The 226,139-nt window shown below is 71.5% G+C and carries 192 protein-coding genes, 1 tRNA gene and 6 pseudogenes (2 of these 199 only partly in view); 88 read left to right on the forward strand and 111 right to left on the reverse strand.

The window, feature by feature from the left end:
* From AB0N81_RS23050 to AB0N81_RS23075, 6 genes are all read left to right on the forward strand, one after another.
* Positions 1–748 carry the 3' portion of an FAD-binding oxidoreductase gene (locus tag AB0N81_RS23050; RefSeq protein WP_365361195.1) on the forward strand. Its footprint begins 458 nt before the window's first position, so only the last 748 of its 1,206 coding nucleotides appear in the window; its start codon lies off the left edge, out of view; the stop codon is at positions 746–748.
* Entirely contained in the window at positions 735–1,058 is a 324-nt protein-coding gene (locus AB0N81_RS23055; RefSeq protein WP_365361197.1) for a (2Fe-2S)-binding protein, read from the forward strand. Before AB0N81_RS23050 ends, AB0N81_RS23055 begins: the two co-directional genes overlap by 14 nt.
* The gene (locus AB0N81_RS23060) at positions 1,039–2,874 is read left to right on the forward strand and encodes an NAD(P)/FAD-dependent oxidoreductase (RefSeq protein ID WP_365361199.1); all 1,836 of its coding nucleotides are present in this window, start codon (positions 1,039–1,041) and stop codon (positions 2,872–2,874) included. The genes AB0N81_RS23055 and AB0N81_RS23060 overlap by 20 nt, the downstream gene beginning before the upstream one ends.
* Complete coding sequence (locus AB0N81_RS23065) at positions 2,871–3,779, forward strand: dihydrodipicolinate synthase family protein (RefSeq protein ID WP_365361201.1); 909 nt, start codon at positions 2,871–2,873, stop codon at positions 3,777–3,779. Before AB0N81_RS23060 ends, AB0N81_RS23065 begins: the two co-directional genes overlap by 4 nt.
* Positions 3,780–3,873: 94 nt before the next feature.
* On the forward strand, positions 3,874–4,878 hold the full coding sequence (locus tag AB0N81_RS23070) for a proline racemase family protein (RefSeq protein WP_365361203.1): 1,005 nt from the start codon (positions 3,874–3,876) through the stop codon (positions 4,876–4,878).
* A gap of 135 nt (positions 4,879–5,013) precedes the next feature.
* Entirely contained in the window at positions 5,014–5,688 is a 675-nt protein-coding gene (locus AB0N81_RS23075) for a GntR family transcriptional regulator (protein ID WP_365361205.1), read from the forward strand.
* A 52-nt stretch (positions 5,689–5,740) separates the two neighbouring features.
* Here AB0N81_RS23075 and AB0N81_RS23080 read toward each other — a convergent pair whose 3' ends face one another.
* Positions 5,741–6,016: a hypothetical protein gene (locus AB0N81_RS23080; RefSeq protein WP_365361207.1), complete on the reverse strand. Its 276-nt coding sequence runs from the start codon at positions 6,014–6,016 to the stop codon at positions 5,741–5,743.
* A 679-nt stretch (positions 6,017–6,695) separates the two neighbouring features.
* Between AB0N81_RS23080 and AB0N81_RS23085 the strand changes: the two are divergent.
* From AB0N81_RS23085 to AB0N81_RS23095, 3 genes and pseudogenes are all read left to right on the forward strand, one after another.
* Positions 6,696–7,478 (forward strand): annotated as a pseudogene (locus tag AB0N81_RS23085) (glycosyl hydrolase family 5); the annotation flags it as partial.
* Between the two features lie 314 nt (positions 7,479–7,792).
* A complete protein-coding gene (locus tag AB0N81_RS23090) occupies positions 7,793–9,283 on the forward strand; it encodes a glycoside hydrolase family 6 protein (protein WP_365361209.1) in 1,491 nt (496 codons plus the stop codon).
* Between the two features lie 8 nt (positions 9,284–9,291).
* Entirely contained in the window at positions 9,292–10,377 is a 1,086-nt protein-coding gene (locus AB0N81_RS23095; protein ID WP_365361210.1) for a lytic polysaccharide monooxygenase, read from the forward strand.
* A gap of 132 nt (positions 10,378–10,509) precedes the next feature.
* Here the strand turns inward: AB0N81_RS23095 and AB0N81_RS23100 are convergent, their stop codons facing one another.
* From AB0N81_RS23100 to AB0N81_RS23110, 3 genes are read right to left on the reverse strand one after another with little or no spacing between them, the layout of a single operon-like run.
* The gene (locus AB0N81_RS23100; RefSeq protein ID WP_365361212.1) at positions 10,510–11,358 is read right to left on the reverse strand and encodes a helix-turn-helix transcriptional regulator; all 849 of its coding nucleotides are present in this window, start codon (positions 11,356–11,358) and stop codon (positions 10,510–10,512) included.
* Between the two features lie 14 nt (positions 11,359–11,372).
* Entirely contained in the window at positions 11,373–11,888 is a 516-nt protein-coding gene (locus AB0N81_RS23105) for a DUF6879 family protein (protein WP_365361214.1), read from the reverse strand.
* Positions 11,860–12,114 (reverse strand): hypothetical protein, encoded by a 255-nt coding sequence (locus AB0N81_RS23110; RefSeq protein WP_365361216.1) that lies wholly within the window; start codon positions 12,112–12,114, stop codon positions 11,860–11,862. Before AB0N81_RS23110 ends, AB0N81_RS23105 begins: the two co-directional genes overlap by 29 nt.
* A gap of 426 nt (positions 12,115–12,540) precedes the next feature.
* Here AB0N81_RS23110 and AB0N81_RS23115 point away from each other — a divergent pair, with 426 nt between their 5' ends.
* The 3 genes from AB0N81_RS23115 (at position 12,541) to AB0N81_RS23125 (ending at position 13,614) form a co-directional block, all read left to right on the forward strand.
* Positions 12,541–12,777: a DUF397 domain-containing protein gene (locus AB0N81_RS23115; protein ID WP_365361218.1), complete on the forward strand. Its 237-nt coding sequence runs from the start codon at positions 12,541–12,543 to the stop codon at positions 12,775–12,777.
* 92 nt (positions 12,778–12,869) lie between these two features.
* A complete protein-coding gene (locus AB0N81_RS23120; protein WP_365361220.1) occupies positions 12,870–13,334 on the forward strand; it encodes a hypothetical protein in 465 nt (154 codons plus the stop codon).
* A 58-nt stretch (positions 13,335–13,392) separates the two neighbouring features.
* Positions 13,393–13,614 carry a hypothetical protein gene (locus tag AB0N81_RS23125; RefSeq protein ID WP_365361222.1) on the forward strand — a complete coding sequence of 74 codons (222 nt, stop codon included), beginning with the start codon at positions 13,393–13,395 and terminating at the stop codon, positions 13,612–13,614.
* Positions 13,615–13,727: 113 nt separating this feature from the next.
* On the opposite strand, the gene AB0N81_RS23130 is transcribed toward AB0N81_RS23125, so the two are convergent.
* Positions 13,728–13,815, reverse strand: a tRNA-Leu gene (locus tag AB0N81_RS23130).
* Positions 13,816–13,989: 174 nt separating this feature from the next.
* Here AB0N81_RS23130 and AB0N81_RS23135 point away from each other — a divergent pair.
* Positions 13,990–15,300 carry a DUF2254 domain-containing protein gene (locus tag AB0N81_RS23135; RefSeq protein ID WP_365361598.1) on the forward strand — a complete coding sequence of 437 codons (1,311 nt, stop codon included), beginning with the start codon at positions 13,990–13,992 and terminating at the stop codon, positions 15,298–15,300.
* 100 nt (positions 15,301–15,400) lie between these two features.
* Here the strand turns inward: AB0N81_RS23135 and AB0N81_RS23140 are convergent, their stop codons facing one another.
* From AB0N81_RS23140 to AB0N81_RS23220, 17 genes are all read right to left on the reverse strand, one after another.
* Positions 15,401–16,513 carry a sugar phosphate isomerase/epimerase gene (locus AB0N81_RS23140; protein WP_365361224.1) on the reverse strand — a complete coding sequence of 371 codons (1,113 nt, stop codon included), beginning with the start codon at positions 16,511–16,513 and terminating at the stop codon, positions 15,401–15,403.
* Positions 16,514–16,661: 148 nt separating this feature from the next.
* On the reverse strand, positions 16,662–18,038 hold the full coding sequence (locus tag AB0N81_RS23145) for a nucleotide pyrophosphatase/phosphodiesterase family protein (RefSeq protein WP_365361226.1): 1,377 nt from the start codon (positions 18,036–18,038) through the stop codon (positions 16,662–16,664).
* Positions 18,035–19,204, reverse strand: a complete 1,170-nt coding sequence (eboE, locus tag AB0N81_RS23150; RefSeq protein WP_365361228.1) for a metabolite traffic protein EboE — start codon at positions 19,202–19,204, stop codon at positions 18,035–18,037. The genes AB0N81_RS23145 and eboE overlap by 4 nt, the downstream gene beginning before the upstream one ends.
* 3 nt (positions 19,205–19,207) lie before the next feature.
* Complete coding sequence (locus AB0N81_RS23155) at positions 19,208–20,059, reverse strand: TatD family hydrolase (RefSeq protein WP_365361230.1); 852 nt, start codon at positions 20,057–20,059, stop codon at positions 19,208–19,210.
* 8 nt (positions 20,060–20,067) lie between these two features.
* Positions 20,068–20,742 carry an EboA domain-containing protein gene (locus AB0N81_RS23160; RefSeq protein WP_365361232.1) on the reverse strand — a complete coding sequence of 225 codons (675 nt, stop codon included), beginning with the start codon at positions 20,740–20,742 and terminating at the stop codon, positions 20,068–20,070.
* A complete protein-coding gene (locus AB0N81_RS23165) occupies positions 20,739–21,683 on the reverse strand; it encodes a sugar phosphate isomerase/epimerase family protein (RefSeq protein ID WP_365361234.1) in 945 nt (314 codons plus the stop codon). Before AB0N81_RS23165 ends, AB0N81_RS23160 begins: the two co-directional genes overlap by 4 nt.
* Positions 21,680–22,723: an SCO3242 family prenyltransferase gene (locus AB0N81_RS23170; protein WP_365361236.1), complete on the reverse strand. Its 1,044-nt coding sequence runs from the start codon at positions 22,721–22,723 to the stop codon at positions 21,680–21,682. The genes AB0N81_RS23165 and AB0N81_RS23170 overlap by 4 nt, the downstream gene beginning before the upstream one ends.
* Before the next feature lie 430 nt (positions 22,724–23,153).
* A complete protein-coding gene (locus tag AB0N81_RS23175; RefSeq protein WP_365361238.1) occupies positions 23,154–24,359 on the reverse strand; it encodes an inositol-3-phosphate synthase in 1,206 nt (401 codons plus the stop codon).
* Positions 24,360–24,556: 197 nt separating this feature from the next.
* Positions 24,557–25,945, reverse strand: coding sequence for a ThuA domain-containing protein (locus tag AB0N81_RS23180; protein WP_365361240.1), 1,389 nt, complete (start codon positions 25,943–25,945; stop codon positions 24,557–24,559).
* A 16-nt stretch (positions 25,946–25,961) separates the two neighbouring features.
* Positions 25,962–28,436 carry a PQQ-dependent sugar dehydrogenase gene (locus AB0N81_RS23185; RefSeq protein WP_365361242.1) on the reverse strand — a complete coding sequence of 825 codons (2,475 nt, stop codon included), beginning with the start codon at positions 28,434–28,436 and terminating at the stop codon, positions 25,962–25,964.
* Positions 28,437–28,681: 245 nt separating this feature from the next.
* Positions 28,682–29,695, reverse strand: a complete 1,014-nt coding sequence (locus tag AB0N81_RS23190) for a sugar phosphate isomerase/epimerase family protein (protein ID WP_365361244.1) — start codon at positions 29,693–29,695, stop codon at positions 28,682–28,684.
* Between the two features lie 12 nt (positions 29,696–29,707).
* Positions 29,708–30,931: a Gfo/Idh/MocA family oxidoreductase gene (locus tag AB0N81_RS23195; protein ID WP_365361246.1), complete on the reverse strand. Its 1,224-nt coding sequence runs from the start codon at positions 30,929–30,931 to the stop codon at positions 29,708–29,710.
* 47 nt (positions 30,932–30,978) lie between these two features.
* Positions 30,979–32,019: a substrate-binding domain-containing protein gene (locus tag AB0N81_RS23200; RefSeq protein ID WP_365361248.1), complete on the reverse strand. Its 1,041-nt coding sequence runs from the start codon at positions 32,017–32,019 to the stop codon at positions 30,979–30,981.
* 16 nt (positions 32,020–32,035) lie between these two features.
* The gene (locus AB0N81_RS23205) at positions 32,036–33,055 is read right to left on the reverse strand and encodes an ABC transporter permease (RefSeq protein ID WP_365361250.1); all 1,020 of its coding nucleotides are present in this window, start codon (positions 33,053–33,055) and stop codon (positions 32,036–32,038) included.
* On the reverse strand, positions 33,052–34,569 hold the full coding sequence (locus AB0N81_RS23210) for a sugar ABC transporter ATP-binding protein (protein WP_365361252.1): 1,518 nt from the start codon (positions 34,567–34,569) through the stop codon (positions 33,052–33,054). The genes AB0N81_RS23205 and AB0N81_RS23210 overlap by 4 nt, the downstream gene beginning before the upstream one ends.
* A 234-nt stretch (positions 34,570–34,803) precedes the next feature.
* Positions 34,804–35,985 (reverse strand): ROK family transcriptional regulator, encoded by a 1,182-nt coding sequence (locus AB0N81_RS23215; protein ID WP_365361254.1) that lies wholly within the window; start codon positions 35,983–35,985, stop codon positions 34,804–34,806.
* 214 nt (positions 35,986–36,199) lie between these two features.
* The gene (locus AB0N81_RS23220) at positions 36,200–36,799 is read right to left on the reverse strand and encodes a GNAT family N-acetyltransferase (protein ID WP_365361256.1); all 600 of its coding nucleotides are present in this window, start codon (positions 36,797–36,799) and stop codon (positions 36,200–36,202) included.
* 148 nt (positions 36,800–36,947) lie between these two features.
* On the opposite strand from AB0N81_RS23220, the gene AB0N81_RS23225 reads away from it, so the two are divergent.
* Positions 36,948–37,367 carry a PaaI family thioesterase gene (locus AB0N81_RS23225; protein WP_365361258.1) on the forward strand — a complete coding sequence of 140 codons (420 nt, stop codon included), beginning with the start codon at positions 36,948–36,950 and terminating at the stop codon, positions 37,365–37,367.
* A 56-nt stretch (positions 37,368–37,423) separates the two neighbouring features.
* Here AB0N81_RS23225 and AB0N81_RS23230 read toward each other — a convergent pair whose 3' ends face one another.
* Together AB0N81_RS23230 and AB0N81_RS23235 are read right to left on the reverse strand one after the other, a co-directional pair.
* Positions 37,424–38,371 (reverse strand): beta-ketoacyl-ACP synthase III, encoded by a 948-nt coding sequence (locus tag AB0N81_RS23230; protein ID WP_365361260.1) that lies wholly within the window; start codon positions 38,369–38,371, stop codon positions 37,424–37,426.
* A 225-nt stretch (positions 38,372–38,596) separates the two neighbouring features.
* Positions 38,597–39,931: an OFA family MFS transporter gene (locus AB0N81_RS23235; protein WP_365361262.1), complete on the reverse strand. Its 1,335-nt coding sequence runs from the start codon at positions 39,929–39,931 to the stop codon at positions 38,597–38,599.
* A gap of 51 nt (positions 39,932–39,982) precedes the next feature.
* Between AB0N81_RS23235 and AB0N81_RS23240 the strand changes: the two are divergent.
* Together AB0N81_RS23240 and fdhD are read left to right on the forward strand one after the other, a co-directional pair.
* Positions 39,983–40,190 (forward strand): annotated as a pseudogene (locus AB0N81_RS23240) (Fe-S-binding domain-containing protein); the annotation flags it as partial.
* 7 nt (positions 40,191–40,197) lie between these two features.
* A complete protein-coding gene (gene fdhD / locus AB0N81_RS23245) occupies positions 40,198–41,046 on the forward strand; it encodes a formate dehydrogenase accessory sulfurtransferase FdhD (protein ID WP_365361264.1) in 849 nt (282 codons plus the stop codon).
* A 70-nt stretch (positions 41,047–41,116) separates the two neighbouring features.
* Here fdhD and AB0N81_RS23250 read toward each other — a convergent pair whose 3' ends face one another.
* A complete protein-coding gene (locus tag AB0N81_RS23250; RefSeq protein WP_365361266.1) occupies positions 41,117–41,569 on the reverse strand; it encodes a MarR family transcriptional regulator in 453 nt (150 codons plus the stop codon).
* 94 nt (positions 41,570–41,663) lie between these two features.
* On the opposite strand from AB0N81_RS23250, the gene AB0N81_RS23255 reads away from it, so the two are divergent.
* The 3 genes from AB0N81_RS23255 (at position 41,664) to AB0N81_RS23265 (ending at position 45,976) form a co-directional block, all read left to right on the forward strand.
* The gene (locus AB0N81_RS23255) at positions 41,664–42,587 is read left to right on the forward strand and encodes a zinc-binding dehydrogenase (RefSeq protein ID WP_365361600.1); all 924 of its coding nucleotides are present in this window, start codon (positions 41,664–41,666) and stop codon (positions 42,585–42,587) included.
* A gap of 244 nt (positions 42,588–42,831) precedes the next feature.
* Positions 42,832–44,712 carry an exo-alpha-sialidase gene (locus AB0N81_RS23260; protein ID WP_365361268.1) on the forward strand — a complete coding sequence of 627 codons (1,881 nt, stop codon included), beginning with the start codon at positions 42,832–42,834 and terminating at the stop codon, positions 44,710–44,712.
* 10 nt (positions 44,713–44,722) lie between these two features.
* A complete protein-coding gene (locus AB0N81_RS23265) occupies positions 44,723–45,976 on the forward strand; it encodes a DUF5005 domain-containing protein (protein ID WP_365361270.1) in 1,254 nt (417 codons plus the stop codon).
* On the opposite strand, the gene AB0N81_RS23270 is transcribed toward AB0N81_RS23265, so the two are convergent.
* Positions 45,912–46,952, reverse strand: a complete 1,041-nt coding sequence (locus tag AB0N81_RS23270) for a bile acid:sodium symporter family protein (RefSeq protein ID WP_365361272.1) — start codon at positions 46,950–46,952, stop codon at positions 45,912–45,914. The genes AB0N81_RS23265 and AB0N81_RS23270 overlap by 65 nt on opposite strands.
* Before the next feature lie 142 nt (positions 46,953–47,094).
* Here AB0N81_RS23270 and AB0N81_RS23275 point away from each other — a divergent pair, with 142 nt between their 5' ends.
* Entirely contained in the window at positions 47,095–47,964 is an 870-nt protein-coding gene (locus tag AB0N81_RS23275) for a LysR substrate-binding domain-containing protein (protein WP_365361274.1), read from the forward strand.
* Here AB0N81_RS23275 and AB0N81_RS23280 read toward each other — a convergent pair.
* Positions 47,961–48,953, reverse strand: a complete 993-nt coding sequence (locus tag AB0N81_RS23280; RefSeq protein WP_365361602.1) for an AsnC family transcriptional regulator — start codon at positions 48,951–48,953, stop codon at positions 47,961–47,963. The genes AB0N81_RS23275 and AB0N81_RS23280 overlap by 4 nt on opposite strands.
* Positions 48,954–49,091: 138 nt before the next feature.
* On the opposite strand from AB0N81_RS23280, the gene AB0N81_RS23285 reads away from it, so the two are divergent.
* The 6 genes from AB0N81_RS23285 to AB0N81_RS23310 all read left to right on the forward strand — a co-directional run bounded on the left by AB0N81_RS23285 (position 49,092) and on the right by AB0N81_RS23310 (position 59,150).
* On the forward strand, positions 49,092–50,633 hold the full coding sequence (locus tag AB0N81_RS23285) for an MFS transporter (protein ID WP_365361604.1): 1,542 nt from the start codon (positions 49,092–49,094) through the stop codon (positions 50,631–50,633).
* A 364-nt stretch (positions 50,634–50,997) separates the two neighbouring features.
* Positions 50,998–51,858 carry a lamin tail domain-containing protein gene (locus AB0N81_RS23290; RefSeq protein WP_365361276.1) on the forward strand — a complete coding sequence of 287 codons (861 nt, stop codon included), beginning with the start codon at positions 50,998–51,000 and terminating at the stop codon, positions 51,856–51,858.
* Positions 51,859–52,188: 330 nt separating this feature from the next.
* Entirely contained in the window at positions 52,189–53,988 is a 1,800-nt protein-coding gene (locus tag AB0N81_RS23295) for an AMP-binding protein (RefSeq protein ID WP_365361606.1), read from the forward strand.
* A gap of 63 nt (positions 53,989–54,051) precedes the next feature.
* Complete coding sequence (locus tag AB0N81_RS23300; protein ID WP_365361278.1) at positions 54,052–55,308, forward strand: ABC transporter substrate-binding protein; 1,257 nt, start codon at positions 54,052–54,054, stop codon at positions 55,306–55,308.
* A gap of 12 nt (positions 55,309–55,320) precedes the next feature.
* Positions 55,321–58,314, forward strand: coding sequence for an ATP-binding cassette domain-containing protein (locus tag AB0N81_RS23305; protein ID WP_365361280.1), 2,994 nt, complete (start codon positions 55,321–55,323; stop codon positions 58,312–58,314).
* Positions 58,311–59,150 (forward strand): ABC transporter ATP-binding protein, encoded by an 840-nt coding sequence (locus AB0N81_RS23310; protein ID WP_365361282.1) that lies wholly within the window; start codon positions 58,311–58,313, stop codon positions 59,148–59,150. The genes AB0N81_RS23305 and AB0N81_RS23310 overlap by 4 nt, the downstream gene beginning before the upstream one ends.
* Before the next feature lie 45 nt (positions 59,151–59,195).
* Here the strand turns inward: AB0N81_RS23310 and AB0N81_RS23315 are convergent, their stop codons facing one another.
* A complete protein-coding gene (locus tag AB0N81_RS23315; protein ID WP_365361284.1) occupies positions 59,196–60,263 on the reverse strand; it encodes a CocE/NonD family hydrolase in 1,068 nt (355 codons plus the stop codon).
* Between the two features lie 116 nt (positions 60,264–60,379).
* Here AB0N81_RS23315 and AB0N81_RS23320 point away from each other — a divergent pair, with 116 nt between their 5' ends.
* From AB0N81_RS23320 to AB0N81_RS23330, 3 genes are all read left to right on the forward strand, one after another.
* Positions 60,380–61,033 carry a GNAT family N-acetyltransferase gene (locus AB0N81_RS23320; protein WP_365361286.1) on the forward strand — a complete coding sequence of 218 codons (654 nt, stop codon included), beginning with the start codon at positions 60,380–60,382 and terminating at the stop codon, positions 61,031–61,033.
* Complete coding sequence (locus tag AB0N81_RS23325) at positions 61,033–61,992, forward strand: PaaX family transcriptional regulator C-terminal domain-containing protein (protein WP_365361288.1); 960 nt, start codon at positions 61,033–61,035, stop codon at positions 61,990–61,992. The genes AB0N81_RS23320 and AB0N81_RS23325 overlap by 1 nt, the downstream gene beginning before the upstream one ends.
* A 525-nt stretch (positions 61,993–62,517) precedes the next feature.
* Positions 62,518–63,309, forward strand: coding sequence for an aldo/keto reductase (locus AB0N81_RS23330; protein ID WP_365361608.1), 792 nt, complete (start codon positions 62,518–62,520; stop codon positions 63,307–63,309).
* A 51-nt stretch (positions 63,310–63,360) separates the two neighbouring features.
* On the opposite strand, the gene AB0N81_RS23335 is transcribed toward AB0N81_RS23330, so the two are convergent.
* From AB0N81_RS23335 to AB0N81_RS23365, 7 genes are all read right to left on the reverse strand, one after another.
* On the reverse strand, positions 63,361–67,317 hold the full coding sequence (locus AB0N81_RS23335) for a tetratricopeptide repeat protein (protein ID WP_365361290.1): 3,957 nt from the start codon (positions 67,315–67,317) through the stop codon (positions 63,361–63,363).
* Positions 67,307–68,371 (reverse strand): MoxR family ATPase, encoded by a 1,065-nt coding sequence (locus AB0N81_RS23340; RefSeq protein ID WP_365361292.1) that lies wholly within the window; start codon positions 68,369–68,371, stop codon positions 67,307–67,309. The genes AB0N81_RS23335 and AB0N81_RS23340 overlap by 11 nt, the downstream gene beginning before the upstream one ends.
* 1 nt (position 68,372) lies before the next feature.
* Positions 68,373–70,118: a trypsin-like peptidase domain-containing protein gene (locus AB0N81_RS23345; protein ID WP_365361294.1), complete on the reverse strand. Its 1,746-nt coding sequence runs from the start codon at positions 70,116–70,118 to the stop codon at positions 68,373–68,375.
* Positions 70,119–70,126: 8 nt separating this feature from the next.
* Complete coding sequence (locus tag AB0N81_RS23350) at positions 70,127–70,486, reverse strand: CU044_2847 family protein (protein WP_365361296.1); 360 nt, start codon at positions 70,484–70,486, stop codon at positions 70,127–70,129.
* Between the two features lie 102 nt (positions 70,487–70,588).
* The gene (locus AB0N81_RS23355; protein WP_365361298.1) at positions 70,589–71,488 is read right to left on the reverse strand and encodes a class I SAM-dependent methyltransferase; all 900 of its coding nucleotides are present in this window, start codon (positions 71,486–71,488) and stop codon (positions 70,589–70,591) included.
* A gap of 190 nt (positions 71,489–71,678) precedes the next feature.
* The gene (locus tag AB0N81_RS23360) at positions 71,679–72,419 is read right to left on the reverse strand and encodes a class I SAM-dependent methyltransferase (RefSeq protein WP_365361300.1); all 741 of its coding nucleotides are present in this window, start codon (positions 72,417–72,419) and stop codon (positions 71,679–71,681) included.
* Between the two features lie 6 nt (positions 72,420–72,425).
* Positions 72,426–72,731, reverse strand: a complete 306-nt coding sequence (locus AB0N81_RS23365; RefSeq protein ID WP_365361302.1) for a 4a-hydroxytetrahydrobiopterin dehydratase — start codon at positions 72,729–72,731, stop codon at positions 72,426–72,428.
* 71 nt (positions 72,732–72,802) lie between these two features.
* On the opposite strand from AB0N81_RS23365, the gene AB0N81_RS23370 reads away from it, so the two are divergent.
* Positions 72,803–73,663 (forward strand): helix-turn-helix transcriptional regulator, encoded by an 861-nt coding sequence (locus AB0N81_RS23370; RefSeq protein ID WP_365361304.1) that lies wholly within the window; start codon positions 72,803–72,805, stop codon positions 73,661–73,663.
* On the opposite strand, the gene AB0N81_RS23375 is transcribed toward AB0N81_RS23370, so the two are convergent.
* Positions 73,660–74,088, reverse strand: a complete 429-nt coding sequence (locus AB0N81_RS23375) for a hypothetical protein (RefSeq protein WP_365361306.1) — start codon at positions 74,086–74,088, stop codon at positions 73,660–73,662. The genes AB0N81_RS23370 and AB0N81_RS23375 overlap by 4 nt on opposite strands.
* A 221-nt stretch (positions 74,089–74,309) precedes the next feature.
* Between AB0N81_RS23375 and AB0N81_RS23380 the strand changes: the two genes are divergently transcribed.
* From AB0N81_RS23380 to narI, 4 genes are read left to right on the forward strand one after another with little or no spacing between them, the layout of a single operon-like run.
* Positions 74,310–78,002: a nitrate reductase subunit alpha gene (locus tag AB0N81_RS23380; protein ID WP_365361308.1), complete on the forward strand. Its 3,693-nt coding sequence runs from the start codon at positions 74,310–74,312 to the stop codon at positions 78,000–78,002.
* Position 78,003: 1 nt separating this feature from the next.
* Complete coding sequence (narH, locus tag AB0N81_RS23385) at positions 78,004–79,668, forward strand: nitrate reductase subunit beta (protein ID WP_365361310.1); 1,665 nt, start codon at positions 78,004–78,006, stop codon at positions 79,666–79,668.
* Positions 79,665–80,243 carry a nitrate reductase molybdenum cofactor assembly chaperone gene (narJ, locus tag AB0N81_RS23390; protein WP_365361312.1) on the forward strand — a complete coding sequence of 193 codons (579 nt, stop codon included), beginning with the start codon at positions 79,665–79,667 and terminating at the stop codon, positions 80,241–80,243. The genes narH and narJ overlap by 4 nt, the downstream gene beginning before the upstream one ends.
* Positions 80,240–80,962, forward strand: a complete 723-nt coding sequence (gene narI / locus AB0N81_RS23395) for a respiratory nitrate reductase subunit gamma (RefSeq protein ID WP_365361314.1) — start codon at positions 80,240–80,242, stop codon at positions 80,960–80,962. The genes narJ and narI overlap by 4 nt, the downstream gene beginning before the upstream one ends.
* Positions 80,963–81,002: 40 nt before the next feature.
* Here the strand turns inward: narI and dnaK are convergent, their stop codons facing one another.
* The 4 genes from dnaK to AB0N81_RS23415 form a co-directional block, all read right to left on the reverse strand.
* Positions 81,003–82,862, reverse strand: a complete 1,860-nt coding sequence (gene dnaK, locus AB0N81_RS23400) for a molecular chaperone DnaK (RefSeq protein WP_365361316.1) — start codon at positions 82,860–82,862, stop codon at positions 81,003–81,005.
* A gap of 149 nt (positions 82,863–83,011) precedes the next feature.
* Positions 83,012–83,437 carry an OsmC family protein gene (locus AB0N81_RS23405; RefSeq protein ID WP_365361318.1) on the reverse strand — a complete coding sequence of 142 codons (426 nt, stop codon included), beginning with the start codon at positions 83,435–83,437 and terminating at the stop codon, positions 83,012–83,014.
* A gap of 126 nt (positions 83,438–83,563) precedes the next feature.
* A complete protein-coding gene (locus tag AB0N81_RS23410) occupies positions 83,564–83,806 on the reverse strand; it encodes a hypothetical protein (protein WP_365361320.1) in 243 nt (80 codons plus the stop codon).
* 238 nt (positions 83,807–84,044) lie between these two features.
* Positions 84,045–84,845 (reverse strand): SAM-dependent methyltransferase, encoded by an 801-nt coding sequence (locus tag AB0N81_RS23415; protein WP_365361322.1) that lies wholly within the window; start codon positions 84,843–84,845, stop codon positions 84,045–84,047.
* Positions 84,846–85,507: 662 nt separating this feature from the next.
* On the opposite strand from AB0N81_RS23415, the gene AB0N81_RS23420 reads away from it, so the two are divergent.
* From AB0N81_RS23420 to AB0N81_RS23450, 7 genes are all read left to right on the forward strand, one after another.
* Positions 85,508–86,962, forward strand: coding sequence for an RICIN domain-containing protein (locus tag AB0N81_RS23420; protein WP_365361324.1), 1,455 nt, complete (start codon positions 85,508–85,510; stop codon positions 86,960–86,962).
* Positions 86,959–87,882, forward strand: coding sequence for a glycosyltransferase family 2 protein (locus AB0N81_RS23425; RefSeq protein WP_365361326.1), 924 nt, complete (start codon positions 86,959–86,961; stop codon positions 87,880–87,882). Before AB0N81_RS23420 ends, AB0N81_RS23425 begins: the two co-directional genes overlap by 4 nt.
* A complete protein-coding gene (locus AB0N81_RS23430) occupies positions 87,879–89,288 on the forward strand; it encodes an NAD(P)/FAD-dependent oxidoreductase (RefSeq protein WP_365361328.1) in 1,410 nt (469 codons plus the stop codon). Before AB0N81_RS23425 ends, AB0N81_RS23430 begins: the two co-directional genes overlap by 4 nt.
* Positions 89,281–90,699: an aspartate aminotransferase family protein gene (locus AB0N81_RS23435; RefSeq protein ID WP_365361330.1), complete on the forward strand. Its 1,419-nt coding sequence runs from the start codon at positions 89,281–89,283 to the stop codon at positions 90,697–90,699. The genes AB0N81_RS23430 and AB0N81_RS23435 overlap by 8 nt, the downstream gene beginning before the upstream one ends.
* Positions 90,696–91,082: a hypothetical protein gene (locus AB0N81_RS23440; protein ID WP_365361332.1), complete on the forward strand. Its 387-nt coding sequence runs from the start codon at positions 90,696–90,698 to the stop codon at positions 91,080–91,082. The genes AB0N81_RS23435 and AB0N81_RS23440 overlap by 4 nt, the downstream gene beginning before the upstream one ends.
* Entirely contained in the window at positions 91,079–92,563 is a 1,485-nt protein-coding gene (locus AB0N81_RS23445) for a GMC family oxidoreductase (RefSeq protein ID WP_365361334.1), read from the forward strand. The genes AB0N81_RS23440 and AB0N81_RS23445 overlap by 4 nt, the downstream gene beginning before the upstream one ends.
* Before the next feature lie 77 nt (positions 92,564–92,640).
* On the forward strand, positions 92,641–93,807 hold the full coding sequence (locus AB0N81_RS23450; protein WP_365361610.1) for an MFS transporter: 1,167 nt from the start codon (positions 92,641–92,643) through the stop codon (positions 93,805–93,807).
* A 1,054-nt stretch (positions 93,808–94,861) separates the two neighbouring features.
* Here AB0N81_RS23450 and AB0N81_RS23455 read toward each other — a convergent pair.
* Positions 94,862–95,170, reverse strand: coding sequence for a hypothetical protein (locus AB0N81_RS23455; protein WP_365361336.1), 309 nt, complete (start codon positions 95,168–95,170; stop codon positions 94,862–94,864).
* Between the two features lie 71 nt (positions 95,171–95,241).
* The gene (locus AB0N81_RS23460) at positions 95,242–96,261 is read right to left on the reverse strand and encodes a hypothetical protein (protein WP_365361338.1); all 1,020 of its coding nucleotides are present in this window, start codon (positions 96,259–96,261) and stop codon (positions 95,242–95,244) included.
* 332 nt (positions 96,262–96,593) lie between these two features.
* On the opposite strand from AB0N81_RS23460, the gene AB0N81_RS23465 reads away from it, so the two are divergent.
* Complete coding sequence (locus tag AB0N81_RS23465) at positions 96,594–97,490, forward strand: MBL fold metallo-hydrolase (RefSeq protein WP_365361340.1); 897 nt, start codon at positions 96,594–96,596, stop codon at positions 97,488–97,490.
* 581 nt (positions 97,491–98,071) lie between these two features.
* On the forward strand, positions 98,072–99,706 hold the full coding sequence (locus tag AB0N81_RS23470; protein ID WP_365361342.1) for a DUF6345 domain-containing protein: 1,635 nt from the start codon (positions 98,072–98,074) through the stop codon (positions 99,704–99,706).
* A gap of 5 nt (positions 99,707–99,711) precedes the next feature.
* On the opposite strand, the gene AB0N81_RS23475 is transcribed toward AB0N81_RS23470, so the two are convergent.
* The 3 genes from AB0N81_RS23475 to AB0N81_RS23485 all read right to left on the reverse strand — a co-directional run bounded on the left by AB0N81_RS23475 (position 99,712) and on the right by AB0N81_RS23485 (position 103,848).
* Positions 99,712–101,103, reverse strand: a complete 1,392-nt coding sequence (locus AB0N81_RS23475) for an amino acid permease (RefSeq protein WP_365361344.1) — start codon at positions 101,101–101,103, stop codon at positions 99,712–99,714.
* 83 nt (positions 101,104–101,186) lie between these two features.
* Positions 101,187–103,331, reverse strand: a complete 2,145-nt coding sequence (locus tag AB0N81_RS23480) for a phage holin family protein (RefSeq protein WP_365361346.1) — start codon at positions 103,329–103,331, stop codon at positions 101,187–101,189.
* Between the two features lie 94 nt (positions 103,332–103,425).
* Positions 103,426–103,848: a hypothetical protein gene (locus AB0N81_RS23485; protein WP_365361348.1), complete on the reverse strand. Its 423-nt coding sequence runs from the start codon at positions 103,846–103,848 to the stop codon at positions 103,426–103,428.
* An 84-nt stretch (positions 103,849–103,932) separates the two neighbouring features.
* On the opposite strand from AB0N81_RS23485, the gene AB0N81_RS23490 reads away from it, so the two are divergent.
* Together AB0N81_RS23490 and AB0N81_RS23495 are read left to right on the forward strand one after the other, a co-directional pair.
* Entirely contained in the window at positions 103,933–104,709 is a 777-nt protein-coding gene (locus tag AB0N81_RS23490) for an MBL fold metallo-hydrolase (protein WP_365361350.1), read from the forward strand.
* Entirely contained in the window at positions 104,709–105,323 is a 615-nt protein-coding gene (locus tag AB0N81_RS23495) for a VTT domain-containing protein (protein WP_365361352.1), read from the forward strand. Before AB0N81_RS23490 ends, AB0N81_RS23495 begins: the two co-directional genes overlap by 1 nt.
* On the opposite strand, the gene AB0N81_RS23500 is transcribed toward AB0N81_RS23495, so the two are convergent.
* The 3 genes from AB0N81_RS23500 to AB0N81_RS23510 all read right to left on the reverse strand — a co-directional run bounded on the left by AB0N81_RS23500 (position 105,320) and on the right by AB0N81_RS23510 (position 108,573).
* Positions 105,320–106,402 carry an MBL fold metallo-hydrolase gene (locus AB0N81_RS23500; RefSeq protein ID WP_365361354.1) on the reverse strand — a complete coding sequence of 361 codons (1,083 nt, stop codon included), beginning with the start codon at positions 106,400–106,402 and terminating at the stop codon, positions 105,320–105,322. The genes AB0N81_RS23495 and AB0N81_RS23500 overlap by 4 nt on opposite strands.
* On the reverse strand, positions 106,399–107,646 hold the full coding sequence (locus AB0N81_RS23505) for an aminotransferase class I/II-fold pyridoxal phosphate-dependent enzyme (protein ID WP_365361612.1): 1,248 nt from the start codon (positions 107,644–107,646) through the stop codon (positions 106,399–106,401). The genes AB0N81_RS23500 and AB0N81_RS23505 overlap by 4 nt, the downstream gene beginning before the upstream one ends.
* A 228-nt stretch (positions 107,647–107,874) precedes the next feature.
* Complete coding sequence (locus AB0N81_RS23510) at positions 107,875–108,573, reverse strand: ANTAR domain-containing protein (protein ID WP_365361614.1); 699 nt, start codon at positions 108,571–108,573, stop codon at positions 107,875–107,877.
* 82 nt (positions 108,574–108,655) lie between these two features.
* Between AB0N81_RS23510 and AB0N81_RS23515 the strand changes: the two genes are divergently transcribed.
* Positions 108,656–109,786, forward strand: a complete 1,131-nt coding sequence (locus tag AB0N81_RS23515; RefSeq protein WP_365361356.1) for a PAS domain-containing protein — start codon at positions 108,656–108,658, stop codon at positions 109,784–109,786.
* A 4-nt stretch (positions 109,787–109,790) separates the two neighbouring features.
* Here AB0N81_RS23515 and AB0N81_RS23520 read toward each other — a convergent pair whose 3' ends face one another.
* The gene (locus AB0N81_RS23520) at positions 109,791–110,600 is read right to left on the reverse strand and encodes an RNA polymerase sigma factor SigF (RefSeq protein ID WP_365361358.1); all 810 of its coding nucleotides are present in this window, start codon (positions 110,598–110,600) and stop codon (positions 109,791–109,793) included.
* Between the two features lie 245 nt (positions 110,601–110,845).
* On the opposite strand from AB0N81_RS23520, the gene AB0N81_RS23525 reads away from it, so the two are divergent.
* Positions 110,846–112,642 (forward strand): thiamine pyrophosphate-requiring protein, encoded by a 1,797-nt coding sequence (locus AB0N81_RS23525; RefSeq protein ID WP_365361360.1) that lies wholly within the window; start codon positions 110,846–110,848, stop codon positions 112,640–112,642.
* A 29-nt stretch (positions 112,643–112,671) separates the two neighbouring features.
* Here AB0N81_RS23525 and AB0N81_RS23530 read toward each other — a convergent pair whose 3' ends face one another.
* Positions 112,672–112,800, reverse strand: coding sequence for a hypothetical protein (locus AB0N81_RS23530; RefSeq protein WP_365361362.1), 129 nt, complete (start codon positions 112,798–112,800; stop codon positions 112,672–112,674).
* 145 nt (positions 112,801–112,945) lie between these two features.
* Here AB0N81_RS23530 and AB0N81_RS23535 point away from each other — a divergent pair, with 145 nt between their 5' ends.
* Both AB0N81_RS23535 and AB0N81_RS23540 read left to right on the forward strand, forming a co-directional pair.
* Entirely contained in the window at positions 112,946–113,320 is a 375-nt protein-coding gene (locus AB0N81_RS23535) for a CBS domain-containing protein (protein ID WP_365361364.1), read from the forward strand.
* 180 nt (positions 113,321–113,500) lie between these two features.
* A complete protein-coding gene (locus tag AB0N81_RS23540) occupies positions 113,501–114,052 on the forward strand; it encodes a type 1 glutamine amidotransferase domain-containing protein (RefSeq protein WP_365361366.1) in 552 nt (183 codons plus the stop codon).
* Between the two features lie 10 nt (positions 114,053–114,062).
* Here AB0N81_RS23540 and AB0N81_RS23545 read toward each other — a convergent pair whose 3' ends face one another.
* Genes AB0N81_RS23545 through AB0N81_RS23555 form a run of 3 tightly spaced genes read right to left on the reverse strand, consistent with a single transcriptional unit; the run spans position 114,063 to position 115,930 of the window.
* Entirely contained in the window at positions 114,063–115,073 is a 1,011-nt protein-coding gene (locus AB0N81_RS23545; RefSeq protein ID WP_365361368.1) for a Ppx/GppA phosphatase family protein, read from the reverse strand.
* Between the two features lie 30 nt (positions 115,074–115,103).
* The gene (locus tag AB0N81_RS23550; RefSeq protein ID WP_365361370.1) at positions 115,104–115,700 is read right to left on the reverse strand and encodes a TIGR03086 family metal-binding protein; all 597 of its coding nucleotides are present in this window, start codon (positions 115,698–115,700) and stop codon (positions 115,104–115,106) included.
* The gene (locus tag AB0N81_RS23555) at positions 115,697–115,930 is read right to left on the reverse strand and encodes a DUF6158 family protein (RefSeq protein WP_365361372.1); all 234 of its coding nucleotides are present in this window, start codon (positions 115,928–115,930) and stop codon (positions 115,697–115,699) included. Before AB0N81_RS23555 ends, AB0N81_RS23550 begins: the two co-directional genes overlap by 4 nt.
* Positions 115,931–116,162: 232 nt before the next feature.
* Here AB0N81_RS23555 and AB0N81_RS23560 point away from each other — a divergent pair, with 232 nt between their 5' ends.
* The gene (locus AB0N81_RS23560) at positions 116,163–117,707 is read left to right on the forward strand and encodes an alpha/beta hydrolase (protein WP_365361374.1); all 1,545 of its coding nucleotides are present in this window, start codon (positions 116,163–116,165) and stop codon (positions 117,705–117,707) included.
* 62 nt (positions 117,708–117,769) lie between these two features.
* Here AB0N81_RS23560 and AB0N81_RS23565 read toward each other — a convergent pair whose 3' ends face one another.
* On the reverse strand, positions 117,770–119,398 hold the full coding sequence (locus tag AB0N81_RS23565; protein WP_365361376.1) for an ATP-binding cassette domain-containing protein: 1,629 nt from the start codon (positions 119,396–119,398) through the stop codon (positions 117,770–117,772).
* Between the two features lie 201 nt (positions 119,399–119,599).
* Between AB0N81_RS23565 and AB0N81_RS23570 the strand changes: the two genes are divergently transcribed.
* Both AB0N81_RS23570 and AB0N81_RS23575 read left to right on the forward strand, forming a co-directional pair.
* The gene (locus AB0N81_RS23570; RefSeq protein WP_365361616.1) at positions 119,600–121,105 is read left to right on the forward strand and encodes a phosphatase PAP2 family protein; all 1,506 of its coding nucleotides are present in this window, start codon (positions 119,600–119,602) and stop codon (positions 121,103–121,105) included.
* A gap of 142 nt (positions 121,106–121,247) precedes the next feature.
* The gene (locus AB0N81_RS23575) at positions 121,248–122,057 is read left to right on the forward strand and encodes a class I SAM-dependent methyltransferase (RefSeq protein ID WP_365361378.1); all 810 of its coding nucleotides are present in this window, start codon (positions 121,248–121,250) and stop codon (positions 122,055–122,057) included.
* A 103-nt stretch (positions 122,058–122,160) separates the two neighbouring features.
* On the opposite strand, the gene AB0N81_RS23580 is transcribed toward AB0N81_RS23575, so the two are convergent.
* From AB0N81_RS23580 to ligD, 11 genes are all read right to left on the reverse strand, one after another.
* Positions 122,161–122,460: a gas vesicle protein K gene (locus tag AB0N81_RS23580; protein WP_365361380.1), complete on the reverse strand. Its 300-nt coding sequence runs from the start codon at positions 122,458–122,460 to the stop codon at positions 122,161–122,163.
* Positions 122,461–122,463: 3 nt separating this feature from the next.
* A complete protein-coding gene (locus AB0N81_RS23585; RefSeq protein ID WP_365361382.1) occupies positions 122,464–122,652 on the reverse strand; it encodes a gas vesicle protein in 189 nt (62 codons plus the stop codon).
* Complete coding sequence (locus AB0N81_RS23590; protein WP_365361384.1) at positions 122,649–123,620, reverse strand: GvpL/GvpF family gas vesicle protein; 972 nt, start codon at positions 123,618–123,620, stop codon at positions 122,649–122,651. Before AB0N81_RS23590 ends, AB0N81_RS23585 begins: the two co-directional genes overlap by 4 nt.
* Positions 123,601–123,963 carry a gas vesicle protein gene (locus AB0N81_RS23595; protein WP_365361386.1) on the reverse strand — a complete coding sequence of 121 codons (363 nt, stop codon included), beginning with the start codon at positions 123,961–123,963 and terminating at the stop codon, positions 123,601–123,603. The genes AB0N81_RS23590 and AB0N81_RS23595 overlap by 20 nt, the downstream gene beginning before the upstream one ends.
* Positions 123,960–125,135 carry an SRPBCC family protein gene (locus tag AB0N81_RS23600; protein ID WP_365361388.1) on the reverse strand — a complete coding sequence of 392 codons (1,176 nt, stop codon included), beginning with the start codon at positions 125,133–125,135 and terminating at the stop codon, positions 123,960–123,962. Before AB0N81_RS23600 ends, AB0N81_RS23595 begins: the two co-directional genes overlap by 4 nt.
* Complete coding sequence (locus tag AB0N81_RS23605) at positions 125,128–125,832, reverse strand: DNA primase (protein ID WP_365361390.1); 705 nt, start codon at positions 125,830–125,832, stop codon at positions 125,128–125,130. The genes AB0N81_RS23600 and AB0N81_RS23605 overlap by 8 nt, the downstream gene beginning before the upstream one ends.
* A gap of 2 nt (positions 125,833–125,834) precedes the next feature.
* The gene (locus tag AB0N81_RS23610; protein ID WP_365361392.1) at positions 125,835–126,074 is read right to left on the reverse strand and encodes a gas vesicle protein GvpG; all 240 of its coding nucleotides are present in this window, start codon (positions 126,072–126,074) and stop codon (positions 125,835–125,837) included.
* A gap of 10 nt (positions 126,075–126,084) precedes the next feature.
* Positions 126,085–126,825: a GvpL/GvpF family gas vesicle protein gene (locus AB0N81_RS23615; RefSeq protein WP_365361394.1), complete on the reverse strand. Its 741-nt coding sequence runs from the start codon at positions 126,823–126,825 to the stop codon at positions 126,085–126,087.
* Entirely contained in the window at positions 126,822–127,256 is a 435-nt protein-coding gene (locus AB0N81_RS23620) for a gas vesicle structural protein GvpA (protein WP_365361396.1), read from the reverse strand. The genes AB0N81_RS23615 and AB0N81_RS23620 overlap by 4 nt, the downstream gene beginning before the upstream one ends.
* 122 nt (positions 127,257–127,378) lie before the next feature.
* Positions 127,379–127,768, reverse strand: coding sequence for a gas vesicle protein (locus AB0N81_RS23625; protein ID WP_365361398.1), 390 nt, complete (start codon positions 127,766–127,768; stop codon positions 127,379–127,381).
* Between the two features lie 79 nt (positions 127,769–127,847).
* Entirely contained in the window at positions 127,848–128,807 is a 960-nt protein-coding gene (gene ligD, locus AB0N81_RS23630) for a non-homologous end-joining DNA ligase (RefSeq protein WP_365361400.1), read from the reverse strand.
* A 223-nt stretch (positions 128,808–129,030) separates the two neighbouring features.
* Between ligD and AB0N81_RS23635 the strand changes: the two genes are divergently transcribed.
* Entirely contained in the window at positions 129,031–129,591 is a 561-nt protein-coding gene (locus tag AB0N81_RS23635; RefSeq protein WP_365361402.1) for a hypothetical protein, read from the forward strand.
* A gap of 6 nt (positions 129,592–129,597) precedes the next feature.
* Here AB0N81_RS23635 and AB0N81_RS23640 read toward each other — a convergent pair whose 3' ends face one another.
* Positions 129,598–131,508, reverse strand: a complete 1,911-nt coding sequence (locus AB0N81_RS23640; RefSeq protein WP_365361404.1) for a transketolase — start codon at positions 131,506–131,508, stop codon at positions 129,598–129,600.
* Positions 131,508–132,836: pseudogene (locus AB0N81_RS23645) on the reverse strand (FAD-dependent oxidoreductase). Before AB0N81_RS23645 ends, AB0N81_RS23640 begins: the two are co-directional and overlap by 1 nt.
* A 222-nt stretch (positions 132,837–133,058) precedes the next feature.
* On the opposite strand from AB0N81_RS23645, the gene AB0N81_RS23650 reads away from it, so the two are divergent.
* The 3 genes from AB0N81_RS23650 (at position 133,059) to AB0N81_RS23660 (ending at position 135,847) form a co-directional block, all read left to right on the forward strand.
* Positions 133,059–134,051 (forward strand): TIGR03557 family F420-dependent LLM class oxidoreductase, encoded by a 993-nt coding sequence (locus AB0N81_RS23650; protein WP_365361406.1) that lies wholly within the window; start codon positions 133,059–133,061, stop codon positions 134,049–134,051.
* A gap of 100 nt (positions 134,052–134,151) precedes the next feature.
* A complete protein-coding gene (locus tag AB0N81_RS23655; RefSeq protein ID WP_365361408.1) occupies positions 134,152–135,249 on the forward strand; it encodes an enolase C-terminal domain-like protein in 1,098 nt (365 codons plus the stop codon).
* A gap of 43 nt (positions 135,250–135,292) precedes the next feature.
* Entirely contained in the window at positions 135,293–135,847 is a 555-nt protein-coding gene (locus tag AB0N81_RS23660; protein WP_365361410.1) for a hypothetical protein, read from the forward strand.
* A gap of 126 nt (positions 135,848–135,973) precedes the next feature.
* Here the strand turns inward: AB0N81_RS23660 and AB0N81_RS23665 are convergent, their stop codons facing one another.
* Positions 135,974–136,498 (reverse strand): phage holin family protein, encoded by a 525-nt coding sequence (locus AB0N81_RS23665; protein ID WP_365361412.1) that lies wholly within the window; start codon positions 136,496–136,498, stop codon positions 135,974–135,976.
* Positions 136,499–136,858: 360 nt separating this feature from the next.
* On the opposite strand from AB0N81_RS23665, the gene AB0N81_RS23670 reads away from it, so the two are divergent.
* Together AB0N81_RS23670 and AB0N81_RS23675 are read left to right on the forward strand one after the other, a co-directional pair.
* Positions 136,859–137,215 (forward strand): VOC family protein, encoded by a 357-nt coding sequence (locus AB0N81_RS23670; protein ID WP_365361414.1) that lies wholly within the window; start codon positions 136,859–136,861, stop codon positions 137,213–137,215.
* A 27-nt stretch (positions 137,216–137,242) separates the two neighbouring features.
* Positions 137,243–137,335: pseudogene (locus tag AB0N81_RS23675) on the forward strand (GntR family transcriptional regulator); the annotation flags it as partial.
* Positions 137,336–137,362: 27 nt separating this feature from the next.
* On the opposite strand, the gene AB0N81_RS23680 reads toward AB0N81_RS23675, so the two are convergent.
* The 11 genes from AB0N81_RS23680 to AB0N81_RS23730 all read right to left on the reverse strand — a co-directional run bounded on the left by AB0N81_RS23680 (position 137,363) and on the right by AB0N81_RS23730 (position 150,199).
* Positions 137,363–137,752 (reverse strand): VOC family protein, encoded by a 390-nt coding sequence (locus AB0N81_RS23680; protein ID WP_365361416.1) that lies wholly within the window; start codon positions 137,750–137,752, stop codon positions 137,363–137,365.
* Positions 137,753–137,896: 144 nt separating this feature from the next.
* Positions 137,897–139,873, reverse strand: coding sequence for a DUF5107 domain-containing protein (locus AB0N81_RS23685; protein ID WP_365361418.1), 1,977 nt, complete (start codon positions 139,871–139,873; stop codon positions 137,897–137,899).
* Positions 139,874–139,958: 85 nt separating this feature from the next.
* Positions 139,959–140,855, reverse strand: a complete 897-nt coding sequence (locus AB0N81_RS23690) for an arginase family protein (RefSeq protein ID WP_365361420.1) — start codon at positions 140,853–140,855, stop codon at positions 139,959–139,961.
* Between the two features lie 90 nt (positions 140,856–140,945).
* Positions 140,946–141,542 carry a GNAT family protein gene (locus AB0N81_RS23695; RefSeq protein WP_365361422.1) on the reverse strand — a complete coding sequence of 199 codons (597 nt, stop codon included), beginning with the start codon at positions 141,540–141,542 and terminating at the stop codon, positions 140,946–140,948.
* 51 nt (positions 141,543–141,593) lie between these two features.
* Entirely contained in the window at positions 141,594–141,839 is a 246-nt protein-coding gene (locus AB0N81_RS23700) for a DUF1049 domain-containing protein (RefSeq protein WP_365361424.1), read from the reverse strand.
* A 170-nt stretch (positions 141,840–142,009) separates the two neighbouring features.
* Positions 142,010–143,776: a CocE/NonD family hydrolase gene (locus AB0N81_RS23705; protein ID WP_365361427.1), complete on the reverse strand. Its 1,767-nt coding sequence runs from the start codon at positions 143,774–143,776 to the stop codon at positions 142,010–142,012.
* Positions 143,777–143,939: 163 nt separating this feature from the next.
* Positions 143,940–144,881, reverse strand: coding sequence for an LD-carboxypeptidase (locus tag AB0N81_RS23710; RefSeq protein WP_365361429.1), 942 nt, complete (start codon positions 144,879–144,881; stop codon positions 143,940–143,942).
* Positions 144,878–146,872: a prolyl oligopeptidase family serine peptidase gene (locus AB0N81_RS23715; RefSeq protein WP_365361431.1), complete on the reverse strand. Its 1,995-nt coding sequence runs from the start codon at positions 146,870–146,872 to the stop codon at positions 144,878–144,880. The genes AB0N81_RS23710 and AB0N81_RS23715 overlap by 4 nt, the downstream gene beginning before the upstream one ends.
* 23 nt (positions 146,873–146,895) lie before the next feature.
* Positions 146,896–148,305 carry a M20/M25/M40 family metallo-hydrolase gene (locus tag AB0N81_RS23720; RefSeq protein WP_365361433.1) on the reverse strand — a complete coding sequence of 470 codons (1,410 nt, stop codon included), beginning with the start codon at positions 148,303–148,305 and terminating at the stop codon, positions 146,896–146,898.
* Complete coding sequence (locus AB0N81_RS23725) at positions 148,298–149,131, reverse strand: M55 family metallopeptidase (protein WP_365361435.1); 834 nt, start codon at positions 149,129–149,131, stop codon at positions 148,298–148,300. The genes AB0N81_RS23720 and AB0N81_RS23725 overlap by 8 nt, the downstream gene beginning before the upstream one ends.
* A gap of 57 nt (positions 149,132–149,188) precedes the next feature.
* Entirely contained in the window at positions 149,189–150,199 is a 1,011-nt protein-coding gene (locus AB0N81_RS23730; RefSeq protein WP_365361437.1) for a GNAT family protein, read from the reverse strand.
* 53 nt (positions 150,200–150,252) lie between these two features.
* Here AB0N81_RS23730 and AB0N81_RS23735 point away from each other — a divergent pair, with 53 nt between their 5' ends.
* Positions 150,253–150,867, forward strand: coding sequence for a TetR/AcrR family transcriptional regulator (locus AB0N81_RS23735; protein ID WP_365361439.1), 615 nt, complete (start codon positions 150,253–150,255; stop codon positions 150,865–150,867).
* On the opposite strand, the gene AB0N81_RS23740 is transcribed toward AB0N81_RS23735, so the two are convergent.
* Genes AB0N81_RS23740 through AB0N81_RS23750 form a run of 3 tightly spaced genes read right to left on the reverse strand, consistent with a single transcriptional unit; the run spans position 150,864 to position 153,951 of the window.
* Complete coding sequence (locus tag AB0N81_RS23740) at positions 150,864–151,397, reverse strand: copper chaperone PCu(A)C (RefSeq protein WP_365361441.1); 534 nt, start codon at positions 151,395–151,397, stop codon at positions 150,864–150,866. The two genes, AB0N81_RS23735 and AB0N81_RS23740, sit on opposite strands and share 4 nt — an antisense overlap.
* Entirely contained in the window at positions 151,394–153,718 is a 2,325-nt protein-coding gene (locus AB0N81_RS23745) for a heavy metal translocating P-type ATPase (protein ID WP_365361443.1), read from the reverse strand. Before AB0N81_RS23745 ends, AB0N81_RS23740 begins: the two co-directional genes overlap by 4 nt.
* Positions 153,718–153,951: a hypothetical protein gene (locus tag AB0N81_RS23750; protein ID WP_365361618.1), complete on the reverse strand. Its 234-nt coding sequence runs from the start codon at positions 153,949–153,951 to the stop codon at positions 153,718–153,720. The genes AB0N81_RS23745 and AB0N81_RS23750 overlap by 1 nt, the downstream gene beginning before the upstream one ends.
* 141 nt (positions 153,952–154,092) lie before the next feature.
* On the opposite strand from AB0N81_RS23750, the gene AB0N81_RS23755 reads away from it, so the two are divergent.
* Both AB0N81_RS23755 and AB0N81_RS23760 read left to right on the forward strand, forming a co-directional pair.
* Positions 154,093–154,854 (forward strand): NAD(P)H-dependent oxidoreductase, encoded by a 762-nt coding sequence (locus tag AB0N81_RS23755; RefSeq protein ID WP_365361445.1) that lies wholly within the window; start codon positions 154,093–154,095, stop codon positions 154,852–154,854.
* 93 nt (positions 154,855–154,947) lie between these two features.
* Positions 154,948–156,099 carry a glutamate--cysteine ligase gene (locus AB0N81_RS23760; RefSeq protein ID WP_365361447.1) on the forward strand — a complete coding sequence of 384 codons (1,152 nt, stop codon included), beginning with the start codon at positions 154,948–154,950 and terminating at the stop codon, positions 156,097–156,099.
* 3 nt (positions 156,100–156,102) lie between these two features.
* Here the strand turns inward: AB0N81_RS23760 and AB0N81_RS23765 are convergent, their stop codons facing one another.
* On the reverse strand, positions 156,103–156,471 hold the full coding sequence (locus AB0N81_RS23765; RefSeq protein WP_365361449.1) for a metalloregulator ArsR/SmtB family transcription factor: 369 nt from the start codon (positions 156,469–156,471) through the stop codon (positions 156,103–156,105).
* Between the two features lie 136 nt (positions 156,472–156,607).
* Between AB0N81_RS23765 and AB0N81_RS23770 the strand changes: the two genes are divergently transcribed.
* Positions 156,608–158,581, forward strand: coding sequence for a heavy metal translocating P-type ATPase (locus AB0N81_RS23770; protein ID WP_365361451.1), 1,974 nt, complete (start codon positions 156,608–156,610; stop codon positions 158,579–158,581).
* On the opposite strand, the gene AB0N81_RS23775 is transcribed toward AB0N81_RS23770, so the two are convergent.
* Positions 158,511–158,930 carry a transcriptional repressor gene (locus tag AB0N81_RS23775; protein ID WP_365361621.1) on the reverse strand — a complete coding sequence of 140 codons (420 nt, stop codon included), beginning with the start codon at positions 158,928–158,930 and terminating at the stop codon, positions 158,511–158,513. The two genes, AB0N81_RS23770 and AB0N81_RS23775, sit on opposite strands and share 71 nt — an antisense overlap.
* A 65-nt stretch (positions 158,931–158,995) precedes the next feature.
* Positions 158,996–160,135, reverse strand: a complete 1,140-nt coding sequence (locus AB0N81_RS23780) for a kinase (protein ID WP_365361453.1) — start codon at positions 160,133–160,135, stop codon at positions 158,996–158,998.
* 276 nt (positions 160,136–160,411) lie between these two features.
* Between AB0N81_RS23780 and AB0N81_RS23785 the strand changes: the two genes are divergently transcribed.
* From AB0N81_RS23785 to AB0N81_RS23810, 6 genes are all read left to right on the forward strand, one after another.
* On the forward strand, positions 160,412–161,404 hold the full coding sequence (locus AB0N81_RS23785) for a pyridoxal-phosphate dependent enzyme (RefSeq protein ID WP_365361455.1): 993 nt from the start codon (positions 160,412–160,414) through the stop codon (positions 161,402–161,404).
* Between the two features lie 105 nt (positions 161,405–161,509).
* Positions 161,510–162,349, forward strand: a complete 840-nt coding sequence (locus AB0N81_RS23790) for a DUF364 domain-containing protein (RefSeq protein WP_365361457.1) — start codon at positions 161,510–161,512, stop codon at positions 162,347–162,349.
* A complete protein-coding gene (locus AB0N81_RS23795) occupies positions 162,346–163,623 on the forward strand; it encodes an MFS transporter (RefSeq protein WP_365361459.1) in 1,278 nt (425 codons plus the stop codon). The genes AB0N81_RS23790 and AB0N81_RS23795 overlap by 4 nt, the downstream gene beginning before the upstream one ends.
* 53 nt (positions 163,624–163,676) lie before the next feature.
* Complete coding sequence (locus AB0N81_RS23800) at positions 163,677–164,729, forward strand: iron ABC transporter permease (protein WP_365361623.1); 1,053 nt, start codon at positions 163,677–163,679, stop codon at positions 164,727–164,729.
* 1 nt (position 164,730) lies between these two features.
* Positions 164,731–165,534, forward strand: coding sequence for an ABC transporter ATP-binding protein (locus tag AB0N81_RS23805; RefSeq protein ID WP_365361461.1), 804 nt, complete (start codon positions 164,731–164,733; stop codon positions 165,532–165,534).
* A 71-nt stretch (positions 165,535–165,605) separates the two neighbouring features.
* Complete coding sequence (locus tag AB0N81_RS23810) at positions 165,606–166,607, forward strand: ABC transporter substrate-binding protein (protein WP_365361463.1); 1,002 nt, start codon at positions 165,606–165,608, stop codon at positions 166,605–166,607.
* Positions 166,608–166,609: 2 nt separating this feature from the next.
* Here the strand turns inward: AB0N81_RS23810 and AB0N81_RS23815 are convergent, their stop codons facing one another.
* A complete protein-coding gene (locus AB0N81_RS23815; RefSeq protein ID WP_365361465.1) occupies positions 166,610–167,473 on the reverse strand; it encodes an SMP-30/gluconolactonase/LRE family protein in 864 nt (287 codons plus the stop codon).
* The gene (locus AB0N81_RS23820) at positions 167,470–168,240 is read right to left on the reverse strand and encodes an IclR family transcriptional regulator (protein WP_365361467.1); all 771 of its coding nucleotides are present in this window, start codon (positions 168,238–168,240) and stop codon (positions 167,470–167,472) included. The genes AB0N81_RS23815 and AB0N81_RS23820 overlap by 4 nt, the downstream gene beginning before the upstream one ends.
* A gap of 248 nt (positions 168,241–168,488) precedes the next feature.
* Between AB0N81_RS23820 and AB0N81_RS23825 the strand changes: the two genes are divergently transcribed.
* The 7 genes from AB0N81_RS23825 (at position 168,489) to AB0N81_RS23855 (ending at position 176,968) form a co-directional block, all read left to right on the forward strand.
* The gene (locus AB0N81_RS23825; RefSeq protein WP_365361469.1) at positions 168,489–169,655 is read left to right on the forward strand and encodes a mandelate racemase/muconate lactonizing enzyme family protein; all 1,167 of its coding nucleotides are present in this window, start codon (positions 168,489–168,491) and stop codon (positions 169,653–169,655) included.
* An 88-nt stretch (positions 169,656–169,743) separates the two neighbouring features.
* Complete coding sequence (locus AB0N81_RS23830) at positions 169,744–170,763, forward strand: alcohol dehydrogenase catalytic domain-containing protein (RefSeq protein WP_365361471.1); 1,020 nt, start codon at positions 169,744–169,746, stop codon at positions 170,761–170,763.
* Positions 170,764–170,909: 146 nt separating this feature from the next.
* Positions 170,910–171,878 carry a hypothetical protein gene (locus tag AB0N81_RS23835; protein ID WP_365361473.1) on the forward strand — a complete coding sequence of 323 codons (969 nt, stop codon included), beginning with the start codon at positions 170,910–170,912 and terminating at the stop codon, positions 171,876–171,878.
* 3 nt (positions 171,879–171,881) lie between these two features.
* A complete protein-coding gene (chvE, locus tag AB0N81_RS23840; protein WP_365361475.1) occupies positions 171,882–172,991 on the forward strand; it encodes a multiple monosaccharide ABC transporter substrate-binding protein in 1,110 nt (369 codons plus the stop codon).
* A 17-nt stretch (positions 172,992–173,008) separates the two neighbouring features.
* Complete coding sequence (mmsA, locus tag AB0N81_RS23845; protein WP_365361625.1) at positions 173,009–174,547, forward strand: multiple monosaccharide ABC transporter ATP-binding protein; 1,539 nt, start codon at positions 173,009–173,011, stop codon at positions 174,545–174,547.
* 10 nt (positions 174,548–174,557) lie between these two features.
* Complete coding sequence (gene mmsB / locus AB0N81_RS23850) at positions 174,558–175,787, forward strand: multiple monosaccharide ABC transporter permease (RefSeq protein WP_365361477.1); 1,230 nt, start codon at positions 174,558–174,560, stop codon at positions 175,785–175,787.
* Between the two features lie 32 nt (positions 175,788–175,819).
* Complete coding sequence (locus tag AB0N81_RS23855; RefSeq protein WP_365361479.1) at positions 175,820–176,968, forward strand: aldose epimerase family protein; 1,149 nt, start codon at positions 175,820–175,822, stop codon at positions 176,966–176,968.
* A 5-nt stretch (positions 176,969–176,973) separates the two neighbouring features.
* Here the strand turns inward: AB0N81_RS23855 and AB0N81_RS23860 are convergent, their stop codons facing one another.
* Entirely contained in the window at positions 176,974–178,074 is a 1,101-nt protein-coding gene (locus AB0N81_RS23860; RefSeq protein ID WP_365361481.1) for a glycoside hydrolase family 43 protein, read from the reverse strand.
* A gap of 144 nt (positions 178,075–178,218) precedes the next feature.
* Here AB0N81_RS23860 and AB0N81_RS23865 point away from each other — a divergent pair, with 144 nt between their 5' ends.
* Entirely contained in the window at positions 178,219–179,466 is a 1,248-nt protein-coding gene (locus AB0N81_RS23865) for an FAD-binding protein (RefSeq protein WP_365361483.1), read from the forward strand.
* Here AB0N81_RS23865 and AB0N81_RS23870 read toward each other — a convergent pair.
* The 5 genes and pseudogenes from AB0N81_RS23870 to AB0N81_RS23890 all read right to left on the reverse strand — a co-directional run.
* Positions 179,463–180,132, reverse strand: a pseudogene (locus AB0N81_RS23870) (MFS transporter); the annotation flags it as partial. The gene AB0N81_RS23865 and the pseudogene AB0N81_RS23870 overlap by 4 nt on opposite strands.
* Entirely contained in the window at positions 180,129–181,097 is a 969-nt protein-coding gene (locus tag AB0N81_RS23875; protein WP_365361486.1) for an arabinan endo-1,5-alpha-L-arabinosidase, read from the reverse strand. The gene AB0N81_RS23875 and the pseudogene AB0N81_RS23870, both read right to left, overlap by 4 nt.
* Before the next feature lie 79 nt (positions 181,098–181,176).
* Positions 181,177–182,271: a polysaccharide lyase family 1 protein gene (locus AB0N81_RS23880; protein WP_365361488.1), complete on the reverse strand. Its 1,095-nt coding sequence runs from the start codon at positions 182,269–182,271 to the stop codon at positions 181,177–181,179.
* 93 nt (positions 182,272–182,364) lie between these two features.
* Complete coding sequence (locus AB0N81_RS23885; RefSeq protein WP_365361491.1) at positions 182,365–183,891, reverse strand: alpha-N-arabinofuranosidase; 1,527 nt, start codon at positions 183,889–183,891, stop codon at positions 182,365–182,367.
* Between the two features lie 32 nt (positions 183,892–183,923).
* On the reverse strand, positions 183,924–186,434 hold the full coding sequence (locus AB0N81_RS23890; protein WP_365361493.1) for an alpha-L-arabinofuranosidase C-terminal domain-containing protein: 2,511 nt from the start codon (positions 186,432–186,434) through the stop codon (positions 183,924–183,926).
* Positions 186,435–186,677: 243 nt separating this feature from the next.
* Here AB0N81_RS23890 and AB0N81_RS23895 point away from each other — a divergent pair, with 243 nt between their 5' ends.
* Genes AB0N81_RS23895 through AB0N81_RS23905 form a run of 3 tightly spaced genes read left to right on the forward strand, consistent with a single transcriptional unit; the run spans position 186,678 to position 189,831 of the window.
* Entirely contained in the window at positions 186,678–188,027 is a 1,350-nt protein-coding gene (locus tag AB0N81_RS23895; RefSeq protein WP_365361495.1) for an extracellular solute-binding protein, read from the forward strand.
* The gene (locus AB0N81_RS23900) at positions 188,024–188,986 is read left to right on the forward strand and encodes a sugar ABC transporter permease (RefSeq protein WP_365361497.1); all 963 of its coding nucleotides are present in this window, start codon (positions 188,024–188,026) and stop codon (positions 188,984–188,986) included. The genes AB0N81_RS23895 and AB0N81_RS23900 overlap by 4 nt, the downstream gene beginning before the upstream one ends.
* On the forward strand, positions 188,983–189,831 hold the full coding sequence (locus tag AB0N81_RS23905) for a carbohydrate ABC transporter permease (protein WP_365361499.1): 849 nt from the start codon (positions 188,983–188,985) through the stop codon (positions 189,829–189,831). Before AB0N81_RS23900 ends, AB0N81_RS23905 begins: the two co-directional genes overlap by 4 nt.
* A gap of 56 nt (positions 189,832–189,887) precedes the next feature.
* On the opposite strand, the gene AB0N81_RS23910 is transcribed toward AB0N81_RS23905, so the two are convergent.
* The 5 genes from AB0N81_RS23910 to AB0N81_RS23930 form a co-directional block, all read right to left on the reverse strand.
* The gene (locus AB0N81_RS23910; protein WP_365361501.1) at positions 189,888–190,718 is read right to left on the reverse strand and encodes a pectate lyase; all 831 of its coding nucleotides are present in this window, start codon (positions 190,716–190,718) and stop codon (positions 189,888–189,890) included.
* A gap of 104 nt (positions 190,719–190,822) precedes the next feature.
* Entirely contained in the window at positions 190,823–191,680 is an 858-nt protein-coding gene (locus tag AB0N81_RS23915; RefSeq protein WP_365361503.1) for a hypothetical protein, read from the reverse strand.
* Positions 191,677–192,228: a SigE family RNA polymerase sigma factor gene (locus tag AB0N81_RS23920; protein WP_365361627.1), complete on the reverse strand. Its 552-nt coding sequence runs from the start codon at positions 192,226–192,228 to the stop codon at positions 191,677–191,679. Before AB0N81_RS23920 ends, AB0N81_RS23915 begins: the two co-directional genes overlap by 4 nt.
* 52 nt (positions 192,229–192,280) lie before the next feature.
* Positions 192,281–194,614 (reverse strand): alpha-xylosidase, encoded by a 2,334-nt coding sequence (yicI, locus tag AB0N81_RS23925; RefSeq protein WP_365361505.1) that lies wholly within the window; start codon positions 194,612–194,614, stop codon positions 192,281–192,283.
* Positions 194,611–197,538: a glycoside hydrolase family 3 C-terminal domain-containing protein gene (locus AB0N81_RS23930; protein ID WP_365361507.1), complete on the reverse strand. Its 2,928-nt coding sequence runs from the start codon at positions 197,536–197,538 to the stop codon at positions 194,611–194,613. Before AB0N81_RS23930 ends, yicI begins: the two co-directional genes overlap by 4 nt.
* A 266-nt stretch (positions 197,539–197,804) precedes the next feature.
* Here AB0N81_RS23930 and AB0N81_RS23935 point away from each other — a divergent pair, with 266 nt between their 5' ends.
* From AB0N81_RS23935 to AB0N81_RS23960, 6 genes are all read left to right on the forward strand, one after another.
* Complete coding sequence (locus AB0N81_RS23935; RefSeq protein ID WP_365361509.1) at positions 197,805–199,463, forward strand: extracellular solute-binding protein; 1,659 nt, start codon at positions 197,805–197,807, stop codon at positions 199,461–199,463.
* A gap of 1 nt (position 199,464) precedes the next feature.
* On the forward strand, positions 199,465–200,490 hold the full coding sequence (locus tag AB0N81_RS23940; RefSeq protein WP_365361511.1) for an ABC transporter permease subunit: 1,026 nt from the start codon (positions 199,465–199,467) through the stop codon (positions 200,488–200,490).
* The gene (locus AB0N81_RS23945) at positions 200,487–201,422 is read left to right on the forward strand and encodes a carbohydrate ABC transporter permease (protein WP_365361513.1); all 936 of its coding nucleotides are present in this window, start codon (positions 200,487–200,489) and stop codon (positions 201,420–201,422) included. The genes AB0N81_RS23940 and AB0N81_RS23945 overlap by 4 nt, the downstream gene beginning before the upstream one ends.
* An 8-nt stretch (positions 201,423–201,430) precedes the next feature.
* The gene (locus AB0N81_RS23950; RefSeq protein ID WP_365361514.1) at positions 201,431–203,428 is read left to right on the forward strand and encodes a beta-galactosidase; all 1,998 of its coding nucleotides are present in this window, start codon (positions 201,431–201,433) and stop codon (positions 203,426–203,428) included.
* 39 nt (positions 203,429–203,467) lie between these two features.
* Complete coding sequence (locus AB0N81_RS23955; protein WP_365361515.1) at positions 203,468–204,184, forward strand: hypothetical protein; 717 nt, start codon at positions 203,468–203,470, stop codon at positions 204,182–204,184.
* Between the two features lie 111 nt (positions 204,185–204,295).
* Positions 204,296–205,999 carry a glycoside hydrolase family 18 protein gene (locus AB0N81_RS23960; RefSeq protein WP_365361629.1) on the forward strand — a complete coding sequence of 568 codons (1,704 nt, stop codon included), beginning with the start codon at positions 204,296–204,298 and terminating at the stop codon, positions 205,997–205,999.
* A 43-nt stretch (positions 206,000–206,042) separates the two neighbouring features.
* On the opposite strand, the gene AB0N81_RS23965 is transcribed toward AB0N81_RS23960, so the two are convergent.
* From AB0N81_RS23965 to AB0N81_RS23975, 3 genes are all read right to left on the reverse strand, one after another.
* Complete coding sequence (locus AB0N81_RS23965) at positions 206,043–207,065, reverse strand: LacI family DNA-binding transcriptional regulator (RefSeq protein WP_365361517.1); 1,023 nt, start codon at positions 207,063–207,065, stop codon at positions 206,043–206,045.
* 160 nt (positions 207,066–207,225) lie between these two features.
* On the reverse strand, positions 207,226–208,587 hold the full coding sequence (locus AB0N81_RS23970) for a glycoside hydrolase family 6 protein (RefSeq protein WP_365361519.1): 1,362 nt from the start codon (positions 208,585–208,587) through the stop codon (positions 207,226–207,228).
* A gap of 17 nt (positions 208,588–208,604) precedes the next feature.
* Complete coding sequence (locus tag AB0N81_RS23975; protein WP_365361521.1) at positions 208,605–209,753, reverse strand: cellulase family glycosylhydrolase; 1,149 nt, start codon at positions 209,751–209,753, stop codon at positions 208,605–208,607.
* A gap of 413 nt (positions 209,754–210,166) precedes the next feature.
* On the opposite strand from AB0N81_RS23975, the pseudogene AB0N81_RS23980 reads away from it, so the two are divergent.
* The 3 genes and pseudogenes from AB0N81_RS23980 to AB0N81_RS23990 all read left to right on the forward strand — a co-directional run.
* Positions 210,167–212,101: pseudogene (locus AB0N81_RS23980) on the forward strand (glycoside hydrolase family 48 protein); the annotation flags it as partial.
* Positions 212,102–212,230: 129 nt separating this feature from the next.
* Complete coding sequence (locus AB0N81_RS23985; protein WP_365361523.1) at positions 212,231–214,576, forward strand: xyloglucanase; 2,346 nt, start codon at positions 212,231–212,233, stop codon at positions 214,574–214,576.
* 67 nt (positions 214,577–214,643) lie between these two features.
* Positions 214,644–215,027, forward strand: coding sequence for a VOC family protein (locus tag AB0N81_RS23990; RefSeq protein WP_365361525.1), 384 nt, complete (start codon positions 214,644–214,646; stop codon positions 215,025–215,027).
* 12 nt (positions 215,028–215,039) lie between these two features.
* On the opposite strand, the gene AB0N81_RS23995 is transcribed toward AB0N81_RS23990, so the two are convergent.
* From AB0N81_RS23995 to AB0N81_RS24040, 10 genes are all read right to left on the reverse strand, one after another.
* Positions 215,040–216,314 carry a polysaccharide lyase family 1 protein gene (locus tag AB0N81_RS23995; protein WP_365361527.1) on the reverse strand — a complete coding sequence of 425 codons (1,275 nt, stop codon included), beginning with the start codon at positions 216,312–216,314 and terminating at the stop codon, positions 215,040–215,042.
* Positions 216,315–216,316: 2 nt separating this feature from the next.
* Positions 216,317–217,036 carry a rhamnogalacturonan acetylesterase gene (locus AB0N81_RS24000; RefSeq protein ID WP_365361529.1) on the reverse strand — a complete coding sequence of 240 codons (720 nt, stop codon included), beginning with the start codon at positions 217,034–217,036 and terminating at the stop codon, positions 216,317–216,319.
* A complete protein-coding gene (locus AB0N81_RS24005; protein WP_365361531.1) occupies positions 217,033–218,373 on the reverse strand; it encodes a sugar ABC transporter substrate-binding protein in 1,341 nt (446 codons plus the stop codon). Before AB0N81_RS24005 ends, AB0N81_RS24000 begins: the two co-directional genes overlap by 4 nt.
* 31 nt (positions 218,374–218,404) lie before the next feature.
* Complete coding sequence (locus AB0N81_RS24010) at positions 218,405–219,988, reverse strand: family 43 glycosylhydrolase (protein ID WP_365361533.1); 1,584 nt, start codon at positions 219,986–219,988, stop codon at positions 218,405–218,407.
* Positions 219,985–220,824 (reverse strand): PmoA family protein, encoded by an 840-nt coding sequence (locus AB0N81_RS24015; RefSeq protein ID WP_365361535.1) that lies wholly within the window; start codon positions 220,822–220,824, stop codon positions 219,985–219,987. The genes AB0N81_RS24010 and AB0N81_RS24015 overlap by 4 nt, the downstream gene beginning before the upstream one ends.
* Before the next feature lie 7 nt (positions 220,825–220,831).
* On the reverse strand, positions 220,832–222,004 hold the full coding sequence (locus AB0N81_RS24020; protein WP_365361537.1) for a Gfo/Idh/MocA family oxidoreductase: 1,173 nt from the start codon (positions 222,002–222,004) through the stop codon (positions 220,832–220,834).
* Entirely contained in the window at positions 222,001–222,903 is a 903-nt protein-coding gene (locus AB0N81_RS24025) for a carbohydrate ABC transporter permease (RefSeq protein ID WP_365361539.1), read from the reverse strand. The genes AB0N81_RS24020 and AB0N81_RS24025 overlap by 4 nt, the downstream gene beginning before the upstream one ends.
* Positions 222,904–222,908: 5 nt before the next feature.
* The gene (locus AB0N81_RS24030; protein ID WP_365361541.1) at positions 222,909–223,871 is read right to left on the reverse strand and encodes a sugar ABC transporter permease; all 963 of its coding nucleotides are present in this window, start codon (positions 223,869–223,871) and stop codon (positions 222,909–222,911) included.
* A 134-nt stretch (positions 223,872–224,005) separates the two neighbouring features.
* A complete protein-coding gene (araD, locus tag AB0N81_RS24035; protein ID WP_365361543.1) occupies positions 224,006–225,751 on the reverse strand; it encodes an L-arabinonate dehydratase in 1,746 nt (581 codons plus the stop codon).
* On the reverse strand, positions 225,748–226,139 hold the final stretch of the coding sequence (locus AB0N81_RS24040) for a dihydrodipicolinate synthase family protein (RefSeq protein WP_365361545.1). 547 nt of this gene lie beyond the right edge of the window; only the last 392 of its 939 coding nucleotides appear in the window; the start codon falls outside the window, past its right edge; it ends in the stop codon at positions 225,748–225,750. Before AB0N81_RS24040 ends, araD begins: the two co-directional genes overlap by 4 nt.

Consider the following 226,139-nt stretch of genomic DNA (forward strand, 5'->3'; position numbering starts at 1 on the left):
ACCCGCCCTCGCCGCGGCCCACCTGCTGCGCGCCGCCGCCGACGCCGGACGGCTCACGCTGCGGCTTGGCGAGGAGGTCACCGCCGTCCTCACGGGAACCGAGGGCGAGGTGCGGGGCGTACGGACGCAGCGGGGCGAGGTGCGGGCGCCGCACGTGCTCAACGCCGCCGGTACGTGGGGCGGCCAACTCGCCCGCTTGGCAGGCGTGGAGCTGCCGGTTCTGCCCCGCCGCGGCTTCGTCCTCGTCACCGAGCCGTTGCCGCGCGTGGTGCGCCACAAGGTGTACTCCGCGGAGTACGTCGCCGACGTCGCGAGCGGCTCGGCGGCGCTGCAGACCTCGGCCGTGGTGGAAGGGACCCCGGCAGGACCGGTGCTGATCGGGGCGAGCCGGGAACGCGTGGGCTTCGACCGGACGCTCTCGGTGGAAGTCCTGCGGCGGCTCGCGGCGCAGGCGGTCGGCCTGTTCCCCGCCCTCGCCACGGTACGGGCGATCCGTACGTACGCCGGGTTCCGCCCCTACCTGCCGGACCACCTCCCCGCGATCGGCCCCGACCCGCGCGCCCCCGGCCTGCTGCACGCCTGCGGCCACGAGGGCGCGGGCATCGGCCTCGCCCCGGCGACCGGGGCGATGATCGCCGCCGTACTGACGGGCCGTGAAATACCCCTGCCCGTGGCGCCGTTCACCCCGGATCGTTTCGAACGCCCCGCCCCTGCCGCCGAGAGGAGCCACCCTCATGACACGCGATGACCGGACACCCGCCGGCCTCGCCGGGGTCACCCCCGGCACCGCATTCACGATCACGTTCGACGGGCGTCAACTCGACGCGTGGCCCGGCCAGTCCATCGCCGCCGTGCTCTGGTCGGCGGGAATCCTCGCCTGGCGGACCACCCGGGCCGGCGGACGGCCGCGCGGGGCGTTCTGCGGCATCGGCCAGTGTCACGACTGCCTCGCGAACGTCAACGGGAAGCCCAACAGAAGGGCCTGCCTGGTCACCGCCCGCCCCGGCGACACGGTCACCACTCAGGAAGGGAACGGTCATGCCACGTTCGACGCCTGAGGCAGCCTCGGCACCAAAGGCACCGGCAGCGCTGTGCGACCTCGCCGTGCTCGGCGCCGGCCCCGCGGGCCTTTCCGGCGCCGTGACAGCGGCTGAACTCGGACTGTCCGTCGCGCTGTTGGACTCGGCGGGCAGGCCGGGCGGCCAGTTCTACCGGCACCCCGCACCGGCCATGCGCGCCGCCCGGCCCGAAGCCCTGCATCACGACTGGCGTACGTTCACGGGCCTGCGCGAACGTCTGGCGGCGAGCGACGCCACGCAGCTCTTCGGTCATCACATCTGGACGGTCACGCGCGAGGCGGAGGATCACTGGACCGTCCACGCCCTCATCGGTGAGGACGGCGGGGATGGCGGGGTCAGCGGGGGTAGCGGGGGTAGCGGGGGTAGCGGGGGTAGCGGGGCTGGCAGGGATAGCGGGGACGGCGAGGATGGTTCGGATGGTTCGGATGGTGAGCACGGTGAGGGCCGCCAGGGCGGTCGGGGTCGGCGCCCGGTGACCGTGCGGGCCCGCTCGCTCCTCCTCGCCACCGGCTCGTACGAACGTCACCTCCCCTTCCCCGGCTGGACCTTGCCCGGCGTGGTGGGAGCGGGCGGCGCCCAGGCCATGCTCAAGTCGGGCCTCGTCCTGCCCGGCAGGCGCGTGGTCGTCGCGGGCAGCGGCCCGCTCCTGCTCGCCGTGGCCGCGTCGCTCACGGCGGCCGGAGCGGAGGTTCCCGAACTGATCGAAGCGTCCGGATACCTCGGCTACGCCCGCCATCCGGCCGTGCTCGCCACCCAGCCGCACAAGGTGACGGAGGCCGCGCGCCACGGCACACGCCTGCTACGCCACAAGGTGCGTCTGCGCACCCGCCACGCGGTGACCGAGGCGCACGGAACCGACCGGGTGGAGGCGGTGACGGTCTCCCGCCTCGACCGCGACTGGCGGCCGGTACCGGGCACGGGGCGCCGCATCGTCTGCGACGCGCTGGCCGTCGGACACGGCCTGATCCCGCAGATCGACCTGGCGACCGCCCTGGGCTGTTCGACCCGCCTGACCGCCGACGGCACACACGCTTTGGCGCTGAGTCCGCTGCAGGAGACGTCCCTGCGCGGCCTGTGGGCGGCGGGCGAGACATCGGGCGTGGGCGGGGCGCAACTCGCGATAACGGAGGGCGCGTTGGCCGCGACGGCCATCGCGGCCCGGCTGACCGGGCGACGCCCCGTCGCCCCACCCTCGCGCCTGCGCGCCCTGCGCCGCCGTCGCGACCGCATGAACGCGTTCGCCGAGGTCATGGCCGCCGCGCACGCGCCGGGGCCCGGCTGGACCCGGTGGCTCTCCGACGACACGGAGGCTTGCCGCTGCGAGGAGGTTGCGGCAGGTCGCATCCGTGAGGCCGTCACGGAGTACGGCGCCCGCGACGCACGCACGGTGAAACTCCTGACCCGCGCGGGCATGGGCTGGTGCCAGGGCCGCGTATGCGGTTGGGCGGTGACTTGCATGGCCTCCTCACCGCCCCCTCCACCCTCCGCTGCTCCTTCCCCCTCTGCTTCCCCTCTCCCCTCTGTTTCCCCTCCACCCTCTGCTTCTCCTCCGTCCTCCCCCTCCCCTCCGCTCTCGGCGCACTGCCCGCCGGTCCTTCCCGCGCCCCCTGACCGGCGCCTGCTGGCGGCACCCGTGCCGCTCGGCGTTCTCGCGGCGCTTCCGGAGGAGCCCGCCCCGGAGACAGCGCCCGCGCCCGCCCCGGACACAGACGCCACACACACCTCTCCCACGCCCCCCGCCTCTTCCGCCTCTTCCGCCTCCCCGCCGCACCCGACAGAAGGGCAGCCCTCATGACCGCCACCACCTGGACCGCCGACCGCCCCTGGCGCGGCATCATGGTCGCCACCGCGCTCCCCCTGCGCGAGGACCTCTCGATCGACTACGACGCCTACGCCGAACACGTCCGCCACCTCATCGGCAACGGCTGCGACGGCGTCGTGCCCAACGGCTCCCTCGGCGAGTACCAGACCCTCACCGACGACGAGCGCGCCCGTGTCGTCCGGACCGCCGTCGAGGCCGCCGGCGACGGGACCCGCGTGATGCCCGGCGTCGCCGCCTACGGCAGCGCCGAGTCCCGCCGCTGGGCCGAACAGGCCGCGGAGGCGGGCTGCGGCTCCGTGCTCCTCCTCCCGCCGAACACCTACCGCGCCGACGAGAACGCCGTACGCGCCCACTACGCCGCGGTCGCCGGGGCCGGCCTGCCCGTCGTCGCGTACAACAATCCCCTCGACACCAAGGTCGACCTGACCCCGGACCTGCTGGCCGGGCTGCACGGCGACGGCGCCATCGTGGCCGTGAAGGAGTTCAGCGGGGACGTCCGCAGGGCGTACGAGATCGCCGAACTCGCCCCGGATCTCGACCTGTTGATCGGCGCGGACGACGTACTGCTCGAACTCGCCCTCGCGGGCGCGGTCGGCTGGATCGCCGGCTATCCGAACGCCTTCCCCGCCACCTGCGTGGAGCTCTACGAAGCCGCCTGCGCCCAGGACCTGGACACGGCGCTGCCCCTCTACCAGTCGCTGCACCCGCTTCTGCGCCAGGACTCCAAGACGGAGTTCGTGCAGGCCATCAAGTTGTCGATGGACATCGTGGGCCGCCGGGGAGGCCCCACCCGCCCGCCGCGCTCCCCCCTGTCCGGCCCCACGGAGGCGCTGGTCAGGTCGGCCACGGAGAAGGCGATGGCAGCAGGACACCGCTGACCCCTCCCCACCCTGTCTCCCCGCCCTTTCTCCACACCCTGTATCCACCCTGCCCCGAGACGAGAACGCCCGAGAAGAGAACCGGAAGGGACCCATGCGCACCCGTCACGTCTTCCACGCCGTCGACTCGCACACCGAAGGCATGCCCACGCGCGTCGTCACCGGCGGCATCGGCGTGATCCCCGGCGCCACCATGGCCGACCGCAGGCTCCACTTCATCGAACACCTCGACCACCTCCGCACCCTCCTGATGTACGAGCCGCGCGGCCACTCCGCGATGAGCGGCGCCATCCTCCAGCCCCCGACCCGCCCCGACGCCGACTACGGCGTCCTCTACATAGAGGTGTCCGGGCTCCTCCCCATGTGCGGCCACGGCACCATAGGGGTGGCCACAGTTCTGGTGGAGACCGGCATGGTCCAGGTCACCGAGCCGGTCACGACGGTGCGTCTCGACACTCCGGCGGGCCTCGTCTCCGTGGACGTACGTGTGACCGACGGCGCGGCCACATCGGCGACGCTCACCAACGTTCCCGCCTTCTGTGCCGCCCTGGACCGCAAGGTCGAGGTGCCGGGGCACGGCACGGTGACGTACGACATGGCGTACGGCGGAAACTTCTACGCGTTCGTCCAACTCGACGCGCTGGGACTGCCCTTCGACCGGGCCCGCAAGGACGACCTGCTCGCGGCGGGTCTCGCCGTCATGGACGCGATCAACGCGTCACCGGACCGCCCGGCGCACCCCGAGCATCCGGAGATCGCCGGGGTGAAGCACGTCTATCTGGCCGCGCCGGGCTCGGACGCCCACCGCTCACGGCACGCCATGGCGATCCACCCGGGCTGGTTCGACCGGTCGCCGTGCGGAACGGGCACATCCGCGCGGATGGCACAGCTGCACGCTCGCGGGGAGCTCCCGCTGGGCCGCGACTTCGTCAACGAGTCCTTCATCGGCACGGAGTTCACCGGGCGGCTGGTGGCCGAGACGGAGGTGGCGGGTCTGCCCGCGGTCGTCCCCCGGATCACCGGGCGTGCCTGGATCACGGGCACCGCCCAGTACTTCCTGGACCCAGACGACCCTTTCCCGGCGGGTTTCCTGCTCTGAGCCCCCCCCGTCCCCTCCGGAGCACCCCGGTGCGCCTCCCGGGCGCCTCCGGAGCACCTCTCGGGCCACCAACTTGCCACGTGACATTGTACTTTGGTGATCCGCGCGGGCGCGGGATCCACCGGAGGGGACACCATGGGGCACCTGAAGCAGAAGAACCTCATCACCACCAGGGAGCGGCTGCGCGACCAGGTCGGCCACGCCCTGCGCGCCGCCCTGATCTCCGGCGAACTGCGCCCCGGCGAGATCTACTCCGCGCCCGGCCTCGCCGAGGACTTCGGCATCTCGGCGACGCCGGTGCGCGAGGCGATGCTCGACCTGGCCAGGGAGGGCCTGGTCGAACCGGTCCGCAACAAGGGCTTCCGCGTCACCGAGGTCAATGAGCGCGACCTCGACCAGTACACGGAGATCCGCGGCCTGATCGAGGTCCCCATGATCGGCCGGATCACCCGCACCGCGGCCCGCGAGGACCTGGAGGTGCTGCGCCCGGTCGCCGAGGAGATCGTGCGCGCCGCCCGCGACCACGACCTCATCGCCTATCTGGAGGCAGACCGCCGCTTCCACCTCTCACTCCTCGCCCTCTCGGGCAACGACCGGCTGGTCGAGACGGTCGGTGACCTCCGCAAGCGCTCCCGCCTCTACGGCCTGACGACCCTGGACGAACGCGACCAGCTGACCCCGTCGGCCGAGGAGCACGTCGAACTCCTCGACCTCATGCTGTCGGGCGACGCCGAGGCCGCGGAGAAGTGCATGGCGCGGCATCTCGGCCACGTGCGGTCGCTGTGGGCCGAGAACGACAGCCACCCGTGACGACCGGCCACCGCCCTTACCGCCCTGACCGCCCTCACCGCCCTCACCGCCCTCACCGCCCCATGACACAGGCGTCCCCGTGGAGCAGGAAGCGCGGCGGTGGTGAGCTGTTGCCTCGCCGGGCGGGCGCGTCGCCCTCGGCTATCTCGCCGATCTCCGCCTGCTCGTAGCCGCCGCTGCCGTCGGGGCGCAGCGCCCGGACGGTGGAGGAGCAGCAGTCGGTGGCGAGATACGTCGTACCCTCGGCCAGGTCAGCGTACTTCTTGCCGCGGTGGACGTGGCCGCCGATGACCGAACACCCGCCCGCGTACGGGGAGTACGTGAACACCGGCTTGGTGTACTGCTCACCGGGGGCACAGTCGCCGCCCTAGAACCGTTCCAGCCCCTCGTATCGCGACACCGCGCCGCGCAGGGCACCCACTGGTCGGCGGACGCCCGCCCTGCCGGCGACAGCGCCCCGGGAGCGTACGGGAACGCACTCCGCACGCCGTCGCGGTCCGGGAAACCGGCGGACGCGCCAGGGCTCCGGCGCATTCTGCGGCGTCGTGCCAGCTCACTTGGTCGACTGTCCGCCGACGAGAGGGTCCGACACATGCCCTCGCGGCCGCCCCGCCCACCGGTCGGACGCTGCCGGACGCCGTCGGCCGGATCTGCCCGCCGGATGGCCGCTTTCGCTCGCCGCAGGCGAAGTCGTGTTCGTCCGTGGGCAATACAGGCCGACACGAGGCGATCGCGGCGGTCGCGGCGGTCGCGGCGATCACCGCCTCAGCACCCTCGACGATCTGCGTTCCCTTCGACGAATTGACGCTCGGGGTTGTCATGGCACCGTCGGACTCTTACAGTCCCGAAAGTGGGAGCGCTCCCACCTCCAAGGAGGCCGAACCGCTCCCGCAGTTCGCGCAGCACCGCACCCTCTGCTCGCGACGCCCCCTGGTCGCGCAGCACCCCCCGTGAAATTCCCTGTGAATCCCCTGTGAGATCCGGCCCCCTCGGAAAGAGGCTCCCGCATGCGATCCTCGCCGCATCGCCTCCGCACCGTCCGCGCCCTGTCAGGCACACTGCTCACCGCTCTCGCCACGGTGGCCGCGCTCCTCGTCGGCGGCCCGCCCGCCCAGGCCGACACGACGATCTGCGAACCCTTCGGAACCACCGTGATCCAGGAACGCTACGTCGTCCAGAACAACCGCTGGGGCACCGGCGCCACCCAGTGCGTCACCGCCACCGGAACCGGCTTCCGGGTCGCCCGGGCCGACGGCTCGGTGCCCACCAACGGCGCCCCCAAGTCGTACCCGTCGGTCTTCAACGGCTGCCACTACACCGTCTGTTCACCGGGGACCAGGCTCCCCGCGCAGATCAGCACCGTCTCCAGCGCACCCAGCAGCATCTCCTACGGTTTCGTCTCAGGTGCCGTGTTCAACGCCTCGTACGACATCTGGCTGGACCCGACGCCCCGCACCGACGGCGTCAACAGGACCGAGATCATGATCTGGTTCAACCGGGTCGGACCCATTCAGCCCATCGGCTCCCGGGTCGGCACGGCCGCCGTCGGCGGGCGCACCTGGGAGGTATGGACCGGCAGCAACGGCTCCAACGACGTGATCTCCTTCGTCGCCCCGTCGGCGATCGCGAGCTGGAGCTTCGACGTCATGGACTTCGTCGACCAGGCCGTCGCCCGGGGCATGGCGCAGCGCGACTGGTATCTGACCAGCGTGCAGGCCGGCTTCGAGCCGTGGCAGAACGGCGCCGGGCTGTCGGTGAACTCCTTCTCCTCCGCCGTGAACATCGGCGGTGCCGGCCCGGGCCGGTGAGCCGGACCAGCCGGGCCTTGAACGGTTCCGCCTGTTCCGTCGGTTCCGCCTGCTCCACCTGCTCCACCTGCTCCGCCCGCTCTGTCGGTTCCGCCTGCTCCACCGGTTAAGTCCGCGCTGCTGGTGCGGTGTCCGCCCTCGTCGCCCGGTGCGGTCTCTGTCCCCGCCGCCCGCTGCGGCACCGCACCGGCCTGCACTGTGACCGTCCTCCAGAGCAGCCGGGATGCCGTCGTCACACCTCCACCCCCAGCCCCCACCCCACCCCACCCCACCCCACCCCCACTCGAGGAGAGCACATGGCCGACCAGACCGGACGCGCGAGCACCCGGCCCCGCAGACCCCACCGCAAGCGAACGGCCGTTCTGGCCGCCGCGTCGAGCACCCTGCTGCTGGGAGCGGCGGTCCAGATGGCGGCGCCCCGGGCGTCGGCGGCGGAGCCGCACGTCGACAACCCGTTCGCCGACGCGTCGTTCTACGTCAACCCGGACTACGCCCGCCTCGTCGACGGATCGATCGCCAAGACCACCGACGCGACACTCAGGTCCAGGATGGAGCAGGTCAAGAACTACCCGACGGCCGTCTGGCTGGACCGGATCGCCGCCATCCACGGCGGCGACGCCAACGCGGGCCGCAAGAGCCTCGCCGACCACCTGGACCTGGCACTCGCACAGAAGAAGCCGGGCCGGCCGCTCGTCGCCTCGTTCGTGGTGTACGACCTGCCGGGCCGCGACTGCGCCGCCCTCGCCTCCAACGGCGAACTTCCACTCACCCACAAGGGTTTGGCACGCTACAAGACCGACTACATCGACGAGATCGTCAAGGTCTTCGCCAACCCCAAGTACCAGGACATCCGCATCACCACGGTCATCGAGCCGGACGGCCTGCCGAACCTGGTCACCAACCTCTCCGACCCGGAGTGCGCCCGGGCCAAGAGCAGCGGTATCCAGGTGAACGCCACCCGGTACGCCCTGAACAAGCTGCACGCCATCCCGAACGTGTACACGTACATGGACGTCGGCCACTCCGGCTGGCTCGGCTGGGACACCAACCTCGCCCAGACCGCCCAGCTGTACACGGACGTCGTCAAAGGCACCCGAGCCGGCCTGCGCAGCGTGGACGGTCTGATCACCAACGTCTCCAACTACACGCCCCTGGCCGAGCCGTTCCTCACCGACCCGAACAAGACGGTCGGCGGCAACATGATCAAATCCGGCGCGTTCTACGAGTGGAACCCGAACTTCGACGAGTCGGACTTCACCAAGGCCCTGTACACCGCGCTGGTGTCCCAGGGCTGGCCCGCTTCCACCGGCATGGTCATCGACACCTCCCGCAACGGCTGGGGTGGCAGCGACCGCCCGACCGCCGAGGGGACCAGCACGGTGCTCGACACCTACATCAGCCAGTCCAAGGTGGACCGCCGGACCCACCGCGGACTGTGGTGCAACGTCAACGGCGCGGGCCTCGGCCCGCCCCCGCAGGCGGCGCCCGCCGACTCCCCGGACTCGCACCTCGACGCGTTCCTGTGGGTCAAGCCGCCGGGGGAATCGGACGGCGCGAGCAAGGACATCCCGAACGACGAGGGCAAGCGTCCGGACCCGATGTGCGACCCGGACCACACAGCGCCCAACGCGGGCGGCAACCCGACCGGCGCCATGCCGGACGCGCCGCTGGCCGGCCACTGGTTCCACGACCAGTTCTCCATGCTCGTACGCAACGCCCACCCGACGGTCGACGAGGGACGGACGCCCGGCACGACAGAAGACGACCAGGAAAGTGAAACGCCATGACTCTGAGCATGACTCGAAGCAAGAGACGACCACTGTCCTTACTCGCGGTGCTGGCCACCCTGCTCGGCGGGCTCGGTCTGGTCCTGACCGGCCAGAACAGCGCGCAGGCGCACGGCGTGACGATGACGCCCGGGTCACGGACGTACCTCTGCTATCTGGACGCCAGGACCAGTACCGGCGCCCTCGACCCGACGAACCCGGCGTGCAAGGCGGCGCTCGCGGAGAGCGGCGCGAACGCGCTGTACAACTGGTTCGCCGTGCTCGACTCCAACGCGGGCGGTCGCGGCCCGGGCTATGTCCCTGACGGCAAATTGTGCAGCGCCGGCGACCGCTCCCCGTACAACTTCACCGGTTACAACGCCGCACGTGCCGACTGGCCCCGGACGCACCTCACCTCCGGTTCGACGATCAAGATCAAGCACAGCAACTGGGCGGCGCATCCCGGAGACTTCCGCGTGTACGTCTCCAAGCCCGGCTACTCGCCCACGAAGGCGCTGGGCTGGGACGACCTGGAACTCGTCCAGACCGTCACCAACCCGCCGCAGTCCGGGCCGGTGGGCAGCGAGTCCGGTCACTACTACTGGGACCTGAAGCTGCCGTCGGGCCGCTCCGGTGACGCGATGATGTTCATCCAGTGGGTGCGGTCGGACAGCCAGGAGAACTTCTTCTCCTGCTCGGACATCGTCTTCGACGGGGGCAACGGCGAAGTGACGGGCATCCGCGACGGTGCCGGGGGTCCCCCTCCCACCACGCCGCCACCGACGCCCACGCCGACCGACCCGCACACCGGTTGCATGGCCCTCTACAAGGTGACGAACTCCTGGAACGGCGGCTTCCAGGGGTCTGTCGAGGTCATGAACCACAACACCACCGCGCGCGACGGATGGGCCGTGCGCTGGGAGCCAGGTACCGGCGCCAAGATCAACCAGGTCTGGAACGGCACCCTGAGCACCGGCTCCGACGGCACGGTCACGGTCAAGAACGTCGACCACAACCGCACCATCCCACCGGACGGCACCGTGACGTTCGGCTTCACCGCCACCTCGACCGGGAACGACCTGCCGGTCGGCTCGATCACCTGCGTCAATCCGTAGCGACCCGGCCGACGCCCCATCCCGACCCTGCGGAAACGACTCCGTAAACGACTCCGTAAACGACAGATCCCCACGGGTCACGAGGAACCGTGGGGATCTGGCTGGTGTCCGAGGGGGGACGTGAGTCTCTGGTCAGCCCAGGGCTGCCACCGCGCCCGCAATGAGAGAGCGAGCCGCCGCTCCCCGAGCGGCCTGCTGAGAGAGGCGTTCAAAGGCACGGGCGTACAGCTCGACCTGACTCGGCTGTGTGAGGGTGGAGGCGGCATCCAGCGTGTCAGCGTGCACCCTCTGGTCGTCGAAGATCGTGAAGGTCGGCATGGGCCAGATGACCCGCTGTTCCGAGAACGGAACGATGCCCACTGCGACGTTCTGAAGTTCCATGACCCCGAGCAGGTGACCAAGCTGCGCCGCCATGGTGTCGGCACCGCACAACCGGTATCGCAACACCGACTCCTCCAACACGAAGGAGAACCGGCGTCCGCCCTTGCTCAACACCTCGTTACGCCGTATCCGAGCTGTCACGGCGTCGCTCACGTCATCCGGTGTCCCACGGAAATCCGAAATAGAGGAGAGCAACGCGGAGGCGTACCCCGGAGTCTGAAGGAATCCGGGAATCACGTCGGATACGTAGACGCGGAAGGCCTTAGTTTGTCGGTACAGGTCGCCGGTGCTCTCTTGGAGTCTCCGGAGACCCGTTCGCTGGAGCCGCTTCCACTCCACATGTGCCTCAGCGGACTGCCTGTTGGCCGCGATCAGATCGGGCGCTTGTTCCTCAGCGGCGCAGGCCCGGCACCACGCTCGGATGTCGGCGTCGGACGGAGGCGTCTTGGCGTTCTCGATCCGGGACGACTTCGACTCTGACCAGCCGCACCTGACAGCCAGCTCACGCCCGCTGATCCCCGCGTCCTTCCGGATCTCACTCAGACGGCCCGAAAGATTCTCTCGGGCCCTCTGGACGCGTGAAGAGGGGTGCGGGGTCATGAAGCTGGCTCTCGTCAGATCTTGTACTGGTGGTGCGGGATCGCTCGCTCCCAGACCGCTTCGAACGCGGCGGAGCACAGCTCCACGGCTTCCGGATCGGCCGTGATCTCGTCCTCCACCACCGCGCCATCGCCCGAGAAGTGGTGCACCCGGAGCACGGTGTCATCGAACAGCCAGAAGTCGTTCCCCGGCAGGGCGACGGTTGTGGCCCGTCGCCGTGGCAGCCAGCGGACTCGCTCACCTGCCGTGACGTTGGCGTGGGTGACGTAGTGCTCCCAGCGGATGTACTCCGAGACCGGCTCGGAGACCACCCGCGCCCTTCGGATCGCTACGCCTCTGGCCACTGTGTCAGCGATCATTTGGTCATAGGGGTGCCACCAGGACTCGCGATCCTCCCAATTGATCCGCTCGCCACGCTTCCACGCCTCAAAGCGGTCCGTTGTGGCGTACGAGTCGCGCAGCTCCAGGTGGACGGCGGATCGCTCGCACTGGCCAAGCAGCTCAGCGAAGCTGGGCACGCTCGACGGCATCACACGCCTCCCTGATCATCGGAATCATCCGGGCCGGAATCCTGACGATGGCCTCGCTGTCGGGCACCGGACCATTCGCGGGACTGGTGCCCTCGCATTCCGCCTGCGTCTCTGGGGTCGGCTTCCACCCCTGCACCAAGATCTCCTGGGCTTCCTCGTCCGCCCACACGGTGGGGCAGTGGTCCCGGTCAGTGTCAGGGTCGATGCCGACGAACTTCGCAGCCATGGCTGGCTCCCTGGCCTAGGGGCTTGCTCGGACTTGCACGAGCATCGCCGACCAGCAGAGACCGCGTCAATACAGCGACTGGCCACGCTAATTGCCGTGCAAGCTCATGCAAGCTTGTGGATCGGGGGCGTCGCCCGCGAGAACGATGCGTACATGCCGACCGACAAACGGGAACATTCGCGCGCCTATGTGGCTGACGAAGAACGGTCGGCACGTGGCGGACACCGAGATGGTTCTGCTCCCGTCCGAGGCCGCCCTACTGGTCGACAGCCTGACCAACGCCATGAAGGGCAACGCCAGGTCGATGCTGCACGAGCTCTCTCGGGAGACGCGACGGCTGTTGGGCCGGGCGTCTTGTACGTATCGGAAACGGATCAGTACCGGCTCTAAGTCCACCCCAGCACTGACCACACAGGAAGGCACACCATGCCCGAAACCGGAACCGACCTGTACAGCCTCCCCCTCGACGGCACCACGTTCTACAAGGCGTGCGGGGGCAATACGCATCCGGATGGCGAGTCCTGCGCCACGCTGGCGAAGATCGGCCCCGACGCGTGGGCGTTGGGCGACAGCAAGCGGCCCGGTGCGGAGCCGTTGCACTTCACCACCGAGGAACTGAACTCGGCCGGCATCGACCCGGCCCGCTTCGTCCTGTCCGCCTGACGGCCATCCCTGGCGCCCCCGGCCCTGGCTCACCCCCGAGAGACAGGGCCGGTCGGGCGCTCCTCCTCTCCCTGCACTGAACGGGACGACAGTTGCACCACCACGGCTACCTGTGGACCGGCTCCAAGCAACGGTTCGACGACGAGGCCATGCGACGGCCCCCGCACCCTGATCCACCACCGGCCGACAAGCCGGAGCTGATCGCGCGGTACAAGGAAGTGAAGGCGGAGTTCCCGACCGTGGATCTGCCGCCACTGGAAACGGCGCACTGGCTGATCAAGCCCGCGAAGCTCGTGCGCGGCACCTGGAAAGAGCCGAAGGAAGCGGCGGAATGGCTCGGGCGACAACTGGCCGAGTACGCGCCCCGGTTCGCCTCCCAATCGGACCGCGAAAGTACGCGGCTGGCGCTACTGGTCCACTCCGCTGCAGAACGGCTGGGTCGAGGTGGAGACGTCTCCCACGGCTTCTACCTCGAACGCCCCTCGTACCTGTCCCTGGCCCTCGTGTGCTGCTCGCCGAATCGCACCAGGCCGGAACTGGACTGCCCGGTGAGGTAACCGGGACACGCAGACCCCACCGACGACCGCCCACACCTGATGAGGGGGACCGCGCACGATGACCCGCTCAATTCTGCGGTACACGAAGCACCGGATCGCTCAGCAGCCGGATACGGAAGTGACGTTCGAGGCCAAGTGCCTGACGTGCGGCTGGGAGGCCAAGCCTTCGGCGGACGGCGCGACCGTGGATATGGAGTGCATGAGCCACACCGGTCGGACCCAGCACAACCGGTTCCGACGTCTGTGCACATCGGTCGCCCTGGTCGAACGGGCCAAGTAGGGCCGAAGCAACGAAAGAGCCACTCTCTGGGCTGTTGGTCACGTGGTTAGTCACGTGGTTGGTCACGCCACACCCCAGAAAAGCAAAAACCCCAGGTGAACTGGGGTCTCAGCTGGTGTCCGAGGGGGGACTTGAACCCCCACGCCCGATAAAGGGCACTAGCACCTCAAGCTAGCGCGTCTGCCATTCCGCCACCCGGACTAGGTGTCTGCCGCCGTGCGGGGTGTTCCCCGCGGCGACATGGACAACAATACCAAGGTTTCGGAGTGCCTTTCACCTGCGTATCCGCCCGCCGACCGCCGGATGCGCGGTGACCGCCGCCACCCCGCCTAGAGTCGCACCATGAGTGACGGTTCGATTACCGGTACGACTGGGATGCTCGGCGACGTGCGGGTTCGTCGGCCCCGGATGCTCTCCCCCCTGCGCGAGCACCTGCGGGACACCATGTGGTTCGCGCCGACCGCCGGGCTTCTGGGCGTCATGATCCTGTGGCTGGTCGCGGCGGAGCTGGACACACAGATCGTCTCGGCGCTGCGGGACGGAGGGGAGTACGACCGGATCGAGGAGCTGATGGGCATCGCCGATGACGCCAAGGCGGTGATCAGCACCATCGGCAGCGCCATGATGACGTTCATCGGTGTCGTCTTCAGCATCTCGCTCGTGGCCGTCCAGATGGCCAGCGGCCAGTTCAGTCCCCGGGTGGTGCGGTTGTACGTACGGTCCCGCATCACCAAGATCACGCTGACCGTGTTCATGACGACGTTCCTGTTCTCCCTGCTGACGCTCACCTCGTTCGACAGCGAACAGGACCCCCGGCTCCTGACGAGCGTGCCTCTCGTCGAGTCGGTGCTTGCGATGGTGATGGTGCTGCTCAGCCTGCTGCTGTTCGTGGCGTACGTGAACGGGACGGTCCGGATGATGCGGATCGGTTTCGTGATCGACAGGATCGCCCGCGAGTCGTTCCGGGTCGCCGTGAAGCAGCCCACGGAGCTCCCGGTGGACACGGAGCAACTCGGTCCGGAGACCGCCCGTGTCACGCATCACGGCAGGGCGGGCGTGCTGCGGGACGTGAACATCGCACGGGCGGTGCGGGCGGCCCGGCGCCAGGGGGTCGTGCTGCGGCTGATCCCCAGGATCGGCGACTTCGTGGTGCCGGGCACCCCCGTGTTCACGGTGCACGGCGGGCCGGCGCCCTCGCGGCGGGCGCTCGGGTACACCGTGTCCGTCGGGGTGGAGCGCACCTTCCACCAAGACCTCGGTTTCGGTCTGCGACAGCTGTCCGACATCGCACTGCGGGCCCTGTCACCCGCCGTGAACGATCCGACGACCGCCGTACAGGCCCTGGACCGCATCGTGCAGTTCCTGGCGTCGATCGCCCCGTACCCGCTGGGGGCGCTCGGGCACCGCGACCGGCGCGGGGCGGTGCGCCTCGTCCAGTCGGTACCGGACTGGACCGCTCTGGTCGACCTGGGGTTCGCCGAGATCAGGGGGAACGCGGTCGGTAACCCCCAGGTGACCCGGCGCATGCTGGCCGGACTCGACGATCTGCTGCTGCTCGTCCCCGAGGAGCGGCGCGAACCGCTGCTGCGGCACCGAGAGCTCCTCGCGCAGGCCGTGGAACGCTCGGTACCGGAAGCGGCGGACCGCATGTTCGCCCTGCTGCCGGACCGGCAGGGCATCGGCTGAGCCAAGCACCCTCCCGCCGGCCGGCGGGAGGGCCCCCTCCGTGTCGTCGTACGGTCGGTCTCCGCGTCGTCGTACGGTCAGTCTCCGCGTCGTCGTACGGTCAGTCTCCGCAGCGGCCGGTACGCAGCGAGTGCAGGTGCTCACTGGACTTGCGGGCGAAGGCATAGGACTCGACGGGGTTGTCGTGCTCGGTCTGCCAGTGGTGATAGCGCTTGCCGTGGTGGGTGCGCGCGGTCACCTTCGACAGGAACTTCTTGTAGTCGATGTCGCCGTCTCCGACGTCCGTCATGCGGTAGCCGTCGCGGGTGGTCTCGTCACGGATGCCGTCCTTGACGTGGAACAGCGGGTATCGGTGGGGCTGCTTCAGTACGTAGTCGAGCGGTTCGAACGGGGCGGGGGTGCCGTCGGGCCGTTTGCCGTACCGGAACTGGGCGCTGTACGCCCAGTAGATGTCCATTTCCAGATACACGAAGTCGGGGTCGGTCTCGGCAAGGAGGACGTCGTAGAGCCGGACCTTCGGCTTGTCGGTGGCGAAGGAGAACTCCTCGGCGTGGTTGTGCTGGTAGAACTTCATGCCGCGCTTGCGGGCCGCTTCGCCGTACGTGTTGAAGTCCTCCGCAGCACGCTTCCAGGCGTCGACGGTGGTTCCGTAGCGGAACGGGCCCGAGGCTGTGCCGATGTGCTTCAGACCGAGGGCCTCGGCGTCGTCGAGGACCTTGGTGAGGTTCTGCGCGAACGTGTACGCGTTGGGGTTGTTGTCGTCGTAGTAACCGACGTGGGACCCGATGGGGTGCAGGCCGTGGTCGCGCGCCAGCGCTTTGAGCTGGGCAAGCGTGATGGCACCCGCCGAACCCTGGGTGTAGCCGGCGAATTCGATCTCGTCGTACCCGTATTTCTCCAACTCGGCGAAGACCGCGGAGAATCCGAGGGTGGAGACCTTGTCGCGGAGGCTGTAGAGCTGGATGCCGAGCCGGCCGGGTGGCAGGACGGGACGCCCGCGGCCCTTGCCGGAGGCGGCCGACGCGGCGGAACCGGCCGGAGCGGTGGAACCGGCCGATGCGGCGGAACCGGCCGGGGCGGTGGACGCCGAAGCAGTCGGGGCGGCCGCACCGACGAGGGCCGCGGCGGTGGTACCGGCGGCCACCCCGAGCATGCCGCGCCGGCTGAGTCTGCGGGCGAGTTCAGGATCGGTGGAGGATGGCTTGTGGCTCATGCGGTTCTCCTCGGCTGCATCAGGGGCGCATCAGGGATGGGTTCGAAGAACGGATCAGGGATCACTGGGGGCCGGACCCTGATGGCAGGGTCCGAGCCGTCTGGTTCAGTGGAGATCAAGCAGATTCAGCGGCGCGGGCAAGCGGTCGTCACCGCAGGCCCGCGAGGTCGAGCAGGAGCGATTTCACATCGGTGGCCGCGACGCGGCCGGTGACGGCGCGGGGGGTGGAGCACAGAATGAGCGGACTTTCGTCCTCGCTCGTGGGGAGGCGGCCATGGCTGCCGCGAATAGGTGACGGATCCAGGGGCACGACCGCCATGCGGTAGCGCATGCCGAGCTTCTTGCGGGCCAGCGCGCCCGCGGCCTTGACACGGACGTACGGGTCCTCCGGGTCCATGAAGAGCTCGACGGGGTCGTAGCCGGGTTTGCGGTGGATCTCGACGAGCTGCGCGAAGTCGGGCGCGCGGGCATCGTCGAGCCAGTAGTAGTACGTGAACCAGGCATCCGGCTCGGCGACGGCGACGAGTTCGCCGGAGCGCGGGTGGTCCAGGTGGTGTGCCTTCTTGCCTTCGTCGTCGAGGAGCTGCTCGATGCCGGGGACGTCCTTGAGGGCGGCGCGGGCGGCCTCGAGGTCTTCCGGGCGGCGGACGTACACGTGGGCGATCTGGTGATCGGCGACGGCGAAGGCACGCGAGGCCATCGGGTCGAGGTACTCCATGCCGTCCTGGGTGTGCACTTCCAGCAGGCCCGCGCGGCGCAGCACTCGGTTGATGTCGACGGGCCGGTTCACCCTGGTAATGCCGTATTCGGAGAGGGCGACGACGGTCCGGCCCTCCGCTCGCGCGTCGTCCAGGAGCGGGGCGAGGGCCGCGTCCAGGTCGGCGGCGGCCTGGAAGGAGCGGGGGTCGTCGGGGCCGAAGCGCTGCAGGTCGTAGTCAAGGTGAGGGAGGTAGCAGAGGGCCAGGTCGGGGTGGCGGGTGTCGATGATGTGCCGGGTGGCGTCCACGATCCAGCGGCTGGACACGATGTCGGCGCCGGGCCCCCAGAAGTGGAAGAGGGGGAACGTGCCGAGTTTCTCGGTCAGTTCATCGTGGAGGTCCGGGGGCCGGGTGTAGCAGTCGGGTTCTTTGCGGCCGTCGGCGTAGTAGACGGGGCGGGGTGTGACGGTGAAGTCGGTGTCGGCGCCCATGGCGTACCACCAGCAGATGTTGGCGACGGTGTAGCCGGGGTGCGCGCGACGGGCGGCGTCCCACAGCTTGTCGCCGGAGACGAGGCCGTTGTGCTGGCGCCACAGGAGTACGTCACCGAGCTCTCGGAAGTACCAGCCGTTGCCGACGATGCCGTGTTCGGCGGGGGTGGTGCCGGTGAGGAAGGTGGACTGGGCGGCGCAGGTGACGGCGGGCAGGACGGTGCCGAGCGGCGCCCTGGACCCGGACTGGCCGAGCGTTTTCAGGTGGGGCATGTGATCGAGGAGGCGCGGGGTGAGGCCGACGACGTCGAGAACCAGCAAGGGGGTCGGAGTCATGGGAGTTCCTTGAGGCCGAGGTCGGTCAGGAGGTCGCGGGCGAGGGCGAGTTCGGCGGCGATGCCTTCGGCGAGCTGGGGGCGGCCGCGTGGGCGCAGTGCGGGTGGGAGGGCCTGCCAGGTGTAGGTCTCGACTTCGAGGTGGCGGGTGAGTGGGGTGGGCCCGCCGACGAGCCGGGTCAGTACGTCCTGGAGCACGGGGAGCGTGGAGGTGAGCGGCGCGGCGGGGGCCGCGTGCAGGGGGACGTGGAAGTGGGCGCGCCAGGGCGCCGTGTCGGGCAGGACGTCGGTGGCCAGTGCCTCGCCGAGGTCGTCGGTGCCGCGCAGGCCGGTGCGGGTGAGAGTCCGGGTCTGGTGGAGGAAGCGGGGCTCGTCGAAGGCGGCGAGGGCCTCGCGTACATCGGGAAGGTGGGGGTGTTCGGCATGGAGCGCGGCGGACAGCTGCGACTTGACGACGGGGACGCCGGCGGCGCCGAGAGCGTCGAGGGCGGCCCCCGGTTCCTCGAAGGAGGTGGCGAGGTGGCAGGTGTCGACGCAGACACCGATGCGGTCGTGGCCGACGGCGGTGAGTGGGGCGATGGCGTCGGCGGTGGTCTCGACGGTGCAGCCGGGTTCCGGTTCGAGGCCGATGCGGATGGAGCGCCCGGTCAGTTCGGCGAGGGCGTCGAGGCGTTGGGCGAGCGCCGTGAGGGCGGTGCGGGCGGCCTCGGCGCGGAGTGCGTCGAAGGGGGTGCGCCAGGCGAGCGGAAGGGTGGAGATGGTGCCTTCGGTGACGTCGTCCGGGAGCAGGGTGGCGAGCAGCCGGGCCAGTTCGGTGGTGTGGGTGAGGCGCTCCGGGTCGGTCCAGTCGGGCTTGTAGACGCGGTACTTGACCTGTTCTGCGCCGAAGCCCTCATAGGGAAAGCCGTTGAGGGTGACGACTTCGAGGCCGCGCCGGTCGAGTTCGGTGCGCAGCCCGCGCAGTGCGGCAGGGTCGGTGACGAGGGCGTGGGCGGCGTCCTTGGCGAGCCACAGGCCGATGCCCAGGCGGTCCCGGCCGAGCCGTTTGCGCACGGGCTCGCAGTGGTCGCGGAGCTGCGCGAGAACGCCGTCGAGGGCCTCGGCCGGGTGGACGTTGGTGCAGTAGGCCAGGTGGACGGTCGAGCCGTCGGGATGCCGGAAGCGCATGGCTCACGCACCGCCGCGCAGGATGGAGTTGCCCTCGTGGGTCACCGTGTCCGGTTGCCGCACGTCGAGCTGGAGCCGGCCGCTGAGACCGTAGAAAGCCACGGGGTTGCGCCACAGCACGAGGTCGACGTCGTCCTCGTCGAACCCGCTCGCCAGCATGGCGTCGGCGACCTTACGGGTCTTGAGGGGGTCGCTCTTTCCCCAGTCGGCCGCGGAGTTGACCAGCACGTGGTCGGGTCCGAACTCACGCAGGATGGCGACCATCCGTTCCTCGTCCATCTTGGTGTCGGGATAGACGGAGAAGCCCAGCCAGCAGCCGCTGTCCTTGGCCTCCTTGACGGTGGTCTCGTTGAGGTGGTCGATCAGGACGCGGTCCAGGGGCAGAGCGGACTCACGGACGGCATCGATGGTGCGGCGCAGGCCCGCGAGCTTGTCGCGGTGCGGGGTGTGCACAAGAGCGGGCAGCTCGTGGGTGGCGGCGAGCTCCAACTGGACGGAGAGTGCGGCGTCCTCGGCCGGTGTCATGGAGTCGTAGCCGATCTCTCCGACGGCGACGACGTTGTCCTTGACGAGATAGCGGGGCAGTTCGTCGAGGACGGGCGTGCAGCGGGGGTCGTTCGCCTCCTTGGGGTTGAGGGCGATCGTGCAGTGGTGGGCGATGCCGTACTGGGCCGCGCGGAAGGGTTCCCAGCCGAGGAGGGAGTCGAAGTAGTCGAAGAAGGAGGCGGGCGAGGTGCGGGGCTGACCGAGCCAGAAGGCGGGTTCCACGACCGCGCGGACACCGGCGGCGTACATCGCCTGGTAGTCGTCGGTGGTGCGGGAGGTCATGTGGATGTGGGGGTCGAAGATGCGCATCAGGGCTCCTACTCCTCGCCGGTGGGCGGGCCCGCGGGGGCCGAGGGGGGCTCGGGGGACTCGGGTGCGGTCAGACGCAGGACGCGATGCAGATCGCCGGGGACGGTGCGGCCTGCGGCGGTCCGCTCACTCGCGTAGTCGCCGAGCATGCGGGCGAGTTCACCGTCTCCGCGGGCGCGCCTCGGGAGGTCGGCGACGGCGTCCACGGGGACTCCGGTGAACAGGCACTTGAGGACGGCGTGGCGCCAGTCGTGCGGGGCGAGGTGGGCGGCGGCGTAGGGGCCGACGGCTGCGGCGACGAGCGTCGTGTCGTTGGTGCGCAGGGCGTCCTCCACCAGGGGCAGGGCTTCGGGGCCGGGCACCAGGTGGGGCAGGGACCGCAGGACGGCGCGGCGTTCTGCGGCGGTGCCCCGGGCGTAGACGCGGGCGAGGGTCGCCGGGGTGGCGTTGGCCGCGTGCAGGAGCAGGATGCGGGCCGCGTCGGCGTGGTCGGGGCCACAGCGGCGTCCGGCTTCGGCGAACCTCAGCTCCCATGTGGGGAGGGGTCCCTGCGCCTCCTGCTCCGGGCGCCCTCCGTGGGCGGCGGCCTCGGCGGTGGCCTGGTCGAGCCAGGCGCGGGCGGCTCCACCGAGGTCGGCTTCGAGACGGGTGCGGAGGGTGACGATCCCGGGGGCGTCCGTCACGGGGTACCTCCTTCGGCACGAACAGGAAGGGGAACTGCGGTGGTGGCCGCCGCCGAGGCAACGGCTTCCGCTCGGCGCAGGAAGTCGATGGAGCGGGCGGCGAGGTCGGGGCCCGCGTGGGAGTGGCGGGGCAGTTCGACGACGGTCAGGCCCCGGTAGCCGACGGCGGCCAGTGCTTCGAGGACGGGCGGGAAGTCGATCTCTCCGTCTCCGAAGGGCAGGTGTTCGTGGACTCCGCGGCGCATGTCCTCGATCTGGACGTGTCGAAGCCAAGGGGCGGCGGCGCGTACGCAGTCGGCGGGAGGGAGTGGTTCGAGGCACTGGCAGTGGCCGATGTCGAGGGTGAGGCCGAGGAGTTCGGGGTCGGGGTCGTCGAGCGCGTGGCGCAGTCGTTGGAAGTCGGTGAGGGAGGAGAGGAGGTGGCCGGGTTCGGGCTCGACCGCGAGCGGGACGCCGGCACCGGAAGCGGCGTCGAGCACGGGGCCGAGCGCATCGGCGAGCCGGGTCCACGCGATGTCGTCCGAGGTGCCGTCGGGGGTGATGCCGCTGAAACAGTGCACGGCATGGGCGCCCAGGTCGGAGGCGACCTGTACGGCGCGGGTCAGTAGGCGGACACGGTCGGCCCGTCGTTCCGGATCGGGGTCGAGGAGGGAGGGGCCGTGCTTGCGGCGCGGGTCGAGGACATAGCGGGCGCCCGTTTCGACGGTGGCGGTCAAGCCGAGGCGGTCGAGTCTGCGGGCCACCTGTCGGGTTCGGGCGGCAAGGTCGGGGGCGAGGGGGTCGAGGTGCATGTGGTCGAGGGTCAGGCCGACGCCCGCGTAGCCGAGGTCGGCGAGGAGGCCGAGGGCGTCGTCGAGCCGGAGGTCGGTGAGGCCGTTGGTGCCGTACCCGAAACGGAGACCGGCGACCGGGTGGGGGTGTCGTGGAGCCGTATCCGTCATGTGACGCTCACCTTCCGTGCGAACTTGCGGGCAGCGGGGGCGAGAGCCACGGTCAGCAGCGCGGTGCCGGCGGCGCCCGCGCGGGCGGCCAGCGCGGCCTGGAGCGGGATCATGGCGCGGATACCGCCGCCGACGGCACGCTGTGTGAGGGGTGGTGACGGGTTGAGGGCGGCGTGGAAGAGGGGCTTGGCGGTGGTGCCGATGTAGGCGAGGGCGAACGCGCCACGAAGGGCCTGTCGGCCGGTGTCGAGCGCGGCGCCGATGTTCTGGCCTCCCCGAAGACCTCCCGGCCCGAGCCCGAGCCGGAACCGGCTCTGCCCGCCCGTCTGACCTCCCCGGGGACGGAGCTCCCCGCCCAGCGGACTGCCCGGCCGCCCGCCCCGAGGCCCACCCCGGTTGCCCCAACGGCCACCGCCCACCCACCACGCCAGGGCTGTCATGGCTGCCAGGGCGGCCAAGGGGGCGGCCGAGGAGCCGCCCTGGGCCTCGCGGCGGGAGACCACCGTGACGGCGAGGGTGTGGGCGGCGAGGGCACCGGCGGAGGGCGCGGCGGCCTTGGCGCTCGGGCCATGGCCGAGACCAGCGGTGGCGGTCGCGCCCAGGAGCAGGTCGAGGCCGCGCGCGGCGGCCATGGCTGCGGGCCCCGCGGGTGTGCGCTTCAGACCGAGGTCGTAGGCCCACACGGTCCCGGCCAGGGCGCCCGCCATCGCGAGGGACGGGCGGCCGGCGCGAGAGGCGAGGGCCAGACCGGTCGCGGTAAGGACGGTCGCCGCGGCGAGAGCGGCAGGGGCGGAGATACGGCCGGACGGCAGAGGACGCTCGGGGCGCTCGACGGCGTCTTCGGCACGGTCCGCCCAATCGTTGAGGGCCATACCGGCCTCGTACAGACAGAGGGAGGAGCCGATGGCGAGGAGGGTGCGATGGTTGGGGCGAAGTCCGGTCGCCGCTGCCCCGGCGAGGGAGTCACCGGGGACGGTGAACAGGGCAGGGACACGAAGCAGTTCGACCCAGGCCCGAGTGACGGCGCGTCCGGTGCTCATGCGACGTCACCCACCGACGGGGCGCCCGCGAAGGCGACGCGGCGGGACGCACCCGCCAAGCAGTGGTTCGCAAACGCCGGGCGACAACACCCGAACCCGGGACTACGCCCCCCGACCACCACACGCCGGTGCACACCCGCCAGCCGACGGCACCCGATCCCCCGGCCGCACCACCCCACCACCACGCGCCGGCGCGCACCCGCCAGCCGGCGGCGCCCGAACCCCAGGCCGCGCCACCCCACCACCAGGCGTCCATGTCGCTCGCCTTCCGCCGCCCGGGCCCCGTGCCCGTCCCCGCGTCCGGGGCCTCCGGCCGCCCCGAGTCGCCCGAGTCGCCCGAGCTGCCCGAATCCCTCGTGTCCCCCAAGGCTCTCGTACCCGAGAGCACGACCACAGCCCCCGTCCCCAACTTCCGTGCCGCCCATGCCGCTCATCGCCCTCCCCCCAGCTGCTCCGCGAACTCGACCAGTGCCGCGAATTGCTCGCCCAGGGCTGCGGGGGCTGCGGTGTCCGGGTCCTTGAAGTAGAAGGCGAGGGCGGGGAGGGGGCCGGAGAGGCCTTGCTCGTGGGCGCGGGAGGTGAGGCGGGCGAGGTCGAGGATCAGGGGGGCGGCGAGGGAGGAGTCGCAGCCCTGCCAGGTGGTCTGCAGGACCATGCGCGTGCCGAGGAAGCCGTCGAAGGCGATGTGGTCCCAGGCCGTCTTCCAGTCGCCGAGGGAGGGCACGTCGTCTATGTGGACCTCGCCCTCGGGGGCGGCGCCCAGCGTGTCGGCGAGGACGCGTTCCTTACCGGCGTTCTTCGCGGCGGCGGCCGCCGGGTCGGCCAGGGCGGCGCCGTCCCCGCCGCCGAGGAGGTTCGTGCCGGACCAGGCCCGGACGGCGAGTGCACGTTGCGCGAACATCGGGCCGAGTACCGAGCGCAGCAGGGTCTGGCCCGTCTTGCCGTCGCGGCCTGCGTGCGGCAGTCCGGAAGAGCGTGCCGCTTCGGCGAGGCGGGGGTGGTGGAGGCCCGTGGAGGGGGTGAAGTTGACGTAGGGGCAGCCGGCGCGCAGGGCCGCCGCGGCGTAGAGGGAGCTGGCGGGGAGTCGTTCGTCGTCGTCCGCGGGGCGCGGTTCGGTGGAGGCGACGTTCACCACCACCGCGCGGGCCAGTCCCCGGCGGCGTACGAAATCGCGTAGGTCGGCGGCGAAGGCGTCGATCAGTTCCTCGTCGCCGCGGGTGTCGCCCGGCTGGGGGCCGCCCGGCCGTATCTCGGCGTCGGCGGCGGCGAGTTCGGCGCGTACCGCCGAGGGGAGGCCGTGCGGCAGGACGCCACCGGCGGCGAGTTCCTCGGCGCGTTTGGGCAGGGGGCAGCTCGTGGTGTCGTGGCCGCCGAAGACGAGGGAGGACAACGTTGGCAGGCCGCGGTCCATGAAGGGCTGGGTCTCGGTGACCATGCCGGTGGGCGCGTGCAGTCCGGCGGCCACCGCCGCGCAGCCCGCGACGGCCGTGGTGGCGACCGAGCCGCGTGCCCCGATCAGCCATACGCCGACAGGTCCGACAGGTCCGACAGGTCCGACGGGTCCGACGGGTCCGACGGGCGACGTCCCGAGGGGGGAAGTAGAGGGCGCAGATGTAGAGGTCGCGGATGTGGACACGGCTGCCTCCTGCCATGACTCAAGAGCTCGGGACACGACTCGGGAACTCGATCGGGGGTTCCCGGGGTCGAGGAACACGCGTGCGGATGCCGAGGGATACGGTGATGCGTGCGGATCGTGCGGATCGTGCGGGTGCGTGTGGGTGCGTGTGGGGCAAGACGGCGGGCGGAGGTCCGGCGTCCTCCGCCCGCCGTCGTCTAGCGGCCCGCTTCCGAGCCGGTCGGTGCGGGCGTCCCGGAGCGGCGGGCCGGGAGGTCCTTCACCCGGATGTTCCGGAAGGAGACCTCGTCGGCGTCGCCGTGGTTCTGGATGCCGATGTGCCCTTGGCGCAGGCTCCGCGCCGGGTCGGTGTTGGTGAAGTCGTTGATCTTGATGCCGTTGAGGTAGAGGCGAAGGCGTTCGCCCTCGACGCGGATCTCGTAGGTGTTCCACTCCCCCGGCGGGTTCAGCGCCTTGTCGCGCTTCTTCAGGTCGGCGGACCGGAAGCCGTAGACGGAGCCCGTGGTCTTCTCGGGGACGTCCGTGGCGTCGATCTGGATCTCGTAGCCGTTGTTCACGGCGGACCAGGGGTCGTCGGAGGGCGGGAAGCCCACGAAGATCCCGGAGTTGTCGTCGCCCCGCATCCGCCAGTCGAGCTTCAGGGAGTAGGAGCCGAGTTCGCGCCGGTCGTACCAGAGCATGCCCATGCCGCCGGTGGTCGTGAGCGTTCCGTCGTTCTCGTCCAGTTCGAACGAGCCGGGGCCCGCCTGTTTCCAGTTCTCCAGCGAGGCCGCCGTTCCGTCGAAGAGGGGCGTGTAGCCCTTCTCGGGCCGGCAGTCGGCCTGGGCGGCGCCGACCGCCCAGCGGATGCCGCCCAACAGGTGGCTGCGGAACGCCGGTTCGGCGTAGGACTCCTTGGTGTGGCCGCCGCCGGTGTAGAAGGAGCGGCCGCCCTGGTAGTCGTTCTGGCACCAGGCGATGGGGTGGTCGCCCGACATCGTGCCGCCTGTGTACGACGACTCGTCGAGCGAGGCGAGGACGCGGGCCTTGTCCCGGGGGTTGGGGCGGTAGTTGTACCACTCGTCGGTGCGGTCCCAGGTTCCGGTGCCCAGGTGGGCCGTCGCCGGGTGGGCGTGGTCCTCGACGTGGATCTTCGCGGGCTGGATCGCGGGGTGCGACTGGAAGTAGGCGCCCGTGAGCCCGCCGTAGAAGGGCCAGTCGTACTCGGTGTCGGCTGCGGCGTGCACGCCGACGTAGGCACCGCCGTCGCGGATGTACTGCTCGAAGGCTCCCTGCTGTGTGGTGTTGAGGACGTCTCCGGTGGTCGACAGCCAGACCACGGCGTCGTACTTGGCCAGGTTGTCGGCGGTGAAGGCGGCCGCGTCCTCAGTGGCGTCGACGGCGAAGCCGTTCGCGGCGCCGAGTTCCTTGACGGTCGCGATGCCGGTGGGGATCGAGTCGTGCCGGAAGCCGGCGGTCTTGGAGAAGACCAGGACCCGTTCGCCCGCGCGGTCCGGTCCTGGCTTGGACGCCGCGGGCCCCGAGACGCACCCGAGGAGCAGTGCGGCGGCCGCGGTCGCGGTCATGAGCCGTGCGCGTCTGCGCATGGTGCTCGCCCCTTCCTCAGCCGGAGCTGGAGCTGGTGGTGAAGGTGAAGTCGTCCAGGTCGTAGAGCGAGCCGCTGCCCTTGCCCTTGAAGACGAGGTAGAGCGTGGTGGTCTTCGTCGGCGGCCGCTGGATGGCGGTGGTCACGTCGTTGTACGTCTCCCACGAGCCGGTCGGTGTCACCTTCGCGCTGCCCAGCAGCCTGCCGCCGGCCGATCCGCTGCGCACCTCCAGGGTGCCGCCTGATCCGGCGGAGGCGACCCGTGCGGTCAGCTTGGTGGCGTTGCCGAGGATGTACGGCTTGAAGGAGACCCAGTCACCGTTGTGGATGTCGCCGACGGTCTTGCCGCCGTGGGCCGGGGTGTGGTTGACGACGGAGACGCCCTTGGAGCCGTTGTAGTGCTCGCCCTGGCGGTGCTTGGGCTGGACGACGTTCTGGTCGTGGGTGGTCAGCGCGGGCTGGCCGCCCGCGCCCTTGTCGGTGTACTCGGCGTCGAAGACTCCGAAGATGTTGGCGTTCGGGTCGTGCTCGCCGTCCGCGGAGGTCTGGAGGGTGCCCTCGCAGCCGTTCGCCGAGGTGACGGGGTGGCCGTGGCTGTCATGGCCGAGGATGTGGGTGACCTTGACCTTGGCGCAGTCGATCGGACCGTCCTCCGGGTCGGTCACCTTGACCTTGAAGGGCACCTTGTCGCCGAAGGTGAACAGCCGGCCGTCGCCGGGGAGTTCCAGGGTGACCTTGGGCGCGGTGTTGCCGACGGTGATGTGCGCGCTGGCCGAGCCGGTGCGGCCGGTGGAGTCCTTCACGGTCACGGTCGCGGTGTAGACACCGTTCTTCTTGTACGTGTGCGTGGGGTTCTGCTGCGTCGACTTGCCGCCGTCGCCGAAGTTCCAGGAGTAGGTCAGCGTGCCGCCGTCGGCGTCCGTCGCCTTGGCCGTGAACTTCGTGCGCAGCGGGGCCTGGCCACTGGTCACCGACGCGCTCGCCTCGACGACCGGGGAGTGGCCGTCCGTGGCGTTCTCGATGCGGTAGAGGCCGGAGTTCTCGTCGCCGCCGAACCAGGCGGTGCCGTAGTCGAGGACGTAGAGGGCGCCGTCGGGCCCGAACTCCATGTCCATCACCTGTGTGCCGGTCCAGGGGAAGGGGTTGATGGACTGCACCGTGCCGTCCGAGCCGTGCTCGATGCGCTTGATCCAGCGCCGGCCGAACTCGCCGGCGAAGAAGTCGCCGTCGTACGCCTCCGGGAACTTCACCGGGGAGGTGTTCGCCGCGTCGTAGCGGTAGACGGGGCCGCCCATCGGGGATTCCGAGCCGGAGCCGAACTCGGGGACGGAGCCGCCGTCGTAGGGAATCCAGGCTTCCTGGGCGGGCGGCAGGTCGGTGAGGCCGGTGTTGTGCGGCGAGTCGTTCTTGGGGGCCCCGCAGTCGAAGGCCGAGCCGGAGGTGCCGGTGGCGAAGTCGTAGTCGACGTAGGGCTCGTTCTTGCCGACGCAGAAGGGCCAGCCGAAGTTGCCGGGCTTGGTGACGCGGGCGAACTCCACCTGTCCTGCCGGGCCGCGCTTGGGGTCGGCCGCGCCCGCGTCGGGGCCGTAGTCACCCACGTACACGATGCCGGTCGGCTTGTCGACGCTCATGCGGAAGGGGTTGCGGAAGCCCATCGCGTAGATCTCGGGGCGCGTCTTCTCGGTGCCCTTGGCGAAGAGGTTGCCGTCGGGGACCGTGTAGCTGCCGTCGGCGGCGACCTTGATACGCAGGATCTTGCCGCGCAGGTCGTTGGTGTTGCCGGCGCTGCGGCGGGCGTCGAAGGCGGGGTTGCGGTTCGCCCGCTCGTCGATGGGGGTGAAGCCGTCCGAGGCGAACGGGTTGGAGTCGTCGCCCGTCGACAGGTAGAGGTTGCCGCCCTTGTCGAAGTCGATGTCGCCGCCGACGTGACAGCAGATGCCGCGGTTCGCGGGGACGTCGAGGATCTTCTTCTCGCTGGCGTTGTCCAGGGTGCCGTCGGCCTTCAGGACGAAGCGGGAGAGGCGGTTCACGCCGTCGAACTTCTTGAAGTCCTCGGCCGTGCCGCTCTCCGGGGCGTCGCCCGCGGGGGTGTCCAGCGGCGGTGCGTAGTAGAGGTAGATCGCGCGGTTCTCGCTGAACTTCGGGTCGATACCGACGCCCTGGAGGCCCTCTTCGTCGTGCGTGTAGACGGGTATCTTCCCGGCGATCCTGGTGTTGCCCGCCGCGTCGGTGAGGCGGAGCGTGCCGTCGCGGGAGGTGTGCAGGACCGATCGGTCGGGCAGCACGGAGAGTGTCATCGGCTCGCCGGTCTCGGCGGCGCCCTTGGCGAGGGTGACCTGCTGGAAGTCCTCGGCGACGGGGGCGGCGGTCGAGGGCGGGTCCGCGGGGACGGCGCCGGCCTGCGGTACGGCGAGAGTGAGGGTGGCGCCGGTGAGCACGGTGCCGGTGAGCAGGGCGAGCGTTCTGCGGAGTCTCGGGCGTTTCCTGTGCACGGGGTTCCTCCGAAGGGGACGGTCGTACGGGGTGTGTGCGCCGTGCTCCGGGGTGCGCCGTCACCCCGGACCGTTCATGTCCTGTACACCTCAAGGACGGTAGCCACGTTTGTCCCGCGCGGAAAGCCCTTGCGCGGCAATTAAGTTGAACTTTTTCCTGTCAATGGACAAACGTGGCGCGCAGCCGGACAGGTCGGTCGAAGAGGCCGGCCGGAGACGCCGACCGGAGTGGTCGCCCGGTGAGGTCAGCCCGACTGGTCGGAGCCGCCGAACGCCGCGTCGAAGGAGGCGGTCGGAGCCTCGAAGTCGAACGCCTTCAAGTGCGCCAGCGCCTCCGGCGCACCCTGGAGGCGGTCCATGCCCGCGTCCTCCCACTCCACGGAGATCGGCCCGTCGTACGCGATGGAGCGCAGCATCCGGAAGACGTCCTCCCAGGGCACGTCCCCGTGGCCCGCCGACACGAAGTCCCAGCCGCGGCGCGGGTCGCCCCACGGCAGGTGCGAGCCCAGGCGGCCGTTGCGGCCGTCCAGGCGGCGCCGGGCCTCCTTGCAGTCGACGTGGTAGATGCGGTCGCGGAAGTCGTACAGGAAGCCGACCGGGTCGAGGTCCTGCCACACGAAGTGCGACGGGTCGAAGTTCAGCCCGAACGCGGGGCGGTGGCCGACGGCCTCCAGGGCCTTGTGCGTGGTCCAGTAGTCGTACGCGATCTCGGACGGATGCACCTCGTGGGCGAACCGCACGCCTTGCGCGTCGAAGACGTCCAGGATCGGGTTCCAGCGCTCGGCGAAGTCCTCGTAGCCGCGCTCGATCATCGACTCGGGAGCCGGCGGGAACATCGCGACCAGGTGCCAGATCGACGAGCCTGTGAAGCCGACGACGGTGTCGACACCGAAGGCGGCGGCCGCCCGCGCCGTGTTCTCGATCTCGGCGGCGGCCCGCTGCCGCACCCCCTCCGCCTCGCCGTCGCCCCAGATGCGGGCGGGCAGGATCGCCCGGTGCCGCTCGTCGATGATCGCGTCGCAGACGGCCTGGCCGACGAGGTGGTTGGAGATCGCCCAGCACTTGAGCCCGTACTTGTCGAGCAGCGCGTGGCGCCCGTCCAGGTAGGACGGGTCGGCGAGCGCCTTGTCGACCTCGAAGTGGTCGCCCCAGCAGGCGAGTTCGAGGCCGTCGTAGCCGAAGTCGCGGGCGAGCGCGCAGACCTCTTCGAGCGGCAGGTCGGCCCACTGGCCGGTGAAGAGCGTGAACCTACGGGGCATGGCGGGGCCTCCTCAGGCGGGGATCAGCGTGTACACGGAGTTCTTCGCCGCGCTCTCCTCCACGGCGGCCAGCACCCGCTGCACGGACAGGCCGTCGGCGAAGGAGGGCGCGGGCCGCTCCCCGGTGGCGATGGCGTGCAGCAGGTCGCGGGCCTGGTGGACGAAGGTGTGCTCGTAACCGAGGCCGTGGCCCGGCGGCCACCATGCCGCCACGTACGGGTGCTCGGGCTCGGTCACGAGGATACGGCGGAAGCCGGACGACGCGGCGGGCTCGGTGTGGTCATGGAACGACAGCTCGTTCAGGCGCTCCAGGTCGAAGGCCAACGAGCCGTCGGAGCCGTTGAGTTCGAGCCGCAGCGCGTTCTTGCGGCCCGCCGCGAACCGCGACACCTCGAAGGAGGCGAGGGCGCCGGACGGGAACCGCCCCGTGAAGACGGCCGCGTCGTCGACCGTGACCGGCCCGAGCCGGTTGCCGCCCGCCGCCGTGAGCCCGCTCGACGCGCCCTCCAGGACGGGCCGTTCGCGTACGAAGGTCTCGGTGAGCGCCGACACTCCGGCCACCGGCTCCCCCACCAGGTACTGCGCGAGGTCCACGATGTGCGCCCCGAGGTCACCGAGCGCCCCGGAGCCCGCACGGTCCTTGCGCAGCCGCCAGGTGAGCGGGAACTCGGCGTCCACCAGCCAGTCCTGAAGGTACGTCAGGCGTACGTGGCGCAGAGCGCCAAGGCGACCTTCGGCGACCATCCGCCGGGCGAGCGCGAGGGCCGGCACCCGGCGGTAGTTGAAGCCGACCATGGCCACCTGGCCGCGTGCGCGGGCCAGTTCGGCGGCCTCGGCCATCGCCTCGGCCTCCTCGACCGTGTTGGCGAGAGGCTTCTCGCACAGCACGTGCTTGCCCGCCTCCAGGGCGGCGAGGGCGATCTCCGCGTGGCTGTCGCCCGGCGTGCAGATGTCGACGATGTCGACGTCGTCCCGGGCGATCAGGGCGCGCCAGTCCGTTTCGGCGGCGGCCCAGCCGAGCCGGTCGGCGGCGGCGCGCACGGCCCCGCCGTCGCGACCGCAGACGGCCGAGAGCACCGGCCGCACCGGCAGGTCGAAGACGCGCCCCACGGTGCGCCAGCCCTGCGAGTGGGCGGCGCCCATGAAGGCGTAGCCGACCATGCCCACTCCCAGTGGCCGCTTCCCGACGCCTGCTCCCAGTGGCCGCTTCCCGGCCTCGGGGTCCGTCTCACGCATGCGGTAATCCTCCTCGTCGACGCTCGGTGGGGGTGCGGGCGTGCGCATCACTTGAAGCCGGTGGACATGTACTGGCCGACGTTCTCTTTGTCGACCACGGCGGAGTAGCAGGTGACGAAGGACGGGATCTCGAACTCCGCCATGCCGCTGACGCCCTTGCCCTGTCCGAGGGCGCGCGCCAGGTCGATCGCCGACGCGGCCATGGTGGGCGGGTAGAGGACGGTGGCCTTCAGGACACTGTTGTCCGCCTCGATGGCCTGCATGGCGGAGAGCGCGCCCGCGCCTCCCACCATCAGGAAGTCGTCGCGGCCGGCCTGCTTGATGGCGCGCAGGGCGCCCACGCCCTGATCGTCGTCGTGGTTCCACAGGGCGTCGAAGTTCTTCTGGGCCTGGAGGAGTTGGGACATCTTCGACTGTCCCGACTCGACGGTGAAGTCGGCGGCCTGGCGGGCGACCTTCTTGATGTTCGGGTAGTTCTTGAGGGCGTCGTCGAACCCCTTCGATCGCTGCTTCGTCAGTTCGAGGTTGTCGAGTCCCGCCAGCTCCACGACGCGTGCGTTCTTCTTGTCCTTGAGCTTCTCGCCGATGTAGTGCCCGGCGCTCAGGCCCATGCCGTAGTTGTCGCCGCCGATCCAGCAGCGGTAGGCCTGCGGGGAGGCGAAGACACGGTCGAGGTTGACGACGGGGATGCCCGCCTTCATGGCCTTCAGGCCGACCTGGGTGAGCGCCTTGCCGTCGGCGGGCAGGACGACGAGGACGTCGACCTTCTTGTTGATCAGAGTCTCGACCTGGCCGATCTGGGCCGCGGTGTCGTTCGATCCCTCGGTGGCCTCCAGCGTGACGTCCGCGTACTTCTCGGCCCGCTTCTTGGCGTTGTCGTTGATGGCGTTGAGCCAGCCGTGGTCGGCCTGGGGCCCGGCGAAGCCGATGGTGACCTTCTTGCCCGGCTTGTCGTCGGCGACCTGCTGTGAGCTGTCCTCGGACTCGTCGTCCTTGGACTCGTTGCTGGTGCACCCCGTGATCAGGGCTCCGGTGGACAGGGCTGCGGCTCCGAAGAGGAGCCCTCTGCGGCTCGTGTGGGATGGCATGAGTGAACCCCTCAGCTCAGGAAGTGTGGGCCGTACGTCGTTGGACGAGCACCGCGGCGACGATGATCGCGCCCTTGGCGATCTGCTGGGTCGCGGTCTCCAGGTTGTTGAGCGCGAAGATGTTCTGGATCGTGGTGAAGATCAGCACGCCGAGCACGGAGCCGGTGATGGTGCCGCGGCCGCCGCTGAGCAAGGTGCCGCCGATGATCACCGCGGCGATGGCGTCGAGTTCGTACAGGTTGCCGTTGGTGTTCTGGCCCGAACCGGCCAGGACGATCAGCAGGAAGGCCGCGATGCCGCAGCACAGTCCGGAGAGCAGATAGAGATAGAGCCGCTGCCTGCGGACGTCGATGCCGGCCAGGCGGGCCGCTTCCGGGTTGCCGCCGACCGCGACCGAGCGCCGTCCGAAGGTCGTGCGGTTCAGCAGCAGCCAGCCGATGACGGTGACGGCGGCGAAGACGAGGACCAGCGGCGGGATGCCGAGGATGTACGAGTCGCGCTCGCCGAGCTTCAACACCCCGTCGACGGTGACCATTTGCGTCTTGCCGTCGGTGATCTGCAGGGCGAGACCACGGCCCGAGGCGAGCATGGCGAGGGTGGCGATGAACGGCACGATCGCGCCGTACGCGATGAGCACGCCGTTCACCAGACCGCACGCCATGCCGACGATCACGGCAGTGAAGAGGATGCCCGCGAAGCCGTAATCCTGGGTGGCGACCGTCGTCGCCCACACCGAGGCGAGCGCGACGATCGCGCCGACCGACAGGTCGATGCCGCCGGAGATGATCACGAATGTCATGCCGACGGTGACCACGCCGATGACCGAGGCCTGGGTGAGGATCAGCTGGACGTTGTCGGTGTCGAGGAACGAGTCGGGCTGGGTGATGCCGCCGATCAGCACCAGTACGGCGAGCACGCCGAGCAGAGAGAGCGTGCGCACGTCGGCGCGGGCCACCGTGGCGCGCCACGGCTTGCCGCCTTCGGTGGGGGCGGTCTTGCGGGTGGCGGCCTCGGCCGCCGGGGCTGGCTGGGTCATGCCGCCGGGCTCCCTTCAAGGACGAGGTCGAGTACGCGGTGTTCATCGAGGTCACGGGCGGGTGCGGCGTGGACGACGCGGCCCTCGCGGAGCACCAGGACGCGGTCGGCGAGACCGAGCACCTCGGGCACTTCACTGGAGACGAGGAGCACGGCCAGGCCCTCGTCGGCGAGCCGGCGGATCACCGCGTACAGCTCGGCGCGGGCGCCGACGTCGACGCCGCGGGTCGGTTCGTCGAGCAGCAGCACGCGGCAGCCGCGCAACAGCCAGCGGGCGAGGACGGCCTTCTGCTGGTTGCCGCCGGACAGGGTGCGCACGGGCACGGACGGGTCGTCGGGGCGCAGCGACAGTTCGCGTGTCGCGGTGCGCGCGGCTTCGCGTTCGCCTCCCCGGTCGAGCCATCCGCCGTGCGAGAAGCGGGACATGGAGGAGACCGACACGTTGCGGGTGACGGACTCCAGCATGAGGAGGGCCTGCGCCTTGCGCTCCTCGGGGGCGAGGCCCAGACCGGCGCGGACGGCGGCCCGGACACTGCCCGGCCGCAACACCTTCCCCTCCACGGCGACTTGGCCGGAGCTCGGCTTTCGCGCGCCGTAGATCGTCTCCAGGATCTCGGAGCGGCCCGAGCCGACGAGTCCGGCGAGGCCCACGATCTCGCCGGGCCGCAGATCGAGGTCGAGGGGCTCGAACTCACCGGGCCGGGAGAGCCCTCGTACGGTCAACACCGGTGATGCGGACGGGGGTTCGACCGGGCGGTCGGGGAAGACGTACTCGACGTTGCGGCCGGTCATCAGCGCCACGACGTCCTTGGTCGGGGTGGATTCCGCGGGGAGTCCGCCCGCGACGGCGCGTCCGTCCTTGAGGACGGTGACGCGGTCGCCGATGCGGCGTATCTCCTCCAGGCGGTGGGAGATGTAGACGACGGCGACGCCGTCCGCCGTGAGGTCGCTTACTATGCGGAAGAGGTTGTCGACCTCGTCGGGGTCGAGGGCGGCGGACGGTTCGTCCATGACGATGAGCCGCACCTCGTGGGAGAGCGCGCGGGCCATGGAGACGATCTGCTGCTGGGCGGCGGAGAGGTCTCCGACGAGCCGCCCCGGGTCGATCTCCCCGTGTCCAAGCCGCTTGAGCAGCGCGGCCGTTGACGCTTTCGCCTCCCGGCCGCGCACCACGAACCCGGCGGCGGTCGGCTCGTGTCCGAGGTGGACGTTCTCGGCGACGGAGAGCCCCTCCACCAGGTCGAGTTCCTGGTAGATGGTGGCGATGCCGAGCCGCATGGCGGCGATCGGCGAGCGGAGCGTGATGCGCTCGCCGCGCCAGGTGATCTCACCGCCGTCGGGCTGATGAGCGCCCGCGAGGACCTTGATGAGGGTGGACTTCCCGGCACCGTTCTGGCCGAGAAGGCAGTGCACTTCCCCGGCCTGCACCTGGAGGTCGACGCCGTCGAGGGCGCGGACTCCGGGGAACGACTTGGTGATGCCGGACATGGTGAGCAGCGGTGGTTCGGATGCCATGACGGTTCCCCTCGGCGGCGGCCGCAGCAGGGCAGGACGGATTCAGGGCAGGGCTGAGCAGGGTGGGGCCGGACGGCCGGACAGATGGAGCTGGGCAGGGTGGAGCGGGGCAGGGCGGAGCGGGGCACGGCAGGGCGCTGTGCCGGATGAGGTGGCGCTACGTTCCGTACATGTCCGGCCTGTCCGGTGCGGGACCGGGCAGACCGATCAGGCCGATCAGACCGATCAGGCCGGTCAGGCCGGTGAGAACAGGTGGTCGCTGATGAGCCGGGCGCCGCCGATGACTCCGGCGGTGGGGCCCAGCTCACCCAGCACGATGGGGAGGTTGCCGGTCGCCAGGGGGAGCGACTGACGGTAGACCTGGGTGCGGATCGCGGCGAGCAGCGTGTGGCCGAGGCCGGTCACTCCGCCGCCGATCACCACGAGGCCGGGGTTGAAGAAGCTGACGAGACCGGCGATGACCTGGCCGGTGCGGTTGCCGCCCTCGCGGATGAGGTCGAGCGCGGTGGCGTCCCCCGCCGCGGCGGCCGCCGCGACGTCGACGGCGCTGAGCCGTCCCGCCTCGTCGAGCCGCGTGGCGAGCTCCGCCGAACGCCCCTGCGCGGCCGCCTCCTCGGCGTCGCGGGCGAGCGCCGCGCCGCTGAAGTAGGCCTCCAGGCAGCCTTTGTTGCCGCAGGCGCAGGGACGCCCGTCCGGTTCGGACTGGATGTGGCCGATGTCGCCTGCGCTGCCCGTCGTACCGCGGTAGACCTCACCGCCGACGACGATGCCGCACCCGATGCCCGTGCCGATCTTGACGCAGAGGAAGTCGCCCACGGAGCGTGCGACGCCCGCGTGCTGCTCCCCCATCGCCATGAGGTTCACGTCGTTGTCGACCATGACGGGGCAGCCGAGGTCCTGGCTGAGGGCCTCCCTGACGGGGAAACCGTCCCACCCGGGCATGATCGGCGGGGCGACCGGCACGCCTTCGGGGAAGCGGACGGGCCCGGGGACGCCGATGCCGGCGCCGTCGAACCCTTCCGCGAGCCCGGAGGCCTTCAGCTTGGCCGCCATGGCGAGGACCTGCTCGAAGACCGCGACCGGGCCCTCGCGCACGTCCATGGGCTGGTTGATGTGGCCGAGGACCTCCAGCTCGGCGTTGGTGACCGCGACGTCGACCGAGGTCGCGCCGATGTCCACACCGAGGAAGCGGAGGGCCGGGGCCAGGCGGATGTTGTGGGAGCGGCGGCCGCCGCGCGAGGCGGCGAGTCCGTCGGCGACCACGAGTCCGGTCTCCAGGAGCCGGTCGACCTCCACGGCCAGTTTGGACCGCGAGAGGTCGACCTGATCGCCCAGCTGGGCGCGGGAGTTGGGTCCTCCGTCACGCAACAGGCGCAACAGGCGTGCCTGGTGTGTGTTGGCGGGTCGAGCCGTCATACGTCTCACGCGCCCCTCCCCGCCTCTTCGGGCTTCCCATGCCGTTGCCTTCGGGCCACCTATGCGGCTGCCTTCGGGCTTCCTTCAAGCTTTCGAGGGGAACGTAGCAGTGCCTGCCGGGACTGGGAAGAAGTTAAGCGCGAATTACCCATGACTTTCTCCAGTCACAGGACAAAGGAGGGTGAGCCTGTACCCGCGCCGTCACCTCACCCCGTCATCGGAGCACCGGGTTCCGGAGCATGCACCACGTGCGGGGACCGTTGTCCGGCAGCGTGATGTCGGCCGTGACGGTGAAGCCGAGCCGCTCGTAGAAGGCCACGTTCTGCTCGGTCGACGTCTCCAGGAAGCACGGGAAGCCCGCGCGGTCGGCTGCCTCGAGGCCGGGCCGGAGCACCGCGCCGCCGAGGCCCTTGCCCTGCTCGTCCGGGTGGACGCCGACCGTGGCGAGGAACCACGCGGGGTACTGGGGGCGGTGGGGCCGCAGCGCGCGGTCCGCCGAGTCGAAGCAGGGCGCGCGGTCACCCGCGAGTTCGCCGATGAGCGGCCCGATCGCCGCGAAGCCCGGCTGCGGGTCCCGGTCGGGCGTGGTCCACACGGCGACGGCGCGTCCGGCGTCGGCGACCCAGACCCGCCCGTACACCATCCCGATGCGGGTCAGGAACAGTTCCTGGAAGCGGCGGACCCGCTCCTCGTGGCCGTCGGCGGCGACGACGTGCCGCGTGAAGGGGTAGTCGGCGAAGGCACGGGCGAGGGTGTGCACGGCCGCCGGCACGTCCTCATCGATCACGGGGCGTATGCGGTGGTGCGTATTCATGTTCTCTTCTCCCGGTTCCGGTGACACGCCGCTCCGACGGCATGTGCATGGCCTGGTGACACGTGCCCTACCTCTGAGGTAATCGACGTCTCCGGAGCCGCGCCGCACGATGGTGATCCGCCGCGGCCCCGAGGGGAAAGGTCACCCCATGTCGGACACCCTGCCTCAGGACGAACTGCACGCCCAACTGCTTAACTTGGTCCCCTTCGCCGCACACCTCGGCGTCACCTTCGCGGAGGCCGGGCCCGACCGCGTCGAGAGCACCCTGGAGTGGTCGCCGGAGCTGTGCACGGCGGGCGGTGTGCTGCACGGCGGGGCGATGATGTCGCTCGCCGACACGGCGGGCGCGGTGTGCGCGTTCCTCAATCTGCCGCCGGGCGCGACCACTTCGACGGTCGAGTCGAAGACGAACTTCCTCCGGGCCGTACGCTCCGGGACGGCCCGCGCGGTGGCCCGCCCGCTGCACGTGGGCGGCTCCTTCGTCGTCGTACAGACGGACGTGTACGACGACGAGGGGCGCCTCGTGGGACAGACGACGCAGACGCAGGCCGTGCTCAGGGGGAGTTGAGCCTTACGGGCAGCGCATGACTTACGGGCAGGACACGGCTTACGGGCAGGACACGCTTACGGGCAGCGCACGACCTGTCCCGCGTACGAGAGGTTCCCGCCGAAGCCGAAGAGCAGGACCGGGTCTCCGGAACTGATCTCGCCGCGCTCCACCAGCTTGGACAGCGCCATCGGGATGCTCGCCGCCGAGGTGTTCCCGGAGTGGACGACATCGCGTGCCACGACGGCGTTCACGGCGCCGATGCGCTCGGCGAGCGGCTCGATGATCCGGAGGTTGGCCTGGTGCAGGACGACCGCGGCGAGGTCGGCCGGGGTGAGCCCCGCGCGCTCGCAGGCGGACCGGGCGAGCGGGGGCAGCTGGGTCGTCGCCCAGCGGTAGACGCTCTGGCCCTCCTGGGCGAAGCGGGGCGGCGTGCCCTCGATGCGGACGGCGTTGCCCATCTCGGGCACCGAGCCCCACAGGACGGGGCCGATGCCGGGCTCCTCGCCGGGCCCGCACGCCTCGACGACGGCCGCGCCCGCGCCGTCGCCGGTCAGCACGCAGGTGGTGCGGTCCGTCCAGTCGGTGACCTCGGACATCTTGTCCGCGCCGATGACCAGGGCACGGGTCGCGGCCCCGGCTCGTACGGTGTGGTCGGCGGTGGCCAGCGCGTGCGTGAAGCCGGCGCACACGACGTTGAGGTCCAGGGCGGCCGGTCCTGGCACGCCGAGGCGCGCGGCGACCCTGGCGGCCATGTTCGGCGAGCGGTCGATGGCCGTGGAGGTGGCGACCAGGACCAGGTCGATCGCGTCGGGGGTGAGGCCCGCGGCGGCCAGCGCCTTGCCGCCGGCGTGCGCGGCCAGCTCGTCGACCGGCTCCTCCGGGCCCGCGATGTGGCGGGTGCGGATGCCCACCCGGGACCGGATCCACTCGTCGCTGGTGTCGACCATGCCCGCCAGCTCCTCGTTGCCGAGGATCCTTGCGGGCTGGTAGTGGCCGACAGCGGCGATGCGCGAGCCGTGCATGTACGGGTCCCCCTTGTTGCCGAAGATGCGGGACCCTCCAGTTTGGTCAGCGACTCATGAGTAACGGTGCACGTAATGCGACAGGAAAGGAGCGCAGGGTTTGGATGCTTCTCATGATGTGGTCACCCTCTGAAGAGCTGTGTGACCTTGTGTACGAGTTCGTACAGGCCGTACACCAGAGGGAGTCCCACCCAGAGCCAGGCGAACACGGTCAGTGCGCGGCGGTCACGGGGCGGTGTGCTCGGCGGCGTGGTCATCCGCGGCCTCCCTGGGGGCTGGTATGTGGTGGCGGGGGTGGACGGGACGGACGAGCTCGTTCGCCACGAAGCCCACGACGAGCAGTCCGATCATGATCGTGAAGGAGAGGCCGTAGAGCCCCGAGCCGTGCTTGCCCGCCTCCTCCTGGTGGTCGGCGACCCGGTTGACGATCAGCGGGCCGAGCACGCCCGCCGTGGACCAGGCGGTGAGCAGCCTGCCGTGGATGGCGCCGACCTGGTACGTGCCGAAGAGGTCCTTCAGGTACGCGGGAATCGTCGCGAAGCCTCCTCCGTAGAAGGACAGGATCACCAGCGCGCAGCAGATGAACAGCGGCTTCGAGGTGTCTCCGAAGCGGGCGATCAGCAGGTACATGAGGGCGCCCGCGCCGAGGTAGAGGCGGTAGACGTTCTTGCGGCCGATCAGGTCGGAGGCCGACGACCAGCCGATGCGGCCTGCCATGTTGGCGGCGGAGAGCAGGGCGACGAAGCCGGCCGCGGCGGAGACCGAGACGGGTGTCGCGGTGTCCGCGAAGAAGTCCGTGATCATCGGGGCCGCCTTCTCCAGGATGCCGATCCCGGCGGTCACGTTCATGCACAGGACGACCCAGAGGCACCAGAACTGCGGAGTGCGGACGGCCTGCCGGGCCGAGACCTGTGGCCCGTCGAGCACACCGGGGCCGCCCGGCCGGGGCGCGGCTTCCGTGCGCGGCACGCGCACCAGGACCACGCCGAGTGCCATGAAGACGGCGTACGTGAGGCCGTGCACGAGGAACGCGAGGGCGATGCCGTCCGCGTCGGAGCCGAAGGAGTCCAGCATCTGCGCGCTCCAGGGCGAGGCGATGAGCGCGCCGCCGCCGAAGCCCATGATCGCGATGCCGGTGGCCATGCCGGGGCGATCGGGGAACCACTTGATGAGCGTGGACACGGGTGAGATGTAGCCGATGCCCAGACCGATCCCGCCGACGAAGCCGTAGCCGAACACGATCAGCCAGTACTGGCCGATCGCGGCGCCGAGTGCGGCGATCAGGAAACCGGAGGAGAAGCAGGTGAGGGCGACGGCCATCGCCCAGCGCGGGCCGTTGCGTTCGACGAGCGTGCCGCCGAACGCGGCGGACAGGCCGAGCATGACGATGCCGAGCTGGAAGGGCAGCGCACTCTGGGTGCCGCTGAGATCCAGGGCGGATTCGAGGGGCGGTTTGAAGACGCTCCAGGCGTAGGCCTGGCCGATGGAGAGGTGGACCGACAGGGCGGCGGGCGGCACGAGCCACCGGCTCCAGCCGGGCGGTGCGACGGGGGGCCTCATGATCCCGAACGGTAGAAAGCGGGAGGGGCGTTGGGAAGAGGGCGTTCGCTCCCTCTCGTCGGCTCGGCGTGCGTGTACCGCGGGAACCGCGTCGAGGTGGGCGCCTACTGCGGAGTCGGCTGTGACCCGCCGTCGCGCGTGCAGGACAATGACATCGTGAGGGTCACCTCTTCGCACGACAGCCCGGTGGCCCACGGCCCACGGCAACCTCCGCGCCAAGGGCCGCTTCGGCCACCAGCACGTACAGAACCGGGACTGATCAACACATGGGACGAGTCACTGAGCGACGCAAGGTGATCCGGGTCCGGGACGGCTCCGTCTCGGAGCGGCCCGACACCCTCGTCGCCGAGGAGCCCCTGGAGATCCGGCTGAACGGCAGGCCGATCGCCATCACCATGCGCACGCCGGGCGACGACTTCGCGCTGGCGGCGGGGTTCCTGGTGAGCGAGGGGGTCCTCGGGAGCGCGGAGGAGCTCCAGAGCATCGTCTACTGCGCGGGCGCCACACAGGACGGCTCGAACACGTACAACGTGGTCGACGTGCGGACCGCGCCCGGCGTCGTCCTGCCCGACATCACCCTCGAACGCAACGTCTACACCACCTCGTCCTGCGGACTGTGCGGCAAGGCGAGCCTGGACGCCGTCCGGACCACGGCGCGCTTCCCGATCGCCGACGCTCCACCGGTCCGGCTCGGGACCGGCCTGCTCGCGAGCCTTCCCGACCGGCTGCGCGCCTCGCAGCGGGTCTTCGACCGGACCGGTGGCCTGCACGCCGCGGCGCTCTTCGACGAGCAGGGCGAGTTGCTCGACGTGCGCGAGGACGTGGGGCGGCACAACGCCGTCGACAAGCTGATCGGCCGCGCCCTGCAGAGCGGGGACCTGCCGCTGTCCCGCGCCGTCCTGCTCGTCTCGGGCCGCGCGTCCTTCGAGCTGGCCCAGAAGGCTGTCATGGCGGGCGTTCCGGTTCTTGCCGCGGTCTCCGCGCCGTCCTCGCTCGCCGTCGACCTGGCCGCCGAGACGGGGCTCACGCTGATCGGGTTCCTGCGGGGCTCCTCCATGAATGTGTACGCGGGCGAGCACCGCGTCGCCCTGGGGGCCGCGGCCGCCCAGGGCTGACCCGGGCCGCCCCGGCCGACGGGGAGCGCCCCCTGCGCCGGCCGGGCCCCTGCTGCCCGCTGTCACGACTTCAGTCGTCTCGCGTCTCGACCCCCGAGATCCGGACCAGCATGCCCAGGAACAGCTCACGCTCGTCGGCCGTGAGGGGCGCGAGGAGTTCGGCGTTGGCGTGCGCGGCCGCTTCCGCGCAGCGTTTGACGGTGCGTCTGCCGCGTGCCGTGATCGTGATGGCGTTCTTGCGGCGGTCGCGCGGGTCGGGCGCGCGCTCGACGAGCCCGTCGGCCTGGAGGTCGTTCAGGACGCCGACCATGTCCTTCGGGTCGAGCGTGACGCTGCGGCCGAGCTCCGCCTGGGCGACCGGGCCGTGGTCGGCGACGGCGGAGAGCACCACGTGGTGCCACATCTTCAGCCCTTCGCGGGCCAGCGCCTCGGCGACAAGGCCGCGTCCTCGGGCGGCCGCGCGGCCGAGCAGCCAGCTGGGGAGGGTGCGGATGGTGCTGGGGGCGGGCGGTGTCGTGGCCATGGGAGAAGCGTAGCCAGTAATCGTTGGACTCCCCAATGAGTACATGACTATCGTTGGGGCCCCCAACGGTTTCTCATCTCTGGAGGTGGTGCGGATGCGTCGCGTCCGGTACGAACACGGCGGCGGCCCCGAAGTGCTTTTCCTGGAGGACGCCCCCGTTCCCGAACCCGGCCCCGGCGAACTCCTCGTGCGCGTCGAGGCCGTCGGCGTGACCCTCCCCGTCGTGCGCAAGGTCGGCGAGGCCCGCGGCCCGGTTCCCCTCGGCGGCGAGATCGCCGGGGAGGTCGTCTCACTCGGCGAGGGCGTCACCGGTCACGCCCCGGGCGACCGCGTGACCGGACTGGCCTTCGGGCACGGCTACGCCGACTACGCCCTCCTCCGCTCCGCGATGGCCTCCCCCGTCCCCGACGGGGCGAGCGCCGTCGACGCGGTCGCCCTGGTCCGCTCCGGCTGCGTCGCCTACGGCGCTCTGGAGGCGGCCCGCCCGGCGCCCGGCGAATCCGCGCTCGTCACGGCAGCGGCGAGCGGGGTCGGCCATCTCGCCCTGCAACTGGCCCGGCTGAAGGGCGCCTCGCGCGTCGTCGCGGCCGTGTCCGACGGCGGCAAGGCGGATTTCGTGCGCGGGCTCGGCGCCGACGACGTCATCACGTACGACCGCGAGGAGTGGGGCGAGCCCGTCGACTACGTACTGGACGCGGTCGGCGGCGACCTCCTCACGCCCGCCGTCGCGTCCCTCGCCCCGCACGGCCGGCTGGTGGCCTACAGCTCGGGCGGCGGCACCGTGGCGGCGTACGACCTGCTCGTCGGGGCCAAGTCCGTCATCGGGTTCCAGATGGGCCTGATCGCCCGGGAGCGGCCCGAGCTGTGGGAGGCGTGGCGGCGGGAGCTGTGGCAGTTGCACGGGGAGGGCCGGCTGCGGGTCTCGGTGCACGCCGAGTTCGCTCTGGAGGACGCGGCGAAAGCGCATGAGGTGATCGGGGCGCGGAGCAATCTGGGGAAGGTCGTGCTGATCCCCTGACGCACGCTTCTTGTGGGGTGTCGAAGCCCGCAAGTAGCGTCTGGGACGCGTACGTTGGACGTGGGATGTCTGGATGTCCGGATCACCGGCCGCCACGGCATCCCCGTACCCGGCCGCTGCCACCACCACGAGCCTCCGTCCGTCCCGGTCGCCATCCGTCCCGGTCGCCCCTCCGTCCCGGTCGCCCTCCGTCCCCGGTCGTCATCGCCATGAGTCGCCGTCGCCATGAAAGGCGGGCCGCACCATGCCAGCAAACCTCCGAGTACGCCTCAGATCGCTCCGCGCCGCCACCGCCGCCGTGACCGCGGTGGCCGTCGGCGCCCTGCTGCCCGCGCCCGCCGCGCAGGCCGCGCCGACGCCGCCGTTCGAGCAGCAGGTGCTGTTCAAGGCGGACCAGGACCCCGGATACGCCTGCTTCCGCATCCCCGCCGTCGTGCGGACGACCAAGGGGACGCTGCTCGCCTTCGCCGAGGGCCGGGTCAACGACTGCAGCGACGCGGGCGACATAGACCTCGTGCTCAAGCGGTCGCACGACGGCGGCCGGACCTGGGGGCCGCTCCAGGTCATCAACGAGGGCGCGGGCGACACCCACGGCAATCCGGCGCCGGTCGTGGACCGCGAGAGCGGCCGGATTCTGCTGGCGGAGACGTACAACACCGGCCGTACGGACGGCAAGAACTGCGACGTGCCGTGCGACCGCACCCCCCATCTGCAGTACAGCGACGACGACGGGCGCAGCTGGTCCGCGCCGCGCGACCTGAGCGACCAGATCCTGCCGAAGGACTGGAACTCCTGGTACGCGACCGGCCCCGTGCACGGACTCCAGCTCACCCGTGGCCGGCACGCGGGGCGGCTCGTCTTCACCGCCAACACCGAGACGTGGGACGGCTCTCGGGTCACCGCCAACCACGCCGCGCTGATCGTCAGCGACGACGGCGGCGACCACTGGAAGATCGGCGCCACGGACTCGTACCCGATACCGGCCGACGGCACGTTCCGTCAGAAGCCGTCCGAGATGACCATCACCGAACGGCCCGACGGGGCGATCCACGTCAGCGGCCGCGAGCAGGACGGCACCGACCTGGGCCACCGCACCCAGACCGTGAGCCGGGACGGCGGCGACTCCTTCGCCGCGCCCTTCCGCGCGATCCCCGACCTCTACACGCCCCAAGTACAGGGCGCCACCCTGCAGTTCGGCAAGCGGATGCTGCTCGCCTGCCCCGGTGACCCGGACCGCCGCCGCACGATGCAGATCCGCTCCTCCTACGACGGCGGCCGCACCTGGGACAGCGTCGACCGAGGCACCACGGTGACCACGGACTGGTCCGGCTACTCCGACCTGGTGCGGGCCGACAGGGCACACGTGGGGCTGCTGTACGAGGGCGGCGCGGTGGACGCGCGGGACGAGATCCGCTTCGCCCGGTTCACCGAGGACTGGCTGAAGCCGCGCCGGGGCCCGGACCCGACCACCCGTGACCACGCGCCGGGCGCCCGGCCCGCGGCCGTGCTCGGCGGGGCCGCACCGACCCCGGGCCGCTTCGGCGGCGCGCTCTCCTTCGACGGCAGGGACGACGCCGTACGGCTTCCGTACCGGAGGACACTGCCGCTCGGCGCCAAGGACTTCACCGCGTCCCTCTGGTTCCGCTACTCCGCGACGACCGGCGAGCAGCCCCTGCTGTGGATGGGCGGCATCGGCACCAACCAGCCGCAGGTGTGGCTGCGCGGCGAACCGGCGAGCAACCGCCTCACCGGCCTGATCACCACGCGGGACGGCGCCGCGCCCCCGAAGTCCGCGTCGGTGCGCACGGCGGGCGCGTACAACGACGGCGCGTGGCACCACGTCGCGCTGCGCCGCGGCGCGGGCCGCCTGACGCTGTTCCTCGACGGTACGCAGATCACCGCCGCTGACGTGCCGGGCTCGGTCAGCCGCAACTCGCCCTTCGGCGTGCACGTCGGCCAACGGATGGACAGCCGCGCCCACTTCACCGGCGCCATCGACGAAGTACGGGTGTACGACCGTGCGTTGAGCGACGGCGATGTGGGCGCCCTGCGCACTGCCGATGCTCCTGTGACACGGGACACCGTCGTACGGCTCCCCATGGACCGGGTGCGCGACAGCAACTAACGTCCCGGGCGTGTCCGCCCGTGAACGTCCCGCGACCGGGGCGCGCAGCGTATGGCTCGTCCTGCTGCTCGCCCTGGCCTGCGCGGCCGTGCTGCTCATCGCCCTCCCGGAAGACGACCGGGAGGGCGATGCGGCATGCCGGCCCCGCACCGTCGCCTCCTGGGGCGCCGACGACGGGACCACCGGCAAGTTCGCGCGCTACGGCGACGACATGACGCGCACCGACGACTGGACCGGCGGCGACGGCACCCACTCGGTGCGGCTGCCGGACGGGCGCGTGCTGTGGCTGTTCTCCGACACCTTCCTCGGCCAGGTCCACGCTCCCCCGAACCAGGCCGGTCAGCCGCACAGCTGGCGCGACACGAACACGCCCATGGTCCGCAACTCGGCCGTGGTGATGTCCCGTTCGGGCGCCCTGGAGCGCACCCTCGCCGCGCCGCTCTTCCCCGATCCGGCGCCCCAGCAGTGGCGCTGGCCGGTGGCGGCCCGGGTGGAGCCCCGCTCCCCCGGCTCGGACGAGCAGGTCGTGCGGGTCCTGCTGTGGACCCGTACGGCGAGCCAGGGGCCCTGGATCTACGGCGTCCCGGTCGCCACGGAGGTCGCCACGCTCTCGCTGCCCGACCTGCGCGTCGAGGGCATCGTCGAGGTCTCGGACCAGCGGCCGGTCGGTGATCCGGAGAAGCGGGTCCTGTACGGCACGACGACGGCCGACGAGGACGGCTGGACGTACGTCTTCGGCGGCACGGACGCCCAGGCTGCCTCCCGCCCCTCCTCGGACGCCCATGTCGCGCGCGTCCCGCACGGCGCTCTCGCCGACGCCTCGGCGTGGGAGTACTGGGACGGTGAGGCGTGGGGGCACGACGTCACGTCCCGGCCCGTGCTCGGGGACGGGAAACGCAAGGGGGTGGGGAGCGCGTTCACGGTGGTGCGGGACGAGGGGACGTACGTGTTGTTCACCATGGCGGCGGGCGCCGAGGGCCTGACCACCGTCACGTCGTACTGGTCCTGCTCCCCCACCGGCCCCTGGCACGGCCCCGCCAGGGCCTTCGAGGCGCCCCTGCCCGAGGACAGCGCGGTCCAGAAGGACGCCGCCGCCTACAACCCGCAGGCCCACCCGGCGCTCGGCGGCGACGGCCGCGTCGTGCTCAGCTACGACGTCAACTGGCTGGACGCGACGCCCGCGACCGCGCAGGCGAACGTCAGCCGGAACGTGTCGCTGTACCGGCCGCGGTTCGTGTCGCTGCGGCTCGCGGCGGCCCGCTGACGGACTCCTCCGGGTCCCGCGAGCGGCGCTTCGCGATGACCGCGCAGACCATCAGCTGCATCTGGTGGAAGAGCATCAGCGGCAGCACGGCCAGCGAGGCGTCCGCCCCGAACAGGACGCTCGCCATGGGCAGTCCGGACGCCAGGGACTTCTTCGAGCCGGCGAACTGGATCGCGACGCGGTCGGCCCGGCCGAAGCCGAGGCGCTTGGCGCCGTACCAGGTCAGCGTCAGCATGACCGCGAGCAGTACCGCCTCGACGCCGAGCAGCGCGAGCAGCCGCAGCGGATGCACCTGGTGCCAGATGCCCTGCACCATGCCCTCACTGAACGCGGTGTAGACGACGAGGAGGATCGAGCCGCGGTCGACGTAGCCGAGGATCTTCTTGTGGCGGGTGATGAAGCCGCCCACCCACCGGCGCAGGAGCTGCCCTGCGAGGAACGGCACGAGCAGTTGCAGCACGATCCTGAGGAGCGAGTCCGCCGAGAATCCGCCCCCGCTGTCGCCGAGCAGGGCGGCCGCGAGCAGGGGCGTGAGCAGGATGCCGGCCAGCGAGGAGAAGGAGCCGGCGCATATCGCCGCCGGGACGTTGCCGCGCGCCATCGATGTGAAGGCGATGGACGACTGGATCGTCGAGGGCACCAGCGTGAGGAAGAGGAAGCCGCTGAAGAGGGCGGGCGTCAGGACGTAGGGGACGAGGCCCTTCGCCGCGAGCCCGAGCAGCGGGAAGACGACGAACGTGCAGGCCAGGACGGTGACGTGGAGCCGCCAGTGCTTGAGCCCGTCGAGCGCCTCGCGGGTGGACAGGCGTGCTCCGTAGAGGAAGAAGAGCAGGGAGACGGCCGCGGTGGAGGCGCCGGACGCGACGTCGGCGGCGGTGTCGCGGGCGGGCAGCAGGGCCGCGAGGCCCACGGTCGCGAGCAACGCCACTATGTACGGGTCGACCGGCATCCACGACGGCCACTTCAGGCGTTTCACGGTGCTCCATGCTCTCGGTGCGGACAGCGGATATGTGCTCCAGCCACTCCTCTCCATGATCCTCCCGGCGCGGGTGATCGGGAATCCCGTACACCGCTCTGACTGTCATCACGTTCCGCGATGGGCGGCTAGGCTGGTGCGTGTGTACGACCCCGCGCAGCTCCGTACGTTCCTCGCGGTCGCCCAGACGCTGAGCTTCACGCGGGCCGCCCGCCGGCTCGGCCTGCGCCAGTCGACCGTCAGCCAGCACGTGCGCCGCCTGGAGGACGCCACCGGGCGGCAGCTGTTCACGCGCGACACCCACAGCGTGGAGCTGACCGAGGACGGCGAGGCGATGCTCGGCTTCGCCCGCCGGATTCTGGCGGCGCACGAGCAGGCGGCGGCGTTCTTCGCAGGAAAACGCCTCGGCGGGCGGCTGCGGTTCGGGGCGTCGGAGGACTTCGTCCTGACGCGGCTCACCGACATCCTGAAGACGTTCCGGCACGACCACCCCGACGTCGACCTGGAGCTGACCGTCGAGCTGTCCGGCACGCTCCACCAGCGTCTCGACGCGGGCAAGCTCGACCTGGTGCTCGCCAAGCGGCGCCCGGAGGACCCGCGCGGCGAGCTGGTGTGGCAGGACGACCTGGTCTGGATCGGCGCCGAGCGGCTGCGCCTCGACCCCGAGAAGCCGGTGCCGCTGATCGTCTATCCGCCGCCCGGCATCACCCGCGCCCTGGCCTTCGAGGCGCTGGAGCGGCGGGGCCGTGCCTGGCGCGTGGCCTGCACGAGCGGCAGCCTCAACGGCCTCGTGGCGGCGGCCCGCGCGGGCCTCGGCGTGATGGCGCACTCGCGGGGCCTGGTCCCGCCGGGTCTGGTCCGCGTCCCCGACCGGGCGGGCCTGCCGGAGCTCGGCCCGGTCGACTTCGTGCTGCTGCACGGCGAGCGGCGCGCCCCCGCGCAGGACGCCGCGGACGCCCTGGCGGCGGCGATCCTGGCGGGCGGTGACCGGTTGCACCGGGGCGGACGCTAACGCAGCGGCCGCGGGTACGTGAGTTCCTTGAAGCGGCGCAGATAGGGCGCCGACTCGACGTGCCGCACACCGTCGAGCGAGCCGAGGCTGCCGCTCAGGTAGGCGTAGAGCTCCTCGGTGTCGCGGGTCAGGACGCTCGCCATCAGATTGGCGGGCCCGGTGACGGCGGAGACGTGGGCGACCTCGGGGTGCCGGGCCATCGCCCGCCCGACCTCGTCGAGGGCCCCGGGGGCGACGGTGACCCAGAGCATCGCGGCGGTGGTGAAGCCGAAGCGCGCGGTGTCGTACTCGGTGTCGATGTAGAGCGCTCCCGAGCCGAACAGCGCGGCGACGCGGCGCTTGACGGAGGACTCGGAGCGGCCGGTGAGCCGCTGCAGTTCGGGGTAGGTGACGCGGCCGTCGGCCTTCAGTGCGGCGACCAGCGGCTCGTCGGCGGCGGCGACACGGGCGGGCCCGGACGCGGCCGGCGGCTCGGCGGGTTTCAGCGCGGCGACCTGCTCGTCGGAGAGCGGGCGGTGCTTGCCGATCCAGCCGGTGCTGCCGCCGTAGAAGCGGTGCAACAGCTGGTGTGCGGTGATCTCGATGAGCTTGCGGGTGCGCAGGAGCTTGCCGAAGAGCAGGTCCTCGTAGTCACCGGGGTTGCGTGGCAGCGAAAGGCAGACCACTTCGGTGCCGGCCGACGTGAGGTGGACCCACGCCGTGTCGGGGCGGCGGGCCAGCGCGGCCGCGATGGCCTCGGCACCGTCGGGCGTGCAGCGCAGCCGCAGCATCCACTCGTCGCGGCCGAGCCGCCGGGTGTCACGGACCCCGACGATGCGCAGGCCCGCCTCGGCGCGCAGCCGGCGGAAGCGGCGGGCGACGGTCTGGTCGGAGACGCCGAGGACGCCCGCGATACGGCTGAAGGGTGCCCTGCCGTCGACTTCCAGGGCGTGCAGCAGCTTGAGGTCCAGTTCATCGAAGACACCAGGGGCATCGGATTCCACCACCAGGCCCGCCTCACATGTCGAGTTCGTGCGCGATCGTTCCTGTCGGCACCGGGATCGTTCGCCGCCGCCTCATCGTACGAGAAGACGCACACGCGTCGGACGACGAGTCGGAGGAACAAGGAAATGCGCTCCACGCACACCATGCGCACCTGGGGGCCGCTCACCGCGGTGTCCCTGGGGACGTTCATGCTCTTGCTGGACGTGACGATCGTGATCGTGGCGTTGCCCGACATGGCGCGGGCGCTGGACGCCTCGCTGAGCGACTTGCAGTGGGTCATCGACGGCTACGCGCTCGCGCTGGCCGCGCTGCTGCTCGGTGTGGGCGCCGCGGCCGATGTGCTCGGCAGGCGTCGGCTCAACGTCATCGGCACCGCGCTGTTCGCGGTGGCCTCGCTGGGCTGCGGGCTGGCCTCGGACGCGGACCTGCTGGTGGCGGCGCGCGCCGTGCAGGGCCTGGGCGCCGCCGCGATGCTCGCGACGACACTGCCGCTGCTCGGCGCCGCCTATCAGGGCCGCGACCGGTCGGCCGCGCTCGGCGTGTGGGGCGCGGTGAGCGGGGCGTCGGCCGCGCTCGGCCCGATCGTGGGCGGGCTGCTCACGGAGGGGCCCGGCTGGCGCTGGATCTTCTTCGTGAACCTGCCGGTGAGCGTGGCGTCGATCTGGCTGACCCTGCGCGTCGTGCCGGAGTCGAGGGGCCCCGCCGGGCGCCGGGTCGACTGGGCGGGCACGGCGGCGTTCGCGGGCTTCGCGGGCGCGGGGACGTACGGGGTGCTGCGCGGCGGGGCGGACGGCTGGGCCTCGGCGGCCGCCGTGACGTCCTTCGCGGTCTCGGCGCTCGCGCTGCTCTGCTTCGTCCTGGCCGAACGGCGCGTCGCGCAGCCGCTCCTCGACCTGCGGCTGCTGCGCAAGCCCGCCTTCACCGGCGTACTGATCGGCGCGATCGGCTACAACGGGGCCGCCTTCGGCGTCGTCCCCTACCTCTCCATCTGGCTGCAGACCGTGCTCGGCATGAGCCCGGTGCGCGGCAGCCTGGTGCTGCTGCCGCTCGCCGGGACGGCGTTCGTGGTGGCGCTGGTCGCCGGACGGCTGCTGCACGGGGTGGCGCCGCGCGTCGTCATCGGCGGCGGGCTGCTGCTGATCGGCGCGGGCGGGCTGTGCCTGGCGGTGCTCGACGCCGGATCGTCGTGGGGCGCGCTCGCGCCGGGGCTCACCCTCACGGGCATCGGTGCCGGGCTGGTCTCGCCGGGCCTCGCGGGGGCGGCGCTCGCCGCGGTGCCGCCCGCGAACGCCGGGATGGCGGGCGGTGCGGTCAACACGTTCCGGCAGCTCGGGTACGCGGTCGGCGTCGCCCTGTTCGGAACGGTGCTCACCGCGCGCATGCAGGACTCGATCGGCCGCGAAGCGGCACACACCGTGGCAGGCGGCGGCGCCTCGGCCCTGCACGGCACGGTGCCGGAGCACGCGGTGCGGGAGGCCTTCGCGTCGGGCCTCAACGGGGCGTCGCTGGCGGCAGGCGTGGCGGGGCTGGTCTCCGGTGTCCTGGTGCTCGTGATGGTGCGGGGGACGGGAGTGGCGGCCTCGGGCGCTCCGGACGACGCCACGTCGGCGGCGGGCTCGTCGTCGGCCTCGCCGGCCTCGTCGGCCACAACCTCGTCGGCCACGGCCTCGCCGACCGCGAGGTAACCGCTGAACGGCCACGCGGGCTCGGCGGCTCCGGTCGTCGGCCCCGCCGACGTTCGCCTTCACAACCTCCCCGGCCGGCGCCGACGAAGCACCCGTCCACGAGGCGGAACGACACAACACGGACTGATGTGCACCGGGCGCAGAGCTGAGGCGGAAGCAGCGCTTTGCCTGTGGTGTGATTCCGGCCCCCGCCAGTGCATTCCGCGTCGTTCCGCCTTAAGGCGATTCGCTTTATCAGCCATTCACGGACAAGAGCCCATTACCCTCGCATTCGTCTTCCGAGGGATATCACTGCGGCGCTACCGTCACCTTCCCGGCCAATCGGCCGCGGAGAAGGACCAACCGGGGCAGAGGAGATCTGCGCATGTCGAAGGTCGACACGTCAGGCACCTGGACCGCGATCAGCATCAGCCCGCCCGACCTGGAGGGCCTGAACACCGACAACGTCAAGTGGGGAATTCCCGCGGGCGGGGGCAAGAGCGGCTATCTGTTCGCCGGCGGAACGGTCGACGTACTGCTGGACGGCACAGAGTTCACGCTGGGCACTTTCACCCACCAGAACTTCCCGATCCAGGGAATGCCGCAGAACCAGTTCGAGGTCGATCTCTCGGCGCGCGTCGTGTTCGAGGACCAGGTCCCGCACGACTTCAGCTTCCGTTTCCAGCACAACGAGACGCCCAACGTCGGCCCGAACCCCGAGGACATCGTCGAACTGCCCACCAGGGTGTCGCCGGAGACGGTGACGATCGACAACACCGAGTACGCGGTGGTCATCACGGGCTTCAAGCAGGGCGGTCAGATCGTCACCCGGTTCATCAGCCCCGAGAACGGCGCCAACAGCGCGGATCTCGTCGCGGTCCTCGCCCGCACCGGGCTCCCGGACGTCCGCATCAGCACCGTGCGGTTCAAGGGCGAGGTCAAGCGCACCCAGGCCGACGAGTTCGTCGAGGTCGTCAACCGCGGCACCGCGCCCGCCGACATCTCCGGCTGGGTCCTCGGCGCCGACGACGCCGGGCAGAACTTCACCTTCCCGCCGGGCACGGTACTGCTGCCCGGCGCGCGCATCCGCGTCTACACGAACCAGGTCCACGCGGAGTGGGGTGGCTACGCCTACGGCAGCGGCCGCCCGATCTGGAACGACCGGGGCGACGCCGCGAGGCTCCGCGACACCGACGGCGGCCTTGTCTCCGAGTACGCCTACGGCTCCGCCGCGACCGCTCCGTAGAACCGACGGAGAAGGTGGCCCGGCGGGCCGGGCGGGTGCATGATCTTGGGGCGTGCACCCGTCCCGGCCCGCTGTCCGGCGGGCAGCCGGCTGTGCGCCGCGTAGACCGCGTACAGATTCGGTGGAGATTACGCCACCGAAACTTACTCCACCGTAAGTAAGTTGTCCCGCCCTTCCCCTTGTGGCCGCATTTCCACCGGCTGACCAGTGCCGATGGACCGTATCGACCGCGCTTGAACCCCCTCCCGGAGGCGCGCGGCGTGGGGTACGGTCACGGCGCTGTGCGGAGCGCCACAAGGAGCATCATTGCGCGAGTTCACGAATCCTCCGATGGCGTCGGTGCCGCTGGTGGGCGGCCTTGCCGACGCCGTGTTCGACCATGCCGCCGAGGACCCGCTGCGCATCGCGTTCGGCCGCAAGACCGACGGGCGCTGGTCCGACGTCACCTCGGGGGAGTTCCGCGACGAGGTGCTCGCCCTGGCGAAGGGGCTCATCGCCCACGGCGTACGGTTCGGCGACCGCGTCGCCATCATGTCCCGCACCCGCTACGAGTGGACGCTCTTCGACTTCGCGCTGTGGGCCATCGGCGCCCAGGTCGTGCCGATCTACCCCACGTCCTCGGCCGACCAGGTCTTCTGGATGCTGCACGACGCGCAGGTGTCGGCCGCGATGGTCGAGCACGAGGACCACGCGATGACGATCGGCTCGGTCATCGACCGGCTGCCGCAGCTGCGCCGGCTGTGGCAGCTGGACGCCGACGCGGTCGGTGAGCTGACCCGGGCGGGGCGGGACATCGACGACGACGTGGTGCACCGCCACCGCCGCGCGGTGACGCCCGACTCCGTCGCCACGATCATCTACACCTCGGGCACCACGGGCCGCCCCAAGGGCTGTCTGATCTCGCACGCGAACTTCATGTTCGAGGCGGACGTGATGGTGGGGCGCTGGGAGCCGGTGTTCCACTCCAGGCGCGGCGACGAGGCCACCACGCTGCTCTTCCTGCCGCTGGCGCACGTCTTCGGCCGCATGGTGCAGATCGCGGCGGTGCGCGGCCGCGTCAAGATGGGCCACCAGCCGAACCTCAACGCGGCGGCGCTGCTGCCCGACCTGGCCGCGTTCCGGCCCTCGTTCATCCTGGCCGTGCCGTACATCTTCGAGAAGGTCTTCAACGCGGCGCGGCGCAAGGCGGAGAAGGACGGCAGGGCGGGCCCGTTCGACAAGGCCGTCGAGTGCGCCGTGCGGTACGCGGACGCGCTGGAGGCCAAGGCCTTCGGGACGGGCCCCGGGCCGTCCGCGGGGCTGCGCATGCAGCACCAGCTCTTCGACAAGCTCGTCTACTCCAAGGTGCGCGAGGCGATGGGCGGCCGGGTGCGGCACGCGATGTCGGGCGGCTCCGGCATGGACCGGCGGCTCGGCCTGTTCTTCGCGGGCGCGGGTGTGACGATCTACGAGGGGTACGGCCTGACGGAGTCGACGGCCGCCGCGACCGCCAACCCGCCCGAACGCACGCGCTACGGCACGGTCGGCCAGGCCATCCCCGGCACGACGGTGCGCATCGCGGAGGACGGCGAGGTCTGGCTGCGCGGCGGCAACGTCTTCCAGGGCTATCTCAACGATCCCAAGGCGACCGACGCGACCCTCAACGACGGCTGGCTGGCCACCGGCGACCTGGGCGCGCTCGACGAGGACGGCTATCTGACGATCACCGGGCGCAAGAAGGAGATCCTGGTGACGTCCGGCGGCAAGAGCGTCTCGCCGGCCCAGTTGGAGGAGCGGGTGCGCGACCATCCGCTGGTCGCGCAGTGCGTCGTCGTCGGCAACGACCGCCCCTACATCGCCGCGCTGGTCACGCTGGACTCGGAGGCCGTCGAGCACTGGCTGACCATGCGCCGCAAACCGATGATGGCGCCGGCTGACCTGGTGCGCGACCCGGATCTGGAGACCGAGGTGCGGCGGGCCGTCGTCGCCGCCAACACCCTTGTCTCACAGGCCGAATCGATCCGTACGTTCCGCATACTGGCGCATCAGTTCACCGAGGAGCACGGCCTTCTCACGCCGTCGCTGAAGCTGAAGCGGAAGGCGATCGAGACGGTGTACTCGGCGGAGGTCGAGGCGCTGTACCGCAGCTAGTTATTGACGGTTCGTCAGGTCACGCACAGAATCAGCCCCACTTCGACTTCAGGGGGCTCGACCGTGTCGCGATCGAACCGCACCATCACCGCCGCCGTTGCGGCCCTGCTGCTCGCCACCGCCTGCAACTCCGCCTCCGACAGCGGCAGTTCCAAGGGGGAGGACGGCGGCTCCGTGCGGGGCGTGACCGAGGACTCCATCAAGGTCGGCGGCATCGTCTCCATGACGACCGCAAGCGGATACAGCAAGAAGGACACCGACCTGGGCGCGAAGGCCCGCTTCGACCGCGCCTACGCCGAGGGCGGTGTGCACGGCCGGAAGATCGACTACCTGGGCGCGGAGGACGACGGGCAGGACCCCGGCAAGAACCTCGCGGCGGCCCGCAAACTCGTGCAGCGGGACAAGGTGTTCGCCATCTCCCCGATGAGTTCGGTCACCTTCTCCGGAGCGGACTTCCTGCAGAAACAGAAGGTGCCCACGTTCGGCTGGGGCACCGTCCCGCCGTTCTGCGGGCCAACCTACATGTACGGCTTCGGCGGCTGCATGGTGCCGATGCCCGGCGGCACCATCACGCAGAGCTGGCCGGAGGGCCTCAAGAAGGTCATGGGCGGCTCCCGGGGCAGATCGGTGGCGATCCTCGCCAACGACAACGACGCCGGCACCTTCGCCATCCGCACCTACAAGCAGAGCTTCGCGGCCGCCGGGTACAAGGTGACGTACGCCAAGCCGACGGTGCCCGCGACCTCGGTGCCGAGCGACTGGTCGGCGTACACGAAGGAGATCCTGCGCTCCGACGGCGGCAAGGCGCCGGACGCCGTCGTCTCCGTCATGCAGACCCCGTACAACATCGGCCTGTTCACGGCCGTCAAGCGCGCGGGCTTCAAGGGCGTCATCACCGATCCCACCGACTACGACCCGGGCCTGCTCGCCAAGAGCGCGACGAGGAAGGCCCTGGACGGCGTCCACATCCTCCTGTCCTTCCAGCCGTTCGAGCAGGACACCGCGGACATGCGTCGATTCAAGGCGGACATCAGGAAGGCGGCGGGCGAGGAGGTACCTCTCAACATGCACATGATGACCGGCTACATGTCCGCCGACCTGTTCCTCGCCATCGCCGAGAAGGCGGGCAGGGACCTCACCGTCGAATCCTTCCAGAAGGCCGCGGACGGCTACTCCGACAGCGGCACCATGGTCGGCGACCGCCGGCTTCCCGACGGGCGGAAGGAGTCGTTCGGCTGCGGCGCCCTCGTCCAGCTCAAGGGCGGCAAGTACACGGTGTCGTCGCCGTTCGAGTGCTACGAACCGATCCCCTTCAAGTAGGGGCGGGCCGCCATGTCGGACCTGCTGGGATTCGTGCTGAGCGGACTCGTCTCGGGTGCCCTGTACGCCCTCCTCGCCACGGGCCTCGTCCTGTCCTACTCGGCGTCGGGCCTCTTCAACTTCGCACACGGCGCGACCGCCTACCTGTGCGCCCTGGCCTTCTACGAACTGCACTCCGGCTTCGGCTGGCCCGCCGTGCCGACGGCGCTGCTGCTGGTCCTCGTGGCGGCACCGGCGCTCGGCTGGGGCCTGGACCGGCTGATGTTCCGCAAACTGGCGCGGGTCGGCGAGAGCGCGCAGATCGTCGCGACCATCGGCCTGCTCGTCGCGCTGCCCGCGCTCGGCCTGTGGACCGTGGAGCTCCTGGAGGACGCGGGGGCCCCGGTGAAACCGGCCGAGAACCAGTTCGGACTGCCGGGCGTCGGGCCGAGCCCGGCCAGGAGCTGGCAGCTCATGGACGGCGTCGGCATCGACTCCGACCAGCTGATCACATGGGTGGCCACGGCGGTGGTCGCCGTCGGCCTGTGGATCCTGATGCGGCACACGCCGCTCGGCCTCAGACTGCGGGCCGCGGTCGACAACCGCTCCCTCGTGGAGCTGCGCGGCATGAGCGCGGACCGGCTCTCCTCGGTGGCGTGGATGCTCTCGTCGGCCCTCGCGGGCCTCGCCGGGGTGCTCGCCACGCCCCTGCTCGGACTCTCCGCCCACGACTTCACGCTGTTCCTCTTCGTGTCGGCGACGGCTGCCGTGCTCGGCCGCTTCCTGTCGATCCCGCTGGCGTTCGCGGGCGGCCTCGGGCTCGGCGTGCTCCAGAACCTCGTCGCGGGGTACGCCGACTTCGCCGAGAACATCACCGGCTTCCGTACGGCCGTGCCCTTCCTCATCCTGTTCGCCGGGCTGCTCCTGCTCACGCGGCGGCAGCGCACGGCGGGCACGGCGGCGGTGGACGCGCCGCCCGTCGACTACCTCGCCGGGCGGTCGTGGGCCCGCAGGTGGGGGCCGTGGGCGGTGGCGGCGATGCTCCTCGCCCTCGCGTTCTACACGGTCACGACGCCCTTCTGGAGCGGCCTCCTCGCGCAGGGGCTCGCCATCTCGCTGGTCTTCATCTCCTTCACCGTGGTGACGGGGCTCGGCGCGATGGTGTCCCTCGCACAGGCCACCTTCGTCACGGGGGCCGCGCTGGTCGCCGGGCTCCTGATGAGCCACGGCTGGCCGTTCTTCGCGGCGGCGCTGGTGGGAACGGGTGCGGCGGCGGTCCTCGGCGCACTCGTGGCGCTGCCCGCGCTGCGGCTCGGCGGGCGCTCGCTGGCCCTCGCGACCCTCGCGCTCGCCTTCCTCGCCGACCAAGTCCTCTTCCAGATGGGCTGGTTGAGGAACGGCGACACGGGCTGGGAGATCCCCCGCCCCGTCTTCGGCCCCGTCGACCTCTCGGACGACCGCGCCATGGGCGTCGCGATGGTCGTCCTCGTCACGGCGGCCGTCGCCGCGCTCGGCGCGCTGCGGGACTCGCCGTCGGGACGGGCCATGCTGGCGGTACGGTCCGCCCCGGCGGCGGCGATGGCCTCCGGCATCTCCGTGCTGCGCACGAAACTGCTCCTGTTCACACTGTCGGCGGGCCTCGCGGGATTCGGCGGCGTGATGTACGCGTCCTTCAACACCCGTGTCACCGCGACCGACTTCACCGCGATGACCGGCCTGATCTGGCTGGCGGTGGTGGTCGCGGCGGGGGTGCGCAGGCCCCAGTTCGCGGTGGTGGCGGGCCTGGTCTTCACGCTCGCCCCACACCTGCTGTCGGACTACGTCACGGACTCCCCCCACCTCCCGGTCATCCTGTTCGGCCTCGCGGGACTGGCCTTGGCGAACGACCCGGACGGATACTGCGCGGCGCTATCGGTCCGGCTGCACCGGCGGCGGGCGGGTTCGGCTACGTCGGTGCCCGGTGGGCGGGCTTCTTGGCGGGGCCGCGGCGCGGCCGAGCCGCAGAAGGCACGCGACACGGGCGGGTATGGGGCGGTGGCATCCGTTCAGCCGCGCCGCCGGCGAGCGGCTTCAGCCACTCCGGCGCCCGAGGAGCGGGACCCGGAGCAGAGCCCGGGCGCGGCCGAGCCGCAGAAGGCACGCGACACGGGCGGGTGCGGGGCGGTGGCATCCGTTCGGTCGCACCGGTGGCGGGTGGGGTCGGTCCCTGCGGCATCCGACGAGCTGGGCCCTGGGCGGAGGCGTCGCGCGGCTGAGCCGCAGAAGGGACAGTCAGGGAGGGGGCGGGGCGGGGTAGAAGCGTTCGGTGCCCTCGGGCTCCGTCAGCTGCACGCCGGATACGACGGCAGCCCCGTCCTCCACGGCGTGGACCTCACCGTCCGCCCGGGCGAGATCGTCGCGCTCCTCGGCCCCAACGGTGCCGGGAAGTCCACCACGTGCCTCGCGGCTGCCGGACTGCTCGCCCCCACGCAGGGCCACGTGTACGTCGCCGGACACGACGCCACCCGCGCGGGCGCCGCCCGACGCTCCCGCGCCGGTGTCGTCCTCGCCCCCGAGGGCCGCGGCATCTTCCCCTCCCTCACCATCGACGAGAACCTCGCCCTGTACCTCGGGGATCGGGACGAACGCGACGCCGTGTACGAGCGGTTCGCGGGGCTCGCGGCGCGCCGCAAAGTGACCGCGGGCTCCCTCTCCGGCGGCGAGCAGCAACTTCTCGCCCTCGCCCCGCTGCTCCAGCGCCCGCCGAAGGTGCTGATCGCGGACGAACCATCGCTCGGCCTCGCACCACGCGTGGTCGACGACGTCTTCCGGCTGCTGGTCGAACTCCGGGACGCGGGCGCCGGGTTGCTGCTCGTCGAGGAGAAGGCCGCCGAGATCCTCGGGGTCGCGGACACGGTCGCGTACCTGGCGCAGGGCCGCGTCTCCTGGTGCGGCCCGCGCTCCGAGGTGCGGGCCGACCGGCTCACGGAGGCCTATCTGGGCATGGCGGCGGACGGACAGACGGCCGAGGAAGTGGGCAAGCCATGAGGGATTACGTCCTCGAGGCCGAAGGGGTCGGCGTCCGCTTCGGCGGCATCCGCGCCCTGGACGGGGTGGGACTCGCCGTCCGCCGGGGCGAGGTCTGCGGACTCATCGGCCCCAATGGCGCGGGAAAGACCACGCTGTTCGACGTACTGTCGGGCATCCGCGGGCCCGACCGGGGGCGGGTGCTGCTCGACGGCCGCGACGTCACACGCCGCTCCCCCGTGTGGCGCGCCCGGCACGGAATGCGCCGCACGTTCCAGCGACAGCAGCTCTTCGGTCAGCTCACCGTCGCCGACAACCTCGTCGTCGCGCAGGAGTGGCGGGGCGGTGGCGGCGGGTTCGCCGCCGATCTGCTGGCCTCGCCGACCCGGCGCGCGCACGAGAGGGCACGGCGGGAGCGGGCCGCGGCCGTGCTGCGCTCATGCGGCCTCGACGCGCTCGCCGGGCAGTACGCGGGCGCGCTCCCGGTCGGGCAGGCCCGCATGGTGGAACTGGCCCGCGCGGTCGCGGACCCGCCCAGGGTGCTGCTCCTGGACGAGCCCGCTTCCGGGATGACGGCCGACGAGCGACGTCATCTCGCTGCGGTCGTCCGCCGCCTCGCGGACGAGGAGGGCTGCGCGGTGCTCCTCGTCGAGCACAACGTCGCCTTCGTGATGGAACTCTGCGCCCGTGTCGTCGTCCTCGACCTGGGCCGGGTCCTGGCGCACGGCACGGCGGCCGAGGTACGCGCGGACCCGAAGGTGCGGGACGCCTACCTCGGGACGACGGACGCCGAGGACGGAGGCGGCACTGCCGGCAAGGGTGGCGCCGATGCTCCCGGTGGCGCGGTGCCGAGGTAAGTGGAAACCAGGGACCGGGCGCGGGGGTCGCGGTGGTCGCGGTGGTCACTCGGACCCCTTGCGGTCGTGGTCGGCGATCTGCTCGACGAAGTCGCGCTGGTGGGCGAGGAATCCGGCGGCGTACAGGCGCCGGGGGGCGAAGACCGCGGTGAGAGTGAGGCGCGGCCCGGAGTTCTCGACGGCGCTGTCGACCAGCGAGTGGGTGGCGTCGGGGTAGTGCCGCACCGTCAGGGACGCGGGCGGCAGGATCCGACGGTAGGCGGCCTCGGTGTCGGCGACGTCGACGTTGATGTCCTGCCCGGCCAGCACCAGGAGCGTGGGAGTGCCGCGCATGGCGCGCAGGTCCCCGCTCGCGTCGGAGCGGTAATTCTTGGCGATGAACCGCCAGCGTTCGGCGGTCATGCCGTCGGTGTCGGCGACCGCGGTGCGGTACTGCTCGAAGGTCGCGCCCTGCCTCAGCAGGCGCAGGGTCGTCTCGCGCCGTCGCAGCGCCGTTCGTGTCTCGTCCCTGGTGGCGCCGTCCCTGCGCAGTTCGGCGAGGAGGTTGTAGCGCCCTTGCCGGCCCCAGTCGACGGCCGGTGAGACCGCGATGACGAACTGGACAGCGCGGTCGCGGGCCGCGACTTTGGGCAGCACCCACCCGGCCTGGCTGGCCCCCCACAGGCCGACGCGCCGGCCGTCGATGTCGGGACGCTTGCGCGCCCAGGCGATCGCGGCGAGGGTCTCCTCCGCGCGGTCGTCCATGCTCTGGTCCTGCCAGTTCCCCTCGGAGGCGCCGACGCCGGGCTTGCTCAGGGAGAGCGAGGCGTAGCCGGCCTTCGCGAACGACTCCCACAGGGGCCGGTAGAAGGTGTCGTGCGTGGCGTCGACCGGCCCGTCGCCGTGGACGAACACCACCAGCCCGAAGGGACCGTCGCCGTCCTGCGGGCGCGCCAGGACGCCGTCCAGCAGCCGCCCGTCGTGACGCACGGTGATGCGTTCCTCCCGTAACGCGTAGGTGTTCTGCCAGACCGCGACGCCGCCCGCCCCCGCGCCCACCAACAGCACGGCGACCAGCGACCACGCGAGGACACGCCATCGGCGCCGCACGAACGGCGCCATCAGTCGCCTCATCGCTCCCCCTCTTCAACCGAAAACTATCTTTCACAATACGTTCGTATGCAGAATGAGCGTAGTAGGGTCGATAGCACAAGAGCGGGCACCCGCCCTGCCGCACGGAAGGGACGCCGATGAAGCCGATAGAGCCGACGGAGCCGATGGAGCCGATGGAGCCGGTGGACATACGCAGGGGCGTACCCGAAGGCAGCGAGACGCGCGTGGCCGCGCTGTACTGGGAGGCTTTCGGGCGGAAGCTCGGCGCCGCCCTCAACCCGCCGGACAAGGCCCGCGCCTTCCTCGCGGCTCATCTCCACCACGACCGGGGCGTGGTCGCCGTAGTCGACGGCGAGGTGGCGGGGGTGGCCGGCTACCAACTCGACGAACGCGGCCTGACGGGAGGCGGCGCGGGCGACGTCCTGTCCACGTACGGGACCTTGCGCGGACTACCCCGCCTTGCTCTTCTCCTCCTGATGGAACGGCGGCCCGCCGACAGCGAACTCGTGATGGACGGCATCGCCGTCGCCCCCGAACACCGCGGCAAAGGCATCGGCGGCCTCCTGCTGCGCGAGATCGCGGCCGTGGCCGCCGATCACTCCTGCCGGCGCGTCCGCCTCGACGTCATCGACGTCAACCCACGCGCCCGCGCCCTGTACGAACGGCACGGCTTCGTCGCCGTACGCACCGAGAAGACCCCCTACCTGCGCGACCTGATGGGCTTCGGCGCCGTCACGACCATGCACCGGCCCGTCGCACCGGCCGTCTCGACGAACCGCCGGGAGGCTTGATGAGCACGCAACCGAACCTCCCGACGGACACGCAGCCGAACACCTCGACGGACACGCAGGCCGCCGACGCGGACGGCACCGCTCCCGTGCCCGTCCCCACCCGGCTGCTCGTCCACGCCCTGGTCCGCGAGGACGGCACCGTCGACTCCGGTGAGCTCTACGCCGTCGCCGGCCTTCTGGGCATGACCGACCAACAGGTCCGCCTCTGCATCAAGCGGCTCGTCGCCGAGGGCCGCTTCACCCACGAAGGCCGCGGACGCAAGGCGCTGTTGAAGGCGGTCGCCGACTTCACCGGCTCGATCACCCCCGACGTCGCCTACGTCCGCCACGCCTACCGCCAGGACCACGGGCTGGCGCCCTGGGACGGTGTCTGGCACCTCTTCGCCTTCGCCATCCCCGAGTCGAGCAGGACCTCCCGCGACACCCTCCGCGACACCTTGCGCCATCTCGGCGCGGCCCCGGTCCAAAGCGGCCTCTACGTCAGCGCGAATCCCATCGGGGAACTCGTCGAAGCCCAGGCCCGCCACCTCGACGTCGCCCACGCGGTCACCTGCCTCACCAGCACCGACCTGCGCATCGGGGGTCTGGATCACCCGCCCGGCCTGGCCGCCGCCCTCTGGCCCCTGGACGACATCGCCGCGCGCCACGACCGCCTCGCCGGCCTCGCCCAGGTGTACCTCGACCGGCTCACGCAGCCGGACGGCCCCACCGGGCCCGAGCGGTTGGCCATGGCCATCCAGCTCGCCGCGGCCTTCACCCACGCCATGGAACCGGACCCCCTCCTGCCCCCCGAGCTCCTCCCCCAGCCCTGGCCCGGGGCCCACGCCCGCCGACTGACGGCCGCCTGCTGGACCGCACTCGCCGGGGCGGACACCCACGCCCCGGCCGGGACGCCTGTCCCACGCTTGTTCGTCCAGTACGAGGACCTGCTCGCGTCCGTCCCCGAGGGTCTTGCCTGACATTGGGCCCTACCGACATTGCGTCTTACCCGGCATACGGCCGCCCCGGCGGACAGGCACCACCGCCCGAGTCAGCCGTGTGCGTGCGGTACACGTAGTGGGGCGGGGCTTTCGCACGGGAGCGGTCGCGAGGATCTCGACGCCGTCGCGGGCTTACCGCAGCCGGGCGACACCCAGGGTGTGGTCGAGCTCGGCGTCGATGAGGACGACCCCGGCGACGGGGGTGTGCCGCGTGTCGGGGCACGCGCAGTTCCATTGGGGCAGCCCACCGGTCGGCGGGACTTCCTGAGCTTCCGGAAGAAGTGAGGTTTCAGGAACAGATCACCGGGACACGAGGTGGCCCGTGTGCTTGTAGCGTTCGTATAGGTGCCTCAGGCCGACCAGGAATCCGGCACTCCAGGAATGCGGCACTCCAGGAATGCGGCACTGCCGCTGATCGTTGACCATGGGCGTAACACCCGACGACTTAAGGACCGAGAGCTCGTGAGCAAGGTTCCCCCGATCACCCTCAACAACGGCGTCGAGATGCCGCAGCTCGGTTTCGGCGTCTGGCAGGTTCCGGACGACGAGGCCGAGACGGCCGTCGTGACGGCGCTGGAGGCCGGGTACCGCAGCATCGACACCGCCGCCATCTACGGCAACGAAGAAGGCACGGGCAAGGCGATCGCCGCTTCCGGCGTGGCCCGTGAGGACCTGTTCGTCACGACGAAGCTCTGGAACGCCGACCAGGGCTACGACACGACACTGCGGGCCTTCGACACCTCGCTGGAGAAGCTGGGCCTCGACTACGTGGATCTGTACCTGATCCACTGGCCGCTGCCCTCCAAGGACGCGTACGTCGACACGTACAAGGCCTTCGAGAAGATCCACGCCGACGGCCGCGCCAAGTCCATCGGCGTCTCGAACTTCCTGCCCGAGCACCTGGAGCGGCTGATCGGCGAGACGTCGATCATCCCCGCCGTCAACCAGATCGAGCTGCACCCCCACCTGCAGCAGCGCGCCACCCGTGAGTACCACGCCGAGCAGGGCATCGCCACCGAGGCGTGGTCGCCGCTCGGCCAGGGCAAGGGGCTCCTGGAGGTTCCGGCGATCGTCGCCATCGCCCGCAAGCACGGGCGCTCCCCCGCGCAGGTCGTGCTGCGCTGGCACATCCAGCTGGGCAACGTCGTGATCCCCAAGTCCGTGACGCCGTCGCGGATCAAGGAGAACATCGACGTCTTCGGCTTCGAGCTCGACCCCGAGGACATGGCGGCGATCTCCGCGCTGAACGAGGACCGGCGGATCGGCCCGGACCCGGCGACGTTCGACGTGGCCTGAGCCTGCTGCGCCCTCGCGGGGCGACCCGGCAGAGCGCCTCCGCCGCACCTTTCAGGGTCGGCGGAGGCGTTCCAACTGCCGCCTGAGTGGGTGGAGTTCACTGCTGTGCATCCCCGGCGTGGGCGAGAGGGTGGTCAGGGCGTCCTGTAGGAGCGCGACCGCGTCCGGTACGCGCCCCTGCTCCTCCAGACACCGGGCGGCCTCGCCGAACATCTCCATCGCCCGCAGATATCGCCCGGCCCCGGCATGCGCCCGCCCGAGCCTCTCGTACAGTGCGCTCGCCTCGCCCGAGGCGCCCTGGAGGGAGTAGGCCGCCGCGAGACTTCCGACGACCGCCAGGGTGTCCGGGTGGTCGCTGCCGCTCACCACGTACCGGTGGCCCAGGGACCGCTCCAGGATCGGTACGGCCCAGTCCGTGTTCCCTTCCGCGAGGCTCACGCGGGCGAGCCCCTCTCGCAGCGTCATGGTCTCCGGATGCGTGTCCCCCAGCGCGCTGCTGCTGCCGGCCAGCGCCGCCTCGTACAGCTCGATCGCCCTGACCGACATGCCGGCGGCCCAGTAGCGCGCGGCGAGATCGGACTGCGCCCGGACCGTCACCGGGTGCCCGGCGCCGAGGGACGTCCTGAAGCCGGTCACCACGAGCTCCCACTCGGCGAGTGCCTCCTGTTCCCGGCCCACCGCCTCGTACGCCAGGGCCAGCCCGCCGCGCAGGGCGAGAGTGCCCCGCGCCGTGTCGCCCCACACCCTCCGGCAGGCGGCCAGCGTGTCCGTGTACGTCTCGATCGCCTCCTCCCAGCGCTCCGCGGTCAGATACGCGCCCGCGAGCTTGATGCGCAGGGTCAGGGTGCACGGATGCTCCTCGCCCAGGGCGCGGGCGGCGCGGTGGCGGACCGCCTCCATCTCCTTGACGGCGCGCGAGGTGGCGCCTGTCGCCAGGTACGCGCCCGCCAGGTCGGCACGCAGTTCCAGCACGTGCGGGTCGTCCGGCCCGCGCGCCATGCTCAGCAGGCCGACGGTGTCCGCGTACAGGGCGATCGACCGGCGCAGGTCGCCCGCCTCCAGGAGCGCGGCCGCGAGCATGGCCGCCGTCGCCAGCGTCTGGGGCTCGTTCGAGCCGGGGTGTCGCGTCCGGGCCGCGAAAGCTCGCTCCAGGGCGTCGACGGCCCGCCGCAACTGGCCCTGCCCTACGAGGAATCGGACGTAGGCGGCGAGCATGGTGGTGACCACGTGGATGTCGTCCCGGTCCGACGAGTGCTCGGCCAGCTCCTCCACGTGCGGGACGAGCCGCCACCACGACGGCCAGGTCGCGGGGTCGTCGGGGTCCTCGGGCAGCGCGTCCGCGATGCAGGCGACGGCTCGTTGCCGGGCGGCCTCGCCGCGATCCGGGTCGCCCTGAACGGTGAGGCGGACCAGGGAGGCGGTCGAAGCGGGCAGCAACACCGTGTCCGCCCCGAGACGCACGAGGCCACGGCCCGACAGGAACTCCAGGGCGCGGGCCGTCTCGGAGGGATCCACGCCCCCTGTCAGTACCTCGCGGGGTACGGGGTCAGGAGCCAACCAGGCGAGACTCGAAAGGAGTTGGCGGGTGACCGTGTCACCGGACGAACGGAGGAACTGCCGGACCCGTCTGGACAGGTAGGCCGCCTCATGCCACCTGCTCTCCACGACGACGCCCTGGCCCTCGTCCTCCACGCCCCAGTTCGATCCGACGCACTTGCCCGCCCGCTCCACGGCGAGCGGCAGCCTGCCCAGATCCTCGCAGAGCGCCGCCGCCCCCTCCGCGTCCCGGCCCCAGTACCGGGTGAACAACTCGACGGCTTCGTCCAGTTCGAGCACGCCGAGTTCGGTCGGTGTGGCGATGCCCTCCCAGCCGGTGGCCGTGCGGCTGGTGATCAGGACGTGACCGCCCGCGCTGAACCGGGACAGCAGGACACGGACATCGGCGGGGTTGCGCACGTCGTCGAGGACCAGCACCCAGTCCTCGTGCGCGCTCAGCCACTGGAGAGCCCACTCCCAGCGCCCCTCCCCGGCGAAGAACTCCGGCACGGCGGGCCTCAGGACCCGCGTGAGCTCCGCGAGTCCTCGGACGATCGAGGCGGGTGAGTCCGCCTGCATCCACCACACCGGGCCGTGGTCCACGGCCATTCTCGTCGCCCACTCCGTCGCCAGGGCGGTCTTCCCCACTCCCTCGACGCCGTGCAGGACGACCGCCCGGGGCGCCGGTCCGAGCCTCGCCGCCTCGCACACGTGGTTCAGGTGGTCCAGTTCGCGTGTGCGGCCGACGAACACCTCCTGCCTCGGCACCACCACCGGCAGGTCGAGGGCCCGGACCGGTGACGCACCGCCCTCCGCGGTTGCGTCAGCCGTGGCAGCGGACTCCCCCGCCTGTTCCGCCACCCGTCCCCGCAGCAGCCCCAGCGCTTCCTCGCTGACCAGCGCGAAGGGCTGGCCCGCCGGACCGAGAGCCCGGCTCCCCGCCCCCTCCGTCACCCGTACGACCGCACGGAACGCCCGGCTCGCCGAGCCCGCCTTCTCCTCGATCTCCTCGCCGAGCCGGGTCAGCAGCTCGGCGACCTCCAGCGACTCCGCGCGGGGCAGCATGCCGAGCAGGGCGTGCCGCGCGCCCGGCACGAAGTCGTACAGGCCGCTGTCCGTACCGACCGGCTCCAGGAGGCCGCTCAGCAGCACCTCGGCCAGGTCGCTGGGGCGCGAGCCCGGGGTGACCCGCTGCTGGATCAGCCGCATCACCGGCAGCGCGGGCACCGCCAGCGCGACATGCGCCGCGAGGTCCACCGCCGTGGGCGACGCCACCGACTGGAAGCGCAGGATGCGTTCGGTGATCGGCAGGTCGCCCTCGGTGGTGAGGGGTTGGAGGTGCGGTGCCGGTGCGGCGCTCACGTACGTGACAGCCGTGTCCCGGCGGCGGTCGCCCGACGCGGTGATCAGGCCCGCCCAGTCGGCCAGCCACTCGGGGGCCAGTTCGAGGACCGGTACGGGAAGCGTGTCCGCCGCTACGGCCGCGGCGCGGCCGTCGTGCGGGGTGAAGCGCAGCGCGGTGTTGGGGGCGCCCGCGCGGGAGGCGATCGCCCGGCCGGGGACCGCGGGGGCGGCGGTGCGGCGCCAGAGGCGTTCGGGGAGCGGCTGCAGGATCGCGGTGGGGCCGCGCCGCGCCCACGGGTACAGGGCGGGGGCCGCGCGGCCGCCCCACCAGTGCGGGCCCGAGCAGTCACTGAGGACGAGGGTGACCTGGCGGCCCGTCGGGTCCACGAGGGCCCCCGGGGGCATCGCGGGGCCGCCGGGCGAGGAGCGGACGCCGACGCGCGAGCCGAGGTCGGCGAGGTGCCAGAGCCGCACGTCGCGGAAGGCGCCGGTGCGTTGCAGCGCCTCGCGCAGCTCGCGGACGAGGGGGCGCCACACGGCCATCGCCGGTCCCGTGTCGGCGACCAGGGCGAGGCTCAGGAAGCGGTCGCTGACGGGGGTCAGGACGGGGACCCATGGGCGCAGGCCGGGGTGGCGGGCGGCGCGCGCGGCCGTGGCCTCCTCGTCCAGGACGCGGCGGCGCCGGTCGGGGACGCGCCGCTTGAGCGGGCGCAGGGCCCGCTGGATCGCCAGTTCGTGGTGGAGGGCCTGCGGGGCGGGGACGAGGACCTCATCGGCGTCGGAGCCGGGCCGCGAGGCGCCGCGCGGGACGTGCAGGACGGCTCGGGGCGAGTCCTCGGTCGGGGACGGGTCTCCCTTAGCGCCGCCGGAAGCAGAGGGTCCGGCCTCCTGGCCGCCGCGTGCCCGCGGCACCCGTCCCGGTCCGGAGAGTCCGGCCCGGATGAGCGCGTCCTCCGCGTCCTCCGCGTTCACGGCGTCCCGGTCCCCCGATCCACCGGAGCCTTCGCCTGCACCCGCCCCCGCCCCGGAAGGCAGCCGCTCCGCCAGCCACAGCATCTCCGCGAGCTCCAGCGGAGTGACCGGCGGGCCGAGCGCGTCGAGCGTGTCCCGGAGGCGGTCAATCGTCATCGGGGCCGGCCGCCTCGCCGCTCAGGAACGGCATGACCTGGTCGGCCAACTCCCGCACGGTCTCCGGGTGTTCGCTGAGCGCCGCGTGGTGGCACATGTAGATGGCGTTCAGGAGCTGGTCGTTGGCGAGCAGTCCGCCGCTGCGCCGCTCGAAGAAGCGGTCGATGATCTCCCGGGTGCCCGCGGGGAGTTCACCGTCCGCGTCGCCGACCACAGGGCCCAGGTGCTCCTTGACGATCGCGGTCAGCTCCGCCACGGTCGCGGGCTGCTTCAGGTTCACGGTCACGCAGCGCCGCAGGAACGCCGGCGGGAACTCGCGCTCTCCGTTGCTCGTCATGACGACGAGTGGGAAGGCGCGGCAGGTGACGGTGCCGTCGCGGATCTCCACGCGGTCGGTGGTGCTGTCGGCCGTCATGACCCTGGCCGTGGCGTCCGCGCGCCGGGCCAGTTCGACGATCTCGTACCACCCCTTCTCGAAGACGGTCAGGAGGTCGTTGGGCAGGTCGATGTCGCTCTTGTCGATCTCGTCGACGAGGAGGACGCGCGGGCGCTCGTACGGCAGGAGGGCCGTGCCGAGGGGGCCGAGGCGCAGGTAGCCGCCGATGTCGTCGCCCGCGTCCGCCGTCCCGCGCCGGCGGTCGGCGGCCACGGCTCCGCGCCCGCGTGCGCGTTCGGCGGCGTACAGACGGGTCAGCGGGTCGTACTCGTAGAGGCCGTCGCGGAGGGTGACGCGGCTGGTGATCGGCCAGTGCAGGACCTTGCCGAGGTTCAGTTCGTGCGCCACCGCGTACGCGAGAGAGGACTTGCCGGTGCCGGGGGCGCCGGTGACCAGGAGCGGCCTGCGCAGGTACAGGGCCGCGTTGACCTGGCGGACGGCGTCCTCGCCGGGCCGGTAGCTCACGGCCACGTGCGGATTGCCGGAGTCGCCGGGCGGGGTGGGCAGGGGCGGGCCGCCGGTGAAGGTGCGCCATGGCGGCGGGGCGGGGAGGCGGTCGATGCCGTCGTGCGGGACGCGGCTCCCCCGGAAGATCTGCCAGTCGGTCGCTTCGGCCATCTCAGCTCCTCCCCGCCCCAGGTGCCGACAGCGGCGGATCCGCCACGCCCTGCGCACTGTCCCAGAACAGGGTCAGCCGGTGCCCGCAGTGCTCGGCGTCCCTCCTGACCGGGGAACGGGCCTCCCTGCGCAGCCGCATGACCTCGAACGGCAACTGGCGGGGGTCCAGGGTGTCCACCGCGTCCGTGATCCGGTCGAGGAACTTCTCGGGCGAGCAGTGGGCGTGCCCCGCGCTGCCGCAGTCGTGTCGCCGCCACAGCATGATCGGCACACCCGTGTCGAGGGCCGCCTCCAGCCAGTCGCGGGCCGGGGTCGAAGCGTACGCGAGGGCGCACAGCTGGTCGTCGGCGTCCAGCCAGTCGCGGAAGTCGTAGAAGTCGTACGGGAGTCCGCACTCCACGCGCTGCGGCCGGGTCTCGCCGCGGGCCCGCACGGTGTCCCAGCGGCGCCCGGCCCGGTCGGCGGCGCGCACCGGCTTCAGCCGGCCCAGGTCACGGACCACGACGGGCACCGTACGCATGGGCCAGGGCCGCTCCACGCCCGGCTCCCGGATCTGCCACTCGTCGAACGGTTCGTTCATCAGTCCCTGCGGCACCACGACCTCCAGCATCCAGTCGCAGCCGTGGACCTTGCCGACCTGCCCGGCGAGGAGCGCCTCCGTCTTGGCGCGCAGCTGCTGGCGGCGGACCCTGACGGGCCCCGCGCGGCCGACCTCCACGCCGCCGATCACCGTCCGCACGTACAGGTCGAAGCCCGCGCCGCGGGTCATCGGCTCCGCCCGGAACACGATCGAGCCGGTGGGTGCGGCGGGCGGCCCCGGGGCGGCACCGCGGGGCGCCTCGTCGTCGTACTTCTCCAGCCCGTGCCGCCGCAGCCAGCCGTCGGCGTCCGCGCTCACCGTCCCGGCCCCGACCAGTCGGCGCAGCAGCCGCACCACCGCTCTCTCCCGTACTTCCCTGTCGCCCACGACCACCTCGGCGGTGTAGCGGACGGCGTGCCACACGGACCGGAAGACCGGCGGGTCCCTGCGCAGCGTCGGGCAGAGCTGCCGCACCATCAGGTGCAGGGCGTTCTGGTCGAGGGGTGCTCCGTGGACCAGCGTGCGCAGTTCGCGGCGGGCGGCGGGCTCCAGCCAGTCCAGGGGCAGGAGGTCGTCGATCTCCTCCCAGTGGCCGCGGATGGTGTCGAGCGGCAGCATCTTGCCGATGGTGCCCTCTTGGTCGCCGCCGAGGTCGGCGTCCGTGATGATGCCGACGACGCGGACGGACCCGCCGTCCGGGTAGTAGACCGCGGCTCCGCTGAACCCCTCGTCGAGCCGGCGCAGATGGGCGTGCTCGACGTAGACTTCCAGCCACTCCTGGCCGAGCAGCCGGTCCGCACTGGTGCGCAGCGTGACGTGCGTGCCGTCCTTGTCGAAGTGGGGCGGGAAGCCCTGGGCACGCAGTTCGCGGGCGGTACGTCCCTGGCGCGGGCGCAGCGCGTCGAGCCGGGCGAACTCGCACGGCGGCACCCGCAACGGCTCGTCCAGCCGGACGACGGCCAGGTCGCCCCGGTCGCCCTGGCACCGCCAGCCGCCGGTCCACGTCACGGCCGCGGGGAGGGCGTCGGCGACGCCGGGCAGGGACACGGAGACCCTGTCCCGGCCCCCGACGACGTGCGCGCAGGTGATCAGGCGGGCGTCGTCGACGAGGACGCCCGCCCCCAGGGTGGCGCCGCCCACGGTGTCGATCCGGGCACGCCAGTGCATGTCCGTCACTATTCGCCCTGCGTGTCCTGCCGGCCCCCCTCCGGCGGGAGGGGACGCGACCAGGTGAGCTTCACCGTCAGGTGCCCCTCCGCGGCCGTCTTGGCGATGACGGCGCCCGCCACGGCACTGAGCTTGACGCCGAACTCCAGCTCGATCGTCTCGGGGTCGAGGGCCCGGTCGCGGAAGGTCCGCAGCGCCGACATCGCGGCGCCGCGCACGTTGTTCAACGCCGACTCGAAGCGCCCCTCGACGTCGTGGATCTCACCGCCCTCACCCCGCCGGGACACCGACCTGAACCCGGGATCCCTGGTGTCCACCTCGACCACGACGGGCCCCTCGTCGGACTCCCACCGCATCAGTTCGTTCACGGGCGGCCCCCTCGCTCGCTCCCCCGGTCCCCGACGCCCGGCGCTTCCCAAAAGGTACGTCAACCAGCCTTGCCGGGCAGGCCGGTTGACATAACGTCACCCTTACGCGTCCTTGACCGCCACATGCACCGTCTGCGCCGTCAGCAGGAACAGGTCCGGGCGTCGGTGCAGGCTCTGTGGGTCGTTCGGGTCCAGGAGGCGGTCGAAGGTGGCGATGTCGTCCGGGGCGAGGCGTTCCGACTGCATCTCGCGTCGGCGGGTGAACTCCTGCACCACGTGGGCGCGGGCGTCCTCCGGGAGCGGGGCGGGCAGGTCGAGGAGGAAGCTGCGGGTGGCCTCGTACCGCAGGCCCGCGGCGGTGAGCAGCGCCGGCCAGTCCTCCGTCGCACCCTTCGAGCCGTCGAGGCCGTCGCGCATCCCGGCGAACCACTCCTCGTCGGCCGCCTCCAGGCGGGAGAGGAGGCCGGGGCGGCCGAAGCCGATGTCGCGGGGGAGGTAGCGGGGGCTGAGGCCGCCTTCCAGGAGGGCGACGGCGCCGCCGGGTGCCAGCCGGCCGGCGAGGGCGGCGAGGGCGGCGCCCTGGTCGCCGACGTGGTGCAGGGACTTGCACAGCCACAGGAGGTCGGCTTCGGGCACGTCGTCGATGGCGTCGGGGAGCGTGGCGCGGACGGTGTCGAAGCGGTCGGTCAGGCCTTCGTCCGTGGCGCGGTCGCGGGCCCGCCGCAGGAGTGCCTCCTCGGGGTCGGCCGCGACGATCCGCGCTTTGGGGAACGCCTCGGCCAGCAGGAAGGAGACGGCGCCGGGGCCGCTGCCGACGTCGACGACGGTGCCGGGCTCCGGTACCCAGCGGCTGAGCCAGGCCGCCACCTCGCCGTACATCGGTGCGGCGACGCGGGCGTAGCGCTCCAGCATGACGCCCATGGCCGACCAGTCCATGTCACCGTCGTGATCGTGCCCGTGGCCGTGGCCGTGGCCCCCGCCGTGCCCTTGGTGATGCCCCATTGTCTGTGCCGCCTTCCGGTTCGCTGCCCTCGTGGGGGGACACGACCAGCCTGCGCCCGATTCCCGGTTCTCGACGAGTGACATTGCCGGTATGGCAAAAATGGGCGGGACGAGAGCCGTCCCGGGCGGGTCCGGGTCGCGCGTTCAGTCCCGAGGCCGGGTCGCTTTCAGTCCCGAGGCCGGGTCACGTTCAGTCCCGTTTCCGGTAGGCGTTCAGGCTGAACTGGGGGTCGGGGCGTGGGGCCTCCTGGTCCGGGAGGTCCGCGAGCCGGGCGGCGAGCTTCGCGGCCAGCGGGCCGTCGGGCGGGATCGATGTGAACCAGCCGCGCCGCAGATCGTCGACCGTGGAGCGGGGCGAGCGGCCCTGCCCGTGGCCGCGGAACCGCGCCCGCCCCGCCGGCGCGAGACCGTGCTCGGCGGCGTACGCGTCGACGGCCTCGACACGGTCGACCGCGAGCCGCACGGGGCGCGGCGCGAGCACGGCGTCGATGTCGCTGCGCACGTCGTGCGAGGCGGCCTTGTCCACGGTGGTGACGTAGACGCCGCCGGGCCGCAGCACCCTCGCGCACTCGGCGACGACGGACGCCGTCTCCTCGGGCCCGGACAGCAGGTGCAGCAGCCACACGGTGCTGACCGCGTCGAACGACTCGTCGGGGAAGGGAAGTTGGCGGCTGTCGCCGAGGACGACGGTGCCCGGCACCCGGCCCGCCGCCATCCGGGCCATGCGGTACGCGGCGTCCACCCCGGTCACCCGCAGTCCCGGCCGCGCGGCGAGACACCGGGTGACCAGGCCGGTTCCGCAGGCGACGTCGAGGAGCGTGCGGGTGTCGGCGGGCAGCAGGCCGAGGACCGCATCGGCGGCGGCCGCTGCGCGGGGTTCACCGCCGCGCGAGGCGTCGTACCGGTCGGCCTCCTTGCTGTAATCCAGCATCAGCGGTCATCCCGCCCCGTGTGCGGGCGCCAAATCATGGACCCTGCGGGCCAGTTCGAAGTCGAGTTCGGTGACAGCGCCGCCCGCGCTGTGTGTGTTCACGGCGAGGGTTACGGTGTTGTAGCCGAGGGTCAGCTCGGAGTGGTGGCCGAGCTCCTCCTGGGTCCGCGCGATGTGGACGACCATGCCGGTGGCCGCGAAGTGCGAGCCGAGCCGGTAGGAGCGGGTGATCCTGTCACCGCTGAGGGACCAGCCGGGCAGCTCGGTGAGGCGGTCCTCGATCTCCTTCTGCGAGAGCGGTTCGGGGGTCATGGCCACGCTCCTTCCGGGAAGGTCGGTCTTGGGCTCACCCTGCCACAAAGTCTTTCGATTACCGTCTACGTATGACAACCGCCGCGCCCGTCAAGGGGAGCACCAGAGGCAAGGCCAAGGGGACCACCGACAACACGGGCGGGCGCGCCTCCGGAGTGGGGCCGCTGCTGCGCGGCTGGCGCGAGCGGCGCCGGGTGAGCCAGCTGGAGCTGGCGCTGCGCGCCGACTCCTCCGCGCGGCACATCAGCTTCGTCGAGACGGGCAGGTCGCGCCCGAGCGAGGAGTTCCTGCTGCGCATCGCCGACCATCTCGACGTGCCGGTGCGGGACCGCAACTCCCTTCTCCTCGCGGCAGGTTACGCGCCCCGCTTCCGGGAGACCTCGCTGGACGACCCGGCCATGGGCACCTTGCGCGAGGGACTCGAACAGCTGCTGGCAGGCTACGAGCCCTATCCGGCCCTGGTCGTCGACGCGAGGTACGACGTGGTCGCGGCCAACCGCGGCATCACGATGATGCTCGGCGGCATCCCGGACCATCTGCTCGCGCCGCCCCTGAACGCGATGCGGCTGACGCTACACCCGGAGGGCCTGGCCCCGCGGATCCGCAATCTGCGCGAGTGGCGGGGGCATCTGCTGCATCAGATGGAGCGGCAGATCGCGCTGCAGCGCTCGGACGCGCTGCGGGCGGTGTACGAGGAGGTGGCGGCGTATCCGGTGGCGGATCCAGGGGTGGACGCCTTCGAGGCGGGGGCGGAGGTGCCCTATTTCGCGCTGCCGCTGCGGATCGAGCACGACGGACACGTCCTGTCCTTCATCTCCTCGATCTCGACGTTCAACACGCCGATGGACGTGACGGTCGCCGAGCTGGCCATCGAGACTCTGCTCCCGGCCGACCCGGCGACGTCCAAGTACCTCCAGGAGTACGTCTCCTAGCGACGGACCTTCAGCGCCCGCAGCGCCGCGTACTGCAGCGCGGCGAAGCCGCCCACGGTCACGGCCTGGAGCGGGATCCACACCGCTCCGGCCGTGCTGGGCGAGAGCCAGGCGACGAGGGCGACGACACTGGCGAGCGCCCAGACGGCGTTGGCCTCGACGACCGCCTGCACGGCGGCCTTCGGCGGGCTCTTGCGCGAGGCGAGGTAGCCGACGCCCGCCCCGAACAGGGTGAGGAAGACACCGAGGCCGAGGAGCAGCCCGGAGTCGACGCCGAGGAAGTCGCCGAGGGGGCCGGAGGCGGCGGCGTACGCGATGCCGTTGCCGGCGGTCACGACGGCGTCCAGGGCGAGGAAGCGGCGCAGCATCGCCGTCGGGTCGGTGGTGCGGGCGAGCGTGGCGAGCGGGTACGTGGACGTGGCCATGGCGGATGCCTCCCAGGGGGACGGTTCGAGGTGCCGGGTCCGGTCCGGAGTGCGCCGGACCGGACCCGGTGACAGCACTCTGTCGCGCCCGCGCCGACCGGTCGATTACGTCACGGGTAATGCCGCGCGGGCCGCCCCGCAACCCGTACGGCGGCAGCCGAAAGGTGCCACGCGGTTCCCGCGCCTACGTTCGGTGGGAGGCACACCTAGGGAGCTGCACGGTGACAGAGACGACCGAGCCCGCCGCCGCCCTGCTGCGGGCGGGGAAGTTCTTCCGGCGCGGCACCGCCGCCCCCGACCTGCACAGCGTCCGGCTGACCGGCGGCCGGGACGCGGACGCCTTCTACCGGGACCGCTGGAGCCACGACAAGGTCGTGAACTCCACGCACGGCGTGAACTGCACCGGCTCGTGCCGCTGGAAGGTGTACGTCAAGGACGGCATCATCACGTGGGAGACGCAGGCCACGGACTATCCGAGCGTCGGCCCCGACCGGCCCGAGTACGAGCCGCGCGGCTGCCCGCGGGGCGCCGCGTTCTCCTGGTACACGTACTCCCCCACGCGCGTCCGCTACCCGTATCTGCGCGGCGTCCTCCTGGAGATGTACCGGGAGGCGAAGGCGCGCCTGCGGGACCCGGTGCTGGCGTGGGCGGACATCCAGGGCGATCCCGAGCGCCGCCGGACGTATCAACAGGCGCGCGGTAAGGGCGGGTTGGTGCGGGCGTCCTGGGACGAGGCCGTCGAGATCATCGCGGCCGCGCACGTGCACACCATCAAGACGCACGGCCCCGACCGTGTCGCGGGCTTCTCGCCCATCCCGGCGATGTCGATGGTGTCGCACGCGGCCGGCGCCCGGTTCATGTCGCTGATCGGCGCGCCGATGCTCTCCTTCTACGACTGGTACGCGGACCTGCCGGTCGCCTCGCCGCAGGTCTTCGGCGACCAGACCGACGTACCGGAGTCGGGTGACTGGTGGGACGCCGCGTATCTGATGATGTGGGGCTCGAACGTCCCCGTGACGCGGACGCCCGACGCGCACTGGATGGCCGAGGCCCGCTACCGCGGCCAGAAGGTCGTCGTGGTGGCGCCCGACTACGCCGACAACGCCAAGTTCGCCGACGAGTGGCTGCACCCGCACCCCGGCACGGACGGGGCGCTGGCCATCGCGATGGGGCAGGTGATCCTCAAGGAGTTCTTCGTCGAGCGGTCGACGGACTTCTTCACCGACTACGTCCGAAGGTTCACCGACCTTCCCTTCCTGGTGACGCTCACCGAGCGCGACGGCGCGTATGTGCCCTCGAAGTTCCTGCGCGCCACCGACCTCGGCCAGGACACGGGGGACGGCGAGGGCGGCGACTGGAAGACGGCCGTGCTCGACGAGAACACCGGGCGGCCCGCCGTCCCGAACGGCTCGCTGGGCTTCCGCTGGACCGACTCCGGCAAGGGCAAGTGGAATCTGGAGCTCGGCGACATCAAGCCGCTCCTGACCCTCCAGGGCTCGGCGGTCGCGGCGGGCGTCGAGGTGCTGCTGCCCCGTTTCGACACCGAGGGCGGCACGCACGGGCAGGGCCGCGGCGAGGTCGTGCGGCGCGGGGTGCCCGCCACCCGGCTCGGCGGGCAGGACGGGCCGCTGGTCACCACGGTCTTCGATCTACTGCTCGCGCAGTACGGCGTCGGGCGCGAGGGACTGCCGGGCACGTGGCCCACGTCGTACGAGGACGCCTCCCAGCCCGGTACACCCGCCTGGCAGGAGGCCCACACCTCCGTCCCCGCCGCCAAGTGCGTGAAAATCGCGCGGGAGTTCGCCGCGACGGCCGAGAAGTCGCGGGGCCGCTGCATGATCCTCATGGGCGCCGGGACGAACCACTGGTTCCACTCCGAGACGATCTACCGGTCCTTCCTCGCGCTGCTCCAGCTCACCGGCTGCCAGGGCCGCAACGGCGGCGGCTGGGCGCACTACGTCGGCCAGGAGAAGTGCCGCCCGAACACCGGCTGGGCGACCCTCGCGAGCGCCAACGACTGGAGCAGGCCGCCGCGGCAGATGATCGGCACCGCGTACTGGTTCCTCAACACCGATCAGTGGCGTTACGACAAGTTCGCGGCGGACGTGCTCGCCTCACCGCTGGGCGAGGGCAGGTTCGCCGGGATGACGGGCGCCGACTGCCTCGCCCTGTCCGCCCGTACCGGCTGGATGCCGTCGTATCCGACGTTCGACCGCAACTCCCTCGACCTGGGCGAGACCGCGGGCGACCCGGTGGCGAACGTGGTGGCCGAACTCAGGGCGGGCACACTCAAGTTCGCCTGCGAGGACCCCGACGCCCCCGAGAACTGGCCGCGCGTCCTGACCCTGTGGCGCGCCAATCTGCTCGGCTCGTCCGCGAAGGGCGCCGAGTACTTCACCAAGCACCTGCTCGGCACGCACTCGTCCCTGCGGGCCGACGAGGCGGACCCGGACCAGCGTCCCTCCACGGTCACCTGGCGCGACGAGGCGCCCGAGGGGAAGCTCGACCTGCTCGTCTCCCTCGACTTCCGGCAGACGTCGTCAACGCTGCTCTCCGACGTCGTACTGCCCGCCGCCACCTGGTACGAGAAGCACGACCTGTCGACCACGGACATGCACCCCTACGTGCACTCCTTCACCCCGGCCGTCGACCCGCCCTGGCAGGCCCGCACCGACTTCGACACGTTCCGCGCCATCGCCGACCGGCTCAGCGAGCTGGCGGTGGACCACCTGGGCGTGCGCAAGGACGTCGTCGCCACCGCGCTCCAGCACGACACGCCGGGCGAGACCGCGCAGCCCGGCGGGGTCGTCCTGGACTGGCGCAAGGGCGAGTGCGAGCCGGTGCCGGGCAGAACGATGCCGAACCTGGCGGTCGTGGAGCGCGACTACACCGCGATCGGCGCGAAGTTCGCCGCGCTCGGCCCGCTCGCGGAGACGCTCGGGCTGCCCGTGAAGGGCATCACCTTCCACCCCGACCAGGAGGTCGACGAGCTGCGCGAACGCAACGGCGTCGTGCGCGGCGGGCCCGCGGACGGCCGCCCCGCCCTGGACACCGCGGTGAAGGCCGCGAACACCATCCTGGCGCTGTCCGGCACGACGAACGGCCGCCTCGCCACGCAGGGCTTCCACACCCTGGAGGCGCGCACCGGCCAGGAGATGGCGCATTTGGCCGCCGAGCACGAGGGCAAGCGCATCACGTACGCCGACACGCAGGCCGCGCCCGTGCCGGTGATCACGTCACCGGAGTGGAGCGGCAGCGAGTCCGGCGGGCGCAGGTACACGGCGTTCACGCTCAACACCGAGCATCTGAAGCCGTGGCACACGCTCACGGGGCGCCAGCACTTCTTCATCGACCACGACTGGATGCACGAGCTGGGCGAGGCGATGCCCGTCTACCGGCCGCCGCTGGACATGAACCGTCTCTTCGGTGAGCCACGGCTCGGGCCGGACGGCGAACGGGAGGTGACGGTCCGTTACCTCACGCCGCACAACAAGTGGTCGATCCACTCCGAGTACCAGGACAACCTCTTCATGCTGTCCCTCTCGCGCGGCGGTCAGTGCATCTGGATGGCGCCGCAGGACGCGGACGCGATCGGCGTGAAGGACAACGACTGGATCGAAGCCGTCAACCGGAACGGCGTGGTGGTGGCGCGCGCGATCGTCTCGCACCGCATGCCGGCCGGCACGGTCTACATGCACCACGCGCAGGAACGCACCGTGAACGTCCCCAAGGCGGAGACCACCGGCAAGCGCGGCGGCATCCACAACTCGCTGACCCGCCTCATCCTCAAGCCGTCCCATCTCATCGGCGGCTACGCCCAGTTGTCGTGGGCGTTCAACTACCTGGGCCCCACGGGCAATCAGCGCGACGAGGTGACGGTCATCCGCCGCCGCTCGCAGGATGTGGAGTACTGACATGCCCCGTGCCGAAGGCACCATCGGACGCTGTATGGCCCAGATCGCGATGGTGATGAACCTCGACAAGTGCATCGGGTGCCACACCTGCTCCGTCACCTGCAAGCAGGCGTGGACCAACCGCGACGGCATGGAGTACGTCTGGTTCAACAACGTCGAGACCCGCCCCGGCCAGGGCTATCCGCGTCGCTACGAGGACCAGGAGAAGTGGCGCGGCGGCTGGGAGCTGAACAGGCGCGGCGCCCTGAAGCTGAAGAACGGCGGGCGGATCAAGTCGCTCCTGGAGATCTTCTCCAACCCCAAGCTCCCAGAGATCAAGGACTACTACGAGCCCTGGACGTACGAGTACCGGAACCTCACTGACGCCCCGCTGGGCGACGACTACCCGGTGGCCGAACCCCGCTCGCTGATCAGCGGCAAGCCCATGAAGATCGAGTGGTCGTCGAACTGGGACGACAACCTCGGCGGCGCCACCGAGCACGGCGACCTCGACCCGATGGTCGCCAAGACCCGGCAACAGGTCGCGGACAAGGTGAAGTTCACCTTCGAGCAGACCTTCATGTTCTATCTGCCCCGCATCTGCGAGCACTGCCTCAACCCGTCGTGCGTGGCGTCCTGTCCGTCCGGCGCGATGTACAAGCGGTCGGAGGACGGCATCGTCCTCGTCGACCAGGACCACTGCCGGGGCTGGCGCAAGTGCGTGACCGGCTGTCCGTACAAGAAGGTCTACTTCAACCACCGCACCGGCAAGGCCGAGAAGTGCACGCTCTGCTATCCACGCGTCGAGGTGGGCCTGCCGACCGTCTGCTCGGAGACGTGCGTGGGCCGGCTGCGCTACCTCGGCGTGATCCTCTACGACGCCGACAAGGTGACGGCGGCGGCCACCGAGCCCGACGAAAAGAAGCTCTACGACGCCCAGTTGGATGTCTTCCTCGATCCCGAGGATCCCGAGGTGCGGCGTGCGGCGGAGCGGGACGGCATCTCGTACGACTGGATCGAGGCGGCACGCCGCTCCCCCGTGCACGCGCTGATCAGCAAGTACAAGGTGGCGCTCCCGCTGCACCCGGAGTACCGCACCATGCCGATGGTCTGGTACATCCCGCCGCTCTCCCCGGTGGTGGACGCGCTGGCGGAGACCGGCCACGACGGCGAGGACCTGGGCAATCTCTTCGGCGCCATCGACACGCTGCGCATCCCCCTCGAATACCTCGCGGAGATCTTCACCGCCGGGGACGTGGGGCCCGTGCGGTCCTCGCTGGAGAAGCTGGCGGCGATGCGGGCCCACATGCGGGCCATCAACCTCGGTGACACGCCCGACAGTTCGACCGCGGCGGCGGTGGGCATGTCGGGCCCGGAGATCGAGGAGATGTACCGGCTGCTCGCCATCGCGAAGTACGAGGACCGCTACGTCATCCCGACCGCGGCGGTCGCGGACGCCCAGCGCCTGGAGGAGTCCACGCTGCCCGCGGCCTCGGACTCCTGCAGCCTCGACTACGAGGGCGGCCCCGGAATGGGCGGCGACGGCCCGTTCGGCCAGGACTCGGGCCGCAGGCAGCTGCCGCTCGTCACCATCGAGAACTTCCACACGCTGCGGGCCCGGCAGACCACCGACGAGCAGCCCAGCGCGGTGGAGAAGGCCCATGCGCCCAAGGAGGACGAGACGTGACCCGGCACGCGGTGCTGTACCAGGCGGCGGCACTCTGCCTGGCCTACCCTGACGACGAGTTCGGCGCACGGCTTCCGCTGCTGCGGGAGGCCGCGCCCGCGGGCCTGCACGGCTTCCTGGAGTACGCCACGGCCGCCGAGCCCCGCGAGCTCGCCGCGCACTATGTCCAGGTCTTCGACTTCAAGAACCGCCACAGCCTGTATCTGAGCTGGTGGCGCGAGGGCGACACCCGGCGGCGCGGCATGGCCCTGGTCCGCTTCAAGGAGGTCTACCGCGAGCACGGCATGGAGTTCAGCGGCGAGGAGCTGCCGGACTTCCTGCCCGCGGTCCTGGAGTTCTCGGCGCACGCCGGCCCCGTCCTCCTGGAGGAGCACCGCAGCGGCCTGGAGCTGCTGCGCATCGCGCTCGCCGACCACGGCACCCCGTACGCGTCCGTCGTCGAGGCGGTGTGCGCGACACTGCCCGGCCCCTCGCCGAAGGACCGCGCGGAGGCGCTCGCTCTCGCCCGCTCCGGACCGCCGCGCGAGGACGTCGGGCTCCAGCCCTTCGCACTCATCGGGGAGCCCACCTCATGAAGACGCTGCTGTGGGGCGTGCTCCCCTACCTCGCCGTCGTCCTGCTCGTCGCGGGCACCCTCTGGCGCTACCGCTACGACAAGTTCGGCTGGACGACCCGCTCCTCCCAGGTCTACGAGTCGAAGCTCCTGAACATCGCCTCGCCGATGTTCCACTACGGCATCCTCTTCGTGCTCATGGGCCATCTGGTCGGGCTGTTCCTGCCGGAGTCGTGGACCGAGAAGGCGGGCGTCAGCGAACACACGTACCACCTGTTCTCGCTGTACGGCGGCACGGCGGCCGGTGTGCTCCTCGTCCTCGGCATCCTGCTGCTGCTCTACCGGCGGCGGACCAACACGCCGGTGTTCCGCGCCACGACCGCCAACGACAAGCTGATGTACCTGGTGCTGTTCGCGGCGATCGTGCTCGGCATGGTGGCCAAGCTGACGCACGCGTCCGGCGACGGCTACAACTACCGCGATTCCATCGCCCCTTGGGCGCGCAGCCTGTTCACGCTCCAGCCCGACATCGACCGCATGACGGGCGTGCCGCTGCTGTACGAGATCCACGCGGTGGTCGGCATGGTGCTGTTCGCCCTGGTGCCGTTCACCCGGCTGGTGCACATGTTCAGCGCCCCGCTCCAGTACCTGTTCCGTCCGTACGTGGTCTACCGCGGCCGGGACCCGAAGCGGCTGAGCGCGCGGCCGGACCGGCGGGGCTGGGAGCGGACGGGGTCTTGAGCCCACCCGCTCCCGCGCCACCTTCAGGCCGCCGTGTCGCCTAAGGGGTGCCGTCCTTCTTCTGGTCGTCCTCGTCCACGATCTCGGCGTCGACGACGCTCTCCTCGCCGGTGGCCTCCGGGCCCTTCGGTTCCTGGGCGCCCTCGCCGGGAGCCGCGTACATCGCCTGGCCCATCTTCTGGCTGACCGTGGCCAGCTTCTCCGCGCCGGTGCGCAGGGCCGTGGTGTCGTCGGGCCGGTTCTTGAGGGCGTCCTTCAACTCGGCTGCGGCGGCCTCCACTTCGGCCTTCGTGTCCGCGGGCACCCGCTCCCCGTTGTCGCTCAGGAACCGCTCCGTCTGGTAGACGAGCTGCTCGGCCTGGTTGCGGGTCTCCGCCGCCTCGCGGCGTTTGCGGTCCTCCTCGGCGTGCTCCTCCGCCTCCCGCACCATGCGGTTGATGTCGTCCTTGGGCAGCGCGGAGCCGCCCGTCACGGTCATGCGCTGTTCGCGGCCTGTGGCCTCGTCCTTCGCCGAGACGTGCATGATGCCGTTGGCGTCGATGTCGAAGGTGACCTCGATCTTCGGGACGCCCCGGGGCGCGGGCGGCAGGCCGGTCAGGTCGAAGACGCCGAGCTTCTTGTTGTACGCGGCGATCTCCCGCTCGCCCTGGAAGACCTGGATGCCGACCGAGGGCTGGTTGTCCTCGGCGGTCGAGAAGGTCTCCGAACGGCGGGTGGGAATCGTGGTATTGCGCTCGATGAGCTTGGTCATGATGCCGCCCTTGGTCTCGATGCCGAGGGACAGCGGTGTCACATCGAGCAGGAGCACGTCCTTGACGTCCCCGCGGATCACCCCGGCCTGCAGGGCCGCACCGAGCGCGACCACCTCGTCGGGGTTGACGCCCTTGTGCGGGTCCTTGCCGGTGAGTTCCCTGACGAGATCCGTCACCGCGGGCATCCGTGTGGAGCCGCCCACCAGGATCACGTGGTCCACGGCGGAGAGTTTGACGCCCGCGTCCTTGACCGCCTGGTGGAAGGGCTCCTTGCAGCGGTCGAGCAGGTCCGCGGTGAGCTCCTGGAACTGTGCGCGCGTCAGCTTCTCGGCGAGGTGCAGCGGGCCTTCCGACGAGGCCGTGATGTAGGGCAGGTTGATGTCCGTCTCGCTCGACGAGGACAGCTCGATCTTCGCCTTCTCGGCGCCCTCGCGCAGGCGCTGGAGCGCCATCTTGTCCTTGCCGAGGTCGACGCCGTGCCCGTTCTTGAACTGACGCACCAGGTATTCGACGATCCGCTGGTCCCAGTCGTCGCCGCCGAGCTGTGTGTCGCCGTTGGTGGCCTTCACCTCGATGACGCCCTCGCCCATCTCCAGGAGCGAGACGTCGAAGGTGCCGCCGCCGAGGTCGAAGACGAGGACGGTCTGGTCGTCGCCCTTGTCGAGGCCGTAGGCGAGGGCCGCCGCCGTCGGTTCGTTGATGATGCGCAGGACGTTGAGCCCGGCAATCTCGCCGGCCTCCTTGGTGGCCTGGCGCTGGGTGTCGTCGAAGTACGCGGGCACGGTGACCACCGCGTCGGTGACGTCCTCCCCCAGGTACGACTCGGCGTCGCGCTTGAGTTTCTGCAGGACGCGCGCGGAGAGTTCCTGCGCGGTGTAGCGGGTGTTGTCCACGGAGCCGCTCTCCGGGAACCGCCAGCCGCTGTCGCCCATGTGGCGTTTGACGGAGCGCGCGGTGCGCTCCACGTTGGTGACCGCCTGCCGCTTGGCGACCTCGCCCACAAGGACGTCGCCGTTCTTCGCGAAGGCGACGACGGAGGGTGTGGTGCGTGCGCCCTCCGCGTTGGCGACGACGGTGGGCTCACCGCCCTCCAGCACGGCCACCACTGAGTTCGTCGTCCCGAGATCGATCCCGACCGCACGTGCCATGGTCCAGTCCCTTCCGCCGCGAGCTCACGTCCCCCGTTTCCAGGTCTACTCCGTTCCCCATCACAAAACTTGAGCGGATTCTTGTCAATGCCGCACGTGACAATGCCGCCACCCCGGCAAGGGTGACGGCACGGTCAACAGGGGCCGGGTCAGGCCAGCTTGGCCGAAAGCGTGATGGTCGTGCCCGACAGGGCCTGACTCACCGGGCAGTTGGCCTTGGCGTCCTCGGCGGCCGCGACGAAGGCGTCCTCGTCGAGACCCGGCACGGTGCCCTCGACGGTGAGGTGGATGCCGGTGATGCCGGTGCCGGGCTGGAAGGTCACGTCGGCGGAGGTGGTGAGGCGGCTGGGCGGGGTGCCCGCACCGGTCAGGCCGTGCGACAGCGCCATGGAGAAGCAGCTGGAGTGCGCGGCGGCGATCAGCTCCTCGGGGCTGGTCTTGCCGTTCGCCTCCTCGGCGCGCGACGGCCAGGACACCGGCTGCTCCCCGATGCCGGAGGAGTCGAAGGTGACGGTGCCCGAGCCCTCCGTCAGAGAGCCTTCCCAGACCGTGTGCGCGGAGCGCGTGGTAGCCACGATTGCGTTTCCCTTCAGTGCGGATCCGTGATCGGAAGTTCCGTTGCCACCATCCGATCACACTCCGGGTGAAAAGGGGGCGCGTGGGGCGGCGGCAGCGTCGCGAACACCCTTTCCGGGACGACTTCAGGCTGCCGGTGCGCTCACCCTCGCCCACTCGGTGACCAGACGACTCAGCGGGATGACGAGGACGGCGGAGATGAGCACGAGGGCGCCCGTGAAGATCCAGATGCCCCGTTCCTGGTCGATCGACAAGGCGACCCAGCTACCGATGAGCGCGCCCGAGGGCAGGCCCAGCAGAGGACGCCAGTCCCGGCCCCGCAGGGCGAGGAGGATTCCCGGAAACAGAGCCACGAAGCCGCCGGTCATGAGGAGGATGCTCCTGCCCTCATGCTCTCCTTTTCCCGACTCCGTCGCGCAGTACCGTTTCCCTGGCGTGCAGTCGGCTGCGTCGATCGCGTCTGCCACCCCCCAGGCCAGCGCGACAACAGCACATACGAGCACGACGAAGGACCCCCACCTGGCCAGCATGGGCCGAGCATAGGTCACACGCGGAGTCACGCGTGAACCCTTTCAGAAGGGTCGAAGCCCGTGGCGATCCGCCCCGTCAGGGCTTCCGGGCCACCGCCCCGTACATCGCGATGGCACCGTCGTCGATGCCGTCCTGGAGAGGGCCCGGGCGCCACTTGTGCACCTGGGTGACGCCCGGGGCCAGCAGGTCCAGGCCGTCGAACAAGGAGGTGGCGGTCGGGAGGTCGCGGAGCACCATGGGCATGCCCTGCTGCTCGTACTCCTCGGCGACCCGGCCGACTTCCTCGGGCGCGAAGTCGGCGGTGCCGATCGTCATGGCCAGGAAGCTGCCCGACGGGAGCGGCTCCAGCAGACGCCGCACGAGGCTCCGGTCGTCCGGCGGCAGGATGAAGTGCAGTATGCCGATGATCATCAGGCCGACCGGCTCGTCCAGATCTATCAAGTCACGGAACTCGGGACTCTCCAGGATGGCGTCCGGGTCGTGCATGTCGGCGTCGACGTAGGCGGTCGCCCCCTCCGGCGAGCTCTGCAGCAGGGCGCGGGCGTGGGCCAGGACGATCGGGTCGTTGTCGACGTAGACCACGCGGGACTCCGGCGCCACGCCCTGCACCACCTCGTGCAGGTTGGGGGCGGTCGGCAGGCCGGTGCCGATGTCGAGGAACTGCCTGACCCCCTGTTCCTGGGCGAGGAACCGCCCGGCGCGGTGCATGAACCGCCGGTTCTCCAGCATGTGCACGGGCAGCGCCGGCCAGTGCCGGCACATGGCGTCGCCCGCCTCGACATCGACAAGGTAGTGGTCCTTGCCCCCCAGGATGTAGTCGTACACCCGCGCCGAATGTGCCGTCGAGGTGTCGATCCGATCACCTGCGCTGTGCATGGGCAACTCCGCTCCTCACCAAAGACATTGAACTGCGAACGTTATGTCACACCGGCGGCGCGAAGGACGCGATACCGCCACGGAGACGCCACCGGACACCACTGGGGGACGGCGGGCGCGGGCGTTGCGCGGGGGCTTCTCCAGGATGCGCGGAGAGAGCAACTTCCGATCAAGCGCCGCCATTCGCCAACCTCGGAAGCGGAGTTGGGATGAAGCTCCGTGACAACACCGGCATCCCAGCTGCCTGCCCGCACGCGGTACAGCGGCGCCCGGATGCCCCATGTGCGGCTGGAGCCGCACCGCCGACAACACGGCTCCAGCCCGCGCCCTCCTGAGGGAACTCCCGCGTCCCCATGGAGGACGGTGCGCGAGAGTCCGACGAGAACTCGTCTCTCCTCTTGCTCCGGGCGGCCGCCGTCACCCGAGGGGGCGGCGGCCGCCACGTCTCCACGCTACGCCCGTGCCGCCCGCCTCCCGGCCGTCCGGGCAGAGAATCACGGGCGGGCACGCCGAGCGAAAGATTCGTTCAACTCCTTGACCCAGCAGCCGAGTTCTCGCAGACTTTCCGCCAACCGCTCGTGTTTACGTAAACATGAGTAGGCGATGTTTACGTAAACGTCGGCTCTCCCAGACCGTCGACCCCCCATGCGAGGTATCGCGCCATGCGACTGAAGTTATCCACAACGGCGGCCGTACTCTCCGCCGTTGTCGCCCTCCTGCTCTCCCTGTCGGCCGTCGCGGGGACCGCCCGGGCGGATCCGGCCACCATCCCCAACGGAACGCAGTTCACCGATCCGAACGGCGAGCCCGTGAACGCCCACGGCGGCGGCGTGTTCAAGGTGGAGAACCACTACTACTGGTTCGGCGAGAACCGGAACACCGACAACAGCTTCCGGTACGTATCCGCGTACCGCTCCACCGATCTGAAGACGTGGGAGTTCCGCAACCACGTGCTGACCGAGAAGAGCGATCCGGAGCTGGCGGGTGCCAACATCGAGCGGCCGAAGGTGATTTACAACAAGTCGACCGGCAAGTTCGTGCTGTGGATGCACAAGGAGGCCAGCCCCACCGACTACGGCGAGGCCCGCGCCGCCGTGGCCGTGTCGGACACCGTCGACGGGGACTACGCCTGGAAGGGGAGCTTCCGGCCCGAGGGCCACATGTCCCGTGACATCACCGCCTTCGTCGACACCGACGGCACGGGCTACATGATCTCCGCCGCCAACGAGAACACCGACCTGCACATCTACCGCCTCACGGCCGACTACACCGGGATCGACGCCCAGGTGCAGAAACTCTGGGCCGGGCAGTCGCGGGAGGCGCCCGCGATGTTCAAGCGCGACGGGGTCTACTTCCTGCTCACCTCCGGCTCCACGGGCTGGCCGCCCAACCAGCAGAAGTACGCCACCGCCGACAGCATCACCGGCGAATGGAGCGGCCTCAAGGACGTCGGTGACTCCACGACGTACCGCAGCCAGACCACCTTCGTGTTGCCGATCCAGGGCAAGAAGGGGACCAGCTACATGTACATGGGCGACCGCTGGGCCGGCGCGTGGGGCGGCAAGGTCAACGAGTCGCAGTACGTATGGCTGCCGCTGGAGTTCCCCACCAGCACCACCATGACCATGGGCTACTCCCCCGAGCTCACCATCGACACCGCCGCCGGCACCGTGACCGGCCTCGACGCGAAGTGGGAGGCGCTGTCCGCCCGCAACAGCGGCAAGTGCGCCGATGTCACCGGCTTCGAGACGAAGGACGGCACCCCCGTCAGTCAGTGGAACTGCGGCGGTGAGGTCAACCAGCACTTCTGGCTCAAGGAGCTTGGCACCGGTTACGTCCAGATCATGGCCCGCCACAGCGGCAAGTGTCTCGACGTGAGCGACGCCTCCACCGCCGACGGCGCGCGGGCGGTGCAGAACGCCTGCGACGGCTCGACGTCCCAGCAGTGGAAGGTGCAGGAGTCCGACACCAGCGACTACGTCCACCTCGCCGCGCGGCACAGCGAGAAGTGCCTGGACGTCGCCGAGTGGGGCACCTGGAACGGCGCACACCTTCAGCAGTGGAGCTGCAACGGCGGCGACAACCAGAAGTGGCACCGGATGGCGACGACCCGATGATCAGCATCGTCGTCCCCTGCTACAACGAAGCAGAAGTGCTTCTGCACACGCACGAACGGCTGAGCGCCGCGGCAGACAAGCTCGACGCCGGCCACACCGAGATCGTCTACGTCGACGACGGCAGCGCGGACGACACCTGGAAGATTCTGTTGTCCCTCGCCCAGCAGGACGATCGCGTCCGCGCCATCAGGCTGAGCCGGAACTTCGGCCACCAGGCGGCCTGTCTGGCCGGTCTGCGGTCCGCCGGCGGGGACGCGGTGGTCGTCATCGACGCGGATCTGCAGGACCCGCCCGAACTCATACCGGAGATGGTCGGCCTCTGGCGGGACGGGTGGGCCGTGGTCTCCGCCAAACGCCGTCGGCGCGCGGGCGAGACCGCCTTCAAGAAGGCCAGCGCCTACGTCTTCTACCGGCTCCTCAACGCGCTGTCCGACCACCCGCTCGCCCTGGACACGGGCGACTTCCGCCTGCTGGACCGCGCCGTGGTGCGCGGTCTGGCCGACCTGGACGACAGGAACCTGTTCCTGCGGGGCGCCATCAGCTGGTTCGGCCACCCGGAGACGAGCATCGAGTACGACCGCGACCCCCGGTTCGCCGGCGAGTCGAAGTACACCCTGCGCAAAATGCTCGCCCTGTCCCGGCGCGGCATGCTCGCGGGCTCCGTCGCACCGCTGCGCGTGACCAGTTACGCGGGAGTCTCCGCGCTCGTCGGCGGTCTCGCCCTCTCCTCGGTCCGAAGGACGCCGGGGCCACTGACCCGCTCCTGCGGCTTCGCCATCCAAGCGCTCGCTCTCGGGGTGCTCGGCGAGTATCTGCACGCCGTGCTCCGCCAGGTGCAGAACCGCCCCGACTACATCATCGAAGAACAGTTCACCCGTGCTTCTTGTCCGGTCCCGGTCGTGGAGGGCTGCGCACCATGAACACCCAGATGGAACAGGGCAGCGGGCACGCGCCGGCTCCCGTGGACGTCGTCATCATCGGCGCGGGCTTCACCGGCCTTTCGGCGGCTCTGGAACTGGCCGCGCAGGGGATGCGCTGCCGTGTCATCGAGAGCGAGGACTCCATCGGCGGCCTGGCCGCGAGCTTCGCCGTCGGCAACACCAGGCTGGAACGCTTCTACCACCACTGGTTCGCCTCGGACGGCGAAATGCTGCGCCTGTGCGAGCAGTTGGGCATCTCCCACCTGGTCGAGGCGCACGAGACCCGTACCGGTGTCTACTTCGCCAACTCGGTCTACCGGCTCTCGGCCCCGCTGGACCTGCTGCGGTTCGCCCCCTTGCCGTTCGTGGACCGCATCCGCCTCGGACTGCTGGCGCTGCGCGCCCGCCGCGTCCGCCACTGGCGCGAGCTGGAGGCACGGACCGCCCGTGAGTGGCTGATCTCCCTCGGCGGCCGACGGGTGTACGAGGTGGTCTGGCGCCCCCTGCTGGAAGGGAAGTTCGGCAAATACGCCGACCAGGTCGGTGCCACCTGGATGTGGACCAAGCTCCACCTGCGCGGTGGCAGCCGCACCAAGTCCGGCCGGGAAACGCTCTACTACATCAAGGGCGGCTGCGAGGCGCTGCTGACCGCGTTGCACGAGCGCCTCACGTCCCTGGGCGTGGAGATCGTCACCGGCCAGGCCGCCGAGGCCGTCCACTCGGACGAGCGGGGAGTCACCGGCGTCGCCACCGCCGAGGGCTTCCACCCCGCCCGCCAGGTCCTCGTCACCGCGGCGCCACAGATCGCGGCCGGGCTGCTGCGGCACGGCACGGCGGACCACCCCGCCGTGCCGGAGACCCGCCGTCGCTGGGACGCCGTCGACTACCTCGGCAACGTCTGCCTGGTCCTCGAGAACGACAGGAAGCTGTCCGACACGTACTGGCTGAACGTCAACGACCCCGACTTCCCCTACGTGGGAGTCATCGAGCACACCAACCTCGACCGGCCCGAACGCTACGAGGGCCGGCACGTGGTCTACCTGTCCAAGTACCTGCCGACCGACGCCGAGCTCTACCGCATGAGCGACGAAGAGGTCTTCGACCACAGCCTGCCGCACATCCAGCGCATGTTCCCCGACTTCCGCCGCGAGTGGGTCCGGCGCTACCACGTCTGGCGTGCCCCCTACGCCCAGCCGGTCATCACGCCCCACTACAGCCGCGTCATGCCGCCGGTGGACTCCGCCGTCCCCGGCCTCTACCTCGCGGGCATGGCCCAGGTCTTCCCCGAGGACCGCGGCACCAACTACGCCGTCCGGGACGGGCGCCGGGCCGGACGGCTGATCGGCGACCGCGCCGGGGCACCGGCCCGCTCCTCCTCCGACGCCGCCGGGAGCGCCGATGTCTGAACTCCTCACGCTGGACGACTGCGAGAACATGACCTCCGACCGGGTGCACGAGCTGTACCGCGGGCATGTCAGCCGCAGCCAGGTCTCCCTCATCGGCTCCTTCGGCTTCGGCCGCGACCTCGTCGACCACGCGCAGGGTGCGTGGATCCACCTCCGGGACGGACGCCGCGTCCTGGACTTCACCGGCGGGGTGGGCGTGCTCAACCACGGCCACAACCACCCCCGCATCCTCGCCGCAAGACGCCGCTTCCAGGACGCCCGCCGCATGGAAGTGCACAAGAACTACCTCTCGCCGTACGTCGCGGCCCTCGGCCACAACCTGGCCGAGCTGCTCCCGGGCGACCTCAGCATCAGCTACTTCCCCAACTCCGGGGCGGAAGCCGTGGAAGGGGCCGTGAAGCTGGCGTACAAGTACCACCGCGGCCGGCGGGGCACGATCCTGCACACCGACATCTCCTTCCACGGCAAGCTGCTCGGCGCGGGCACCCTCACGGCCTCCCCCGAGATCCACTTCCCCTACCCGCGAATCCCGGGCGCCGACTCCTTCCGCTACGACGACCTCGACTCCTTCAGGCTCGCCCTGGAGCGGCACACGGGGAGCGCGGGGGACTCGGACGTGTACGCGGTGATCATCGAGCCGTTCAGCGCCTCCAGCCTGCGTGAATGCTCACCGGAGTTCCTCCGGGAGGTGCGGCGGCTGTGCACCGAGCGCGACATCGTGCTCATCTTCGACGAGGTCTACACGGGCTGGGGCAAGACCGGGGAGCTCTTCCACTTCATGCACCACCCGGGCCTCGTCCCCGACATCGTCACCACGTCGAAGTCCTTCGGCGGCGGCAAGGCCTCCATCTCGGGCTACATCAGCCGGGAGCCGGTCTTCCGCGCCGCCTACGACAACCTCTCCGACGCCACCCTGCACAGCACCACGTACTACGGATTCGGCGAGGAGACGGCCACGGCCCTGGAGGCTGTCAACATCGCCGTGGAGGAGGACTTCCCCGGGCGGGCCCGCGCCCTGGGACGGCGGCTCGGCGAGGGCCTGCGCGACATCGCTGCCCGCCATCCGAAGCTCGTCAAGAGGGTCGACGGCCGGGGCGCCCTGCACGGTGTCTTCCTCGATCCCGGTTTCCGGCTCCCCGACCGGCTGCGTTCCGCCCTGCCCATCCCCCTGGCCCGGGACCCGCAGGCGATGGAGAAGCTGCTGACAGGCGCCGTGGTCGGCGCCCTCTACCGCGACCACGACGTCCTGACGTTCTTCGGGTCCAACCGTGCCATCGCCCTGGTCGTGTCCCCGCCGCTGGTGACCGCGGACGACGAGGCGGACATGTTCCTCAAGGCCCTCGACGATGTACTGGCCCGGGGCGCCACCCGGTTGGTCACCACCCTGCTCAAGGAAAAGGTCGGCAAGTGAGCCACACCGACGTCCTGACCGCCTCCGGCCTGCCCGCCTGCTGGGCCGCGGAGTACGCGGCAATCCGGCCGGCGGAGGCCCGCGCCCTCGCGGTCCGGCACACCCGCCACACCGTGGCCCGGATGCCGGCCGTCCACCGGCACTTGGTCGCGCTGGCTCTGCGTTCGTTCCCCGTCGCCTTCTACGCCGTCACGCGCAGACGGCCCCGGAACGCGCCACCGGAAGTCGTCCGTGAGGGCATGACACGGCTGCGGCGCGCGCCCGGGTACGCCCAGCTGCTGCGGGCGACGACCGCTCTCGCCCTCTATGGAGCGCTCGACGGCGCACGCGATGCCGCATCCGACGGCGGCGTTCCCTACCGGCGGAAGGGAGAGGCGTCGTGACCAGGCTGCTCAACCGTTCCGGAGGAGTGCCCGTGACCGAGTGCGACGCGCTGGTGATCGGCTCCGGCGCCGGCGGCAGCGTCGCCGCCCTGGAACTGGCCCTGGCCGGCCGGTCGGTGACGGTTCTGGAGGAAGGGCCGCGTGTCACCACCCGGGAGCTGGTCGCCGCATCGCCCGCCGCGTCGATGCGGCGGCTGTACCGCAACGGAGGGGCCACACCCATCCTTGGTGCCCCGCCGATCGCCTTCGCCGAAGGGCGCTGCGTCGGAGGCACCACGGTCATCAACGGCGGTCTGCTCTGGGAGCCCTCCGCGGCGCTGCTCGACCGCTGGGCCGCCTGGACCGGCTACGACGGATACCGCACCCCGTCCCTGGGCGGGCACTTCGCGGAGATCAGCACCCGGCTCGGCATGATCGTCCAGGAGCACGGCGACGGCAACGCCGACTCCCGCCTCCTGGCCGAGGCCGCGTCGTCCCAGGGGTGGCGCTGGCAGCACCCTCAGCGCGTCGTGACCGGCTGTCTGCACCGCAACCAGTGCGCGACCGGATGCCCCAGCGGCGCGAAACAGAGCATGGCCGCGTCCTACCTCCCGCGCGCGGAGGCGCTGGGCGCCGTCATCAGCCCCCACACGCGGGTCGACCGCCTCACCCACGAGCGCGGCGCCGTACGGACCGTCGAGGCGACCGGGCCCGACGGGCGGCGCCTGCGCTACCGCCCCCGCACCGTCTTCCTGGCCGCGGGCGCCACCGGCTCACCCGCACTGCTCCGCCGTAGCGGCATCCAACGACGGCGCGCGGGGCGGGACATGGCCCTGCACGTCAACCTGCGCACCATCGCCCGCTTCCCCCGGCCCGTCGACGCCCAGCACGGCACGATCTTCACCGCACAGGTCCAGGAGTTCTCGGACCTCGGCATCCTGATCATGCCCGCCAACCAGACGGCGGGCAGCCTCGGCGCCGCGCTCGCCGGCCGCGACCCCCGGCTGGTCGACGCCTGCCTCGACGCGCGGGCCCACCTGGCCACGTACACCACGCAGGTACGTCTGCACGGCACGGTGGCGATGACCACGGGCGTCGGCGGTACGCCGTTCCTCCGGCACCGTATGACGGGCGCCGACCACCACGCGCTGCGCCTCGCGTTCCGGCGCACCGCCCACCTCCTCCTGGCCGCCGGGGCCACCGAGCTGATCCCGCCCACGAGCGGCGTCGGCGCCCTGCGCACCCGGGACGACGTCGAGGCGTACGCGGCGCACGTGCGCCCCGCCGACTGGGAACTCGTGTCCGTCCACGGCATGGCCGGCTGCCGCATGGCCCGCCCGGAGCGCGGCGGCGTCTGCGACGACCGCGGCAGACCGCACGGTTTCACCAACCTGCACGTGTGCGACGCCGGCGTGCTGCCCGGAGCGACCGGCATCAGCCCACAGGGAACGATCATGGCCTACGCCCACGAAATCGTGCGCCGACACCTGGAGTCCGCGTGACCGACAGCGCAACACAAGCGGGCCCGTCCACGGCCTCGGCCGACAGTGGCCCCCTTGCGTTCACGGGGGCGGCCGTCGTGGCGTCCTGCGTCGGCTTCGTCCTGATCGGCGCGCTGCAGGCCCTCTACGGACCGGCCATCCCGGCCCTGCGTGACGAGTACGCCCTCTCGCCGTCCGGCGCCGGTCTCGGCCTGAGCGCGCACTTCGTCGGCGGTGTCGCGGGCGTCCTGGTCTTCGACCGCCTGTACGGCCGTGTCGGCAACCGCGTCCTGCTGGGAAGTTCCTACCTCCTCATGGCACTTGGCGCGGTCGGCTTCGCGCTCGCCCCCGACTGGCCCTTCGCCCTGGTCGCGGCGCTGCTCGCGGGGCTCGGCTTCGGCGGCGTGGACTACGGACTGAACCAGCTCTTCGCCACCGGCTTCGGCCACCGGTCGACGGCCATGCTCAACATCCTCAACGCCCACTTCGGCGTGGGCGCCATCCTCGGCCCCGTCGTGATCGCCGCCGCGGGCGCGGACGAGTACACCACGGTCTTCCTCGTCTTCGCCGCGCTGAACCTGCCGCTCCTGCTGTGCCTGAAGGGGATCCGCGACACGCCCCCGCCCCCGGAGGAACCCTCCGCGGCGAGACCGCGTACCGCGGTCCGCACCCGCAGCCTGGCCGCCCTCCTCACCATGTTCGTCGCCCTGTACGTCCTGCACGTGGCCATCGAAGCGGGCGTGGGCGGCTGGGAGCCCACACATTTGGAGACCGTCGGCTACAGCGCCGGATTCGCCGCCACCGCCACCTCGGTGTACTGGCTGATGATGACGGTGGGCCGGTTCCTGGTGGCCCCGCTGGCCCTGAAGGTCTCCGCCCAGACGATCATCACCGTCTCCTGCGCCGGCATGACCCTCTGTCTGCTGCTCGCCGCGATACCGGACGTCGCCCCCTACGCCTACGCGGGAGTCGGCCTCTTCATCGCCCCGATCTTCCCCACCGCGCTGCCGTGGCTGAACCGGGCCGCGCCGCAGGCCGCACGGGCCGGCGCGCTGGTGATCGCCGCGTCCATGGTGGGCGGCGTCGCCGCGGGACCCGTACTCGGCAAGGCCATCGAATGGTCGGGCGTGCGAGCGGTCCCCCTCCTGCTCGGTGCGGCCTCGGCCCTCTGCCTGGCGGCCACTCTGTGGCTGATTCGCGCGACGGGCCCCGCTACGGCCCGCCCGGTGGAAACGACGGGTCCGCCGTCGAAGGCCCCTGGGTGAAACGGGCCGCGCGAGGGCCGGCCCACATGCGGGAGGTGTTCGAGCCGGGGACGCAGGTGCGGGGCGGGCGATACGAACACGTTGTGTGTGCCACACGATGAATGGGGGCCCGTTCGTCAAGGGTAGGCTCCTGGTACGGATGGCGTGGGGTGAGGGTGAGATAGGCGGGTACGGGGTGGGCGGCCACGTCGCGCAGCCACGCCTCAACGCCCAGGGTGTTTTCCAACTCGGCACCGCCGCCAGTCTGAAGGCCGGGGCTGAGCAGAGCTCGTCGCAGCCCCAACAGGAGGTGTTCGGGCACCAAGCCCCCCATCGCAGCGGCCAGCAGGGGTCTGTAGGACCAGGAGTGACCCGCCTGGTGGGAGCGTACGGACAGGCAGGCATCCAGCACCGTGTCCGCATCTGGTGGATCCAGCCAGCGGGACCGTCTGCTCGGCGGCGGAGCGCAGCAATGTGGCGAACTGGTCGGCGGCCTGTGTGCTCGCCCACTCCGGAAGTGTCGGCCGCGGCCCCCACGTCTCGCATTGGGGCAGGGGAAGCGCGGCTTCGCGGAGCCTGCCTGCCCCTTGCCGTGTTCAGCCAGTCCGGATAGGAGCCGCCCCTCAGCAGCACGCGGGCGGTCGCGCCCAGCGGCCAGCGCCGTTGCGCTTTGAACCCGGCCGCATGCCGGAGCGCCAGTGCGGGATTGCGGCGCAGCAGGGCATGGATGTAGGAGGCGGGCGGCACGACGGCGTGGTCGCCTCCATGCCCCGTGAGGCGCAGCGGGGCTCCCCGGGCGCGCGACGCGCGGGAGATGTGCTGCTGGATCTCCCGGTCTCGCAGTGCGGGGTGGGAGCCGCGGGGGGGGGACCTTCCCTGGCGCACGGCACACCTGTACGCCGGTACGCCGCACCGTCCGGGCAGCGTCCATGAGAGCGTCGGCGGCCCAGAGGAACGTGATCCAAGCTGTGCGCTGCGAGTTCAGCTGTCCTCGCTCACGCTCCAGAGGCGGTGGCGAAGTCACGCAACGAGATCTGAGCCCTAGAGGTCACGTCCATAGACGTGACGCTCACCGTCACTCCTGCCAGTCGAGCCGGCCCACTCCCTCAATGTCTCCTCGGGAAAGCTTGAGGAGGGTAGCGATTACCTCATCCCAGGACTCGAGTGTGATGCGACGAGCGGCGATCGATGAATCCTCGACGTTCTCCCACCACAGCGTCCGGTCGGCGAAGACGCTGAGGCACCATTCCGACTCATGCTGCAGCGATACGTCCGGGTGTTCTTCATCCGCCACCGTTGCCAAGCTCGCTACGATTTCTCGGATTTGCGCCTCACTGGGATCACCAATATCTTCCCCCATGACGTCGCGCATAAAGTAGGACATCTATTCACTTTCTACGGCCGTGACGCGGGCGGAGCACCACGGACAGTGCTTGCCCCCGATGTAGTCGACCATCATTGCAAACTGAGTTTGTGCCCGTGGGACACGTCTGCAGCACACACGAAGACATTCAAGGAACCACCTCGCCCCACGGTCACACGCGTAGGGATGTTTGCGTCCGCCACAGCGATGAGATCACGGTCTTCCAAGGGGACCCAGCTACGCGTACCGCCGTCCCATTCGTAACTGGCGATGGTCAACAAGAGCCGCACGGGGGCGCCACAAGAGCAGACGTCTTCGAATGGTCCGGTCACTCCCCATGAGGCATGGCCCCCGACCTTCCACCCTGGTGCAATGGAAAGGTCATGGTGATAGGTGACGACATCGTCCTCGTCGCCGGATTCCTCAGCCTCTTCCTCTCGCTCTTCTTCCCATTGCTCAATTCGATATTGCAGGTTCTCGCTCAGGAGCTCTTGATATTCGTGCTCCGTCACCCTCTCAGGCGCCACCGTGCAGGGCTCGGGCACATACCCCTCGCTGCCGACGACCTCAGGAACCGGATACGTCTCGAGCACCTCGCCGCACTCGCCCGAGTCCCGCCACCGCAGTTGAATGCCCGGAGTGCGTGGGGTGCCATGCGCGTCGAACGGGCACCACAGCACCTGAAGGAGATCACAACCATCGGGGGGCATGAGGCCGGGGACGTCCTTGGCGAACAGTTGGGCCAACGGGAGGAGGGGGGTCTGGTCGGTCTCCTCCATGCCTGGGACGCGATACTCCTGCCGCAGCGACGACAGTGCGGCCAGATCCTCCGTCGAAGGTCCCGTCTCGGGATGGCGCCGCCATGCCTCATGCAGGATGGAACGTTCCTGATGTACGTCATCAACGCGCCGCCCTTTGTCTCGCACATGCGGCTCTTGGCAGATCGGCCACGGCTCGTGTGCAGGCCACAGGAGGGGGCCGCCGATTGAACTGTCAGTCGGCTTCGGTGTTCCGGGACGCGGGTGGAGCCGCGTGCACATCGTTCGGTGGCCGGCCAGTTCGGGGAACTGTGCCTCGACGTCCACCGGTCGCGGCGGGGTGGTACGCGTCATGATCGTCCTTGGAGTCGCAACAACCTTGCCGGATGCGTCGCCGTCACTACCACCCGAGCTGTGACCCGTCAGCAGCAGTCCGGCACTCGCACTGACGGCGATTGCAACAGACAAGAAATGGCGACGCACGTCCGGGTTCCCGGGTACAGGGCTTCTGAGCAGCTCACGCTACCCGCGAAGACTCATTGACATGTGCACCTCATATCGTACGTACGTGTCTCTCAGAGACCCCCCACCCCCCAGAAACAAGTGCCGGCCCCCCTTCTCCTTCTGACCGGGCCCGGGTTACCCCTAGGGGGAGACGAGAGCCCCCCGCAGAAGGCGAGACCGACGTGAACGACCCCCTCCCCCTGCCCTTGACCACCGGCTGGTCCGTGGACGACCGCTGCACCAACTGCGACGTCGCCCGGCAGCTCGCGCCCGACCTGGTCCACGAGGTCGGGCTCCGTTCGGAGGTCGTGCGTCAGCCCCGCGACGCCGCGGAGGAACGCCTGCTGTACGCCGCCGCGTTCGCCTGCCACACCCGCTCCATCCGGCCCGCCTCCGGGCGCCTGGACGAGACGCGCGACCCCTTCCCCCTGCCCGTGGACGACACCGTCCTGTTCTGCGGGCACAACTCCCCGCACACCGCGGGTGCCAACGCCTATCTGCTGCGCCGCCCCGCGGGGAACCTGCTGATGGTGGACACACCCCGCTGGAGCGCGTCGCTGGCCGCGCGGTACGAGGCGATCGGGCCCGTCACCGACGTGCTCCTCACCCACCGGGACCACGCGGCGCACGGCCGCAGGTACGCGGACCGCTTCGGGGCCCGGCTGTGGATCCACGAGGGCGACCTGGACGCATCGCCCGACGCCGACCGCGTCCTGCGCGGCACGGACGCCGTCGAGGTCGCCGACGGCGTCACCGCCCACCCGCTGCCCGGCCATACCAAGGGCAGCGTCCTGTACGTCGCCGACGAGCGGTACTGCTTCAGCGGGGACAGCTTCTACTGGTCGCGGTCGACGGGTGACGTCGAGGTGGCCGAGAGCGTGACGTGGTACTCCATCGAGGAACTGGCCTCCTCGTTGGCCCGCACGGCCGAACGGCTCCGCTTCACGTGGCTGCTGCCCGGACACGGCGACCGCAAGCACCTGCCCGCCGCCGAAATGGCGCGGCGCATACGGGCGTTGACGGCCAGAACGGCGACGCTGCGGCCCCGCCCTGTGGACTTCACCGCCGTGCACTGGTGAGAGCCTGCGCAGGCTCTGAGTGCCGGCCGGCCCCAGGCCGCGTTCGAGCTCGCGCGCAACGAGGTCGGGCAACGGTCGGGGCAGGCTGCGGTGGCGCGGCCGGGTGCGCGGCCCCGGGCCGCCGTCGTCGGGCCCGTGCGGCGGCTCGGCGGTCGATGGCCGGGCGACCCCCTTGGCCTCGTCGGCCGGGACGTAGGACCAGCCGCGGTCCTGCGGCACGAGCCGGAAGGGGACGCCGCGGCCATATCCGGCGCCGGCCACCAGCACCCGCACCTCCAGTCCCTGCTCGCGTACCTCGTGCCGGAAGATCCACGTTCTCATTGCCGGAGCCCGGGACGAGAACGGGCCGTGTGGGGTGCGTCGGACGTGCGAGGGGTGTTCGAGCGGTGGGTGCAGGTGCGCGTCGGGCGATACGAACACGTTGTGTGGGCTGCCGCGCCACAGGGGCCGTTGAGGTGCGGGAACGGCCCCGTGGCAGGGGGCCTATGGCCGGAATGACAACTGTGCAAGGACCGTCCACGGTGACACTTTGAGGCCCCCTCGCGCACGTCAGCGAGGAGATCCTCTCAGGGGGTATGGCCATGCGCATCAACTACTCGGACCACGGTCCGTCTCCACTCGAGCCGGAGAAGCCCGGAGCGGCGGGTGACCGGGACTCGACCTTCGGCTGGTGGGGTGCCTTCAGCATCCAGAAGTTCGTCAACCAGTCGCCGCTCTACCACACTCATGGTGACGCCACCGGCTGGCTGGCGTACCTCCAGCAGTTCTACGACCGCAACTTCTGGTTCGCCGACGGCGGCGCGCAGGTGTGGGCGTACGAGGAGACGTACGACAACTGGCAGGACCGGTACGGCATGGACGCCGTCGTCGCCGTGTACCACTCCGGTCACGGGGGCATGGACGGCAACGGCGTGTTCTTCGCGCCGCTCGGCGCCGCCTGGGACGGGCGCAGCGACGCCGTCTCCAACCGGATGGCGCTCGGCAACGAGAAGGCGAACTATGTCTTCTGGTCCACCTGTGACTCGCTCAAAGTCACCGGTGGGCACTCGCCTATCCGCACCTGGGCCGGGCCCAACATCGGCTTCCGGATGATCTTCGGGTTCGAGACCGTCAGCATCGACAGTCCGGACTACGGCAAGAAGTTCTGGGAGAAGTGGCGGTCCGGGCAGACGTACTGCGACGCGTGGCTCAACGCGAGCTGGGACATCTACCCCGGGCAGGCGCCCTCGGTCGCCGCGGTCGGCACCACGCAGGCCGATGCCATCAACCGGCTCAACACCGAGCAGAAGTTCTTCCGTGAGCACGTGCCGGACAACTGGTACGCGTGGCGCTGGTACTACGCGCGCGACGGCGTCAGGGAGCTGCTCACCCAGCTCCCCGGGCAGCAGCAGATCGTCCAGCTGGCGCCCCGTGACCCGAGCGCCGAGCTCGGCAAGCTCGGGCAGCTGGCCGACTTCCCGTCGGCGGCGCTGCAGGAGGTGCAGGTCGACCAGCTCGGCGTGCTCAACGCGACCTCCGGGGACCGCATCGTCTCCACCGGCCCGCAGGGCGTCCGCTGGGTCAGGCTCGCCGAGCCCAACCACCGCAACACCCAGCAGTTGCCCACGGAGCGGGCGATCGAGGCGGCCCGCGCGATCGCCGAGCGGTACGCCGAGGGCGCCGAGCTGGTCGTCGACAGCGTGCACGACCTGATGCAGAACTCCGGGACGAAGGACGGCGCCGAGATCGGGCGCCCGGTCTCGTTGCAGACACACGTCACGTTCCGGCAGGTCTTCGACGGCGTGCCCGTCATCACGCCGGGGCTCGGCCTGATCCGCGTCGGTCTCGACAACGACGGCACGGCCGTCCAGGCGCAGATCGCCACCCGCCGGGCCACCGGCATCATGCGCGAGCCGAGCACCGAGGTCTCTCCGCCGCAGCCCAAGGGCGGCAGGGCCACGGCGGCGCCGCTGGAGCGCGACCCGCGCAAGGCGCTCGACGCGGCGCAGCGCAAGCTGCTCGCCGAGCTCGCGACGGTCACCGCCGACGACCCGGAGCACGCCGCGGCCGCGGCGGCGCGCGCGCCGCGCGTCAGCGACGTCCCCGGCACGTTCGAGGTCGGCTACGAGATGGAGGGCAACGAGGCGTATCCCGCCGCCCGCAAGCTGATCGAGATCGGCTCGCAGGACGGCATGTTCAAGACACGCCGCTGGGTCGTCGCGCCGCTGGCGAGGTAACCCGCTCAGTGGTTCACGGTGGCGGCCCGCTGCTTGCGGGCCGCCATCCACGCGTAGACGAGCACCCCCACGAAGAGGAACAGCACGCCCTGGTAGACGGCCGCGTAGCCGGAGCCCGCGACCAGCCACATGGAGAACGCGAACGCGATGCCCGCCAGGATTCCGTCCCGCACCAGGCGGCCCCGGTGGACGCGCTCGCGCTGTCCGGAGACCAGGAAGTAGATCTGCGCGGCGGTGGCGAGGAGGTAGGGCACGGTCGCCGTGAACGTGGTGATCAGGACCAGCGACTCGAAGACGCCGGCGGAGCCCGCCGTGTAGTTGTAGATGGTCAGGAGCGAGGCGAGGACGACGGTGACGAGGACGCCGACGGTCGGCACGCCGCGCTTCTTCCTGCCGAACGCGCTCGGGAACAGGCCGTCCTGGGCGGCCGCGTACGGCGTCTGGGCGCTCAGCAGCGTCCAGCCGTTGAGGGCGCCGACCATCGAGATCAGCGCGGCGACGGCGACCGCGGTGCCGCCCCAGGAGCCGCCGAACATCACGTCGACGGCGTCCGAGAACGGCGCGGTGGAGGAGACCAGCTTGTCGTGCGCGACCGTCCCGAAGACGGCGAGCGTGCCGAGCAGGTAGACGAGGGCGGCGCCGAGGGTGCCGAGGATGGTGGCGCGCCCGACGTTGCGGCGCGGGTCGCGGACCTCGCCGGCGCTGACGGCGGCCGACTCGACGCCCAGGTAGGAGAAGAGCAGGATCGCGGCGGCGGCCGAGACGGCTCCCGTCGGGCTGTCGTCACTCGCCTGGAAGGGCCCGAGGTTGGCGCTGTCGAAGAAGAAGAGGCCGCCGACCGCGACGAGCAGCAGCGGCAGGAACTTCAGTACGGTGGCGACCAGCTGGACGGCCCCGACGTACCGGGTGCCCGCGAAGTTCGCGAGGGCGGGCAGCAGTTGCAGGACGAGCGCGGCCAGGCAGGCGGTCCACTTGTGGTCGTTGACGGGGACGAGGACGTCGAGATAGCCGACGGCGGCGACGGCGAGGGCCGCGTTGCTCACCCATGTGGTGATCCAGTACGACCAGGCGGCCAGGAAGCCCGCGAAGTCGCCGAAGGCGGCGCGGGCGTAGACGTACGGGCCGCCGGTGCGCGGGTCGCGCTCGGCGAGCCGGCCGAAGACCAGCGCGAGGGCGATGGCCCCGGCGGTCAGCACCGCGAAGGCGACGAGGCTGATGGTGCCGAACGGGGCGACGGAGGCCGGGAGCAGGAAGATGCCGCCGCCGATGATGTTGCCCATGACGAGGCAGGTGGCGATCGGAAGCCCGAAGCGCCGGGCGTGCTTGCTCGGTGGCTGCGCCGGTTCTCCCTGGTCGGGGGCCGGATCCGACGGTGCAACGGTTCCGGTGTCGTGCATGGGGTGGTGCGCCTCTCGTCGTGCCCGGCGCCCGGGATCGCCGGGCGCAAGACATGGTCGGGCACGGGAGACGCTGCTCCAAATCAGTGTGTTTTGTCCGGCGCGGCATGGTCGGGGGCCGCAAAAGCTGTGTCGTCCGGGGTGTCGAACAAGGAATCGTTCAGGTCGAGGGCCATCGGGATCTGCGGCCCCTGGGCCTCCCCCAGCCAGCGCCGCAGCACGTCATGGACCCGTTCGGCACCGACCAGCACCTCCCCGTCCGGCACCGGGTCGGACAGCACGAGCGGCGACAGCAGGAAGGGCCGGGACTGTGCCCCGCCGAGTCCGCCGTGCGAGCCGATCTGCTCCTCGAACGCGAGGACTTCGCCGTCGTCCGGGTCGTACCAGGAGTTGACCATGATGTCGGCGGTGTGCGGGAAGCCGTCGGTGCGCCGCACGGCGTCCGCGGCGCCCGGCCCGAAATCGGCGAGCGGCCCGAGATCCGTGGGGTCCGTGGGGTCCTCGTCGAGGTACACCTCGGCGCCGCGCGCCCCGAGCACGAGCGGGCCCCGCTCCGCGCTGCGTACGAGCAGGAAGCCGATGCCCGGGTGGTTGGCGAGGGTGGGGAGCAGCGCAGGGTGGCGGCGGTCGATCTCCTCGCGGGTCATGCGGTGCCGCACGTCGGGGAACGACACGAGCCCGAGGTTGCCGGAGGCGAGCACGATCGGTTCGGCGCGGCGGGCCGGGCGGCGCTCCTCGGCGCCCTCCTCGACGGGCCTGCGCAGCGCCGCCCGCACGGCCGACCGGGCCTCCGCGCCGCTGTGCGTGCGCTGTGCCTTGCGCGGCACGGGCAGCCCGCAGCCGGCCTTGACCAGGTCGCCGAGGGTGAGGCCGTAGCGTGCGCGGAACGTCTCGCCGGGGCTCTGCCCGTGGTCGGAGAGCACCACGATCCGGTAGGCGCGCGGCGCGTGCTCGGCGACCTGGTCGAGCAGCGCGAGCGACCGGTCGAGGCGCCGCAGGACCTTCTCGACGTCCTTGCCGGTCGGCCCGGAGTGGTGCGCCACTTCGTCGTACGCGACGAGGTCGGCGTAGACCGCGCTGCGTCCGGCGAGCATGTCCCCGAGGACGGCGGCGACCACGACGTCGCGTTCGACGACGGTCGCGAAGGCCCGGATGAACGGGTAGAGGCCGCCGCGGCTCACCCGTGGGCGGCACCGCCTGAACCGGGCGCGGGTGGACTCGCCGATCTCACGGAAGACCTCGGCGACGAAGGAGAGGGCGGTGCGGACGGCGTTGGCGGGGTCGGAGAAGTACGCGAAGTACCCGGCCCGCGACCGGTTCTCCTTGCCCCGTCGCGCCGCCACGGACAGGACGAGGGCGAGCTGCTCGGCGCCGCCGCTGAACAGGTTGCCGCGGCTCGCGCCGTCGACGGTGAGGAGCCCGCCGTCGCCGGTGCGCTCGGCGGCCCGCCGCTGCAGTTCGACGGCGGAGGCGGGCCGGTTGCTCACCATGACCTCGCCGGTGTCCTTCTCGTACCACCGGAAGGCGGGGACGTCGTGGTTGGAGCCGTGCAGGATGCCGAGCTGGCTGGCGCCGGTCTGGCTCGACCAGTCGGTGCGCCAGGGGGTGAGCCGGTGGGTGGCGGGCCCCTCGTCGCCGAGCCAGCGGGCGACGGTGGGCATGAGTCCCTTGGCGACGGCGTGGGTGAGGACGTCGTGGCCGACGCCGTCGAGCTGGATGAAGACGGTGCCGGGGCCGGTGGGCCCCGGCATGCTGTCGGGGCGGCGGCGTCTGCGCCGGTCGGCGAGCCGGTACAGCCTGCGGCGGTAGGCGTCGTCGTCGCGTACGGCGAGGGCGCCGCCGGTGGCCGAGGCGACGGCGGACATCACGGCGGCGACGACGACGGCGGTCTCCGCGCCCGCCTCGCCGCGGCCCTCGGGGATGAGGCTCAGGGCGAGCAGGAGCAGGGACCCGTTGAGGAAGAAGGCGAGCAGCCCGAGGACGAGGGCGGGCACGAGCAGCAGGGCGCGGACGAGCAGGGGCCACACCAGCGCCGACAGCAGTCCGAAGGCGCCGGCGCCGAGGGCGGCGGTGATCGCGATGCGGGTGGCGCTGTCGCCGTCGGCGGACTGGAGCTTGAAGTCGGGGAGGATGCCGGCCAGCACGAGCATCGTGAGCGTGCTGACGGCCCACACGGCGACCACGCGCCACAGAGCGCTGCCGACCCGCCGCCATCGCCCTTGCCCCACGCGCAGCCCTTCCACGAACCCCGGATTTCGGCCACCAGCGTGTCACAAACCGCCGCGAAGCGGTGGAGAGGGCCGGGTCGGAGGGGCCCAGGGCTTAGCGGCCGTCGTAGCCCGCCGTCGGCATGGAGAGTCTGCGGTGCACGCTCGCCTTCATCTGGGAGTCGTACGCCGGTTCGGCGAGCCCCGCCGTCTCGATGCGCACCCCCCGCCGCGCGCACTCCGCGGTGAACTCGTCAGCGGATCTGAGCGCCCGCTCCAGGACTCGGCGGCTCGGCACGACGAAGAGGTCGACGAGGCCCGCCTCGATGTCGCCCCACAGCATCGCGTGGTCGGCGCGCAGCCCGCGTACGACGAGCTCCCGGGTGATCACGTACCCCTGTGCGGCGGCCCATCGCGCGCACATCGCGTGCTGGCTGCGCGAGTCGACCAGGAAGGGGTCGGCCTCGAGCTCCTCCAGGGGCGTCAGGCTGGCGATCGCCGCGACGCGTACGACGGCGGTGCCCACGGCATCTCCCACGGCGTCCCCCCTGACCTTCGGTCTCAGCCGCTGACCCTACTCCTGGCCGTAGGCTCGGAGACAGTCGCACGAAGGAGGAACCGGGTGCCCGTCGAGGTCACATGGTGGGGTCACGCCACTTGCACGGTCGAGGACTCGGGCGTCCGCGTACTGACCGACCCCCTCTTCGCCCGCCGCCTCGCGCATCTGCGGCGTCGCAGAGGCGCGCTGCCGCCGCCGCTCGCGGCGGTCGCCGACGTCGTGCTGCTCTCGCATCTGCACGCCGACCATCTGCATGTGCCCTCGCTCGCCCGGCTCGCGCCGGGCACCCGGGCGCTGGTCCCGCGCGGGACGGCGCGGTCGGTGCCGGGTCTGGCCCGCAGACTGCCCCACCTGCGCTTCACCGAGGTCGTGCCGGGCGACGAGGTGCCGGTCGGCGATCTCGTCGTACGGGTGGTGTCCGCGCTGCACGACGGGCGCAGGCTGCCCGTCGGCCCGCACCGTTCGCCCGCCCTCGGCTATGTGGTGGCCGGTGAGGCGCGCACGTACTTCGCCGGGGACACCGGACTGTTCGACGGGATGGCCGAGGAGGTGGGCCCCGTCGACGTGGCGCTGCTGCCCGTCGGCGGCTGGGGTCCCTACCTCGGCCACGGCCACCTGGACGCGGGCCGCGCGGCACAGGCGCTGGCCCACATCGCGCCGCACAGCGCGGTTCCCGTGCACTACGGGACGTACTGGCCGATCGGCATGGACGCCGTCCGTCCGCACGAGTTCCACGCGCCGGGTCACGAGTTCGTCCGGCAGGCGGCCCGGCTCGCTCCCGAGGTGGCCGTGCACCGGCTGGCGCACGGGGAGAGCGTGCGGCCGGAGGTGTCCAGGTGATGCTCGCCGCGGCGGTCCAGGTGACGCCGGAGAGCACACAGCAGGCGGTCGGCTATCCGTCGCTGTTCCTTCTCGTGGTGATCGGCGCGCTGGTCCCGGTGGTGCCGACGGGCGCGCTGGTCAGTTCGGCGGCGGTGGTCGCCGTGCATCAGACGGCGCCGTTCGCGCTGCTCGTCGTCTTCGGCGTCGCGGCGCTCGCCGCGTTCCTCGGGGACGTGGCCCTGTACTGGCTGGGGCGGCGCGGCATGCGTTCCAAGAACGGGTCGCGCTGGCTGGCGGCGATCCGCGACCGGGCGCCGGAGGAGCGTCTCGCGCAGGCGCAGGCGAAGCTGGCGGACCACGGCGTGATGGTCCTCGTGCTGTCCCGGCTCGTCCCCGCGGGCCGCATCCCGGTGATGCTGGCGTGCCTGATGGCGAAGATGCCGCTGCGTCAGTTCGCCCGCGGGGATGCGCCCGCCTGCCTGGCGTGGGCGGTGACGTACCAGCTGATCGGCATTCTCGGCGGGTCCCTCTTCAAGGAGCCGTGGGAGGGCGTCGCGGTGGCGGTCGCGCTGACGGTGCTGATCAGCGTGGCGCCGACGCTGTGGCGCAAGGTGCGCCGCGCCACCGCCTAGACCGGGTCCGGCCGGGGGTGCCCCGGCGGGGAGAGGACCCGTGACGCGCCGATCGGCAGGTCCCAGAGGTTCTCGCGCGGCTGCCCCGTCCTCTCCCAGGCCGCGCGCACCCGGGTGAGGGGTTCGAGCACCGGTTCGGCGGAGAGCAGGAAGGTGCCCCAGTGCATGGGGGCCATGCGGCGGGCCCCGAGGTCGGCGGCCGCGCGCACCGCCTCTTCGGGGTCGCAGTGCACGTCGCTCAGCCACCACCGGGGGTCGTACGCGCCGATCGGCAGGAGCGCGAGGTCGATGCCGGGGTAGCGGGCGCCGATCCGCTCGAACCAGTGGCCGTATCCGGTGTCGCCCGCGAAGTAGACCCGCTGCCCCCGCGCGTCCGTGAGCACCCAGCCGCCCCACAGCGTGCGGCAGGTGTCGAGGAGGCTCCGCTTGGACCAGTGGTGGGCCGGCACGAAGTCCAGGCGCACGCCGCCCAGTTCGGCGCCCTCCCACCAGTCGAGCTCGGTGACGTCGCGGAAGCGGCGGCGGGTGAACCAGCGGCCGAGGCCCGCGGGCACGAAGACGGGGGTGTCCCTGGGGAGTCTCCTGAGGGTCGGCGCGTCCAGGTGGTCGTAGTGGTTGTGGCTGATGACGACGGCGTCGACGCGCGGCAGGGCGCTCCAGGGGACGCCGACGGGCGTGATGCGGGCGGGGGTGCCGAGGATCTTGCGGGACCAGACGGGGTCGGTGAGGACGGTGAGGCCGCCGATGCGGATGATCCAGCTGGCGTGTCCGGCCCAGGTGACGGCGACGGTGCGGGCGTCGACGTGCGGCAGGGGGCCGGGTTCGAAGGGCAGCCGCCGGATGTCGGCGAGTCCTTCGGGGCGCGGTCGCAGGGCGCTCTCGCGGGCGAACCGGGCGAGTCCGCGCAGGCCGGGCAGCGGGGCGGTCAGCCGGTCGGCGAACGACTGCGGCCACGTCCGGGTCCCGCCGGGCGGGCGCGGCGGGGCGAGGGTGTCCGGTGCCGGGCCGGTGGCGGGACGTGGCCGTGTCGCCTGCGGCCGGTACCGGCCGTGGTCCTGCTGCGGTGCCTGCTGGGTCATCGAGGCGGCTCCCTTCGCCGGTCTGCTGCGCGGAGGTCTTCGAAGGCCGATCCGAAGGTGTGCAACGCCCTTTTCACGTGCGGGAGTTCCAGGGGGTCGGACGCGGTGAGCGAGGCGAGGCGTTCTGCCGGGGTGGAGCCGAGGAGCGGCCCGGTGGACAGGCGTACGCGCAGGGCGTCGATGTCGTCGCCGAAGCGGTGGCCGCCCGGTGCGGGCATGCCGAGCCGTTCGGTGAGGAAGTCCTCCAGGTCCTGTGCGTCACCGACGCCCCGCGCGGCGAGCGCGGACCGCAGGGGGCCCAGGTCGGCGTAGAGGTGGCGGCCCGCCTGCGGGGGTCTGACGAGGGCTCCCCCGGCGAGCAGGGCACGCCGCGCCGCGGCGGCCACGCGCGCGTGCAGGCGGACGGCGGCGGCGAGCCGCCCGGTGATCTCGTCCGGTTCGCCGAGTGCGTACGAGGCCGCGGCGGCGGCCGGGGCGGCGAGGGTCGCGCCGAGCGCGGTGAGGACGTCCAGGGTGCGGGCGCGCAGGGCGGCGCCTTCGGCGGTGGCGGGAAAGCGGGCGACGGCGGCGGGCAGCGCCGGGGGGAGGAACGCGCCGGTCAGGTCGCTGAGGACGGTCACCCGTTCGTGGTCCATCTCGGCGGGTCCGATCAGGACGGTGTCCAGGGGCTGGTGCAGGGTGTCGCGCCAGGTCTCGTCGCTGACGATGTGCAGTCCTTCGCCGGCGGCCGCCTCGACGGTCTCGTGGAGGACTTCCGGGGGCGGCACGGTGGCGGTCGGGTCGTCGGCCACGGAGAGCACGAGGAGGCGGGGCGTGCCGCCTTCGGCGCGGACCCGGCGGACGGTCTCCAGGAGGGCGTACGGGTCGGGGACGCCGCCGCATTCGGCGGGTGTCGGCACGCGGTACACCCCGCGGCCGAGCAGCCGGGCCTGGGGCGCCCACCAGGCGGGGCAGGGGCGGGGCAGCAGGACGTCGCCGCCGAGTGCCGCGGTGAGGGCGAGCAGGAGGGGCGGGGCGCCGGGGGCGGCGGCGACCCCGTCGCGCTCCACGGGCAGGCCGCGCCGGGTCCAGTGGCCGCACGCGGCGTCGAGGAGCGCGGGGCCGCCGCCGGCGGGCTCGGACGGGGAGCGGTCCGCGGCCGCGGCGGCGGCCGCCGCGAGGCCGGGCAGGACAGGGAGGCCCGGCTCCGGTGGGGGCGGCCCGTACCGGACGGGTCCGTGGCCCTCCGTGTCCGTCCGCCGCATCCGTACCTCCGTGCACTCGCGTACCTCTGCCCTGCTCATGCCCCGTCGCGCGGGTGCGTACCCAGGACGTGCCGGGTCATCGCCGTACGTGCCCATCACAACGCGGCCCCTTGTCCCGCGCCCGCGCTGGCCTCCGCCCGGGTGAGCGTCCCCGCGGACACGCGAAAGGCCCGGACCGGTCGGTTCTGACCGGTCCGGGCCTGTGCCGGGCGTCCCTGGGAGCCCGTGTCAGCGGGCCAGAGAGACCAGTTCGCGTTCCAGTCCGCGGCCCTTCGTCTCGACCAGTGCGGCCGCGACGTCCGCGAGCTTCCTGTTGGTGGTCTGGGAGATCCGCCGCAGTACGCCGAACGCGGCGTCCGCGTCGCATCCGAGGACGTGCATGACGATGCCGGACGCCTGGTCCACGACGGGCCGCGTCCGCATGGCCGTGCCCAGTTGGTCCAGCTCGGTCAGCGCGGCGCGGTAGTGCCGGTCGCGCACGAAACTCGTCGTGGCGAGGTCGCCGAGCGCCTGTGCGGGCCCGTGCCCGGGGTCGTCGAGCGCCCCGGGGCGGAAGCTGAACAGGGTGAGGGTGACCGTCAGTCCCGCGCGCCGGAAGGGCAGGGTGACGCTGGAGCGCACTCCTGAGTCGAGGGCCATCGCGCGGTACTCGGGCCATCGCTCGTCCTGGAGCAGGTCGTCGGCGCCGACCGGCGCGCCTCCCCGCTCGGCGGCGGGGATGGGCCCGTCGCCGGAGTGCAGTTGTACGGAGACGAGTCCCGCGAGGTCGGGGTGGGTGACCGCGGTGGGGTGCTCGTCGCCGCCGTCCGAGACCGTCGTGCCGGCACCGCAGCAGGCGGGTGTGCACCGTGCGGCCTGTTCGGCGAGTTCGGCGAGCCTGCGGCCGGGTAGGGAGGACTCCGGTCGGAGCAGGTCCGGGTCGGGCATGGGCGCCATGGCGTGTTCCTCCTCTCCCCACGGCTTCCCCTCAAGGCCCCCGGAAAACTGCCTCAGCGGATAGGTTCGACGCATGTCTCAAATGGAGGAGTTCGGTGAAGAGCTCGCGGATTTTGTGCGCCGTATCGCCGAGTTGAAGTCGGCTCGTTCCGTCCCGGCCGGCGACCTCAGCACCGTGCTCGACGCGGCGATCTTCGAACTCGACCATGTGGCGGACCAGTTGTGGCCCACGTACCGACGGCTCGCCGCGAACGGCCGCTGGGACGACACCGCGCCGGACCGGGACGAGCAGCGGCTGCTGCGGTCCCTGTTCCAGCGGATGCCCCTGCCGGTCGCGCTGGTGGACAGGGAGACCGTGGTCCGCCGGATGAACTTCGCCGCGACGGGCCTCACCGGCGTCCGCGCGGGATACGCGACGGGCCGGCCGCTGACCGGGTTCCTGATGCACGCGGACCGGGTCGCGTTCCGCTCGCAGACCGCCGCGGTCGCCCGGGGCGAGGGCGACCGGAGTCTGAACGTCCACCTCCAGCAGAGCCCCGGCACGCCGGTCCGCGCGACGCTCACGGCGCTGCGCCCCGGCGTCGAACCGCGCACGGCGGTCCTCGTCGTGCTGCAGCCCTCGGCCGACCGCGCGCAGCGGACACCGAGCGCGCCGGGCCCCGCCCCCGACCTCGGCGAGGCGACCCGGCACGCGGCCCAGCTCGACCTGCTGGACGCCATGACGTCGGCGCTGCTGACCACGCCCGCCGGGGACCGCGCGGCCGTACTCGAACAGGCGGCCGCGGTCCTGCACGGGCGGTTCGCCGACTGGGTGATCGCCGACGAGGGCGCCGCGCGGCTGCGGCGCACGACGGTCCTCGGCCCGCCGGACGCCCCGGTCGCCGACGTCCTGACGCAGGACCCCGCCGCGTCCCCCCTCGTCGTCGAGGCGGCGCGCGGCGGGGCGGCGTCGCTACAGGTGCGCCCGGAGGACCCGGACGCGTTCGGCAGGGACGCGTCGGGCGCGCACGTGCTGGTCCGTGCTGAAGTGACGTCCCTGCTGTGCGTTCCGCTGACCGCCCGCGCGCACGGCCCGGTGGAGGGCGTCCTCACGCTTTTCCGGAGCGGTGCGCGGCTCGCCTTCTCGATGGCCGAGGCGCGGACGGTCGACGTGATGTCCCGGCACATCGCGCTGGCCATGCGGCGCGGCACGGCCGGCCCGTGAGGCGTCAGGCGGCGTCACGCATGACCTGGTCGCGCAGCCGGTCGCAGCAGTGGCTGATGAGCCGTGAGACGTGCATCTGCGAGATGCCCATCTCGTCAGCGATGCGGCTCTGTGTCATGTCGCCGAAGAACCGCATGTAGAGGATCTCCCGCTCGCGCTCGGGCAGCTCCGCGATGCGCGGTTTGACGGCCTCGCGGTCGACGACGACGTCGAGCGAGGGGTCGGGGCCGCCGAGGGCGTCGCTCAGCGAGTAGCCGTCCTCGCTGCCGGGCAGTTCGGCGTCGAGGGAGAGTGCGGTGAAGCTGTCGAGCGCCTCCAGGCCGGCCTTGACGTCCTCTTCACTCATCTGCGCGTGCTCGGCGATCTCGGCGATGGTGGGGGCGCGCCCGGAGATCTGGGAGAGGTCCTGACGGGCGAACCGCACGCGGTTGCGCAGGTCCTGGACGCGGCGCGGCACGTGCAGGGTCCACATGTGGTCGCGGAAGTGCCGCTTGATCTCACCGGTGACGGTCGGGACCGCGTAGCTCTCGAAGGCGGTGCCGCGCTCCGGGTCGTAGCGGTCGACGGCCTTCACCAGGCCGAGGGCCGCGACCTGCCGCAGGTCGTCGAGGGACTCGCCCCGGTTGCGGAACCGGCCGGCGAGGCGTTGGGCCATGGGCAGCCAGGCCCGGACGAGTTCCTGGCGCAGGGCGTCCCGTTCGGGGCCGGGCTCCATCTCGACGAGGCGGGCGAAGCCTTCCGCCGTGTCCGGGGCGTCGTCGTGGGGGTGCCGCTTGGTCCTCGCGGCCACTGCGGTACTGGGGTGGGATCGCATGATGCGTCGCAACTCCCTCATGGGTGCCTTGGGTGGACGGTCACCGTGGGAGTTGCGCATGCCGGATCGGTACGGGGCACACCCGGGCGAACGACGCAGCCGCTCCCACGGACGTGCCTCCGGTCCGAAGCACTCTCTTCCGCCTGCCCCGCGCTTCCGGCAGCAAACACCCCGAGGTTTCTCGCCGGTCCGGCCGGACACCCGGACGGGACCGCCGATTCCCGACCGGTACGGAGGATTCCCTCATGAGCGTCAAGGTCGCCGACCACATTCTGGAGAGGCTGCGCGCCTGGGGCGTCGAGCAGGTCTTCGGCTATCCGGGTGACGGCATCAACGGGCTGCTCGCCGCGTGGGGCAGGGCGGAGGACCAGCCGCGCTTCGTGCAGTCGCGGCACGAGGAGATGTCGGCGTTCCAGGCGGTCGGGTACGCCAAGTTCGGCAGGCGGCTCGGCGTGTGCGTGGCGACCTCCGGTCCCGGAGCGGTCCACCTCCTCAACGGTCTCTACGACGCGAAGCTCGACCACGTGCCGGTCCTCGCCATCGTCGGGCAGACGCACCGCAGCGCGATGGGCGGCTCGTACCAGCAGGAGGTCGACCTGCACACGCTGTTCAAGGACGTGGCGGGTGACTTCGTCGAGACGGTGACGGTGCCCGAGCAGCTGCCCAACGTCCTCGACCGGGCGATCCGCACCGCGTACGCGCGCCGCTGCCCGACGGCCGTGATCGTCCCGGGTGACGTGCAGGAGCTGGAGTACTCCCCTCCCCCGCACGCGTTCAAGATGGTCCCCTCCAGCCTGGACCGCAGCAGCTGGACGGCGATGCCCTCGCCGACCGCGCTGGCACGCGCGGCGGAGGTCCTCAACGCCGGTGACAAGGCGGCGATCCTGATCGGCCAGGGCGCCGCGGGGGCGCGCGCCGAGGTCGAGGAGATCGCGGAGCTGCTCGGCGCGGGAGTGGCGAAGGCGCTGCTCGGCAAGGACGCGCTGAGCGACGAACTGCCGTACGTCACCGGGTCGATCGGGCTGCTCGGCACCCGCCCCAGCTACGAGATGATGCGCGACTGCGACACCCTCCTGACGATCGGGTCCAGCTTCCCCTACGCGCAGTTCCTGCCGGAGTTCGGCTCGGCGCGGGGTGTGCAGATCGACATCGACCCGCACATGGTCGGGATGCGCTATCCGTACGAGGTGAACCTCGTCGGCGACGCGCGGGCGACGCTGCGCGAGCTGATCCCGCTCATCGACAAGGACCGCCGCGAGGTCTGCCGCGAGTGGCACGACGAGATCTGCGCGAACGTCACGCGCTGGAACGACGTGATGGAGCGCAGGGCGGCGCTCTCCGCCGACCCGGTCAACCCGGAGTACGTGGCGCGCGCCCTCGACCCGCTGCTGCCCGACAACGCGATCATCACATCCGACTCGGGCTCGGTGGCGAACTGGTACGCGCGCCACCTCACGCTCCGCGGCGACATGCGGGCCTCGCTGTCGGGCACGCTCGCGTCGATGGGGTGCGGTGTGCCGTACGCGATCGGGGCGAAGTTCGCGCATCCCGACCGTCCCGTGGTGGCGCTGGTGGGTGACGGCGCGATGCAGATGAACGGCATGGCGGAACTGATCACGGCCGCCAAGTACCGGCATCGCTGGGACGATCCGCGGCTGGTCGTCGGCGTGTGGAACAACCAGGACCTGAACCAGGTGACGTGGGAGATGCGGGCGATGGAGGGTGCCCCGTCCTTCCTGCCTTCGCAGTCCCTGCCGGACGTGCCGTACGCCGGGTTCGCCCGCTCGATCGGTCTGACCGGCATCCTGGTGGAGCGCCCCGAGGACGTCGAGGAGGCATGGCGCGCCGGCCTCGACGCGAACGGCCCCGCGGTGATCGAGTTCCGCACCGACCCCGCGGTCCCGCCGATCCCGCCGCACGCGACCTGGGAGCAGATGGAGGCCACGGCGGCCTCGATCCTCAAGGGCGACGCGGACCGGGGTTCGATGGTCAGGCACGGCCTGAAGGCGAAGATGCAGGAGTGGGGCCGGCACAAGCCCTGAGGGCCTGTGCCGGTGTGTGCTGCCGCGCGTCACGCGGTGCGGCGCCCTGCGACGTCGTCCGGGTTCTTCGCGGGCGGCAGCAGCAGTTCCTCGTACCGGCCGAGTGCCAGGACCACGCCCAGCATCACCAGCGGGATGAATACAGCGAGTACCGCCATGACCCCTGCCCTCCCAGTGTTGTGGGGGGTGTCGCGGGCCGGGTTCCCCTGCCCGGCGCGGCAAACCTCCGCGGGAGGCATGGCCACCGGGGCTCAGGGGTACTGCGGCGGAGGCACACGCGATCGCAGCAGGAAGGGCCCAGCCATGACTGATTACGTGAGGGACGTCATGACGCCGGGTGTCGCGGCCGTCCGCCCCGACGCCTCTCTCGTGGAGGCGGCGCAGCTGATGCGCGCCCAGGACATCGGCGATGTCCTGGTCACCGTGGACGGCCGGGTTCTCGGCGTGCTCACCGACCGGGACATCGCGCTGCGCGCCGTGGCGGACGGCGCCGACCCGCTGACGGTCAGCGCGCAGTCCGTCTGCACGCCCAATCCGGTCGTGGTGGGCCCCGACGACGCGGTGTCGGCCGCCGTCGGCCTGATGCGCGACCACGCGGTCCGGCGGCTGCCCGTCGTCGAGGACGGGCAGCCGGTGGGGATGGTGAGCCTCGGCGACCTGGCGCCGGACCTGGCGTAGGCCGTCGGGCGCGCGCCGTGTCGCTGCGCCACCCCGGGACCAAAGGCCCGTAAAAAGAGCAAAAGGGTCTACATATAACCCTCCCGGAGAGGCACCCGTACAGAGAACCCCCGTACAGAGAACCAGCTGTACAGAGAACCAGCTGTACGAGAGCCGGAAGAACAGAAAGGACACTCCGCCATGCCGCAGCGCATCGCGTTCCTCGTGGCGCCCGAGGGCGTCGAGCAGATCGAGCTCACCGACCCCTGGCAGGCCGTCCGTGACGCGGGCGGCGAGCCCGTCCTCGTGTCGACGGACTCCGGGGAGGTACAGGGCTTCAACCATCTCGACAAGGCGGACACGTTCCCCGTCCAGGAGGTCGTGGGCGAGGCACGGGCCGACGCGTTCGACGGCCTCGTGCTGCCCGGCGGAGTCGCCAACCCCGACTTCCTGCGCACCGACGAGAAGGCCGTGGCCTTCGTGAAGGACTTCTTCGACCGCGGTCTGCCGGTGGCGGCCATCTGCCACGCCCCGTGGACGCTCGTCGAGGCGGACGTGCTGCGCGGCCGGACTCTGACCTCCTGGCCCAGCCTCAAGACCGACATCCGCAACGCGGGCGGCACCTGGGTGGACGAGCAGGTGAAGGTCTGCGACGGCGGCCCCAACACGCTCGTCACCAGCCGCAAGCCGGACGACCTCAAGGCGTTCTGCGAGACGTTCCTCGCGGAGTTCGCCAAGGGTGCCAAGGGCTGAGGAGCCCGTGTCACGGCGCTCCGGCGGCCAGTTGCAGGGACGCCGGGGCGCCGTGACCTCCATCGCCGGTGTGGACGTGTTCCCCGGCCCACCAGTCGGCGTCGCCGTCCTCGATGTAGCGCAGCAGGATGCCTTCGCGCAGTGCCCAGGGGCAGACGGTCACCGTCTCGATCCCGGTCAGCTTCATGGCCGTGTGGGCGACCACCGCGCCGGCGACGCTCTGCCCGGCGCGCGCCGCCGAGATGCCCGGCAACTGAGCGCGCCGCTCGGCGGGCAGCCGGGCCAGTTCCCGGAGCGCCTCGCCCAGGTCGGCGCGGCCCAACTGCCGCTCTACGAACGGCCCATAGCGCCCGGGAGCCGCGCCGCACAACCGGGCGAGCTGCTGGAACGTGCGCGATGTGGCGACCGCCGTGTGCGGCATCTCCCAGCGGATGCGCGCGGCCACGTCCCGCAGCTGGTGGCGCACTTGGCGGCGTACGGCCTTGAGGTCCTCCTCGCGGGGCGGGTCCTGCCCGTCGAAGAGCTCCCGCGTCAGCCGTCTGGCGCCCAGCGGCAGCGAGGCCGCGTAGTCGGGCAGACGGCTGCGGCCGAAGGCCACCTCCAGCGAGCCGCCGCCGATGTCGAAGAGCACCAGCGGCCCGGCCCGCCAGCCCATCCACCGCCGGGCGGCGAGGAACGTCAGCTCCGCCTCGGCCTCACCGGACAGGGTCCGCAGCCGGACACCCGTCCCCGTCTCCACCGCCTCCAGCACCTCGGCCCGGTTCGGGGCGTCGCGCACGATCGACGTGACGAAGGCGAACGGTTCGACGACCCCCCAGCGCTGCGCCTCTTCCTGTACGTCACGCACCGCGGCGACCAGCTTTTGGACCGGCTCCTCACCGAGCCGCCCCTCCTCGTCCAGATGCTCGGCCAGCCGCAGCCGTCTCTTCACCGTGTGGACCGGCAACGGCACCTGCCCGTCGGCATCCGCGACAACGAGGCGCACCGTGTTCGATCCCACATCCACCACACCGACTCTCATGAACATCAGGTTCCCTCTGTCAGGTGAGGGTCACACCCGTCGGCCCATGAGGTTCAGCAGCCTGGTCTGCGCGTCGGCGCCGGGCGGCGGCTCGACGGCGGCGGCGAAGAGCCCGCTCTTCTCCAACTCATCCGCGTACGGAGCCACTTCACGGGCCGCGAAGTCGACGAGGCCCTCGGGCAGCGTCTCGTCGGCGCCGATCGCGCGGGACAGGTCCCAGGCGTGCACCACGAGGTCGACGGTCATCTGTCCGCAGTAGAAGGCCGCGGAGGAGTCGCCGGAGGAGAGGTGGACGGTGCGGTCCAGGGCGCCCGGCTCACGGAAGGCGGCGCCGGCCGCTTCGGCCGCGGTGTCCCAGGAGGCCACCGGGTCGGGGCCGAGCATGTCGCCGTCGAAGGCGTCACCGACGGACTCCATGGTGGCGCCGTCGAGCAGCGGTGGCACCCACAGCTGTTCGGACGCGAGGTGGTTGACCAGGTCGTGCACGGTCCAGTCGGTGCAGGGGGTGGGGCCGTCCCACTGGTCGGCGCGGACGGCGTGCACGCGGTCGGTGAAGAAGCTGAGCGCTTCGCCGTGCCGGGCCAGCCTGTCTGCGTTGCCTGCGTTGGATGAGTTGTCGGCTGTCATGAGCCTGCGGTTCCCCTCTCCCGTGCGCCCTCGCGGGTCCGGCCGCCCGCCACCGACCTGCGGGGGTGGCGCCGCAGGTACTCGCCCTCCAGTTGGGCCATGCGTTCGTTGTGGGCCCGCAGGGCGTCGCTCGAACCGTGCAGCAGGGTGGTGTGGCGGGTGCGGTGGATCGTTTCCAGCTCCTTGATGAGCTGCTGGTCGTCCAGCCGGCCCGGGTCGACTCCGTTCATGGATCGCTCCGATCGCTCTGTCGTGTCGCTCCCTGGCTCCCGGGTACCCGCTGGGCCCGTACTACCCAGGATGCACCGCACACGGGCCGTGCGCGCTCCGCGCGGTACGGCCGGCGTACACCGGGGCCAGGGAAATGTCCTGAAACGGCGGTTCCCCCAGGGGAGGCAGAGGGCTCTGTTCCGGCGTCCACCCGATCGGCAGAGTTTTTCTCCGACCGGAAGGACCGTCCACGTGCCCCGTTCCGTTCCACGCCACCGACTCTTACCTCTCCTCGCGCTCGGCGCCACCGCCGCGCTGCTCCCCGGGCTCGTCACGTCACCGGCCTCGGCCGCGCCCCGGCAGGACACCGGGAGCCGCCACGCGGCCCGCTTCACGCACCAGACACCGGACTGGAAGCGGTGCGGCGCCGACACGCCCGCCAGATACCAGTGCGCCACCATCAAGGTGCCCCTCGACCACCGCGACCCCGACGGCACCGTCATCGACCTCGCGATATCCCGGATCAGAGCGGGTGACGCCGGCAAGCGACGCGGTGTCCTGCTCTCCAACCCCGGCGGTCCCGGCGGCCCGGGGCTCGACCTGCCGCTGTACCTGTCCGGCGAGATGCCCCGGTCCGTGACGGACCGGTACGACCTCATCGGGTTCGACCCGCGGGGCATCGGCAAGAGCACGCCGGTCAACTGCGGGCTCACCGAGGCGGAGCGGCAGTGGCCCCGCAACTACCGGCCGTTCGGCGGAAACGTCGCCTGGGCGAAGACCGTGGCCGACAAGTGCCGCGCACAGGCGGGCGACCTGCTCCCGCACATGACGACCCGCAACACGGCACGGGACATGGACATCCTGCGGGCCGTCCTCGGCGAGAAGAAGATCTCGTACTTCGGCGTCTCGTACGGGACCGCGCTCGGGGCCGTCTACACGCAGCTGTTCCCCCGCCGCGCCGACCGGTTCGTCCTCGACAGCGCCGTCGACCCGAAGCTCATGTGGCGCGAGATGTTCCGGGTCTGGGCGCCGGAGGCCGAGCCCGCGTTCGCGCGCTGGTCGCGGTGGACCGCCGAGCGCTCGGCGACGTACCACCTGGGGAAGACCCCCGCCGAGGTCTCCGCGACGTTCTGGAAGCTGGTGGAGCGGGCCGACCGCGACCCGATCGTCGTGGGCACCGAGAAGCTCACCGGCACCGACATCCGCGCCTTCCTGCGGCGTGAGTTCTTCACCGTCCGCAGCGCGGCCGAACTCGTCGCCCTCCTCAGGGACGCCGCCGCGGGCAAGCCGGTCCCCGAGTTCCCGTCGGCGCCCGAGAGCACGGACAACCTGGTGTCGTCGCTCTGGACCGTCGTGTGCGGCGACGCCCCGGCACCGCGCGATCCGGAGACGTACCGCCGCGACTCGATCCGGGACGCCGCCCGCTACCCGCTCTTCGGGGACTTCGCCTCCAACATCAACCCGTGCGCCTTCTGGGACCGGCCCGTGGAGCCCGTGACCAAGGTGGACAACAAGGTCGGCACGCTGATCCTGCAGAACGAGTGGGACTCGCAGACCCCGCTGTCCACCGCGCGGGGCATGCACCGCGCGCTCAAGGGCTCACGGCTTGTGACCGTCGACGAGGGCGAGGGCCACGGCGTCGCGTACGGCATGGCCGCGGGCCCGGCCAACCGGTGCGCGCAGGACACCGCCACCGCCTATCTCCTCTCCGGCAGGCTGCCGGCGAAGGACGTGACGTGCCGGGCGACGCCGGGCGGCAAGCCCACGAAGCCGGCGTCCCCGGCGTTCTCCGGCTGAGGACGCCGGTCCCGCCGGTCCCGCCGGTGCGGCGGGGCGGCGGGACCGGCGGGGCAGCGGGTCTACCGCACGCGGTCGACCCGCCGCTCGTCCCAGACCGGCTCCGGGGTCTCCCGGACCCGGCCGTCGCTGCCGAAGACCAGGTAGCGGTCGAAGGAGCGGGCGAACCAGCGGTCGTGGGTGACGGCGAGGACCGTGCCCTGGAAGGCTTCGAGACCTTCCTGCAAGGCCTCGGCGGACTCCAGGTCGAGGTTGTCCGTGGGCTCGTCGAGGAGCAGCGCCGTGCAGCCCTCCAGTTCGAGCAGGAGGATCTGGAAGCGGGCCTGCTGGCCGCCGGAGAGCCGCTCGAACTTCTGCTCCGCCTGGCCCGTCAGCTCGTACCGCCGCAGCCGGGACATCGCGGCGCCCCGGTCCTGCGCGTGCTCGCGCCACAGGATGTCCAGGAGCGGGCGGCCCATCAGCTCCGGGTGGGAGTGGGTCTGCGCGAAGTGGCCGGGCACGACGCGCGCGCCGAGCCTCCAGGTGCCGGTGTGCGCGACGGGATTCCCGGAGTCGCCCGCGAGCAGCCGCAGGAAGTGCGACTTGCCCGAGCCGTTCGAGCCGAGGATCGCGACCCGCTCGCCGTAGAAGACCTCCAGGTCGAAGGGTTGCATCAGGCCGGTGAGTTCGAGGTTCTCGCAGGTCACGGCCCGTACGCCGGTCCGTCCGCCGTGCAGGCGCATGGTGATGTCCTGCTCGCGCGGCGGCTCGGGCGGCGGTCCTGCCTCCTCGAACTTGCGGAGCCTGGTCTGCGCGGCGTGGTAGCGCGACGCCATCTCGTGGCTGACGTCGGCGGCCTGGCGCAGGGTGCGCACCAGCTTCTTCAGCTGTTCGTGCTTCTCGTCCCAGCGGCGGCGCAGCTCCTCGAAGCGCGCGAAGCGCTCCTTGCGGGCCTCGTGGAACGTCTCGAAGCCGCCGCCGTGCACCCACGCGTCGGCGCCTCCGGGGCTCTGCTCGACGCTGATGATCTTCTCGGCGGCGCGGGCGAGGAGCTCCCGGTCGTGGGAGACGAACAGGACGGTCTTGCGGGTCTCCTTGAGCTGCCCCTCCAGCCAGCGCTTGCCGGGTACGTCGAGGTAGTTGTCCGGCTCGTCGAGGAGCAGCACCTCGTCGGTGCCGCGCAGCAGGGCCTCCAGGACGAGGCGCTTCTGCTCGCCGCCGGAGAGCGTGCGGACCTCGCGGAACTGGGCCTTGTCGTACGGGACACCGAGCGCGGCCGTGGTGCAGATGTCCCACAGCGTCTCGGCCTCGTACCCCTGGACCTCCGCCCAGTCGGAGAGCGCCTGGGCGTACGCCATCTGGGCCGCCTCGTCGTCGACCGTCATGATCGCGTGCTCGGCGGCGTCGACGGCCTTCGCGGCCTCGCGAATCCTCGGCTGCGCGACGGAGACGAGCAGGTCGCGCACCGTGCTCTCGTCGCGCACGGAGCCGACGAACTGCGGCATCACGCCGAGCCCGCCGCTCACGGTGACGTTGCCGCCGTGCGGCTGGAGCTCGCCGGAGATCAGGCGCAGCAGCGTGGTCTTGCCCGCACCGTTCGCCCCGACGAGGGCGACGACGGCGCCCTCGCCGACCCGGAAGGAGACATCACCGAGCAGCGCCCGCCCGTCCGGCAAGTAGTACTCGATGTGTGCGGCTTCCAGATGTCCCATGTGCGGGATTGTCCGTGGCCGACGGGTGCCCGGGCAAACCGTTTCCCTTCCGGGGGCGCGCGGCCGGCCGGACCCTCGGAGCCTGAACGGCGGCCCGCAGGGTACGCGTGCGCCATGTGCGCTGACTCCCCGGATGTATCCGGCATTTCCGGTATCTCCGACATCGACCTGTCCCGCCCGGTCGCCGGGCACCACCCGTTCATGGCCCGCATGGTCTCCTTCGACAGCCGGCTGTTCGAGGCCGTCGCCGCGCGGCACTGGCCCGGCGCCGACCGGGTGCTGCCCCGGCTCAGCCGGAGCGCGAACCACGGGGTGCTGTGGTTCGCGACGGCCGCGGGGATCGCCGCGACGCGCACCCCGCGGGCCCGGCGCGCCGCCGTGCGCGGCGTGGCCTCCCTGGCCCTGGCCTCCGCGACGATCAACACGCTGGGCAAGCGCTCGGTGCGCCGTCCCCGGCCGCTGCTCGACCCGGTGCCGCTGATACGGCAGCTGAAGCGGCAGCCGATCACCACGTCGTTCCCCTCGGGCCACTCGGCGTCCGCCGCGGCGTTCGCCACGGGTGTGGCGCTGGAGTCGCGGGCGTGGGGCGCGGCCGTCGCACCGCTCGCGGCCGCCGTCGCGGTCTCCCGTGTCTACACCGGGGCGCACTTCCCGAGCGACGTCCTGGTGGGTGGGGCCCTGGGTGCGGGCGCGGCGTTCGCGGTGCGCGGTCTGGTGCCGACGCGGGCGCAGCTGGCCCCGCCGGGCCGCCCGCGGATGACGGCGCCCGCGCTGCCCGGCGGTGCGGGTCTCGTCCTGGTGGCCAACGCGGGCGCGGGCGCCCCGCAGCGCGTGAGGGCGCTGGACGACGCGCTGCCCGAAGCGGAGGTCATCCTCGCCGAACCCGGCGATCTGCACGCCGAGTTGGAGAAGGCGGCGGCCCGCGCGCAGGTCCTCGGCGTGTGCGGCGGCGACGGCACCGTCAACGCCGCGGCCCGCGTCGCCCTGGAGCACGGTCTGCCGCTCGCGGTGCTGCCCGGCGGCACGCTCAACCACTTCGCGTACGACCTCGGGGTCGAGGACGTCCGGGATCTGGCCTGTGCGGTGGAGGCGGGCGACGCGGTCGCCGTCGACGTCGGCCGTTTCAGGTCGGGGGGCGAGGACGACGGAGACACGCACACGGACACGGACGGAGACGGGGACCGCTCCGGGGAGCGGGTCGAGGGGTACTTCCTCAATACGTTCAGCCTGGGCGTGTACCCGGAGCTGGTGCGGCAGCGCGAGCACTGGACGGACCGCATCGGCGGCAAGCCCGCCTCGGTGCTCGCGGCGCTGAAGGTGCTGCGCTCCGACGAACGGCCGATGACCGCCCGGTTCCGGGGCAAGGAGCGGGCGGTGTGGATGCTGTTCGCGGGCAACTGCACCTACCACCGGCCGGGGCTCACCCCGGGCCGCAGGCTAGACCTGGCGGACGGGCTGCTCGACGTGCGCATCGTGCACGGCGGCCGCAGGCCCGGCGCCCGCCTCCTCGCCGCGGCGCTGACGGGACCCGACGTGCGCTCCCCCGCCCAGGCGGCCGCGCGGATGCCCCGACTGCGGGTGGACGGCATCGAGGCGGGCACGGTCGTGGCGTACGACGGTGAAGTGACCCGCGTCCAGGGCTCGTTGACGGTCGACAAGCTGCCCGAGGCGCTGACCGTCTACCGTCCGCTGCCGGTCCTCCGCTGACCACGGGAACGCCTGGGCACGCCTGGGGCACTGCCTCGGCACACCTGGGCGCCCCCCCTGTGACCACATACTGATATGCGGGTCTCACTATTCGGCATGGCGGCGTACGGTGCCTCATACACGTACACGAAGGAGTTCCGCCATGCCGGAGGAGACCGCCGTCTACACGCACGGGCATCACGAGTCCGTACTGCGTTCGCACACCTGGCGCACCGCCGCCAACTCGGCCGCCTACCTGGTCGGTTCGCTGAAGCCGCACATGAAGGTCCTGGACATCGGCTGTGGTCCGGGGACCATCACCGCCGACCTCGCCGAGCTGGTCCCGGACGGCCACGTCACCGGCGTGGACCGGGTCCCCGACATCCTGGACAAGGCGCGTGCCACGGCGGCCGAACGCGGCCTGCGAAACGTCGAGTTCGCCGTCGCCGACGTCCACGACCTGGACTACCCCGACGACTCGTTCTGCGTCGTCCACGCCCACCAGGTGCTCCAGCACGTGGGCGATCCTGTGCGGGCGCTGCGCGAGATGCGGCGCGTCTGCAGACCGGGCGGCATCGTCGCGGTCCGCGACGCGGACTACGCGGCGATGACCTGGTATCCCAAGTCGCCCGGCATGGACGACTGGCTCGATCTGTACCGGCGGGTGGCCCGCGCCAACGGCGGCGAGCCCGACGCGGGGCGCCGCCTCAAGTCCTGGGCCCTGGAGGCCGGCTTCACCGACATCACGGCGACCGCGGCCACCTGGTGCTACAGCTCCGAGGACGAGCGGGCCTGGTGGAGCGGGCTGTGGGCGGACCGCACGCTCGCCTCCGCGTACGCCGGGCGCGCCGTCGAGGGCGGCCACGCGGACGCCGGACAGCTGCGCGCCGTGTCCGCGGCGTGGCGGGAGTGGGGCGGCCGGGAGAACGCCTGGTTCGCGGTGCTGCACGGGGAGGTGCTCTGCCGGAAGTGAGGCACCGGAGGTGAGGCGGGGGAGCGTGTGACAGGGGCGTGCCCCCGGGCAGCTGGGTCAGTCACGCGGGGGCAGCCGTGTCAGTCACGCGAAAGCAGCCGTGTCAGTCACGCGGGAGCAGCGGGCCCAGCGGCCCGAGGTCCAGGTTCAGGTCCTCGGGCCGCAGTCCGTAGCGGTTGCGGAGTTCGGCCATCCGGTCCTCCAGGAGCATCAGCGTGAGGCCGATCCGCTCCTCCTGGTCCTCAGACAGCTCGCCCGTGTCGAAGCGGCGCACGGCCTGCCGCTCCATCAGCTGACGGAGCAGTTCGACCACCGTCAGGACGAGTTTGACCAGGTCCCGTTCCACGGTGTCGGGGTCGAGGTCCATGCGTTTGCGGCCGTCGTTGCGGCGGTCCGGGTCCATCGTTCACTCCAAGTCCGACCACGGCGAGGGCACATTCTCGTTGACGGAGCTGATCAGGGCGTTCAGGTCGATGCGTACGAGATCGACGTCCGCGATCCGCAGGGTGATGTCGCCCGTGATGACGACGCCGCCCGCGAGCAGCCGGTCGAGCAGGTCGACCAGGGCGATTTCGCGGCGCTCGACGACGGTCATACGGAACGGCCCTTCTCGTCGCCGGTGCGGTCGTCGCCGGCGGTTCCGTCACCCGTGGCTCCGTCACCCGTGGATGCGTCACCCGTGGATGCGTCACCCGTGGATGCGTCACCCGTGGATGCGTCACCCGTGGCTCCGTCGTCGGTGAAGGAGTACGCGGCCCACGGTCCCGTCAGTTCCACCCGCAGACCGCTCGTCCCCTCCTCCTCGTCCTTCGTGCGGTCCACGAGTTCGACGAACTCCTCCGAGTCCGCGCGGGACACCAGGTAGGCAGCGTTGAGAACGTTGCGCCCCGGCGTGCGGGACAGCTCCGAGTTCTGCGGCGCGTGCAGCCGGGAGTCGTCGGCGTGCCGCGAGAGCGTCTCGTGCAGCCGCCGGGCGAAGGCCTCGGCCCGCTGCCAGCCCTCCTCCTGGGCCGTACGCTGGCTGCGCCGCCGGCGCAGGTAGTCGCGCCCGCTCCCGGGCCCGCTCTGCCGGGGTGCGGCGGCGGGCGGCTGGGGCGCGGTGGACTCCTCGCTCAGCATGTGGACCTTCACACCCCACTCGACGCGCCCGTCGATCCGCTCCAGGACGCGGTGGAAACGCTCAGCGCCGTCCTCCAGCATGGCGCGTACGCCGCTGTCGTCACGGAAGACGGTCGCGAGGCGCAGCGGCAGCGGGCAGGTGACGGAGGTGAGCGCGTCGATCACCCGCTGGTGCGCGCGGGCCGTGTCGGAGAGCCAGTCCAGGTCTTCCAGGTGGGCGCGCAGCGCCTTCTCCGAGAAGTCCCGCTCCGGGACCGGGCCGACCAGGGCGACCAGACCCTCGTGGACGAGCTGGCGGGGCGGCTCGCCGCCGACGCCGGTGAGGTCGGCGGCGAGCGGGGCGGCGAGGGGGCGGCAGACCGCGTAGACGTAGCGCAGGTCGTCGTGGCGCGGTTCGTCGTGACGCGGGCCGTCGCCGTGGAGGTCATCGTTCACGGCGTTCATGTGTCTCCTTCTCGACCGGCTCCAGGGACATCCGCTCCTCCAGCTCCGCCAGGCGCTGCCGCAACTCGGCGTTCTCCCGCGAGAGTTCCGTGCGGCGCGCCCCCTGGGAGAGCGCGGGGTCGCCCTCCCACCAGTCGATGCCCATCTCCTTGGCCTTGTCCACGGAGGCGACGATGAGGCGGAGCTTGATGGTGAGCAGTTCGATGTCGAGCAGGTTGATCTTGATGTCGCCGGCGATGACGATGCCCTTGTCCAGGACGCGTTCGAGGATGTCGGCGAGGTTGGCCCCGCCGCCTCCTCCGCCGTAGGGGCTCGGCAGTCCGGCGCTGGAGGAGGTCGTCATCGGCGGGCCCGTCCGCCGCCGGCCGACTCGGCGTACTCGCGCTGCTTCTCCTCGTCGGCGTCGGCCTCGTCCGCCTCGTCCTCAGTCTCGGCCTCGTCGTCGTACTCGTCCTCGGGCTCGTCCTCCGGCTCGGGCTCGTCCTCTTCGTCGAGCTCGTGCTCGCCCCGGGGCTCGGCGTCTTCTTCCTCTTCCTCTTCCGGGACCTCTGCGGACTCGTCCTCGTACTCCTCCGCCGGTTCGTCCTCGCGCTCGTCCTCTTCCTCGTCGTACTCGGACTCCGGCTCGTCCTGAGCCTCGTCCTGCCCTTCGTCCCGCGCCTCGTGCTCGTCCTGGTGCTCGTCCTCCTCCTCGGCCACGGCGTCCTCGTGGCTGCGGACGACCTCGCCGTCGCGGATCTCACCGCGCCAGCCGTCGCTCGCCTCACCGCGCATCGAGATGTGCCGGGCGAAGTTCTTGAGGTCCAGGCGGGCTCTACGGCCCTGGGCGCGCCAGATGTTGCCGGTCTTCTCGAAGAGGCCCTTCGGGTAGTACTCGATGACGAGCAGCACGCGGGTGAGGTTCTCGGCGAGGGCGTGGAAGGTGACGACGCCCTTGGTCGTGCCCTTGGCGCCCTCCGACGTCCAGGTGATCCGCTGGTCCGGCACCTGTTCGGTGGTGTGCGCCTTCAGACTGCGCGTGGACCAGAAGACCTTGAGCTTCCAGTCGGTGTCCGTGTCGCTCGCCACGGTGGCGTCCTTGACGCCCTTGGCGAACGAGGCGAACTCCTGGTACTGCGTCCACTGGTCGTACGCCTCGCGGAGCGGCACGCCGACGTCGATGTACTCCAGGATGACCGTCGGCTTCTGGCCCGCGCCGCCCTTCTTGCGCTTGCCGCCGAGGTTCTGGACGGCGCCCTTCACGGAGTCCTTCAGGTGGCCGCCGCCGAGTTCCAGCGCGCTGCGCACCGGACCCTTGCCCTCGGCGACCTTCTTGCCCGCCTGTGCCGCCAGCTTGCCGAAGCCGGGGCTCTTGCCCTCCGCGATGTCGTTCAGCTTGACGGTGGCGTCACCGAGCCGGTGCCCGACGCCGACGAGCATGCGCTCGACCTGTGCCATGAGGTAGGCCTGCGCCTCCTCCTTCACGCGGTCGGCAGCCGGACTGCGCGTGATGTTGCTCAGGGGTGATTCAGCCATGGTCACTGCCTCCCTTCGTCCTGCCGCCGCCGCTGCGGGCCGACGAGGTGGCCCTGCGGGCAGTGCCGCGCGCCGCCGCGGTCGACTTCTTGTCGGCGGTCTTGCGGGCCGTCTTCTGCGGGGCCTTCTTCGCCGCGGTCTTCTTCGCGGCCTTCGGGGCGGACTTCGCGTCCGGCGTCGATTCCGGCTTCGAGGCCGGCTTCGAGGCCGGCTTCGGCGCGCCCCTCTTCGCCGGGGCCTTCTTGCGCTGACCGGAGCGCCCGGAGCGCCCGGACCGCTCGGCCCTCTCGGACTCTCCGTCCTCGTCCCGGTCGGCGCCCCGCTCATCGTCCCGGTCGTCGTCCCGGTCCTCGTCGGCGTCCTCCGCCTGGCCCGGCACCACGCCGGATATGCGGTCCTGGACGCCGAGGGTGCGGTCGTGCAGACGGTCGGCGAGACCTTCGAGCTGCCGGTTGAGGAGTGAGCCGGTGGCCGCCTTGCCCACGCCCCGCACGTCCTGGCGGAGCTGGTCGCCGATCTCCTTGAACTGCGGGTTGTTCTCCAGCTGCTGGGTCACGAACGCGCCCAGCGCCTTGGGGCTCAGGTTGAGCCGCTTGCCGGCCACCATCGTGCCGACGGCGAACGCGAACTTCGCCTTCTTCGTGCGACCGAGGACGTATCCCGCGCCCACGGCGAGGCCCACTGCCATTCGGTTCATTCTCAGAAGTCCTGTCCTGTGCTGTGCTGCAGTCGGTCGAGGAGCTCGTCCTCGCACCGTTCGAACTCGGCTTCGTCGATCTCTCCCGCCTCAAGGAGTTCCTCGAGGCGGGAGAGCTCACGACGGATCGCCGAGGGGTCGTAGTACTGCCGCTCCGCCTCGTCGACCACCTGCCTGAGCACCCAGAGGGAGCCGCGGGCCGGAGCCAGAGGCAGCAGGAGCAGTTCACCGATCAGGCCCATGCCGTCACTCTCACTCCGCGAGCTTCGCGGGCCCCGGGTCGACGAAGCTGTACGGGGGCAGCGGACCGTGCACCCGCAGGTCCAGGTGCGGCTGGGTGGACCGGAGCTCCTCGACGGCCGAGAGGAGACCCTCGGCGGACGTGCGGTTCACCAGGAACGAGATGTTCGCCAGCCAGCCGGTGCTCTCGGGGCCGTCGGCGACTGCTTCGGCGGCCGGTTCCAGCGCGCGCCGCACCTCGATGGCGTCGCTCTCCTCCCGGGCCCGCACGTTGGACGTGACCATCTCGCCGAGCTGCAGCTTCTGCTCGTGGGTGCCGCCGCCCTGGCGCTGGTTGGCCTCGACCATGGCGCGCAGCTCCGGGTTCTCGGCGAGGACCTGGTGCAGGACGGCCTGTTCGTGGTGGGTGGCCTTCACGTTGTACTCGACCTTGCCGTCGAGGGTGCGCAGGCGCTCCTCGTAGTGGCCGGCCCGCTCCCCCAGCACGGAGACGACCGTCTCGTCGTCCGGGGCCAGGCTGCCGAAGCGCATCGGGAGCACGGAACCCGCGGCACCCGCCTCCGACAGGACGTTCTGGTGCGCCAGGAGGTCGCGCCGCTTGGGCTTGAGGTCCTCCGGGGCGTCGCTCACGATGGCGGCGAGCTCGCCGTTCTTCAGGACGCGCACGGTGCAGGCCGGCCGGCCGATGCCCTCCATGCCCTCGGGCAGCGCCGGGTGGGAACTGCTCGCGATGCCGTAGACGTACGTAGTCACTCCTGCTCCTCCTTCCGGCGGGAGGTCGAGGAACGCCGGGCCTTCGGCCGGTCCTCGGTCTGACGCTGGCCGCCTTCCTCACGGGACTGCTTGAAGGCGTCCGATATGGTCTCGGCGGCTCCGGAGAGGGCTCCCTTGGACTTGCCCTTGGCGCCGGACTCCGTGATCTCGCCCACGAGGTCGGGCAGGCCGGGGTCCTTCTTCTTTCCGGTCTCCAGGTCGAGGCGGTTGCACGCCTCGGCGAACCGCAGATACGTGTCGACGCTCGCGACGACGACACGGACGTCGATCTTCAAGATCTCGATACCGACGAGCGAAACGCGTACGAAGGCGTCGATGACGAGTCCTCGGTCGAGGATGAGCTCCACGACGTCGTACAGGCCACTGGTGCCGCCTCCGCCGCCGGACTGTTGTGCCGGGACTACGGTCATGCCGACTGCGCCTCCTTGGGTCTGGGGTGTTCTCGTCCTGTCTGTCTCTTTGCTTGCTCTGTGGGTGTGCTTGCTCTGTGGCTGTGCTTGCTTTTCTCTGGGGCCCGGAGTCTCGGTCCGGCCTAGTGGCCGCCGGTACCGCGAGGTTCCGAGCGTCCGCGCTCGTAGCGGCGGAGCCGTCGGTAGCCCGTGAGCTCACCCTGCGGGTCCAGCTGCACCTCGTAGCTCGCGAGAAGGCTCATCGTGTCGGGGACACGGGACAGTTCGAGGACCTCGACCTCCAACAGCCAGCCTTCTTCGGTGCGTTCGAAGGACGACACCGATTCGGGCGTCATGCCGGTCAGCTCGGCGAGCTGTTCCCGGGCGTGGCGGAGAACCGCCATGGGTCCCGGCAGCGACGTCTTCTCGCTCTCCGCCGGCTTGGACTCCGACTCGCTCCGCGCGGGCTTGGACTCCGATGCCTTCTCGTCAGATTTCTTGCTGTCTGTTGTCTTACGCGTCGTATCGGCCATGTTCACCTCCTTCACCGGGTTACCCGAAGAGCCTTGGCCAAACGTGATCACTACGTGTCCGGCCGGGGCGCCGTCGTGCTCAGCCGCGCAGCGCGCGCAGCTTGCGGCGGGCCGGGCCGAGCGCGCGTCCCGAGCGCAGGACGCCGGCCCACGGATCGGTGCGGGCCTGCTCCACGGCGTCGTCGATGGTCCAGCTGCGGGCGTGCACCGCGGGGTCGTCGAGCTGCTCCCAGGCGATGGGCACGGCCACCGGTGCCCCGGGCAGGGCCCGCACCGAGAACGGCGCCACCGCGGTCTGCGCGTACGCGTTGCGCTGCACGTCGAGGTAGAGCCGGTCGCCGCGGTCCTTCTTGCGGGCGGCCGTGGTGAGCCGCTCGGGATGGGCTTCGGCGAGCGTGTCGGCGACGTCCTTGGCGAAGGCCCGCGCGTCGTCGAAGTCGTGGTGGCCGTTGAGCGGCACGACGACGTGCAGGCCGCGCGAGCCCGTCGTCATCAGGGCGGACGGCAGACTCATGTGGTCGAGCAGCTCGCCGAGGAGGCGGGCGGCGTCGCGCACGGCGTCGAAGTCGTCCCCGGCGGGGTCCAGGTCGAAGACCAGCCGGTCGGGGCGGTCGATCCGGCCGGTGCGGGACAGCCAGCGGTGCAGGGTCACGCAGGCCTGGTCGGCCAGGAAGAGAAGGGTCGCCGTGTCGTCGCACACGGTGTGGTTGACGGTGCCGTCCTGCTTGGCCACCTCGGCGCGGGTGATCCAGTCCGGGTAGTGGTCCGGCGTGTCCTTCTGCATGAACCGGGGTCCGTCGACGCCGTCCGGGTGGCGTTCCAGCATCAGGGGCCGGCCGCGCAGGTGGGGCAGCATGAAGGGAGCGACGGCCCGGTAGTAGTCGAAGAGGTCCGCCTTCGTGTGGCCCGTGCCGTCGTGGTGCCCCGCGGCGCCTCCGCCGCTCTTCCCCTTGCCGTCGGAGCCCGGGAAGAGGACCTTCTGCGGCCGGTGCAGCTCTACGGTGCGGCGGCCGGCCCGCACCGTCCGTACGTCGTTCATGGAGGTCCCTTCGGCTCGGTTCGCCAAGTGCGACGTGACCCGGCGGGTACCCAGCGTCAGGCCCCGCAGTCGCCCCGGGCCACACCGACACGGTGGTGTTCACCCTGGTCGGGTGGGTGGCTGGCACCACCCGGAAACCGGGGGCCGACGGGCGTGTCCGACGGCGTCCGGACCGGAAGGATCGGGGGTAACGACCAGCCGTCCCGCTCCCGTGAGGCCCGCCATGACGCACAGCTCCGACCTGGCCCCCGACTCCGCGCCGCCCCGCGTCCCCCGCCCCCGGCCCCGCTCCCCCGAGCCCCGCCTCCCCACTCGCATGCTGCCCGGCACCGACGAGCCGCCCGCGCCGGCCCCCGTCAGAGCGGCCTTCGCGCTCTGGCTCACCGCGGTCGCCTCGGGCGTCTTCGGCACGGCGCTCGCCGTCGTCGGGGAGACGTCCGCGGCTTCCGGGGCGCTGCGGCTCACCGGCGGCCTCCTGTTCCGTATGGCGTTGTTCTCGGCGGCCGTCCTGGTCGCGGTGCGGATGCGCCGCGGCGCCCGCTGGGCACGCTGGGCGCTGACCGGCGGACTCGGGCTGCTCGGCGCCACGGCCCTGGCGGCCACCCGGCCCGACCGGTGGCCGACCGGCCCGCGGGCGCTCGGTGAGGCCGTCGCGGACGCGGGGGCCGTCGACGTCCTGTCCGGTGCCGGTCTGGTGCTTCAGCTGGCCGCCGCGCTGACGGCGACGGCGCTGCTGTTCCACCCCGCGGCCAACGCCTGGTTCAGGGCGACGCGGCACCGCTGACCGCGCTCACCGCACCACGGCCCGCTCCACCAGGAGCCGCGCCGCCGCCGCGATCGACTCCGCGTCGATGCCCGCCGCGTGCAGCTGCTCCGCGGGCGACGCCGAACCCGGCATCGTCCGTACCGCGAGCCGCACCAGCCGCGGCACCGGCCTGCCGTCGGTGAACGCGTCGAGGACCGCGTCGCCGAGGCCGCCCTCCTCCCGGTGGTCCTCGACGGTCAGCAGGCAGCCGGTGCGCTCCGCCGCCTCGCGCAGGGCGCGGCGGTCGACGGGCTTGACGGAGTACAGGTCGATGACGCGCACAGGGATGCCCTCGCGGTCGAGCGCGTCCGCGGCGGTCAGCGCCTCGTGGACGGTCACGCCCGCCGCCACCACGGTCAGCCGGTCCGCGTCGCTGGAGCGCAGCACCTTGGAGCCGCCGATGGGGAACTTCTCGTCGGGCCCGTAGATGACGGGCGCGTCCCCGCGTGACGTGCGCAGGTAGCGGATTCCGTCGAGCCCGGCCATCTCGGCGACGAGCTGCCCCGTCTGGTGGGCGTCGCACGGGTACAGGACCGTGGAGCCGTGCACCGCGCGGAAGAGCGCCAGGTCCTCCAAGCCCATCTGGGACGGGCCGTCCTGGCCGATCGCGACACCCGCGTGCGAGCCGACGAGGTTGATGCCGGCGCCGCTCACCGCCGCCATGCGTACGAAGTCGTGGGCGCGGGTGAGGAACGCCGCGAACGTCGACGCGTAGGGCACCCAGCCGCGCGCCGCCAACCCCACGGCCGCCGCGACGAGTTGCTGTTCGGCGATGTAGCACTCGAAGTACCGGTCGGGGTGTTCCTTGGCGAAGTACTCCGAGCGTGTCGAGTCGCCGACCTCGCCGTCCAGGGCCACCACGTCGCCGCGGGCGGTGCCGAGCGCGGTGAGCGCCTGACCGTAGGCGGTGCGGGTCGCGACGGCGTCGCCCGGTGTGTGGCGCGGCAGTTCGAGGTGGCCGCTGCGCACCGCGTGCATCGTCCGTGCCGCGGCCGGCTTGCGCACCTCCACGCGTACGTCGCGTACGCCGCCCAGTTCCTCGACGGCCGCTTCGGCGTCCGGAAGCGGCTTGCCGTGCAGGCCCTCGCGGTTCTCCACGGCGGCGACGCCCTTACCCTTGACGGTGCGGGCGAGGATGACGGTGGGCTGCCCGACGGTGGAGCCCGCTTCCTGGCAGGCCCGGTCGACGGCGTCGACGTCGTGCCCGTCGGTCTCGACGACGTGCCAGCCGAACGCGCGGAAGCGGTCGGCGTAGGCGCCGAGGTGCCATTCGTGGCGGGTCGGGCCGCGCTGGCCGAGGCGGTTGACGTCGACGATCGCGGTGAGGTTGTCCAGGTGCTCGTACCCGGCGTGTTCGGCGGCCTCCCACACGGAGCCCTCCGCCAGCTCGCTGTCGCCGCACAGCACCCAGACGCGGAAGGGAATCCTCTCAAGCCGCTTGCCGGACAGGGCCATGCCGACGCCGACGGGCAGCCCCTGCCCCAGTGAGCCGGTGGCGACCTCGACCCAGGGCAGGGCGCGCGGTGTGGGGTGGCCTTCGAGGCGGCTGCCCTGCTCGCGGAAGGTGAGCAGCTCTTCGTCTGTGAGCGCCCCCGCCGCCTTGTACGCGGCGTAGAGGAGGGGCGAGGCGTGGCCTTTGGAGAGGATGAAGCGGTCGTTGCCCGGATGGTCGGGGCGGTCGAAGTCGTAGTGGAGATGGCGGGCGATGAGCACCGCCATCAGGTCGGCGGCGGACATCGACGAGGTGGGATGTCCGGAGCCCGCGGAGGCCGCGGCCCGGACGGAGTCCACGCGCAACTGCTGAGCCAGGGCGCGCAGTTGCTCGCTGTTGTGTGCGTTGCTGCTATGTGCGCTGGTGTCGTGTGCGCTGCTGTTGTGTTCACCGTTGGGGGGCATCACGGGTTCTCCTTGGGTGGCGGGTTCTCCTTGGGTGGCGGGTTCTCCTTGGGTGGCGGGTTCTCCATCGGGCGGGGGTCGTGCTCGGGTCGCGGACCCCGCGGGTCCGGCACCCGTACCACCTCCGGCGACGCGGACTCCAGGGGCACCGTCCAGGAGCGGACGAGGCCCAACTGCACTGCCTGGCGCGGCAGTACGGAGTCCAGGAGCCAGTCCGCTGCGACGCGCACGCGGTTGCCGGGCATCGCCGCCAGGTGGTAGCCGCGCGTGACGGCTCCGGCGAGCGGTCCTGACAGGGGGACGCCGCGACGTTGCGCCCCGCCGTCGCGCCCTGGCGCCAGGCGTGCTGGGCGGTCATCGGGGTGAGCTCGCCGGACTTGTTCAGGTCGGGCACGGCCGCGGCGTCGCCGCAGGCGAACACCTCGGGGTGGCCCGGCACCTGGAGGCAGGCGTCGACCTGCAGCCGTCCCCGGTCCAGCGGCCTGCCGAGTCCCGCGACGAGCGGATCGGGCCGTACGCCCGACGCACCAGACGAGGGTGCGTGTGTCGACGGACTCCCCGTCGTCCAGAAGTACTCCATCGGAGGTGGCCTCCTTGACGGAGGTCCTGGTACGGACGTCCACACCGCGCCGCCGCAGTACGCGGTCGGCGGTGGCGGAGAGCCGCTGGTCGAGTTCGGGCAGTACGCGGTCCGCGATGTCGAGCAGCAGCCAGCGGGGGCGGATGCCCTGCCGCAGCGGCCGCCCGCGTACGAGGGTGTCGGTGAACAAGCGCCCGTGTGCGGCGAGTTCGACCCCGGTGCAGCCGGCGCCGACGACCACGAACGTGCAGCGGGCCCGACAGGTCTCCGGGTCCGGAACGGTGGCGGCCGGCTCTGTCCGGCGGATGATGTGGTCCCGCGGGTACAGCGCCTCGGGCATGCCGCGGAAGCCGTGCGCGTGCTCGGCGACGCCCGGCACGGGGAGCAGTTTGTTGACGCTGCCCACGCCGAGGACGAGCCGGTCGTACGGCAGCTCACCGCGTCGCCCCTCGGGATCGGTGTACGTCACCCTGTGCCGCTCCAGGCCGACACCGTCGGCCTCGCCGAGCGCGAGGCGGACGCGCGGCAGCGTGCCGGAGAGGGAGACGGTGACGCGTCGCGGTTCCAGAACTCCGGTGGCGACGTGCGGCAGCAGCGGCAGCAGCGGCAGCAGCGGCAGGTACAGGAAGTAGTCGGTGGGGTTGAGCAGGGTGATGTCGGCCTGGTTCCGGGTCAGTAGGGACAGGGTGCGGGCGGTGCGGTAGCCGGCGAACCCTGCTCCGACGACAACGATGCGGGATCGGCTCACGGTGCGCCTCCGGCGAGGTCGAATCCGGCGCGGTCGGACCCCCCGCGTGCCCCTGCGCCACGGACGCCAAACGCGGGCCCCGAAGCACGGGACCTCCCCGCGCCGGGCGCCCGGAGCACGCAGGACGCACGCCCCGCGACCGCCGTTTGTCCCGTGCTTCCAGGGGTTACTCGCAGTCGTACTCATCCAGCTCCGCCCGCCGCACCGGAGGTGCAACCCCCCATGCCCGAATACGGATACTTCCTGGCGACCGAGGAGTTCGGTCCCGCCGAGCTGGTCGAGCAGGCCCGGATGGCCGAGCAGGCCGGGTTCCAGGCGCTGTGGATCTCCGACCACTACCACCCGTGGAACGCGGCACAGGGTCAGAGCCCGTTCGTCTGGTCGGTGATCGGCGCGCTCGCGGAGGCGGTGTCGCTGCCCGTGCAGACCGCGGTGACCTGTCCGACCGTGCGCATGCATCCGGCGGTCGTGGCGCAGGCCGCGGCGACGAGCGCGGTGATGACGGGCGGCCGCTTCCGGCTCGGCGTCGGCACGGGCGAGGCACTCAACGAGCACATCACGGGCGGCGCCTGGCCGCCCGCCCACATCCGCCTGGAGATGCTGGAGGAGGCCGTCCAGGTGATGCGGAACCTCTTCACCGGCGAGGAGGTCAACCATCACGGCACGCACTACACCGTCGAGAAGGCCCGCCTGTACACGGTGCCCGACGAGCCCGTGCCCATCGACGTCTCGGGCTTCGGCCCGAAGGCGACGGCGCTCGCGGCCCGCGTCGGCGACGGCTTCATCACGATGACGCCCGACGAGACGCTGGTCTCCCGCTACCGCAAGGGCGGTGGCGGCGGAAAGCCGGTCAGCGGCGGCCTCAAGGTCTGCTACGGCCTCGACCGCGAGGACGCGGTGCGCCGGGCGCGCGAGACGTGGGGCAACCAGCTGCTGCCCGGCGAGATGGGCCAGATCCTGCCGACCCCGCGCCACTTCGAACAGCTGGACCCGCTGGTCACCGACGAGATGGCCGCCTCGTCCTTCACGTGCGGCGACGACGTCGACGAGCACGTCGGGGCGCTCGGCGCGTTCGCCGACGCCGGCTTCGACCGGGTGTACGTGAGCCAGATCGGCCCGGACCAGCGGGGCTTCTTCGACTTCTACCGCACGAAGGTGCTGCCTCAGCTCCAGAGCGCGCCGCCCGCCTCCCCCGGGGACGGGACGCTCCGATGACACCCGCGGCCCCGCGTCCCGCGGGCGCCGTCGGAGACACCCGGACCACCCCGCACACCCCGCACACCCCGCACCGCCGCCACGACCCAGGACAGACCCGATGAAGCACGAAGTTCCCATCGAACGGCCCGTCGTCACCGCCTACACCGTGCCCGCCGACGCCCCGGAGGCCGACGGCACCTTCGCCTGGGACACCACGACCATCGTCGTCGCCGAGGTCACGGCGGGCGATGCGACGGGGACCGGCTGGACCTACGCCCCCGCGTCCGTGGCCGCCCTGGTGGACGAGCAACTGACCCCCGCCGTCAAGGGGCTCGACGCCCTCGACATTCCCGCCGCGCACGACGCGATGACGCAGGCCGTCCGCAACACCGGCCGGCCCGGCGCCGCCGGATGCGCGATCTCGGCGATCGACATCGCCCTGTGGGACCTGAAGGCCCGCCTCCTCGAACTGCCTCTCGTACGGCTCCTCGGGGCGGCCCGCGACGAGGTGCCCGTCTACGGGAGCGGCGGCTTCACGACGTACCACGACACGCATCTGGCGGCGCAGCTGAACGGCTGGGTGCACGGCCAGCACATCCCGCGCGTCAAGATCAAGGTCGGGGAGGCGTGGGGACGGTCGGCCGCCCGCGACGTGTCCAGGGTCCGCACCGCGCGTGACGTCATCGGCCCGCAGGCGGAACTGTACGTCGACGCGAACGGCGGCTACACGCGCAAGCAGGCGGTGCGCGTGGGCAGGGTGCTCGCGGAGCACGGCGTCGGCTGGTTCCAGGAGCCGGTGTCCTCGGACGACCTGCGGGGGCTGGCGCTGGTCAGGGACGCGCTCGTGTGCGACGTGACGGCGGGCGGCTACGGCTACGACCTCCCGTACTTCGCCCGCATGCTCCCCTCCGTGGACTGCCTCCAGGTGGACGCGACGCGCTGCGGCGGGCTCACCGAGTGGCTGCGCGCGGCCGCCCTCGCCCAGGCGCACGGCCTGGAGGTCTCGGCGCACTGCTCGCCGCACGCGCACGCCGCGGCGGCCGCCTGCGTGCCGAACCTGCGGCACATCGAGTGGTTCCACGACCACGTGCGGATCGAGTCGATGTTCTTCGACGGGGCGCTCGATCCGACCGGCGGCGTGGTCCGTCCGGACGGTGGCGTCGGGCACGGTCTGCGGCTGCGCACGGAAGAGGTGGAGGAGTTCCGGGTCGCGTGAATTCCGGTCGCGGCGGGGCCGGGCGCCCTGACAGGCTCGGCCCATGAGTGCATCCATGAGGACCGGCGGGGGCGCGGAAGTGCTGCTCATCGGAGGCCGGTCGGGCGTCGGCAAGTCGTCGGTCGGCTGGGAGGTGGCGGCCCGGCTGCGGGCGGCGGACATCGGCCACGCCCTGATCGAGGGCGATCTCCTGGACGCGGTGCACCCGGCGCCGCGGGGCGACCCGCACCGCTCCCGGATCACGGAGCGCAACCTCGCGGCGATCTGGGCCAACTACCGTGAGCTCGGCTGCGGCCGGCTCGTCTGCACGAACACGGCGAGCGTCCTCGCCGACGAGGAACAGCTCTTCGTCCGGGCGCTGGACGGGCCGCGCATCATCCGCGTCCTGCTGACCGCGACGGACGCCACGGCCGAGCGGCGCCTCACGGCCCGCGAGCGCGGCTCGGAACTCGGACAGCAACTCCGCAGGAGCGCCTTCATGGCTCACCGCCTGGACGAGCACGCGGCTCCCGGCACCCACCGCATCGCGACGGACGACCGCGAGGTGGGGGACATCGCGGCGGAGGTGGTGGGGGTCACGGGGTGGGAGTGGCGTTGACGGGCGCCCGGGAACTCTTTCGGGTTCAGGTGTCCCGGCGCGGCGGGGCCTCCGGGGCGGGAGCCGACGCGGTGGGCGGCACGGGGTGGGAGCGGCGTTGACGGGCGCCCGGGAACTCTTTCGGGTTCAGGTGTCCCGGCGCGGCGGGGCCTCCGGGGCGGAAGCCGACGCGGTGGGCGGCGTCGCGGTGGGCGGCGTGGGCGGCGCGGTGGGCGGCATCGGCGGGGCGTCGGGCACGCCCGGACCGCCAGGTGGGACGGCGGGGGCGGCGAGCCCGCTGCCGCCCGGCTCCGGCAGCACCCCGGCGCCGGGAGCAGCCGAGGCGTCCCGTCCGTGGCCCGACCGCGCCGCGTTGCGCAGCAGGACCGCCGCCGCGCCGAGGGCCGCGCCCACGATGAGGGCCGCCGCCCAGCCGGGCAGGCCGAGGTCGATGACGAGGCCGACGGCGAGCGCGATCGCGGCGCCCGCGTAGAGGGCGGCGGCGCCGGACGCGGCGTAGAGCGTGGCCTTGCGCCGCTGCTTCCTGGTCTGCTCGCGCAGCTCTTCCCGCAGCTCGGCGCGGATCGTCCGGACCAGTTCGTCGGTCAGGCCTTTGTCGAGGCCGCTCAGGGGTGTATCGGGGCCGGTCAGGGGTTTCTCTGGGCCAGTCATGGCGGCCGGGTACCCGCTCCCGCCGGAACATGGCCCGGCGGTCGCACGTGACACAGGACACACCATGGTCTGTTGTCCCCTAGGGTAGGCGGCGCGTGATCGTCCGGATTCGCACCCGGGAAGCACCATCGGAAACACGGAGGTATCCATGTCCTCGAAGCGACGCCGCAAGAAGAAGGCCCGCCGCAAGAACGGCGCGAACCACGGCAGCCGTCCCCAGTCCTGAGGACGGCGCACGGCGAACGGAGGGCGGCACCGCACGGTGCCGCCCTCCGACGTGCGTGGGGCACAACGGAGTTGGAGGATCTTCTCGCCGGAGGCGGTGGCGGGCGAGCGGGCAATCGTGAAATCGTTCCGACCATGGAGATCCTGGGAACCACGCTGCGGATCTGCGTCGAGGATTTGGAGTCCTCCGTCGCGTTCTACGAAAGGCTCGCGGGCGGCAAGGCCATGCGCTTCGAGCGCGGCGGCGTGTCCGTCGCGGCGATCGGCTGCTTCCTCCTGATGAGCGGTCCTGAACACGAGCTCGAGGTGCTGCGCAAGGTCTCGGCGACCATCGCGGTCAAGGACGTCGACGAGGCGTGCGTGGTCCTGAACGCCTCCGGCGCGCGGGTCATCGCGGGCCCGGTCCCGACCCCGGCGGGCCGCAACCTCATCGCGATGCACCCGGACGGCTCCGTCTTCGAGTACGTGGACCGACGCGTCGCCGGGAGCTGACCCACGTCACGCACGGCGGACGCCACGGCGGGCGACGAGGACACGGCGGCGGCGAGCACGCTGCTCCACGTCCACGTCCACGACAGCCAGGCCGTGGCGCTGAAGTCGCTCTTCGAGGAGGGTGACCGGAGCTGGCCGGTGGCCCGCTCAGGTGGCGGTGGCGACCTTCCACAGGTGGCCGTCGGGGTCGCTGAAGTAGCCGTAGTAGCCACCCCATTGGGCCGCGGCCGGCTCCTTGACCACGGTGCCGCCGGCGGCCCGCGCGGCCTGGACGGTCTCGTCCACCTCGTCCCGCGAGTCGGGGGTGAAGTGAAGCGAGACGCCACGGAACCCGGACCCCTCCGCGGGGACGCCGGCGTCCTTCGCGGCGGCGTCCCATTCGTACAGCGCCAGCATCGGCGCGTCGGGCCCGAGGCGCAGTCTGACGAAGCCGGGAAGGTCCTGGTCTAGGGTGCAGCCCAGGCCGTCCACGTAGAACTTCTTGGCACGGTTCATGTCCTCGACACCGAGCATGACCGTATTCATCTGCAATGACATGTTTTCTCCCTTTGAGGCCGATGTCCGCAACGCTATAGCGGCCCCTCCCCCGCGTGCTTCTCCATTCCTGATCGTTGCCGCGCACCGGCAGCCCGTACACCCGGTGGGCGAGCGCGCGTACGGCCTGATGGCGCACGCCGTGGCCTACGAAGTGGTCTCCGGGCGCATCCGGAAGTCGTACCGCTCCGGAATCTCCTCTCCCGTCGCCGCCCTCCACAGGTTGCCCAGCGTCTCCGCGCCCTCGCGGAGGTCCGCCGCCTCGAAGCCGGACTCGAAGACGGCCCGCACACCCGCCATGTCGCCCTCAGCGTGGAGGAGTTGGGCCTCCAGGAAGCGGAAGCGGCCCTCGGCGCGGGTCGACTCGTGCAGGCCGGCCCAGACCGCGCGGGCCGCTTCCGGGCGGTCCGCGGCGAGGAGCGCGGTGATCGCCTCCCGGCCGAGGGCGGCCGTGGCCGCCGTCCAGACGGGCCCGTCGTCGCGCCGCTCCTGGCACAGGTCGTCGAAGGCCGCCGTGTACCGGTCGGCGGCCCGCTCGACGTTGCCCTCCGCACGGTCGGCGACGGCGAGGCAGCGCAGCAACGGCCAGCGCGAGGGCGCGAGGTCGAGGCCGCGCTCCCAGCTGCGGACGGCCTGGGCGCGGTCGCCCGCGTGCCACTGGGCGATGCCCAGGTGGTACTCGGCGATCGGTCGCGCGGGCGCCGTCTCCAGCATGTCCCGCCAGTGCGGTGCGACGAGCGTGGGCCCGGGCGGCGCGACCGTGCGCGGCTCGGGGACCGCGCCCGAGTGCAGCAGCTCCAGCCAGGGCGCCTGGTCGGGCCCGAGCGTCGACTCGGCGAAGGGCGTGCCCGGCAACTTGTGCCCGGCGCGCAGGACTTCGAGGGCGCCCCAGCCCGAGCCGACGGCGAGCACTTCGCCGGGTTCGGTGTCGGCGCAGGTCAGCCACGCTTCGTAGGCCGCGTCGACCGCCTCCCGGGGCAGCGCGTCGCCGAGCCGCGCCTCGGCCTCGTCCCGCGCGCCCGCCCAGTCGCCGTGCACTCGGTCCGCGGCCGCGGACAGCGGCCCGTACGACTCCAGCCAGCTGAACTCGGCCTCTGCGTCCAGGCGTACGTGTTCCAGCTGGGTGCGGGCGAGACCCGACTGGATCTCCGCGTAGCCGCCGGTGCCGGGTTCGGTGAGCCACTCCTGCCAGCGCCGCCCGCCGGTGCCCGTGCCCCAGAGGAAGAGTTTGCGTCCGCGCGGCAGGTCGGTGGAGGTCTGGACGAGCCCGTGCCCGGCGTCGTCGAGCGCGGCGATCCAGCGCCGGGCGCGGTCCGGCACGTCGAAGAAGTAGTCGGCGGGGTACTCGCTGCGCAGCGGGTACGTCCGGTCGGCGCCGTCGGACTCCGGCACCGGAACCTTCCGCAGCCCGCCCGTGTACGCGAAGTGCCAGGCCTCGTCGGCGGGGGCGAGCACTCTGTGCTCCTCGGGCACCGCGATGTTCGACCACCAGTAGACGGGTGCGGGCTTCTCGTGCGGGTTGCGAATCCGGATGCCGACGTGGAGGAAGTCGGAGTCCTCGGGCAGCCACAGATCCACCTGGAAGGGCAGGTCGCGCAGCCGCTCCCACTCCCACAGGCGCAGCATCTCGCCGCCGTCGGGCGCCCGCACCCGGGCGGCGTGCACGGGGGCACAGGACAGGGTGGTGTGGCCGGTGGCGCCGATGTTCCACTCGATGCCGCCGGAGACCCACGCGCCGTTGAGCGCGAACGCGGCGGGCTGCAACACGGGGTTGCGGTGGACCAGTTCACGCCCGGACGGCTTGTGCAGGAGCGAGTGGACGCGGCCGCCGTACCCGGGCAGGACGGTGGCGCGCAGCCGGTCGTTCTCGACGACGATCACGTCGATCGGTGTCGGGGTGCGCTCGCGCCCGTACGCGTCGAGGATGCGGGTGGGCAGCGGCGATCCCAGCGGTTCGTAGCCGACTTGCCGCGCCATGTCGCGCGGCAGCCCTTCCTTGGCGCGCTCGTCGAGGGTGTGCACGTCGCGTAGGGGCAGCAGCGGCGGCAGGGGGTTCTCGGCTCCCGGCGCGGCAGTGGGCAGGGTCAGTACGTCGCGTCGCACGGTGGTCTTCACGATCACCATGGAACACGGTCGGCGGTTCGTCGGCCAGAGGCTTCCCAGGTCAGGATTGCGCAAAGGCCGCCGCGAGCCGTGCGGCGGCGGGTGCTCAGGACGGGGCGAGGGCCGACACGATCACATCGGTGAGCAGGTCGCCCGCCTTGCCGTCCGGGTCGAGGTCGGGGTCGTAGATGGTGACGTTGAGGCCGACGCAGCGCGGTGAGCGCACGAACGGCCGCAGCAGATCGAGGAGTTCGTCGGCGAACAGACCGCCGGGGTCGGGGCTGTCGACGGCGGGCATCACCGAAGGGTCGAGGATGTCGGCGTCCAAGTGCACCCAGAAGCCGTCGAGTTCGGGCACCTCCAGGGTCTGCGCGACAGCGCGGGCGATGTTCTCGGGTCCCCACTTCCTGAGCTCGCCGACCGTGACGTTGGTGATCTTCAGCTCGGTGAACTCGGCGCGGTCCTCGTCCCCGTCCCGCAGCCCGAAGAGGCATACGTCCTCGTCGCGCACGTAGGGCCGAAGACCCTCCAGGTCGGTGAGGTCCTCCTGCCCGCGGCCCGTGGCGAGGGCGAGCTCCTCGCCGCCCGCGGCGCCGATCCGGTCGGAGTTGCCGGGGTGCCGGAAGTCGGCGGAGCCGTCGAGGGAGGCGATCCCGTACCGCCCGATGCGGCGCAGGGCCAGCGCGGCGCCCAGCTGGATCGAGCAGTCACCGCCGAGGACGACGAGGAAGTCCTCGCCGCGCACGTGGTGTTCGACGCGGTCGGCGAGCTTGCGGGTGTACGAGGCGATGGCGGCCGCGTTGAAGACGCCGTCGCCTTCCCGCCAGTCCCCGCGGTCGTAACGGGGTGGCACCACGACGCCGCCGTCGAAGGCGGCGAGGCGGCGCAGGAGACCTCGCTCCCGCAGGGCGCCGGCCAGTTTGTAGCAGCCGGGCACGGTGCCGGGGGCGGGCGGGCGCAGGCCCAGGTTGGAGGGAGCGTCGACGACCACGATATTCCGCATGCCGCCCATCCTCGGCGACGTGGACCGGCGCTTTCAACACTCCCGCTGCCGCAGGTGTTTTCGACGAACGCCGCCTGGCTCAAATCCGGTTCACGCCGGAGGGGACGCCGCTCCCTGGCGCCGGGTGAGGCGGGAGGCCGCCGGGGCACTCGCCGTCCCGGCGGTGATCGCCCAACGTTCGTGGTCGCGCCAGGCCCCGTCGATGAAGAGGAAGTCCGGTGAGAAGCCCTCGTACCGGAAGCCCGCACGGCGGACCAGGCCGGTCGAAGCCTCGTTGCCCGGCTGGATGTTGGCCTCCAGGCGGTGCAGTCCGAGGTCGCCGAAGGCGTACGCCAGGACGAGTCCGAGCCCCTCGCCCATCAGGCCCCGCCCGGCCGCGTGCGCGAAGGCGCCGTATCCGAGGGCGCCGCTGCGGAAGGCGCCCCGGACGATGTTGTTGATGTTGATGAACCCGCCGACGGCACCGCTGTCGCGCTCGTACACCAGCAATCCGACCCTGGCCGGATCCTCGACGAGCACCCCGGCGTACGCGCGGAAGGTGTCGTCCGTGCACGGCGGGAAGAGCCAGGGGCGGTGCAGCTCACGGCTCTCCCTGGCGCGTGCGGTGAACTCGGGGCCGTCCTCCGGCGTGAGGGGGCGTATGCCCACACGAGGGCCTTCGGCGAGGGGTGTGGTGTGATCGGACATGCGTCCACGCTACTTCGTGGAGTGCCCACGGCCACGCCGTCGCCCGACCTCTCACCTGCGCCTGCGCATGAAGTAGGCGCCGCACAGGGCACCGATCAGTCCCGTGGCGAGCAGGGCCGTCCACAGGGGCATGGTCACTTCGGGGATGAGCAGGCGGATCTTGGTGCTGCGGGTGTTCTCGAAGATGAAGACGAGGGTGAGGACGACGACCGCGGCGACGGCCACCCTGCCGGGTGTCATCAGCCCGCCGCCCGAGCCGCCGCTCCGGGAGCCGCCCGTGGAGGTGTTGGGGCTCATGCTGTGGACCCTTCCGTCGGAGGTACGCCGGCCTCCCCCGCTCCCCAGCATGGGCAGCCGGGGAGCGGAGCGCGCGCGGTGGGGTGCCTCCGGGGCGGGGCGGTGAGCCGTACGGGTGACGTGGGTGCGGGAACGGCAGGGTTGTGGCACAGGCTTTCAGTGGCGGGCTTTCAGTGGCGGACGACGGGCAGGTCGAGGACGCCGGTGTCCCCGGGGGCGCTGGTCACGGTCACGGGCTTGATCCCCCTGTTGCCGCCGTACGCCCCGTCGCTCGCCGCCACCACGAACTGCAACCGGTGGCCCTTCTCGTAGCGGTGCACGATGCCGGGCAGCGACACCGTGAACGGCTTCGTGACGTCGGGGACGCGCACCGGTGCGACGAGGCGGTGGACGAGGGTCTTCTTGCCGTCGGGCCCGACGTCGTACAGCTTGGCGAAGAGGACGAGCTTGTCGGCGGCGTCACCGGAGTGCTGCACGCGCTCGGTCCTCGGTGAGATCACCTTCAGGGTCGCTTCGGGGGCGCCGACGACGTCCACCGCCTCGGTGAGGGGTTCGGTGGTCCAGTCGAGGTAGGTGCCCTTGGTGTCGTGCGGCGCTGGGTCGGGCAGGCCGATCATCCCGGCGAGCGAGGACTCCGAATGGCTGGTGGGGATCAACCAGTTGCGGTATTCGCGGCTGCCGCGGGCCACCTTCTCCTGGTTGTCGACGAGTTTGCCGTCGCCGGAGAGGTAGAGCTTGCGGTTGGGCGCGGGGACCTCGGAGGCGGTCGCGTAGGTGCTGTCCGGGTCGCCGGTCCAGTCGCGGTAGTAGGCGAAGTCGGGGCCGGTGTCGACGCCCTTCTTCTGGTGGAGGTAGCGGTCGAACCAGGCGAGGATGCGCTTGCCGACGTAGGACGTCTCCAGGTTGCCCTGTTCCAGGTTGAGTTCGCCGGAGGCCGGGTCGGTCGTGCCGCCGCTGTGTCCCCAGGACTGCCAGATCATCTTGGCGGTGGTGCCTTGGTCCTTGAGCGTCCTGTACGTCGCTTCCGCCTCGTTGAGGTTGAAGAGGCTGTCGGCCTGCCCCTGCACGAGGAGCGTCGGTGTCCTCACCTTGTTCAGGTACGAGACCGGGGAGACACCGCGTGCGAACTTCTGGAGGGCCTCGGTCTTGTCGGCCGGATAGCGGCCGGAGTTGAGGGTGCGGATCGTCTCGCAGGCCTTCGTGACGAAGTGCAGGCAGTCGAGGCGGTTGATGCGGGAGGGGTCGAGGCTGGGGACGAGGAGCGGCTGGCCCTCGCCGATGAGGTAGAAGCCGTTCATCCACTGCCACTTGGCGGCGCCGGGGACGCTGCGGTCGGCCGCGTTGTTCGGGTCCAGGGAGTACGCGAGGTCGTTCCAGGTGATCATCGGGACGAGCGCGTCGACGCGGTGGTCCACGGCGGCGGTCGCCAACTGGACGGCCCCGCCGTACGAGCCGCCGATCATGCCGACGCGCGGGTCGCCCTTCCCGTCGGCGGTGACGTAGTCGACCTCGGTCCCGTCGTCGGCGGCCCGCTCGCCCCCGAGGAAGTCGATGAGGCCGGACGCCGCCCTGCCGTCGATCTCGGGGTCGTCCAGGGAGATGAGGCAGCCGGACTTGCCGAAGCCGAGGCCGGAGTAGACGAGCGAGACGTAGCCGCGCTCGGCGAAGGCCTTACCGGTGGCCGCGGTCCCGTCGGACTTGCTGCCGCCGAAGCCGTTGGTGGTGACCACGGCGGGCGCGGGGTGCGCGGCGTCGACTCCGGCGGGCCGGTACAGATCGGCGTCGACCGTGCAGCTCCTGCCGCCCGCCTGGACGGTGAACTTCAGCGCGGTGACGGTGTACTGGCCCGCGGCGCCCGCCGGGGCGGGGGCGGCGAGCGCGAGGGGCGCGGCGACCGCCGCGGCGGTGGCGAGGGTCAGGGCACGGCGACGGGACAAGGGGACCTCCACGCTGAGGACGGCCGACGACCGGCGACTACTGGCCGGTAAGTACCGGCCGGAGCCATGCTGTGACACGTGTCATGTAAAGGTCAACGCTTGTGACAGCGGTTTCTGTCCGCGGATGCCGTGCGGGGCGCTCCCTCGCGGTGGATGGCGGGCGTCAGACGAGCGCGGGCTCGTCCAGCGTCAACGTCCCGGCGTCGGCGTCCAGTTCACCCGCCACACCGAACGGCACCGTCAGCGCCCCCTCGCAGTGCCCGGCCCCGAACTCCTCCACCACCGGTACGCCGAGGCCGCCGAGCCGGTCCGCGAAGAGCGCCCGCAGCTCGTCGCGGGCCCCGCACTCCTCCCACGAGCCGAGGGCGATCCCCGCCACCCCGTCCAGCCAGCGGGCGCGCAGGAGCTGGGTGAGTATCCGGTCCAGGCGGTACGCCTCCTCGCCTATGTCCTCGATGAACAGCAGGCCCCCGCGGGCGGAGGCCCGGACCGTCGGCGTGCCGAGGTCCGCGGCGAGCAGCGACACACAGCCGCCGAGCGTGACGCCCCGGGCGCGGCCGCCGACCAGGGCCGCCGCCCCCGGGAGGGCCCGGACCACCCGGGCCTCCTCGGGGGAGAAGAGCGTCGTCCGCAAATGTTCCTGCGCCCGCGCGTTCTTGAGGAAGTCGTCCGCGGCGGTCATCGGCCCGTGCAGGGTGGCGACGCCGAGGCGGGTGGCGAAGGCCTCGTGCAGCGGGGTGATGTCGCTGTAGCCGAGGAACACCTTGGGCCCGGCGGCCCGTGTCGCCGCGCGCATCGCCGTCCAGTCGACGAGGTCCACCATCCGCTGGACGCCGTACCCGCCGCGGGCACAGAACACGGCGGCCACGGACGGGTCGCACCACGCCTGTTCCAGGTCCCGGGCACGGTCGGCGTCCGCCCCCGCGAGATACCAGAACTCCGGGTGCCGCTCGCGCACATGGGGCATGACGACGGGTTCCAGGTCCCAGCCGCGCAGAATGTCCAGGCCCGCTTCGAGGCGGTCGTCGGGGACGGGGCCGCTGGGCGCGACGACGGCGACCCGCGCGCCGGGGGCGAGGCGGGCGGGCCGCGCGAGAGGTGTCACTTGCCGAGCTCCAGGATGGGGACGCCGCCCGCGAGGTCGATCCTGAACACCTGGGCGTACAGGGAGAGTTCGGCCTCCAGTGCGCGGATCATGGTGTCGGCGCGGCGGAATCCGTGCCCTTCGCCCTCGAAGGCGATGTAGGCGTGGGGAACGCCGCGCCCCTCCGTCCTGGCGAGGAACCGCTCGCACTGGGCGGGCGGGCAGACGACGTCGTCGAGGCCCTGGAGCAGCAGGAAGGGCGCGGTGATCAGTTCGGCGTGCAGCGCCGGGGAGCGCTCCGCGTACCGCCCGGGGACCTCGTCGAGCCGGCCGACGAGGGAGTCCAGGTACCGCGATTCGAGGTCGTGGGTCTCCCCCGACGCGAACGCGGCGAGGTCCAGCACCGGATAGATGATGGTGCCGCAGGCGTAGACGTCCGTGCCGGTCAGCGAGACGGCCGTGGTCCAGCCGCCCGCGCTGCCGCCGCGGATCGCGAGCCGGGCGCGGTCGGCGGTGCCCTCGTCGGCGAGGCCCAGGGCGACGGCCGCGCAGTCCTCGACGTCGGCGATGCCCCACTGCTCGCGCAGCCGGTCGCGGTAGGCCCGCCCGTACCCCGTCGAGCCGCCGTAGTTGACTTCGGCGACGCCGATGCCGCGCGAGGTGAAGTAGGCGATGGCCAGGTCGAGCACGAGGGGCGCACGGCTGGTGGGGCCGCCGTGCGCCCACACCACGTAGGGCGGCAGCTCGTCGTCGGGCGCGGTGTGGCCCGGGTGGTGCGGCGGGTAGATGTGCGCGTGGATCTCGCGTCCCGCCGGGCCGTAGAAGGTGCGGATCTGCGGTTCCGGGTAGTACGTGGGGTCCACCGGGTCGTCGTGGGCGGCGCCGACGACGCGGGCGTGGCCGGTACAGGTGTCCAGCTCCACGACCTCGTACGCGCTGCGGGGGCTCGCGGCGACGCCGACCACGCGGGACCCGTGCGCGGCGACCGTCGAGGCCCACTCGGTCCAGGGGCCCGCCGAGTCGACGACCTCGCCGGTCTCGGGGTCGAGTATGCCGAGCGCGGTGGCGCCCTTGCCGTGCACGACGGCGATCAGTCCGCTCTCCAGCGGGGCGAACCAGTTCAGGCCGATCTGCCACAGCGGGCCCGCGAACTCCTCCTCGCGCGGGCAGAGCGGCCATGCGTCAGCGGCTTCGGCCTCGGGGTCGGCCCGGTACAGGTTCCACCAGCCGCTGCGGTCGCTGGAGAACAGCAGCCGCCCGTCGGGGGCCCATTCGACCTGCGCGACCGACTCGTCGGGGCCGCCCGCGAAGGTTCTCGCCGCGGCGAAGGTGCCGTCGTCGCGCACGTCGGCGAGCGTCAGCTCCGTGCCGTCCCAGGGCATGCGCGGGTGGTCCCAGGCGATCCAGGCGGCGCGGGTCCCGTCGGGCGACAGGCGGGGCCCGGTGACGAACCGGTGCCTGCCGTCGGACAGTTCTCGCACGGCGCCGCGGTCCCCGGCCGCCGAACCGTCGAGCGGCACCGCCGCGATGACGCGCCGCACGTCGGTGGGCGCCTCCCCGGTGAACTCCTCCAGCACGCACCAGACCTCGCCCCGCTCGGGGCGCAGGACCGGGTCGGCCCAGCGCAGCCCGCCGCCGGTGCCGGAGACCGGGGTCAGGGGTCTCGGTCCTTCGTCGCCGGGGGCGTCGGGCTCGTACGCGTACAGACGCTGGTCGGCGAAGTCGACGAAGACCACGAGCGGACCCGCGGGGCCCTCGGCCCCGGCCCAGGGGCGGCCACCGTACTCGACGACGCGGCTGCGCACGTTCCACGGCGCGGGCAGCACCGTGCGCTCCTCGCCGTCGGGCAGCCGCCGCACCAGTGCGCGCCGGCCCGCCTCGGTGGGCCGGGGTTCGGTCCACCAGGTCTCGGCGCCGACGAAGCCCACGTACGCCGGGGCGCCGTCGTGGGTGGCGGCGAGCTCGGCGTCGATCGGCGACGGCCATGATCCGTACGCCCGGGTCTGCGTCATGTCCTTGTCTTCCCCCATTTTCGCTAGGCCGTACGCAGAAAGCGGTCGAGGACGCGGACACCGAAGTGCAGCGCGTCGACGGGGACGCACTCGTCGACTCCGTGGAACAACGCCTGGTAGTCGAAGCCCTCCGGTGTCCTCAGCGGCGAGAAGCCGTAGCCGGTGATGCCGAGCCGCGAGAACTGCTTGGCGTCCGTGCCGCCCGACATGCAGTACGGCACGACGTGGCCCTCCGGCGCGAACTCCTCGACGGCCGCCCGCATGCGCGCGTACGTCGGCGAGTCGACCGGCGCCTGCAACGCCACCTCGCGGTGATGGAACTCCCAGTCGACGTCAGGCCCGGTGAGCCGGTCAAGCGTTCGGTGGAACTCTTCCTCGCCGCCGGGCAGAAAGCGGCCGTCCACGTACGCCACTGCCTCACCAGGAATCACATTCACCTTGTAACCCGACTGCAGCATCGTCGGATTGGCGCTGTTGCGGACCGTCGGCGCGACGAGGTCGGCGGTCGGCCCGAGCTTCTCCATGAACGCGTCCACGTCGAAGCCGGGCGCTTCCGGATCGGTCTCCAGGCCGTAGAGCGTGGCCAGTTCGACGAGCGAGGCGCGCACGGTCGGGGTGAGCCGGACCGGCCACCGGTGCTCGCCGATGCGGGCGATGGCGCCGGCCAGCCGGCTCACCGCGTTCGCCGGGTTGACCTTGGAGCCGTGGCCCGCCTTGCCGCGCGCGGTGAGCTTCAGCCAGCCGGTGCCGCGCTCCCCCGCCGCGATGGGGTAGATCTGGTTGCCGCGGCCGTCGTGGAAGGTGAAGGCGCCGGACTCGCTGACGCCTTCGGTGCAGCCCTCGAAGAGCGCGGCGTGCCGGTCGGCGAGGAAGCCCGAGCCGTCGGCGGCGCTGGCCTCCTCGTCGGCGGTGAAGGCGATCACGATGTCGCGCCGGGGCCGTACCCCCGCCCGGGCCCAGTTCCTGACCACGGACAGGATCATCGCGTCCATGTTCTTCATGTCGATCGCGCCCCGGCCCCACACGACGCCGTCGCGGATCTCCCCGGAGAACGGGTGGACGCTCCAGTCGGCGGCCTCGGCGGGCACCACGTCCAGGTGGCCGTGGACGAGCAGGGCGTCGGCGCCCGGATCGGTGCCCTCGATGCGGGCGACGACGTTCGTACGGCCCGGGGTGCGCTCCAGGAGCGTCGGCTCCAGGCCCGCGTCGGCGAGGCGCTCGGCGGCGTACTCGGCGGCGGGCCGCTCGCGGCATTCGCCGCCGCCGCGGTTGGTGGTGTCGATGCGGATGAGCTCGGAGGTGAACGTCACGACCTCGTCGAGCGCCCGCGCGTCCACCTGATCCGCGGGCCCCTGCTCCCCGGCCTCCCGCTCCCCGGACTCCTGCTCCCCGGACTCCTGCACCTGCACCTGAACCGTCTGCTGACTAGCCATACTGCTCCTCCACGGCGGCAGAGGCGATCGTCGTAACCGCCTTGAAGGTACGGATCCCCTCGTACATCGTCTCGCTGTCGTAAGCGACCTTGCGCTCCCCCGTACGGCGCACGCCCGGCACGACGGTCGCCGCCATGGAGAGGTGCTCGGCGTCGAACTCGACCTCCACCGTGAACGGTCCGCCGGCCACCGGCTCGTGGCGGCCGGCGAGCCCGGCGGCCTCCTTCGCCGCCGCGCGGATGTCCGCGGCGGTGCGGGCCGGGGTGCGGCAGACCGCCGCGTACCGCGAGACGTGGTCCTTCACGGCGACCTTCAGCGCGCCGGGGGCGTAGCCGAGGGCGTCCTCGCAGGCGAGGTCGTCGCCGGTGACGAGCACGACGGGGACGCCGTACTCGGCGACGACGTGCGAGTTGAGCAGTCCCTCGCTGGCCCGCACGCCGTTGACCCAGACGCCGGTGATCTGGTTGGCGAGATAGGTGTGCGCGAGGACGCCCTCCATGCCGGCGCCCGCGTGGTAGCCGACGAACGCGATGCCGTCCACGTCGCCGTGCTGCACGCCCTCCACCATGGAGAGCGCCTTGTGCCGTCCGGTGAGCATCTCGACGCGGTCGTCCAGCTCCTCCAGGAGGAGGTTGCGCATGGTCCAGTGCGCTTCGTTGACGAGCACCTCGTCGGCACCGCCGTCGAGGAAGCCAAGCACCGCGGCGTTGACGTCCGAGGTGAACATGGCCCGGCACCGCTCCCACTGCGGGGTGCCGGGCAGCACGTCGGCCGGCCAGGTGACGCCGGTGGCGCCCTCCATGTCGGCGCTGATGAGGATCTTCATAACCCTCTCCCATCCCCTCGGGTCGGAGCCGCAAACAGCTCACGATGGGCAGCGAGTCTAGACGGAGCTCCCGGGCGGCTGTCCGACGGCGGTGGCGGGTGCGTCGTCCCAGGCGAGTGAGGACATCCGCCAGCCGTCCGGGGTGCGCAGGTACTGGGTGGTCTTGTGGCCGGACCCCTCGAACCACTCTCCGTTGTGGTGGCCGGACTTGCGGTAGGCGCTGAACCGGTGGGCGACGGAGCCGAAGATCTCGGTGCGCTGGGAGACCTCCCATTCCGAGAACTCCGTCAGCGTCCCGTCGGTGAGCATCTTCTGCCGGGGTTCGATGAACGCGTCGAGGTCGTAGATCACCGGTTCGTCCCCGACGTTCGCGATGATCCTGCCCTGCGGGATGAAGATGTCGCGGATGACGCCGAGGTCCGGCCGGCGCCCGCCGGTGTTGGTGAAGGCGCCGGTGAACACGGCCATCAGCCGGTCGAGTTCGGCCTGGTCGGCGGATGCGGACGCCCCGCGGGGCGCCTGTCCGGCGGGCGGCCACTCGTCGGCGAGGACCGACCACACCTCGATGTCGCGGCGCACGCCCCGGTACGGGGAGTGCTTGCGCAGCACACCGTCGCGGGTCATGCCGAGGCGGCGCGCGGCCTCGATGCTGCGGGTGTTGCCCGTGGCGGCCCACCATTCGACGCGGCTCATGCCGCGTGCGCGGAACGCCCAGTCGATCAGCGCGCGGGAGGCCCGGTTGACCAGGCCGCGCCCCTCCCCGGCCGGCTCCAGCCAGCACCCGATCTCGCACACCCCGGTGTCGGCGTCGAAGCGGGGGAACAGGACGCCGCCGACCAGGGTGCCCGCCAGCCAGATGCCGTAGATGCGGCCGGCGTCCGCGGCCTGCCGGTCGGCGTAGCGCTGGAGGGTGGTCGTGGCCGATTCGAGGTCGGTACTGAGGGCCGCCCAGGGTATCCACGGGTCGACGATGGGCCGGGCGCGGTCCATGTGGGCGAGGAATTCGGGCGCCTGCCACGGCTCCAGCGGGCGGAGCAGGGCATCGTCACCGAGCGGCAGAGTGAACACGGCAGTCTCGCTCTCGTGGTACGTAACAAGCGTTCGGTACGTAAGGTAGCAGCATGCCGCCCGCACCCGGAGACCGTGAAGCCCGCCGCAAGGACGTCTCCGAGGCGGTGTGGCAGGTCCTCGCCGACAAGGGGTTCGGCGGGCTGACCCTGCGTGCCGTCGCCGCCGCGATGGGGGTGTCGACCGGCATGCTGATGCACTACTTCCCGACCAAACGGGCCCTGATCACGCACGCCCTGGACCTGCTGGAGAAGCGCACCGACGAACGTCCACGCCGGGAGCGCCCCGCGCCGGGGCTCGCCACCGTGCGCGCCATGCTCCTGGACATCCTGCCGGTGACCCCGGGCGACACCGCCCGCAACCGCGTCTGGGTCAGCTCCTGGGACCTCTCCCTCGCCGACGACCGGCTGGCCGCCGAGCAGGCCGCCCGCTACACCCGGCTGCGCGCGGCGCTCCGCCCCCACCTGGAAGCCGCCCGCGACCTCGGCGAGCTGCCCGCCGGCGCCGACCCCGAGCGGCTCGCCGCGACCCTCGTCGCCTTCACCCACGGACTCGTCGTCCAGGCCCTCTTCGACCCCGACCGGTTCTCCGTGGAGCTGCAGACCGCCCTGCTCGACGACTTCCTGGCCTCGACGGCGGCGGCACCCGGACCGCATACACAGAGCTAGGACTCGGACTCGGGGCTCCAGGCGGACGGGCCGATCACCACCGCCTCCGCCCTGACGGTCCCGCCGTGCCGGAAGGTCAGGACGAACGGGATTGTGTCGCCGAGGCGCAGCGGCTCGCGCGGCCGCACCATGATGTCCACGCCCTGCGGTGTCATGGTGAGGCCCTCACCGGCCGGGACGGCGGCGGAGCGCACCATACGCATGCCGGCGGCGCCGCGGCCCCTCGGCGTGTACCGGCTGAGCATCACGTCGTCGAGTTCCGGGGACGCCACCGACGTCAGCACGTCGTCGGAGCCGCCGGAGTTGGTGATCCGGAAGAACGCCGCGGTCTCCCGGGTGCCGTCCAGCGGCAGGAAGACCGAGCCGGGAGCGACCTCGACGCGGGCCGGGCTGCCCGCGGCGCCGAACCTGGTCCACGCGGTCAGCAGGCTCAGGGCGACGGCGCACACCATGACGGGCAGGAGCGCGGCGTCGAGGGCCTCGCGGAGCCTGCGGCGGGACGGCCGCCAGGGGTGCGGTTCGCCGCTCATCGCGCGCCTCCCCGCGTGCCGCGCCGCGCCCCGCCGGGGGACGGGCCGCGCGTCGGCCGCCAGGTGCGCAGCCGCAGGCTGTTGCCGACCACCAGCAGGGAGCTCGCCGACATGGCCGCGGCGGCGACCATGGGGTTGAGCAGGCCCACCGCGGCGAGCGGCACCGTGACGGCGTTGTAGCCGAAGGCCCACAGGAGGTTGGCGCGGATCGTGCGCAGGGTGCGGCGGGCGAGCAGGACCGCGTCCGCGACGGCTTCGATGTCGCCACGCACGAGCGTGACGTCGGCGGCCCCGATCGCCACGTCGGCGCCGCCGCCCATGGCGATCCCGAGGTCGGCGCGGGCCAGCGCGGCGGCGTCGTTCACGCCGTCGCCGATGACCGCGACCCGGTGTCCTCGCGCCTTCGCCTCCCGTACGAGAGCGGCCTTGCCCTCGGGGGTGCAGCGGGCGTGCACGTCGTCGATGCCCAGGTCGGCGGCGACGGCGCGGGCCGTGGCCTCGCGGTCGCCGGTGGCGAGGACCGGGCGCACCCCGAGGCGCCGCAGACGGTCCACGGCACGGTAGCTTCCCGGCCGCACCGGGTCGCCGACCGCGACGACCGCTTCGGGTACGCCGTCGACCCGGACGAGGACGGCGGTGTGCGCGGCGTCCTCGGCCTGTGTCAGCGCGCGGGCGAGCGGTCCCGTCAACTCGTCGTCGGGCGCGCGGACTTCGACCAGGTGCCCGTCGACGCGGCCGCGGACGCCCCGCCCCGTCTCGGCGCCGAACTCCCGCACCGGCGGCAGCGCCCCGTCGGGCAGGGACTTCTTCGCGTACGAGGTGATCGCCCGGCCCAGCGGGTGTTCCGAGCCCTGCTCCACGGCCCCGGCGAGGCGCAGCACCGCCTCCCGGCCGATGCCGTCGGGCGTCACCGTGACCTCGGTGACGCTCATGTGTCCTGTGGTGAGGGTGCCGGTCTTGTCGAGGACGACGGTGTCGATGTGCCGCAGGGCTTCGAGGGCGCGGGGTCCGCCGACCAGGATGCCGAGCTGGGCGCCGCGTCCGGTGGCGGCCATGAGGGCGGTGGGGGTGGCGAGGCCCAGGGCGCACGGGCAGGCGACGACGAGCACGGCGACGCAGGCGGTGACGGCGGCCTGCGGGTCGGCTCCGGCGCCGAGCCAGAAGCCGAGGACCGTGGCGGCGAGCGCGAGCACCACCGGTACGAACGCTCCGGCCACGGCGTCGGCGAGCCGTTGCGCTGCCGCCTTGCCGGCCTGAGCCTCCGTCACCAGGCGGGTGATGTGGGCAAGTCGGGTGTCGGCGCCGACCGCTGTGGCGCGGACGAGGAGCAGCCCGCCCGCGTTGACGGCGCCGCCCGTCACCTCGGAGCCCGGCCCGACCTCGACGGGTTCGCTCTCCCCGGTGACCAGCGACAGATCCACGGCGGAGCTGCCTTCCACGACGGCCCCGTCGGTGGCGACCCGTTCGCCGGGCCGCACCACGAAGACCTGTCCGACGCCCAACTCACGCAGCGGGACGGTCCGCTCGGTGTCGCCCTCCCGTACCGCGACGTCCTTGACCGTGAGCTCCGCGAGGGAGCGCAGGGCCGCCCCGGTGCCGTGCCGGGCCCGCGCCTCCAGGAACCGTCCGGCGAGGACGAACAGCGGGACGCCGACGGCCGCTTCCAGGTAGACGTGCGCGGTGCCGTCGCCGGCGGAGGGCAGCAGGCTGAACGGCATCGTCATGCCCGGGACGCCCGCGCCACCGAGGAAGAGCGCGTACGCCGACCAGCCGAAGGACGCCGCGACACCGAGCGAGACCAGCGTGTCCATGGTCGCCGCGGAGTGCCGCAGGCCGCGCAGCGCGCGCACGTGGAACGGCCACGCGCCCCAGGTGGCGACCGGCGCGGCGAGCGCGAAGCACAGCCACTGCCAGTTGCGGAACTGCAGGGCGGGTGCCATGGAGAGGACGAGGACGGGTGCCGCGAGGAGAGCGGTGACCAGGAGCTGCTGCCGCTGCCGCCGCTGGTCGGCTCCTGTTTCCGCCGACTCCCCTGCTTCCAGGGGCCGTTGCCCGTGGGACGGCTCGGGAGGCGCGGGCAGCTCGGCCGTGTACCCGGCCTGTCGGACGGTGGTGGCGAGTTCGTCCGGTGTGACGTGCGGCGGGTGGTTCACCCGGGCGCGGCCGGTCGCGAGGTTGACCGTGGCGCTCACTCCGTCCAGTCGCCCGAGCCGCTTCTCGACCCGTTTCACGCAGGCCGCGCAGGTCATGCCGCCGACGGTGAGATCGGTGGTGACGGTCAGGTCGGTGGTGACGGCGGCGTCCGTCGTTCCGGTGTCCATCAGTGGCCGCCCCCGTGCGTGCCGCCCCCGCCGCCGTCACCCTCGTCGGTGGGCCGGTAGTCCGTGCCTGACTCGTGCATGCCGGGCGCGACCGGTCCGACCGCTTTCCCCACGGCGTACGACGCGGCGAAGACCAGCACCAGCAGCACGAGGAAGCCGCAGAGCGCGGGCGGTGGCACGAATCTCCACCGTCTGTCGTCAGCCATCACCGCTCCTGGATCGCGCCAAGGCATGGACCCGGTCGGTCCGCACCGCTCCAGGAGTCGGATGCGGCCGTCCGTGAGTTCCCGGGCGACCAAAGGTGGCCAGATCCTTGCGGGCCATGGCCTTCTGGCCACTCGTGACGCGTGCGGACCGCCGCGCAGGATCGGGGCATGAAGATTCTCTGGGTATTCGCACATCCGGAACGGCGCTCGCTGGGCGGCTCGCTGATGACCGAGGGGCTGCGCGCGCTGGATTCCCTCGGGCACGAGCACCGCACGTCGGATCTGTACGGCATGGGCTGGAAGGCCGTGGTGGACGCGGACGACTTCGGGGGCGCCTCGCACGAGCGGCTGTTCGTGGGCGCCGAGCAGGAACGCGCCCACACAGAACGGACGTTGAGCGAGGACATCGTGCGGGAGCAGGAGAAGATCGCCTGGGCGGACACGCTCGTCTTCCAGTTCCCGCTCTGGTGGTTCGGGCCGCCCGCGATCCTCAAGGGCTGGTTCGACCGCGTACTCGTCCAGGGCTTCGGCTTCGGCATCAAGGGGCCCGACGGCCGGACGCTGCGGTACGGGGACGGCGGCCTGGCCGGCAAGCGCGCACTCGTGATCACGTCGGTCGGCGCCCGCGCTTCGGGCTTCGGCCCGCGCGGCATCCACGGCCAGCTGGACCAAGTGCTGTTCCCGCTGCTGCACGGCACGTTCTGGTACACGGGCATGGCGGCGCTCCCGCCGTTCGTCGTGTACGGCGCCGACCGGCTCTCCAAGGCGGGTCACGAGCGCGCCGCGGCCGGGCTGCGCGAGCGCCTGCGCACCCTGCACACCGCGCGTCCGCTGCCCTTCCGCCACGAGAACGGCGGAGCCTACGACGACGACCTGGTACTACGGCCGGAACTCGCCCCCGGCCTGTCCGGAGTGGGCGTGCACCGCTGAGGTCCGGCCTCGCGGGCTCGCCGTCCGGGCCGCGGGCGAGGAAGGTGGACAGACACGCGTCACCCGCCCCTCTCCGAGGAGGACACGACACGCATGGCGGATCACCTTCCCACCGTCGGCGTCGAGGAGGAGTACTTCCTCGTCGACGCCTCGCACCGTGCCGTCGTCGCAGCAGCCTCCCGGGTCCTGCCCCGCCTGAAGCCGGTGGTCGGGGACCTCGCCACCGGTGAGGCGTCCGAGTACCAGATCGAGGGAAAGACGCCGCCCTGCGGGACCCTGGGCGAACTCCTCCACCAGTTGCGCCGGGTCCGCGGGGCCGTCACCTCGGCCGCCGCCGACGAGGGCCTGCGCCCCGTCGCCTCCGCCACACCCCTGCTGGGCATGCGCACGCCGATACCGCTCAGCACCGACCCCCACTACCTCGCGCAGCTCCAGACGTTCCGGTCGCTGTACGACACCTTCGCCTTCTGCGGCCTCCACGTGCACGTACAGGTGCCCGACCGCGACCACGCCGTCCTGGTCAGCAACCATCTGCGACCGTGGCTGCCCACCCTCGTGGCGCTGTCGGCGAACTCGCCCTTCTGGGAGGAGCGGGACAGCGGCTACTGCAGCTGGCGGACGCTGGGGGCCACGCGGTGGCCCGTGACGGGACCTCCGCCGTACTTCTCGTCGGCCGCGCACTACGACGCGCTCGCGGCCTCACTGCAGGAGACCGGCGCGACCCTCGGCGAACGCTCGCTCTACTGGGACGTGCGACCGTGCGCGCATCTGCCCACCGTGGAGATCAGGGCGATGGACGTCACCGCGAGCGTCGAGGAGGCCGCCGTCCTGGCCGTCCTCGTACGGGCGCTGGTGGTCCAGGCCCTGGAGCGGGTGCGCCGCGGCGACCCCGGTCCCGCCATGGACGACTCCCTGCTGCGCGCCGCGTACTGGCGCTGCGCCCGCGACGGCCTGACCGGCCACAGCCTCGACCCGCGGACCGGCCGCCTCGTGCCGGCCCGGCACCAGGTCCGACAGCTCCTCGCGTACGTGCGGCCGGCTCTGGAGGAGCACGGCGAACTCGCCCCGGTCACCGCGGTCCTGCGGCAGCTCATCGCGTACGGCGGCGGTGCCGAGCGGCAGCGCTCCGTCCACGCGCACACGGGAAGCCTGCTCGACGTCGTCGACGACCTGGCCGAGCGCACCGCCGTGCACCCCGCTCCGCACGGCCTCGACCGCGGCCCGGCACTGCCCGCGCTCGAATGACCCTCAGCCGGCGTCCCCGCGCACGGCCACGTCCCGTGCGCCGAGGCGCAGATGCTCGATGTGGTAGACGGCCTCGTCCAGGAGCTGGGCCACGTGGTTGTCGTAGAGGCTGTAGACGATGCGGCGACCCTCTCGGGCGCCGGTGACGAGGCCGAGGGCGCGCAGCAGGCGCAACTGGTGGGAGACCGCCGACTGTTCCATGCCGACCGCCTCGGCGAGCGCGCCGACACCGCACGGGCCCTGGCGCAGCTTGGTGAGGATCATCAGCCGGGACGGCGTGGCCAGCGCCTGGAGCGTGGCGGCGATCGTGGCGGCGGAGTCCGCGTCCAGGTGCGTCGCAGGGCTGATCTTGCTGTCGACTCCGTGTCCCATGCGGCAATCCTACTCGTCATACACTTGAAGACCTCTTCATGTGTTCCGCTATGGTGAGGGCCGTCCGCGAGGGCTCCCCGGCCCGCACCGCCGCGCGGCCCCTCGCCCTGCCCCGTCCACGAAGAGGTGTGCTCCGATGTCCTCCGCCCTGGTCGGCGACCGGCCGTGCCCGGCCCCCGCCCCTCCCTCCCCCGCCCGGCCGCGCCGCACCCGGCTCCTCGCCCTGCCCGAGGCCCGCTGGGCCGCGCTGGCCACGGCCGCCTTCCTGCTCGCGTGCCCGCTCGAACTCTCCGGAGCGCCCGGCTGGCTCTGGGGCCCGCTCTACGCCCTCTGTTACGTCGCCGGCGGCTGGGAGCCGACCGTGGCGGGGCTCGGGGCGCTGCGGGAGCGGAGCCTCGACGTCGACCTGCTGATGGTGGTCGCGGCTCTCGGCGCCGCCGCCATCGGGCAGTTCCTCGACGGCGGCCTGCTCATCGTCATCTTCGCGGTGTCCGGTGCCCTGGAGGCCCTGGCGACCCGGCGCACCACCGACTCCGTGCGCGGACTGCTCGACCTGGCCCCGGCCATGGCGGTGCGGATCGGCGGAGCTGGCGGGGAGGCCCGGGAAGAGCGGGTGGGGGTCGACGCGTTGCGGGTCGGCGACACCGTCCTCGTACGGCCCGGGGAGCGGCTGCCCGCCGACGGCGTCGTGCTCGACGGCCGCAGCGAGGTCGACCAGGCCACCATCACCGGCGAACCGCTGCCCGTGCCCAGGTCGGCGGGTGACGAGGTGTTCGCGGGCACCCTCAACGGCACGGGCGTGCTGCGTGTCCGCGTCGGCCGTGACCCCTCGGACTCCGTCATCGCCCGGATCGTCGCCATGGTCGAGGAGGCGAGCGGGACGAAGGCGCCGACGCAGTTGTTCATCGAGAAGGTCGAACAGCGGTACTCGGTGGGCGTGGTGGTCGCCACCCTCGCCCTCTTCGCCGTCCCGCTCGCGCTCGGCGCCGACTTCACCGCGACACTGCTGCGGGCGATGACCTTCATGATCGTGGCGTCGCCCTGCGCGGTGGTGCTCGCCACCATGCCGCCGCTGCTGTCGGCCATCGCCAACGCAGGACGGCACGGCGTGCTCGTCAAGTCCGCCGTCGTGATGGAGCGCCTGGGCGAGGTGACCAAGGCCGCCCTGGACAAGACGGGGACGCTCACCGAGGGCGCGCCCCGGCTGACCGACATCCGGGCGCTGCCCGGCACGGACCTGACCGAGGACGAGGTGCTCGCGCTCGCCGCGTCGGCCGAGCACGCCGGGGAACATCCGCTGGCCCGCGCCGTGGTCGCCGCGGCGCGCGAACGGGGACTCCCCCTGGCACCCGCGCGGGACTTCGCGGCGGAGCCGGGGCGCGGCGTGCGGGCGGTCGTCGCGGGCCGCGCGGTGGAGGTCGGCAGCCCGGACCGGCTCGTCGGCGCGGCCGCTGTGGAGCTGCCGGAGGACGACTCCCGCACCGTCTCCGTGGTCCTGGTCGACGGCCTCCCCGTCGCCACCCTGCACCTCACCGACCTGCCGCGCCCCGGAGCCGCCGAAGCCGTGGCCGCCCTGCGTCACCTCACCGGCACCGAGCCGACATTGCTGACCGGTGACAGTGCACGGGCCGCCGCCCCGACGGCCCGGGAGACGGGGATCACGGACGTGCGGGCCGGACTGCTCCCGCAGGACAAGGTCGCCGCCGTACGGGAGTGGGAGGAGCGCGGCGAGCGGGTCCTTATCGTCGGCGACGGCGTCAACGACGCGCCCGCGCTCGCCGCCGCGCACACCGGCGTCGCCATGGGCGGCACCGGGTCCGACCTGACCCTGGAGACCGCGGACGCCGTCGTGGTGCGCGACGAACTCGCCGCGGTTCCTGCGGTCGTGGCGCTCTCCCGCCGCGCCCGGCGCGTCGTGGTGCAGAACCTCGTCATCGCCTCCGTCTGTATCAGCGCCCTCGTGATCTGGGACCTGGCGGGCCACCTGCCCCTCCCCCTCGGCGTCGCGGGCCACGAGGGCTCCACGATCCTGGTGGGCCTCAACGGTCTCCGCCTCCTGCGCCGTTCGGCGTGGCGCCCGCAGGACGGCACTCCCCGCACACCCCGCTGAGTTCGAGCGTGTGCTCCAGCTCGGCGAAACCCGTCGTCTCCGCCAGGTGCTCCGCCCACGCCTCGACCGCGCCGGCGTCCACCGGACGGCTCCGGCCGCAGCGGCGGCAGATCAGGTAGTGGCGGTGCTCGTCGGTGGGACGTCGCAGGTAGAGGCGTTCGCCGGTCTCGTCGCGCACGACGTCGACCAGACCGGCGCGGTCGAGTTCGCGCAGCGCGCGGTAGACGGTGGTGAGGCCGACCGCCCGGTCGGACCCGGCGAGCAGGGCGTGCAGTTCCTGCGCGGAGACGAATTCGCCGCACTGCCCGAGGGTTTCGAGAACGGCGGCACGCTGCCGCGTCCTGCGCACGCCGGCCTCGGGCCCCGGGTCGGGACGGCGGCGCTCCTCTCCGCGCCCGAGCCGGGATCTCGTCGTCACGGGACGTCCTGGCCGGTTCGGGGGGCGGGGGCGGGGGCGGGGGCGACGGGTGCGACAGGGGTGGGAGGCGCTCCGACCGTGCCGGGTGCGGCGGGTGCGGCGGGTGCGGTGCGCGCGGTGGGCGTGGTGCGCGCGGTGGGCGCGGTGGGCGCGGGGGGCGCGGGGGGCGCGGTGGGCGCGGTGGGCGCGGTGCGCGTGGGGGACGGGGCAGGGGCGGCGGGATGGGGCGCCCGCGCGTCGGGGCGCCCGAAGGTCAGGGTGCGGTAGACCGTCACCCCGCCTCCTGCCGGGCCGCCGCCCACCAGCTCCCCGCACGCCTGTGCCGCGGCGGTGACGCGCCGCGTGTACGCCGGGTCCGTGGCGTCGAGCAGCACGCCGAGGGTCGTACCGCTGTGGCCGACCGCCACGCCGAGCCCGCCGACCTCGCGGCAGATCTCGCGCATCGGCTCCAACGACCGCTTGTGGCGCAGGGTCTGGTTCATCAGGGCACTGCGCGTGGCGATCCGGCCGACCTCCGCCAGGTCGTGGCGGCGTACGGCGGCGGTGAGCCGTTCGAGAAGGTCCGCGTAGGCGTGCCGGTCGGCGGCCGTGAAGGGCTTGGGGATGCGGTTGAAGTCCACGGTGTCCACCGAGCCGCCCTCGTCGATGCCGACGACCGCCATGGCGGGCAGTGCGCCGAGGACCGAGCGGAGCCGGACGCTGCGGTGATGGAAGGCGACGATGGCGGGGTACAGCACGCCGTCGGTGGGTTCGATGCGGGACAGGAGCCGCTCGATCCTGGCGGGCGGCATGGCGACGTCGAGGGCCTGGCCGACCGCACGGGCGGTGGCGACGAGATCGGCGGACGAGCTGGCGAGGCCCTTGCCCTCGGGGATCACACTGCTGACGGTGAGCACTCCGCCGGGCGGCGCGGCCCCCGGCCCCCGTACGCGCGGCGCCAAGTCGGCGATCATCCGGGCCAGTTGGAGCGCCTTGGTCTTGCGCGGCGGCCAGACCTCGAGCTCGCCCGAGTCGGACCCCTCCCGGAAGGTGGCCATCGTCCACCGCGCGACGGGCAGCGTCACGAGGAAGTCCCCGTCCGCCTCCGGCAGGACACCTTGGAGCAGTTCGCCGAAGGTGCCGAAGGCGGTGCCCACCCCCGTCCTCGGCGGTGGGCCCTGTCGCGGCACCCGTGGCGGTCGCACCGGGTGAGACCGGGCCACGGCCTCCTGGAACAGCTTCACGCGACTCCTCTCGACATGGCGGCGCGCACGTCCCGGCACCCCGCGCGGACCAGTGTGCCGAACTTACCCGCTCTTGACAATCATTTTCATCTAGTGTGATGCTCTCGGCGTTCCGGGGCCGCTCCGGGGGCTGCCCGCACTCCCCCGGCGCCCCTCCCTGCCCGCTCATCGCTACGGGGGCTCCCAGCCATGCACGCACACATCGCAGAAGCGGTGAAAAGACCCGACCTCATATCCCTGGCACCGGATCTGGCCTGCCTCCGCTTCGAGACCATGAAGATCTACTCCGCCCTCGGGGCCGTCCGGCACCTCCTCGAAACGGGGGCCGTCCGGCCGGGCGACACCCTCATCGACAGCTCCAGCGGCATCTACGCCCAGGCCCTCGCGCTCGCCTGCCACCGCTACGGAATGAAGTGCCACATCGTGGGCTCCACCACGGTCGACCGCTCGACCCGGGTGCAGCTGGAGATACTCGGCGCCACCCTGGAGCAGGTCGCGCCGTCCAAGGACCTGCGCCTCGACCAGGAGTTGAGGGTGCGGCGCATCGCCGAGATCCTCGCGGACAACCCCTCGTACCACTGGATGCGGCAGTACCACGACGACATCCACTACTACGGCTACCGCGAGGTCGCCGAGGAGATCGGCAGGGATCTGCCCACGGACCCCCTCGCGCTCGTCGGCGGCGTGGGCTCGGGCGCCTCGACCGGGGCCCTCGCCACCTATCTGCGCGAGGCGGGCCGCGATGTGTCGCTCGTCGGCGTACAGCCCTTCGGGAGCGTCACCTTCGGCTCCGAGCACGTCGCGGACCCCGACATGATCATCGCGGGGATCGGCAGCGCCATCGAGTTCCGCAACGTCCGGCACGAGCTGTACGACCGCGTGCACTGGGTGAACTTCGACAGCGCCCTGTCCGGCGCGGTCTCCCTGCTGCGCGCCAGCGGCATCTTCGCCGGGCTCTCGGCGGGCGCCGCCTATCTGAGCGCGCTGTGGGAGCGGCGCAGGGACGACACGCGCACCTACGTCTTCATCGCGGCCGACACCGGACACCGCTACGTCGAGAGCGCCTACGCCCGGCACGAACAGGCCCTGGACATCGACACGTTGAAGCCGCACGAGATCACCTCGCTCGGCGACCTCAAGCACCCCTGGTCCACGACGGCCTGGCCGCCCGCCGCAGCCTGATCCCTTCGCCTGATCCCTTCGCCTGGCCCCTTCGCCTGGCCCCTTCGCCTGATCCCTCCGCCTGCCCCCTCCGCCCGACCCTCCGGCTACCCAGAGAGAACACACATGTCACACCCCACGCCCCACACCGTCGCGGAGCTCACCGACGCCGTCCTGTCGGGCGCGTACGGCCCCGACCCGGCCGAATCCACCGTCACCAGCGCGTTCTGGCTCTACAACACCACCCGGCTCGCCGGCGGCGACGTCACGTACCACAACCACTATCTGCTGCTCCGCGTCGGCGACTCTTTCGGCGCCTGCTCCTTCGAGGCGGGTGAACTCGCCCCGGGCTTCTGCGAGAACGCCTCGGGCCACTCCCTGGACAAGCTGCTGCGCGACGAGTCGGCGCCCGTGCGGACCGCCGCCCTCGACGCCTACCTCGCCCGGGTGCGCCCGCACCGCGACACCGGCGACGCGGAGCGCGTCATGCTGCCGGCCGGCACGCCCGAGGTGCGCGCCGAGGCCCGCGACGCGGCCATCGCCGGGCTGCTCGACATCGAGCCCGGCGCGAAGGTCGCCCTGATCGGTGTGGTCAACCCGCTCGTCGCGGCGATACGGGAGCGGGGCGGCGTCTGCCTGCCCTGCGACCTGAACCTGCGGACGACCGCGTGGGACGAGCCCGTCACCGACGACATGACCGAGGTGCTCGCCCAGGCCGACGCGGTCGTCGCCACGGGCATGACGCTCAGCAACGGCACCTTCGACCTGATCCTGCGGCACTGCGTCGAGCACGGCGTGCCGCTGATCGTCTACGCGCAGAGCGGCAGCGCCGTCGCCCGCGCCTTCCTCGGCGCGGGCGTCACCGGGCTCAACGCGGAGCCGTTCACATTCTCCCAGTTCAGCGCCGATCCCACGCCGATGTACCGCTACCGCGCCGCCCTCGCCCCGAACGGAGAGGCAGCGTGAGCGTCGACGCCACCAAGGACACCGCACCGGCGGAACCGGTGGGGCCGGCGGTGGAGCCGGTGCCCGGCGACCTGCGGATGGCCCGCGCACTGTGGCCCGTGCTGCTCGCCTCGGCGGTCGGCCTGCTGCCGTTCACCGTCTTCAGCACGTATCTCGTGCCCATCGCCGACGAGGCGGGCAGCAGCGTCGCCGCGATGGGCGGCCTGCGCGGGCTCGGCGGACTGGCCGCCCTGCTGGTCGGCACCGCGCTGGCCCCGCTCATCGACCGGGTGCCCAAGGAGTGGGCCGCGGCGGGCGCCCTCGTCCTGCTCGGGCTGTCGGCCGCGCTCGGCGCCGCCGGGAACTTCGCCCTGCTCGCCGTGTTCTGCCTGCTGATCGGCGCCAGTACGTCCGTGCTGAACCCGGCGCTGACCGCCGCGGCCGCCGACCGCTTCGGCACCGGCAAGGCGGCGGGACGCGCGGCGACCCTCGTCACGGCCACCCAGTCCATGACCGCCATGCTCGCCGCGCCCGTCATCGCGCTGCCCGCGCTGTTCTGGGGCTGGCAGGGCGACCTGTTCGGCGTGACCGTGGTGTCGCTGCTGCTCGCGGTGGTCTTCGTGGCCCGGCGCGGAAAGCACCGGGAGGCGGACGGCTCCGAGGCCGCCGAAAGCACCCCGCGCCTCGGCTATCTCGCCTCGTTCAAGGCCCTCGCGGCCGTGCGCGGCGCGGTGCCGCTGCTGCTGATCGGGTTCCTGCGCACCGCCGTCTTCATGGGCTACCTGTCGTACCTCGCGGCCTTCTACGAGGAGCGGTTCGACCTCGACGCCGGGCTCTTCGCCTTCGTGTGGACGCTGAGCGGCGCGGCGTTCTTCGTCAGCAACCTCCTCACCGGGCGGATCACCAACTCCGCCGAGCCGCGCGTCGGTACGGAACGCCTGCTCGCCATCGGCCTGGTCGCCGCCCTCGTCTCCGTCGTGGGCTTCTACTTCACGCACTGGCTGCCGCTGGCCCTCGCCATGACCGCGCTCCACGCGGCGAGTCACGCGATCGTCGCCGCGTGCGTGGTCAGCCTCATCGTGCGCCGCTGCGGGACCACGCTGCGCGGCTCGGCGCTGAGCCTGAACGCGGCGGGCCAGAGCCTCGGCGTGTTCGTCGGCGCGGCGCTCGGCGGTGCCGGTCTCGGTCTGGCCGGCTACCCCGGGACCGCGGCCGCCTTCGGCGCCCTGGTCATCGCGGCGCTCGGCGCGGCGGCCCTGGTGCCGCGCGGCACGTCCGAGGAAGGTGCCGCGTGAGCACCACCGTCGAGGCGGCGCCGCCGAGCGGCCCGACGCGGCCCCGGACCGCGGTGCGGGAGCGGCTCGCGTCGCCCAGGGCCCTGGCGCTGACCTGTGTCGCCCTGTTCGCCGTGCTGGTCGTGTCGGTCGTCGTGGCGATCGGCCTGGGCGCCGCCTATGTGTCGCCCGCCGAGACCGCCCGCTATCTGTGGGCGGCGCTCAGCGGCGGCCGCATCGGCGCCGACGAGACGACGACGTACCAGATCATCTGGCAGATCCGGACACCGCGCGTGCTGCTGGCCGCGCTGGTCGGCGCCGGTCTGAGCGCGGTCGGCGTGGCCATCCAGGCGATGGTCCGCAACGCGCTCGCCGACCCGTTCGTCCTCGGCGTCTCCTCGGGGGCGTCGGTGGGCGCGGTCGGTGTGACGGTGACCGGCGGCCTGGCCGCGCTCGGTGTGTACGCGGTGTCGGCGGGCGCGTTCGTCGGCGCGCTCGTCGCGTCCTTCCTCGTGTACGCCGCGTCGAGCGACCGGGGCTCCCTCTCACCGCTGCGCCTGGTCCTCACGGGTGTGGCCATGTCGCTCGGCTTCCAGGCCGTGATGAGCGTGATCATCTACTTCGCGCCGGACAGCGAGGCGACCGCGATGGTCCTGTACTGGACCATGGGCAGCTTCGGCGCCGCCAGTTGGGGCACGCTGCCCGTCGTCTCCGCGGTCGTGCTGCTCGGCGTCGCCGCGCTGTACCGGTACGGCAGGGCGCTGGACGTCCTGGCCCTCGGTGACGAGACCGCCGCGAGTCTGGGCGTCAGCCCCGACCGGCACCGCAAGTCGCTGCTCGTGCTCGTCTCCCTGATCACCGGGGTGATGGTCGCCGTGAGCGGCGCCATCAGCTTCGTGGGGCTCGTCATGCCGCACCTGGTGCGGATGGTCGTCGGTGCCACGCACGCCCGGGTGCTCGCCGTCGCGCCGCTGGTCGGCGCGGTGTTCATGGTCTGGGTGGATCTGCTGTCCCGGACGGTGGTCGCGCCGCGCGAACTGCCGCTGGGCGTCATCACGGCACTCGTCGGCGTGCCGGTGTTCATCGGCCTGATGCGCCGCAAGGGCTATGTGTTCGGGGGGCGTTGAGATGGGTGACGAAGCGGTCGAGAGTGCCGCGACGGACTTGCGGATCGAAGGGCTCGGGGTCGTCGTCGACGGCCAGAGCCTGGTGCGCGACCTGTCGCTCGATGTGGGCGCAGGCCGGGTCGTCGGCCTGGTCGGCCCGAACGGCAGCGGCAAGTCGACCGCGCTGCGCTGCGTGTACCGGGCGCTGCGTCCGTCGACGGGCACCGTCCGGGTCGGCGGGGACGACATCTCCCGGCTCTCGATGCGTCGCGGCGCGCAGCTCGTCGCCGCCATGACGCAGGACGGCGCCGTCGAGCTGGACTTCACGGTCGAGGAGGTCGTCGCGCTCGGCCGGGCCCCGCACCAGCGCGGCAACCAGGCGCTCACCGCCCGCGAACGGGAGCTGTGCGTGCGGGCGATGGAGCGGCTCGACATCCACCACCTGGCCGGGCGCGGCGTCCTCACCCTGTCCGGCGGCGAGCGCCAGCGCGTGCTGCTCGCCCGCGCTCTCGTCCAGGAGCCGCGCGTCCTCGTCCTCGACGAGCCGACCAACCACCTCGACGTACGCCATCAGATAGAGGTCCTCTCGCATCTGCGCGGCGCCGGGCTCACCGTCCTCGTCGTCCTGCACGACCTGAATCTCGCGGCGGCGGCCTGCGACCGGATCGGCGTGCTGTCGAAGGGGCGGCTCGTGGCTTCCGGCACCCCCGAGGACGTACTCACCGAAGACCTTGTGGCCGATGTGTTCGGCGTGAAGGCCAGCGTCATCAAGCACCCGTTGACGGGCGACCCGCAGCTTCTGTACGCGCTCCACCCGCCCCTCTGAAACGCCCCTCTGAAACGTCCCTCCACCACTACGTCCCTCCACTACGTCCCTCTGAAAGGCACCGACTCCCCATGCCCCACACCCGATCCATCGCGGCCGGTTCCGCGCTCGCGCTGACGCTGCTCGTCGGCTGCGGCGCCGAGGTCGACTCGGACAGCGACGCCAAGGCGTCCGAGAAGACCACCGTGAAGCGCTGCGGCGAGCCCGTCTCCTACAAGGTCCCGCAGCGGGCGGTGGCGTACGAGGGCGGCAGCGCCGACAAGCTGTTCAGCCTCGGCCTGACCGAGCACGTCCACGGGTACGTGATGCCGCCCGCCAACCCGCCGGTGAGCGAGTCCCCCTGGGCGTCGGAGTACGCGAAGGTGAAGATGCTCAGCGACGACCTGCTCAACAAGGAGCTCGTCGTCGAGGCGAAGTCCGACTTCGTCGTCGCGGGCTGGAACTCCGGCTTCAGCGACCAGCGCGGCATCACCCCGAAGATCCTGGACAAGCTCGGCATCCAGAGTTTCATGCACACGGAGAGCTGCTTCAACTACCCCGAACACCCGGAGAAGGTCACCCCGTTCAAGGCGCTCTACAGCGACCTGGAGCGGCTCGGCAAGATCTTCCGGGTCGAGAAGAAGGCGGACCGGGTCGTCGCCGACCTGAAGAAGCGGGTCGCGGCGGTGGAGAAGAAGGCGCCCAAGGACGGTGAGCGGGTGCCGGTGTTCCTCTACGACTCCGGCACCGACCAGCCCTTCACGGCCGGCAGCCAGGTTCCGCCCAACGACATCATCAAGAGCGCCGGCGGCAGGAACGTCTTCGACGGCCTCGACGAGCGCTGGACCCAGGTCAACTGGGAGGCCGTGACGAAGGCCGAGCCCGAGGTCGTCATCATCTTCGACTACGGCGACCAGCCCGCGAAGAAGAAGATCGAGTTCCTGAAGAAGTCCCCGCACACGAAGGAGCTGCCCGCCGTCAAGAAGAACAACTTCTTCGTCCTCGACTACAACGAGGGCATCAGCGGGCCGCGCAACATCGACGGTCTGGAGAAGTTCGGCAAGTACCTGCGCGCGCTGGACCGCGAGCGCTGAGTTCAGCCCGCGAAGGGCACGCCAGGGAGCCCGTGGCCCGCGTCCGGCACGACCAGCACCGAGCCCGAGAGGGGGTGCGGACGGTCGAGGCCGGTGCGTGCCGTGGTGATGTACAGGTCGCGCAGGGCGGGGCCGCCGAAGGCGCAGGCCGTCGGGCGGCGCACCGGGAGCCGCACCGTCCGGTCGAGGCGCCCGTCCGGCGTGTAGCGGCGGACCTGCGCGCCGTCCCAGAGCGCGACCCACACGCAGCCGTCGGCGTCGACGGTGAGCCCGTCGGGGAAGCCCGCACTCTCTTCGATGTGCGCGAACGGCCTCCGGTTCAGGACCTGTTGGCCGTCATGGACGAGTACGTCGATACGCCTCGTGGGACTGTCGACGTAGTAGACGAGGCGTCCGTCGGGGCTCCAGCCCGTGCCGTTGCTGACGGCGACGTCGCCGAGGAGTTCGGTCGCGGTGCCGTCGGGGCCGATACGGGTGAGGCTGCCGCCGCCGGGCGCCTCGTCGTAGCGCATGGTGCCCGCCCACAGCGCACCGTCGGGCGCGACGGCGGCGTCGTTGCCGCGGCGGCCGGGCACGGGGTCGTGCACAAGCCAGGTGAAGGGTGCGCCGCCGGGACCGTACAGGCCGATGCCGTCGCGGAGGTTGACCACGAGGCCGCCGCCGACGCGGGGCTTGGCGGCGCCCACGTGCTGTTCGGTGGCCATGACCGTCCGGCGGCCGTCCCCGGGGTCGTACGTGTGGACGCGCGAGCCGAGGATGTCGACCCAGATGAGGCAGTTCGTGGCCGCGTCCCAGGTGGGGCCCTCGCCGAGCGCGGCCTCGGCGCGCACCGCCACGTCGTACGCGCGCCTCGTCACGTGCGTCATCGCGCGCCCCGGTGGCCGAGGCGGACCGACAGGTCACCGGCGCCCTTGGCGGCGAGCTCGGCCAGCTCGCGCTCGCGCTCCTCGCTCCAGCGGATCATCGGCACGGAGATGGAGAGCGCGGCGACGACCTGCCCCGCGCCGTCCCGGACCGGCGCCGCCACGCAGCTGACGTCCGGGTTGGACTCCCGGTGCTCGACCGCGACGCCCTGTTCGCGGATGTCGGCGAGGGCGGCGAGAAGCTCGTCGGGGTCGGTGATGCTGTCGGCGGTCATGGCGGTGAACTCCCGTCCCCTGAGCCGGTTTTCGAGCTCGGCCGGGGGCAGCGAGGCCAGCAGCATCTTGCCGACCGAGGTGCAGTGCGCGGGGAGGCGGCGGCCCGCCGCGGAGACCATGCGGACGGCGTGGGTGGAGTCGACCTTGGCGATGTAGATGACGTCGGCGTCCTCCAGGATCGCGACGTGGACGGTCTCGTCGCAGGTCTCCGCGACCTCGCGGGCCACCTGCTGCCCCTCGGCGGCGAGGTCCAGCTGTTCCGCGTACCGGCTGCCGAGCTGGTAGGTGCGCACGCCGAGGCGGTAGCGGCCCGGCTGATCCGGGATCTGGACGAGGTACGAGCGGGCCGCCAGGGTGGTGAGCAGCTCGTGCACGGTGGTGCGCGGCAGCTGGAGTCTGCGGGTGACCTCGGGCGCGGAGAACGTCCCGTCCCCTTCCAGGAACAGTTCGAGTATGTCCAGCGACCTGGTCACCGCGGGCACCAGTCGTCCCATGAGTTCGGCCTCCCAGCCTGCACGGCCGAAGCTGTCCGAAACTTCGGTCGCCGATCGATATGACGAACACAGGGTAGGCACGGCGCAGTTCGCGGCGCAATGGCCGCCCGGTCCCCGGCGGTACGGAGGCGGGGCCCGTCCAAGACCTTTTCGCGCGACCCATTGACACCTTCCGGCCACCGTGAATAACGTCACGCCAGCATTTCGAACGTGTGACGAAATACCGAACAAGTCAAGGGGCAACTGCCTTGCGCATTACGGGAATCAGCACGCATGTGGTCGGCACGCCGTGGCGGAATCTCACCTATGTCCAGGTCCACACCGACGAGGGTCTGACCGGTGTCGGCGAGACCCGCATGCTCGGCCACACCGACGCGCTCATCGGATACCTCCGCGAGGCGGAGGCCAATCACATCAAGGGGTCAGACCCGTTCGCGGTCGAGGACCTCGTGCGCCGGATGAAGTACGGCGACTACGGCCGGGCCGGCGAGATCGTGATGTCGGGCATCGCCGTCATCGAGATGGCCTGCTGGGACATCAAGGGCAAGGCGCTCGGCGTCCCCGTCTGGCAGCTGCTCGGCGGGAAGGTCACCGACCGTGTGAAGGCGTACGCGAACGGCTGGTACACCACCGAGCGCACCCCGGAGGCGTACCACAAGGCCGCCCAGGGAGTCATGGAGCGCGGCTACCGCGCCCTGAAGATCGACCCGTTCGGGACCGGCCACTACGAGTTGGACCACGAGCAGAGCCTGTACGCCGTCTCGCTGATCGAGGCCGTGCGCGACGCCATCGGGCCCGACGCCGAGCTGATGCTGGAGATGCACGGCCGGTTCTCGCCGTCCACCGCGATCCGGCTCGCCCGCGAGCTGGCGCCGTTCCGGCCCGCGTGGCTGGAGGAGCCGGTACCGCCGGAGAACCTCAAGGCACTGGAGAAGGTCGCCGCCAGGGTGGACATGCCGGTGGCGACCGGTGAGCGCATCCACGACCGGATCGAGTTCCGCGAGCTGTTCGAGAGCCAGGCCGTCGACATCCTCCAGCCCGACGTCGGCCACATCGGCGGCATCTGGGAGACCCGCAAGCTCGCGGCCACCGCTGAGACGCACTACATGCTGGTCGCCCCGCACAACGTCGGCGGCCCGGTCCTGACCGCCGCCTCGCTCCAGGTCGGCTTCACCGCACCGAACTTCAAGATCCTGGAGCACTTCAACGACTTCGCGGACGCGGACATCAAGAAGGTCGTGAAGGGCGCCCCCCAGGTCGACCCGGAGACGGGCTGCTTCGAGCTGTCGCACGAGCCCGGTCTCGGCGTGGAGCTCGACACCGACGCCGCGGCCGAGTTCCCGCAGCAGCGGGCGCGGTTCGACCTGTGGGCCGAGGGCTGGGAGAAGCGGACTCCTGGCGGGGCCGACGCGTGAGAATCCCGCCGCCGCCTCTCCGCGGCTCGGCGCCCCGGCGCCCGGAGGTCGCCCCCGCCCCCGCCCCCGCCACACCCCAGGAGCGGCTGTGACCGGGACATCGCGCGCCATCGTGATCGACCGCCCCGGCTCGCACCGCCTCACCACCGGGCCGCGCCCGGCGCCCGGCCCCGGTGAGGTCCTCGTCGAGGTGGCCGCCGCCGGGATCTGCATGAGCGACCGCGAGGTGTACGACGGACACCGCGACGCCGCGTACGTCCGCTACCCGGTGATCCCTGGCCACGAGTGGTCCGGGACCGTGGCGGCGGTCGGCGACGGGGTCGACCCGGCGCTCGCCGGGCGCAAGACCGTCGCCGAGGGGTTTCGCGCGTGCGGCGTCTGCGAGCGGTGCCGGTACGGCGAGACGAGCCTGTGCGGCGGCGGGTACGCGGAGACCGGGTTCACCGAACCCGGCGCCTTCGCCGACCACGTCGTCGTGCCCGCGCGGCTGCTGCATCCGCTGCACGACGACGCCGATCTCCGCGCCGCCGCGCTGCTCGAACCGTCCGCCGTGATCGCGGCGGCGGTGCGGGCGGGGCGGCCGCGGCCCGGCGAGCGGATCGCCGTGGTCGGCGCGGGGACGCTCGGGCTGCTCGCGGTGCAGTTGCTCGCGGCGGGCAGCCCCGCCGAGCTGGCCGTCGTCGATCCGCGGGAAGCGCGCGGGCAGCTGGCGCTGGGCTTCGGGGCGACCCACGCCCTGTCACCCGCCGAGGCGGAGTCGGCGTACGGCTCCTTCGACCTCGTCGTCGAGACGGCGGGGGCGCCGACCACTGCCGCTTCGTCGTGTCTGCTCGCCCGCAGGGGCGGGCGGGTGGTGCTCACCGGAATGTTCACGGAGGGGGCCGTGGGGATCGACCCCGTGCATCTGTCCCTCAGCCAGCTGGAGGTGCGGTCCGTGTTCGGGGCGTCGTCCGGGGCTTGGGCTGATGCGGTGCGGGCGTTCGGTCTCGGGCTGCTCGATCCCGCGGCGCTCATCACGCATCAGTTTCCGCTGGAGCGGTTCGAGGAAGCGGTTGCCCTGGTCGGGGGCGGTGATCCCAAGACCGGGAAGGTCTTGTTGCTTCCCTGAGCTCTTCGCTTCGTCTGCGGGCCGTGTGTGGCTGGTCGCGCAGTTCCCCGCGCCCCTGACTGCACCACCGCAGCGCCCCACGCAAGCCCCATGAACCGAACCTCGTTCGAGATGTCGAACGAAGTGGCCGAACGTAAAGGAAAACCGTGACCGACCCCTCCGCCCTCCTCCCCCGACAGCCCGGCGAACCCGCCCTCGCCGCCCTCGGCCTCTCCGCCCCCTCCCCCGACCCCGCCGACGCCTCCCCGCACACCTTCCCGGACGGCGGCACCTGGCGGGTCGAGATTCCCTCGGTCGAGGGGCCCGAGGCGCTCGGCGTCGTGCTCAAGGAGTCCGCCCGGCTCGACGTGCCGATCCACCGCATCAGCCAGGGCAGCGGCGTGTGGATGCTGTCCGACGCCGAGATCACGGAGATGGTGGAGACGGCCGCCGAGCGCGACATCGAGCTCTGCCTGTTCACGGGGCCGCGCGGCACCTGGGACACCGGCGCCTCCGTGCGCACCGACTCGCACGGGGCCGGGCTGCGCGCCCGGGGGCACGACGCGGTCGCCGGGTGTGTCGAAGACGCCGTACGGGCTACGGAGTTGGGCGTCAAGTGCCTGCTCGTCGCCGACGAGGGCGTGCTGTGGACGCTGCACCGCGCGCGGACCGCGGGGATCATCCCGGCCGACACGACGCTGAAGGTGTCCGCGCTGATCGGCCCGGTCAACCCGGCCGCCTACGCCGTGTACGAGCGGCTCGGCGCGGACTCGCTCAACGTGCCGAGTGACCTGACGCTCACTCACCTCACGGAGATCCGCCGGGTGTCGGGCGCGCCGATGGACATGTACGTGGAGGCGCCGGACGACCTCGGCGGCTACATCCGCATGTACGAGATCGCCGAGCTGATCCGGCGCGGCGCGCCGCTCTACCTGAAGTTCGGGCTCGCGAAGGCGCCGGCCATCTACCCGTACGGTGCGCAGCTGCGCGACGTCACCCTCGACACCGCCCGTGAGCGCGTGCGCCGCGGCCGGCTCGCCCTCGACCTCCTCGCCAGGCACGGAGCCGGCGCCGGGATGTCACCGCTGGGCTCGCGCCTGCCCGGCGACCTGAACCGCTTCCCGGAAAGGAGCTGACCCATGCGCACCCGCACGCGTCTCACCGCCGCGGTCGCCACCGCCGTCCTGCTCGGCTCGCTCACCGCCTGCGGCCAGGAGGCCAAGGGCGGCAGCCGCTACAAGCCGGACACCGGCAAGGGCGCCACCATCGGCCTCGCGATGCCCACCAAGGCGTCCGAGCGGTGGATAGCCGACGGCAAGAACATGGCGAAGCAGTTCCAGAAAGCCGGCTACAAGACGGATCTGCAGTACGGCGACGACAAGGTCGAGAACCAGATCGCCCAGCTGGAGAACATGATCACCAAGGGGCGCAGCCTGCTGGTGGTCGCCGCCATCGACGGCTCCGCGCTGACCGATGTCCTGCGGCGCGCGCACGACGCGGGCATCCCCGTGATCTCGTACGACCGCCTCATCCTCGGCACGAAGAACGTCGACTACTACGCGTCGTTCGACAACGAGCGCGTCGGCCGCCTCGAAGGGCAGTACATCGTCGACAAGCTGAAGCTCGGCAAGCCGGAGAAGGGCGGCGACGCCCACAACATCGAGCTGTTCGCGGGCTCGCCGGACGACAACAACACCAAGTACTTCTGGAACGGCGCCATGAAGGTGCTCCAGCCGTACTTCAAGACCGGTCAGCTCACCGTCCGCAGCAAGCAGACGAGGATGAACCAGGCCACGACGCTGCGCTGGGACGGCGGCACCGCGCAGAAGCGCATGGACGACCTGATCAGCAAGAACTACGGCACCGAGAAGGTCGACGCGGTCCTCTCGCCGTACGACGGGATCTCGCTCGGCATCATCTCCGCGCTGAAGAGCGCGGGTTATGGATCGAAGAGTCAGCCCCTGCCGGTGATCACCGGGCAGGACGCGGAGCTCGCGTCGGTGAAGTCCATCATCCGCGGCGAGCAGACGCAGACGGTGTTCAAGGACACCCGCAAGCTGGCCGCCCGGACGGTGGCGATGGGCGACGCGGTCCTGAACGACAAGAAGCCCAAGGTCAACGACGTCACGAACTACAACAACGGCAAGAAGACCGTGCCGTCGTACCTCCTCGACCCGGTCAGCATCGACAAGTCGAACACCCAACTCCTTGTCGAGGAAGGGTATTTCACCGCGGGGCAGCTCAAGTGAGCCGGCCGGTCCTCGAGATGCGCGGCATCACCAAGACGTTCCCCGGCGTCAAGGCGCTCTCCGATGTGAACCTGACCGTGCGGGCCGGGGAGATCCACGCGATCTGCGGCGAGAACGGCGCGGGCAAGTCGACGCTGATGAAGGTCCTCAGCGGCGTCCACCAGCACGGCAGTTACGACGGCGAGATCCACTTCGAGGGTGAGCGGGTGGCCTTCAAGGACATCCGCGCCGGCGAGCGGCACGGCATCGTGATCATCCATCAGGAGCTGGCGCTCGTCCCGTACCTGTCGATCGCCGAGAACATCTTCCTCGGCAACGAGCAGGCCCGGCGCGGCTTCATCGACTGGCACGACACGCTGCGCAGGGCGAGCGCCCTGCTCAAGCGGGTGGGTCTGGACGAGAAGCCGCAGACGCCGGTCGCCGACATCGGCGTCGGCAAGCAGCAGCTCGTGGAGATCGCGAAGGCGCTGTCCAAGGAGGTGAAGCTGCTCATCCTGGACGAGCCGACGGCCGCGCTCAACGACGAGGACAGCACGAAACTCCTCGGCCTCATCAGGGAGCTGCGCGACCAGGGCATCGCCAGCATCATCATCTCCCACAAGCTCAACGAGATCCGGGCCATCACCGACTCGGTGACGATCCTGCGCGACGGGCAGACCATCGAGACGCTGACGGTCCGCGATGCGCGCGACTCCGAGCCCCAGCTGTCGGAGGACCGCATCATCCGCGGCATGGTCGGCCGCGACCTCGACCACCGCTTCCCCGACCGCACGCCCTACGAGGGCGAGGACGCGGGCTCGCTCGCCCTCTCCGTCGAGGGCTGGACGGTGCGGCATCCGGTCGACCACCAGCGCAAGGTGGTCGACGACGTGTCGCTCACCGTGCGGCGCGGCGAGATCGTCGGCATCGCCGGGCTGATGGGCGCGGGCCGCACGGAGCTCGCGATGTCCGTCTTCGGGCGTTCCTACGGTCAGTACGTGTCCGGGAAAGTGTCGGTGGGCGGGCGCCAGGTCGTCACGAAGACGGTGCCTGCCGCCGTCGACGCGGGCATCGCGTACGTCACCGAGGACCGCAAGCAGTACGGCCTGAACCTCATCGACAACATCAACCGCAACATCTCCCTGGCCTCACTGCCGGGCATGCGGCGGCGGGACGGTTTCGTCGACGAACACCACGAGCGGTCCGTCGCGGAGCGGTACCGCAAGTCGATGAACATCAAGGCGCCCACGGTGTTCGAGCAGGTGGGGCGGCTCTCCGGCGGCAATCAGCAGAAGGTCGTGCTCAGCAAGTGGATCCACGCCGACCCGGAGGTGCTGATCCTCGACGAGCCGACGCGCGGCATCGACGTCGGCGCCAAGTACGAGATCTACACCGTCATCGACAAGCTCGCGGCCGAGGGCAAGGCGGTGCTCTTCATCTCCTCCGAACTGCCCGAGCTGCTCGGGATGTGCGACCGGATCTACACGATGGCCGAGGGCCGGCTGACCGGTGAGGTCGACCGCGCGGACGCCACCCAGGAACTCCTGATGCGCCACATGACCAAGAACAGAAGCTGAGGCCCCCGCCATGACCACCACGACCAAGCCCCCGCGCGACACCGCGGCCACGCCACCCGCCAAGGCCTCCGTCGGCGAACTGCTGCTGCGCAGTGTGCGCTCCAACATGCGCCAGTACGGCATGCTCATCGCCCTGGCCTTCATCGTCATCCTGTTCCAGATCTGGTCGGACGGCGTCCTGTTGCTGCCGAGCAACGTCTCCAACCTGATCCAGCAGAACGGCTACATCCTCATCCTGGCCATCGGCATGATGATCGTCATCATCGCGGGCCACATCGACCTGTCCGTCGGTTCGCTGGTGGCCTTCGTCGGCGCCATGTCGGCGGTGATGATGGTCAAACACGACATGCCGTGGGTGCTCGCCCTCGTCCTGTCGCTGCTGATCGGCGCGGTCGCGGGGGCGTGGCAGGGCTTCTTCATCGCGTACGTGGGCATCCCGTCGTTCATCGTGACGCTGGCCGGCATGCTGCTCTTCCGCGGTCTCACCCAGATCGTCCTGGAGGGCCAGTCGCTTTCGCCGTTCCCCGACGGCTTCCAGAACATCGCCAAGGGCTTCATCCCGGAGATGGGCCCGTACACGCAGTACCACAACCCGACGCTGGTCATCGGTTTCGCGACGATCGTGTTCCTGGTCTTCCGCGAGTGGCGCAGCCGCAAGCAGCAGCTGGCGTACGACCTCGACGTCACGCCGACGAGCCTGTGGGTGGCCAAGCTGGTGGCGATCACCGCCGCCGTCGTCGCGTTCACGCTGACCCTGGCCAGCTTCCGCGGCGTGCCCGTCGTGCTGCTCATCATGTGCGGTCTGCTGATCTGCCTCGGCTACGTGATGCGCAACGCGGTCATCGGCCGGCACGTGTACGCGCTCGGCGGCAACAAGGCGGCGGCGAAGCTGTCCGGCGTCAAGGACAAGCGCGTCACCTTCCTGATCTTCGTGAACATGGGTGTGCTCGCGGCGCTCGCGGGCTGTGTGTACGCGGCGCGGCTGAACGCGGGCACCCCGCAGGCGGGCCTGAACTTCGAACTGGAGGCGATCGCCGCGTCGTTCATCGGCGGCGCGTCGATGAGCGGCGGCGTGGGCACGGTCATGGGCGCCGTGATCGGCGGCCTGGTGCTCGGTGTCCTCAACCAGGGCATGTCCCTGGTCAACATCGGCACCGACTATCAGCAGGTCATCAAGGGCCTGGTGCTGCTCGCCGCGGTCGGCTTCGACGTCTGGAACAAGCGCAAGGTCGGCCGGTAATTCAAGCCCAACTCACCTTTCTGGAGCGGCACATGGAAACGAGCAGACGCACCGTACTGGCGGCGGCCGCCGCCACGGGCATCACCGCGGCCGTCGCCGGCACGTCGCACGCGACGGACGGCGCGCGGCCCACCAAGGAGCTCTTCGGCAGGCTCGCCGACGGCACCAAGGTGTACCGCTGGTCGCTGGCGAACGGCGGCACCCGGATGAAGGTCCTTTCGTACGGCGGCATCGTGCAGTCCCTGGAGCTGCCCGACCGGCGCGGCCGGTACACGAACGTCTCCCTCGGCTACGACACGATCGAGGCGTACGCCGCGGGGACCACGTTCTTCGGCGCGCTCATCGGGCGCTACGGCAACCGCATCGCGCGTGGCCGCTTCACGCTGGACGGCAAGGAGTACCAGCTGTCCGTCAACGACGGGGAGCACAGCCTGCACGGCGGCGCGAAGGGCTTCGGCACGCGGGTGTGGGACGTGGAGCCGTTCGCCGGGTCCTCCGGTGTGGGCCTGGTCCTGCGGTATGTGAGCGTCGACGGCGAGATGGGCTATCCGGGGACGCTGCGGGTGACGGTGACGTACACCCTCACCGGCCGCGGCGACTGGCGGATCGACTACGCGGCGACCACCGACAAGGCGACCGTCGTGAACCTCACCAACCACACGTACTACAACCTGGCGGGCGAGGGCACCGGTGACATCTACGGCCACGACCTCACCCTGGACGCGAGCCGGTTCACGCCGACCGACGCGGGGCTGATCCCGACGGGCGAGCTCGCGAAGGTGGCCGGCACGCCGTTCGACTTCCGGCGAGCGAAGCCCGTGGGCGAGGACATCCGCGCCGCGCATCCGCAGCTGGTGACCGCCAAGGGGTTCGACCACAACTGGGTCCTCGACAAGGGCATCACCCGCCGCCCCGAGCACTTCGCGACCCTCCGGGACCCGGAGTCCGGCCGCACCATGAAGATCGCCACGACCGAGCCGGGCGTGCAGTTCTACTCCGGCAACTTCCTCGACGGCACGCTGACCGGCCCCTCTGGACGCACCTACCGCCAGGGCGACGGGCTGTGCCTGGAGACCCAGCACTTCCCGGACTCCCCGAACCGGCCGTCGTTCCCTTCGACGGTGCTCCGGCCCGGGGAGACCTACCGGTCGAGCACGGTGCACGCCTTCTCGGCGCGCTGAGCGGTTCAGCCTCCGGCGGCCCTTCCGTCCGCGATCGGGACGCCGAAGTCCGGCGTCCCGTCCGGCTTCCAGCCGAGCCGCTGGATGCGTGTGTGCCGGTTCGGGTCGTGCAGCGGGTCGCCGGTGATCTCCTTGTACTGGCGGGCGTGGTAGACGAGGACGTCGGTGCGGCCGTCCTCGGCGACGGTGAAGGAGTTGTGGCCGGGCCCGTACTGCTTGGTGGTCTCGTTGCTGGTGAAGACCGGCTTCGGGGACTTCGCCCACGACGCGGGGTCGAGGAGGTCGCTGCCCGCGTCGGCGGTGAGGAGACCCAGGCAGTAGTTCGCGTCGGTGGCGCTCGCGGAGTACGTCATGAAGACTCGTCCGTTGCGCCGGATGACCGAGGCGCCCTCGTTCACCTTGAACCCGACGCACTCCCAGTCGTACTCGGGCGTGGTGAGCCGGACCTGGGGCCCGGTCACCGTCCAGGGGTTGGCCATGCGGGACAGGAACACGGCCGTGTTGTTGTCCATGCCGGGCTCGTACTGCGCCCAGGCGAGATAGCGGACGCCACGGTGCGTGAAGGTGGTCGCGTCCAGGGAGAAGGTGTCCCAGGCGGTGACGATCCGCCCCTTCTCCGTCCAGGTTCCCTTGAACGGGTCGCGGTGGGAGTTCTCCAGGACCCACATGCGGATCTTCCACACGTCGTCCGCGGGCGCGGCGGCGAAGTACATGTACCACTTGCCGTCGATGTGGTGGATCTCCGGTGCCCAGATGTGCGCGGCCATGTCACCGCTCGTGTGCTTGCGCCAGACGACCGCCTCCTCGGCGGTGGCGATGCCGCGCAGGGTGCGGGAGCGGCGCAGGATGATCCGGTCGTACTCCGGGGAGGTCGCGGTGAAGTAGTAGCGGCCGTCGGTGTGGCGGTGGATGTGCGGGTCGGCGCGCTGCCGGACCAGGGGGTTGGCGTAGCGGGAGGGTGCGAGGGCGGGCGCGGGCGCGGCGTGGGCGGCGGCCGGGGCGGCGGCGAGTGCGCCGGCCGCGAGGGCCGCGCCCTTCAACACGATTCTGCGGCTGGGGTGTTCGCCGGGGCTCGTGTGTTCGTTCGTGTGTTCGTTGGGGCTCATACGGGTGGGGCGCCTTTCCGGAATGATGAGACGTCCGTGATCTCGAACAACATCTGTGATGTCGAACGCCGAAACGGTAAAGGCGTGTCCGTGGCTGGTCAACGGGTAGGACGGGACGAGGCCGAGACCGAGGGAGAACCTGCGATGACGAGCGGCACGTGGACCAACTGGGCGGGGAACATCACCTTCTCCACACGCGAGCTGCACCACCCCCGCTCGCTCGACGAACTGCGGGCCCTGGTCGCGGACAGCCGCCAGGTGCGGGTCCTCGGCACCGGGCACTCGTTCAACAGGATCGCCGACGTCGACCCGGGCGTCGGCGGCACGCTCGTCTCCCTGGGCGGGCTCGCGCCGTCCGTCGACGTCGATCCGGCGGGCCGGACGGTGCGCGTCGCGGGCGGCGTGCGCTACACCGAACTGGCCCGCCATCTCCACGCCCACGCCCTCGCCCTGCCCAACATGGCGTCCCTGCCGCACATTTCGGTGGCCGGTTCGGTCGCCACCGGGACGCACGGCTCCGGCAACGGCAACCAGCCCCTGTCCTCGGCGGTCCGTGCCGTGGAGCTGATCACGGCGGACGGGTCCCGGCTCGAGCTGCGCCGGGGTGACGACGGCTTCGACGGTTCCGTGGTCGCGCTGGGCGCCCTGGGGGTCGTCACCGCCCTCACCCTCGACGTGGAGCCCGCCTTCGAGGTGAGCCAGCACGTGTACACCGAACTCCCGTTGACCGGCCTTGACTTCGAAGCGGTGAGCTCGGCGGCGTACAGCGTGAGCCTCTTCACGGACTGGCGCGGCCCGCGCTTCACGCAGGTGTGGCTCAAACAGCGGGCCGGCGGTCCACCGGCCGGTTTCCCGTGGGCTCCGCCCGCCACCTCGGCGCAGCACCCCGTGCCGGGCATGCCCGCGGTCAACTGCACGGAGCAGCTGGGCATACCGGGGCCCTGGCACGAGCGGCTGCCGCACTTCCGTCCCGCGTTCACCCCGAGCAGCGGCGCCGAACTCCAGTCGGAGTACCTTCTCCCGCGCGAGGACGCGCTCGCCGCGCTGCACGCGCTCGACTCCCTGCGCGCGTCGATCGCCCCGGTCCTTCAGGTCTGCGAGGTCCGCACGGTGGCCGCCGACACCCAGTGGCTGAGTCCGGCGTACGGGCGCGACACGGTGGCGTTCCACTTCACCTGGGTGCCGGACCCGGCGGCGGTGCTCCCCGTGATCATGCTGGTCGAGGATCGCCTCGCCCCGTTCAGCCCGCGCCCGCACTGGGGCAAGGTGTTCAGACTGCCACCCGCCGAACTGCGCGCCCGCTACCCCCGTTTCGCCGACTTCGCCGCGCTCGCGGACAAGCTGGACCCCGCAGGAAAGTTCCGCAACGCCTTCGTACGAGACCTGCTCTAGGCCTTGGACGGACGCGACTCCCTGGGCCCCGGCGCCCGGCGCACCCCGAGCAGACCCAAGGCCGGCACGGCCGCGAGTACGAGCCACGGCACCGTCCCGCCCCGCTCCAGCAGGGCGCCCACCGGGGCACCGCCCGCGAGGACCACGGCACCGGAGACCGAGGACAGCGCCCCCGTGAAGAAGCCCAGCCTGCGGTCCTCGACCAGGTCGGGAAGCCAGGCCCGCGCCGCGGGCACCACCAGCATCTGCCCGAGCGTGAGCAGCACCACGAACGCCAGCGCCGGCGCGACGCCGCTGACCGGCAGGAGGACCCCCACCGCCGCGAAGGACCCGGCGCCCTCTCGCCTGTCCGGCATCAGCCGGTGGTGCGCGGCGAGGATCACCACGAACACCGCCGCCCCCGCGAGGCAGGCCACCCGGAAACCGCCTGCCAGCAGCGCCGCGCCGAGCACCGGCCCCACGAGGGCGCCCGCCTGGCCGCCTGGCCGCCTGGCCGCCTGCCGAGAAGAGGCCGAGCACCCGGGTCCGCTCCACCCCGGCCCTCTCCTCGTGACGCACCGACTGGCGGGCGATCTCCGTCTCGACGGCCGGGGAGAACAGGGCGGCCGCGAACCCGACGAGCAGCACCGAGCCGATCACCGACCAGGTCGTTCCGGCGAAGGTCAGCGGGCGACCGGCCAGCCCGTTCCCCAGTCGAGCAGATTGACCCCGAGCTTGGGCGTGCCGTTGTCCTGGGCGTCGTAGTAGTGGTAGACGAGCAGGTCACCGTCGACGTCCTTCAGCACGGACTGGCCGCCGGGACCGATGTAGCGGCCGTGCGACTCCAGGACGGTGGTCCCTCCGTTGTTCGTCATCGCGACGCCGTTCTTGTCGTAGTACGGGCCCGTCGGGGAGGAGGCGCGCCCCACCTTGATCTTGTACGTCGAGGCCGTGCCCGCGCAGCAGGTGTCGTACGACGCGAAGAGGTAGTAGTAGCCGTTCCGCTTGACGACGTACGGCGCCTCGACCGCCTTCGTCCCGGTCGGCCGGGACGCGAGCGAGTGCCGGGTCGTGTCGCCCGCGTACGGCTTGCCCGTCGAGGGGTCGACGCGGATCATCTTGATCCCCGTCCACCAACTGCCGAAGGACAGCCACCACTTGCCGTCGTCGTCGACGAAGAGGTTCGGGTCGATGGCGTTGTGGTCGCTGGACGGTCCCGAGGTGACGACCGTGCCGCGGTCGGTCCAGGAGCCCGGCTCACCGGTGGTGGACGTCGCGAGGCCGATCGCGGAGGTGTTCGAGCCGAAGCTGGAGACGGAGTAGTACATCAGGTACGTGCCGCCGTGGTACGAGATGTCGGGCGCCCACGCCTCCGGCACGGACGAGTACCGCGACCACCAGCCCGGCCGGCCGCCGAAGGCGTCCGCACCGGCGCGGAAGGCGATCCGGTCGGTGGACGCGCGGTGGCCGATGCCTCCGCCGGTGGCGTACAGGAGGTACTTGCCGGACGGGGTGCGGACCATCGTCGGGTCGTGGACGACGGTGCTGCCGGTGACGGTCCCGGGGCCGGGATACGCCGACGCGGTGCCCGGCACGAGGGCGAGCAGCACGGCGGCGGGCAGGGTGAGGAGTGCTCTGCGACTGCGGCTCACATGGTTCTCCTTGCTCGTGGAGGGGGACGGCCCCCGCCGCGTACGGCGGGAGCCCGAGAAGGGAGGAGCGAGGCAGGTGTCAGAGCTTTCCGGCTCCGGCGCCCTGCGTCACCGACGCCACGACGGACGAGGCGGGTTCGGCGGTGTAGCCGTAGGGCGGCTTCGTGAAGGAGCCCACCTGCGAGATCTCCGTGGCGGCGCCTCCGAGGTCGTTGCCCCGCAGCACCGCGTAGCCGTCGACGTCGCTGCTGCGGCTGGTGGTCACGGCGATCTTCGTGGAGCGGAAGACGTTGTTCTCCACGAGCATCTGCGCGCCCATCCGGGAGTGCGCCGCGGTGTCGGCGTCCTGGACGTAGTTGTCGTAGAAGTGGCCGGTGCCGAAGCGGAGGCTGGGGATGCGCGAGTAGACGTTGCTGAAGTGATTGTGGTGGTAGGTCACCTTCAAGTGGCCCTCGTCCTCGCCTCCGTTGTTGTCGCTGTGCCCTACGAGAGACCCCTTGAAGTGGTCCTTGAAGGTGTTCCACGACACCGTGATGTCGTCGGAGCCGTGATTGATGTCGAGGAGGCCGTCGTAGTAGTCCTTGTCGTGCTCGCGGTCCGCCGAGAAGGAGTTGTGGTCGATCCACACCTTCGTCGACTCCTGCACGGTGATGCCGTCGGCGGGCGCAACCGGCTTGCTGATGTTCAGGTTGCGCACGACGACGTTGGTGGCCTCCTTGACGCGCAGCCCGCCACCGGTGAAGCCGGAGGCCGAACCGGCGCCAAGGACCGTGGTGTTGGAGCCGATGTCGACCTGGCCGCTGAGCGGGATCAGGCCGTTGACCCTGACGACCTTGGCGGTGTCCCCGGCGACGGCGGACTTGAAGGCGGTGAGCGTGGTGACGGTGATGGGTGCGGCGTTGCCGCCGCCCGTCGTCCCCGCGCCGAAGCCGACCGGCGCGGTCTCGGCCTGTGCGGTCTCGGCCTGTGCGGTCCGGGCCTGCGTGGTCCCGGCCTGCGTGGTCCCGGCCTGTGTGGTCCCGGCCTGTGTGGTCCCGGCCGGTGCGGCTGCGGCCCGCGCGGGTTCCGCGGTGGCGAGGCCCGGCAGCGTGGCGCCGAGCGCGAGCGCGGCGGCGCCGGCCCCGGTGGCCAGGATCAGGTGACGGCGGCGCTGGCCCCTGCGGTGCGTGCTCATACGGACGTCCCTTCAGAGCGGCTCATGGGGAGGTACGCCGGGTAGTCGCCGCCACCCGTCACCAGGTTGCCGGTCGGGCCGGGAAAGCTCGGGTCACCCGAGCCGGATCACGTTCCAGGACAGCGGCTCCAAGACGGCGGTCAGCGTGCCGTCCGTGAGTTCCGTGCCCGTCACCTCGTGCGGGGCGACCCGCTCCGGCTCCGCCAGGGTGTTGCGGGCCTCCGGGTCGGCGTCCGCGAGCGCGCTGTGCTCGACGACGGCCGTGACGCCGAGGCCGTGCAGGGCGACTTCGAGGGGCAGCGGCTCGGACTGGTGGCGGTTGACGGCGAAGACAGTGAGGGTGCCGTCGTCGGCGCGTACCGCCGTCGCGTGCAGCAGCGGCACCTCGCCGAACTTCGCCGTCTCGTACGTGGGTGAGTCCACGCGCACGTCGAGGACCCGCCCGCGTCCGTACCGCGACGCCTGCGCGAAGGGGAAGAACGTGGTCTGTCGCCAGGCGGGGCCGCCCGGCTCGGTCAGGATCGGCGCGATCACGTTCACGAGCTGGGCGAGGCAGGCGACGGCCACCCGGTCGGCGTGCCGCAGCAGCGCGATGAGCAGGGAGCCGAAGACGACGGCGTCCGTGACCGAGTAGTTGTCCTCGAGGAGGCGGGGGGCCTCGGGCCAGTCCGACGCCCCGCCGCGAGGGGCGGCGGCCGCCGCCTCCTGGCTCTTGGACAGGTACCAGACGTTCCACTCGTCGAAGGAGAGGTTGATCTTCTTCTTCGACTTGAGACGCGCCCCCACGTGGTCGCAGGTCGCGACCACGTTCTCGATGAACGACTCCATGTCGACGGCGGAGGCGAGGAACGAGTCGCGGTCGCCGTCGGTCTCCTCGTAGTAGGCGTGCAGGGATATGTGGTCGACGAGTTCGTACGTCTCGGCGAGAACGGTGGCCTCCCACGCGCCGAACGTCTCCATGGACTGGCTCGACGAGCCGCAGGCGACGAGTTCCACGGAGGGGTCGATCTGCCGCATCGCGCGGGCGGTCTCGGCGGCGAGCCGCCCGTACTCCTCGGCGGTCTTGTGGCCGGTCTGCCAGGGCCCGTCCATCTCGTTGCCGAGGCACCAGAGGCGGATGCCGAAGGGGTCCTTGTCCCCGTGGGCGGCCCGCAGGTCCGAAAGGGCCGTCCCGGAGGGGTGGTTGGCGTACTCCTGGAGCTGCAGCGCCTCGGCCACTCCCCTGGTGCCGAGGTTGACCGCCATCATCGGCCCGGCCTGCGGGCCGATCTTCTTGAGGAAGGCGATGTACTCGGAGAGGCCGAAGCGGTTGGACTCCGTGGACCGCCAGGCCAGGTCGAGGCGGCGGGGCCGCTCCTCGACAGGCCCGACGGAGTCCTCCCACTTGTAGCCGGAGACGAAGTTGCCGCCGGGGTAGCGGATGGTGGTCACACCGAGTTCGCGGATCAGGTCGAGGACGTCCCCGCGCAGGCCCGTCTCGTCCGCCGTGGGGTGGCCGGGCTCGTGGATGCCGGTGTAGACGCACCGGCCGAGGTGCTCGACGAAGGAGCCGAAGAGACGCGGGTCGACATCGCCGACGGCGAAGTCCGGGTGCAGGGTGAATCGGGCGGAACGGGTCATGGCTTCCCTAACTGCGAGGCGGGCGGGTCGGGTCAGTCGGTCCTGATCCGCAGGAACGTCACCGAGTTCGCGGGGAAGGTGTACGAGAAGCGGTCGTCCACCCCCTCGAAGGTGGACGACCGCGGCGCGACGGGCCGGGCGTCCTTGGTGTTCTCGGCGGCCGGGTCGGCGGTCAGCGTGGTCACCCGCGCCTTCGACGCGACCTTCGTGCCCGCACCGAGGTCGACCTGTGTGCGGGCCTCCGCGCCCTGGGCGTTGACGACCTTGACGATCAGTTCGCCGGTGGCCTTGTCGCGGGTGACCACTTGGCGGAAGGGTTCGGCGGGCTTGTCGTCGGTGAAGGAGCCCCACTTCTTTCCGTCGAGGTAGAGCGTCACCTGGCGGCCGCGCACCTCGACGCGCAGGTCGTAGCTGCGGCCCGTCTCGACGGTCGTGCCGTCCTGGATCATCGTCTGCTTGGCGCCGTCGGTGGTCTTCTCCACGGCGGACCGGGTGTTGTTCCAGCCGCCCAGGTTCCACCAGTAGTGGTTGCCGGTGTCCTTGACGCCGAAGGCGACCATGAAGCCTTCCTTGCCCGCCTTCTTGGTGGCCTTCACGTTCAGGTCGTAGTTCTGCCAGCCCTTGTCGCCGGCCGTGACCAGGGTGTTCTCGGCGGCCTCGTCGGACTGAACGTACGCGCCGTCCCTGACGGCCCAGCTGCCCTTCCCCGAAGCCTTCTTCCACTGGCCGTCACCGGCCGAGAAGTCGTCGGTGAGCAGCGTCTTCCCGTCCGCGCCCGTGACCTTCACGTCGTCGTACGCGGCGCTGGTCGCCCAGGTGGAAAGGCCGACGGCGCCGGCGATCGGACCTGAGGTGGCCGGGGTGCCGGAGGCGGTGGAGGGCACGACCTCGTCGCCGACGTTGCGCATGAAGAGCTTCTGCGTCTCATAGTTGGCCGAGCCCCAGGACTGGTCGTTGTCGAACCAGATCATGTTCGGCTGCCACTGCACGTAGTCCTCGTTGGCGAGCAGCGGCGCGTACGAGGCGAGCTTCACGATGTCGGCGTTGCGCTCCAGACCGGTCATGAACGCGGCTTCGGCGAGGGCGTTGGAGAACTTGTTGCCCTGGGAGGCGTACTCGCCGAGGAAGACCTTCGGACCCTTGCGGTCGTAGGAGTCGTAGCGGTCGTTGTTCTCCAGAAACCACTGGGGGCTGTTGTAGTAGTGCTCGTCGACCATGTCGACGTTCGCCTCGCGGTTGAGCTTCCAGGCGGTGTCGAATATCGCGCCGCTGTCGTCGGGCCCGGAGTTGGAGACGACGCTGATGTCCGGGTACTCGGCCTCGATGGCCGCGCGGAACTGCTTGAAGCGGGCGAAGTACTCGTGGGGCAGGTTCTCCTCGTTGCCGACCGCCAGGTGTGTGAGGTGGAAGGGCTTCGGGTGGCCCATCTGGGCGCGCTTCTTGCCCCACTCGCTCGTCACTGGCCCGTTGGCGAACTCGATCAGGTCCAGGGTGTCCTGGATGTGCCGCTTCAGGAGCGCGTCGTCGTCGGTGGCCTTGTTCTGGCCGCAGCCGGTGACCAGGGCGGGCACGACGGGCAGCGGCATGGCGCCGGCGTCCTCGGCGAACTGGAAGTACTCGTAGTAGCCGAGGCCGTAACTCTGGTTGTACCCCCAGAAGTTGGCGTTGGTGGCGCGCTGCTCGACCGGGCCGATGGTGTCCTTCCACTGGTAGGAGCGCTTGCGCTGCCAGCCCGACTGCTCGTCGTACGCCTCGTGGCTGCCGGTGTTGACCAGGCAGCCGCCGGGGAAGCGCAGGAATCCGGGGTTCAGGTCGGCGATCTTCTCGGCGAGGTCCTTGCGCAGGCCGTTCTCACGGCCCTTGTACGTGTCGCGCGGGAAGAGGGAGATCTCGTCGAGGGCGACGGGGGCGTCGGCGGTGACGGCGAGCCGTCCGGTCGCGGAGGTGCGGGTGGCGGTGAACGACACCTTGTACTTGGCCCAGCCGCCGCGCGCGGTGACGCGGCGGGCGGCGGCCAGTCCGCCGGCGGCGTCCCTCAGGCCGATGGTCAGCGGCGCCCGCGCAGAGCTGTCGGCGCGGGCCCAGACCGAGAAGTCGTACCGCTTGCCCTTGGCGACCGCGATGCCGGTGTTGTAACCGGAGTTGGTGACGGACGAACCGGCGCCGAGCGAGAGGTAGTTGCGGTTGCGGGCGTTCAGGCGGCCGTCGTCGTTGCGGACGTGTGCGGTGCCCGAGGTGTCCCACGACGTCAGCGGCTTGTAGGAGTTGTTGTCGTCGGTGCTGTACTCGAACGACCGGTTCTGCACGAGCTCCGCGTAGAGCCCGCCGTCGGCCGCGCGGTTGATGTCCTCGTAGAAGACGCCGTACATCGAATCGTCGATCTTCGGTCCTGTACGGGCCGAGTCGACATCGATCGTGTAGTCGACCGGCTCGTCGGGCGCGGCGGGGCCCGCCGCCGCGCCGGGGCTCGCGGCGAGCGTTCCCGCGAGCAGGGACCCCACCGCCCCCACGGTGAGGCCCAGTTTCCATCGTCTGCGCGCCATGTCCACCTCTGCGTCCACCTCTGCCGTCTCGACGGTTAGCGTTCGATATTTCGGACGCCGGTCAGGATTACGAACGGCAACTTAGGCAGCGGAGCTGAGCACGTCAACGCATCGCACAGAACCCCTCGTAATTCACCGGGACTTCGTCCGAACCGTTGACGCGCACGATGTTCGACCTTACGGTCCGTTCGAAGTTGCGATCGGCATTCGATATACCGAACAGCAGTAAGAGAAGAGAGCCGCATGTCACCTCCCCTCCCGAGCCGCCGCGGTGTGCTCGGCGGGCTCGGAGCACTCGCCGTCGCGGGCAGCTTCGGTCTCGCCGCCGCGAACCGGAGCGCCTCCGCGCTCACCTCCGGCGCGGACGCACGGCTCCGGTACTGGAACCTGTTCAGCGGCGGCGACGGCGTGAACATGATCGCGATGCTGGACGCCTTCCGCCGGGAGAACCCGGGCATCGACGTACTGGACTCGACCCTGCTCTGGGGCAACCCGTACTACACCAAACTCGCCATGGCAGCCTCCGGAAACCGGGCCCCCGAACTCGGTGTGCTGCACCTGGGACGGCTCGCGGGCTTCGCCCCCGAGCGGCTCCTCGACCCCTTCGACACGGCGCTGCTCGCCCGGTACGGGGTGCGGCGTGAGGACTTCGACCCCGCCCTGTGGAAGCGGTCCGTCGTCGGCGGAAAGCTCTACGCCGTCCCCCTCGACATCCACCCGCAGCTGAACTTCTACCGCAAGGACGTCTGCGAGAAGGCCGGCCTGCTCGGGGACGACGGGAAGCTCGTCGCGTTCACCTCCGTCGACGAGTGGTTCGACGGGCTGAAGGCCGCCAAGAAGGCGGTGAAGCCGGGCGTGCAGACCCTCGGACTGCACGCGTCCAACCAGAACCACGCCTGGTGGTTCTTCATGTCGTTCTACGCGCAGGCCGGCGGCACCTACTACGACCCGGGCCTCACCGACGTCACGTTCGACGAGGACAAGGCCGTCGAGATCCTGGAGTTCCTGCGCCGGCACATCACCGACGGCTACGCCACCACGGGCGCCCCCGACGCCGAGCACTTCATCAACGGCGGCGCCTTCGTCTGGGAGGGCGGCTGGTCCGTGCCGGTCTACTCGGGGCCGGGACTGAAGTACGGGGCCACCCCCATGCCCGCGCTGTTCGGCAGACCCGCCACGCAGGCCGAGTCGCACTGCTTCGTGCTGCCCCGCCAGGCCGGCCGCGGCGGCGCCGCCGACGACGCCGCCCACCGCCTGGCCGCGTACATCGTGCGGCACGGTGCCGACTGGGCGCGCGGCGGCCACATCCCCGCCCACCTGCCGACGCTGCAGTCCGCCGCGTACCGAAAACTCCACCCGCAGTCCGAGTACGTCTCGGTGATGGACCAGATGGCCCTCGAACCGGAGGCCTGGTTCGCGGGCTCGACCGGAACGCTCGCGCAGCGCATCGGCCCGGTCGTCGTCTCCTCCAACCTCGGCTCGGCCAAGCCCGCCGCGGCGGCCCGCCGGATGCGGGGCGTCCTGGAGAAGCTCCTGGAGATGAAGAACCCCATGGAAGGCAGAACCGCGGCCGAAGGAGGCTCCGCCGCATGACGACAACCAGCGCCGGGGCCGCCGCCCCGGCCACCACGAAGCCACCCGCCGTCCGCACCACCGCCGCCGCCGAACGGAGCACGCGGACCCGCGCCGGACGCGGACTCCAGCACGGCGGCTGGTTCGTGGCGCCGTTCCTGCTGCTGTTCCTGCTCTTCGTGATCGTGCCCGTGCTGCGCGGGGTGTGGCTGAGCTTCACCGACGCCAACATCTCCGGCGACGGCGCCCGCTTCGTGGGCCTCGACAACTATTCCGAGGCGCTCCAGGACCCCCTGGTGTGGGACTCGCTGGGCCACAGCGCGTACTTCACGCTCCTCGTGGTGCCGTGCATCGTGCTCGTCGCCCTCCTCCTCGCGCTGCTCGCGCACCACATCGAGCACGCCAAGTGGCTGTGGCGGCTCTGCTTCTTCGCACCCTTCCTGCTGCCCTCGACCGTCGTCGGCAACATGTGGCGCTGGATGTTCAACCCGGACACCGGCCTGCTCGACCACGTCTTCGGCATGGAGTCGGCCTGGCTCACCGAGAAGGACACGGCGATGACGGCCGTCGTCGTCGCCACCCTCTGGTGGACCGTCGGCTTCAGCTTCCTGCTCTACCTCGCCGCGCTGCAGAACATCCCGCAGCACCTGTACGAGGCCGCCGCGCTGGACGGCGCCAACGCCTGGCACCGGACGGTGCACATCACCCTGCCCATGCTGCGCTCCATCACGGGCCTGGTCGTGGCGCTGCAGATCCTCGCTTCGCTGCAGGTCTTCGACCAGGTCGTGGTGATGTACGAGTTCGGCCCCGGACCGGAGGAATCGACCCGGACCATGGTCCAGTACACCCTCGAACAGGGCTTCACCAGCTACCGCGTGGGCTACGCCTCCGCGATCTCGATCCTGTTCTTCCTGATGATCGCGGTCATCGCGCTGGGCCGCATGTGGCTGCTGCGCAAGCGCGAGGAGGGCGTCCAGTGAGCACCGCCACGGGAGTACGCCGCAAGTGGAGGCCGAGTCAGGTCGTCCTCACCGCCGTCGGCCTGCTGGTCTCCGCCGTGATGACCGCGCCGCTCCTCTGGACGCTGTCCACCTCGTTCAAGTCGGAGGCGGAGGCCGTCGCCGTACCCGTCAAGTGGCTGCCCGACGAGTGGACCACCCAGGCGTGGAAGAGCATCTTCGAGACCGGCAACATCACGAACTGGTTCGTGAACTCGGTCGTCGTCTCGGTCTGCGTCACCTTCGTCGTCGTGCTGACCGGCGCCCTCGCGGGCTACGGTTTCGCGCGCACCGAGTTCCGCGGCAAGGGCGCGCTGATGGGACTCGTCATGGCGGGTCTGATGATCTCGCCCGCGGTCCTCGGCGTCCCGCTCTTCACCACGGTCCAGTCCCTGGGGATGGTCGACACGTACTGGGGCATGATCCTGCCGCAGTGCGCGCCGGCCGCGATGGTCTACATCCTCTACAAGTTCTTCCAGGGCATCCCCAAGGAGCTGGAGGAGGCGGCGTTCTGCGACGGCGCGGGGCGGTGGCGGATCTTCTTCACCATCGTGCTCCCGCTGGCGCGCCCCTCGCTCTCCGCGGTCGGCATCTTCACCTTCATCGGCTCCTGGAACAACTTCCTGTGGCCGTACATGGTGACCAACAACCCCGAGCTGATGACCATGCCGAACGGCATCGCGACCGTCATGAACTCCTACGGCATCCAGTGGGCGCAGCTGATGGCGGGCGGCCTGATGGCCGGCCTGCCGCTGATCGTCGTGTTCGTCTTCTTCCAGCGGCAGATCGTGGCGGGGGTGGCGCACACCGGCCTCGCCGGGCAGTAGGCACGAAGGAGAGCGCCCCCGCGCGAGGGGCGCTCTCCCGGCATCTGCCGTACGTCCTACTGGTAGCTGATGTCCGAGGCCGTGAACTTGCAGTACCTGCCGTCGGGGCCCGAGCCCGTCTTGGTCGGCTCGTCACCGGTGTTGTTGCCGGTGAAGCGGTCACACGTGGCGATCTTCTTGTTGCTGTCGCCGTGGATGCGGATGTTGCGCAGCTCGGCCGTGTCGCCGTAGTTGGTGTTGATGCCGACGATCGACTTGCCGGGTGCGGTGATGTCCACGTCGTCCACGACGATCGTCCGCTTGTACTGCTTGGAGCAGTTGCCGCAGGAGCGCACCAGCTTGCCGAAGTCGGAGACCTGGAACTTGGTCACGACCAGCTTGCCCGCGCCATTGAACTGGAGGACCTTGTCGTCGGCCTTCCTCGCGCCACCGCCGCGGATGGTGTACGTGGAGCTCGCCGAGGTCCCCTTGAAGGTGGCGGCGTCCTCGCCGACGTCCTCCCACCACACGTTCTCCAGGGTGCAGCTGCCCTGGCAGTGGATGCCGTCCGCGGCCGGCGAGCCGATGATGACGTTCTTGAGGACCGCGCCGTCCTTCAGCTTGAAGATCGGGTCCTGGCCCTCGTCCTGACCGTCGCCGCCCAGGTCACCGGTGCCGTAGTAGCGCTTGAGGCCGCCGTCGCGGGTGCCGGAGACCTCGATGGTCTTGGCCGTCGGGGCCTGGCCCTTGGCCTCGGGCCAGGCGGTGGCCGCGCCCGCGGGCGACAACATGATGTTCGTCGCGATCCCGGCGCCGGTCAGCGTGAGCGCTGCGGTCACCGCGCCGATGGCCCGGCGCGTGGTCAGGCGCCGCTTGCGGCCCTTGCGCAGTTCAGCTCGTGGTGTCATGTGTCCCATTCCTCGTACGTGGGGGGAGAGCTTCTTCGCTGTGTGGTCTCCGCCGGCCGGGAATGGGTTGCCGCCGTCCGGAAAGTTTTCGCGTTTTCGCGGGCTCAGGCGAAGTCGCCCCGCCAGACGGCCCGTTCGTCCGAGGTGCCCGCATGGACCGCATATGTGTCGCCGCCCGCGTCCCGCTTCCCTCCCGGGTGGTTGAACTGTCCGGCGAAGACGTGTTCCCCGACGGGCACGGTCCTCCCGTCCTTGAGCGTCCAGCGGTAGACGAGGAAGCCGTCCCGCTCGGTGGCCGAGACGTCGAAGTCGCCCTCGGGCAGGGAGCGCCAGTTGCCGGTGTCGGCGACCTCGCCGCTCCCGGCGACGCGCACCTCGACGGTGAGCGCGGTCAGCGGTTTCCTCGCCTTGACGGTGATGTCGCTCTGCGACCAGTACGTGCTGGAGCCGGGGTCGACCGAACCGTCGGCCCACAGGAGCCGGTCCGCGGGCACGCTCTTCGGCGTCCCCGATGTCCCCGATGTTCCGGGAGACTTGGGGGGCGTCGGCGGTGTGCCGCTGGGGCGGCGGGGCGGCGCGTCGGGGGTGCGGTCCGGTGGGTCGTCGGTGCGGGCCGGTGCGTCGGGGGTGCGGTCCGGGTCCGGCGCCGCCGTCGGCGGTGCGGGCGTGGTGCTCGTCGCCACGGACTGCGGTGACGGTTCCTCGTCCCGCAGGACGGCGGCCACCCCGTACCCGACGACCGCGAAGACCCCTGCCACGGCGGCCGTCGCGCTCACCACGCGCAGCCAGGACGCGCTGCCCACGTGACGGGTGGCCTTCGACCGCCGCTCCGGCCGCCGCTCGCCCTCGGCCATGCCGCGCTCGATGCGGGCCCGCATCCGCTCCCGGTCGGGCCGGTGCGCCTGCGCCGCGCCGCGCAGCTTCCTGCGCACCCGGTCGTCGTCGTGTGCGTCGTCCCTCATGTGCTTCCCCCCGTGTCCGCCGTGACCGCGCGCACCCGTGCGAGGGCGGGGTGCGGGCCGAGGCGTCGTTGCAGCTCAGCCATTCCCTTCGACGTCTGGCTCTTCACCGTACCCACCGAGACCCCGAGGGCCAGTGCGGTGTCCTTCTCCGAGAGGTCGAAGGCGTGCCGCAGGACCACGCAGGCCCGCTTGCGGAAGGGCAGCGCGCGCAGCGCGTCCCGCACGTCGACGACCGCCGGTATGTCGGGGTCCGCGACGTCCTCGTCACGGCCCGACCAGAACAGCGTGATGCGGCGCCGCTCGCGCACGGCGCTGCGGATGCGGCTGCGCGCCATGTTCGCGACGACTCCACGGGCGTACGCGGCCGGGTGGTCCGCGGCCCGCACCCGGTCCCAGCGGTGCCAGAGGGCGAGGAGCGCATCGGCCGCCAGGTCGTCCGCACCGTCGGCCTCGCCGGTCAACAGGTGGGCGAGGCGCGCGAGTTCGGCGTAGTGCCGCTCGAAGAAGGCGTGGAACTCGGCGGCCGCGTCGCTGCCGGCCGGCGTCATGGATGCCCTCTCTTCCGCGCTGTCCGCCGCCGTCGCGGTGGAGGCGGGCACTCTAGCCGGTCCTTCTGTCCGTGAGGACATCGGTCAGGATCACCTCCCCCACGCCGTCCGCCGTCGCGCGCCCGTCCACGGTCCGCACCCGGAAGGGGCGCCGGGAGCCGGCGGCGAGGACACGGACCCGGTTGCCGTCCCGCGTGGCGCGGAAGACGGCCGCGGGCCGCCCCTCGTGGTCGGGGACGGTGGTCTCTGCGCGGTGCGGGGCTCCCGGGGTGACCAGCAGGGTCAGGTCGTCCAGCCAGTCGCCGTCGGGCCGCGCGTCGTCGGCGCCGAGCGGGAGCAGGGCGCCGGGCCGCACGTACAGCGGCAGGCTGTCGAACCCGTGGGTCTCGCGCCGCCAGCCGGGGCCCTGGACGGTCTCGCCGGTGAGGAGGTGGGTCCAGGTGCCTTCGGGGACGTAGAACTCGACGTCGCCCTCGGCGCTGAAGACGGGGGCGACCAGCAGATCGGGGCCGAGCATGTACTGCCGGTCGAGGGTGCGGCAGGCCGGGTCGTCGGGGAACTCCAGGAGCATGGGGCGCATGACGGGCACGCCGTCGTGGTGGGCCTCGGCGGCCGCGCCGTACAGGTAGGGCATCAGGCGGTGCTTGAGGCGGGTGAACTTCCGTGCCACGTCGACCGCTTCCTCGCCGAACGCCCACGGCACCCGGTAGGAGACGTTGCCGTGCAGGCGGCTGTGCGAGGACAGCAGGCCGAAGGCGAGCCAGCGCTTGAAGACGGCGGGGTCGGGGGTGCCCTCGAAGCCGCCGATGTCGTGGCTCCAGAACCCGAAGCCGCTCAGCGAGAGGGACAGGCCGCCGCGCAGCGACTCGGCCATGGCGCCGAGCGAGGCGAAGCAGTCGCCGCCCCAGTGCACGGGGAACTGCTGGCCGCCCGCCGTCGCGGAGCGTGCGAAGACGACGGCGTCGCCCGTGCCGCGCTCCTTCTCCAGGAGTTCGAAGACGGTGCTGTTGTAGAGCTGCGCGTAGTAGTTGTGCATGCGGTGCGGGTCCGAGCCGTCGTGCCAGACCACGTCGGTGGGCACGCGCTCGCCGAAGTCGGTCTTGAAGCAGTCGACGCCCTGGTCGAGGAGGGCGCGCAGCTTGGCGGCGTACCAGGCGCGGGCGCCGGGGTGGGTGAAGTCGACGAGCGCCATGCCCGGCTGCCACAGGTCCCACTGCCAGATATCGCCGTTCGGGCGCCGGACGAGGAACCCCTCGGCCGCGGCCTCGGCGAACAGCGGGGACTTCTGGGCGATGTAGGGATTGATCCAGATGCTGACCTTGAGTCCGCGTTCGCGGAGTCTGCGCAGCATGCCCTCCGGGTCGGGGAAGACGTCCGGGTCCCACCGGAAGTCGGTCCACTGGTGCTCGCGCATCCAGAAGCAGTCGAAGTGGAAGACGCTGAGCGGGATGTCGCGCTCCGCCATGCCGTCGACGAAGCCGGTGACGGTCTCCTCGTCGTACGGGGTGCAGAAGGAGGTGGTGAGCCAGAGCCCGAAGGACCAGGCGGGCGGCAGGGCGGGGCGTCCGGTGAGCGCGGTGTAGCGGCGCAGGACGTCCTTCGGGGTGGGCCCCGCGATGACGTAGAACTCCAGCGACTGGTCCTCGACGCTGAACTGGAGCTGGCCGACGGACTCGGAGCCGATCTCGTAGGAGACCTTGCCGGGGTGGTTGACGAAGACGCCGTAGCCGCGCGAGGAGAGGTGGAAGGGGATGTTCTTGTACGCCTGCTCGCTGCTGGTGCCACCGTCGGCCTGCCAGATGTCGACACTCTGGCCGTTCTTGACGTACGGGGTGAAGCGCTCACCGAGTCCATAGATCAACTCGCCCACTCCGAGCGCGAGTTGCCCGATCATGTGGTGGGCACCGTCGGGGGTGGTGGCGAACGCGGTGCCGCGCCGCTCCACGGCGGTCAAAGGGCGCCCGTCGCCGTCCAGGAACTCCAGGCCCCAGGGTGCCGCGCTGTCCAGGCGGAGCGTGAGCGGGCCACTGGTCAGTTCGGTGACGGTGCCACCGCGGCGGAGGCAGGGCTGCGCGTCGGGCGTTCCGGCGCCGGCGGAAGCACTCCCGGGGGTCTCTGTCGTCTCGGTTGCCAGGAGGATGAAGTCCGGCCCGTGGTTGGCCTTGCCCGCGTGGTGCGTCGCCCGGACGCCGATCACCCCCTCGGCCGGTGAGAAGCACTCGACCGTGATCAGCGGCGAGTTGAGCGTGTCGCCCCGCTCGCGCACCGGCTTGACGGCGGCGTACGCGGTGAAGCCGGTGCCGTTCTCCCGCACTTCGCGTACGTCGGTCGCGTACGAGGCGTGCACCCCGTCACGCATCAGCCAGAAGCCGTCGGTGAACCTCATGCCGTGCCCTCGCCCTCTTCGCCGGCGGTGAAGGTGATCCGCGCGAGCCGGACCGGCCCGCGCAGGCGGACGCGCAGGTCACGCACCCCGGAGGCGGCGAACACCGCGCTGTGGTGGGCGTAGTCGTACCTCCCGCCGGTCGGCGGGACCGTGACGGTGGTCGCGGTGCTGCCCGAGATGAGGTCGACGGCGCCTTCGCCTGCCGCCTCGACGGCGACGGCCCGTACTCCGTCCTCGAAGTCGCAGTCGCAGAAGAGCAGTTCGCCGGAGCCGTCGGCGACGGCGCGCACGGCGTCGCCCGATGTCTTCGTGCGGTCGACGATCTCGGTGCCGGTCTGCGTGTCGTATCCGGTCGCCGCCAGGCCGTCCCTCCGCGCCGGCCTGGCGGCTGTCGGTTCGCCGTCGACACGGACCGGCGCGGTGAGCCGGATGTCCTCACTGGAGGCGCCGGCGAGCAGGTCGTACGTGCCGGTCGCCAGGGCCCAGCGATCGTGCCGCACATCCCAGAACGCCAGGTCCGACAGCGGCACTTCGAACTCCAGCCGGCAGGCGGCCCCGGCCGCGAGGCGCACGCGGCGGTGGGCGACCAGCTGCCTGTGCGGCAGGGTGAGGCCCGCCACGGTGTTCCGGGGCGCCCGTGCGTAGAGCTGCGCCACCTCGTCCGCGGCGACGGGCCCTGTGTTGGTGAGGGTGAACGCGACCCGCAGCACGTCGCCTTCGCGTGCGGCCGTGAGGTCCTCGTACGCGAAGGAGGCGTAGCTCAGGCCGTGCCCGAAGGGGTACAGCGGGCGGTCCGCCGCGTGCGGGTCGGCATAGAGGTAGGTCTGGCGCGAGCCGATGATGTCGTAGTCGAGCAGGCCGGGCAGGGCGGTGTCGGCGACGTGCCAGGTCTGCGGGAGGCGTCCGGCAGGTGAGACGTCGCCGGCGAGGACGCGGGCGAGCGCGGTGCCCGCGACCTGTCCGCCGTGCGCGGTCCACAGCAGGGCGGGCAGTTCCGTGTGGGCGTCGGCGACCGCATAGGGGTAGGAGGAGGTCAGGACGAGGGCGGTGCGCGGGTTGGCGGCGCGGGCCGCGCGCCACAGCCGCTCCTGGTGGGGCGGCAGGGCGAGGGTCGTGCGGTCCTGTGTCTCGCGGCCGTTGATGTGCGGGTCGTTCCCCGCGACGACGATCACGGTGTCCGCGTCGGCGGCGGCGCGGGCCACGGCGTCCTCACCGCGCTCCAGCACCTCGACGGCGAAGAGGAGCCCTCCAACCGCGAGTGCTCCCTCCGCGCCCCCTCCCCCTGCGAGTTCTTCTTTCGCGGCAACCTTCACGGCACCGGCGGCGACAGAGACGTACCCACCCGTCCCCGTGTGCTCGATGAGGTACCCGTCCCCGTGCTCGACCAGCCCGAACGTCTCCTGCACGACCCAGCCGCCCGGCTGGTCCGCCGACGCGCGCACGAAACCGTCATCGGCGACCGAGAGGTAGCGGCCGTCCACCGCCCGCAGCGTCCACGCGCCGTCGCCCCAGTCGACGAGGGCGAACTCGGCGGCGTCGGCCGGATCCGCGCAGACGGTCAGCGGCGGCAGGTCGGTGCGGCCCGCGAGCAGCGCCGGGTCGAGGGCGCCGGCCGCGCCCCGCGCCGAGGCGCCGGCGGCGGACGGCGGCACCCGGAGCCAGCCCGCCGCGCACTTCAGGCGTACCCGGTCCGCGCCCTCGGCGTAGGTGACGCGGTCGGCGCCGAAGCGCTCGCGCAGGCCGTCGAGGGTGGTGGCGCGGCGGATCAGGGTGCCGCTGTACCAGTCGGTCTTGCACTCGTCGGCGAGCAGTCCGACGACCGCGATCCGGGCGCCTTCGGTGAGCGGGAGCAGGCCGTCTTCGTTCTTGAGCAGGACGACGGCCTGTTCGGCGGCCTCAAGGGCGAGGTCCTGGTGCGCGGGGGTGTCGACGTCGTCCGGGGAGGCGGCCGCGTACGGGCCGCCGTCCGGGTCGAACTCGCCGAGCCGGAGCCGCACGGACAGCTGTCTGCGCACCGCCGCGTCGACGTCGCCCTGGGTCAACAGGCCCTTGTCCAGAGCCCGTCGAAGGCGTCCCACGATGACCGTCGGGTCGGTGCCGTGGTCGGTGAAGCTGTCCACGCCCGCGACGAGGGACGCGGCGACGGCCTCTTCGTGGGTGTCGAAGTACTCCTCGGAGTCGACGAGGTTGCTGGGCGCGCCCGCGTCGGAGCAGACCAGCAGGGACTGGTCCGTCCAGCGGCGCAACTGCTCACGGAGGTGGGGCGACACGTGGTTGGGGCGGCCGTTGACGAGGTTGTAGGCGGGCATCACCCCGGCGACCGCGCCGGCCTCGACGGCGGCCCGGAAGGCGCGCAGGTCGTACTCGTGCAGGACGCGCGGGCGCACGGAGGAGTTCGACGTGTCCCGGTGCGTCTCGTTGTTGTGGGCGAGCCAGTGCTTGAGGACGGGCGCGGTACGCCATCGCGTGGGGTGGTCGCCGCGCAGGCCGCGCGTGCAGGCGACGGCGAGTGCCGAGGTGAGGTGCGGGTCCTCGGCGTACCCCTCCTCGTTCCTGCCCCACAGCGGGTGGCGCAGGAGGTTGACGGTGGGCGCCCAGACGTTGAGGCCGACGCGGTCGTCCCGGGCGCGCATGGCCCGCGCCTCGGCGCCGACGGCCTCGCCGACGCGCCGCAGCAGGTCGTCGTTCCAGGTCGCGCCGAGCCCGACGGCCTGCGGGAAGACGGTCGCGGGCCCCATCCAGGCGACGCCGTGGAGCGCCTCCTGTCCGGTGCGGAACGCGGCGATGCCGAGCCGCTCGACCGCGGGCGCGAACTGGTGCAGGAAGGCGAGGCGTTCCTCGGTCGTCAGCCGTGCGAGGAGGTCGTCCACCCGCTCGTCCGGCGGCAGGCCGGGGTCGCGGAACGGTGGCGGGTTCTCGGTCACGTGGGGATCCTCCGGACGGGCGACAGACACCTTCGAAGCGCTTCGATGCTCCGTGTTGAGTGGCGTCCATGTCAAGGGAACGCTCGGGGCCCCCTGCTCCAAACACCCGGCATCCCTTGTGGCGACTGCGCTTGCCAACTCACCCATCGAGTCGACGAATTCGGTACCGAAGCCTTGTCCCGCCCCGCCCCTTCACCTAATCTCGCTCCGAAATCGAAGCGCTTCGACATGGGTTTCGAGTGCCCGCGCCACGAAGGGTTGACGCAATGACGCCGAACTCCCCCTCCCGCAGGGGTTTCCTCGCCTCCTCCGGGTTCGCCGCGCTCGCCCTGGCGGGCGGCGCCCCGCTGCTCGCGGCGTGCGGCGGCAGCGGTTCGAAGAACGAGGGCACCACCACGGGCAAGAAGCTCAAGGACCTGCTGCCCGCGTACGTCGCGTCGGAGGTCGCCACACCGGACATCCCGGCCGAGAACGGCTCGGCCGCGGGTTTCACCAAGGCCCTGCCCGCGGCCGAGCTGCGGGCGTCGGTGCCGAGGAGGCTCGGCAAGGGCGGCCGGTTCACCGTCATGGCCCCCATCTGGGGCAACGTCCCCAAGCAGGGGAACCCGTACTGGACGGCGATGGACGAGGCCGCGGGCGTCCGCGTCACCTGGCAGAACCAGCAGGGCGACACGTACGGCCAGAAGCTGGGCGCCGTCCTCGCCTCCAGCCGCGTCCCGGACGCCGTGGTCGTGCCCGGCTGGGAGCTGACCGGCAAGATACCGAGCGCCATCGCCAACAAGTTCGCCGACCTCGGCCCCTACCTGAGCGGCGACCGGGTCAAGAAGTACCCGAACCTCGCGGCGATCCCGACCGGCGCCTGGCAGCGCTCCGTCTTCGGCGGCAAGCTCCGCGGGCTGCCGATGCCCTCGGCCACCACCCCGAACATCGCGCCCTTCTACCGGACCGATCTGTTCGAGAAGGAAGGGCTCGAAGCGCCCACCAGCGCCCAGGAGTTCTACGACCTGTGCAAGCAGCTCAACGCCCCGAAGAGCAGGGTGTGGGCGTGCGGCGACATGACGTGGGCGGCCTGGCACATCTTCGGCGTCCTGCCCGAGAAGCCGTACTACTGGAAGCTCGTCGACGGCAAGCTGATCAACCGCTACGAGACCGACGAGTACCTGGAAGCCCTGGAGTGGTCCCGCAAGCTCTACTCCGCGGGCTTCGTGCACCCCGACGCGAAGGCCGAGACCGGCAGCATCGGTGACCTGTGCGCCGCGGGCAAGGTCTGGATGTACTGCCAGGACCTGTCCGACTGGTACGGCAAGGCCGCGGTGCAGCGCGTCGACGACAAGAAGTTCCGCATGGAGGCGTTCGACTACTTCGCGCTCGACGGCGGAAAGCCCACGCTGTACGCGCGCCCGCCCGCCGACATCTGGACGTTCATCAGCGAGAAGGCCGACGAGAAGACGGTCCGCGACATCCTCGCCCTCGCCAACTTCACCGCCGCTCCCTACGGCTCGAAGGAGCAGCGGCTGCGCATGTACGGCGTCGAGGGCGTCCACCACACCTTCGACGACGGTGTCCTCACCAAGAACGGCAGGGGCAACAACGAGGTCTTCTCGACGTACGAGTACCTGGCGTCGCCCGCGCCCTTCGTCGCCTACCCGGATCTGCCGGACGTCACCGAGGGCATGGTCGGGTGGCAGCAGCGCCAGGGCGCGCACACGAGGAAGCCGCTCTTCCACGGCATGATGATCATCGAGCCGACCCGGTACACCGAGCTGAACGCCGAGTTCGAGGACCTGGAGAAGGACGTCGTGCGCGGCCGCAAGAAGGTGTCCGACATGCAGCGGGCGGCATCGGACTGGAAGTCGGGCGGCGGCGACAAGCTGCGCGACTGGTACAAGAAGCTGCTGGACGAGTCCGGCGAGGCGGCGTCCTGACATGGCGCACGGTACGACCGACGCGCCCCCCGCCTCCCCCGGCGAGGCCGCGCCGCCACGGAAGGCGCCGCCGTCCCGTCCGTCGAAGGCGCCCCCGGCCCGCGTCCCGCTCCGGCACCGGCTGCGCCGCGACCGCGTCCTGCTCCTCATGGTGCTGCCGGCCCTGCTGCTGCTCCTCGTCTTCAACTACGTCCCGCTGATCGGCAACGTCGTCGCCTTCCAGGACTACGACCCGTACATCGCGGACAACGCGTTCCAGGCGATGTCGCAGAGCCCGTGGATCGGCTTCGAGCACTTCCGGCACATGGTGGAGGACCGCCTGTTCTGGCAGGCGGTCAGGAACACCTTCGCCATCTTCGCGATCCAGCTGGCGCTCTTCTTCCCGGTGCCGATCGCGCTGGCGCTGTTCATCAACAGCTTCGTACGCCCGCGCGTGCGCGCCGTGGCCCAGGCGATCCTGTACCTGCCGCACTTCTTCTCCTGGGTCCTCGTCATCACCGTCTTCCAGCAGATGTTCGGCGGGGCCGGCCTGGTCGCGCAGGTGCTGCGGGACCGCGGCCACGACGGCTTCGACCTGATGACCGACCCGGGTCTGTTCAAGTTCCTGCTCACCTTCGAGATGATCTGGAAGGACGCGGGCTGGGGCGTCATCGTCTTCCTCGCCGCACTGGCCGCCGTCAGCCCCGACCTGTACGAGGCCGCGGCGATGGACGGCGCGAACCGCTGGCGCCGCATGTGGCACATCCAGCTCCCGGCGCTGCGCCCGGTCGTCGCCCTGCTCCTGGTCCTCCAGGTCGGCAACGCCCTCACGGTGGGCTTCGAGCAGATCCTCCTCCAACGCGCCGCGGTGGGCGCCGCGGCCTCCGAGGTCCTCGACACGTACGTGTGGAACACCGGCCTGGACAACGGCAACTTCGGCTACGGCGCCGCGATCGGCATCGTCAAGGGCGTCTTCGGCCTGCTGATGGTGCTCGGAGCCAACAAGGTGGCCCATCTCATGGGCGAGCAGGGGGTGTACAAGCGGTGAGTTCCCTCAACGTGCTGAACTTCGGCATCCGGCCCGGCAGCAGGTCCGGGCTGCGTCCGGTGTGGGAGGAGCCGCCCACCCGGGCCGGCCTCGCCACCAAGGGCGTGACACTGACGCTCGTCTGTCTGGCCGTGCTCTTCCCGGTGTGGGTGGTGGTCGTCACCAGCCTCTCCTCGGTGCGGACGATCACCGAGACGGGCGGCCTCGTGGTGATCCCCCGGGGCATCACGTTCATCCACTACCAGGAGCTGCTCGGCGGCGGTCAGGTCTCGCGGGCCGCGCTGGTCAGCGTGGGTGTCACGGTCGCCGGAACGCTGTTCAGCATGGTGGTGTCGATCCTGTGCGCGTACGGTCTCTCGCGCCCCGGGTCCGTGCTGCACCGCCCGATCCTGCTGGTGATCGTCGCCACGATGTTCTTCGGCGCGGGCCTGATCCCCACCTACCTCGTGGTGCAGGGCCTCGGCCTCACCGACACGTATCTCTCCCTGATCCTGCCGAGCGCCCTGAACGTGTTCAACATCCTCGTCCTGCGCGCGTTCTTCATGGGCACGGCCCAGGAGCTGATCGAGAGCGCCCGCATCGACGGCGCCGGCGACCTGCGCATCCTGTGGCGGATCGTCATGCCCCTCTCGCGCGCGGTGATCGCGGTGATCACCCTTTTCTACGCGGTGGGGTACTGGAGCGCGTGGTTCAACGCCTCGATCTACCTCAGCGACCCGGACATGATGCCGTTGCAGAACATCATGCAGCAGCTCGTCCTCAAGCAGCAGAAGCCGACCGGCCTGAGCCAGGCCATCAACACGGGCCACCTGTCGCCGCTCGCCATCCAGATGGCCGTGATGGTGCTCGCGCTGATCCCCGTCGCCGTCCTCTCGCCGTTCGTGCAGCGGCATTTCAAGCAGGGCATGCTCACCGGCGCAGTGAAGGGCTGACCACACCGATGCCTTCCCTCCAGGACACCACCCGCGGCCGGATCCTCTTCGGCGGCGACTACAACCCAGAGCAGTGGCCCGAGGACGTCTGGCACGACGACGTGCGCCTGATGAAGGAGGCCGGCGTCACCACCGTCACCCTGGGCGTCTTCTCCTGGGCGAGGCTCGAACCGCGCCCCGGCGTGCGGGACTTCGGCTGGCTCGACCGGCTCATGGACCTCATGCACGGGCACGGCATCGGCGTCGTCCTCGCCACCCCGACCGCCTCTCCCCCGCCCTGGCTCGGCCGGCTGCACCCCGAGACGCTGCCGCGCGACGAGGACGGAAACGTCGAGTGGTGGGGTTCACGCCAGCACTTCGCGCACTCCAGCCCCGCCTACCGCCGCTACGCCGCCGCCATCACCGAGGACCTCGCCGCCCGCTACGCGCACCACCCCGCGCTCACCATGTGGCACATCAACAACGAGTACTGCACCTACGACTGGGGCGACGAGGCGGCGGCCGCGTTCCGCCGCTGGCTCCGCGAGCGGTACGGCAGCCTGACTGCGCTCAACTCGGCCTGGGGGTCGGCGTTCTGGGGGCAGAGCTACGACGCCTGGGAGGAGATGCTGCCGCCCCGCCGCGCCCACTACATGAAGAACCCCACGCAGGTCCTCGACTTCAAGCGCTTCACGTCCGACGCCCTGCTGGAGTGCTACGCCGCCGAGCGCGACATCGTCCGCGCGCACACCCCGCACCTGCCGGTCACCACCAACTTCATGCCGTTGTGGCAGGGCCAGGACGGCTGGAAGTGGGCCGCGCAGGAGGACGTGGTGTCGGTGGACGTCTACCCGGACCCGAAGGACCCGCTGGGCGGGCAGTACGGAGCACTGGTCCAGGACCTGACGCGCTCGCAGGCGGGCGGCGGGCCCTGGATGGTGATGGAGCAGGCCGCGGGCCCCGTCAACTGGCGCGGTGTGAACCACCCCAAGCCCGCCGGGCTCAACCGTCTCTGGACGTGGCAGGCCGTGGCGCGCGGCGCCGACGCCGTCTGCTACTTCCAGTGGCGGCAGTCCCGGCAGGGCGCGGAGAAGTTCCACTCGGGGATGCTCGGCCACGCGGGCGAGGACGGCCGCACCTTCCAGGAGATCAAGCGGATCGGCGCCGAACTCCGCGCGGTGGGGCCGCAGATCGCGGGCTCCCGGCTCATCGCCGAGGTGGCCGTCCTGCACGACTGGGACTCGTGGTGGGCGGGGCAGCAGGACGGCCGCCCCTCGTCCCTGCTCGACCACGCGGAGGTTCTCCGCGCCTGGCACCGCGCCCTGTGGGAGGCGAACCTCCCGGTCGGCTTCGCCCACCCCGAGCACGACCTGTCGGCGTACCGCATGGTCGTCGTGCCGCACCTCTACCTCCTCACCGACACCGCCATCGACCGGCTCGTCGCGTACGTCCGCGCGGGCGGCACGCTCGTCTGCGGCTTCTTCACGGGCGTGGCCGACGGCGACGACCGGGTGCGGCCCGGCGGGGCGGACGCCGGGCTGCGCGCCCTGTTCGGCATCCGCACCCTCCACGAGTGGTGGCCGCTGGACACCGGCGAGAGCGTGGACTGCGGCGACTTCACCGGCACCCTCTGGTCCGAGGAGCTGACGGCCGACGACGAGGCCGAGACGGTCGCCTCGTACCGGGGCGGGGAGCTCGACGGGCTGCCCGCGGTGCTGCGCCGCGGCCGCGCCTGGTACGTGTCCACACTCCCCGCGCCCGACGCCCTGCGCGGCCTGCTCGGCCGCGCGGCCACCGAAGCCGGCGTACGGCCTCCGCTGCCCGGCCTCCCCCACGGAGTCGAGGCCGTACGCCGCGGTGACCTGCTCTTCCTCCTGCACCACGGCCGCGACGCGGTGACCGTGACCGTGCCGGGCGGCCGGCACCGCGACCTCCTGACCGGCGAGCCGGTCGGGGGCACGATCACCCTCGGGCGCCACGGCGTGGCCGTGCTGCGCGAGGACGCACACCCCGCGGGCTCGTCCTGAGCCCGCGGTGACCTTCCCCCCACCCCTGGAGAGAACACCATGGGACGACACTTCCGCCGCACCACCCTGACCCGCGTGCTCCTCGCCCCCGCGATGGCGGCGGGCATGGCCTTCGGGCTCGCGTCCGCGCCCGCCCAGGCCGCCGTATGGAGCACCTGTGAGCAGTGGGGCAACACCACACTGAACGGCTACACCCTCTACAACAACATCTGGGGCTCGGGCGCGGGCAGCCAGTGCGTCTCCGCCGACTCCGGCACCAGGTGGAGCGTGCGCGCCGACCACCCGAACACCAGCGGCATCAAGTCCTACCCCAACTCCACGAAGGCGGTCGGCAAGCAGATCGACTCGCTGTCCTCGCTGAAGAGTTCGTACGACGTCACGGTCCCGGCGGCGGGCGACTACAACTCCTCGTACGACATCTGGGACACCGACCACGACTACGAGATCATGCTGTGGGTCAACCAGCACGGCAACGTCGGCCCGCTCGGCAGCCCGCAGGGCACCGTCACGCGCGGCGGCCATACCTGGAACGTCTACAAGGGCAGCAACGGCGCCAACGAGGTCTTCTCGTTCCTGCGCACCTCCGACTCGTCGGCCGGGACGGTCGACATCCTCCCGATCCTCAAGTGGATCAAGAACACCAAGGGCTGGATGGGCAACGAGACCATCGGTGACGTGCAGTTCGGCTACGAGATCAGCGGGTCGGCCGGCGGTCTCGACTTCAGGACGAACGCGCTGAGCGTCTTGACAAGTTGATTGGTCTGGACCAACTATGCGCACAGCAGCGGTGGCCACCGTCGTTCACATCCGCCCTTCACCTCTTCCTGGAGGCACTCCGTGGACCGTGTACGTCAGGGCAGACCCGGCATGCGCAGGCGACTCGGCGCGGTGATCGCCGCCGGTGCCGCCGCCGCGCTCGCCGTCACCGCGCTCGCCGCGCCCGCCCAGTCGGCGGACGCCCCGGCGCCCGGCATCACGGCGGACGTCAACGTCGCCAAGAACGCCGGGTTCGAGTCGGACCTGAGCAACTGGACCTGCGCCGCGAACAGCGGTGCCGCCGTCACGTCCCCCGTGCACGGCGGCACCAAGGCGCTCAAGGCCACCCCGTCGGGCCAGGGCACCGCCGAGTGCTCCCAGATCGTCAAGGTGAAGCCCAACTCTACGTACAAGCTGAGCAGTTGGGTGCAGGGCAGCTATGCCTACCTCGGCGCGCGCGGCACCGGCACCACCGACGTGTCGACGTGGACGCCGGGCACGTCGTCCTGGCAGCAGCTCTCCACCAGCTTCACCACCGGCGCGAACACCACGTCGGTCACCGTGTACACGCACGGCTGGTACGGACAGAGCGCGTACTACGTCGACGACGTGAGCGTCCTCGGGCCCGACGGGGGCGGCGGCACCGACCCGGTGGAGACACCGGCCGTGCCGGGAGGGCTCGCGGCGGGCACGACGACGTCCACGTCGGTGGACCTGTCCTGGACCCCGGTGTCCACCGCCACCGGGTACACCGTCTACCGCGACGGCACGAAGGTCGCCTCGGTCAGCGGCGCCGCCACGACCGTCACCGGCCTCACACCGGAGACCACCTACAGCTTCCAGGTGAGCGCCTCCAACGCGGCGGGCGAGTCCGCGAAGTCCACGGCGGTGACCGCACGGACCGCCAAGGGCGGCGGCGGGGACGGCGGCACGGTGCCCAAGCACGCGCTGACCGGCTACTGGCAGAACTTCGACAACGGCGCGACCGTGCAGAAGCTGCGGGACGTGTCGTCGCAGTACGACATCATCGCCGTCTCCTTCGCCGACGCCACCACCACCCCGGGCCAGATCACCTTCAACCTGGACCCGGCCGTGGGCTACTCCTCCACCGCCGACTTCAAGGCGGACATCGCCGCGAAGAAGGCCGCGGGCAAGTCCGTGATCCTCTCGGTCGGCGGCGAGAAGGGCACCATCTCGGTCAACAGTGACGCCTCCGCGACGGCGTTCGCCAACAGCGCCTACGCACTGATGCAGGAGTACGGGTTCAGCGGCGTCGACATCGACCTGGAGAACGGCCTCAACCCCACCTACATGACGAAGGCACTGCGCCAGCTCTCGGCGAAGGCGGGCCCGAAGATGGTGCTGACGATGGCGCCGCAGACCATCGACATGCAGTCCACCTCCGGCGGCTACTTCCAGACGGCGCTGAACGTGAAGGACATTCTCACCGTCGTCAACATGCAGTACTACAACAGCGGTTCGATGCTGGGCTGCGACGGCAAGGTCTACAGCCAGGGCAGCGTGGACTTCCTGACCGCGCTCGCCTGCATCCAGCTGGAGGGCGGCCTCGACCCGTCGCAGGTCGGGCTCGGCGTCCCGGCGTCACCGCGCGGCGCGGGCAGCGGCTATGTGTCCCCGTCGATCGTGAACAACGCCCTCGACTGCCTGGCCCGCGGCACCGGCTGCGGCTCCTTCAAGCCGTCGAAGACGTACCCGTCGCTGCGCGGCGCCATGACGTGGTCGACCAACTGGGACGCGACGGCGGGCAGCGCGTGGTCGAACGCGGTCGGCCCGAAGGTGCACAGCCTTCCGTAGCGAACGGCCGCGAACGGTCCGGCGGTCCGGCGGCGCGGCGGGGTCAGCGCGTCGGCGCCGAGTGCGGTGCGGGGCCCGTGCTGGCCCGCACCGTCAGCTCGGGGGCGAGGAGTTCGACCCCGTCCGTGCCGCGCGCCTCCAGCTTCGCGACGATCCGCTCCACCGCCCGGCGCCCCATCTCCTGTGCGGGGATGGAGACCGAGGTGAGCCGCACGGATGCCCCGACCGCCACCTGGTCGGGGCAGATCGCCACCACCGAGACGTCCTCGGGGACGGCGCGGCCCTGCTGGCGCAGCAGCGCGAGCAGGGGCTCCACGGCTGATTCGTTCTGCACGACGAAGCCCGTGGTGCCGGGGCGCTCGTCGAAGACGCGGGAGAGCGTGGTGGCCATGGCGTCGTAGCCGCCGTCGCTGGGGCGGTGCAGCATGCGCAGCCCCAACTCCCGTGCGCGGGAACGGAGTCCATCGAGGGTGCGCTCGGCGAATCCGGTGTGGCGCTCGTACACCGCCGGCGCCTCGCCGATGACGGCGATGTCGCGGTGCCCGAGTCCGGCCAGGTGCTCGGCGCACAGCGCGCCCGTCGCCGCGAAGTCGAGGTCCACGCAGGTCAGCCCTTCGGGCTCGGCGGGGAGGCCGATGAGCACGGCGGGCCGGTCGCTGGCGCGGAGCAACGGCAGCCGCTCGTCGTCGAGTTCGACGTCCATCAGGATCATGGCGTCGGCGAGGCCGCTGCCGGTGACGCGGCGCACCGCGGCCGGGCCCTCCGCGCCGGTGAGGAGCAGCACGTCGTACCCGTAGGTCCGGGCGGACGTGGTGACCGCGAGGGCGATCTCCATCATCACCGGCACGTACATGTCGGTGCGCAGCGGCATCATGAGCGCGATGACGTTCGACTTGGCGCTGGCCAGGGCGCGCGCCCCCGCGTTGGGGTGGTAGCCGAGCTGCTCGATGCTGCGCTCCACGCGGTCGCGGGTGCCCCGGGAGATCGAGCGCTTGCCGCTGAGCACGTAGCTGACCGTGCTGGCCGAGACTCCGGCGTGCTTGGCTACCTCGGCTAGGGTGACCATGGAGTACTCCTCCGACTGGGCGGTGCGGGCGGTGAACCGCTTCGATGCGGACCGCCCACCGACCCTAAAGCGGCAGGCATGACCTGTCCAGAGTCCTGTCGAAGCGCTTCGATTGCCGGGGAGGCGGACCGGGGCCGAGCCCGGTCCGCCCCGGCGCGCCCTACAGCTTCGGGTGGGCGTTCTTCATGAGCTCCTGGAACTGGGCCGAGAACCAGTGTCCGGAGAGCGGCGCGTCGGGCAGCGCGCCGGGCTTGTTGTAGCCGTTGCGCGCGTTCCCGCCGTACGTGGGGTCGCACATCCGGTCGAATCCCTTGCCCTCGTCGTTCGGGATCTCCTTGCTGGCGCCGTCGGACTCGCCCGGCGGCTTCATCCACACGTAGGCGTCGATGCCGGCGGCGGGTGCGGCCTTCGGACGTTCGCCGAGTCCCGCGCCCGCCTGGTTGCACCAGTTGCCGATGTGGATGCGGCGGTCGTAACGGCCACCCTCCACATACGTGTTGACGTCGGTCGTCGGGCCGGGCCCTGTGGGCCGTGCCGTGCCGCCCCAGCCGTTGCGGGAGGTGTCGATCAGCATGCCGATGTCGGACCGGAAGCCGGTGGAGACCAGCTGGTTGCGGAAGGCCTGGGCGAAGGACAGCTCGTCGGTGTAGCGGTTCCAGTCGACCCACTTGGACTCGCGGACCGACCGGCCGTTGACCGAGTCGCCGATCTTGAAGTTCTCCTCCTTCAGGGCGCTGTAGTTGGCGGTGTTGGTGATGAAGCCGTGCACCTTGTCGACCGTGCTGCCCTCGGCGGTGGCCGCCTGGCGGAAGACCTGTGCGGAGGCGGCGAAGTTGTCGTCCCAGCCGATCCAGCCGTGGTGGCCCGCGTCCACGTAGTTGTAGACGTTCGGGACGGCGCCGAGCTTGTTCAGGGCGTAGCCGACGCCCTTCACGTAGTTGCCGTTGGCCTTCATCACGTCGCACTCGGGGGTCGCGGTGGGGCGGCCCGAGGTGTTGGTGACGAGGTTGGGCAGGGAGTCGATCTCGACGGTCGTGACGATGCGGAGGTTCGCGTACTTCGAGTCGGCGAGGATGCTCGCGATCGGGTCGATGTAGTCCGTCTTGTACTTGTCGATCTCGGTGGGGCCGAGCTCGCCGTTGGAGGCGAGCGCCGCGCAGTCCCTGCCGGGCAGGTTGTAGATGACCAGCTGGATGACGCCGGCGCCCTGCCGGACGGCCTCGTCGAGGTGGTCGCGCAGGCCCATCTTGCCGCCCGCGCCCTCGATCGCGGCGATCCGGTCGAGCCAGACCCCGGTGGGCTGGTTCGAGATCCTGCTGCCGCCGGGTTCGGCGTCGGCCTTCGCCTTCCATTCGGGGTTCACATAGCCCTTGGCGCCCGCGTAGGGGTTGTCGACGCGCGCGGCCGCGGCTGCCTCGGCCGTGGTGTCGCCGGTGAGCGCGACGGCGGTGCCGCCGCTCACGGCGAGCACCGTGGCGAGTGCGAGGAGGAGGGTGCGTGATCGGTGGTGTGTGCGGCTCATGACGGTTTCAGTGCCTCTCAGGTGTCGAGGGCGCGCAGGTGGTCGCGCAGCCCGATGCCGAACGGGGTGGGTGTGCCGTCGTAGGAGCTGATCAGGGCCGGACCCGATGAGCAGTCCCAGGCGTTCCAGGTCCAGCCGAGGTAGGAGAGTCCGCGGTCGTCGAACCACTTCATGACGCGGTCGACGAACGCGTGGGAGCAGGTGTTCTCGCCGATCTCGCCCGCGACGAGCGGGACTTCGGCGGCGACGGGCGCGAGGGTGCGGTGCCAGCAGCCCTCGTCGGCGCAGGTGTTGAAGTTGTAGACGTGCCAGGCCGCGGCGAGATTGCCCGCCGGGTCGACGGGCGCGTGCCGCAGCCAGCCGCTCAGGTCGTTGGAGTACGCGATGCCCGCGGCGAGGACGAGGTTCTTCGCCCCTGTGGCGCGGACCGCGTCCAACAGGTCCTGCATTCCGGCTACTTCGTAGCCGATGCCGGGGCAGCTGCCGCCGTCGCGCCAGCACGTCCAGGCCTCGGCGTTGGTGGGGGTCGCGCGGTCCGGGTAGGGCTCGTTGAAGAGGTCGAAGACGACTTCGGGGTCGTCCTTGTACGTGCGGGCGACCGAGGTCCAGAACTCCGGGGTGTACCGGGCGTTCGGCATCGGCTTCTGGCAGCTGGCGTGGACGTCGGAGCAGCCGGCCGAGTTGCCGGTGTACTGGCCGTGGGACCAGTGCAGTTCGACGACCGGCGTCATACCGTGCTTCTGCACGCGCTGGACCAACTGGGCGATCGCGGCGCGGTAGTTGGCGCCCCCGTACCGGGGGTCGATGTTGGCGGTGCCGAGCCAGCACTCTTCGTTGAGGGGGATGCGGACGGTGTTCGCCTTCCAGTCCGCGATGGCCTGGACGGAGGCGTCGTCGACAGGACCGTCGAAGATGCCCCAGCCCTGGACGCAGGCGAACTCGCCGCCGGAACGGTTGACGCCGAGGAGGCGACGGGTGTCGCCCCGCGCGTCGACGAGCTTGTTGCCCTCGGCGCGCAGGACGGGTGGCGGGGCGGTCGCGGCGGGCTCGGCCGCGGCAGCCATGGGCAGTACGGACAGCACGGACGGCGCGGTGAGACCACCGGCAAAGAGCAGGACGCCGGCCAGCAGAGCGAGCATGCGGGACAGGCGTGGGGGATGTCGCATGAGCGACTCCTTCGAGATCGACTCGAGGCCGGCCGAGGCCGATCCGAGATCAACTGAACGGAATCGCTCCCACTGTTGAACGCGGAAGCTATCAGTGAGTTGCCGCTGGGGCCAGATAGGTTCACGCATTCTCCGGAGATTTACTTGTCGAATTCATTCGACGGCGGGCCTGTCGAATGAATTCGACGCACGGATACACGCCTGATCTCTTGACATGCTCTTGTAACACGTTGACTTTGGGAGCGCTCCCACTGGTTCCCCGCTCCTATCTCTTGGAGCTCGCCCCCCGACGCACCGACAGGAGGGACCAGCGCATGCGCGCCTTCCCCGAGACACCAGGACCCGAAGAGTCCAGACCCCCGCTCAGCCGACGCCGCCTGCTCGCGATCGGCGCCGCCGCCGTCGCCGTCCCCGCCACGACCTCCCTGACATCCGCAGGTCACACGGCTCACGCCGGGGAGACCTCGGCCGCCGCGACCGAGTACGAGCAGCGCTTCCTCGACCTCTACAAGAAGATCACCGACCCGGCGAACGGCTACTTCTCGCCGGAGGGCATTCCGTACCACTCCGTCGAGACACTCATCGTCGAGGCCCCCGACCACGGCCACGAGACGACATCCGAGGCATACAGCTATCTGATCTGGCTGCAGGCCATGTACGGCAAGGTCACCGGCGATTGGAGCCGTTTCAACGCGGCGTGGGAAACCATGGAGAAATTCATGATCCCGACCCGCGCCGACCAGCCGACGAACAGTTTCTACAATCCCTCGAAACCGGCCACTTACGCTCCCGAATGGGATCAGCCGTCCCAGTATCCGTCCCGGCTCGACCCCTCGGTCTCCACCGGCACCGACCCGATCGCCGCCGAGCTGAGGAGCGCGTACGGCAGCGACGACGTGTACGGCATGCACTGGCTGCAGGACGTCGACAACACCTACGGCCTGGGCGGCTCCGGATCGGCGCCGACGTACATCAACACCTTCCAGCGCGGCGCGCAGGAGTCCGTGTGGGAGACGGTCACGCAGCCCTGCCGCGACGCGTTCACCTACGGCGGCAGGAACGGCTACCTGGACCTGTTCACCGGTGACTCCTCGTACGCCAAGCAGTGGAAGTTCACCAACGCCCCCGACGCCGACGCGCGCGCCGTCCAGGCCGCCTACTGGGCGCACAAGTGGGCCTCGGCGCAGGGCAGGGCGGGCGAGGTGGCGGCGACCGTCGCCAAGGCCGCCAAGATGGGCGACTACCTCCGGTACGCCCTGTTCGACAAGTACTTCAAGAAGGTGGGCGACTGCACGAGCCCGTCCGGGTGCGCGCCCGGCAGCGGCAAGAACAGCTCGCACTACCTGCTGTCCTGGTACTACGCGTGGGGCGGCGCGCTCGACACCTCGGCGGGCTGGGCCTGGCGCATCGGATGCAGCCACAGCCACGGCGGCTACCAGAATCCCCTGGCGGCCTACGCCCTCAGCTCGTACGCGCCGCTGGCACCCAAGTCGGCCACCGGCAAGGCCGACTGGCGCCAGAGCCTCGGGCGGCAGCTGGAGTTCTACCGCTGGCTGCAGTCCGCCGAGGGCGCGATCGCGGGCGGCGCGACCAACAGCTGGCAGGGCCGCTACGCTCAGCCGCCCGCCGGCACGCCCACCTTCTACGGCATGTACTACGACGAGAAGCCCGTCTACCACGATCCGCCGTCCAACCAGTGGTTCGGCTTCCAGGCCTGGTCGATGGAGCGGGTCGCCGAGTACTACCACCAGACCGGCGCGTCGGACGCCAAGGCCGTCCTGGACAAGTGGGTGGCCTGGGCGCTCGCCGAGACGAAGGTCGCCGCCGACGGGACGTACACGTTCCCCTCGACGCTGAAGTGGAGCGGCGCGCCCGACACCTGGAACCCGTCGAGGCCCGGCGCCAACAGCGGACTTCACGTGTCGGTCGTGGACCGCACCAACGACGTCGGAGTGGCCGGCGCCTACGCGCGGACGCTCGTCTACTACGCGGCCAGGTCCGGCCACGCGGCGGCGAAGAGGACCGCCAAGGCACTCCTCGACGGCATGTGGACGCACCACCAGGACGCGCGGGGCATCGCGGTACCGGAGAAGCGGGCCGATTTTGAACGCTTCGAGGACGCCGTGTACGTGCCGAACGGCTGGAGCGGCACCATGCCCAACGGCGACCCGGTCAACTCGTCGTCGACGTTCCTCTCCATCCGCTCCTTCTACAAGAAGGACCCGGACTGGCCGAAGGTCGAGGCGTATCTGGCGGGCGGCGCGGTGCCCACCTTCACGTACCACCGGTTCTGGGCGCAGGCGGACATCGCCCTCGCGCTCGGGGCGTACGCGGAGCTACTCGAATAGCCTCGCCGCTCCGTGTACGGGCCGGCCGGGGCGCCCCGCCCCGGGATCCCGGCCGGCCCCTCCCTCCCCCTGTGCCTGTGCCTGTGCCTGTGCCGTCAGCGGCGTGACCCGTGAAGGGACCCGACCCCCGTGCCCCCTGTTCCCCGCGCCCGCAGAGCGCGCACCCTCCCCGCCCTCCTCGGCCTGCTGGTCGGCTTCCTCGCCGGCGGCCCCGTGTCCCCCGCGGACGCGGACACCCTCGCCGCCGCGGCGCCCGCTCCCGCGGCGGCCTCCGCCGAGCCCTACCACTGGAAGAACGTCCGCATCGACGGAGGCGGCTTCGTCCCCGGCATCGTCTTCAACCGCACCGAACCCGGCCTCGCCTACGCCCGCACCGACATCGGCGGCGCCTACCGCTGGCGGGAGTCCGACCGGTCCTGGAAGCCGCTGCTCGACTCGGTCGGCTGGGACGACTGGGGGCACACCGGCGTCGCGAGCATCGCCTCCGACTCCGTCGAACCCGACAAGGTGTACGCGGCCGTCGGCACGTACACGAACGACTGGGACCCCGGCAACGGCGCCGTGCTGCGCTCCGCCGACCGGGGTGAGACGTGGCGCAAGACGGACCTGCCCTTCAAGCTGGGCGGCAACATGCCGGGCCGCGGCATGGGCGAGCGTCTCGCCGTCGACCCGCACGACAACAGGGTGCTGTACCTGGGCGCGCCGAGCGGCAAGGGCCTGTGGCGCTCCACGGACTCGGGCGTCACCTGGCGGCAGGTCACGAGCTTCCCCAACCCCGGCAACTACGCGGAGAATCCGGCCGACACCAGCGGCTACGCCTCGGACAACCAGGGCGTCGTCTGGGTGACCTTCGACGAGTCGACGGGAACGGGCGGCGGAAAGACACAGACCCTTTACGTCGGTGTCGCCGACAAGGAGAACTCCGTCTACAAGTCGACGGACGGCGGCGGCAGTTGGTCGCGGATCGCGGGGCAGCCGACCGGATACCTCCCGCACAAGGGTGTCCTCGACGCGGAGAACGGCTACCTCTATCTCGCGTACAGCGACAAGGGCGGCCCCTACGACGGAGGAAAGGGCCAGGTGTGGCGGTACGCGACGAAGAGCGGTGAGTGGAAGAACATCAGCCCGGCCGCCGAGGCCGACACATCCTTCGGCTACAGCGGGCTGACCGTCGACCGGCAGCGTCCCGGCACGGTCATGGTCACCGGCTACAGCGCCTGGTGGCCGGACACCCAGATCCACCGCTCCACGGACAGCGGCGCCAACTGGACGTCGGCGTGGGGCTATTCCTCGTACCCGAACCGCGAGAACCGCTACACCATGGATGTCTCTTCCGTGCCGTGGCTCTCCTGGGGCGCGCATCCCGCCCCGCCCGAGCAGACGCCCAAGCTCGGCTGGATGACGGAGGCCCTGGAGATCGACCCGTTCGACTCGGACCGGATGATGTACGGCACGGGCGCCACCGTCTACGGCACGAGCGACCTCACCCAATGGGACAGGAGCGGCGGCAAGTTCACCATCACACCGATGGTGAAGGGCCTTGAGGAGACCGCCGTCAACGACCTCGCCGCTCCCCCGTCGGGGGCGCCGCTGTTCAGCGCGCTCGGCGACATCGGCGGCTTCCGGCACACGGACCTGTCCAAGGTGCCCGCGCTGATGTACACGCAGCCGAACCTCTCCACCACGACCAGTCTCGACTACGCCGCGTCGAACCCGAACACGGTCGTGCGGGTCGGCAACGCCGACGCGGCGCCGCACATCGGCTTCTCCACGGACAACGGCGCCAACTGGTTCGCCGGGCAGGACCCTTCCGGTGTCACGGGCGGCGGCACGGTCGCCGCCGCGGCCGACGGGAGCCGCTTCGTGTGGAGCCCGGACGGCGCGGGCGTGCACACCACGGCCGGGTTCGGCTCGTCGTGGACGGCGTCGAAGGGCGTACCGCAGGGCGCGGTCGTCGAGGCCGACCGCGTCGACCCGAAGACGTTCTACGCCTTCAAGTCCGGCACCTTCTACGTGAGTTCCGACGGCGGCGCGACCTTCACCGCCAAGGCGTCGGCCGGACTGCCCGCCGAGGGCCCCGTGAAGTTCCAGGCACTGCCGGGCAAGAAGGGTGACATCTGGCTGGCGGGCGGCAAGTCCGGTGCGACGTACGGCCTGTGGCACTCCACCGACGCCGGCGCCACGTTCAGCAGGATCAAGGGCGTCCAGGAGGCCGACACCATCGCCTTCGGCAAGGCGGCGCCCGGCACCTCGTACCAGACGCTCTACACCAGCGCGAAGATCGGCGGGGTGCGTGGCATCTTCCGCTCCACGGACAAGGGAGCGACCTGGGTGCGCGTCAACGACGGCCGCCACCAGTGGGGCTGGACCGGCGCGGCGATCACCGGCGACCCGAACGTCTTCGGCCGGGTGTACGTGTCGACGAACGGCCGCGGCATCATCCAGGGCGACACCCCGGTGCGCCGCCCGCGATGACGGTGACGCCGGACGCCGCGCCCCACGGAAAGGTGGGGCGCGGCGATGGAGTCGTACACTGCCGCGCATGGCATGCCGCATCAGTGAGATCGTCATGGACGCCGCCGACCCCGAACGGCTCGCCGCGTTCTGGAGCGAGGTCCTCGGGTACGTCGAACTCGGCCGGGAGAGCGACGGGAGCATCGAGATCGGCCCGCCCGGTGCCGGCTTCGGCGGGCCGCAGCCGACGCTCGTCCTCAGCCCCAGCAGCGACCCGCGGGGCGGGAAGCTCCCGCTGCACATCGACGTCAACGCCACCGACCGTGACCAGGACGCCGAGCTGGAGCGGCTGCTCGCGCTCGGCGCCGTGCCCGCCGACGTCGGCCAGAGCGGCACCGAGAACTGGCACGTCCTGGCCGACCCGGAGGGCAACGAGTTCTGTCTCCTGCACACCCGGCTCCGGCCCCTCTGACGGGGCCCGGGGTCAGCGGATACGGCCCGCCCCCGCGTGCCGGCCGACGACGTGCGGCACCCGCCGCGCGTCGTCCACACCGGTGCGCAGCGTCGGCTTCCACCCCGCCCCGGCGGTCAGGGGTTCCGCGGGGAACTCCGCGTTGTGGGCGGCGATCAGGTCGACGGTCCTGCCGTTGACGCGGTTGCGGACGGCGGTGACCGGGGCCTCCTTCCACTTCTTCAGGACGCGCCCCGCGCCGACCCCGGCGGGCAGGGTGAACGCGTTGGCCTCGGCCACGAGCCGGGACTCCGCGCCGATGCCGAAGCTGTACTGGTAGCCGCTCGCCGGGGCCACGAAGTGGTTGTTGTAGGCGTCGACCTTGCCGAAGCGGACGCGCGGGGCCCGCTCGACGACGTTCCGGAACAGGTTGTGGTGCAGGGTGACGCGGAGCTTGCCGCGGTCGGTGTCGCCCGCGCTGTCGCTGTTGCCGATCATGAGGGTCTTGTCGTGGTCGGCGAAGACGTTCCAGGAGACGGTGACGAGGTCGGCGCCGCGCACGATGTCCAGTTCTCCGTCGTGCCGCTGGTACAGCTCTCCGTAGTACGAGGGCAGCGTGCTGTCGGGGTGGGCGCCGTCGGTGAACGTGTTGTGGTCGAGCCACACGTGTGTCGAGCCGTACACGACCGCGCTGTCGTACTCGGAGTTCCAGGCGCCGGTGGCGCCGTCCGTGGGGTCCCACTGCGGGAAGCAGTCCAGGGGGCTCTCCAGGGTGAGGTTGCGGACGACGACGTTGTCGGCGTCCTTGATCTGGAGGCTGCCGCCGGTGATCCCCGCGTTCCGGCCGACACCGACGATCGTCGTGTCGGAGGGGATGTACGCCTTGACGGCCGCGGCCTGCCGGGCGGCCGACGCGGCCCGCAGGTCCTCCTGCTCGCCGCTGACCGGCCGGTCCCTGCCCCATACGGCGGGGTCGTAGGCGGCGAGGTACCGCGCGAAGTCGTACCCCTCTGCCTCGTGGACACCGCAGCCCGCCGCGTCGGCGCGCAGGACGCCCTTGACCTTGATGGTCCTCGGGGCGTCGCCGCCCGCGGCCAGCGCCGCACGGAACTCCTCCCAGGTGGTGACCGTGAAGGTGTGCGCGGCGTCGGCCGCCGCGCCGCCGGTGGTGCCGCCGTCCGCCGACGCCCAGCCGTCGTGCGGGGGCAGGACGTGGCGGGCGGGTGCGGCCTGTGCCGTGGTGGCTGTGGCTGTGGCTCCGATGAGGAGCGCGGTGCAGCCCGCGAGGACCGCGTAAGACGTACGCATGGTCAGGCTCCTTGTGGCCAGGTGATCCAGGACTCGGGGATCTCGTCGTCGAGGCGGCGCACGTCCCCCGGGGCGAGGACCCGGCGGTGCAGCAGCTCGGCGGCGACGAGACGGGCCACGGCGATGGCGCCGGGCGGGTTGAAGTGGGTGTTGTCCTGCTCGGTCTCCGTCCAGTTGAAGTACTTCTTCGTCTCCTCGGCGCCGAGCTTCTGCCACAGCGCGCGCGACAGGTCCTGGATGTCGAGGAGGGCGACGTCCGCCTCCCGGGCGAGGGCGCGCATCGCCGCCGGGTAGTCGCCGTGGGTGGGCAGGGCGTTGCCCGCGGCGTCGAACTTCCTGCGTTCCACGGACGTGAGGAGCACCGGCACGGCACCGCGCGCCCGCGCCCCGTCGACGTACCGCCGCAGGTGCTCCTGGTAGGTGGTCCACGGCTCGGTGTAGCGGGCGGGGTCGTCCTTCTTCTGGTCGTTGTGGCCGAACTGGACGAGGAGGAAGTCGCCGGGGGTGATCAGGCCGAGGACCGTGTCGAGGCGGCCCTCGTCGACGAAGCTCTTCGAACTGCGGCCGTTCACCGCGTGGTTGGCGACCGGGAGCCAGTCGCGCAGGAAGAAGCGCAGGGCTGTGCCCCAGCCGGTCTCGGGCCGGGCGGGCGCGTACTTCTGGGCGGCGGTGGAGTCCCCGGCCACGTACAGGGTGCGTACGCCGGGGCCCGCGGCTGTCACTGGCTCTGCTTCTGCCACTCGGCCTGCGCCTTGTCGAGCTGCTCGGCGAGGCTGTCGAGGAAGTCCTTCGCGGACATCTTGCCGAGCAGCACCTTCTGGAAGTCCGGCTCGTTCTCCGCCTTGCTGATGGTGTTCCAGTCGGGCAGGTAGTACGGCAGCTGCACGATCTTCGTGGAGCCGTTGTTCAGCGCGGCGGCCGCCAGCTTGGTCGGCTCGGCCCGCTTCACCCAACTGTCCTTGGCCGCATCGGTGTTGGCGGGTATGGCGCCGGCCGACTCGTTCCACTTGCTGTTGGAGGCGTGCGAAGCGGCGAACTCGATGAACTTCCAGGCGGCCTTCTTCTTCTTGCTCGACTTGAAGAGGCCCAGGCCGTCGACCGGGTTGGAGACCTGGACGCGGACCCCCGCATCGGTCGTCGGGTTGGGCAGACCGCGGAACTTGTCCTTGCCGAGCGCCTTCACGTGGTCCGCGTAGGAGCCGAGGTTGTGACTGAGCATGCCGATCTGCCCGTTGTCCCACTGCGCGTTCATCTTGGTGAAGTCGTTGTTGAGGTCGGCGGACGGTGTGGCCTTCTTGTAGAGGGCGGCGTACTTCTTCAACGCGGCGACGTTCTTGGGGTGATTGACGGTGGTCTCGTCGCCGTCCCAGAACGAGCCGATGCCCGACTGGCCGTACATCGCGTCGAGCGCCTGCGCGATGGAGCCCTCGCCGCCACGGATGGTGTAGCCGAAGCGGTTGGCCTTCTGGTCGGTGAGCTTGCCTGCCGCCTCGTAGAACTTGGACCAGGTGGTGGGCGCGTCGAGCCCGGCCGACTCGAACAGGTCGGTGCGGTAGTAGAGGACGCCGTTGCTCGCGGAGGTCGGCACGGTGAACAGGTCGCTGCCGCCGCCGGCCGCGCGCACGCTGTCGACCATTCCCGTGTTCAGCTTGCCCTTCAGCGCGCTGCCGTCGAGGCGCTTGTCCAGCGGCTCCAGGGCGTCCTGTGCGGCGATCCCGGCGAGCATGGCGGCACCGACACCGCCGACGTCGGGCAGGCCGCCGCCCTGGATGGCGGTGTCGTACTTGGACTGGACGCTCTCCGCGGGCACCCCGACGTACTTGACGTCGATGTCGGGGTTCTCCTTCTCGAAGTCCTTGATGATCTCCTTCCAGATGTCGTGCCGGACGGCCGTGTTGTTGTCCCAGAAGGTGATCTCGCCCTTGCCGGAACCCTCGCCGCCCTTGTCCCCGGCCGCGCCGCTGCCGTCGTCGCCGCAGGCGGTGGCGGTCAGAGCGAGGACGGCGGTCAGCGCGAGGGCGGCGGTGCCGCGGGGCCGGATGCGTGCGTTCGTGGTCATCTTCGGCTCTCTTCTTCAGTTCTTCAGTTCTTCAGTGGGTGATCCGGAAGTGCGTGAACAGGGCCGTGCCGGCGGGTCCGGTGCCAGTGGGTCCGGTGCCAGTGGGTCCGGTGTCAGTGGGCCCGGTGCCGGTGGGCGCGGCCGCGAACAGGCCGAGCAGGGCTCCGACCCAGTTCCAGGGGGTGGCGGCGAAGACGGGCCCCGAGGGGCGGAAGCCGTCGCCGGTGTCGGCGTGGAACCGGCAGCGGGCGCCTTCGGTGACCTCGACGCGCAGCCGTGCCGTGCCGTCCGGCGCGGGTCGCGGGTGTTCGGCGGCGCGCTCCCGGCCGCCCCGCTCGGCGAACCGGTGCACGAGCAGCGCCGTGCCGTCGGTGTCCCGTTCCAGGCCGATCCAGGAGTACGCGTCGCCGAGCACCGCGAACCCGGCGCGCGCGCCCGGCGCCTGCGCGGGAAGGCTCAGTCCGACCTCCGCGACGCACGGCCGGAGCGGGAGGCGCTGGGTGAGCACGTGCGGCAGGGCGCGCGGGTCGTCCGCCTGCGGGGTGCGCACACAGGCAAGTTGCAGGCCGTCCCCGGAGTGCGAAGTCGCCCACCCGTCGCGGGGGTTGGCGGTCCACTGCCACTGCCGACCGTGCCGTCCGCCGGGGAAGTCGTCGTCGGTGGCGGGCGCGGACCGGGGCTGCTCCGGCAGCCGGGGCTTGTCGTGTACGTCGACGGGGGTGCCGTCGACGCCGAGCACCGGCCATCCTTCGGCGTCCCAGCGCATGGGCTGGAGGTGGACGACGCGCCCGTAGGGGCCGCGTTGCTGGAAGTGCAGGAACCAGTCCTCGCCGCGCGCGGTGCGCACCCAGCCACCCTGGTGCGGTCCGTTGACGTCGGTGCGGCCCTGCTGGAGCACGACGCGTTCCTCGTAGGGGCCGTGGAAGGCGCGGGAGCGGAAGGCGCCCTGCCAGCCGGTCTCGACTCCCCCGGCCGGGGCGAGGATCCAGAACCAGCCGTCGTGCCGGTAGATCTTGGGCCCTTCGAGGGTGAACCAGCCGGGGATCAGGTCACCGTCGATCAACACCCGCCCCTCGTCGAGGAGTTCACGCCCGTCGGCGCTCATGCGATGTCCTGTGATGCGGTTCTTCACGCCGGACCGCGACTTGGCCCAGGCGTGCACGAGGTAGGCCGCGCCGGTCTCCTCGTCCCACAGGGGGCACGCGTCGATGAGGCCCTTGCCGGGTTTGAGGAGGTGCGGCCGGGTCCAGGGGCCGCGGATCGCGGGGGCGTTGACCTGGTAGATCCCGTGATCGGGGTCGCCCCAGAAGATCCAGAACCGTCCGTCGTGGTGGCGCAGGGACGGCGCCCAGACCCCGCAGTCGTGCCGGGGCACGGTGAACGCCTCGGCGGGTTCCAGACGGTCGACGGCGTGACCGATCAGCGTCCAGTTGACCAGGTCGCGGGAGTGCAGCAGGGGCAGCCCGGGAGCGCGGCCGAAACTGGACGCGGTGAGGTAGAAGTCGTCCCCGACCCGCACGACATCGGGGTCGGACCAGTCGGCGGCGAGCACGGGATTGCGGTAGGTGCCGTCGCCGAGGTCACCGGGGACCCGGCCCGATCCGGACGCGGTCACGCCGTCACCGCCTTGCGTACCAGCGCCGCCGCCTCGTCGCGGTGCAGGGTGCCGTCGGCCACGACGGTCACCACGCGGCGTACGACGGTGTCGCCCGGTGTGATCGCCAACCGGTCGTCCGCGGCGAGGGAGGAGCCGACGCCGGGGTACTCGGCGGCCCGGACGAACCACGGGTCGCGCCGGGTCTCCGCGGTGGCTCCGGCGAACACCAGGGTCCAGCCGTCGCCCGCCAGGGCGAGCCAGTCCGCGCGGGCGGCGTGGCCCGCCTCCTCGCCGTCGGTGTCCGCGGTGAAGACCCGTGGGGGCGCGGCCTCCTTCGGGGCGCGCCAGAAGAAGCCCCCGTATCCGGCGCCGGGGCGGCCGTTGGTGGCGGGGCTGCCGATGGACTTCTCCTCGCCGGTGGCGTTGGTGAGGGAGAAGGTGAAGTCCAACGCCCAGGCGGTGGCGGTGAGTTCGGCGGCGGCGACAGTGCGGCGCTCCCGCAGCAGCACCTCTCCCCCTGCCGTCCAGGTCAGGTCCTCCACGAAACCGTCGGGGTCGTGGAGCTTGAACCCTTGGTGGCGCTGCACTCCGTGGTTGTCGAGGTCGACGGGGCCCTGGCCCCGTACGAAGGTGCGGCCGCCCCAGAAGTTGCGGCCCGCCGCGTCGGGCACGGCGACGCCGGCCCCGAGGTGGTGCGGATGGTCCGCGGGGCACAGCTCGGTGACGGTCGTCCCCGCGAGGGTGGTGACGGGGTGCAGGTAGGGGCGCGGGGACAGGTGCCGTTCCAGGTCCGTCCGGTAGGCGTAGCGGCCGACGGGCCGTCCCGCGCAGCGCAGGACGAGGGAATGGTTCATGACGTACTCACCTCGTTGTGAATGTCGTCGGGGCGGGCCGGGCCCAGTCGGCGCCCAGCTCGGAGTAGAGGCAGAGGGTGTCGGCGGCGAGCGCGACCAGGCCGTCGATGCCGTGCACGACGCGGCGGTCCGCGCTCTCGCCCGGGGCGGGGCTCCAGACGGGGGCGGGCAGCGCGACCGGGTCGGGTGCCGTCCTGACGGCCTCGACGACCCGCATGAAGGCGCCGGTCGCGGCGGGCGGGACGAGTAGGGCGGCGCGTCCGGCGAGGTGGTCGACCAGGTTCTCCAGGAGGTCGGTCCTGCCGTGCAGGGTGGCGGGGGCGGGCCCCGCGCCTTCGCCGCGCACCTCCACCCGGTCCTGCCGGTACCAGAAGGTGATGCGCCCCCGGCTGCCGTGCACGACGACGTACGGCTCCCCGCTCGTGTGCGCGCACAGCGTCGCCGCCACGGTGATCCGGCCGCCGCCGGCCGTGCGGACGCGGACGCACGACGTGTCGTCGGACTCGATGGCGTTGGCCCGGAACAGTTCGGTCTCCACCGTGGAGACGTCCTCCGCGGCGGTGGCGTCCGCGAGAGCGAGGGCGGTGGCGACGGCGTGCGCGAGGGGGTTCGTCAGGACTCCGTCGACGACGTCCACGCCGTCGAGGCGGCGGCGTCCCGCCCACGGCGCGCGGCGGAAGTACGCCTCGTCACGCACCCAGGCGCCCGCCCCGCCGACCCCGGTCACCTCACCGATCGCCCCCTCGGCGATCAGCCGGCGGATCGCGGGGATCGCGTGCGAACCGAGCGACTGGAAGCCGATCTGGACGGTGGTGCCCGCCGCGGCAGCGCCGTCGGCCATCCGCCGGAACTCCTCGTAGGAGGGGGCGGGCGGCTTCTCCAGGAGCAGGTGGACGCCGCGTACGGCGGCGGCGAGGGCCAGTGCGGTGTGGGTGGGGATGGGTGTGCAGACGACGGCGACGGCGGCGCCGGTGGAGTCGAGCAGCCCCGCGAAGTCCGCGGACTGCCGCACCGGTCCGAACCCCGCGAGCTCCTCGTCGTCGAGCGGCCGCAGCTCACAGACGCCCACGAGGCGTACGCGGCCGGCGTGCTCAAGGCGGCGGATGTTCTCCAGGTGCCAGGCGCCGTGGCCGCGCGCCCCCGCCAGGACGACGGGCCACGGTACGCGAAGGTCCCTCATCCCTTCACCGCCCCGGCGCTGAAGCCGGTGACCAGCCACTTCTGGATGAAGGCGAAGACGACCACCACGGGCACCGCGGCGACGACGCCGCCCGCGGCGAGCGCGCCCAGGTCGACGCTGTCGGCGCCCATGAGGGTGGCGAGGCCCACCGGGATCGTCTGCTTGCCCTGGTCGCTGAGGAACATCAGGGCGAACAGGAAGTGGTTCCAGCTGTGCACGAAGGCGAAGGACCCCACGGCGATCAGGCCGGGCCGCAGCATCGGCAGGACGATGGCGCAGAAGGCACGGAAGCGCCCGCAGCCGTCGACCCAGGCCGCCTCCTCCAGGGAGTACGGCACGTTCTTGATGAAGCCGCTGATCAGGATCATGGAGAGCGGAAGCTGGAAGACGGTCTCCGCGATGATCACGCTGCCGAGCGAGTTGATCATCTGGAGCTCGGCGAAGATCTGGAAGAGCGGTACGAGCATCAGGGCGCCGGGGATGAACTGCGAGCACAGCAGCGCCAGCATGAAGCCGCGCTTGATCCGGAAGTCGAAGCGGGCCAGGGCGTAGCCGCCCGCGAGGGCGACGAGCGTGGTCATCACCATGGAGGCGACGCCGACGAGCAGGCTGTTCTGGAAGAAAGTGGCGAAGCTGCGCTCGGTCCACACCTTGTCGAAGTGCTCGAAGGTGACGGGCCACGGCACGAGCGAGGTGGAGCCGCTGGGCCGCAGGGCGAAGAGCAGGATCCAGTAGAAGGGGATGAGGGTGAAGAGGAGGTAGAGGCCGAGGGGGAGGTAGATCTGCCAGCGGGGCGCCTCGTCCCAGGCACGCTTCCTGCCCTTGCCCGCGCCCGCCCCCTTTCCCGCGCCCTTGCCCGTGCGCCTGTCCTCGACGGTGGTGACGGTGGCGGTGGTCATGGCGGTCACTTGTCCTGCCCCCCGAACTTGCTGAGCCGCAGATAGAGCAGCGAGCAGAAGAGAAGAATCACGAAGGCGATGGCGGTCAGCGCGGAGGCGTAGCCGAAGTCGTGGGAGTCGACGGCGATGGACGCGATGCGCAGCGGCAGGGTCGTGGTCTCGCCCGCCGGGCCGCCGCCGGTGAGGGTGTAGAGCAGGTCGACGTTGTTGAACTCCCAGACCGCGCGGAGCAGCGTGGACAGGATGATGGCGTCCTTCAGGTGCGGCAGCGTGATGTGGAAGAACTGCCGGACGCGGCTCGCGCCGTCCACCTCGGCCGCCTCGTACAGGTCCTTCGACACGGACTGGAGGTCGGCGAGGATGAGGATCGCGAAGAAGGGGACGCCGCGCCAGAGTTCGGCGACGACGACGGCGGGAAAGACGGTGCCGGTGTCGGAGAGCCAGGACGTGCCGTAGGAGCCGATGCCGGCGTCCGCGAGGTAACGGGTGATGCCGGTCTGGGAGTTGAAGATCAGCAGCCAGATCGTGGAGGTCAGCACGCCGGAGACGGCCCACGGGGAGAAGACCAAGGCGCGGGCCATCGCGCGGCCGACGAAGGTCTGGTTGACGAGCAGGGCGAGCGCGAGTCCGAGCAGCAGTTGCAGGACGACCTCGACGGCGACCCACTGGAAGCTGAAGCCGAGGGTGCGCCAGAAGTCCGGGTCGTCGGTGAACGCCGTCACGAAGTTCTCGAAGCCCGCGTAGCCGTTGCGCCAGGGTTTGGTGGGGTTGTAGTGGCGCAGGCTGTAGTAGAAGACGCTGATGACCGGGTAGGCGATGAAGCCGAGCATCAGCAGGGCGGCGGGGGCGATCAGCAGGTACGGCAGGCGGCGCGGGGTCGCGCCGGTACTGCGCCGCTTCTTGTGCGGGGGTGGCGGCGCCCCGGCGGTGCTGGGCGGTGGCTTCGCCACGGCTGCGGCGTGGGCCATGACACTTCTCCGATCGTGGAGGTACGGGGTGTTACGCGGTACGGGCGTTACGAGGTACGGGGTGCGGTTGAAGCGCTTCGCGTACGTCGTTCGGGATACCGGACAGGGGAAGAGCCGGACCGGGGGTGTGGTGATCAGCCCGCGTACGGGTCCGGCACCGTGCCGGGCCGCGCCAGGAACGCGAAGTCGCACCCCGTGTCGGCCTGGGTGATCTGCTCGCTGTAGAGGGCGCCGTAGCCGCGCTCGTAGCGGGCGGGCGGCGCGGTCCACTCGGCCCGCCGCCGGTCCAGCTCCTCGTCGCTCACGTCGAGCCGGAGGCTGCGCTCGGCGACGTCGAGGGTGATGAGGTCGCCGGTGCGCACCAGGGCGAGCGGCCCGCCCACATGCGACTCGGGTGCGACGTGCAGGACACACGTGCCGTACGAGGTGCCGCTCATCCGCGCGTCGGAGATCCGGACCATGTCGCGCACGCCCTGCTTCAGCAGGTGGTCCGGGATGGGCAGCATGCCGTACTCGGGCATGCCGGGCCCGCCCTTGGGTCCTGCCCCGCGCAGCACGAGGACGTGGTCGGGCGTGATGCCGAGCGCCGGGTCGTGGATGGTGCGCTGCATCGTGCGGTAGTCGTCGAACACGACGGCCGGTCCGGTGTGCCGGAGGAGGCGGGGGTCGGCGGCGATGTGCTTGATGACGGCGCCGTCCGGGCAGAGGTTGCCGCGCAGGACGGCGACTCCGCCCTCCTCGGCGACGGGGTTGTCGCGGGGGCGGATCACGTCGTCGTGGTGGACGCGGGCGCCTGCGAGCTGTTCGCGCAGGGTGTCGTGCGCGACGGTGGGGCGGTCCAGGTGGAGCAGGTCCGTGATGCGGGAGAGGAACCCGGGCAGCCCGCCCGCGAAGTGGAAGTCCTCCATCAGGTACTTCTCGCCGCCCGGCCTGACGTTGGCGAGGACGGGCACGGTGCGGGCGATCCGGTCGAAGTCGTCGAGGGTGAGCTTCACCCCGGCGCGGCCGGCCAGCGCGATGAGGTGGATGACGGCGTTGGTGGAGCCGCCGAGTCCGAGGACCGTGGTGACGGCGTCCTCGAAGGCTTCCGGGGTGAGGATGTGCGACAACCGCAGGTCGCGGCGGACGAGTTCGACGATCCGCAGCCCCGACGCGGCCGCCATCCTGTCGTGCCCGGAGTCGACGGCGGGGACGGACGAGGCGCCGGGCACGGTCACGCCGAGCGCCTCGGCCGCGGCGGTGAGCGTCGAGGCGGTGCCCATGGTCATGCAGTGCCCCGGGGAACGGGCGAGACCGCTCTCCAGTTCGGTCAGCTCGCAGTCGCCGATGAGTCCGGCGCGGTGGTCGTCCCAGTACTTCCACATGTCCGTGCCGGAGCCGAGGGTCTCGCCCCGCCAGTGCCCGGGCAGCATGGGCCCCGCGGGCACGAAGACGGCTGGCAGGTCGACGCTGGCGGCGCCCATGAGCAGCGCGGGCGTCGTCTTGTCGCAGCCGCCGAGGAGCACGGCGCCGTCGACGGGATAGGAGCGCAGCAGCTCCTCGGTCTCCATGGCAAGGAGGTTCCGGTAGAGCATGGGGGTCGGCTTCTGGAAGGTCTCGCTGAGCGTGGCGACCGGGAATTCGAGGGGGAAGCCGCCCGCCTGCCACACGCCCCGCTTGACGGCCTGGGCACGGTCGCGCAGGTGGGAGTGGCAGGGGTTGATGTCGGACCAGGTGTTGAGGACCGCGATGACGGGCTTGCCCAGGTGCTCCTCGGGCAGATAGCCGAGCTGGCGGGTGCGGGCCCGGTGGCTGAAGGACCGCAGTCCCGCGGAGACGCTGTCCCCGTACCACTGGCTGCTGCGCAGTTCGCGGGGTGAGGGCCCGCCTGTGCCGGTCATATGGACCACCCCGCGACGATGGCGGCGACCTCGGCCCGCTCCGCCTCCGGCAGGAGGCTGCTCGGGGCGCGCACATCCCGGCGGCAGAGACCCAGCGTGGCGAGGGCCTCCTTGACGACCGTGACGTTGTTCGCCGAGCCGTCGGCCGCGCGCAGTTCCTCGAAGCGGCGGATCTGGCCCCAGACCGCCATGGCTGCCGGGTAGTCACCCGATCGAAGCGCTTCGATCATGCGCAGCGAAAGGCGCGGGGCGACGTTCACCAGCCCGGAGGTGAAACCCGTGGCGCCCGCCGAGAAGTACGAGGGGGCGTACGGCTCGGCGAGTCCGGCGATCCACACGAACCGTTCGAGCCCCGCGTCGCGCGCGAACCCGGCGAAGCGCACGGCGT

This window comes from Streptomyces sp. NPDC093510, from assembly GCF_040683555.1.
Lineage (GTDB): Bacteria > Actinomycetota > Actinomycetes > Streptomycetales > Streptomycetaceae > Streptomyces.

What these genes read in the sequence shown, in the direction of transcription:
- AB0N81_RS23115 (WP_365361218.1), top strand. Translation starts at nt 12,541, where the DNA reads ATGCCCGAAACCGGAACCGACCTGTACAGCCTCCCCCTCGACGGCACC.
- AB0N81_RS23310 (WP_365361282.1), top strand. Translation starts at nt 58,311, where the DNA reads ATGAGGGATTACGTCCTCGAGGCCGAAGGGGTCGGCGTCCGCTTCGGC.
- AB0N81_RS23855 (WP_365361479.1), top strand. Translation starts at nt 175,820, where the DNA reads ATGGAAACGAGCAGACGCACCGTACTGGCGGCGGCCGCCGCCACGGGC.
- AB0N81_RS23590 (WP_365361384.1), bottom strand. Translation starts at nt 123,620, where the DNA reads ATGAACGCCGTGAACGATGACCTCCACGGCGACGGCCCGCGTCACGAC.
- AB0N81_RS23885 (WP_365361491.1), bottom strand. Translation starts at nt 183,891, where the DNA reads ATGACCCGTTCCGCCCGATTCACCCTGCACCCGGACTTCGCCGTCGGC.
- AB0N81_RS23205 (WP_365361250.1), bottom strand. Translation starts at nt 33,055, where the DNA reads ATGACCCAGCCAGCCCCGGCGGCCGAGGCCGCCACCCGCAAGACCGCC.
- AB0N81_RS23820 (WP_365361467.1), bottom strand. Translation starts at nt 168,240, where the DNA reads ATGGGACGACTGGTGCCCGCGGTGACCAGGTCGCTGGACATACTCGAA.
- AB0N81_RS23330 (WP_365361608.1), top strand. Translation starts at nt 62,518, where the DNA reads ATGCCGCAGCTCGGTTTCGGCGTCTGGCAGGTTCCGGACGACGAGGCC.
- AB0N81_RS23215 (WP_365361254.1), bottom strand. Translation starts at nt 35,985, where the DNA reads ATGACGGCTCGACCCGCCAACACACACCAGGCACGCCTGTTGCGCCTG.
- AB0N81_RS23670 (WP_365361414.1), top strand. Translation starts at nt 136,859, where the DNA reads ATGGAGATCCTGGGAACCACGCTGCGGATCTGCGTCGAGGATTTGGAG.
- AB0N81_RS23765 (WP_365361449.1), bottom strand. Translation starts at nt 156,471, where the DNA reads ATGGGACACGGAGTCGACAGCAAGATCAGCCCTGCGACGCACCTGGAC.
- AB0N81_RS23410 (WP_365361320.1), bottom strand. Translation starts at nt 83,806, where the DNA reads ATGACCGGCGGCTTCGTGGCTCTGTTTCCGGGAATCCTCCTCGCCCTG.
- AB0N81_RS23940 (WP_365361511.1), top strand. Translation starts at nt 199,465, where the DNA reads ATGGCGCACGGTACGACCGACGCGCCCCCCGCCTCCCCCGGCGAGGCC.
- AB0N81_RS23515 (WP_365361356.1), top strand. Translation starts at nt 108,656, where the DNA reads ATGTCTCAAATGGAGGAGTTCGGTGAAGAGCTCGCGGATTTTGTGCGC.
- AB0N81_RS23635 (WP_365361402.1), top strand. Translation starts at nt 129,031, where the DNA reads ATGACGCACAGCTCCGACCTGGCCCCCGACTCCGCGCCGCCCCGCGTC.
- AB0N81_RS23170 (WP_365361236.1), bottom strand. Translation starts at nt 22,723, where the DNA reads ATGAGCACCGGACGCGCCGTCACTCGGGCCTGGGTCGAACTGCTTCGT.
- AB0N81_RS23070 (WP_365361203.1), top strand. Translation starts at nt 3,874, where the DNA reads ATGCGCACCCGTCACGTCTTCCACGCCGTCGACTCGCACACCGAAGGC.
- AB0N81_RS23960 (WP_365361629.1), top strand. Translation starts at nt 204,296, where the DNA reads ATGCGCAGGCGACTCGGCGCGGTGATCGCCGCCGGTGCCGCCGCCGCG.
- AB0N81_RS23140 (WP_365361224.1), bottom strand. Translation starts at nt 16,513, where the DNA reads ATGAGCCACAAGCCATCCTCCACCGATCCTGAACTCGCCCGCAGACTC.
- AB0N81_RS23910 (WP_365361501.1), bottom strand. Translation starts at nt 190,718, where the DNA reads ATGACACCACGAGCTGAACTGCGCAAGGGCCGCAAGCGGCGCCTGACC.
- AB0N81_RS23540 (WP_365361366.1), top strand. Translation starts at nt 113,501, where the DNA reads ATGCCGCAGCGCATCGCGTTCCTCGTGGCGCCCGAGGGCGTCGAGCAG.
- AB0N81_RS23285 (WP_365361604.1), top strand. Translation starts at nt 49,092, where the DNA reads ATGCGCACCTGGGGGCCGCTCACCGCGGTGTCCCTGGGGACGTTCATG.
- AB0N81_RS23605 (WP_365361390.1), bottom strand. Translation starts at nt 125,832, where the DNA reads ATGAACCGAATGGCAGTGGGCCTCGCCGTGGGCGCGGGATACGTCCTC.
- AB0N81_RS23665 (WP_365361412.1), bottom strand. Translation starts at nt 136,498, where the DNA reads ATGACTGGCCCAGAGAAACCCCTGACCGGCCCCGATACACCCCTGAGC.
- AB0N81_RS23700 (WP_365361424.1), bottom strand. Translation starts at nt 141,839, where the DNA reads ATGAGCCCCAACACCTCCACGGGCGGCTCCCGGAGCGGCGGCTCGGGC.
- AB0N81_RS23200 (WP_365361248.1), bottom strand. Translation starts at nt 32,019, where the DNA reads ATGCCATCCCACACGAGCCGCAGAGGGCTCCTCTTCGGAGCCGCAGCC.
- AB0N81_RS23735 (WP_365361439.1), top strand. Translation starts at nt 150,253, where the DNA reads ATGCCGCCCGCACCCGGAGACCGTGAAGCCCGCCGCAAGGACGTCTCC.
- AB0N81_RS23920 (WP_365361627.1), bottom strand. Translation starts at nt 192,228, where the DNA reads ATGACGCCGGCCGGCAGCGACGCGGCCGCCGAGTTCCACGCCTTCTTC.
- AB0N81_RS23750 (WP_365361618.1), bottom strand. Translation starts at nt 153,951, where the DNA reads ATGCCTTGGCGCGATCCAGGAGCGGTGATGGCTGACGACAGACGGTGG.
- AB0N81_RS23165 (WP_365361234.1), bottom strand. Translation starts at nt 21,683, where the DNA reads ATGACGGATACGGCTCCACGACACCCCCACCCGGTCGCCGGTCTCCGT.
- AB0N81_RS23790 (WP_365361457.1), top strand. Translation starts at nt 161,510, where the DNA reads ATGTCACACCCCACGCCCCACACCGTCGCGGAGCTCACCGACGCCGTC.
- AB0N81_RS23660 (WP_365361410.1), top strand. Translation starts at nt 135,293, where the DNA reads ATGAGTGCATCCATGAGGACCGGCGGGGGCGCGGAAGTGCTGCTCATC.
- AB0N81_RS23260 (WP_365361268.1), top strand. Translation starts at nt 42,832, where the DNA reads ATGCCAGCAAACCTCCGAGTACGCCTCAGATCGCTCCGCGCCGCCACC.
- AB0N81_RS23100 (WP_365361212.1), bottom strand. Translation starts at nt 11,358, where the DNA reads ATGACCCCGCACCCCTCTTCACGCGTCCAGAGGGCCCGAGAGAATCTT.
- AB0N81_RS23225 (WP_365361258.1), top strand. Translation starts at nt 36,948, where the DNA reads ATGTCGGACACCCTGCCTCAGGACGAACTGCACGCCCAACTGCTTAAC.
- AB0N81_RS23955 (WP_365361515.1), top strand. Translation starts at nt 203,468, where the DNA reads ATGGGACGACACTTCCGCCGCACCACCCTGACCCGCGTGCTCCTCGCC.
- narI (WP_365361314.1), top strand. Translation starts at nt 80,240, where the DNA reads ATGAAGACGCTGCTGTGGGGCGTGCTCCCCTACCTCGCCGTCGTCCTG.
- AB0N81_RS23055 (WP_365361197.1), top strand. Translation starts at nt 735, where the DNA reads ATGACACGCGATGACCGGACACCCGCCGGCCTCGCCGGGGTCACCCCC.
- AB0N81_RS23095 (WP_365361210.1), top strand. Translation starts at nt 9,292, where the DNA reads ATGACTCGAAGCAAGAGACGACCACTGTCCTTACTCGCGGTGCTGGCC.
- AB0N81_RS23535 (WP_365361364.1), top strand. Translation starts at nt 112,946, where the DNA reads ATGACTGATTACGTGAGGGACGTCATGACGCCGGGTGTCGCGGCCGTC.
- AB0N81_RS23335 (WP_365361290.1), bottom strand. Translation starts at nt 67,317, where the DNA reads ATGACGATTGACCGCCTCCGGGACACGCTCGACGCGCTCGGCCCGCCG.
- AB0N81_RS23075 (WP_365361205.1), top strand. Translation starts at nt 5,014, where the DNA reads ATGGGGCACCTGAAGCAGAAGAACCTCATCACCACCAGGGAGCGGCTG.
- AB0N81_RS23435 (WP_365361330.1), top strand. Translation starts at nt 89,281, where the DNA reads ATGTCTGAACTCCTCACGCTGGACGACTGCGAGAACATGACCTCCGAC.
- AB0N81_RS24030 (WP_365361541.1), bottom strand. Translation starts at nt 223,871, where the DNA reads ATGGCCCACGCCGCAGCCGTGGCGAAGCCACCGCCCAGCACCGCCGGG.
- mmsB (WP_365361477.1), top strand. Translation starts at nt 174,558, where the DNA reads ATGACCACCACGACCAAGCCCCCGCGCGACACCGCGGCCACGCCACCC.
- AB0N81_RS23950 (WP_365361514.1), top strand. Translation starts at nt 201,431, where the DNA reads ATGCCTTCCCTCCAGGACACCACCCGCGGCCGGATCCTCTTCGGCGGC.
- AB0N81_RS23650 (WP_365361406.1), top strand. Translation starts at nt 133,059, where the DNA reads ATGCCCGAATACGGATACTTCCTGGCGACCGAGGAGTTCGGTCCCGCC.
- AB0N81_RS23295 (WP_365361606.1), top strand. Translation starts at nt 52,189, where the DNA reads ATGGCGTCGGTGCCGCTGGTGGGCGGCCTTGCCGACGCCGTGTTCGAC.
- AB0N81_RS23555 (WP_365361372.1), bottom strand. Translation starts at nt 115,930, where the DNA reads ATGAACGGAGTCGACCCGGGCCGGCTGGACGACCAGCAGCTCATCAAG.
- AB0N81_RS23695 (WP_365361422.1), bottom strand. Translation starts at nt 141,542, where the DNA reads ATGTCCGATCACACCACACCCCTCGCCGAAGGCCCTCGTGTGGGCATA.
- AB0N81_RS23210 (WP_365361252.1), bottom strand. Translation starts at nt 34,569, where the DNA reads ATGGCATCCGAACCACCGCTGCTCACCATGTCCGGCATCACCAAGTCG.
- AB0N81_RS23970 (WP_365361519.1), bottom strand. Translation starts at nt 208,587, where the DNA reads ATGAGCCGCACACACCACCGATCACGCACCCTCCTCCTCGCACTCGCC.
- AB0N81_RS23470 (WP_365361342.1), top strand. Translation starts at nt 98,072, where the DNA reads ATGCGCATCAACTACTCGGACCACGGTCCGTCTCCACTCGAGCCGGAG.
- AB0N81_RS23620 (WP_365361396.1), bottom strand. Translation starts at nt 127,256, where the DNA reads ATGACCGTAGTCCCGGCACAACAGTCCGGCGGCGGAGGCGGCACCAGT.
- AB0N81_RS23915 (WP_365361503.1), bottom strand. Translation starts at nt 191,680, where the DNA reads ATGAGGGACGACGCACACGACGACGACCGGGTGCGCAGGAAGCTGCGC.
- AB0N81_RS23365 (WP_365361302.1), bottom strand. Translation starts at nt 72,731, where the DNA reads ATGACCCCCGAACCGCTCTCGCAGAAGGAGATCGAGGACCGCCTCACC.
- AB0N81_RS23375 (WP_365361306.1), bottom strand. Translation starts at nt 74,088, where the DNA reads ATGGCCACGTCCACGTACCCGCTCGCCACGCTCGCCCGCACCACCGAC.
- AB0N81_RS23745 (WP_365361443.1), bottom strand. Translation starts at nt 153,718, where the DNA reads ATGGACACCGGAACGACGGACGCCGCCGTCACCACCGACCTGACCGTC.
- AB0N81_RS23690 (WP_365361420.1), bottom strand. Translation starts at nt 140,855, where the DNA reads ATGCGGAATATCGTGGTCGTCGACGCTCCCTCCAACCTGGGCCTGCGC.
- AB0N81_RS24020 (WP_365361537.1), bottom strand. Translation starts at nt 222,004, where the DNA reads ATGAGGGACCTTCGCGTACCGTGGCCCGTCGTCCTGGCGGGGGCGCGC.
- AB0N81_RS23495 (WP_365361352.1), top strand. Translation starts at nt 104,709, where the DNA reads ATGCTCGCCGCGGCGGTCCAGGTGACGCCGGAGAGCACACAGCAGGCG.
- AB0N81_RS23575 (WP_365361378.1), top strand. Translation starts at nt 121,248, where the DNA reads ATGCCGGAGGAGACCGCCGTCTACACGCACGGGCATCACGAGTCCGTA.
- AB0N81_RS23640 (WP_365361404.1), bottom strand. Translation starts at nt 131,508, where the DNA reads ATGCCCCCCAACGGTGAACACAACAGCAGCGCACACGACACCAGCGCA.
- dnaK (WP_365361316.1), bottom strand. Translation starts at nt 82,862, where the DNA reads ATGGCACGTGCGGTCGGGATCGATCTCGGGACGACGAACTCAGTGGTG.
- AB0N81_RS23625 (WP_365361398.1), bottom strand. Translation starts at nt 127,768, where the DNA reads ATGGCCGATACGACGCGTAAGACAACAGACAGCAAGAAATCTGACGAG.
- AB0N81_RS23290 (WP_365361276.1), top strand. Translation starts at nt 50,998, where the DNA reads ATGTCGAAGGTCGACACGTCAGGCACCTGGACCGCGATCAGCATCAGC.
- AB0N81_RS23865 (WP_365361483.1), top strand. Translation starts at nt 178,219, where the DNA reads ATGACGAGCGGCACGTGGACCAACTGGGCGGGGAACATCACCTTCTCC.
- AB0N81_RS23145 (WP_365361226.1), bottom strand. Translation starts at nt 18,038, where the DNA reads ATGACTCCGACCCCCTTGCTGGTTCTCGACGTCGTCGGCCTCACCCCG.
- AB0N81_RS23935 (WP_365361509.1), top strand. Translation starts at nt 197,805, where the DNA reads ATGACGCCGAACTCCCCCTCCCGCAGGGGTTTCCTCGCCTCCTCCGGG.
- AB0N81_RS23355 (WP_365361298.1), bottom strand. Translation starts at nt 71,488, where the DNA reads ATGGGGCATCACCAAGGGCACGGCGGGGGCCACGGCCACGGCCACGGG.
- AB0N81_RS23860 (WP_365361481.1), bottom strand. Translation starts at nt 178,074, where the DNA reads ATGAGCCCCAACGAACACACGAACGAACACACGAGCCCCGGCGAACAC.
- AB0N81_RS23195 (WP_365361246.1), bottom strand. Translation starts at nt 30,931, where the DNA reads ATGCGTGAGACGGACCCCGAGGCCGGGAAGCGGCCACTGGGAGCAGGC.
- AB0N81_RS23965 (WP_365361517.1), bottom strand. Translation starts at nt 207,065, where the DNA reads ATGGTCACCCTAGCCGAGGTAGCCAAGCACGCCGGAGTCTCGGCCAGC.
- AB0N81_RS23990 (WP_365361525.1), top strand. Translation starts at nt 214,644, where the DNA reads ATGGCATGCCGCATCAGTGAGATCGTCATGGACGCCGCCGACCCCGAA.
- AB0N81_RS23235 (WP_365361262.1), bottom strand. Translation starts at nt 39,931, where the DNA reads ATGAGGCCCCCCGTCGCACCGCCCGGCTGGAGCCGGTGGCTCGTGCCG.
- AB0N81_RS23250 (WP_365361266.1), bottom strand. Translation starts at nt 41,569, where the DNA reads ATGGCCACGACACCGCCCGCCCCCAGCACCATCCGCACCCTCCCCAGC.
- AB0N81_RS23995 (WP_365361527.1), bottom strand. Translation starts at nt 216,314, where the DNA reads ATGCGTACGTCTTACGCGGTCCTCGCGGGCTGCACCGCGCTCCTCATC.
- AB0N81_RS23090 (WP_365361209.1), top strand. Translation starts at nt 7,793, where the DNA reads ATGGCCGACCAGACCGGACGCGCGAGCACCCGGCCCCGCAGACCCCAC.
- AB0N81_RS23110 (WP_365361216.1), bottom strand. Translation starts at nt 12,114, where the DNA reads ATGGCTGCGAAGTTCGTCGGCATCGACCCTGACACTGACCGGGACCAC.
- AB0N81_RS23475 (WP_365361344.1), bottom strand. Translation starts at nt 101,103, where the DNA reads ATGCACGACACCGGAACCGTTGCACCGTCGGATCCGGCCCCCGACCAG.
- AB0N81_RS23325 (WP_365361288.1), top strand. Translation starts at nt 61,033, where the DNA reads ATGAGCACGCAACCGAACCTCCCGACGGACACGCAGCCGAACACCTCG.
- AB0N81_RS23805 (WP_365361461.1), top strand. Translation starts at nt 164,731, where the DNA reads ATGGGTGACGAAGCGGTCGAGAGTGCCGCGACGGACTTGCGGATCGAA.
- narH (WP_365361310.1), top strand. Translation starts at nt 78,004, where the DNA reads ATGCCCCGTGCCGAAGGCACCATCGGACGCTGTATGGCCCAGATCGCG.
- araD (WP_365361543.1), bottom strand. Translation starts at nt 225,751, where the DNA reads ATGACCGGCACAGGCGGGCCCTCACCCCGCGAACTGCGCAGCAGCCAG.
- AB0N81_RS23500 (WP_365361354.1), bottom strand. Translation starts at nt 106,402, where the DNA reads ATGACCCAGCAGGCACCGCAGCAGGACCACGGCCGGTACCGGCCGCAG.
- AB0N81_RS23570 (WP_365361616.1), top strand. Translation starts at nt 119,600, where the DNA reads ATGGCCCGCATGGTCTCCTTCGACAGCCGGCTGTTCGAGGCCGTCGCC.
- AB0N81_RS23580 (WP_365361380.1), bottom strand. Translation starts at nt 122,460, where the DNA reads ATGGACCCGGACCGCCGCAACGACGGCCGCAAACGCATGGACCTCGAC.
- AB0N81_RS23425 (WP_365361326.1), top strand. Translation starts at nt 86,959, where the DNA reads ATGATCAGCATCGTCGTCCCCTGCTACAACGAAGCAGAAGTGCTTCTG.
- AB0N81_RS23770 (WP_365361451.1), top strand. Translation starts at nt 156,608, where the DNA reads ATGTCCTCCGCCCTGGTCGGCGACCGGCCGTGCCCGGCCCCCGCCCCT.
- AB0N81_RS23460 (WP_365361338.1), bottom strand. Translation starts at nt 96,261, where the DNA reads ATGACGCGTACCACCCCGCCGCGACCGGTGGACGTCGAGGCACAGTTC.
- AB0N81_RS23725 (WP_365361435.1), bottom strand. Translation starts at nt 149,131, where the DNA reads ATGAAGATCCTCATCAGCGCCGACATGGAGGGCGCCACCGGCGTCACC.
- AB0N81_RS23895 (WP_365361495.1), top strand. Translation starts at nt 186,678, where the DNA reads ATGTCACCTCCCCTCCCGAGCCGCCGCGGTGTGCTCGGCGGGCTCGGA.
- AB0N81_RS23255 (WP_365361600.1), top strand. Translation starts at nt 41,664, where the DNA reads ATGCGTCGCGTCCGGTACGAACACGGCGGCGGCCCCGAAGTGCTTTTC.
- AB0N81_RS23315 (WP_365361284.1), bottom strand. Translation starts at nt 60,263, where the DNA reads ATGAGGCGACTGATGGCGCCGTTCGTGCGGCGCCGATGGCGTGTCCTC.
- AB0N81_RS23550 (WP_365361370.1), bottom strand. Translation starts at nt 115,700, where the DNA reads ATGACAGCCGACAACTCATCCAACGCAGGCAACGCAGACAGGCTGGCC.
- AB0N81_RS23340 (WP_365361292.1), bottom strand. Translation starts at nt 68,371, where the DNA reads ATGGCCGAAGCGACCGACTGGCAGATCTTCCGGGGGAGCCGCGTCCCG.
- AB0N81_RS23230 (WP_365361260.1), bottom strand. Translation starts at nt 38,371, where the DNA reads ATGCACGGCTCGCGCATCGCCGCTGTCGGCCACTACCAGCCCGCAAGG.
- AB0N81_RS23975 (WP_365361521.1), bottom strand. Translation starts at nt 209,753, where the DNA reads ATGCGACATCCCCCACGCCTGTCCCGCATGCTCGCTCTGCTGGCCGGC.
- AB0N81_RS23320 (WP_365361286.1), top strand. Translation starts at nt 60,380, where the DNA reads ATGAAGCCGATAGAGCCGACGGAGCCGATGGAGCCGATGGAGCCGGTG.
- AB0N81_RS23565 (WP_365361376.1), bottom strand. Translation starts at nt 119,398, where the DNA reads ATGGGACATCTGGAAGCCGCACACATCGAGTACTACTTGCCGGACGGG.
- AB0N81_RS24005 (WP_365361531.1), bottom strand. Translation starts at nt 218,373, where the DNA reads ATGACCACGAACGCACGCATCCGGCCCCGCGGCACCGCCGCCCTCGCG.
- AB0N81_RS23720 (WP_365361433.1), bottom strand. Translation starts at nt 148,305, where the DNA reads ATGGCTAGTCAGCAGACGGTTCAGGTGCAGGTGCAGGAGTCCGGGGAG.
- AB0N81_RS23900 (WP_365361497.1), top strand. Translation starts at nt 188,024, where the DNA reads ATGACGACAACCAGCGCCGGGGCCGCCGCCCCGGCCACCACGAAGCCA.
- AB0N81_RS23680 (WP_365361416.1), bottom strand. Translation starts at nt 137,752, where the DNA reads ATGTCATTGCAGATGAATACGGTCATGCTCGGTGTCGAGGACATGAAC.
- AB0N81_RS23890 (WP_365361493.1), bottom strand. Translation starts at nt 186,434, where the DNA reads ATGGCGCGCAGACGATGGAAACTGGGCCTCACCGTGGGGGCGGTGGGG.
- AB0N81_RS23505 (WP_365361612.1), bottom strand. Translation starts at nt 107,646, where the DNA reads ATGCGGCGGACGGACACGGAGGGCCACGGACCCGTCCGGTACGGGCCG.
- ligD (WP_365361400.1), bottom strand. Translation starts at nt 128,807, where the DNA reads ATGAACGACGTACGGACGGTGCGGGCCGGCCGCCGCACCGTAGAGCTG.
- AB0N81_RS23760 (WP_365361447.1), top strand. Translation starts at nt 154,948, where the DNA reads ATGGCGGATCACCTTCCCACCGTCGGCGTCGAGGAGGAGTACTTCCTC.
- AB0N81_RS23065 (WP_365361201.1), top strand. Translation starts at nt 2,871, where the DNA reads ATGACCGCCACCACCTGGACCGCCGACCGCCCCTGGCGCGGCATCATG.
- AB0N81_RS23455 (WP_365361336.1), bottom strand. Translation starts at nt 95,170, where the DNA reads ATGTCCTACTTTATGCGCGACGTCATGGGGGAAGATATTGGTGATCCC.
- AB0N81_RS23420 (WP_365361324.1), top strand. Translation starts at nt 85,508, where the DNA reads ATGCGACTGAAGTTATCCACAACGGCGGCCGTACTCTCCGCCGTTGTC.
- yicI (WP_365361505.1), bottom strand. Translation starts at nt 194,614, where the DNA reads ATGAGGTTCACCGACGGCTTCTGGCTGATGCGTGACGGGGTGCACGCC.
- AB0N81_RS23155 (WP_365361230.1), bottom strand. Translation starts at nt 20,059, where the DNA reads ATGCGCATCTTCGACCCCCACATCCACATGACCTCCCGCACCACCGAC.
- AB0N81_RS23360 (WP_365361300.1), bottom strand. Translation starts at nt 72,419, where the DNA reads ATGCTGGATTACAGCAAGGAGGCCGACCGGTACGACGCCTCGCGCGGC.
- AB0N81_RS23815 (WP_365361465.1), bottom strand. Translation starts at nt 167,473, where the DNA reads ATGACGCACGTGACGAGGCGCGCGTACGACGTGGCGGTGCGCGCCGAG.
- AB0N81_RS23655 (WP_365361408.1), top strand. Translation starts at nt 134,152, where the DNA reads ATGAAGCACGAAGTTCCCATCGAACGGCCCGTCGTCACCGCCTACACC.
- AB0N81_RS23610 (WP_365361392.1), bottom strand. Translation starts at nt 126,074, where the DNA reads ATGGGCCTGATCGGTGAACTGCTCCTGCTGCCTCTGGCTCCGGCCCGC.
- AB0N81_RS23525 (WP_365361360.1), top strand. Translation starts at nt 110,846, where the DNA reads ATGAGCGTCAAGGTCGCCGACCACATTCTGGAGAGGCTGCGCGCCTGG.
- AB0N81_RS23370 (WP_365361304.1), top strand. Translation starts at nt 72,803, where the DNA reads ATGACAACCGCCGCGCCCGTCAAGGGGAGCACCAGAGGCAAGGCCAAG.
- AB0N81_RS23810 (WP_365361463.1), top strand. Translation starts at nt 165,606, where the DNA reads ATGCCCCACACCCGATCCATCGCGGCCGGTTCCGCGCTCGCGCTGACG.
- AB0N81_RS23430 (WP_365361328.1), top strand. Translation starts at nt 87,879, where the DNA reads ATGAACACCCAGATGGAACAGGGCAGCGGGCACGCGCCGGCTCCCGTG.
- AB0N81_RS23715 (WP_365361431.1), bottom strand. Translation starts at nt 146,872, where the DNA reads ATGACGCAGACCCGGGCGTACGGATCATGGCCGTCGCCGATCGACGCC.
- AB0N81_RS23740 (WP_365361441.1), bottom strand. Translation starts at nt 151,397, where the DNA reads ATGAGCGGCGAACCGCACCCCTGGCGGCCGTCCCGCCGCAGGCTCCGC.
- AB0N81_RS23530 (WP_365361362.1), bottom strand. Translation starts at nt 112,800, where the DNA reads ATGGCGGTACTCGCTGTATTCATCCCGCTGGTGATGCTGGGCGTGGTC.
- AB0N81_RS23105 (WP_365361214.1), bottom strand. Translation starts at nt 11,888, where the DNA reads ATGCCGTCGAGCGTGCCCAGCTTCGCTGAGCTGCTTGGCCAGTGCGAG.
- AB0N81_RS24025 (WP_365361539.1), bottom strand. Translation starts at nt 222,903, where the DNA reads ATGACCACCGCCACCGTCACCACCGTCGAGGACAGGCGCACGGGCAAG.
- mmsA (WP_365361625.1), top strand. Translation starts at nt 173,009, where the DNA reads ATGCGCGGCATCACCAAGACGTTCCCCGGCGTCAAGGCGCTCTCCGAT.
- AB0N81_RS23220 (WP_365361256.1), bottom strand. Translation starts at nt 36,799, where the DNA reads ATGAATACGCACCACCGCATACGCCCCGTGATCGATGAGGACGTGCCG.
- AB0N81_RS23880 (WP_365361488.1), bottom strand. Translation starts at nt 182,271, where the DNA reads ATGAGCACGCACCGCAGGGGCCAGCGCCGCCGTCACCTGATCCTGGCC.
- AB0N81_RS23060 (WP_365361199.1), top strand. Translation starts at nt 1,039, where the DNA reads ATGCCACGTTCGACGCCTGAGGCAGCCTCGGCACCAAAGGCACCGGCA.
- AB0N81_RS23190 (WP_365361244.1), bottom strand. Translation starts at nt 29,695, where the DNA reads ATGCCCCGTAGGTTCACGCTCTTCACCGGCCAGTGGGCCGACCTGCCG.
- AB0N81_RS23600 (WP_365361388.1), bottom strand. Translation starts at nt 125,135, where the DNA reads ATGGCTGAATCACCCCTGAGCAACATCACGCGCAGTCCGGCTGCCGAC.
- AB0N81_RS23520 (WP_365361358.1), bottom strand. Translation starts at nt 110,600, where the DNA reads ATGCGATCCCACCCCAGTACCGCAGTGGCCGCGAGGACCAAGCGGCAC.
- AB0N81_RS23180 (WP_365361240.1), bottom strand. Translation starts at nt 25,945, where the DNA reads ATGCGCAGACGCGCACGGCTCATGACCGCGACCGCGGCCGCCGCACTG.
- AB0N81_RS23595 (WP_365361386.1), bottom strand. Translation starts at nt 123,963, where the DNA reads ATGACGACCTCCTCCAGCGCCGGACTGCCGAGCCCCTACGGCGGAGGA.
- AB0N81_RS23510 (WP_365361614.1), bottom strand. Translation starts at nt 108,573, where the DNA reads ATGCCCGACCCGGACCTGCTCCGACCGGAGTCCTCCCTACCCGGCCGC.
- AB0N81_RS23785 (WP_365361455.1), top strand. Translation starts at nt 160,412, where the DNA reads ATGCACGCACACATCGCAGAAGCGGTGAAAAGACCCGACCTCATATCC.
- fdhD (WP_365361264.1), top strand. Translation starts at nt 40,198, where the DNA reads ATGGGACGAGTCACTGAGCGACGCAAGGTGATCCGGGTCCGGGACGGC.
- AB0N81_RS24015 (WP_365361535.1), bottom strand. Translation starts at nt 220,824, where the DNA reads ATGAACCATTCCCTCGTCCTGCGCTGCGCGGGACGGCCCGTCGGCCGC.
- AB0N81_RS23345 (WP_365361294.1), bottom strand. Translation starts at nt 70,118, where the DNA reads ATGCACTGGCGTGCCCGGATCGACACCGTGGGCGGCGCCACCCTGGGG.
- AB0N81_RS23755 (WP_365361445.1), top strand. Translation starts at nt 154,093, where the DNA reads ATGAAGATTCTCTGGGTATTCGCACATCCGGAACGGCGCTCGCTGGGC.
- AB0N81_RS23685 (WP_365361418.1), bottom strand. Translation starts at nt 139,873, where the DNA reads ATGGTGATCGTGAAGACCACCGTGCGACGCGACGTACTGACCCTGCCC.
- AB0N81_RS23125 (WP_365361222.1), top strand. Translation starts at nt 13,393, where the DNA reads ATGACCCGCTCAATTCTGCGGTACACGAAGCACCGGATCGCTCAGCAG.
- AB0N81_RS23135 (WP_365361598.1), top strand. Translation starts at nt 13,990, where the DNA reads ATGCTCGGCGACGTGCGGGTTCGTCGGCCCCGGATGCTCTCCCCCCTG.
- AB0N81_RS23585 (WP_365361382.1), bottom strand. Translation starts at nt 122,652, where the DNA reads ATGACCGTCGTCGAGCGCCGCGAAATCGCCCTGGTCGACCTGCTCGAC.
- eboE (WP_365361228.1), bottom strand. Translation starts at nt 19,204, where the DNA reads ATGCGCTTCCGGCATCCCGACGGCTCGACCGTCCACCTGGCCTACTGC.
- chvE (WP_365361475.1), top strand. Translation starts at nt 171,882, where the DNA reads ATGCGCACCCGCACGCGTCTCACCGCCGCGGTCGCCACCGCCGTCCTG.
- AB0N81_RS23415 (WP_365361322.1), bottom strand. Translation starts at nt 84,845, where the DNA reads ATGCACAGCGCAGGTGATCGGATCGACACCTCGACGGCACATTCGGCG.
- AB0N81_RS23305 (WP_365361280.1), top strand. Translation starts at nt 55,321, where the DNA reads ATGTCGGACCTGCTGGGATTCGTGCTGAGCGGACTCGTCTCGGGTGCC.
- AB0N81_RS23545 (WP_365361368.1), bottom strand. Translation starts at nt 115,073, where the DNA reads ATGAGAGTCGGTGTGGTGGATGTGGGATCGAACACGGTGCGCCTCGTT.